Here is a 230,686-nt window from a genome sequence, read left to right on the forward strand (position 1 = left end):
GCCATGAATGGCGTAATGCCGCTCACTTAAGCAAAAAAATGCCTGTTTATGCAGGTGCGCATGAATGCGCACCCTACGAAAACCCGGCGATATCCGCGTAGGGTCGCCATTCATGGTGACCGATTCACGCTTAACTGACGAGCATTACGCCATGAATGGCGGCCTTACGGTATTGCCGATTAAAATCGCCACGCCGCAAATAGTGCACCGCTGACCTGGCCTGATTTCTCGACGATCGGGCTGTCCGCTGCCTGACTTTCCAGATGCTGCGCCGTAACGCGGGCACCGATCAGCCAGGCAGGCGTTAACGCATACTCCATGCCCATTTCCCAGCCCACCTTCTCCAGACCTGAACCGGCATGGTAACGATTCAGTCCGCTGCGTGCCGCTTGCACCGCCGTCACGCCATATTGGGTCTGCATGTAATCGCTATCCGCCCAGCTCAGGCTCGGGCCGGTGTAAAAACGCAGGCTCGCCGTTGGTCGCCACTGCAAATGCGCATAGGACGCGAGTTTGAATCCCTGCTGATTGCCGCCTACATCCTGGGTTAAGATCACGCCGCCTTTAAAATATTCATTCTCATACACCGCCGAGGTGAAAGCGCGTGGCGTAATATCAATATCCCCCAGCCCTTTAAGATGCGCATCATCAGACTCCTGACGCGGTGAAATATTCGTGCCTACCCCCAGCGAGAACGTCCATCGATCGGTGTTGGCAACGTTCCATCCGAGAGCAATCAGATCGTCCACGCCACCGACAAAGAAGGGGCCATATTTCAGCTTCAGCGCCGGCACGAAGTCGATTTTATGCTCTTTGGCGCCAGAATAGTTCGGTTTCACACCGACGCCGCCGCCGATAAAGCCCGAAAATTCATTTTGGCTGGATTCAGCGCAGGCCGCAGAGGTGGCAACCGTTAGCAGGCAAAATAGCGTGAAAGGTTGAGCCAGGGTGAAACGCATCAACATTATCCTTACCGTTACAGAAGTTAATCAGGAGGAAACCTATTGCAGCAGCCTCTTGTAACGCCCGTTTTTACCTTCGGTAAAGTTATGTAACAGCTAGCGGCAGACACACGCAAAAACGGGCTCCGCCCCCTGCCCGATTGTGTACGCTAATGCTGCCAGCGTGATATTCGGTGATCGAACGCACTAACGCTAAGCCAAGGCCATAACCGCTGCTGCTGTGGGCAAGGCGATAAAACGGCTGAAAAATACTCTCGCGCTCAGCGCACGGAATGCCGGGCCCGCGGTCAAGCACCTCAAGTAAAAAACAGCGCTCTTCTGTATGTTTAAGCACCACGCAAATTCCGCTGCCGGCATAGCGCTGCGCATTTTCGATGAGGTTACGTAGAAGACGGCGAATCAAACGCGCATCGACTTCGGCCACCACATGCTCCGCCTGAAGTTCAACTTGCGCGGCGGCACACTCTTCCGCGGCAATCGCCGTGATATCGGCGGGCTGAAAGTCCGCGTTAATCGCGCGGGTTGCCATCTCTAAACGGCTGAGGGTCAAGATCTCCTCCACCAGTGCGTCCAGTTCGCCCACGCTGCGTTGCAGTTCGCGGCGCGTGGGTGAATCCTCTGGCGCCAGCAGCGCGGCCGCCATCTGAATACGCATCAATGGCGATCGCAGTTCGTGTGAGGCGTTCGCCAATATCGATTTTTGCGCCTGGATCAATTGCTCTATTTGCATGGCCGAGCGGTTAAAACTGGCCGCCAGCCGTCCCACCTCGTCGCGACCCGAAACCGCTACTCGCGCCGTCAGATTTCCCTGACCGAGTGATTCCACGCTCTGCTGCAGTGATTCCAGCCGCGCCGTTAAACGCCGTATCACCGGGAAGGAGATCAGCGCTACACAGCTGGCTAATCCCAGCAGCAGCAAAATAAACAGCCACGGCCGTTTCTGGCGGTCGCTACTGAACTGCGTAACCAACACGCGCTTATCTTTTAGCGGCCAGACAAAACGCATGCCGTACCAATCATCATCTAATTGGCCGTAAACCGCGCGCGAAGGAAATGCAATGGGCGGATCGAGTGGACGACTGAGCCGTTCGCCGTTGGCGGCAAACAGGGTAAAACGCGTGTGGGCGCGCGCCATCCAGCGATCGATGGCTGCCGCTTGCACCGGCTGTGGCGCGTCCGCCGGCGGTAGATTCTGCTCCACCAGCTCGGAAAAGGTGGCGAAGGCGTTGAGATGGCGATTGTCATCATCGTTCCAAAGCCACAACATGATAGTACAGATCACCACTATCAACAGAGCGCAGCTGAAGGCGAAAAAGATTTGCAGATGCAGTGGAAAATCCGTGAGGCGCTTCATGCGTGCGGCATTGCCGAGAAAACATAGCCGACACCGCGCACGGTGATGATACGTTTCGGCGTGCGCGGATCATCTTCAATCAGCTGGCGAATGCGACCGATATGCACATCAATTGCGCGATCAAAGCTGTCGTAACTTTCACCGCGCACCGATTGCCAGATTTGTTCCCGATTAAGCACCCGCCCGGCATGACGCGCCAGCGCCACCAGCAGATCGAACTGCAACGAGGTGAGCGCACAAGGTTGTTGATGCAGCAGCACGCTGCGCGCGGCGGTATCGATCTCTAGCGCTCCGGAGCGAATAACATGCTCTGCGTTAAGCAAGCGCCCAGGCTTGATTCGTCGTAGCACCGCCCGCATCCGAGCCAGAAGTTCGCGCGGTTCATAAGGCTTTGGCAGATAATCATCCGCCCCCACTTCCAAGCCGATAATGCGATCCGCCGGATCGCCGCGTCCTGTCACCATAATAATGGCGGGTTCATTATGACACTGGCTGCGAATCTGCCGGCAGAGCGCCAAACCGTCGGCATCACCGAGCATCAGATCCAGTAGCACAACGTCGAATTCACCCTGCCGCAGGCGCAGCTGAGCGTCTGGTACGCTGGCGCTGTGCATCACATTAAATTCGTGCTGCGCAAGGTAAGGCACAATCATCCCTGCCAGCCGATGATCGTCCTCAATTAACAAAACGGAGGTCATGTCTTATTTTCCCGGCGGAATCGCTTTATCGATGTGTTACAGACAGCGGTGCAGGTAAATAAGTTTCTCCGGGATAGCGTGGAGAAGGTAATCGGGCGCGGACATGCGAAATTTCAGCATAAGCGAATATGTTGCACTTTATAATTTATTCAGCGAATTACAGTATTAAATACATTTTCCGCAAAGCAAAATGCCACTAACTTGCGCTTCGTTAAAATCTTTACTAGGGTTTGTACTTCTTTAGCCTCTTATAGCTTTCTTTTCCTTCAATGAAATAACGGCTGCGAAAGCTATAAGATCGCGCCACTTTTTCTCAGGGGATATTATGAGCACAGGATCGATTTCAGATAAGCCGGCGACCTCCAGCGGGTTAACGGTTGATGATATCACCGTCATCGACAACAAATTGCTGAAGCGCGCCGTGGGTGCCGCTGCACTCGGTAACGCCATGGAGTGGTTTGATTTCGGCGTTTACAGCTATCTCGCCGTCATTATCGGCCAGGTCTTCTTCGCCGATGCCAGCGCAACCGCTCAGCTCATTGCCTCATTCGGTACTTTCGCCGCGGCATTTTTAGTGCGTCCCATTGGCGGTATGGTCTTTGGCCCGCTCGGCGATCGCATTGGACGCCAGAAAGTATTGGCGTTAACCATGATCATGATGTCGATTGGCACCTTCTGCATCGGCTTAATTCCCAGCTACGCCAGCATTGGTATTACCGCGCCAATTCTGCTGTTTGCCGCGCGCCTGCTGCAGGGCTTCTCAACCGGTGGCGAATATGGCGGTGCCGCGACCTTTATTGCGGAATATTCCACCGATAAGCGTCGCGGCTTTATGGGCAGCTTCCTCGAGTTTGGTACGCTAGCTGGCTACCTGTTAGGCGCGAGCTTAGTGACGGCAATGATCGCCTTCTTGCCTCATCAAACGATGATGGATTGGGGCTGGCGCGTGCCGTTCTTCCTCGCGGCGCCGTTAGGGCTGTTCGGCCTGTATATCCGTCTCAAACTGGAAGAAACCCCCGCGTTTAAAGATCACATGGATAAGCGCGAAGAGCTGGAGCACAACAAACCGCGTGTCAGCGTGTGGCAGATGCTGCGCGATCAGCATAAACCGCTGCTGAAATGCATTGGCCTGGTGCTGTTGTTTAACGTCTCAAATTATATGCTGACCGCCTACATGCCGAGCTATTTAACCGGCGTGTTAGGGATGAGCGAATTATCCGGCCTGATGCTGGTGATGGTAATTATGTTTATCATGATGCCCCTGACACTAATGTGGGGATATTTCACCGACCGCATTGGCCGTCGTCCGGTGATTGGTTTAGGAGCGCTAGGCTTAATTTTGCTGGCGATTCCCAGTTTTATGCTCATTGGTACCGGCAATATGCTGCTGGTCTTTGCCGGATTGGCGGTTTTGGGGCTATTGCATACCTGCTTCAGCGGCACAATGCCCGCCACGTTACCTGCGCTATTTGTCACCGATATTCGTTACAGTGCGTTAGCGATTGGCTTTAACTTGTCGGTATCACTGTTTGGCGGCACCACGCCATTAATTACCGCCTGGCTGGTGGATACCACGCACAACACGATGATGCCCGCTTATTACATGATGGGTGCCGGCGTGGTTGGATTGATCACCGTGTTAACCCTGAGTGAAACCGCGCGTAAGCCACTGAAAGGATCATCGCCTGCGGTCGCCACTGAGGCCGAAGCGCACCGATTGATTGATAAGCTGCGTAAACGCAAGGCTAAGCATAAACCGGCCTGACCCACAGCGAGCGAAATCAATGAGGTTGCCACGGCTGGCAGCCTCATCTCATTCTAAACGAAGCGTTAAAATCCCCCTCTTATTCGATAATTTCCCAAAGTGGCCTGAAATCCGTTGGTACGCGCCAGAAAAGGCCAAAATATCGACTATGATTTGTTGTCCGACCTAACTTTTATCTCGATTTTTATACCTTTATCAGCCAGTAGCGAATCGCTTGATGTCGTCCATTGCCCCTGCGTGGGCTAAACGAGGCAATTGAATGGAATTCAGATCATTTGAAAAATCCTGGGGCGCTGAAATTCTTGCTGATGGCAGCGTTCGTTTTCGTGTTTGGGCACCGGGCCAGCAGCAGATCACCTTAAGCGTTGCCGACCATGACCGCACCATGACGCAGGTGGGAGATGGTTGGTTCGAGTTGAACGTCAACGACGTGGCGCCGGGCGCAGAATACAACTTTGTGCTGGCCGATGGCACAGTGGTGCCGGATCCTGCCGCACGTGCGCAGAAGGCTGAAGTTAACGGCGCCTCTTTGGTGATCGATCCCAAACACTACCGCTGGCAACACACCCACTGGCAAGGGCGCCCATGGCACGAAACGGTGGTATACGAACTGCACATTGGCACTTTTACGCCTGAAGGAACGTTTCAGGCGGCGATCGCCAAATTACCGTGGCTGGCCGAACTAGGTATCACCCAGCTGGAAGTGCTGCCCGTTGCGCAGTTTGGCGGTAATCGCGGCTGGGGTTATGACGGCGTCCTGCTCTATGCGCCCCACGCGGCTTACGGATCGCCTGATGATTTCAAAGCGTTTATCGATGCCGCGCACGCGCACGGTTTATCGGTGGTGCTGGATATCGTGCTCAACCATTTTGGCCCCGAAGGCAACTACCTGCCGCTGCTGGCGCCCGCGTTTTTCCATCAGGAACGCATGACGCCCTGGGGCGCAGGCATTGCTTATGATGTGGATGCGGCACGGCGTTATATCGTGGAAGCGCCGCTTTACTGGCTGCAGGAGTTCAATCTTGATGGTTTGCGTTTCGATGCCATCGATCAAATTGAAGACAGTTCCAGCAAACATGTGCTGATCGACATTGCCGAGCGCATTCGCCAGGCCATTCCCGAACGCCCTATCCACCTCACGACCGAAGATAGCCGCAATGTCATCTTCCTGCATCCGCGCGATCGGCAAGGTCAGGCGCCCTTGTTCAGCGGCGAGTGGAACGATGACTTCCACAATGCGGTGCACGTGTTTGCAACCGGTGAAACGCACGCCTATTACCAGGATTTTGCCGACGTACCAGAAAAATTGGTGGCACGCGTGCTCACCGAAGGTTTTGCCTATCAGGGCGAGCTTTCGCCGCAGAGTGGTCAGCGGCGCGGTGTGCCCAGCGCCAGCCAGCCGCCGGTGGCGTTTGTGGATTTTATCCAGAATCACGACCAGGTGGGGAACCGCGCGCAGGGCGATCGCTTGATTAACCTTGCAGGCAGCGATCGCACCAAAGTGCTGCTCGCCACACTGCTGCTTTCACCACATATCCCTCTGATGTTTATGGGTGAAGAGTATGGCGAAACCAATCCGTTCCTGTTCTTCACCGATTTCCACGGCGATTTGGCCAAAGCGGTGCGTGAAGGTCGTGCGAAAGAGTTTACCGGCCACGCCGGACATGACGAAGAAGTACCCGACCCCAACGATGAGCAGACGTTTACCCGTTCGAAGCTCGACTGGAACAAGCTGGAAACGCCAGAGGGCCAGGCGTGGCTGGCGTTTACCCGCGAGTTGTTGGCGCTACGTCAGCAGCATATTGTGCCGCTTCTGGCTGATGCCGGTGGTCATAGCGGCAAAGTGCTGGCTACCGCCGAGGGCTTTATTGCCGTCAGCTGGCATTTCCCACAGGGCGAGCTCTCGCTGGCGTTGAATATTGGAAAACATCACCAACCGTTGCCGGATATGCCGGGCAGGACGATTTTCGCCTGGCCGCAACAGGCTGAAGCATTGCCACAACACGCCATCGTGGTGCGTTTGGATCAGGGAGCAACAAAATGAGTATTCCAACTGCGACGTACCGCATTCAGTTCCGTAATGGCATGACCTTTGATCGCGCCGCTGCGCTGGTGCCCTATCTGCAACGTCTTGGCATCAGCCATCTTTACGCATCACCCATTTTCAGCGCCACTGCCGAATCAACTCACGGCTACGATGTCATTGATGCCAATGAAATCGAACCGGCAATTGGCGGGCGTGAAGGTTTTGATCGCCTGGTCCAGGCGCTTAAACAGGCGGGCATGGAGCTAATTCTCGATATTGTGCCCAATCATATGGCAGCCTCGCTAGAAAACAGCTGGTGGCGAGATGTGATTGAGCATGGCGAAGCCAGCCGTTACGCGCGCCATTTCGATATTGACTGGTCGCGCCGCCTGACGCTGCCGTTTCTCGGCGACAGCTTCGATAACGTGCTGGAAAACGGTGAGCTGAGCATTAAGCCGCACCCGCAAACCGGCAACCCCGCGCTAGCCTATTACGACAGTTATTATCCGCTCACGCCAGCCAGCTGGCAGGATCGCGCCGACGCGGTGCTGGCCATCACCGATGCAAAGGCCATTAACGAGCTGCATGATCAGCAGCCATGGCGACTGATAAGCTGGCGCGATGCGCGCAGCGAACTCTCCTATCGCCGCTTCTTTGAGATCACCGGTCTGGTGGGCGTCCGCGTTGAGGATGATGCGGTGTTTGCCGATTCTCATCAGCTGATTCTCGAGCTGGTACGCTCTGGCGCGGTCAGCGGCTTGCGCGTCGATCACGTCGATGGCTTGGCCGATCCGCAGGGCTATTTGCAGCAGCTGCGTCAGGCCACCGGCCCGGATTGCTACATTACGGTGGAAAAAATCCTTGCAGAAGGCGAGCACATTCCAGCCGACTGGCCGATTTCGGGGACCACGGGTTACGAATTTATTGCCGCACTCTCCCACGCGCTGATCGACGATACGCAGATTGATACGCTGCATTTGGCGTATGAGTCCACGACTGGCGAGCGCAACGACGTTGCAGCCGGATTACGTGTAGCGCGTGAACTGATGGTGGATCGCAATTTCGCTGGGGAGTTTGCTCGGTTGCTTAAGCTGGCGACCGACATCGCAGGCTCAGAGCATCGCAACCTTGGCGAGGCGGAACTACACGTTGCGCTGCGCGAAATCCTCATCGCCTTCCCGGTGTATCGCACCTACGGTCAGCAGGACAGCATGCCGCTGGAGGGTGAGGAACTGCTGCAACAGGTGCTGGAGATCGTGAAAAACAGCGCCTCGCCAACCGTGCTGAGTTTGCTGCAGGCGATTCTGTTGGGCGCAGTGTCTGAAGAGAGTGAAAAGGAAGCACATGAGTTCCGCGTACGCTTCCAGCAGCTGACCGGCCCGCTGATGGCGAAATCGGTGGAGGATACGCTGTTCTTTCGTAATCACGTGGCGCTGGCGATCAATGAAGTGGGCGCAGAGCCGCTACCGCACACCTTCTCGCTGGCGCATTTTCACCGCGAGATGCAAAACCGCCAACGTCAGCAGCCTAACGGTATCTCCTCCACCTCAACGCACGATACGAAACGTGGCGAAGATGCACGCGCGCGCCTTTATACGCTGAGCGAAGCGCCTTCGCCGTGGGCGGAAAATGTCACGCGCTGGCGCCAGATTAATCATGCGCAGGTGGTTGAGCTGGAGGATGGACCCGCGCCGGAGCCCGCGGTGGAATGGATGCTGTATCAAGCCCTGGCTGGCGTCTGGCCCACCACGCTGCAACCGCAAGATGCCAGCGAACTGGAAGCGCGCTTTTTACCGTTTGTCGAAAAAGCGCTGCGTGAAGCCAAGCTGCGTACCGATTGGGCCGAGAGTAACGCAGCGTATGAAAAAGCGGTGCTGGAGTATGCCCGACATCTACTCTCGCCCGCCAATCAGCTGTTCCTCAGCGATTTCAGCCACGCGCTTCAGCCGTTTATCCAGGCCGGGTTGATCAATAGCCTGACGCAAACGGTGATTAAGCTCACCGCGCCGGGCGTACCGGATATTTATCAGGGCAGCGAAGCGCTGGACTTTAGCCTGGTCGATCCCGATAACCGCCGGACGCCAGATTTTGATCTGCTGCAACAACAGTTTGATGAATCGGCCTCTCCCGACTTTAACGATGCACAACACTGGCTAAGCGGCAAACTTAAGCAGCAGGTGATTGCACGGCTATTGCATCTGCGGCGTGATGTGCCGCAGCTATTCCGCTATGGCGACTATCAGCCGCTGAACGCCAGCGGTGAACATCAAAACAAAGTCATCGCGTTTGCCCGCCAGGACAGCAATAACGCGCTGCTGGTGATCCTGCCGCGTTTGAGTCTCAACAACGCGCAGTGGGGGCAAACGGAAGTGGTCCTGACCGAATCGCTCGCACATCGTCACTACCGCAATCTGTGGACCGGCGAAACGGTGGCGATTGGCGATTACATTCCGCTGGATGAGGCGGCCTCTAGCGCGCCGTTAGTGCTGCTTAGCAGCTAATGCATTGCCTGTTAACGCTGTTTGAGGGAATAAAGATGGAAAATGGTAAGCCTACAGAAATTACAGCAGGTTCGGGACAAGTGCTTGGCGCTAACTTTGATGGCGAGGGGGTGAATTTTGCCCTCTTTTCGGCCTGCGCAGAGCGCGTGGAACTCTGCTTGTACGATGAAAGCGGCGAGAATGAAATCGCCCGCTTCGATCTCCCTGAATACACCCATGAAGTGTGGCATGGCTATATTCCCGGCTTGCAGCCGGGTGCGCTGTACGGTTATCGCGTGCATGGCCCGTACGAGCCGGAAAATGGCCATCGCTTTAATCCCAACAAACTGCTGCTCGATCCCTATGCGCGCGAACTGGCGGGAGAGCTACAGTGGGATGAATCACACTTCGCCTATGATTTACTGCATGAAGACAAAGACTTAAGTTTTGATACGCGTGATAGCGCGCCGTTCACGCCGAAATGTCGCGTGATCGATCCCAACGAATTTGACTGGCAGGACGCCAATCGACCGAACATTCCGTGGTCGAAAACGGTCATCTACGAAGCGCACGTTAAAGGGTTTAGCCAGCTTAATCCTGCGGTTCCCGCCGAGATGCGCGGTACCTACGACGGCTTAAGCAATCAGGCATCGGTGGATTACATCAAAAGCCTGGGCGTGACCACGGTTGAACTGCTGCCGGTGCACGGTTTCCCGGACGATCAGCATTTGCTGGATCGCGGCCTGAAAAACTTCTGGGGCTATAACACGCTGGCCTTTTTTGCTCCGGCCACGCGTTACTTTGGTCCGCGCGGTATTCAGGGCTTCCGTGACATGGTACGCGCCTTCCACGATGCCGGCATCGAAGTGATTCTGGACGTGGTGTACAACCACACGGCTGAAGGGAATGAACTGGGGCCAACCCTGTCGTTTAAAGGCATCGATAACTACTCCTACTACCGCACGCTGCCGGACCAGCATCGCTACTACATCAATGACACCGGCACCGGCAATACCGTTAATACTTCGCATCCGCGCGTGCTGCAAATGATTCTGGATTCGCTGCGCTACTGGGCCGAATCCATGCACGTTGACGGTTTCCGCTTCGATCTTGGTACCGTGCTGGGACGTGAACCCGAAGGTTTTGATCAGCGCGGCGGCTTTTTCGACGCCATTATGCAAGACCCGGTGCTTTCCAAATTGAAACTGATTGGCGAGCCGTGGGATATCGGCCCGGGTGGTTATCAGGTTGGCGGCTTCCCGCCGGGTTGGGCTGAGTGGAACGATAAGTATCGCGATACGGTGCGTGAATACTGGAAAGGTGACATGGTCACCAATGATTTTGCTGCGCGTCTGCTGGGTTCCGGCGATCTCTACGATCAGCGCGGTCGCCGTCCGTGGGCCAGCATTAACTTCCTCACCGCTCACGATGGCTTCACGCTGAATGACCTGGTTTCATACAACGAGAAGCACAACGAAGCCAACGGCGAAGATAATAACGACGGTCACAACGAGAACCGTTCGTACAATTATGGCGCTGAAGGCCCAACCGATGATGAAGGTATCAACGCGGTGCGTGAGCGGCAAAAGCGTAACTTCCTGGCGACGCTGCTGTTTTCACACGGTACGCCCATGCTTCTGGCGGGCGATGAGTTTGGCCGCAGTCAGCTCGGCAACAACAATGGCTATTGTCAGGACAGCGAAATCTCCTGGCTTCATTGGGAGAATCTGCCGCCTTCCGCCGATGCGCTGCGCGATTTCACGCGTCAGGTGCTGGCGCTCCGCGCCAAACAGCCGCTGCTGCGTCGCGAAAGCTGGCGCGACGGGATGGATATCAAATGGTTTAACGCCGGCGGCGGGTTCCAGCAGGCCGACCAATGGGATGATGGCACCACGCTCGGGGTTTATCTTGGCCGGCCAGATCTGCAACCGGAAGAAGGCATTTGGCACGACGTGCTGATGCTGTTTAACCCTTACGAAGGCAACGTGCCGTTCCGCATTCCCCAGTTCGGCGAAGGCGGCTGGGTGCTGGAACTCAGCACGTCCGATAACGTTGAAAAGGGCCTGGTGATTACCAAAGAGAAGGATTTCGAACTGGAAGGACGCAGTATGGCGCTGTTCCGCAGGCCATAATCGCGCAGGGTCGCCATTTATGGCGATCTCTTCCCTGGTGCGCATAAATGCGCACCCTACAACATCGCGTAAGGTCGCCATTTATGGTGACCTCTTTCCAGATGTGCATAAATGCGCCCTCGACGAAAATTCACCCGCTGATAAAAATAAATTAACTAAATTCCTTAATCTGCCGATGGTTATTAATCTGCCCCCTCTTCCCTGCGCGGCATCCACAGGGATGCTTTTAGATTAAGGATAATAAGATGAACATCTCTCAACGCTTGTTTCTGACCTTTTCCATGCTATTTGGCGCCATTATCCTGCAGGCGGTGCTGGCCATCACCCTGCTTTCTGGCTTCCAGGACCGTTTCGAATATGTGCAAACCAACGCCATTCCCTCGATTAAAGATCTCGGCAAGCTGATTGACGGCAGTAATCAACTGGCGCTCACGCTTTACAAACACAAAAGCCAGACCGAGGACAACAAAATGCCTGCCGTGGAGGGTGAGATCCAAAAACAGCTGGCAGAACTGAAATCGCTCACTGATTACTATCTGGCAAATGATATTTCCAACGACGAAGATCGGCGCTTAACCGAGCTGGCTTATAGCAATATTCAACAGGTTACCGCCACGTTGCCGGCATTTCTCGCCGCTTCGCGCGCTCATCAAAATGAAATAAGCCTCGATCTGATTGAGGGGCAAAACGGCATCGGTGCTGCGATCCATCTGCTGATTGCGGATTACCAAAAGCAGCTGGCGTTGAATATCGCCATCGGCGATGAGCTGCGTGCTACCAACCGCAGCACCTTCCACTTCGTACTGTGGACTACCATTGCGGGTGTTGCCGCTACCGTATTGATATTTGGTTTGCTGTCCCTGTTTACCGTATTACGCATCCGTCGCAGCTTGTCTGCCGCGGGCAAGGTGATGATGACCGCCAGCGAGAACCTCGATCTCACCCTGAAAGCCGACGAAAGCCGCCGCGATGAAGTGGGCAACATGGCGCACTCCTTCAACATCCTGATGGATCGCGTTGCGAACGCGCTGTCATCGGTGCGTGAAGCGTCGCAGTCAGTCAGCAGTGCTTCGGTGCAGATCTCTGCGGGCAATGAAGATCTCTCTTCACGTACCGAGCAGCAAGCCGCATCACTGGAGCAAACTGCCGCCAGCATGACCGAGCTGAGTGAAACCGTGCGTCAGACCGCCGATAACACGCATCAGGCCAGCCAGCTTGCCGCTAATGCCAGTGGTTTGTCTGAGAAAAGCAGCGAATCGCTCACCACCATGCTTTCAACCATGGACAATATTCGCGGCAGCTCACGTAAGGTGACGGAGATCGTTTCCATTATTGAAGGCATCGCTTTCCAGACCAACATTCTGGCGTTGAACGCGGCGGTTGAAGCCGCGCGTGCGGGTGAACATGGGAAAGGTTTTGCCGTTGTAGCCGGTGAAGTGCGTAATTTATCGCAGCGATCCACCACGGCTGCCCGCGAAATTAAAAGCTTGATTGAAGAGTCACATCGCCTGACCGAAGCGGGTGCCGCGCAGGCCAGCGACGTCGGCCGCAATATGAGCGTGATGAATGATGCCATTCATCAGGTAAGCCAGCTGGTGGGGGAGATTGCCGCGGCCGCCGTTGAGCAGAGCCAGGGCATTTTGCAGGTGCAGCAAGCGGTGAATCAGATGGATGATGTGACGCAGCAGAACGCCGCGCTGGTGGAAGAGGCATCTGCCGCTTCGCAATCACTGCAGGAACAAGCGGGCAATCTTAATCAGCTGGTGGGTAAATTTCACGTCGCGGAAGTGGCAGACGTCCGTCAACCGCCGGCGGCCTCGCGCGCGCCATCGCGGGTTAAACCCTCACGCGTGGCGCTAGTGAACGATGCTGATTGGCAGAGTTTTTAAGCAAACGCGCGAATACATTGGATTCTGTAGGGTGCGCATTTATGCGCACCTGGCATAAAAACCGGCTAAATCAGAACTTAAGCATTTTCACCGTGGCATCTACGTCAATTTCATCTTCTGAGAAAATTAACGTAGTTCCCTGGAAAGTGGTGATCGCCAGTTTTTTCAGCGAGCGCATTTCACCACTTTTATCCTCTGCTTTCGGCCTGATGCTATTCATCAGAATACCCACCGACAGCACGGGATTTTCTTTATCAATGCCGGTATCAGCGGGCACTTCTTCGCTATACACCAGGAAGGATTTTATCGACGTGAGTTTCAGGCGCTCGCCGGCAATAAAGATATATTTGCTATCCGGTACGACTTTCACCGCATAAGCCGATAAGCCCTTGTTATTGGTTGTGGGTTCGAAGGTTACCGACGCATCTTTTTTAATCAGATCAGGATTAGCGACCTTAATCACATGGAAATAGCGGTTATCACCATTTTCATCTTTGAGAAATCCAAAACCTTTATCCTGAAACCAGGTTGTGATCGTTCCTTTCATCGCCGTTACCGCCTACTTAATCGTTTATCTACGCAATTTTTTCAGCGCGCAGTGTAAAGCACAACGCCTGCACAAACTATCTCTTCGCTTTAAGTGTGGACGATAAATTTCGCGCGTGCGAGGCGCGGCCAGATTCGCGCGTCGGCTGAAAATTGGTTATCATCCGCTCCCACTTTCGCTCCGGGCAGCATGATGTCGACGATTTATGATAGCTTTATTGCCCCGCCGTGCCATCAGCAAATTGAGATCCTTTATCAGGATGAGCATCTGGTCCTGATCGATAAACCCGCCGGCTTGCTTAGCCTCTCGGGAAAAAATCCGCAAAATCTCGATTCAGTGCATCATCGGCTGGTACAGCTTTTCCCTGGCTGCACCTTGGTTCACCGCCTGGATTTCGGTACTTCCGGCTTAATGGTGGTTGCCCGCAATAAAGCCATTAACGCGGCACTCTGCCAGCAGTTTAGCCAGCGCAACGTAACCAAGGTATACCGCGCGCTGCTGTGTGGGCATATGCAACAAAATGACGGCGTGATAGACGCGGCGATTGCCAAAGATCCCGCGTTGTTTCCACTGATGTCGATTTGCCCCATCCACGGTAAGCCCGCTCGTTCGCGCTATCGCGTGATTGAGCGTTTTCAGCATGCGTTGGAAGATGGCGCGTTACTGCCGTTATCGCGCGTAGCGTTAACGCCCGAAACAGGTCGCACTCATCAGCTGCGCATTCACTGTCAGCAGTTGGGCCATCCTATTTTAGGCTGTGACCTGTATGGCGGTCTGCTGCTGCCTGGCACAGAACGGACGCCGCGGCTGATGCTGCATGCTAGCGAGCTGCATTTTGTTCATCCCGTCAGTGAAGAGTGGATAAAAGCATGCAGCCCCTGTCCGTTCTGAAGGCCGAACGCTCAATAGCGTGGATTACCACATCAGATCATCAGGCACTTTAAAATCAGCGTAGGGATCGTCTTCATCCTGCTCTTCCTGACTCAGGGCGCTGTTTAAGACAATACTATTGGCATCGCGCTGGGCAATTTTATCGGCCACGCTCGCGGGAATAATCGCGTATTCACTCTCACCATTATTATCGGTGGCCAAACGCGCAATGGCGAGGCGACCGTTGATCAGCTGAGATTGCGTCAGCTTATCCACGTCTATTTTTTTAATTAAATTATTATCAGTGAAGTTAAAGCCAATATTTCCTTTAGAAATATCGATTTTATTCATTTCAATCAGCTGCTTTACCTGAGCTTTGTACTCTTTCGATAACGTTGCCTGTTTCTGCTGCTCACTGAGCTGCTTGTCACGTTCAAGCTGGGCTTTTTTATTCTCTTCCACCGCGGCTCTTGCCTCACGCGCCTGAACGCGTGACTTTTTAGCCGTTCTTTGCACTTTATCCATCTTTTTGCTGGTTACTAATCCAGCTTTGAGCATCTGCTCTTGTAAGGTGAGTTTTGCCATTGTTATGTCTGAACCGGTTGAAGAATTTGGGGGATTATAGCTGGATTGTCCGCGGCTGTGCCAGCCTGGTGACGATAGGAGGGGAAGCGATGAGATCCACTCTCCCCCTCAATCATTCACGCTATATACCAATAGCCATTATTCCGTATGGGCGCACCAGTTCCTCGCCGGGTTAATGCCGCCATCGGGAGAAGTAAAGCCAGAGCATCCTAAAATAGTGTCGAACAGCTTCTCGTGAAACACCGGCGTTTTATTATTTTGCAGCTGCTCTAATTGTTCGAATGAGGCTTTGTTGTCCTTGTTACTCAGGAATTTATCCGAGGCCCAGACCATAATTGGAATGGTTCGCTGCGCCATAGGTGCATGGTCACGCGGCGTGCCATGGAAATGCAGATTCTCGGAAATCGATTCACCATGATCGGAGGCATAAAATACAATGGCATTTTTATCTTTCAGGCTATCAAACGTCTGCTTAAGAAAGTAATCGGTATACAAAAGACTATTGTCATACGAATTAATCATCTCCTGCGTACTGCATGCATCATCAATACCCTGGCACTCCGGTTGATAACGCGCAAATGCCCGGGGATAACGTTCCGTATAAAGATAGTGCGATCCTTTAGTATGCAGAATAATGATGTGCTTGCCTTGAGGATGGCGCTGAATAGAATCCTGAAGTTCCGTGACTAAAGCCATATCATCAACCGGTTGCCCCACATGGCGTTTTTCCGCCTGAATAGATTCCCGTAATGCATAGCTATCTGCCATGACTTTGTTATAGAACCAGGCTTCACTCTGCATAGAATAGAGCTCTTCAGAAAAGCCCTGTTTCTTCATTACCGTGAATACGTTCATCTCTTTCAGTGTACGCTGCGGTGCTTCAGACGCTCCGCCTTCGCGCACAAACATGCAGCGCAGTGAAAGTTTAGTTGAGGTGTCACAGGAATAGCCCTGCAGGTGAACCAGATTTTTTTCATGGTCGAGATAAGGCGTGTTGTCACGCTCATAACCGTAAAGGCCCATATGATCGCGGCGTGCGCTCTCACCAATGACGAATACGATATAGAGGTTGTTAGCATCCTTAGGCGGGTTATAGCGGTAATGATCCGTTGGGTCGTAAAGATTCCGATTATCTTCCGCCTGGCTGTATGAACTGTAAGCCAGTAATCCCACGCCTGATAACCAATTGGAAGGAGAATAGGTCCCGGCCACGATACCGCCATAGCTGGCCATCATGCGATTGTTGTGTTTGTCTTGCTCATTTTGCATTTTGCCCATCAGGTTGAGCGGTAACCAACAACCCATTGCAGCAACCAGGATGGCAACGGTTTTATAAGACCAGTACCGTTTTTTATTAATCCTGCTAACTGACCTGGTGCGTAATCCACGCCAAATCAGCCATAACGGAATAATATTGACCACCACCAGCCACAGCATGACATGCCAGCCAATGGATTCCTTTGAGAGATCAATTGAATCCGTCGCCAGCACTGCAGCAATAATCCCATAGCCAATATCAATATTGAAAAAGATCATATAATAGCTGGCTGCACTAGAAAATATCACCAGCAGCGTCATTAATAGACGAGAGATTATCTTGCCGGTTAATGACATTAATAAGGTTAAAAATACCACTAAACAAAATGCTGCGACAACCTCAATGATGACCGACAGAATATTATCAAATTGCAGTTGATGATATCGACGAATGAAAATAGGAATATTAAGTATTATGCCGACATACAACGATACCCATCCCGGTACGTAAAATTGTTCAAGCCAATCTCGTTTAAACATTATTGCCTCATGATTAGTTTAATTAGACTCATTCGTTCCCTGTAAAAAAGCGTGCCATTGCTGAGACGATTAGGTTGAGAATGGGTTCAATCAAACGAGAAAAATGAGTATGTTATAATGTAACAATATATTGTGGATGAGGTATGGCGTGTAGGCCAGAAACCTTTCAGCTACCTTTTGATATTCGCAGTCGCTCCGCTGTGATTGCTAACCTTGTTTCATTTATGTTAAAAATATTGAGTAATCATAGATTAACAAATCCTATTGTGAGCCTTTTGGCATGGAGGAAGGATGGAAAGTCTGTTTGTTTACGGCACATTAGGGCCGGGCCGGCCAAATGCTTATATCCTGGAAAATATTGGTGGCAGTTGGCAGGAAGGACATGTGAGCGGCTCTCTTCAGGAGAAAGGATGGGGAGCGGAAATGGGCTATCCGGGTATCATTCTGGATAATTCAGGTAATCGTGTTGACGGATTTTTATTCACCTCTGAAAATCTGGCGAACCATTGGCAGGTGCTTGATGAATTTGAAGGGCATGAATATGCTCGCGTGACAGTTGACGTGGTGACTAATGATGGTTTAACTGTCAAATCATATATTTACATGATCAAAGACTAGCTTTTGAATCCATAACTTTCAGAACTGTGAGCGTCGATTATGCCTCATGATGAAAGTTCGGCAGTGTTGAAAACGAGCATAGCTCAAACCGGCAGCCTTCATCTTCGCTAGCTGAAACTGATAACAACTCCCTAAATTATCTAGAGAATTTTTCTCTCGGCAAGCTGTGACTGAGGCATATTCTGCTTCTTCTCTCCTCACCCAACACATCATCATGAAAATCGTTCATGTTCGTTGAAATTAAATCACTTTTCCTCATTCAGCTACTCAGGCATAAAATGTGACGTATCATTGATTTTTGTCAATGCGACGAATACTAAGTGGGAAACCAGTAAAGAACATTGGACGTTCCTGTTAAAGCAAGCACTAAATCCAGTTTTTAGGCCAGAAGTTAGGAAGCAAACGAAAATGAATAATAAATTTACCTTCAAAATTAAAAGCTTACGCTTTGACGAGAACTATAACCCCTCTCAAAGCACGCGCATTACCACTAATTTTGCCAATTTGGCCCGTGGTGAAAAACGCCAGGAGAACCTGCGCAACGCCTTAGTGATGATTGATAACCGTTTCAATTCTCTGGCGCATTGGGACAACCCGAAAAGCGATCGTTATGCGGTCGAGCTGGACATTATTTCCGTTGAATTGAACATTGAAAATGAAGGCAATGGCAATGCCTTCCCAGTGATCGAAATATTAAAAACAAATATCATTGATAAAAAAACCAATGAGCGCATTGAAGGTATTGTAGGCAATAACTTCTCCTCTTACGTGCGGGATTATGATTTTAGCGTATTACTGTCACTGCACAATAAAGATAAAAAGCAGTTTACTATCCCCGATAATTTTGGTGATCTACACGGCAATATATTCAAGCAGTTTGTCAACTCAGACATCTATAAAGACAACTTCAAGAAATCGCCTGTTATCTGCCTCAGTGTTTCAAGTAAAAATGTTTATCATCGCACTGGCAATGAGCATCCAGTATTGGGCATTGAGTATCAGCAAGATGAAGCTTCATTGACCGATCACTATTTCAATAAGATGGGATTAGAGGCGCGTTATTTCATGCCTGCCAATAGCGTTGCGCCTTTGGCTTTCTACTTCACGGGTGATTTGCTCAGCGATTACACGAATCTTGAACTGATTAGTACCATCAGTACGATGGAAACCTTCCAAAAAATTTACCGTCCTGAGATTTACAATGCGAATTCGGCAGCAGGAAAATGCTATCAACCTAGCTTGAATCAGCAGGACTATTCTTTAACTCGAATTGTTTACGATCGCGAAGAACGTAGCCAATTAGCCATTGAGCAGGGAAAGTTTACTGAAGAGAAATTCATTAAACCTTTCCAAACTATTCTTGAGCAATGGTCTGCTAATTCCGTTCTTTGATTAACCAAAAATAAGGTCACCTGCGATGAAAAAATTATTACCGACTTCTACTGCCGGCAGTTTACCGAAACCCTCCTGGCTTGCTCAACCGGAGGTACTTTGGTCACCATGGAAATTGCAAGATCAGGAATTAACCGACGGCAAACAAGATGCGCTGCGTTTATGCCTGGAAGATCAACAGCAGGCCGGTATTGATATTGTCAGTGATGGCGAGCAGACGCGCCAACATTTTGTCACGACCTTTATCGAGCACCTCAACGGCGTTGATTTCGAAAAACGTGAAATCGTTAAAATTCGCGATCGTTATGATGCAAGCGTACCGACCGTGGTGGGCCCAGTCAGTCGCCAAAAGTCTGTGTTTGTTGAAGATGCGAAATTTTTGCGTCAGCAAACTGACCGTCCGATTAAATGGGCCTTGCCGGGGCCGATGACGATGATCGATACGCTTTATGACAACCACTATAAAAGCCGTGAAAAACTCGCCTGGGAATTCGCCAAAATTCTTAATGAAGAAGCTAAAGAATTGGAAGCGGTGGGTGTTGATATTATCCAGTTTGATGAGCCTGCATTTAACGTCTTCTTTGACGAAGTAAATGATTGGGGCATTGCCACACTCGAAAGAGCTATTGAAGGGCTAAAATGCGAAACGGCTGTGCATATTTGCTACGGTTATGGCATTAAAGCTAATACAGATTGGAAAAAAACACTCGGCAACGAGTGGCGTCAATACGAAGAGATTTTCCCAAAACTGCAAAAGTCTAATATCGATATCATTTCACTGGAATGTCATAATTCTCACGTTCCAATGGAGCTTATGGAGCTTATTCGCGGGAAAAAGGTGATGGTAGGCGCGATTGACGTGGCAACCAATACCATTGAGACCCCCGAAGAAGTGGCCGCCACGCTTCGTAAAGCACTGCAGTTTGTTGATGCCGATAAGCTCTACCCTTGCACCAACTGCGGCATGATTCCATTGCCTCGCGGCGTTGCAAAAGGCAAGTTAGATGCATTAAGTGCAGGCGCAGAAATCGTCCGTAAAGAGCTCCTGGCTAAATAACTGCAAAAAGTGAGTTATTCGAAGTAAAGCAGTCTGGGTTGTGTGTATTATTCATTCGCCAACCCAGACTGAGCAATAAATCTGACGTCTACATTCCGAATTAAATGCCTTTCCACTCCTCTCAACTTTTCGCCATAAATGCGCATAAAGCACTCATAAAACAGGGATGAAAATGATCAAACTGACGGGTCGTTTAGTATGCAAGCAGATTGAGGAGGCGGATCTTGTTCGCCAGTTTCTCCCAGAACACAAAAGACTCACCCGAGCGGAAGCGGGATGTATCTCTGTTGAAGTAACAGAGACTGCAGATCCGCTTATTTGGCAAGTTGAAGAGCTCTTCACAAATAAGAATACATTTACTATTCATCAGGAAAGAACTAAAGCATCAGCCTGGGGAAAAGAAACCCGCGCCATCGCCCGCGAGTATAAAATTTATGAAATCGAATAAGTATAGATGACAGGGTAGTACTACCACAGTAAATATATTCCCATCCGCGAACCTATGCAGTGCTTGCTGCCGGCGTTCCCTGGTGAAAAAGCAGAGTCCACTGGCCTTTATCTGAACAAAGCCAGTACGAAGAACGCAATGCAGGACGGATGCCATCAGCGTAAGACGTCCGATAGTAAAGTATCGCGCAGCCACGCCCCATTTCGGTGAGCCGGAAATCGCTACTGAGAATATACAATGCAGTCTTCTCACTTAAAAGCGATGAAATGGTCTCTGTACGGTCAACCAACACCCCTGACATAGTGATTTCACGGAATTCAGGATGAAGAATCAACTCAAGCCACTCCCGATCGTTGCGCTTGTCGCCATGAAGGCTGCACTCAAGCAATCTGAGTTTTTCCAGAAGCATTCTGCTTATCCTCAAGTGAGCATGCCAGACCTTCAAATTTACCATAACAGTGCATATGCTACTTCTGCTTCTGGCGCGAAGGGTCCAAACCGAGGAACAAGACGTCTGCTATGAGCGATGAGCGGACAGTGCTAAGAGCATTAATTATGAAGCAGTAGGGAGCTAGTCACTATGGCACCCTTGCGAGATCATATGACATCGTAGACTCCGCAGGTTTAATTAATTAAGATGCGAACAGATTTCAATCTCAGACGCACATGATTCGCAATGAGCTGTCAAGTTTTTATAAGGATATGACAATGGGTAGTGCTATTTCATTAGTAAAAAACCCCTTAACCATTATCGCAATGTTTGCTGGTCTCGCTGAGGTAAGCGGTACAGCTATACTGCCATGGATAGCCGAGCCAAATCAAAAAATATATATTTATTTTCTAATGTTCTTCCCTACATTTTTAGTTAGTCTATTTTTTTTCACTCTACATAAGAAGTCGGAGTCTCTTTATGCTCCTAGTGATTTTGTGGATGAGAAGAACTATATGGCATTGATAGGACAGCAAGGCATATCTATTACTTCATCATTAAATAAAAACGATACTTTAAACATATCAGCATTGGAAGAGGAAATAAATATTGAAACTAATGAAGTTGCTGATGAATCTGAACACAACGGAAAAGAAAGTGAATTAACTAATCAGGATGATAAATGTCACTCGTCAGATAGCATTATACCATCATTAAAGAAACGCCCATTAAAATCTGCTTCTGAGCCTGCCAATAAGACCGAAAAAACAAGTAAAAAACTCGGGAGCGAATTATCATACCTGGCTTTTAAATATGCTGAGTCCAAGCTTGATGTGAATTTCGATGTTGATAAAACCGAGATGAGAAATGAAATTGGATATCATAATTTTGATGGTGCTTATTTCCCTCCAATTTCCAACGGGGTTTTAACTGGCGATATTGTTTTTCTTGAAATTAAAGTATTTAGTTCTATGCGAATCGATAACTTCCTTAACACGGTAGACTTAATTAATGAGAGCTGGCGTCACTTTAAAAATTTTAGAGTCTATCTTGTCTATGTATTTACGCAAAAAAATAGCAGCGCAGTTAATTCTTTCATGAAGGAGATTGCAACAATAAAAAATAAAGCCCACTTTCCAATTGAAATAGATGTAATTACGGCAGATGAACTTACATTCAAATTTGGTAATATAAATAATGTCAATCAATAAATTGTCAGATTATGCATTTAACAAACCTAATTGGACTTAGTCTATTAACTTATTTCTCTTGTAAAAATTAGCGAGGTGTAACGTAACGCATTCTTCAATAAAGTCGGATAAGATACTTCCTCCTCGACTTCAGCTCCGCTAAGAAGCAACATCTCAAGTGTGCAGACCAGGTCAGAGATGAGTGGTCTTATGTGGTTTTAGACTTACTGGGCGTTTGTTTAATTGATATAAAACTCTATACCTGTGGGGTATTGTACCATTTAGCAGCTTCCTCCTAAACGTCGGCATTTGCTCTAACCCCAGCAGAATAGTACACCCAAAGTTAACAACTTCCGCTTATGGCACGAAGCAGACATGCTCATGTGAATCCTCCGCTATGAGCGAAAAGCGGACCTTAAGAGCAAAAGAACAGCAAGGACCGCCTTTGTTATTAAAACTACCTTATCTACAATTGCTGAGTTACCGAACTACCATTTTCTGCAAAAAATACCGTCGCATCGGCTCCATTTACCAGGGAGATTTGAGGAGGTATATGACCAATATCAACATCATATAGTACGGGCACGGTAACATTCTCAAAAGCGGCTTTAAGGGCATCCAGATAATTATGTTTAGTTGGGTCGCTTATGCCGGGTGCAGCACTTCTTCCTATAAGAACACCATTTAAGTTATCAAACCAACCCTGTAATCGTAAGCTAATTAATGCGCGTGTTAATTCACAGGGAGCCATTTCCACGTTTTCAAAATAAAGAATTACTCCTTGAGCGCTATTGCTCGCCTTGAACAATGGTAAATTCCCGAATGGTGTACCTGCTAACCTCGATATTATTTCAAGGCAGCCGCCAATCAGTTTGCCACTAAAGGTGAGAGAAGATGTAACACCATCAAGACGTTTCCACTGTGTTTTTTGGGTCAGATTAAAACCTTCATCTGATGCTGTCCCCCATTGATTTTCATCAGCCTGGAATGCAGCTGAAGAGTATTGTTCTATTACAGTTCCACGATTCGATTCCAGAATTTCCCATACAGCCTGAGTGGTGGCATCTAACTTTTGAGCGCCAAGATCCATTAGGTTTGGCCCATGCAGAGTAGCCCAGCCCGAAATCGTGGTTAGTGGAAAATGAAATGTACTTAGATCTGAAAAACCTACAAACCATTTCGGCTCAGACCTGGCTAGCAGATTAAAATCAATTAAATCAAGTATTTCCATTGCTAGATCGCCGCCCCAGGGGGGCATGACAGCTTTTATGTCTGGGTCAGTAAGATAAGACATTAATTCTTCAGCGCGAGAACGCTTACTTGAACTTTTATTTTTGTGCTGCGAGCGTAAGCAGTTTCCTTCGCGGACTTGGAAACCTTTTTTCTTCAGGTTTTTGATGGCGAGTTCCAACCTGGGGTGCAGGTGCTCAGGTACGCCAGAAGATGGAGCTGTTACTCCAATAACATCTCCCGGAACCAGCCTGGGTGGAAAGAGGACGCGCATGTATAAATCCTTTTCAGAACATGTGGAAATCCATAATCCATAAATTGAGCGTGGATGTAAAATCAGCAGGCGAAGACACCGCTTATTCTTCCATGAACCTTAGCAACGTCCGCTCCTTGCACCAAGCAGACAATCACTCTAAGTCACCTCCCGCACCACCCCAAAACCAAAAAGTCGCCATAAATGGCGACTCTCCGCAAACCTTACCCACTCCGCTCACATCACTTGTTATTCTTCGATGTGGTGCTGAACTGCTCGGTGAGATAATTGCTGGTGTTATTCAACACGCTAACCATCTTATCCAAGTTGGTGAACTGCTTTTTATAGCGCGCAATCGTGTCATCAATGCGTTTACTGGCGGTGTTGTATTGCTCGGTTAACGTGTTGAGTTTTTTGCTGATGGTATCCGTCGCGCCCTGCAGTACGCCTTTACTGCTGAGGAATGCCGTGAACGTGGTATTCAGCACCGTTGAAACGCCGGTTTTCTTGCCATCGCCCGTGAACATGTCACGCACCGCATCCGGTTTCACTTGCAGGCTACTGGTGAGTTTGTTGGCATCCAGTTTCAGTTTACCGTCCGTTGGATCGGTGGTGATGCCCGCCTGCGATAAGGTCTTGTACACGTTCGAGCCAGACGTATTCGCCAAAATGCTTTTCATCTGCACCTGAATATTGCGCAGCGTGCCATCACCCAGCAGCGCACCGTTTTTGCTATCTGGATCTTTACCTGCATCCACTGCGGTATATTTCGTCAGGCCTGCCATCGTATCCTGCAGCGAGTTATAAGCATTCACCCACTCGGTAATGGCCGTTTTGGCTTTATTGGTATCGCTGCTCACCGTCAGGGTTTGATTACCCGTGGTTTCATCATTCAACCGCAGCGTAATCCCTTCCACCGCATCAGTGATGGTATTGCTGCTGCTCTCAATCGCCACATTATTCACGGTCAGGCTGGCATTCTGCGCGGCAACGCTCTGCGTCATTCCGCTGTTTGCCGTATCAGCTGCATCGAAACCGATAAAGCCGTGCAAAGTGTCATCACCGGTGACGCTCAGCGATTTCACGGCATTCGCCGTACCCGATGCCGTTGAGCTCAGAGACAAACGGTATTCGGTCGCCGATACCTTAATCAGGCTGGCGGTGACGCCTACGTTGGATTTGTTAATGGTGTCACGAATAGATGAGAGCGACGTCTGATCTTTGCTCAGCGTGATGCTCTTCTCTTTGCCATCGGCTGTGACAAACTTCATGGTTCTTGAGGCTGCATCGCTGCCAATCGCCGCTTTAATATCGGTTTGCGCGGCGCTGGTTAGCGTCTGCGATTGCGCCAGATGCTGCACGCTAATGGTGTATTTGCCCGGCAGCGCATTGCCGTTGGTATCAGCACTGAATGCGTTGGAGCTGGAGGTGGTCGTTGTAGCGGTGTAGAGCGCGGCATCGTTTAACTTACTGTTCGCCGTCTGGAAAGTTTGAATCGCGGTTTTCAGCGTGCCGTAAGCGGATAATTTTGCGGTCGCGGCGGATTGTTGTTTTGAAATCGGTGCCAGCGATTGTTTTTCTGCTGCAGTCAATTTGTCGAGGATGGTGCTCAAACCCAATCCTGAACCGACGCCTAAAGTTGAAATCCCAGTCATGTACGCAACTCCTGTTAATTTAACGTTACGGTACTATCGGCAGCCTTAACGCAAACTTTAAAGAAAGCTGATTAAATCCTTACAATATCCTTACGGTTGTAAAATCAATACGATCGCCCGATAACGCCATCACTGAGAAAACATGATGTAACTCACATTTAGTGGTCGCTGTGCTTGTCGCTAAACCCAGGCCGATTATGATCTCGCGGGATTGTTACTGCGCTTAGCGCAGGCAAAACCTGACACGCCGTCCTCCCGGTGGGTCGGGTTTTTTATTTTTCAGGGCTGATGACAATGAAAATCGCGAAAATCCTCAATAACAACGTTGCGGTGGTGCTGGGCGACCACGGTAAAGAGCAGGTGGTGATGGGACGCGGTTTGGCGTTTCAGAAACGCGTAGGTGATGAGTTAGATGCGCAGCAGATTGAGAAAGTGTTCGCTTTGCAAAGCGACGCCTTAACCGGCAGGCTCAGCGAGCTGCTTTCAGACATCCCGCTTGAGGTGATCACCACCAGCGAGCTGATCATCGCTAATGCGCGTCAACAGCTTGGCCAGCCGCTGCATGAAAGTCTCTCCATCGCACTCTGCGATCACTGCCACTTTGCAATTGAGCGTCATCAACAAGGCATCGCCATTCGCAACGTGCTGAAGTGGGAAATTAAAACCCTTTATCCAAAGGAATTTTCCCTTGGCGTAGCGGCGCTGGCGCTGATTCAACAGCGGCTGGGTGTGGAATTGCCAGAGGATGAAGCCGGGTTTATTGCCCTGCATCTGGTGAATGCGCAACTCGGCAGCGACTTCACCGATGTGTCGCACGTGACGCAATTTATGCAGGAGATCCTGCATATTGTAAAATATCGACTGCAGCTTGATTACCGCACCGACAGCCTCAGCTATAACCGTTTCGTCAACCATTTGAAATTCTTCGCCCAGCGCATGCTGGGCAAGCGCGGCGTGTGTAGTGAAGATGAATCACTGCATGATGTGGTGCGCGACAAATATCCACTCGCCTATCAATGTGCGGTGAAGATCGATAAGCATATTCAGCAGAAATATCTGTATGCGCTCTCCAGCGAAGAGCGCATGTTTCTGACAATTCATATTGAACGAGTGCGTAAAGAGACGCTGGCGTTGCAGGAAGATGCCGACGAAGCTTAAGTGGCGACCCTACTATTGTGAGGCGAGGTTTTCGTAGGGTGCGCATTCATGCGCACCGGGTTTATGGCGACCACCCACTTTATTTCAGCGCTTCACCGTGGCTACGAATCACATCCTGATACCAGAAGAAGCTTTTCTTGCGCGAGCGCGCCAGGCTACCGTTGCCCGCATCATCACGATCAACATAAATAAAGCCGTAGCGTTTTGAAAACTCCGCTTTAGACGCGCTAACCAGGTCAATTGGTCCCCAGCAGGTATAACCCAGCACGTCAACACCATCTTCAATGGCTTCCCGCACCTGCACCAGATGATCGTTGAGATACTGAATGCGGTAATCATCCTCAATGCTGCCATCCGCCGCTACCACATCTTTGGCGCCCAACCCGTTTTCCACGATAAACAACGGCTTCTGATAACGGTCATACAGCATATTCAGCAAAATGCGCAGCCCTTCTGGATCGATCTGCCAACCCCATTCGGAACTCGGCAAATGCGGGTTTGGCACCATCGAGAGAATATTGCCGCGCGCTTTCTGGTTATCCTCTTCATTGGTGGTGACGCAGCCGGTCATGTAATAGCTGAAGGAGATGTAATCGACGGTATGTTGCAGGTCACGCTTGTCTGCTTCAGTGATTGTGATTGAAATACCGCGGTCGGCAAAGAAACGCTTCATATAAGCGGGATACGCGCCGCGCACCTGTACATCGCCAAAGAACAGCCACTCGCGGTTTTGCTGCAGGGTTTCCAGCCCGTCCGCTGGACGGCAACTCAGCGGATAAAGCAGCGCGCCAAGCAGCATGTTGCCGATTTTGCCGTCCTTAACAATCTCATGACAAGCTTTCACCGCGCGACCACTCGCCACCAGCTGATGATGGATGGCCTGATAAATCGCCTGCCGATCGCTCTCTTCAGGCAGACCCACGCCGGTAAACGGCGCGTGTAGCGACATATTGATCTCATTAAAGGTCAGCCACAGTTTCACCTTGTGCTGGAAGCGGGTGAACACCGCACGCGCATAGCGCTCAAAACAATCGATAGTAATGCGGTTCCCCCAGCCACCATACTGCTTCACCAGGCCGTACGGCATTTCATAATGTGACAACGTCACTAGTGGGGTGATGTTATATTTCGCCATCTCATCAAACAGGCGATCGTAATAGGCCAGGCCCGCTTCATTCGGCTCTGCTTCATCGCCCTGTGGGAAAATGCGCGTCCAGGCAATGGAAGTGCGCAATACGGTAAAGCCCATTTCCGCGAACAATTTGATATCTTCCGGGAAGCGGTGGTAGAAATCGATGGCGGTATCTTTAATGCCAAAGTCATCACCGCTGCGCTCAACGCGCGCACCAAAAATGCCTTTAGGCTGCAGATCGGAAGTTGATAAGCCTTTGCCACCTTCACGATAAGCGCCTTCAACCTGATTGGCGGCAACGGCGCCACCCCATAAAAATCCATCCGGAAAACGTTTAGTCATCTGCTTGCTCCTTCGTTATTTCAACACCGCCAGCAGCGGAGCGCCTTCGCTCACCGCCGCGCGGCTCAGGGTTAATACGTCGATAAACTCATCGCTGTTACTCACCAGCACCGGCGTCGTGAGGTCATAACCTGCGGCTTTGATGGCCTCGAGGTCGAATTCCAGCAGCACATCCCCCACTTTTACCGGCCGATCGTTTTGCACCTGCGGGCGAAAATAGCGCCCCTCAAGCTTCACGGTATCGAGACCGACGTGAATCAGTACTTCCGCGCCTAGCGCTGACGTTAACCCTATCGCATGGCCGGTACGGAACATCGACGACACCACGCCATTAACTGGAGAAACCACGCGTCCCTGCTGTGGAAGAATCGCGGCGCCTTTGCCCAGCAAACCGCTGGCGAAGGTCTCATCGTTGACATGCTCCAACGGAATCACATCGCCAGCCATGGGACTCACCACGCTTTCACGTTGCGTCAGGGTTGTAGGCGTTGCAGCCGGTTCGGAAGGTGCTTCAGGAAGCGGCTCGCTCAGGCCAAACAGATAGGTCATGACGCAGGCAAACAGCAGCGCCAGCGCCGCTCCAGCAAACGCCGCCAGTACGCTGGCATCAATGCCGCTGTTTGGCACCACCTGAATGAAGGTGAACACGCTTGGGAAGCCAAAGGAGTAAATAGTGGTATGCCAGTAACCGAGAATGGCCGCGCCCACTGCACCGCCAATGCAGCCAAAGATAAAGGGGCGACGGCGCGGCAGCGTCACGCCGTATACCGCCGGTTCGGTGATACCAAAAATGCTGGCGGTGAATGCCGAGCCCGCCACCGCTTTGAGTTTCGCTTCGCGGGTACGCAGGAAAATCCCCAGCGTTGCGCCCGCCTGCCCCAGCACGGCAGGCAGTAACAGCGGCAGCAGCGTATCGTGGCCAAAGTTAGCGAGATTATTCAGCATGATGGGCACTAATCCCCAGTGCAGACCGAAAATCACGCACACTTGCCAAATCGCACCCATCACCGCACCGGCAATCATTGGACTCAGGCTGTAGATGGCCAAATAACCTTCCGCCAGCATCCGGCTGAGCCAGGTCGCCGCCGGTCCTATGGCAAGAAAGGTGAGCGGCACGGTGATGATCAGGCAGCACAGTGGCGTAGTGAAGTTACGCACTGCGCTGGGCGAGCGTGGATGGATCCAGCGCTCGAGTAAACTAGAAACCCAGGCTGCGAAGATGATGGGAATCACCGATGCGCTGTAGTTAAGCACGTCGAGAGGCACGCCTAAAAACGTCAGTGATTTACCTTGCTGCTGCTGTTGCAGCACCTCGAGAATCACCGGATGTACCAGCGCGGCGGCAATCGCCATGCTGACAAACGGATTGCCGCCGAATTTTTTCCCCGCGCTGTAGCCCAGCAAAATCGGCAGGAAGTAGAACAAGCCATCGCTGGCGACAAACAGTACCTTGTAGCTGCCGCTATTGGCATCCATCACGCCGACGACTAATGCCAGCGCCAGTAAGCCTTTAATGATACCGGTAGCAATCATTACGCCGATAAACGGCGTAAAGATCCCGGAAACCAGATCGATAAAGCGGCCGAACAGGCCCAGCGCCGCAGCGTTATCGGCGAGGTCGCTTTGATTATCCAGCGCGTGGCGTGATGTCAGCGCCCGATAAACTTCCGCAACCTGATTGCCGATCACCACCTGATATTGCCCGCCACTCTCCACCACCATAATCACGCCGGGATTATTTTTTAACGCGGTGGTATGCGCGATTTGGCTATTTTTTAGTTTGAAACGCAAACGCGTGGCACAGTGCATTACGCTGATAATATTGTCTTTGCCGCCGACGCCCGCCACAATCTCATCCGCCAGTTCCTGATATTGCATCACCCTTTCTCCTGAACCATGCCCCGAATTTCGCGCAAAAAAAAACCTGAGGCGCGCCCTCTTCAGATGAAAAAGGGCGCGCCTCAGGTTTTGCCTGCCGAACAGTAACAATCCTTAACGCGGACTATCTTGCTTACAGCGCAGCCACGGTGGCAAGCGGATTCAGCAAGGGCAGCGGAGAAGTGTGAAGTACATCACCGATTAACTCAAAGATGAATCATCGAACCAGAGCGTTTGAGCGCCGTTAACGCAAGTACGGTGAGCAGCGCGCCAATCACGATCAGCAGTAAATAACTCATCAGCTGTAGCAACCAGATCCCCAATACACCGCCGCCCAGAAAGGCCAGCACGGTGTAAAAGTGCAGTTTTAAACGCTCGATATAGAGTGGTGCATCTTTCGGCGACTCTTTACGGCGCAGCACATCGAACAACATTGCCAGTTCAATGCCGATATCGGTGGCGGTGCCAGAGACGTGCGTGGTGCGAACGCGCGCGTTGGAAATGCGCGTCACCACCGCATTCTGCAAGCCCATCAGGAAGCTCAGGCTCAGCACCAACAGCACCCCAGAGCCGCTGAACCGGAACCCGATTTCAACCGTTCCCAGCAGCAGCAAAGCGAGCCCTTCAATCAGGATATTAATGGCGTAAATACCGCGAATCTGGCGTCTTCTGCCGGAATTGATAATCAACGTGGAGATGGAAGAGCCGGCGATAAACAGCAGTACGATAAGCAGAAAAAACAGGCCAACGTGCAGGTTGGCTTTTGCCAGGTGATCGGAGAGAGAAGAGACATTGCCGGTCATATTCGCTGAGAAAAAGCCGACCGTTTCAAACGCTGCGGTGTTGAGGGCACCGGCAACCGCAGCCAGGGTGCAGGCCAGGCGAATGTCGGTATTGAAAGTGCGCGTGTTTTCGGCGGTGATCAGCATGGGAGTTCCTGGCCCGGGCAAAGATGCGTATCTTCCTCCCAGCGCCAGGAATTCTCAAGTGCTGCTATGCTACGCCGTCGGCGGCTTCCTGATCCTGCTCGCTAAAACGCTCACGCATCTCTTTCTCAATCTGCTCAAGCGATTTGCCTTTGGTTTCCGGCAGCATGGTGATGACGAAGATCAGTGAACCCACATTGATCGCCGCAAAAATGAAGAACGCGCCATTGCCGGTGGCGGCCAGCAGCGGCGGAAACGCAAACGCGACGGCCGCATTACAGATCCACTGGAACGAAACGGCTGCACCCGTCAATACTCCGCGCAATTTCATCGGGAACAGTTCCGACATCAGCAACCAGTAAACCGGCGAAATGCACATCTGCATAAAGAACAGGAACACCAGAATTGCCGCTAATGCGAACATACTTTGCGTCATATCTTGTGGCATCAGCAACAGTACGCAGCCCAGTGCCAGCTGCATGGCGATCACCACTGTCAAACCAGTCATCAGCATGGTGCGACGACCAAATCGCCCCACCGCTTTGATACCGACGATGGTAGCAATCACCGATACCACGCCGTTGCCGATGGTGGCGGCAATCGAGGCGTTGGTGCCCATGCCGGTGGTCTTCAAAATCACCGGGGTGTAATACATGAATGCATTCACGCCGGTGAACTGGATAACAATGCCCAGTCCAGCGCCCACCAGCAACAGCCTCAGCACCCACTTCTGCTGTAACAGCTCGCGAGCAGATGGCCCCTGCCGTGACGCTTTAGCGTGCTGGCGCATCTCCGCCATCTCCTTTTTCACTTCCCGCGGTGTTTCACGCAGCTTGTGCAGGATACGGCTCGCTTCTTTGATGCGCCCTTCCGCCACCATCCAGTGCGGCGAGGCCGGGACAAAGAAGGTGCCGATAAATAGCAGCGCGCCCGGAATCATCGCCAGCGCCAGCATATAGCGCCACATATGCGAATCATTAAGCAGATAGCTCATCAAGGCGCTCACCACATAGGCCAGCAGCTGGCCGGAAACGATCATCAGCTCGTTACGGCTCACCAGCGGTGCGCGGCGTTTAGGCCCAGCAATTTCTGCAATGAATACCGGTACCGTTGATGAACCACCACCAACTGCGATCCCAAGCAAGAAACGCATTGCCACCATAACGTGCAGATTAGGTGCCAGCGCGGTGCCGATTGCGCCGGCGACAAAGATCAACGCCAGGCTGCGCAACGTGATACGACGGCCAAAGCGGTCTGAGAAATAGCCGCTGAGAAAAGCGCCGAGTGCAGCACCAAAAATCAGCGACGACGTCACTAATCCTTCGGTAAACGGCGTGAGATCGAGACCACCCTGATCGGGTGGCAAGGTCATATACGGCAAGGCACCGGAGATGATGCCGGTGTCATAACCAAACGCCAGCGCGCCCATGGTCGCCACCAACACCACAAAGAATAAGCGTTGTTTGACAGTAAGATTGCTTAGTGCTGAATCATCTTCATTGTTTTGCTGCGATGTTTCCATTCCAAATCCCTGCATATTGAACGCGCCCGATAAGCGCAAAGGCGAAATACCCAAAAGGCAGAAGTATAGACAGGATTTTCAAAATGTGACGAAGGTCACTGTTAAATAGATGGTAATTGCTAACAGGAAGTAAATACCTCTGATTGATAAGGTCAGCAATGGACTTGCTATAACGACGCGACTCAGCGTAAGCTATATACATAATGCATACGTTTCATATACAGGCTACATCATGGGCATCGTCAAAATCTCCGATTTAATGCATGAAAATCTGCGCATTGGCAGTACCGCACTCAGCCGTTCTATCAACGCACAGGCAGAACACTGGATGAAAATCGGCATGCTCGCCGAGATTTATCCGGCACTCAATCATCAGGAACTGACGCGCTTACTGATGCGCGTTGAACGCGACAGCGGTGCTGATTTAGCGCAGCTGCTCGAGCAACCTTCATTTACTCCGCAGGGAATCGCGCAATGAGTATCAAACTGCATACTGCTGAAGAGATCGAACTGGCGCGCGCCGCCGGGCATGCTGCCGCTAAAGTGCTGGAAATCATTACGCCTTTTGTCAAACCGGGCGTCACCACCGATGAACTGGATGCTATCTGCCACGAATACATCGTGAATGAGCTGAACGTGGTGCCGGCAAATATCGGCTATCACGGCTACACGCGCACCACCTGTACCTCGGTAAATCACGTGGTCTGTCACGGCATTCCCGGTGAGAAAAAGCTCAAGGATGGCGATATCGTTAATATTGATGTCGGTATCATTAAGGATGGCTGGTACGGCGACACCAGCCGCATGTATTACGTGGGACAGCCTTCGGTTCGCGCTAAGCGCTTGGTGGATATCACCTATGAATCAATGGTGGCAGGCATCAAGGTAGTGAAACCGGGCGCGACGCTGGGCGATATTGGCGCAGCGATTCAGCAGGTAGCGGAAAAGGCCGGCTTTTCCGTGGTGCGTGAATATTGTGGGCACGGCGTTGGCGAGGTTTACCACGGCGATCCGCAGATCCTGCACTACGGCACGCCGGGTGCGGGGCTGGCGCTGCAGGCCGGTATGATCTTCACCATCGAACCGATGATTAACGCCGGTAAAGCTGGCACCAGCGTGTTATCGGATGGCTGGACCGTGGTCACCAAAGACCGTTCGCTGTCGGCGCAGTGGGAACACACCATCGCCGTCACCGAAACCGGCTTTGATCTGCTGACGCCGTGGCCGGAAGGCACCGGTGAATACCCTGCGATCTAATTTGCATCAGGCTGACGGCGTCATCGCCTCAATCACCTGCGTAATGCGCTGAATCACTCTCTGTGCCGCACGCGATAACTGGCGTGACGGCGCAGTACAAAGCGCTAAGGTGAGTGGGCGCATCACGCTATTTTTTAGCGGCACAAAGCTCAGCTGCTGCTCCTGAACTTCGGTCACCACATCCAGCAATCATTGAGCAAAGGAGATAGCGGTGCCTTTGAAAATGAAAGATGCTGTGACCGTTAATCAGCAACATCTGAGCAGTTATCGATTTCCGCCTCACTGATATGCGAGTTGATAGTGATTAAAGGTTTTATTTGAGTTTATCGAGGGATGCAGATAACTAAAAACAGCCTGGTCAGCGACGCACCGTCACTGACCAGGCTGTGGAGCTAAATCGCACTCGATATGTCTGCTTCGGTGCGATGCATGATCGCCTCATTCGCCACATCCGGCAGCTGGGTGAGCAGCCAATCGGCCATCTGCGTCTCCTGTTGCAGGATACGCAGAAAGGTTTTGACGCCTTTACTGTCTTCCGCCTGCTGCGCAGCGGCCAACAGCGCAGTATAGGTTGCCACTTTATAATTGCAGAACACGTAGCTGCTCACCGCAATGCGCACGCCCTCTTCGTCCCGCAACATATCACTGGCCGCCTGTCCAACCGCCGACATGCGTCCTAACGCATCTTTCAGTGCCGACCAGTTCGTATCGTAACGCTTGAGAACGTCTTTGACCTGCTGGTGCTGCTGTTGCGTCTGGTGTCGATACTGCTCAATACGCGCCTTGAGCAGGGGAAAATCGTCCAGACGCAGAGCGGCTCCTTGTAACATCGCTTCAGCATGCTTTTCCATCGCATGCGCATCGCGCAGCCAATCCAGATACACAAAATCCTTAGTCATCAATTTGCTCCAGAAATGAGATGTCTGGCTAAAAAACAGCGTTGAGGAAAGATTGCTGCTCGTTAGCGACCTGATAGGTTAAACATCGGCTCATTTAGGCTAATAAACTTAAAATAAGCGAAGCGTCAATTAAGGCTGAATAAGCAGATTAATTAAACGTAGCAAGCAAGTGCCACTGCGCAAGTATTGAGCCAAAGATTTGCGATCCCGGGTTAAATGTAACAACCCTTACCGTCTCGCTTATTATTTCCAAGAGAAAGCTTCCCTCTTTCCGTTAAAAAAACAATAATCATAGTTCATGGAAGTTTCATGATGACATGAATAAAAAATTGACTGATAGTTAGGTCATCGAGCTTTACGAAATTAAGGCTTAAGATTAATCCAGGCTTGAATCTGGTAAAAAAGGCACTACTTTTATTTTGCATGACATTGGTATTAATACAGAGAGGAGAACCAATGACGGACGCTAAGAAGCTACCCGATGAGGAAGAAAAAAAGCCGCAACGTCGTGGTGGCGCAGGTAACTTCGCAGAGAATAAGGAACGCGCAGCTGAGGCTGGGCGCAAGGGCGGCCAGGCTAGCAGCGGCAACTTCAAAAACGATCCGGAGCGTGCCATTGAAGCGGGAAGAAAAGGAGGAAAGATCAGCCGACGCAAATAACATTAGCCTAACGACAATACACGTTTAACTTCGTTTTACTTCTGTACAACACTCTCCTGACCCTGTGTTTACGCTTCGCTTAAATACAGAATCAACGACGTCAGGAGAGTTATTTTCTAAGATAAACCCCGCTAATTGTTTGTTTCTTGATCAATCCAACTCTATTTACCGCTTCGCTTATCCTGGTTTTACCCTTCGCTTATTAACGATAAAATTACATTTGCAGGCTAATAATAAATCATGGGCTGATAGATATATTCTGGCACTGCTTTTGACCATAAACGTTTGGGGTTCGCTTATATTAGATAACTAACAGGTTATTTAATTGCCTGATCTTTTCTGCCATCTAACGTTTGCTGATGTTCATCAATAAATGGCTGTTCAGCAGGGTCAATACGGTCCATGCCGCTGGTGAAACGGTGCCAATAGGGATAGTTAGGAGCGGGACGCGTTACCTGCTCTATACGCTTACGCTGCGCTTCACTCAGTTTTAACTCGAAGGCCTGTAAATTTTCGCGTAGATGCGTCTCGGTTCTATTGCCAACGATCAACGATGTAATCCCGGGCCGATTGGCTAACCATGCCAGGCAAGTCTGCGCTATCGAAGCGTTCAATTCTGTTCCCACTTCCTCCAGCACCTCGATTACGCGATATGCATGCTCCATATCATGCACATACGGCTCAGGCCATCCGCTGCCCTGGCGAGTTGAGGCCGGCGCCTTTTTATTGCGACCAACGGCACCGGTTAATAAACCTTCGCCCAGGGGGCCCCAAACCAGCGTACCGATATCCTGGTCCCGCGCCATCGGCAATAATTCATATTCGGCTTCACGCGATTCGGGCGTGTAATAGATTTGCTGGCTGACGGGTTTCAATAGCCGCTGTGCTTCCGCATGGCCCAAGGTTTTCATCATCTGCCATGCGGTGTAGTTTGATGTGCCAAAATAGCGAATCTTGCCGCTTTTAACCAAATCTTCCAGGGCACGCAAAGTCTCATCTACCGAGGCTACGCCATCCCAATTATGAATTTGGTACAGATCGATATGATCGGTTTTTAAGCGCTTTAAACTTGCTTCACAGGCTTTGATTAAATGAAAACGACTTGCTCCACTGGCATTAGGATCCTGCCCCAGAGGACTTCTGGCTTTGCTGGCCAGAATGATTTGGTCGCGTTTTTCTCGCAGCGCCTCACCTAAAACCTCTTCAGCGCCCCCCATTGAGTAGAGGTCGGCCGTGTCGATCATATTTACGCCATGATCTAACGCGATATCGATAAATCTGCGCGCTTCTGCAGCATTCACGTTGCCCGTTTTTTCAAAACCCGCTTTACCCGCAAATGGAACTGTGCCCAACACACATTGAGACACCAGTAGACCCGAATGGCCCAGTTTTTTATATTGCATTTACTTTCCTCCTCTACAACTTTAAAAAGGCGATCGTAATCGCAATCGTTTCACGCTTTAAAAATCATTTTGCCAAAAGCATAGAAGTCGTTTGCACGATACGCAAATCGCTGCAGGAGAATAATCACTTAACAACAAGCATTGATGATAATTAATACATTTCTGGTGCCATTACCGCCCTATAATAGCTATGAACATGCTGGCTCACCATTTTCATCCGCGACAATCATTTGTGCCACACATTAATAATAAACTTTGGTTCTAAAAGCGTTTATTTCAGTTCCTACTTCATAATTGGTCTATCTTATACATACAATTTATTAAGTGGACATTCTATGAAATATTTTCCTCTGATGATGCTTAGCGTTCCGCTATTAGTCGCTTGCGGTGGCGCTAATACGCCACCACACACCCCGCTGCCGGGAAATCAAACCTCTGCCAAAATGCAAACGCTTGAAACAGGTGCCCAGGTGATGCAATCTCGACCGCCGGTGGAAGCCATCAGCGCCTATCTTGATGGGTTTCATTTTTACAATGGGGACAAAAATGGTCAGATGGAAGCACATCATTATGTAACAGTACTTAATGACGATGTGATGCAGGCTGTTATTTATGATAGCAATACCAAAGATGCGAGGCTAATGGGTGTCGAATACATTATTAGTGAACGTCTATTTAAAACGTTGCCGCCCGAAGAAAAAAAACTCTGGCATAGCCATCAATATGAAGTTAAGTCTGGCAGTTTAATTGCGCCTGGCCTGCCTGCGGTGGCTGAGAAAGCGTTAATGAGTAAAATAGTAAATACCTACGGCAAAACCTGGCATACATGGCACACCGATAGAAACAAAACGTTGCCTCTGGGTATTCCAGCGCTAATGATGGGCTTTACCGGTGAAGGCCAGCTTGATCCGGCTCTGCTGAAAGATCGCGATCGTCGCTTTAAAACTGATACCCAAGCGATTAAATCTCAGCGGCAAGATATTATAGCGCGTCCCGTTGCAGCCGGGGCCGATGCCTGGCAACAAGGCGATGTCGTACAACTTAAGCTGGTGGAAGGGGCCGCTGAACACGGGCACAATGACACTACCCATTTCGGCACCTCAGAGCAAACTCAACGTAAAATTGCTTCCGGGAAGCAGTGAAATTCGTCGGCATGGTCGCGGTATGAAAGTATCGCGGCTCATGCCGATTAGTGCGTTAAATTGAGCGATTACCTGAAAATAATGAGCTATCTCCAAAAGAAATTAATAATAGCCTGTACATGGGATATTACGGATTAACCCATTTACAGTTTTTGAGTTTACCAGCCGCACTGTAATGTAATAACGCTCTTTGATTGTTATCCCTCGCTAATAGACACCAGTCCAGCAGATTGATGTGCAGCACTATTACGCCAAAATTAACTTTGCCACTGCCGTCAGTATTACAGCCATGATACTTATTACTAACAACATCACTGCCTGGCGCGGGCCCAGCATAGGTTTTTCTGGTGTTGTCCGATAATTGTTCCCACGCTAACTCGGCACATTCGCTCCCTTGTGCATGCAGTTCTACCGTTCCGCAAAGTCTGAGCTGTATTCGTGTTTCATTACAGTAGCCAAGGGCTGTGACTTTAGGATGAGCCGAAAGCGCCAGCCATTTAGGGCTGCGCACATCAGTATGAAACTCCAGAACACACTTCATACGATCAACACGACGTAATACCAGCGTTCTCGCCTGTGGATGACCTTGTTCATCTATAGAACCGAGCGTAATGAAGTGAAATCCTGAGTCAGCGGCAGCGGCTCCCGCCTCCAGTTTATTCCAGGCGTCGTTATCGATGTCTTCAAGATACAGTGGCATAACATATTCCTGCTAATACTAATAGTAGTTTCGCTTACTCAACATAAATCATTTTTTATCTCATTAAAGCAAGCGGTACCGTTGATGACGCTGTAAACTTCCACGCGATTAATTTGCGGTAATTTAGGCTGTTTCTTACGCTCATCTATTTTTTCATAATCCAGGAGGCTATGCTGCCGCCAATGCCTGCCACGCAACTCATTAACAATGTTTTTATAAATATCACCCGAACTGGCATATAACTCATTAGTATAGAGATAAGTTAATACATAGCGAAAAGCAACAGCTAAAACAAAGAAGCAGATTACACAATAAAGTCCACTTAGAAAAAGCTGAGATACTGTTACTTTTTTCATTGATGTCTTTAAACTGATTATTCATGGGTCCGGCACGATTCTAAATCAGAAGTGTGTATTTCCAAAGCGTTACCGTGGCTGAAGGTTAAATATATTAGCATTCTTCACGAATAAAATCATGACGTGACGGACACGTATTACTGTTGCTACGCCGGGTGTAATCCGGTTGCAACAGCGGGAAGTGGATTTGACGGTCAAGTGACATATTAAAAATCCGGCGGCTTAGCCGGGTTCTTTCTATTTAAATTAGTCCTAATGAATCAGGTAATTCCTTCACGAATTTGCTTTTATCTTCAGTATATTCTGACGATATGACTAAGAAGCCCCTGACAATATCTTTTCTATACTCCGCGCCTAATAGCTGTAATTCTGCTGCCATGTGCTCCATCATTTCTACAGAAATATCCGAAGCCAGCTGTTTCTCGCTTGTAAAATCAAGGAATATAGCAAGATCAGCTATGATTTTTTTTAGTTTAATGTTGCTATTCTTTGACAACTTTTACCTCTATATTCTTGGTTACTAACTCATCAAACATTTTCTAAGCACGATTTTCTTGTGTTTGGGTTGTAACTTCCCGACGCCTCGTCATTCCATAATTTTCAAAGCGTCTAGCACTATACGGCTCAACTACAAAGCGCGGCGCTATACCGTGGGCTATAATCGTGATCACATCTGCCATCGCCATCCATCACCCTGAAAGGGCACTGGATGGCGGATTTTGGCTTTGAGACTGGCCAGAAGATCGAAGTAATCCCGGAGGCAGGGCAACTAATCATCCGGCTGGCTGAGGAATGATAACTAACCGGGTTTAAAACGTAAAATCCCGGCGCGGTGGCCGGGATTTATTAATATTCAGAGTGGTAAATAATATTATATTTATCTCCAAGCTCTTCCTGAAGGTGATGTGCCAGTTTATAACCATCATCAATAAACTGTTTTTTTTCCTCTTCACTTTTAAAACCAGATGATACCGGATCATTGATATTGAGTATGGCATCGTATCGTTCAGCCCACTCTCTAAGCCTATCTTTTAATTTCGAAGATATTGGTAATTCTTCAGGGGAGATGTCCCCATAATTTTCTGGAGATATATCCCATAATGGATGGCACTGATAATCAGCCATTAATTTTATTTCTTTCATTTTACTGAGCCTCGTAAGTTAGCCCCTACGATATATCCGTTATTTCCCACGGTAACAGCAATATTGTATTTCTTGCCATTTATCATGGTTTCATAGATTGGTCGACCTGTGCCAGTCCCTTGATAACCTACTACTTTACCATCAGTTACGGCCTTCATCACTACATCAGGAATACGTGCTTCTGATACTCCTATTTGTGCAAATTGGCTACCATGTCCTTCCACAATATGTTGTAAACCTGCTTTAGAATTACCTTTCTCAAGGAAGATGATTCTTCCACTATTATCCTTTGCAACACCAACGACATTTTCAGGTGTAAATTTAATGCCTTGATTTGTCATTTCTTTAAATAAAGATTTTGTCGTAAAGCTGTTTTTTGCTATCAGGACAAGATCTTTACCCAAAGTTCCCAGCGATGCCAATGCCGCCTGATTTTCTGGATCAGATACGAAAGCTGCATACTTCATCCATTCAGGACTGTTTACATCGATATTTGCCAGATCCTGACCGTTCCACTGCTGGACGTAGGCTTTGGCTTCCTCGCTGGTCATCACGTCCACGCCGGGAAGATTGCCCAGCCAGCCGGGGCGCTCTGTCATATCGACGCCACCTTGAGCCAGTTCCTTATCAACCACCACCGCTTCCAGCGGGTTATCCTTTAGTTTCTGGTCGGTTTCAGCGCTCTGCTGGTCGCTGACCTGTTTCCATTTATCAATAACCGACTGGCAGTCACCCCCTGATTTCCGGCAGTCCGACAGCTCTTTATCGAACGTCAGCGCCTGATCCGCATGGAGGTGATTATTCTCAACAGCGTTTTTCCCTAACTGAGCAGCATTAACCGCTTCAGCTGTATTACCTCCGACAGTGGCACCGACAAGTCCCGACGCAAGTGTGCTTAATGCACTAACAGTCTGCTTCTCCGTTTCTGTAAGGTTGTCGGCAGTTTTGCCGGGGTATAGCTGACCCATCACAAATTTTGCCATCAGCTCACCGCTGACGGCACCCGCTGCACCTGCCAGCGCGTCATGCCCGGAGGCATAAGAGGCAATGGCACCGACTACGGCATGCGCCATCGCCTGCGCTTCAGGGTTGCCACTGGTATATTTGTGAATCTGCTCTGCCAGATAGGGGGTGGCTGCGCCACTGATTGCCTGGCCGATGTTATTACCGGCCAGCCCCTGCACTGCAGCCGTTACCGCCTGGATGCCTTGCTGTACAGCACTGCCCGTTCCCAGCTTTGTTGCACTGAACGCGGCATCATAATTGTTCTGCCAGGCCTGCTTAGCGATTTCATCGTCACCCGCAGTTTTACCCGGATTGGCTTTTTCCCAGTCAGACTTTGCTTTAGCCAGATCTGATTCGCTCAGAGAGGACATCTTCTCATTGGCTTCCCGCGTGGCGATAATAGCGCCCTGAGTCCGTGCTATATCCCCTACCTGCACGCCAATCTCGCCTATCATCTGCGCGGTCTGGAGACGCTTTTGCTCTTTCTCTTTGTTAAAGATCGGACTGATGCTGTCGTTAGCATGCTCAGTGTCGCGGCTTAGGCTTGTTAAATTCTGCTGCTGATTAGCCTTGTCGCGAATGACTATCGTACCGTCAGCCACGGCAGATTGTGTAGTGCCATCTGCATGCCCGTTACTGCCGGCTCCGGCAAGGAGAGTATTAGCCATATTACCGGCAAACTGCCCACCCATGCTTGCGCCTGAGCTGATGCCAATACCTTGGTGCTGGGTTTTGTAATCAGCCTCATTATGAATATCAGTAAAGCCAAGCGTGCCGGTATCAAGACGGTTTTTATCGGCATCTGCCTGGCTGGCAATGACCGCACCGTTGAGCTGCGTGTGGTTGCCAACCGTGATGTCAAAGCCACCTTTACCGGCATAAATGCCGCTCTGATCAAGAACACTGTCGTAATTGCTGTGCATCTTGTCCTGGCTGGCATTGATGTAACCTGAGCCCGTCATAGAGCCGAAAGTGAAACTACCTCCCGCACCAAAGCTCACCTGCTTCGAGTCATAGTTGTCGCTATCCTGCAGGCTGGTTATCGTCAGGTCACGTCCAATGTCCGCTTTGACGCTGTTGCCATTAACCTGCGCACCGCTGAGTGTTGTATCGCGGCCGCTGGTAATAGACACATCTCCTCCACTGTCCAGCGTGGTTTCACTCCAGACGGTGCCGTTGCCTTTTTCATGTCCTTTCGCGCCATTGACGCTGGCAAAGATACTGAGGCCAGCACTGCCCGACCCCACGCCAAAGCTGATGCCAATGCCGCCACCGCTGCTGCTGTTCTTCCCGGTGGTCTGTTGTGTGTTAGCAGCCGCAGCCAGTGTGATGTCATTTGCAGCATGCAGAGAGGTATCGCCGCCGGCTTTCAGCTGACTGCCTGCAATCAGCAGGTCTCCGCTGTTGATGCCGTTTCCTTTGGCGGTAGCATCGATACTTAGATTTTTACCGGCGTTGATTGTTGAGCCGCTGACCGTGTCAGATGCCTGGTGTTGCTGTGATTTGGATTTTTGTGTCGTCAGCGACAGACTGATGCCAACGCCGTTGTTAGGATCACCATTCGCCTGAGCGAGCTGACTTGCCTGATTCGCCTGTACGCCGGAAAGTACCGCTTTGGTCGCCTGTAATGCGGCTAATCGACCGTCACTCTCCTGCTTTGCAGACTGCGCTGCGGCAATGGCACTGTTGACGGCTTCCGCCACTGCGCCGGATAGCGCCAGCGTCAGGCCACTGGTACGTTGCTCAAATCGCTCGTCACGCGTCCGCACATCATGACCCGGAGTGATTGCGACGCTATCGCCCTGCAAAGCCATGTTGCCACCGGCAATAAGATCGGCCCCGTTGACCTGAAGCTGCTTACCGGCCGTAATTGAAACATCACCGGCGGTGCTGCCCACCGTGCTAATGCTCTGGCTCTGAGTGGTGCCTTTATCCTTCACGTCATGCAGCGTTTTACTGCTGCCAATGCTGATGCCGATCCCGCCCGTGCCCATCAGCCCGCTTTTACGGGTTTCTGAGAATCGCCAGGTCGAATCCGTGTTGGTTGCGGCAGTGATTTCGACATTATTGCCCGCGTTCAGCGCAACTTTGCCATCACCCACTACCTGTGAACCGGTAACCAGCACATCATTTCCGGCAGAAACCGAGACGTTATTCCCGCTCAGCAGTGTGCCTTTTTCATTGGTTGTGCTGTCTTCCTGAATGGTGTGCGTCGTCTTTTTGCTGAGCAGACCTTTTTTGGTTTTGGTTTCTTCTTTGTAGTAATAATCGCTCTCTGTTGCAGTGCCCAGATCCACGTTATTCCCGGCATGTAACGTAATGTCCTGTTGAGCCGTTACGTCACTCGCCCGGCTGGTAATGTCGTGGCCTGCTATTAGCGTTGTACTTCCACCACTGGCTATTTCAGTTCCCTGCTGGCGCACGGTTTCGTTAATCACCGTTTTCTTGCTGCCGCGCTCGCTGTTACCGGAACCGGACGTTGCGGCGTTCAAATTAATATCGCGGCCCGCTTTTAGTCCGACATCACCTTCCGCCGCCAGCGCTGCTGACTGGCTGGTAATATCCTGCCCGGCGATCAGCGTCAGGTTGCCGCCGCTGGAAACCGTCGTGCGTTCAGTACCTGAGCTATGGGTTTCCTTGTTGCCGATTTGGCGGCTTTCGCTGGTCTCAATATTGTTGAGACTGAGATCGTGCCAGGCGTTGAGCAGCAGATCGCCGCCCGCATTCAGTGAGGCGCCGGTGATGTTGATATCGTTGCCGGACTTCAGGCTGAGCGCATCCAGTGACGTAATCGCCGCCGTCTGGCCCATTAGCGTCTTGCTCGCCTGCATCGATCCTTTGCCGCCGATCGTCCATTGTGAGCTGACGGTGGTGTTATTGATGTCGCCGTTAACGCTCTCCAGCGCCACTTTTTTGCCGCTGATCGTCGAACTGACGTTATTGATGTTATTCAGCGCGCCCAGCTGCAGGTCGCCTCCCGCTTTGATCAGCCCGGCATTGAGATTGTCGATATTGTTCTGGCTGTCTGCGCTGACACTGTTCTGCGCCACAATGCTGCTGGCGCTGTTGATGATGTTGCCGCCAGAAAGCGTCACGTTGTTCCCGGCAATCACGCTGCCGTTGTTCATCGCCGCATCTTTCTCGGACAGGTACACTTTCGGCACCATCACCGTCTGGCCATTTACCGAGGTGGCTTCCCACCAGATGATGCTCTTATCCAGTGAAGCAACCTGATCCGCGCTAAGCGACACGCCTAACTGCAGGCCTAAAGCCTGCTGTGACGCGGCGGCGTTATCCATCAGGTAACGCATCTGATCCAGATCGGAACCCACGCCATTCAGATAGCGGTTGCCCGTCTGATTCAGCACAACGTTGCTGACGTAACGCGTATCAAACGCCGCATCGCCGAGGAAGCGGTAATCGTTGTCTGGCTTGAGATTCAGCCTGTCCAGCAGATAGGACGAGCCGAGGAAGGTATTTACGTCGGTATACTGCTGACGGCTTTCCTGTGGTGCACTGCCGGGCTGTTTACCCAGCAATTGATTGAGGTCACCAAACAGGCTGCTATCCAGCTGCCCAAGACCGTTTAATTTTGGGTTTACGGTGATGAGATAAGGACTGCTGCTGTCGCCCGCGACGAAGTAGCCATTGTCACTGGTTGGGAGTGGATAGGCGCTGGTATCCACCGCTGAAGCACCATAGCTGCCCAGAGCCGAGGGTTTTACTGCGCTGCCTGACGCCAGTTCAGCGGCCTTCCCAAGGTTCGCCTTGTCCTGTTGTTTGCCATTGTGATTTGAGAGCCCAACAGTTTCAGGCTGTGCGTTTTGCAGCGACGTGCCGCCGTTGACCTGCTGCAGGGCATTTTGCAGCTGATCGCGCCATTCCGGTGAATTGATCGCCACCTTATCTGTGGCGGCGAGTTGCTGGCGCTGCTGAGCCGCCACCTGGCTGATTGCGGCGAGGTGAGTTAATGCAGGCGCACTGACCGTGGTGCCTATCCAGATGGCATTAGGAGTGGTGGAGGTATTGCTGATATCACCACTGAAAGTGGCGTTAACGTTGCCGCCGGCCTGAATGACGCTGCGATATACGTTACCGCTACCAGTAGTTTCATATACCGGACTGCCATCGAGCGTGTAGCCAAATGAACTGGACGTAGCGCCACCGTTATAACGGTAAATCTGATAAGCCGTGGTTGTACCATCAGTCCAACTTTGGTTTTTCAGTTCCCCGCCTGACAGCGTCACATTGTTACGGGCAAGCAGAGAAGAAGCGGAATTATCAAGCTGCGCGGCCAGCACATTCAGGTCTTTTCCCGCCGCAATGCGCCCTGCTCCTCCGCTTGCATTTGCGGTCACGTTTATGGACTGATACGCAACCTTTTGCACTTGGACATCAGCATTAGGTGCATAGCTGTAGGTGTGGGTTTCCCAGTCATCACCATGTCCATGATGTTGTTGAGTCCCACTGACGTATTGGTAGTAATCGCCGGGTTTAAACCACGAGAATGGGATCCTGATATTCGTTCCATTCGCCCATGACGGGATAGCAAGCTCAGTTATCTCTTCACTGGTACTCAGGCCATCACGTGTATTCAGCAGATGCCCAGTCTTAATCGTGATATCACCATTCTGCGACTCAATAGTTCCCGAGGTATTGATCACCTCGCCATTGGCATTGCCCGCCGCGTCGCGCTGCATCCACACACTGTTGCCCGCCAGCATATCGCCGCGCTGGTTTTTAATGCTGTTGGCGTAAAGATAGAGATTCTGCCCGGCATACAGCAGCGCCGTATTCACAATGCTGCCCGGCGAGGAAACGGTGAGGTTACCACGCGTGCCGGTAAAGCCGTTGAGCGTGACGTCACTGCGGCTGATCAGCGCAACATTGCCACCGCCCTGCAGCGTGCCCGCACCGTTCATGCTGATGCGGTTACCACTCAGGCTGCTGTCGCCGGTTCCGGTGGTGAGCTGGCCATTGTTCGTCAGATCGCCGCCTGCGCTCAGCGTCAGCGCCTGGCCCTGCAATGTTCCCTGGTTATCAATCGCGCCATTACTGCTGATAGTCAGGCGATTACCTGCGGCCAGCGTGTTGCGTGCGGTAAAACTATTGATGAGTTTGACCGTCGCATCGCCCAGCGCCACCACCTGTCCAAGCTGATCAAATCCCGTACTTTCCAGCAGCAGGTTACCGCCGCTGAACAGCTTACCCGCCGCCTGTTGCGTCACCTGTGTAGCTTTAACATTCAGCTGATTGGCGCCCAGCAGCGTGCCGCTGTTGGTGAGTTGCGCGTAGTTCACCGTCAGGTTTCCGCCCTGCGCGGTGCCCTGGTTCTGCAGGCTGGTGCCGGTGAGTGTCGCCTGCTGATCCGCCATAAACGTGCCGCTGTTGCTGGCGCTGGCCGCATTGAGGACCAGCTGCGAAGCCTGCAGCCAGCCGCTGTTAGTCAGCTGTGGCGCGCTGAGCGTGAGATCTGCCGAAGAGAGCACTTTGCCGCTGTTGTTTACCAGGCCGCTGGTGTTAATACGGCTGGTGGCGCCTTGAATCAGGCCGTAGTTATAAAGTTCGGGCGTGGTCAGCGTCAGGCCGTTTTGACTAAGTAACGTCCCGCTGGCGCTATTAGTGAGGCGTCCGCCGGCGTTCAGCTGCAGACTGCTGTCGCCCTGCATGCGCCCGCTGTTGGTAATAACGCCGCTGTTGAGTGATAAATTCCTGCCCTGCATTCGGCCCGCGCTATCCACGGTTGCTGCATGCACATCCAGCGTGCCACCGCTCAGCAGCGCCGCGTTTTGCTGCTGCGTCAGCGCGCCCGACAACGTGGTGGTCAGCCCTTCAACGCCCGAGATCTCGCCGCCGTTGTTAAGCGTTGCACCCTGTAACGTCAGGTTGCGGGCAATCCACTGTCCCTGATTGGTGAGGCTGAGTGCGTTCAGTGCGGCATTGCCGTTCGCCGTGATTTTGCTGCCGGAGGCGGACGTCAGCGCCTCACTGAGGTTGAGCGTCAGATCGCCTGCGCTCTGGATAGCGCCATTGTTGGCAAGGCGGGTGGCGTTCAGCAGGATTTGCTGTCCCTGCCAGCTGCCGTTGTTGGTGATGACATCCCCGGCAATGTTCAGCGTGCCCTGCGTCAGCAGCTGACCGCCAGCATTGTTGATTAATTCCCGTGCTGGCGGCGTCTGTACCGCCAGCATGCGGAAACTGCGGGCCTGCGCCGGACCGATAGTCAGAGATTGCAAGCCAATCAGACTGCCCTGATTGGTTACGCTGGCCGGGGTAATTACGAGCGTTTCGCCCTGCACGCTGCCGCTGTTATTCAGCGCAGCGCCACTCAGCGTCATCGCTTTATCCGCCAGCAGCGAGCCGTTGTTGTTCAGATCTTGCGCGCTGACCTGTGCCGTGCCTTGCGATAGGATTTCACCGCTATTGCGCAGCTCACCCTCAACCTCAGCTGACACATCAGTGGTGCCCAGCAGCGAGCCCTGATTCTGCCAGCGGTCTGCGTTGATTTGCGCCTTGTCACCCTGGATTGTGCCGGATGTGTTGAGGTCGTTAGCGTTCAGCAGCAGGTCACCGCCAGTCAGCATTTTGCCGCCAGCTGTCTGTGTCAACGCGCCGCTTGACTGCGCATCCAGCGAAGATGTTCCCTGCCATAGGCCACTGTTGCTAAGGCTGCTCCCGCGTAACACCAGACGATCGGCCAGCACTTTACCGCTGTTCTGCAGATTACCCACCGTCAGGCTGGCATTGCCGCCCGCGGTCAGACTGCCACGGTTATCCAGCAGCCCGTCAGATTGACCTTTCAGTGAGTCAATACCGTAAACGGTGCCACTGTTGGTCAGCGATCCAAACTGATAGTCGATGCTATTGCCCTGCCACACACCGGCGTTGTTAGCTGTTGCACCTTTAAGTGCAAGAATACCGTTGCTCAGTAGCTGCCCCGCGCCCTGGTTGCTGAACTGTTTGAAATCCGCGCTAAGTCCATTGTCACCCTGGAGCAGACTTTGGTTCTTCAGCACATCACCTGTCGCATTTAACTGCTGTGCCGCAATCGAACCGCCGTTGTTCAGCTCGCTGGCATGAATATCCGCCTGACGCTGGGCAAGCAAAACACCCTGCCCGTTGTTATTCAGCGTGCCGCTCAGGTCTGCATTCAGATTGGTTGCGGTGATGCGCCCGCTGTTGGTCAGGTTGTGACCGTTAATGCTGAAGTCACCAGCCACCTGTAGCAGGCCCGTATTCGTCAGCTGTACCGGGGAAAGCGTCAACGAACCGCCGCTGATAAGCTGACCGCTGGCGGCGTTGGTGATACTCGCGCTATTTAACAAGAGTGAGCTGTTACCCTGCAGCAGTCCGGCGTTGGTCAGCTGAGGTGCGGTGATGCTGAGTCGGTCGGCTGCCAGCGTACCGCTATTAATGATGTCGTTGCTGATGAGGGCAAAATCATTCTGGCTCAGCAGTGTGCCACGGTTTTCCAGTGCGCCGTTCAGCGTACCAATTAATTGCGTGGTCGCCTGAGCGAGGCCGGCGTTCTGCCAGCTTTGCAACTTCATATCAAGCGTGTCGGCCTGAATGCTGCCCTGATTATCCAGGCTGTCAGCTTGAGCCGCCAGCGTGCCGGCACTCAGTAACTGGCCGCTGATCTTATTACTGAGCTTATCGCCCGCAATGGTCAGTGCATCACTGCCCTGAATCAGCCCGCTGTTAACTAAATCACTCTGCAGCGTAAGCGCCTGTGCCATCAGCCAGCCGCTGTTATCGATGGAGTGAGCTTTTACATTCAATCCCTGCTGACCAAGAATTTTTCCGCTGTTATCCAGCGTGCCGGTTGTCAAATCTGCATCGCCAGCACTCAGCAGGTTGCCGCTGTTTTGCCAGTCAACAGCGGTGAGCGCCAGCTGTTCTCCCTGCAGTAATCCGCGGTTATCAAGCTTGTCTGCGCTGACTCTCATCTGGCCGCCACTCAGCAGCGTGCCGCTGTTAGTCAGCTGTTTGCCCTGGGTTTGCAGAGAATGATTGCCCTGCAGCGCACCCGCGTTGTCCACTGATACCGTATCGATATCCAGTCGATCTGCGGTTATCTGACCGCCGTTAATGAGCGTATTGTTCTGAAGTAGTAGCCGGTGATCGGCAATCAGCAGCGAGCCCTGCTGATTAGTGAAAGCCAGATTGCGCGCAGCGATGTCCGCCGCATTAATTTCACCGAGGTTGATGAGGTTATCACCACCCAGCGACAGCGTGGCACCGCTGGTGATCAGCCCGCTGTTATTCAGCTCCGGCAAATTCAACGCAAAGCTGTTATCAGAGCTCAGCGTGCCGCCTGCAAGGTTGGTCAGACGATTGCCTGTAATGCCGAGGGAGTTTGAGCCTTGAATCAAACCGCTATTATCGATCTGTGTGCTATCAAGTCTCAGCACCGGTGCGGAGAATATGCCTTGGTTGAAAAGGCCTTTGCTGCTGAGTGACACAGATTCTGAACCGGAAATCGCGGCGCCTTTGCGGTTTTGCAGGCTGCCTGCCGTAATCGCGGTCGTTGCGCTGGCCAGCATGCCTGTGTTGTTCAACTGCTGTGTGTTTGCAGTGAGATTTTTGCTGGCCGTAAGTTGGCCGCTGTTGTCGATACGGGTTTGCGCCTGCAGCTGAATATCACCACCCGCTTTGCCGCCTGAGGCTGAATCCACCGAAATGACTGCACTGCTAAGACGAATATCACGCCCCGCCGTCAGATTGCTGCCCGAGGCTTCAAGCGTACCTTTAGCGGTTAAACCTATCCCGACATCACTGACCAGCGCACCCGTTTGTAGTGCAATATCCTGCTGCGCATTTACCGCGATCTGCCCGGTCGCTTTGTTATTGCCGCTGAGCGTTACCGAATCCGCATTGGCTGTCAGCGCCCCACTACTCAAGCTGTTGTTCAGCGTCAGCTTGCCGCTGGCATCGAGCTGAATATCACCCTGTTTCGCCACCAAATTACCGAGGTTAACCCCAACCCCTTTCTCACTCGACACCAAATGAATACGGTTGGCGTACATGCCGCCGAGCGCACCGGTATCCACTGCCACTGATGGCGCGGCACCTTCTCCAGCAATCGGCGTCACGGAACCCTCCGCACCCACGCGGTTAGCCCCCGCTGTCACCGACAGATCTTTCGCATAGATCCCGGCGTTGATCTCCGTCGCGCGTGCGACGATCGCCACCGCATCGGCGTTGCTGCCGTCCAGTCCCTGACCTTCGACGATCACCGAGCCTTTTGTCACCTCCAGCGCCGCCAGATTACCGTTGGCATCCAGCTGCGGCTTGCCGGTGGTGAGCGTAACGTTGGGTGTGTTGATAAAGCCACAGCCGTTACAGGTAATGCCATAAGGGTTGGCAACCATTACGTTAGCGGCTTTGCCCGCTACTTCGGTGTAGCCCTGGAGCTGCGAACGATTAGCGCCAACCACTTCGTTGATGATCGCCTGCGCTTCTCGACCCGCTTTCAAATTCGGGTTGTTCTGAATTAGGCCGCCGAGCTGCGTCTGATTAAGCTGGCCGGTGGCGTTATTAAGGATTAAGCCCTCTTTGCCAACGTTGTACTGCTGATACTGGTTGTGGGATATGCCTGCGCCGTTAGGCGTAGCGATATTCACCACCGGCACGCCGTTACCGGCGGCATCCAGCTGGGTGCCAGGCGTGACCGGCGTGATTTGTGCCGCCATCGCAGGCAGCATCGGCTGTACCGCCACCAGATAACAGATGACGTAGCTCAGCGCGCGACGGGCGAGGGAAACGGGTTGACGATCGTCCATAATCTTTGCCTCTTAGAAAACCAGCCCGACGCGGGCGTAAATGCTGATGTGATCCGGCTGCAGATGGCCGGGATAGCTGAGGGGAACGCCCACGGTGTACTGGGTGTAGAAATAGCGCCCGCGCGTGCTGAGGCCCACCGCGCTGCCCCACAGCGTGCCGGTGGATTCACGGTTCTGCGCGTCGCTTTTTAACCAGCCGCCGTCAATGGCGGCCAGTGCGCTGACGTCGCCTATAACGGGCAGCGTGAACAGGCTGTAGCTCAGCTCGTTGCGCAGGTAACCGCCAGCGTCGCCGGAGAGATACTGTTCTTTAAAGCCGCGCACCGAACTTTCGCCGCCAAGCGTTAGACGCTCGCTGCCGTACAGCCGATCGGGCGACCACTGCCCGTAAATGCTGCTCAGCAGCCACAGATTGTTAGCCAGCGGGCGCTGGAAGCTGCCGCTGATGCTCCACTTGCGGAATTGTGCTTTGGGCAGGTCGCCAGTTTTGCCCGCGTCATCCTCGGCATCAAACCACGGCATACCGCGGCTGAAAGCCGGGTTGAGCGTGGCAACGCCGCCAAGGATTTTCTGGGTGTGATTGATTCCCAGCTGCGTGCTGGTGATCTTGCGGCTGCTGCTCTGCAACAAAGTATTGTTGAGGTAGTTGTGGCTGGAGTAATGATTGAAGCCGAGCTGGACGCCGGTTTTAATATCGCCATTGCGGAACAGTACCCACAAACCGTTAATCCGGTGCGCGACATTGTCGCCGTTGCTCAGCCACGTGAAGCCGTTGTTGACGAAGCTGCTGTGATAGTTGCTCCAGCTGTAGCTATAGTCGAACAGGCCGTAGCCGTACGGTACGCTGACGCCCGCCTGCAGGTTCTGCGCATCACGCCAGTCGCTGAAGGCGCTGCTGCGCCCGCCGCTGATGAACCAGCGGTCGGCCAGTCCCAGCAGGTTATTGCCGGTCAGCGCGCCGTTAAGCTGCCCAACGCCCGTGCTCTTCTGACCGCTGTTATCGAATCCGAACGACGCGCTCAACGGGAACTCTGGTTCAGCAGTCAGGTTCACCACCGAATAGCCAGTTTTCGGCGACGGCTGGATTTCAATCTGCACCGGCTTGCTGCGCACGCGGTTAATCTGCTCCATACCCTGTTCAATATCGCGCAGGTTGAGGATTCTGCCTTCGAGCCTCGGAAAGGCCATCTGCAGAGCGCGCGGATGCTGTCCGTCTAAACGAATAGCGTCTAATTTCCCCTCCAGCACCGGAATAATTAACTGGCCCTGCGATAAATCCTGCTCGGTTAAAAATGCCCGGCTGGTAATATAGCCCCGCTGCATATACCAGTCAGAAACGGCATGTACCAGCGAATTAATTTCCGTTAAATTCAGGCAGCGATTAATATAAGGCGAAATAAGATGGTGCTGCTGGCCTGAAGAAATAAGCGTGGCGTGCTGAATAATAATTTTCTGCACGGGAAAGCACGGCCCTGACGGGTTGGAACCCGCTGATGGCGTACTCTGCGCCGTGGCGGTGTTCCACAATGCATCCCGCTGCTGCTGGTCCTGCTGCAGACGCTGTTGCTGCTGATTCTGGATGTAATCACGATCACCCGGATTTAACGGTGCCGCAACTGCTGATGCAGTCAATAAGCTGACGCATAGCGCCAGGAACTTCCCTGTATTTGCCATCATAAAAGACTTAAGTAAAATTAATTGTAAATATTTTGTAAGTTTGCTCGCGCAGAATATCACCTAAACAATGAGAAAGTTCCTGAAGGCGATACAAAACGAAAATAATTTTTTAATATTAATTAGATCGGCTTTTTGCTTTGGATTAACTCAAATAAAAAGAGGGTTGTTTCCGTACAGTGAGAAAAGCTGAAATTACCCAGATATATTTCACCCCCTTTCCATTAGTACCTGAACCGGAATTAATCGCACATCGTCTCTGAATGATTAGGTAAACCGTAGCGATAGCCTATTTAGGCGATCAAAAGTTCATTCTGGCGCCAGTCGGAACCTGCATGAGACGGTGTAAAATTCGCAGGAAGACAGATTATTTGAGCTTCGAACATTAAAAGATGGCCTAATAAAAGAACAGCTTTTGAACATCATTGGATTGTCAGGAAGTAATCAGAAGGAAATTTTTGCCAGTTTACCAATTGTGTTCTTCTTAAATAAGATTAATGAGATTCCTGTTGACATTAAAAAATAGGAAATCAGGGTGATATTATCAACAGGCATAGAAAAAGGTGCTTACTCATTTTTTTCCCGTCATCGATACCTTTTATCGGGAAGATAGCCCGCAACAAATGAGAATGTATGAATTCTAAACATACTCAACATTGTCAGATTGAGTCCGCACCGGCCGTTCCTTCCAGGAAATTTCAGAGATTCCATTGCGATTCGACCATTCATATTCGTTTGGTTATATCCTTCCGCCACCAATTGACCTAAAGGAAGATGATATGAAGTTTCAGCATTATTTACTGGGAAGCGTGATGAGTATGTTCAGCGTCTCTGGATTTGCCGCAGAAATGATAAATCCGATAAGCGTGCATGTACTGAATTTGCAGACTGGCGTTCCGACCGCAGGCATTAAGGTCGAATTGGATAGAAAAAAAGGAAATGACTGGTTAAAACTGGCCGAAGGAACCACCAACGCACAAGGGCGCATTTCAGCGCTTTATCCTACTGGTCAGGCAACTCAAATGGGGATTTATCGTGTCATTTTCAAAACCGGCGACTATTACCAAAAAAGCGGTGAGCCAACATTCTTCCCGGAAATTCCAGTGATATTCACTCTGGATAAAGCCGATCAGCACTATCATATTCCACTACTGCTTAGCCAGTTTGGCTACTCAACTTATCGCGGTAATTAAGCACAACTCCCACTTTTTTTGACGGAGTAATACTGCTGGCGACAATATTACTCCGCGCAGACATGGTCGCGCCATAGTGCCAGCCAACGGCTGGTTCGGATGGAAGAAAGAAGACGGAAAAAATCGCACATGATGTAGCGCTTCCGGAGCAGGATGCCGTTATCCGGCTAATGATGTTTGTGCGGCAACTCCCGCAAAATGTTGGGTTCATAAAGAAAGGTCAGGTGGTAAATCCCTTCGGACTACACAGCTTTACTCTTTTGGAAAAGTCAGCATCGGAGCTTTGTTACGGCTTACGCGGACAATTCTGGCGTGCAGATTTTGGTCTGGAAAACGTGCCTGATGCCAACGCTTACCTGGCGGCGGTCTCGCCGGGAAGCGCAAAGCTTCTATTGCGCTATCGGGTAGCGGAATTAAAGGAAGCTCAATATGAGCTATGTACTGAAACGTTTATCTACTGCCCGGATAAAATTACTCAGATGAAAATGGCCGCTTACTGGCTGGCGATAAGTGCAGGAAGTGGCTGGATCCAAAAAGAACGCTCAAAGCTGTTCAGTCAAAAATTTAAGTCCAGATTACGCAACGGAAAAAAGCTTATGAAAAATGAATGATGCCTGGCACTGAGTAATCAATTGAGATTCAAATGGGCAGTTTTGAGCAATTTGAGGATGTCAAAAACATGATGACAAGGTAGTACTACCACATTAAATATCCCCCCATGTACTACTTCTTTTTCTGGCGCAAAAGGGCCAGGCCCAAGGAACATGGCGTCTGCTATGAGCGAGAAACGGACGTCAAAGTCGTTACGACAGGCTAGTTCTTCCACATTAAACATAACAACTCGGACGCAAAATAATCTCAGCGCTCTCCCCAGTGCATGTTTTGAATAACAACCCTGTATCTATCTATGTCCTCGAAGGTAACGCCATTGCGGTCCCAGTAAGGATTGAATGATTTAACTCTGGTAAAGCCAGCAGCATCCATATTTTCACAGGTAATTCGCCAGCTATCTTTTTCAGGAATGTACAAAACCAGGAGATCTTCATTTGAGGGCGAAGGTATCACCGGATGATCATGGTACTGGGTAAACTCAAGGTGCCATGATAAGCCGTTCAGTCCTAACATATATCCGCTGAATCCATCGTGGTCAGTAAAACCGCCGATTTTTTCTAAACCAAGCCCCTTACAATACATTTCACAGCTTTTGCTGAGTGCGCTGACAGGTCTGGCTATCCTCATGTGCTGAAATACCATAAACATCTCCCTTTCTTAAGCTGACTTACCATAACACCCCCTGTTACGATCCGACTGCAGTCGAGGGAGAAAGCTATACAACGATCTCCAGTAGCTTCTTTGCATGAAGGTATTCGTAGCTGGTCAGCTCAATCTTATTATCGCTAAGATCGTTAAAGTATACGGACATAGATACATCGTGATCGCATACGGTAAACGGGATACCTTCGGCGTTGAGAGCAGGCACAAAACTGAGAAACGCATCCGCTTCTACTGCGAAAGCCACCGTATGGCCGGGATGCTGATTTTTCCTGGGAAATAGGGAAAGTGATGCGCCGTGATTTTTGAGAACCAACGGCCCTCCCTGCTCAAACCAGAAGTACAGCGAGTCATCGCGGGAAAAGCCAAGAACCTCTTGGTACCAGCGTTCTGCCAGTTCGATGTTCTCGACGTAAACGTGTATGTGGTCAATCTTCGCTATCTTCACAGCCGCCTCCCTGATTGTTATTACCATAGAGACTCTCTCAGTCATTATTGATAAACAACCAAACAAGCACATGACAACGCTCGATTTAACATAAGAGTTCACTCATGAATCCCACATCCATTCTACAATGCTATATTTAAAACCCTTCTAAAACATATGGGTAGAAACATGATTGTAAGAACATGGCACGGATGCGTGCCAGTCAAGCATGCAGAAGGCTTTGCACATCATTTGCAAAAAACCGGTGTTGAACATTCAGAGAGTACACCGGGAAATCTGGGGGCATATGTACGCAGAGAGACGCAGGGTAATTGGGAGCATTTCTTTCTGGCAACTTATTGGAAAGATCTTGAGGCAGTGAAAGCATTCGCAGGCGAACAGTTCCAGATCGCAGTTACCTATCCGGATGACGAGCAATTTCAGCTGCTATCCGATCCTTACGTCTTTCAGCATAACGTCCAAACCGTATCCCATTTGTAGTAATTTTCTGGCTGATGCCATGAGGCAGTCTCGACCCCTTTAGAGGTGCCCAACACTTATATGTTACATAAAAGTATGGGTGCCAACAGTTGATGCAAATGTCCGCTTCTGGCACAAAGCGGACAGATACGTGAGCCGTTCAAATGAAGCTCGGCTACACGCCCAATGCGGAAGCGGGCGGCCGTTTAATTGAGCCGCCAGCAAACCCAGCCTGCGTAGCGTTTTTTGCGGTCAAAGGCTGGATGCCGCCAGACAGGCGCAGCGGTAATTAACAGCCGATGTCGAATGTCGCTCTTACGAGTAACACGCTGCTCAATCTCTATTTGAAAGCCGGTGAGTGATAATCTCCAAACCAATCTGTTGACCGTGTGAAAGCTCAAGTGTGTTGCCATCAGGATCGGCAAAAAATGCCCAGTAACCTACCGGTGCTGATGATTGCTGCGCTGGACGACGTAAAACGCCCTCTTGTTCCGCTAAAGCCACTTTGGCATCAATTTCTTCCCTGGTTTTACAGGCGACGCCAATGTGACCAAAAGGTCCCAACGGGGTATCTACAGTAGTTTGAGACTGCACGAGTACCAATGCAAACGGACGGGTCAAATCGGAAAGCCATGCCACCTTTTGCGCTTCTGCAATCCCAGGTTCGCGCTCATGGATCACCTGCATTCCGGCGTAACGCTGATAGAAATCGACGCTACTTTCTATATCTCTCACTTGCAGCGCTATATGGCTAAAACCAATATCGTGTTCCAACATATTCCATTCCTTTAAAATAAGCAGGATTTGAATATGCCATAAATCATTAATAGCATTTGTTCTCAGGTGCTTTTACGTTCTGGCTCCACAATATGCATCTCTCACATCAGGTGCGGCATGTATTTAAACACGACATTTCTGCTTTATTTTTTTAAATAACCCAAAAATCTTACCTAACCAAAATATAAAGTTTTAATCATGAATTCTGTATTGATATATTCAGATTAATATTCATCATCCGCCCTTGAATAATCAGCTCCGCATGGATTATTTACGTAAGGTTATCATTATATTGTTAAGTAATATTGTCTGGTAGATTTCCTGCTCAAAACGAAAACGGTGCAAGGATCGGCGCGTTTTTTATAGCCGAAATGAGGAGTTCGTGCCATGTTCTGCTCCCTCGCCTGGCTGTTTGTGAAATATGTTCTAAGCTAGTTGAGTAGTTAAAATTATTTCTGAAAGGAACTCATTACGATGAAAAAAACAGTGCTGTTAACCGCTTTTCTGGGCTCTTTTGTGGCTTTAACCCTGGCAGGTTGCTCATCTAATCAGGCAATCAAGACAACGGACGGGCGCACTATCGTCACTTCTGGCAAGCCGCAAATTGACAGTGACACCGGCCTGGTTTCTTACAAAGATGCGCAAACGGGTAAAACTGAGCAGATTAATCGCGACAAGATTACCAACATGAGCGAACTGGATAACTAATAACGCGCCTGGAGAGAGTGATGAAAAATGCCCTATTGATCTCAATTGCTGCAGTTGTGGCACTATCCGCCCTGACGGGTTGTACTCGCACCTCTTACGCCATCCATACCAACGATGGTCGTACTATCGTGGCTGATGGTAAACCGCAAGATGCGGAAACCGGTCTGCTGGGTTACACCGACGCCAACGGCGTCAAGCAGCAGATGAATAAGAGTGATGTGAAAGAAATTTCCGAGATCCCGAAAAAATAGGTTTGTGCAGTAAAGCGCCCGCTGTATGGGAAAATCCCATACAGCGGAGCGAAATTAAGACCTCGTAGCTAAATGTCCGTTCGCTCTCCGCTCATCATCGCTCTCATACATATCCCATCATCCTCAACATGGCCTGCGCCTGATTCATGGCGTCTGCACGATGCGTTACGCCCAATTTCTGATAAAGATTGCGAATATGCGTTTTGATGGTGGTGGCGGCAACATCCAGTTCGCCGGCAATCTGATCGTTACTGTAGCCCGAATAGATCAACCCTAATACCTGCCACTCTCGCTGGGTGAGCGGGCTGGTGCGGATAAGCTCCGGTACATCAGGATGGTTAAGCAATCGACTCACAAAACCTTCATCAAAGTGGGCAAACTTGTGACGATGATATTTATTGATCTCACTCAGAATGCGTCTGGCGCGGTGATTATCCAGCTCATCCAACGTATTGAGCTGAATAAGCTGTCGCAGCTGCTGCGCCATCGCTTCTCCCTCAATAACAAAATGGCTGACGAAACCGGTGCTGCGCGCCAGTTTTAGCGCGTCTGTTAACGCCTGCTGCGCCTCGGCTTTGCGCTCGCTTTGCCAGTAAATCTGGTTCAACAGCAGCAGGTTGCGGTTCATGTCGCTCATCAGGTTGAGCGCGCGAGCATTATCATTCAGCTCATCCAGCACCACTTCGGCCTGGCTCATATTCCCCAGCAAAATTTGTGCGCGCGCCACGTTGCGCCACTGCCCTTGTAAGAAATGGTTATTGGCAAACTCAGGTTTCGCCGTCTGCCGCATCCAGTTGCTGGCGCTCTGGCTGTCGCCGGTCATCTGCCAAAAAATCACTCTGACTTTATCGGCATTGGCGATCCAGTCGCTGTGTAATGACCCATTGTTAAGCAGGTTCTCAAGGCGACTCAGGTGGCTGCGCGCGTTATCGAGATTGCCGCGCGCCAGCGAACACTGCACCAGCAAACACAGACACTGAATCTGCTGCTGCGGCTGATACCCTTTCAGGACCTTAATCCCTTCGCGCGCGGCATGCTCCGCTTCGTCCAGCCGGCCCCAGGCCCACAGCAGCTGCGCCCGGATGCGCAGCAGAAATTCATGCATTGGGAACTGCGCCAGATGCTGCTCGTTAACCAGCGCAAAGGCTCGTTCCTGCATCTCATACGCAGACTGCAAGAAACCCTGCGCGAATAAGATTTCACTCTGCTGGATCAGGCTCCACAGCGCGTAATTCCACGCTTCTTCACGACGCGCCATCTGCTCCGTTTGGCGCATGAGCTTCAGCGAGCTGCTGAGTTCACCTTTGCAGTGCATCACTTCACCCAGCACGGACGTGGCGACAATGCAGCTGTATTGACGGCTCTGCGGCAGCACGTTGAGTGCCAGCAATGCCAGACGTTCGGCTTCCTCGGCATTGCCATCATTCATGGAAACCTGCGCCAGTAGCGCATTGAATTCCCCACGCAGCGCATCGTCAATTTCGCTGCTGCAGGATTGTTCAAAACGCATCAGCAGCGTGTTCACTTCGGAAAAACGGTGCTGGCTTTGCAGCAGCCAAGCCTGAAGCAGCAGCAGCTTGGGGTTTTCCTGCAGGATCGCCCACGGCAGCGCCTTTAATGACGTCTCCAGCAGCGTAAGCTCGCTTTGATTAAACAGCGCCCAGGCATACTCAAGTAAAACATCACGTAGCATCAGCGCATCACCGGCGGCTAGCGCATGATGAATGGCTTCACCGGGAAAACCCAGCGTCATCCAGCTCTCGGCCGCCGCGCGATGCAGCGCGGGCAGTTCTGCCGCTAGCTCCCACTGACAGCGCTGACGTAAAAAATTGCCAAACAGCGGATGAAAGCTAAACCATTCGCCTGAGTTATCCATGCGCTGTAAAAACAGCCCTTGCCGCTCAATCTCTTCCAGCCGCATCTGCCCTTGTTCTTCCCCGGTTACGCAGGCGATCAGCGTGTCGTTCATGGAGCGCAGCAGCGCACTTTTCAGCAGAAATTGACGCGTGGCGTTATCGACGTTATTCAGCACTTCCTCAACCAAATAATCAGCTAAATGGCTGGCGTTGATACCAGAAAGACGACGCGCGGAGTCCTGCGCCGAGCTGGCACCCTGGCGGGTGGAGAGCGCGATCAGCTGCAAGGCCGTTGCCCATCCCGCGACATCATCACACAAGCGTCCGCTCTCATCCGACGCCAAAGGCGTGCTCAGGCGGCAATCGAAAAATTGCTTAGCTTCATGATGAGTGAATGCCAGCTGCTGGCTGCCCAATTCAATCAGCTGCTCGCGCACGCGCAGATTGGCAATACCGAGCTGTGGCAGATTACGTGACAGCAAAATCAGCGTCACATTCTCCGGCTGATTACGTAAGAAGAAGCGCATCGCATCATGGATGGCAGGGTTGGTGATGTGGTGATAATCGTCGATGATCAACCACACCGGTTGCTGCCACAACGTCAGTTCACTGAGCAGCTGAGCAAACAAGGCGTTGAGGTTGATGTATTGCCGCTTCTGCGCCAGTGCTTCGCTGCGGGCACAGCCGCCAAGCGTTGCCTGCTGCAGGGCCGCAATCAGGTAATCAACGAAACGTTCAGGCTGATTGTCGCCCTCATCCAGTGAATACCAGCCAAGATTGGGCTTGCCTGCCGCCCATTGGGATATCAGCGTGGTTTTGCCATATCCCGCCGGACTGGTTACCAGCACCAGACGATAATTCCCCGCGGCGCTCAGTTTCTGAATCAGGCGCTCACGCGCTACCGTGCTCTCGAGGCGGACTGGACGGCTGAGTTTTGAGGGTATTAACATCGGCGAACGTTTCTCCCTTAACGTGGCGCATCATTATTTTACGCTTCGTAATTAATAGTCACATACGTTCAGATATTCGTTTACCTATTGCAAGCGAACCCATAAAGCAATCTTAACAAAAGCGAGGGTTATCACATTCCTGCCACGCTTTCAGATTTCCCTCAGCCTCTCCACCCCGATCATCCTCCCCCCTGAATTTTTCGCAGGAGGAGGAGCGCCAACAGCCCGTCACGCAGAATGGCAGGCACTTCCTCTCATACTGGATAACCTGGTTATGAAATTTGATCGCACCCGTTTTAAACACGCGCTGACCCGCCAGTGGCAACGATTTGGTCTGCAGGATGCAAAAGAGATGACGCCGGATCAGTGGTGGCAGGCGCTCAGCGGTGCACTGGCCGATATGCTGGCCGACAGGCCCGCAGCGCCACCGGCCACCTCACAGCGTCATGTGAATTACATCTCTATGGAATTTTTGCTGGGCCGCCTGACCGGCAACAATCTGCTGAACCTTGGCTGGTATGACGACGTCAATGCAGCGTTAGCCGAGTGGGATATCTCACTGAGTGACGTGGAAGAGCGTGAAATCGATCCGGCGTTGGGCAACGGAGGCCTGGGGCGTCTCGCGGCCTGTTTTCTGGATTCAATGGCGACGGTGGGACAGTCGGCTACCGGCTACGGCCTTAATTACCAGTACGGACTGTTCCGCCAGCATTTTGTTGATGGCGCCCAGCAGGAGCAACCGGATAACTGGCAGCGCGACCGCTATCCCTGGTTTAACCACAATGCGGCGCTCACGGTAGAGGTTAGGCTGGGCGGAAAAGTCATCACGCAGAACGGTGTTCCACATTGGGAACCCGCGATGCAGATATTGGGGGAAGCCTGGGATCTGCCGGTTGTGGGTTACCAAAACGGCGTGACGCAGCCTCTGCGCCTGTGGCAGGCGAAACAGGCGCAACCGTTTGATCTGCAACGCTTCAATAACGGCGATTTTCTGCGGGCCGAGCAGCGCGGCATTGACGCTGAAAAACTGACGAAAGTGCTCTACCCCAACGACAACCACGACAGCGGCAAAAAACTGCGCCTGATGCAACAATATTTCCAGTGTGCCTGCTCGCTGGCGGACATCTTGCGCCGTCATCATCGCGCCGGACGCCCTATTGAATCTTTGCCAGATTATGAGGTGATTCAGCTTAACGATACCCATCCGACCCTGGCGATTCCGGAGCTGATGCGCCTGCTGCTGGACGAGCATCAACTGAGCTGGGAAAACGCGTGGCAGATTACGCAGCACACTTTTGCCTACACCAACCACACCTTAATGCCTGAAGCGCTGGAGTGTTGGGACGTGCGCATGGTGCGCGCCCTGCTGCCGCGCCATATGATGATTATCAACACCTTAAACGCACAGTTGAAGAAGCAAGTTAACGCGCGCTGGCCTGGTGAGGATGCGATCTGGACGAAGCTGGCGCTGGTGCACAATAATCAGCTACGCATGGCTAATCTCTGCGTCACCAGCGGTTTTGCGGTGAACGGCGTGGCCGCGCTGCACTCACAGCTGGTGGTCAACGATCTCTTCCCCGAATACCACGCGCTGTGGCCAGAGAAATTTCATAACGTCACCAATGGCATCACCCCACGCCGCTGGATCAATCAGTGCAATCCCGCGCTTGCCGCGCTGATTAGCCAAACGCTCGACCAGCCGTGGTTAACCGATCTGAGCAAGCTTGAGGCGCTAGAGGTGTACGCCGATCATGCCGCATTCCAGGCGCAATACCGCGCGATTAAGCAGCAAAATAAACTGGCACTCACGGCCTGGATTGCAGAACGCACCGGCGTGGTGGTGAATCCCGAGGCGATGTTTGATGTGCAAATCAAACGCCTGCACGAATATAAACGTCAGCATCTTGCGCTGCTGCACATCATTGCCCTGTGGCAAACCTTAGTAAGCGACCCGCAGGCCAATCTGGCGCCGCGCGTGGTGCTGTTTGGCGCGAAAGCCGCACCGGGATATGTACTGGCGAAAAATATCATCTACGCCATTAACAAAGTGGCGGCCACTATCAACAACGATCCGCGCATTGGCGACCGCCTAAAAGTCGTGTTTATTCCGGATTACAATGTGTCGGTGGCGGAACGACTGATTCCGGCGGCGGATTTATCCGAGCAGATTTCCACGGCAGGCAAAGAGGCTTCCGGCACCGGCAACATGAAGCTGGCGCTCAACGGGGCGTTAACCATCGGCACGCTGGACGGCGCTAATGTGGAGATCGCCGAGCAGGTTGGCAGTGAAAATATCTTTATCTTCGGGCATACCGTGGATCAGGTCCGCGCGCTGAAGGCCGATGGATACGCGCCTGATGCCTGGCGGAAAAAAGATCCGCAGCTCGATAAGGTGCTCAAGGCGTTAGAAGATGGCACCTTTAGCGACGGCGACGCCAGCGCCTTCGCCCCCTTATTGCAAAGTCTTAGCACTGCGGGCGGCGATCCCTATGTGGTGCTGGCCGATTTTCGCCACTACCTGAACGCCCAGGCGCAGGCAGAGGCTTTGTGGGCCGATCAACATGGCTGGACGCGCGCCGCCATCCTCAACACCGCGCGCTGCGGTATGTTCAGCTCCGACCGCGCAATACGAGACTATCAGCAACGCATCTGGCAGGCCGCGCGATGAGCAGCACCATGACACCAGCATTTGAAATCGAGTCTGCCATCGCCAGCGATTACATCGACGCGCATGGTCGTTTGCAATCCGTCTCCGCCGTTACCCGCCAGCGCCTGCTGGCGGCTATGCATCCTCGCCGGCAGAGATCCTCGCCGCTGCCGCCGGTCTGGATCGTGCACGCGCAATCGGCTGAAATTGTGCTGCCCGCGTCTGACGTAAGTGCGACCTGGCAACTGGTAAGTGAACAGGGCGAAAGCTGGAGCGGCCAATGCGTAGCCAACCAGCCGATCGCCTTGCCGTCGCTGCCGTTGGGCTATCACCAACTGACTGTGCACGCGCAGCCGCAGCCGTTGCACTGCAGTATTATCGTCGCACCCGTTCGCTGCTATGAGCCGCCGGCCATCACGCAGGGAAAATCGTTGTGGGGTGCGTGTATTCAGCTGTATACCCTGCGCTCTGCCACCAACTGGGGCATCGGCGACTTCGGCGATCTCCAGCAGATGCTGGCAGAGGTTGCCCAGCGCGGCGCGGCCTGCGTTGGCCTTAATCCTTTGCACGCGCTGTTCCCGGCACTGCCGGAGAGTGCCAGCCCTTATAGCCCGTCGTCGCGTCGCTGGCTCAATATGCTGTATATCGACGTCGCCGCCGTAGAGGACTTTAAGCAGAGTGAAGAGGCGCAGCGCTGGTGGCATTCGCCTGCGACACAGCAGGCTTTGCAGGCGGCGCGTGATGCTGAGTGGGTCGATTATTCGGCCGTTACCCACCTTAAGCTGGAAGCGCTGCGCCTTGCCTGGCAGCACTTCAGAAAGCGCGATGCTGACGATAAGCAGGTAAACGCTTTTGCTGCTTTTATCGCAGAAGGCGGAGAAAGTTTGCTGCATCAGGGCGTTTTTGATGCGCTGCACGCCGCACAAATCGCCGAGGATCCTCAACGCTACGACTGGACAACCTGGCCTGCCGCCTTGCAATCACCTGATAGCCCGGCGGTACGGGCATTTCGTATCGAGCATACCTACGAGGTGCGCTTCTATCTGTGGCTGCAATGGCTGGCCGCCAGCCAGTTCGCTGCCTGCTGGGCTGTTTGTCAAAAACACCAGATGCCGATTGGTTTATACCGCGATCTGGCGGTTGGCGTGGCACAGGGTGGCGCAGAAACCTGGAGCGATCGCGAGCTGTACTGCTTGCAGGCCAGCGTCGGCGCGCCACCGGATATTCTCGGCCCGCTGGGACAGAACTGGGGACTGCCACCGATGGATCCGCAAATCATGCAGGCCCGCGCTTACGAGCCGTGGATTGCACTACTGCGCGCCAATATGCGCGACTGTGGCGCACTGCGTATCGATCACGTGATGGCGCTGCTACGACTGTGGTGGATCCCGCTGGGAGAGACCGCCGCAGATGGCGCTTACGTTCATTATCCTATCGACGATTTGCTCGCCATTCTCGCGCTGGAAAGCCAGCGCCATCGGTGCATGGTTATCGGCGAGGATTTGGGCACGGTACCGGAAAAGATTATCGGCAAACTGCAGCAGGCGGGCGTTTACTCCTACAAAGTGCTCTACTTTGAACAGACGTCAAAAACGGCGTTTCGCCCCCCTTCTCACTGGCCACGTCAGGCGATGGCGGTGGCAACCACGCACGATATGCCGACGCTGCGCGGCTGGTGGCAAAGTGACGATTTGCGCCTCGGGAGTGAGCTTGGGTTGTATCCGGATAAGCAGATTCTGGCTGGGCTTCACAAAGCGCGCTTAGCGGCCACGCAAGCATTGTTCAAGACTTTGCAACGCAGCGGCTATCTGTTAGATCGGGTTGACACACCGATAATGAATCAGGCATTAAGCGCGGCGCTGCATCGCTATCTGGCTGACAGCCGCAGCGCGCTGCTGGGATTGCAACCCGAGGACTGGCTGGATATGGCAGCCCCGGTGAATATTCCCGGCACCACCACGCACTATCCGAACTGGCGACGCAAGCTGAGCGCCTCGCTGGAGGAGATGTTCGCCAACCCGCAGATTAACGCCTTGCTGGCGGATATCGATCGGCGGCGAAAGCTGGTTTGAAATGTTGTAGGGTGCGCATTAATGCGCACCTGGTCGCCATCAATGACGACCCTACAGGATTCGCGGCGCATGCATTTCCACGCCACGGTTTCCTGATGCACGGTTTTGTAGGGCGCGTATTGATGCGCACCGGGTCGCCATCAATGACGACCCTACAGGATCCGTGGCGCATGCATTTCCACGCCAGGGTTTCCTGATGCACGGTTTCGTAGGGTGCGCATTAATGCGCACCTGGCATAAAAAAGGTGCGCCGAAGCGCACCAGATGGAACAAATCAACACTGTCGGGGCGCTTTACCCCTTGCCTTTAACACTGCTGATAAAAACTTTCCTCGCCGAGGTTGAGCCCAAACGCTCGGCCTCATCCAGCAGCTTCAACGCTTTATCGATATTGCCCTGATCGACCGCCTGACGAATGTTCTGATTAAAATAGCCTTCGGTATCGGTCATGATCGGTTCACGTTTGGCGTCCGGTGCAGGTGCTGCGTGATACACCGCAGGCGCAACCGGCTGGGTATTTCCCACCGTTACCGGCGCGGGGCCAGATGAACCAAACAACGGCCCGACCAAAATGGATGAACCTGAACTGGTTTTTACTTTCAGCTTCAACGTGCCTTCACGGCTGTGGCGCGCAATAGGATCGGGAATATCCGGTATCGCATTGCCGGTGCCTTTGGCGTACGCCTTAGCCGGATCCAGTAACGTAGTGGTTTCGGTCAAATCCTTATCAGTGGTGAACACCAGCAGATATATCTTTTGCTGCCCGAGCGCAGGGGTCAGCTTCATCACCCCTTCCAGCCGATCGGCGGCCATTACGCCCGGTTGCTGATAGGTGAAGAAGCGTGCCGGGAACCAGGCCGCAGGGCGCATATTCTCATCCAGAACCAGCACATTCGGCGCAAATACCCGATTCTGCTGCACTTCACTGCTTAGCGTGATGGTGAGTTCACCGATGTTAGCCGGCAGGCTATAGGCAGCCACCGCTCCCGTTACGCCTGCGGCATTCAAATTCGTTCCCTTTTCCGTCAGCGTGGTGGCCTGGGTGCGGGACGTATCCACCGGCAGCCAGCTTAACGTTTGCAGGCTGGCGGCAGGAATCGTTGGCGCGGCTGAGAGATCCTGCGGCACCAGATTCACTTCGGCGAAGGCCGGTAAACTCTGGCCAGCCAGCAGCGCCGCGCTCAGGCAGAGCGCAAAAACCGTTTTTTTCATTCTCATTGTGATACCTCAAAAAGCTGTCAGGCAGCGGCGCGAACCAGGCAATGGCGCGCCGCGCCGAAAAGAGATGGTCTCAGTCAGGACATCAGCGGGAGCATTACCACCAAATCTCCATCTGCGCCCCGAACGTCCACTCATCGTTGTTGCCACGGCTGTTGGTTAAAATGCCGTTGCCGCTGCTGTCGTTAGATGCAAATGAGGTCAAGTCGCCGGCGCTGTCTTTGCTGTAACCCCACTTCTCATCCCACTTGGCGTAAGTGGCGAACAGACGCAATGCCGGACGCGACCAGATGCTGTCGCCCGCCTGCCACTGTTGCGCCAGTGTCACTTTGTATTGGCCGTTGCGCTCGCTCACCTGCTGCGACTTCACGTTGTCGTAGCCCACTTCCAGCAAGGTGCTCATGATTGGCGTCCATTTGTACATTGGGCGCACGCCCACGGTGTACCACTCGGTACCGCGGTTGTTATCAAGATCGGTGTTCTGGTACATGGCCACATACATCAGATCCCAGCGTTCGGCGAGGTTGATCGCGCCGTGATCGAGCACGCGGTACATGCTGCCGCTGTTGTTGATATTGGTGCCCTGCGGCAACCCTTTGCCCTGCGAGGTCAACGCATCGGTGGCGTACTGCAGTACGAATTTGTTGTAGCCCTTCATCATGCTTTGGGTATGTTCGGCAGTGAACATCCAACCATCTTTGGAGGCGTTATCTTCCAGACGATAGCCATCACGCGCGTTGGCGCGGCCGTAATCGACGCCCAGCTCCAGCACGCCGTCCGGGTTGGTCTCAATGCCCGCCAGACGTACATCGAACACGTCGTTCGCAGTGCTGGTGGCGTAATCACGGATCCGATCGCTGGAGAAGGTGTAAGAACCGCCGGCTTCTGAGGAGCGCGTGGCGGCGAACGAAAGTTTACCGAAGCCGAGGTCAACATCTTCCAGACCGGCACCCGGGCCGGAGATATCCCAGTAGTAGAAGTCGATCATGTGGACGTCATGGCGCTGATAGAAACGCTTACCGGCCCAGATGGTGGATCCCGGCAGGGCGTCAATCAGGTTTTTACCTTTCACGTTGGCTTCACGAAATGCCGGGGACGTCGCTTCCCAGTCATTCTGTTGTGAGACGGAATAGGCGACGTTGGTATCGAAATAGAAGCTCTTATCGCCCTCTTTCCACACTTCCTGGCCCAGTTTCAGTTCAGCGTAGGTTTCACATTCGTTACCCAAACGGTATTTACTTTGAGCACCGGTGGCCTGAAAACATTGCTGTTCCCCGCCGCTGCCGGTCCAGCCGATGCCCGAACGAGCATAGCCGGTAAAATCGACTGCCATTGACGGGGCAGAGAGCGTGCCCGCCGCGATAGCAACCGCGAGAGGGAGTTTGCGCAGAGTTAACATTTTCTATCTCCTGAGGTCATTGCTTTTATTGTTTTGCAGGGCTAAACACCGGGCTCCTGATGTAGCCTGCGACAGGCGCTGCCATCTTCACGGAAAAGATGGCAACGCTCCGGCGGCAGGCCGATGCCCATCAGGGCGCCCTCTTCTACCAGCACGACGTCCTCCTGGCGGTAAACCAGGCTTTGACGAATAGCGGGAATTTGGATGTGAATTTGCGTTTCGTGACCCAACTGCTCGACGACCATCACCTCGCCTTCGAGGGTGACGTCGGCAATATCGCTGGAGAGCAGATGCTCGGGCCGGATGCCTAACGACATGTTGCTGCCCACCTGAACGTCGGCGCTATCGACCGGCAGCCACACCAGCTGCGTGTTGGGTAAGCGCACCTGAACCTGATCGATCGCGGTGGCGGTCACTTTTACCGGTAAGAAATTCATGCGTGGCGAACCGATAAAGCCGGCGACGAAACGATTGGCGGGATAGTGATAAAGCTCGAGCGGCTTGCCGACCTGGGCAACGCGTCCGGCATCCAGCACCACGATTTTGTCGGCCAGCGTCATCGCTTCGGTCTGATCGTGGGTGACGTAAATCATGGTGCGATTCAGGCGCTTATGCAGGCGAGAGATCTCAATTCGCATCTGCACGCGCAGTGCCGCGTCGAGGTTAGAGAGTGGCTCATCCAGTAAAAACACGCGGGGTTCTGCCACCAGCGTACGACCAATCGCTACGCGCTGACGCTGCCCGCCGGAGAGCGCTTTAGGACGGCGATCCAGCAGATGCGCCAGCTGCAGCACCTCCGCGACCTGGTTGACCCGCTGCTGGATTTCCGCTTTACGCGTTCCGGCCAACTTCAGGCCAAATGACATGTTCTCTGCCACCGAAAGATGCGGGTACAGCGCGTAAGACTGGAACACCATGCCGATGCCGCGCTCCGCAGGCGGCACTTCGTTCATGCGTTGGTCACCAATAAACAGATCGCCGCTGGTGATGGTTTCGAGACCGGCAATCATGCGCAGCAGCGTCGATTTTCCGCAGCCTGAAGGACCGACAAACACCACGAACTCCCCTTCAGCTATTTCCAGGCTGATGTTTTTCGACACCTCGGTATCACCCCACACTTTGGAGACGCCGCGTAACGTAACGCTCGACATGATCATTTCCTCTCAGCTCACTCTTGTCCGCAGGTTGGCGGACAGACCCCGGCGACCACTATGGGCAAGGACGTTACGCCCGACATCCTCCACCGCAGCGCATCCGCGTGGGGGAGGAGACGGGAGGAGGAGAACGCGAGGAGTCAGGCGTTAAAGCGCGGAAGGCGATGATTTTTGTGATCGATAACGCAGAGCTGCGCGGTAATTTTGTGCGCCAACCCGTGATAAGGGGGCGGTTTTGTAACGCAGATCACAGTGAATGAGCGGCAGGCGTAGAGCTGGGGAGGATGAGAAGCCGAGACAGATACGCACAATGTGGTGGGTAAAACGATTTCCGTTTCCGCTAACAGGATGGAGTTATGACAATGAAAACCGGTGCACGCATTCTTGCCCTTTCCGCCCTGACGGCCGTGCTGTTTTCAGCCTCCGCCGTTGCCAAAATTGAAGAGGGAAAGCTGGTCATCTGGATCAACGGCGATAAGGGCTATAACGGCCTGGCTGAAGTGGGTAAAAAATTTGAGCAGGAGACCGGCATTAAGGTCACGGTTGAGCATCCGGACAAAATGGAAGAGAAGTATCCGCAGGTTGCCGCCACCGGCGACGGACCGGACATCATCTTCTGGGCGCACGACCGTTTCGGCGGTTACGCGCAGTCAGGCTTGTTAGCGGAGATCTCACCGGACGCCACTTTCCAGCAGAAGATTTTCCCGTTCACCTGGGATGCGGTGCGCTTCAACGGCAAACTGATCGGTTATCCGATTTCAGTCGAGTCGTTATCGCTGATTTACAACAAGGATCTGCTGCCTGAGCCGCCAAAAAGCTGGGAAGAGATCGCTGCGCTAGACAAAAAAATGCGCGCGCAAGGCAAGAGCGCCATGATGTTCAACCTGCAAGAGCCGTACTTCACCTGGCCACTGCTGGCAGCCGGTGGCGCCTATGCCTTTAAGCTTAACGATGGCCGCTACGACGTGAAGGATACCGGTGTCGATAATGCCGGCGCTAAAGCGGGCATGACCTTCCTTGTCGATCAGGTGAAGGCGAAAACGCTGAATGCCGACACCGATTACTCCATCGCCGAAGCCGCCTTCAACAAGGGGCAAACCGCCATGACCATTAACGGGCCATGGGCGTGGAGCAACATCGATAAGAGCAAGATCAACTACGGCGTTACGCTGCTGCCTACGCTCAATGGCAAACCCTCGAAAACCTTTGTCGGCGTGCTGAGTGCGGGTATCAATGCCGCCAGCCCGAACAAAGAGCTGGCGAAAGAGTTTCTGGAAAACTACCTGCTGACCGATGCTGGCCTCGACGCCGTCAACAAAGACAAGCCGTTAGGCGCAGTGGCGCTGAAATCTTTCCAGCAGACGCTGGAGAAGGATGAACGCATTGCCGCCACCATGAATAACGCGCGTAACGGCGACATCATGCCAAACATTCCGCAGATGGCCGCCTTCTGGTACGCCATGCGCACCGCCACGCTAAATGCGCTTAGCGGTCGTCAAAGCGTGGACGCGGCACTGAAAGATGCGCAGGCGCGTCTCAACAAGTAATCCTCTCTACCAGAGCCGGATCGCTCCGGCTCGTTACTGGCTGTTAAGGAAAACCGCATCATGTCAGGAAAACCGAAAACAGCACGCTACGGCGCCGTGCTGAAGGCTCTTTTTCTCGGTATCTGCTGTCTGCTGGTCGGCTATCTGCTCGTGCTGATGTATGCAAAAGGTGAATATCTGTTTGCGCTGGTGACGCTGATTATCAGCGCCGTCGGCATCTGGATTTATGCAAATCGTCGCACTTACGCCTGGCGCTATGTCTATCCCGGGCTGGCGGGCATGGCGCTGTTCGTGCTGTTTCCCCTCGCCTGCACCGTTGCGATTGCTTTCACTAACTACAGCAGCACCAACCAGCTGACGCTGGAGCGGGCGCAACAGGTGTTGCTGAGCCGACAGTATCAGGATGGCTCGGCGCTCAATTTCTCGCTGTTTCCGGCGGGCGATCGTTGGCAGTTGGTGCTGACGGAAGCCTCCAACGGGCAAACCTTCGTTTCCCCCGCATTTGCCTTTGGCGGCGCGCAACAGCTGAAACTCACCAGCGCCCCGCCGCCTGCCGGTGAACGTGCCACGCTGCGCATCGTCACCAGCAATCGCCAGGCGCTGAACCAGATTCAGGCTGAACTGCCGGATGGTCGTCGCGTGGTGATGAGCTCGCTGCGCCAGTTCTCTGGCACGCGTCCGCTGTTTGTGCTGCAAGCCAACGGCGATCTGAAAAACCAGCAGAGCGGTGCGCTGTATCAGGCCAATCGTGATACCGGCTTCTATCAGAACGCCAGCGGCGAAGCGCTCAGTCCGGGCTTCACGGTGAACAGCGGCTGGAAAAACTTCATCCGTGTGTTTACTGATGAAGGGATTCAGAAGCCGTTTCTGGCCATTTTTGGCTGGACGCTGCTGTTCTCATTCATCACCGTGATCCTGACCGTGGCGGTCGGTATGGTATTAGCCTGTTTGGTGCAGTGGGAAGCGCTGAAAGGCAAGGCGGTGTATCGCGTGATGTTGATTTTGCCGTATGCCGTGCCGGCGTTTATCTCGATCCTGATCTTTAAAGGGCTGTTCAACCAGAGCTTCGGTGAAATCAACGTGATGCTAAAGGCGCTGTTTGGTTTTCAGCCCGCCTGGTTCAGCGATCCGACGCTGGCGCGCACCATGCTGGTGATTGTGAACACCTGGCTCGGTTATCCCTACATGATGATTCTGTGTATGGGATTGCTGAAAGCGATTCCGGACGATCTCTATGAAGCGTCGGCAATGGACGGCGCCGGGCCGATGCAGAATTTCTTCCTGATTACCCTGCCGCTGCTATTGAAGCCGCTGATGCCGCTGATGATCGCCAGTTTTGCCTTTAACTTTAATAACTTTGTGCTGGTGCAGCTGCTGACCAACGGCGGGCCAGATCGTATCGGCACCACCACGCCGGCCGGCTATACCGATTTACTGGTGAATTACACCTGGCGTATCGCGTTTGAAGGCGGCGGCGGGCAGGACTTTGGCCTGGCGGCAGCGATTGCCACGCTGATCTTCCTGCTGGTGGGCGTGCTGGCGGTGATCAATCTGAAAGCCGTGCGGATGAAATTCGATTAAGGAGGCGTTATGGCTATGGTACAACCCAAGTCGCAAAAGCTGCGTCTGTTGATGACGCATCTGCTGCTGCTGATGTTTATTGCGGGAATTCTGTTTCCGCTGCTGATGGTCTTCGCCATCTCACTGCGCGCCGGTAACTTCGCTACCGGCTCGCTGATTCCGGATCAGATTTCCTGGGAACACTGGCAGCTAGCGCTAGGCTTCAGCGTGGAGCACGCCGACGGCCGCGTGACGCCACCGCCGTTCCCGGTGCTGCTGTGGCTGTGGAACTCGGTGAAGATCGCCGCCATCAGCGCCATTGGCATTGTGGCGCTCTCCACCACCTGCGCCTACGCATTTGCGCGCATGCGCTTTGCCGGACGCGCCACCTTGTTAAAAGGCATGCTGATTTTCCAGATGTTCCCCGCCGTGCTGTCGCTGGTGGCGCTCTATGCGCTGTTTGATCGCCTGGGACAATATCTGCCGTTTATCGGCCTCAACACCCATGGCGGCGTGATCTTTGCCTACCTTGGCGGCATTGCCCTGCACGTCTGGACTATTAAAGGTTATTTCGAAACCATCGATGGCTCGCTGGAAGAAGCCGCCGCGCTGGATGGTGCCACGCCGTGGCAGGCATTCCGACTGGTGCTGCTGCCGCTGTCGGTACCGATTCTGGCGGTGGTGTTTATTCTGGCGTTTATCGCCGCTGTAACGGAAGTGCCGGTTGCGTCGCTGCTGCTGCGCGATGTGAACAGCTACACGCTGGCGGTCGGCATGCAGCAATATCTCAACCCGCAAAACTATCTGTGGGGCGACTTTGCCGCTGCGGCGGTGTTGTCTGCGATTCCGATTACGCTGGTGTTCTTACTGGCACAACGCTGGCTGGTTAGCGGCCTGACGGCCGGTGGCGTGAAAGGCTAACCCGATTATTATCCTCCTTCCTCAATGTTCACTGCAATTGAGGGTTTTGGCGGCCTCAGGGCCGCTTTTTTTCTTGGGGTGTATCGATCGTTACGCAAAATAGCTACATAACGTTCATAGATGTAGGTGGTAGTGGCGCTGGTACAAACGCATTAACCGGCTCTTCGTAGCTTCGAGTAACGAATAACTTTCCTGACTCACGCTTCATTAAAACTTCTATTACTTAGCACAGTTGCTGTTAAAGTGTTTTTTAGTTACACCTCACCTTATTAAAACTGTCTTTAATAACTTAAGGACTTAGTAAAGGATGCTTTAATTACATATGACTTGACCTGCTCCCAAACTTAATCATTGTTCGATGATTAAATTAACACAATCATCATCTATAAAATAAATTGTAAAATTAACTTATTTTCATCACAGCGCCCGCCCAGAAATCATCGAGTATTTGCTCAATCTTCTCTGCTGATTCGCTATTTGACTGACGCACTATTGCATCGATTATTTTTTCTTTATCCAATCTTTGCAGTTCTGACTGTGATTCAGCACCACTGATCGCTGCGATATCTGCACCAAGTAAATACGCTCCCATGCGGATAACATCCCACTCCAGTTCCTCACCTCTGACCGGAAGTTCATAAATACGATCATCTTCTATCAGGCCATATTCGCTGAGGATTTTGTACAGATCCGCTGCGTCTTTACCATTTTCAGCACCGCGATCGCGCCACGCAAACAGCTTTAGCAAAGCAAGGCCGGGTAACGAGCAGAATTGAATAAGCTCTCCATCAGATAGCTCCACCAATATCGATTCACCGAAGGCTTCTTCAAAGCCATCGACAGACATAATTATCGTACGGTCGGGTGGCCAGGCAATTTGATTGGCCTCTGAAATACCACCAAATGGAATAATATCTAGCTCGATACCATTCATAACCATGCGGTGGGCATTCCCGTTAATCGATTGTGCACCGGCGTCATTGAAAGCCTGCTTCAATGCGTCAAATCTATCCCAGCCCGCCACAAATACGGCAAAATCGACATCTCGTGTTCGACGGCCAATGCTTCTTCCATATACGTTATGGATGAGGATTTCTCGCGCAGTGGCACCCGCAATGAAATAGGCAACACTTTGCTCAGCACAGATTTTATTAATACTACGCAGCAATGCTTCAGTAACTGAAAAGAGTGGCTTCATTAAGGTTAAGATATTTTTCATTTATGATCCTCGCGACTTCCCTCCTCCTGTCATCACCGCTATCCAGCAGATCAGCCAGGCATAACATCGCTCGCGCGCGTGAAGTCAGATGATAACTTCCCCAGAAACCGGCAATAAGCTGAAAATCCCCTTCACTAGAAGGTTTTAGCGCGAGTTCTTTACGACGCTGCAGCAACGGATGTGGGGTGTAAACAATTGCTGAGGTGGGGACCAAATAGCCGTTGCTGAGGTTTGCGGCAGCCAACTCTCCTCCTGCAATTTCATCGTCAGTCAAAGTAAGGTGTTCTGGTTTCTCCGGCATAGCCAGCTTCAGCTGATCAAGTTTGGGCTTTAACGAGCGAGGATAGTCATCTATCCACATTGCACAGAGCTCATCTACGCCGATGAGCCGCCTGCCATTTTTGGTCTTGCGAAAATAACGTTGATGCTCAAGATATTCGAAGGCTTTGCTTACCATACCCAAAGAGATGCCCGCCATTTCAGCCAGTGCACGGTAGGGTTGGTCGATAACGCTGGGGTCTGACAGCAAGATAAACAGCAGTTTCATGACTCCTACAGGGAATCTTCCGCCTGAGGTAACGGATTTTTTTTCCTGTTTGCCTTCAATCAGCATAAAAAATCCTGGTAACTGAATGCTTGCATTGCCGGCGGTGTCGATGAAATTAATGTCATTTTGCATACAGTACGCAGCAAGTGACTGAGTGAGCTGATTGCAGATAAGCAGTACTGGACGTTCTCGCTGCAAGCTTTCGATATGAGCCTTCACCCGCTTAAGCGTATCCATACGATGGATATGCTTAACCTCAAGGGTGAAGTTTATACTTTCATCATGCGGAGCAAAGAGTGTGGCCGAGCCAACTAAAGACAAGACGTGTGGAGCGAGGTCGTACTCCAGACGAATTCCGGTCGGCAGGCAGCGGGTTGCATCAGAAATCAGTTGTTCCATCTTCATTTGTTCACGCTTTCGTTTCGTTCATGATTCATGAACAAAATAATTATATGAACAAAGATAAAAAAATACAACGTCCCCTTTACCACCCACACCACTGACGCTGAGGGCGCGCACCACATATGGCAGCGCCACCACCACATGCCCAATTACTAATCCTCTGATCTTTCCTGCGATACCCGCCGCCGTTAGCACATAGAACTGCGTAAGGCGCTGCAACCAGCTTCCTGGGCTTTAGAAGCACAGCATCAAACGAAATTAAGCGATCATTCTCTCATTCCATCCATCCTTGAATACAATGTTGCCGTCGACATATTTCCATGTGATCGTTTCATATCGTAGCTCAATATTTTCCAGATGCGTACTGGTCTGGCCGTTTGGCAGCAGGGCCGGAGAGATGCTGGAGATTTTGACGTTATCCAGGAGAATATTAAAATATTCAACTTCAATGCCCGCTTCGTTAATTCGGTACATCTTGATAGTGGCAGATTTCAGCGTTCTGGCCTGACATAATGCACGAAACAGCACCGGCGTTGTTCTATCGAACTCCTTTTGAATGGATATCGGTGCATGAATCCGTGTGGCTGTCAGCCTTCCCGTATGCGAATCCACCGGAATCGTAATATTGTGCATGACCGAATTGAGCTCTATCGAACCGAGTCTGGTCGGCATCATGCATGAACCCACAATCGGAGAACCACTTTCATCTTCTAACCAGAGATGTGCTGGAGTTGACATATTTATTCCTTTAAATTAACGAAATTTATAAACAAAAAATGTCAGAGCGCATAGATAAAATATCCCCACACTCAACATCCCACTATCTGGATAATAAATTACCTTCAACACTCCAAATATTAAAGTAGTTATAACCGGGCCATAGATACATAACAAAAACTTTCCTTCAGTTATTAACCACTGTTTTAAAAATCTCTTCATGCTTTTCCCATTAATTTCATTAAAACTTCAGCGATCTCATAATCTGAAAGCCATTCGTTTTTAAGTGCACCTGCACGCATTAGCGTAGTTTCAACAAGGAAATACATCATTTCGAGCTCACGGACATATAATGCGTGATAATAAGGCGGATGCATTAACTGCAGGCGCTTCGCGCTATCTGCTGCATTCTGAACTACCCCATAAATTCCCAAGCCACCGGCCATAACCCCAACGACTTGTCCAATGTTTCTTCCAACAGGTAGCGTAATGTTGAGTCCCGCTACGACCGCAAGAGTCGCGCCCAGACTAAATGAAGATGAAGTGAGTGTACTTGCAGCGATATGGATGTTAGCCCGCATTAGATGCATTTTTATTACTTCAAGCTGCCGGAAATTTCTGTTTTGCAGTTGATAATCTAAGTATGTTTTTAGCAGTGAGAAAACAATATTTCGCTCTTTTACTAACTGCGCTACCCCCATCAGGAATCGATTATCTTCCAGCGCCTGTTTTTTACAAACATCATAATATTCATCAGTAAAACACGATGCATAAAATGAAAGCCGGGTCGCCCCTTTATTGATCTTACTGACTTGATCCGAAACTGCATCAATAACGCCTGCAACCGCATTGTCGAGTTTTTCTGCCAGAATCCTTTGCGCCTGAAGCTGCCGTATGACCGCATCACTGTGGTACATAAATATCCCTATCGTTAATTCTGTTAACCACAAAAACTATAGGGAAATGATAAAATTCAGTGAAGCTAAATTTTAGCCAGTTGTGATCCTTATTCATAAAAATAACATCGCTGAAAACCGCCCTTAGCAATGCGATTTACTCTTTCAACTAAGGAAATTTCTGAGGTGGATCAGTTAGCGTATTATCTATAATTTAATGCGCTAACTCACCGTTGATTAGCACAATTAGTTGCGGCGCGATTATCGCGCGTATTGCTGACAGCACCGCACCTATCCACATATTGCGCAATAAATTGCGCCGCTACGACGCGTGCAAATAGGTTTATGCGCACGCATCAGCTCATCACCAATCCACCATCCACATACAGCGTCTGCCCGGTGACAAACTCGCTCCAGTCTGATGCCAGAAACAGCACCGGTCCGGTGATATCTTCCGGCCGTGCGATGCGGCGCAGCGGGGTTTGTGCAGTGAGGAAATCGCGCACCTCTTCGCGCGTTGCCTGGCTGGCATCGGTGGGATAAACCAATCCCGGAGCCACGCAGTTGACGCGAATCCCCAGCGGGCCGAGTTCTGTGGCCAGCGTGCGGCTAAAACCGATCAGCCCCGCTTTCGCAGTGATGTAATCGTGATAAGGCACGGAAGGACGCGCCACCAGATCACTGACGATATTGACGATGCTGCCGCGCACCCGTGCGCGCATCAGCGGCAGCGCCGCCTGGCACAGGTTATAGGCGGCTTTGACCGAGCCATCGAACTGTGCCTGATAGGCTGACCACGGCGTTTCCCAGAAACGCTGGCGATGGTCGGTATCAAACACATAGGGGGCAAAGGCGTTGTTGATTACGGCATCAAGGCAGCCGGTGGCGCTGACGATCTGCTCCATCATGGCGTTGACCTGCTGCTCAGAGGTGACATCTGCCGCGATGGCTAATGCCTCGCCGCCCAGCGACCGGCACGCCTCAACCACGCTAGCGGCGGCGTCTGCATTGCGCAGATAATTGACCACCACAAAAGCGCCTTCCGCGGCGAAGGCTTTGGCAAGGGCAGCGCCAATGCCCCGGCTTGCACCGGTAACCAGCACCGTACGGTTAGTGAATTTCATTAAAGGCTCCTGAAATATGGGATGTGATGCAGCGAAATCTTAGAGGTGTCTGCCCGGTGCGCATGAATGCGCGCCCTGCAAAACGCATATCAGTCTGCATAGGGCGCGAATCGTTCAGCCGCCGCCTCGGCACCCTGCTCGATCTCGGTGATAGTGACCAGATCAAGCAGGCTAAAACGGCCATCGTGATGCCAGCCCGCTTCAGGCGACGTCATGTCACCGAACGCCGTAATGCGGGTAACACCCGCCTGGCCCAGCAAAGCGGAAAGACGAAACAGTTCGGCAGGCGTTGCAGCCACGCCTGCCGTCTGGAGAACCTGGCGCTGCTGCGCTAACGCCTGTATGGCCTCCTCCAGCGCATCAACGGCGACCACTTTCAGCGTGCGTCCGAGTGCGGAAGGTAACAGCGCTTCCGCTTGTGCCACGATCACCACCGCCCAGCCGTCGGTGGGATGGCCGTAAAGCGTTCGGCCATCCGCCAGCGCACGCATCTCTTCGCCATTACGCCATGCCGCGAGGCTGTTCATCTCTTCAATAGCCAGTGGACGGCGCGGATGTTTACGTGCCAACGCGGCAAGTTCATGCGCGATATAGGCGGCGAATTCGTCCGATGACACCGCTCCTCCGCGCTCGACAAACAGCATCTGCGGCGAGTAGCAGCCGGCCTGGTCGTAACGCATCACGTCATAAGCCACGCGTCGTGCCAGTTCTGCGCCCTGACGGGTATTGAGCGCCGAGGCGGCTACCAGCCCAACGCTGATTTTATGGCCGTGCGGCAGGAAACGCGTGGTGACAGGCAAACGCTGCTGAATGGCGGCGAGCGTGTTGTTGCCACCATAGGCCAGCACCACATCCGCTTGCCGTAACCAGGTCGGCTCAGTTTCCGCGCTGCCGCCCTGCCACCAAACCACCGCCAGACACGCGCCAAGTTGAGGATCGATTTCGGCCAGCAGCTGCGCAAACCAGCTCGCCATCAGCGGTTCATTGCCGGGTAATTTGCCAATGGTGCCGGCCTTCACCAGCAAACCACAAATCAGGCTCCACAGCGGTAAGCCCGGCACATTGCCAGCCCAGATATGCAGCAGGAGTTCCGGGCCAAACGCACGGGCAAAACCGCCTTTGGGCCGTGGCTGAAAATCATCCAGCATCTGCGGATGGGCGAAGTCCTCCGCCAGAAAGCGCTTAAGCTGCGGCTGGCGAAATGTCTTGAGATAACCGGTGAGGCCAAGGCGCACCATGTCTGCGTCATAGCCCGTCACGATCGGCAGCAGCTTTTCGGCCTTGATGCGCAAGGGATGCGTGCGATCCAGCAGTCGCGCCACCGCTTCATCAATAATGGTGATGATCTGCGCCACGCTCAGCTGATGCAGATAGGCGCGCGCATTGGCGCGTACGCGGGCAGTCAGCGCGATGATTTGCGCTTCGTCCAGCGCCGGAACATCCACTTCCACGATCTCACTACCCTGACCAAATCGCAGCGTGTGCCATTGCACTTCGCTGGCGCATAAGCCCGGCAGATGCCCCGCCACTTCTTTCACGGATTCACCTGCGCGGCAGCCAGAAAATCTTCCATGGTCAGTGAGCATCCCTTTGCATCCGCGCCGGTTACCCGTCCAAGCAGGTGAAAACCACCAGGCACGATGATGCCCGCATCTTCCGTCAGCAAAGCGGAAACGGAATTGAAATGGGCCAGATCGTGATGAACCAGCACGCCAACTTCGCCATCGGGCATGTCGTCGCCGGTTAATGGGTTCACCACACGCGTGCGGATCCAGTGCGGGCCGGATTTGACCGGCGGGCAGATTTCATTGCCCTCGTCATAAAATTGCGTGCTGATTTCCGTCATGCCGTACATGTTGATGCACTGCGCGCGTGGAATGCCAAAGGCATTGGCAAGCGATGTGTAAAATGCCTCTGCGGCAATCTCGCGGGATTGGCCTTTGAAGCCGCCGGTGTCAAGAATACGGCTGCCGGCGGGAAGGGAGAAACGACGCTGCTGGCGCTGCATTTCGTCCAGCAGCGGTACAAAGCTGTAGCTGGCACCCAGTAGCGCATAGGGTTCACCGCTGTTTTCAGCCTGCTCAAGCGCGGCGAATACGCGTTCCACGTCGAGGCCGTGTTCACCCACCATCACTTCACTTGCGGGTGTACCAAAGGCCTGTACCGCCAGCGCCAGGTATGTCGCCAGCGAGGAGTTCGGCATCGCGACGGTATCCGGAAACAGAATCCCCATACGAATGCGATCGACGCCTGCCATAAAGCGCTGGCGGAAATTCAGCATCATCGAACATTGCCAAACGTCCAGCGTTGGATGGTAGCTGCGACCTTTGACTGTACCGGTGGTGCCACTGGTCATAAAAACAGCCTGCATCGCTTCGATGGGGCCACAGCTCAGGGTAAAGTCTTTGAAAGCGGTAATCGGAATCGCCGGAATATTGCGCCAGTGTTTGATCGTCAGCGGCGTGCGTCCGCGCTGGATGGCGAAGCGGCGATAGGGTTGGTTGTGGGCGAATTGATAGGCGAAGATTTCGAGGGCCAGCTGGTTGAAATCGTCATCCGAGCTGTCGCTGCGCTGGAGGAAAGCCAGCAACGTTGAGATTATTGCCGATTCGGTCATGTTCGTAGCCACCTTTGCGATTGCATTAAAACTCCCCGGCATCACCCGAAGAGCGCGAACTGTCCGCTACAAAGCACAAAGATGGAATCAGGGCGTGCAAGCCCTGCGGTTCCGCATCCCTACGCCGGTATTAGCCGGATCAGGTTCGGAGGGTCACTACGATGCCAGTAAAAAACACCAGCCGGTAGAATCTCAGCCCCCTAACAGGGCACCCCTTGGAACAAGCCGCAGTCTAGGATGGCGGTTGATGATGTGTCAATAGGAGTAAAAAGACGGCTGATGTTGCACGGCATCGTTGCTGGACCGGCATTTATTGCATGTTGCCTTATACTTTGTTCATGGCTTTGCGTAAGAGGTGAAATATGGCGGGCGGTTGGTCTGATGATGGTGCAGTAAACAAACAAATTGATGCCACGGTAGATGATGCAGTGGCACGGGCGCGCAGTCATCTCGGACACGGTGAAAGCGCCGAGTTTTGCGATGAGTGCGGCGCTCCCATCCCGGAAGCGCGCCGTGCGGCGTTAAAGGGCGTGCGTTACTGTGTAAATTGTCAGAGTAACATTGATAAAAAACAGGCGGCGATCGGCGGTTACAACCGTCGCGGCAGTAAAGATAGCCAGCTAAGGTAATCCCCATCACCCGACTGCCACCCGTGCACTAAACGCCTTGCGCCACTTAGTCGGCGTGGTGTTAAGCCGCTGCCGAAAGTGATGGCGCAACGTTTCGGGCGATCCAAAACCGGCCTGCTCGGCTACCCGCTCAATACTCAGCATGCCGCTCTCAAGCAGCGCGCAGGCTTTCTCCAGACGAACGCTCAACATCCACTCGCCGGGCGTGGTACCGGTGGCATCATGAAAGCGACGCAAAAACGTGCGTCGACTCATACCGGCTTGCCTGGCAAGCTGCTCAATAACCAGCGGCGTATTCAGATTGCCGCGTAAATCATCCAGCAGCGGAGAGAGCGTTTTTGCCTGACGCTGCGGCACCGGCTGCTGAAGCAACTGCGCCTGATTGCCTTCACGCAGCGGCGGCGTCACCATTCTGCGGGCGGTACGATTGGCGACTTCAATACCATAATCCCTTCGAATCAGGTGCAGACATAAATCGACACCCGCCGCACCGCCCGCTGAAGTGATGATGTTGCCCTCATCGACATAAATCATGCCATGCTCAACGTGAACCGCCGGGAACCTTTGCGCCAAAATATCGGTGCTATTCCAGTGGGCCGTGGCACGCTTTCCATCCAGTAATCCGGCCGCTCCCAATACAAAACTTCCGGCACAGATGGAAACAATGCGCGTCCCCTTGCAGTGCGCTTGCTGTAACGCCGCAATCAGCCGGGGCGATGCAGGCTCATGCACGCTGCGCCAACCGGGAATAACGATGGTGCCCGCGGCTTCCAGCAGTTCAAGCCCGCCATCCACCACCAGGCGAATTCCCCCCTGCGCGCCAAAGGTGCCCTCTTCCACTGAGGCTACGCTCAAATCATATAACGGTGCGCCAAAAACTTCGTCTACCCGACCGAAAGCCTCAACGGCCGTACCGAATTCGAAGGTACAAAGGCATTCATACGCAAGAAGCACCAGGCGGCGATTGATGGGTGCAGGAGAATCGGCGCGGCGCGCTGAGGTGATGTGCATATAAGGTCTATCCACGATATTGGCATGATCTTGACGATATATGGCATCGCGCGCAATTTCCATCATCACGTCACTGTTTCATGCTGGCACTCACTTACCGTTTTACAGGGATTGCGTATGAAGAACATGTTAGCGCTGATGGCGGTTTGTCTCGCCGCTTTAATGTCTGGTCTGGAAATATCCAGCGTGCCGGTAATTTTGCCGGTGCTTGAGCGCGAAATGCACGCCAGTTTCCGCGAGTTGCAGTGGATCATGAACGCCTATACGCTCGCCTGCACCGCAGTGCTCATGGCCACCGGCACGCTGGCGGACACCTATGGACGCAAGCGTGTTTTCCTCATCAGTATCATGGCGTTTGGCCTCACCTCACTGATGTGTGGCGTGGTCGACAGTGCACGCTGGCTGATTATTGGACGCGCGCTGCAAGGCTTAAGCGGTGGTGCCATGCTGACGTGCCTGATTGCCATCCTTTCATCCCAGTTCCCACAGGGAAAATCACGCAGCCGCGCGTTTGCGGCATGGGGGATGACGTTTGGCTTTGGTCTGGGTTTTGGGCCGATCATTGGCGGCATGCTGGTGGCCTGGTTCAGCTGGCAATGGGTATTTTTGGTACACGGTTTTATCGCGTTACTCACCCTGATTCTGGCGATGAAAAACGTGGTGGAGTCACGAGATAGCGAAGCCAAAAAACTCGATTTTGCTGGGCTGGTGACGCTATCTCTCAGCGTAGTGGGCATCACCTACCTTATCACCCAAGGGCGTTCCCTGGGTTGGGGCAGCGCAATCGTGCAGCTCTGTATGCTGGTCACCGCGGTCAGCGCGCTGCTGTTTGTGTGGATTGAAACGCGCCATCCTCACCCGATGTTTGATTTCACCGTGTTTCGCATTCGCCCATTCTCTGGCGCGCTGATGGGCTCGATTGGCATGAACTTTAGCTTCTGGCCGCTAATGATTTATCTGCCGGTTTATTATCAGAGCGGTCTGGGCTACAGCAGCATGGCAACCGGGCTGGCGCTGCTGGCCTATACCTTGCCTACGCTGCTGATGCCGCCGATTGGTGAAAAACTGGTGGTCCGTTTTGGCGCGGCGCGCTTGATTCCGCTGGGTTTGTTGAGCATCGGCGTGGGCTTCATATTGATGAAATTCGCCGCTGAATATCACACCAGTATATTACCCGGCGCGCTGCTGGCAGGCATGGCGTTGGGGCTCACCAATACACCGGTGACAAACACCACCACCGGTTCAGTGCCCGGTAACCGAGCGGGCATGGCATCAGGAATTGATATCAGCGCGCGGCTGATTACGCTGGCAATCAATATCGCCTTAATGGGGAGTTTGCTGGTAGCCAGCGTGGCGACAAGTTTGAAACGCATCATACCAACCCTCAACGATGCGCACGCGCTGGCAGAACAGATTGCCAGCGGTGGCGAGGTTGCGCTTGCTCATGACGTGGCGCAGCAGGTGCTTATTGAGGGATTTTCAGCGGTGCTAACGTATGGCGCGATCGGCGTGTGCGGCCTGGCGCTGGCGAGTTATTGGTTATTCAGCGGCAAATCGAAGCGCATGCGTACCATCGCCGATAAGGGCTTTGTCGGGTGCACTGTTAAGCGCACCCGCTAGAACATGGCCCGAAATCTTCCTATTCAGGCGTCTGTGAGGAGGAACGATTATTCGATGACAAAGAGATGCCCAGGCCTAATGCCGCCATTGCAACGATTGGAATGCCGATCATCCACGGCAGGGTAAACGTCACAGCAAACAGCGCCGTGCCCGTCGCCGGCCCCACGGAGTCACGCAGATCGCTGACCACGGATAGAGCGGCCATATAGGTTGCCCGCAGCCGGACCGGAGCCAGTTGATTGACTGCTGCGGGCATCAACGGTCCAACCATCATTTGGGAAAGGGAGTAGAAACAGACGGCCACGATCAGGGAGAAGAGATGAGAGAAAATCAAAAGCACGGCAAAGGCCAGTATTAACGTCGCGCCAGCACTGAGAATGATGAACATCGGCGAACGCAGAGCCAGCATTCTGGTCAATGTTAACTGCCCAAGTGTGTTAAGCACCGCGCCCAAAGTGAAGAGAAACCCGACATTGGTGCTGCTGATCCCCAGTTGATTATGGGCATAAAGCGGCATGACGGCTTCGACCCAGCTGCCAGCAACACCCAGCAGCAGCGCCCAAATCAATAATGCGGCAAGTCGGCGATCGCGAAAAGCGGGCATTAACGCACTAAAGCCCTCCTCCTCTTCAGCCTCTTCGTCTGCGAGTTGCTGCCGGGTTTCGGGCAAGAGAATAACCAGCATCACGCCACCGCAAAGCATAGAAATGCCACTGGCCAAAAACACGTAACCCAGGTTGCTTTGCACGATTAGCGCTCCCAGCAGCGGCCCCACGATCCCCCCCGCGCAGGCGAAAACGCGAGCTTTACTGAATTGGTTGCGATGCTCAGTCTCTGGGGTTACATCAGCGATCAGCGTGTATATCGTCGGATGAAGTACGGATTCAAAAATCCCGATGATAACCAACACGCAGGCGGTTTCTACCACGCCATGGGTGAAAAAGAGGGCGATGAAACCAAGGCCGATGCCGCTAGCCGACCCAATTAGCACCGGCCTACGACCAATGCGGTCGGCAATGCCGCCAATAAACGGAGCGGCGATCAGTTCACCGCCGGCATAGCAGCCAAACAAAAAACCGATTAGACCAATGGGAATCGCCGCCGAATGCTGAGCCCAAAGTGGAAAGAAAGGCACCATAAGACCGTCAGCGAAGCCCGCAATGAAGAAGAGAATGAAGCCAGCAATTTGTGGGTGGGGAAATGAAATCAGCGGAAGAGAAATTTTAGACATGTAATCGTTACCTGCACACCAGAAATACTCCATTTCGGAGTAGGAGGATGTGCGTTGGCTAACGTAAACGCTTACGACCTTGTTAGGGCTCTGCTAAAGTAATCAATAATTTTTTAGCATTCAACAATAATGTGCAAACTGCCTGCAGCTCCAGGGTTTTATTCTGCATTATTGCGGGCTTCACTCACCTGTTGCTGAGCGTAACTCGCCAGCCACATTTTTTTCAGCATAAAAGTTAGCGGAATGGCCAAAATCGCGCCAATGATGCCGAGCAGCGATTGCCAGATAAGGAATGCCAGTAGTTGCGTAGTTAGCGCCATATTCAAACGCTTGCCTAACAACAACGGCTCAATGACTGAACTGAGTAGTAAATTCAGGGCGACAAAGAACAGCGCCACTATCACCGCGGTTTGAATATCAAACAGCATATAACTTTGCAGAACTGGTGGGATCGCTGCCATAAACGATCCCAGCACCGGAATATAGTTAAACACAAACATCAGTACGCCCCAGAAGAAAGCGAATTTAAGTCCGAGAAAGTGCGCGCCAGCCCAGACAACAATGCCACCGAGAATACTGGTGAGGGTTTTGACCTGCGCATAAACGATCACGCTTTGAATGCCCTGTTCAAGCGCAATGTAATAGGGCTGATATTTATCCGCGGCGCGTTTATGTAGCGCGAGTTTTACGTTCTTCATTTCGTAGAGCATAAAAAACAGCATCAGAAATACCATCAGCCACCAGGAAAGGATGCTGGGTATTTGCGTGAGAAACCCGGTAACAAAACGCACCACTTCACCGGCATCAATAAAGGCCAGCATATCGTTGGGCGTCAGGACAATACCCAAATGGCCAAAAGCCTGGGTAATGGGTTCGAAGCGATCGGCCAGTAGCTGCGGCGCCTGGCGGCTCAGCTGTATAAGATCGGGCGTTAAAACAGTGAGTTTGATGATGGTCAAGACAATCACCAGCAGCAGTAAAACAATCACCAGCAGTGATGAGACCACGCGTGGCACGCGCTTTCGCTCGAGCTGATTAATGAGAGGATCAAGCATGATCGCCAGGAAAAGAGAGAGTAACACCTGACTAATTAGCGGGGAGGCGAGATAAATGCCGGTGATAATAATGGTCAGCGTGGCAAGAATGAATAGCACGCGCAAAAACATCGGCCAAAAAGAAAATCCATTCAGTCCCATCATCAAGGTCCTTTAGCGAATACCACGGATATTATAGAGAAAAATCTATCCGCCGAACCCTCTTTAACACGTCCTGGAGAACGATGATATTCCCGACATCCAGACCCGATGATTGCTGGCCTGGATGTCATCCTCTGCTATCTCCGCAATTACCGGGTTCTGAATCGCCTCGTGAGGGGTTTCTCAATTTCCACTATCAAAAACATCACGAAGCCGATGAGTAGGGTAATAACCCAATAACGGAAAGGCAGCGCGGTAGTACCAAACAGCAGTTGCATAAAGGGTGCATAGATAATTAACAGTTGCAGCACCAGCAGTACCGCACTCACAATCCAGATGCCTTTATTTAGCAGCAAACCCTTGCTTAATGAAAAACCGTCGGAGACGCGGCAGTTCAGCATATAGAACCACTGAGCCGTCACCAGCGTCTGCAATAACACGGTGCGAATAAACTCGGGCGAATAGCCGCGCGGTTGTAACCATGCTTCCAGCACAAAAGCGCTGATGGCAATCATTGAACCGACAAAAATGACTCGCCAGATGGCAAATCCATCCATCACATGCAGCTTAGGATCGCGCGGCGGGCGTCGCATAATATTTTGCTCTCCAGCCTCAAAGGCCAGGCCGAAGGAGAGCGTGGCGGAGGTAGCCATGTTCATCCACAGAATTAATACCGGTGTGAGCGGAATTAAATTCCCTGCCAGCAGTGCAATGATGATCAGTAACCCCTGCGCGAGGTTCGTCGGCATAATAAAGAGAATGGTTTTTTTCAGGTTATCATAAACCCGCCGCCCTTCTCTGACGGCGCTAGCGATGGTGGCAAAGTTATCGTCTGTCAGCACCATGTCCGCGGCTTCTTTAGTGACTTCGGTACCTTTGATTCCCATGGCGATGCCGACATCTGCCTGCTTCAATGCAGGCGCATCATTCACGCCATCGCCGGTCATCCCGACGACCTCTTTTTTGCTCTGCAGCGCCTGCACCAGGCGGAACTTATCCTCGGGGCTGGTACGGGCAAAGATGTCATAAGATTGCGCCGCTTCACTGAGTTGATGATCGTCCATCACTTCCAGTTCACGTCCGGTAATGGCGCTCGCGGCGTTACCAATACCCAACATCTGACCAATACTCATGGCCGTTTGCGGGTGGTCACCGGTGATCATTTTGACGCGAATCCCGGCTTGCAGGCAGTCGCCAATTGCGGTGATGGCTTCCGGCCGCGGGGGATCCATCATTCCGGCAATCCCCAGCAAAATCATGCCGTGATGCAGATCCTGATGGGTTATTTCACTTTGTCCTGGCGTGGCGGGTTTCCAGGCCGCTGCCACCATGCGTAATCCTTCGCGCGCATACTCTTCAATTTTGGCCTCCCACCAGGCGAGGTCGAGTGGCTGCAGACCGGTTTCCGTCTGCTGCTGCTGGCAATGCCTGAATAACACATCGGGTGCTCCGGTGAGCAGCACACACTCCTCTTCGCCAATGCGATAGTGGGTAGACATATATTTGTATTGCGAATCAAAAGGAATCTTACTGCGCAGCTCCGTGATCACCGACGGAAGCTGCCCTTTTGCCGCCAGCACCTTCAGCGCGCCTTCGGTGGGGCCGCCGGTGATCTTCCATAGCCCGTTCTCATCTTTAATCAGCTGGCTGTCATTACACAAATCAATGGTGCGCAGATAGCGCTCCAGCAGCGACCCTTGGATAATCGTCAAAGGTGCAGCATCGTCAGCTTTATGAATGGCCCCCACCGGTTCATAGCTTACGCCCTCCACGCGGTAAATCTGATCGGCGGTGATAATGGCCTTCACGGTCATTTCATTCATGGTCAGCGTGCCGGTTTTATCCGAGCAGATTACGGTCATCGCACCCAAGGTTTCCACGGTGGGCAATTTACGAATGATCGCCTGCTGCCGGGCCATGGTTTGCACACCCAGGGAAAGAATGATGGAGATAATGGCGGGTAATCCCTCGGGAACCGAGGCAACGGCAAGGCTAATCAGTGAAAGCATGAGCTCGGAAACCGGCATATCGCGGAACAACACACTGAAGACAAACAAGGCTGCCATCATCGCCAGAATAATCAGGAAAATGGCTTTACCCAGTTTGTCCATTTGCACGAGTAGCGGGGTGCGATGCTTCTCGATATCGGACATCATCTGGTTGATGTGGCCCAGTTCCGTTGCGCCGCCGGTCGCCACCACCAGCCCTTTTCCGCCCCCCGAACTCACGGTGGTGCCGGAGAACAGCAAATTCGTGCGATCGCCCAGCGGCAGTTCTCCACTCAGGGCCTCTGTACCCTTCTCAACGACTGTGGATTCGCCGGTAAGAATCGCTTCTTCAACCCGCAGATTATGGGCTTCGATAACGCGCAGATCAGCCGGGATGCGATCGCCCGCGCGGATAACCACCACATCGCCGGGTACCAATGCGGTGGTTGCCAGCGTCTCATGATGACCAGCGCGGATAACCACCGTTTCACTGGAAAGCATATTGCGAATGCTCTGCAGGGATTTTTCCGCGTTGCTCTCCTGAATGTGACCAATCAGGGCGTTCACTACCGCAACACCGAGGATCACCAGCGTATCCACCCAGTGGCCCATCACCGCCGTCAGGACCGCGGCCGCCAGCAATACATAGATTAAAACATCGTTAAAATGGGCCAAAAAGCGCAGCCAGGCTGGCTTGCCGGGCTTTTGAGGAAGCGCATTTTCTCCATACTGCTTTAATCTTGCTTCCGCTTCGGAACCACTTATCCCCTCGGTTGAACTGCCGGTATGCGTCAGCGCTTCATCGACAGAAAGCTGATAATAGGTACTTTCCGGTTTAGCTGTATTCATCGCTTTCTCCTCAAATCCTGTTTCGGAAATCAAGGCGGTGATATCCGGTTATGCACAGATTGCCATTAAACGAAAAGCGCAGACTCATTATTCCAGGCTGGAAAGAGGCGCGCTCAGGATTGAAAAATAGGTAATTAATGGCTGCCAGCCCTAAGCTGAGCAGCTAAAAATGCTGTAAGGCCAACGCTATAAATTTGAAAAATGAACGCTATAAACGTAGCACAGGTAAATTCAGCGCATTCATTTAGAAAAAGAAATAAGCAATGTGAGCGCGAAACTTATTCGCGCCCTTCACATCGCAATAGATAATAAAAAAATCAGAGTAAATTCATTGTAATGCTAGAGTTTCAACGTCTATTATGAAAACATTATGGCGATACAAAACCCTAGCCACCTGGATTTAATAACTATAAAAATATCATTTTGTGGATTTTTGTTTTATTGATTTCAATAAAAATATTACAAATCATCTCCCTTTACTTTTTTTGACTTATCGGTCTATGCTCATCCATAACAAAATATCTCATTGAACCCTTTCCCGTTTATAGCGATGACGCCGTTTTACTGCGGCCCTGGTTAATGGAGGCAGCTATGCCTGTCTACAGCCTTTTTCGTATCAGCCTGTATGTCGTCCTGGCGATTATCACATGCTCTGCCGTTGGCTTATTTACCTACGCGGTGGTTTCGATGTTGGGAAACTAATAAGCCACTAATAATAAAGTTGATAATTAACGCATTATTTTTGAGGGTAATACAGTGACGCGTTATTTTACTCTGCTTGCCATTGTTATTTTTATAACAACCGCTTGCGATCAAAAAAAGCAGGAAGTCCCTCCGCCACCGCGCATGGTTAAAGTGTTTGACGTTATGGCTTCCGGCGCATCGCAACAGCGCATATTTCCGGCTCGCATTGAGTCTGGCGATTCCACAGAGGTGTCATTTAAGCGTGGAGGGCAGATTGAGTCATTGGATATTCGTCAGGGAACCCGCGTGGTGCAGGGGCAGCAAATCGCCAGATTAATCGCACGCGAAGCCCAGCAACGCGTTAATGAACGACAAACTGCCGCCACGCTTGCCCAGCGCCAGTTTGCCCGTTTTCAAACGCTTTCAGGCCGGCAGGCAATTTCGCAGGCAGAGATGGACGTGCAGCGTGCCAATCGGGATGCCGCCAATGCAGCGCTACAAATCGCGCGCGAAGAGTTGGGTCAAATGACGCTGACCGCGCCCTTTAGCGGTATTGCCGCTACGGTTAATGTTCGCAATCATCAGGTGGTTGCCGCCGGTCAAACCATCGCCACCCTCACCCGCACCGATCTACTCGACGTGGTGTTTAGCGTGCCGGAGAACCTGTTTACCGCGTTAGATATGCGCAACATGACTTATCGACCCGTGGTGCGCATTAATAGCCTGCCGGATCGTGAATTCCAGGCAGAATACAAGGAACACACCGGCAGCAGCAGCAGTAACACCCTGACATGGCAAATTATTTTGACTATGCCGCGCCCAGCAGATTTTCCTGCAGTAGGCGGAGTAAGCGGCACGGTGACGATTAATCTCGCCAATTTGCCAGCCAATGTGGATCGTGAATCCCTCGTAGTACCTGTTGAAGCCGTGTTCAATCCGGATAACAGTCAGCGTAACGAACCCCACGTATGGGTTGTGCAGGGCAGCGGCGATCGGCTGCACGTGGAGGATCGAAAAGTCAGCGTCGGTGCAGTGACCGATCGCGGCGTGGTGATTACCGCCGGACTTAAGGCAGGGGAACGCGTGGTCGCCGCCGGGGTGAATGAACTGCATGCCCAGCAGCCGGTGCGCATCTGGACGCGTGAGCGGGGGTTGTAATGGATATCTCCCGGCAGTTTATTGATAATCCGGTACGCGTCTGGCTGGCGATTTTGTTACTGGGCGTCGGCGGTATTTTTGCCCTGCTCAATATTGGTCGCCTCGAAGATCCCGCGTTTACCATTAAAACCGCGGTGGTGGTTACGCATTATCCCGGTGCCTCCGCTCAGCAGGTGGAAGAGGAAGTCACTTTGCCACTGGAGAACGCGCTGCAGCAGTTGCCGTATCTGGACAACGTCAGTTCGATCTCATCTAATGGGCTGTCACAGATTACAGTGAACATTGCCTCACGCTACCATTCCCGTGAATTGCCGCAAATATGGGATGAACTGCGGCGCAGAGTGGGCGACGCGGCGCGTTTCTTTCCTCCCGGCGTTCCTGCACCGTTCGTCAATGATGATTTCGGCGATGTCTTCGGTTTTTTCTTCACGATTTCAGGCGATAACTTCAGTAATCCGGAGTTAGTGCAGTACGCGGAGCAGCTGCGTCGTGAACTGGTGCTGGTTCCGGGCGTGGGGAAAGTGGCGCTCGGCGGAGTGATCCCCCAGCAAATTAACGTCGATGTTTCGCTGACGATGATGGCTGCGCGCGGCATCACCCTGCCGCAACTTGCCAGCGTGCTGAGCCGCCTGAATGTGGTTTCAAGCGCGGGAGAGATCAAAGCCGGGACGGAATCTATCCGCCTGCATCCCACCGGTGAGTTTCAAAACATCGAAGAGTTAAGCAATCTGCTGGTGAGCCCGCCGGGCGACCACGCCACCACCCGATTACGCGATATCGCTACGCTCTCGCGTGGGCTGAGCGATTCGCCCTCCAGCATCTACCACGCGAGCGGACGTCCGGCGGTGACCATGGGAATTTCGTTTATCCCTGGGGTAAACGTGATTGACGTTGGTCGTGCGCTGGAGGCCAAACTGCAGCAGATGTCGGCAGAAAAGCCAGCGGGCATCCAACTCAATGTGTTTTACGATCAGGCTGCGGAAGTGGCGCACTCCGTGAATGGCTTTATTGCTAATTTCCTCATGGCATTAGCGATTGTGGTCGGCGTGCTGCTGATTTTTATGGGCGTGCGCAGCGGCATAATTATTGCGCTTTCACTGGCGCTGAATGTGCTGGGTACGCTGCTGATCATGTATCTGTGCGGTATTGAGCTACAGCGTATCTCGCTGGGCGCGCTCATCATCGCCCTCAGTATGCTGGTGGATAATGCCATTGTGATTGTCGAAGGCGTGCTGATGGCGCGCCAGCAAAACTCGCCCCTCATGACCACCATCAACTTCGTTATTCGCCGCACCGCCTTCCCCCTCTTGGGAGCGACAATCATCGCCATTCTGGCGTTTGCCCCCATCGGATTATCGCAGGATTCTACCGGTGAATACTGCAAATCGCTGTTTCAGGTGTTGCTGATTTCCCTGCTGCTGAGCTGGTTTTGCGCCCTCACTATCACACCGGTACTGATCAAATGGTGGCTGTTTAACGCGCAGGCGTCAGCCGCCGCCGCGGTCAGTGTCTCACCTTATGAGGGTGGCTTTTATCGGCTTTATCAGCGGGTGTTGCAGGTGCTGCTCACGCAGAAAACCCTCACGCTTTCTCTGATGGCGGTGCTGCTGGCGTTAGCAATTTGGGGATTCGGCTCGGTACGGCAAAATTTCTTTCCGTCTGCCAATACGCCGATCTTCTTTGTCGATCTCTGGTTACCTTACGGCACCGACATCAAATCTACTGAAAACATGGCCAGCGAGATTGAGAAATCGATTACCGGCCAGCAGGGCGTGATCTCGACGGTAACCACCATTGGTCAGGGCAGCATGCGCTTTATTCTCACTTACAACGGGCAGCGCCAGTACAGCAATTACGCGCAGATCATGGTGCGCATGGACGATCAGCGCAATATCGCCGCCCTTACCCGGCGTATTGACAGCTACATTGCACGCCAGTATCCGCAGGTGAACGCCAGCACCAAACGGGTGATGTTTGGCCCTTCCGGCGGCAGCGCGATCGAGGTGCGTATTAAGGGACCCGATCCCGACAGAATGCGGCTGATTGCCAGCCAGGTTGATGCCATCCTGACTCAGGATTCCGCCACTGATAGCGTGCGGAATGATTGGCAAAACCGCAGCAAAGTTATTCGCCCGCAGTACAATCTGGCGCTCGGCCGTGAGTTAGGCGTGGATAAACAGGATGTTGATAACGCGCTGGAGATGAATTTCTCAGGCAGCCGCGTGGGGCTTTATCGTGAAGGCGCCGATTTGCTGCCGGTAATGGTGCGGCCACCGGCCAGCGAGCGGCAGGACGCCAATCATCTGAATAATGTGCTGGTGTGGAGCCAGAGCCAGCAGCAGTATATTCCGCTCAGTAATGTTGTAAGCGGCTTCAGCTTGCAATGGGAAGATCCGCTGATTTTGCGCCGCGATCGCAGCCGGGTGCTGACGGTTCAGACCGACCCGAATCCGCTCAGCAACGATACGTCCGGTGATATTCTGGCGCGCGTAAAGCCGCAGATTGATCACATCCCGCTGCCGCACGGATACAGCATCGAATGGGGAGGCGATGCCGAAAGTTCCAGTGAGGCGCAGCAAGGAGTGTTTACCTCGCTGCCGCTGGGGTATCTGGTGATGTTCGTCATTACCGTGCTGATGTTCAGCTCACTGAAGAATGCCGTTGCCATCTGGCTGACGGTGCCGCTGGCGCTAATCGGTGTCACGCCCGGTTTCTTGATCACCGGCATTCCGTTTGGTTTTATGGCCCTTATTGGCCTGTTAAGCCTGAGTGGCATGTTGATCCGTAACGGAATTGTGCTGGTTGAGGAGATTGAACAACAGAAGCTGTTGAAGCCGCAGGGAGAAGCGATCCTCTATGCCGCCACCTCGCGTTTGCGCCCGATTTTGCTCACGGCTTTCACTACCGTGCTGGGACTCGCGCCGCTGCTGCGTGATGTATTTTTTCAAAGCATGGCGGTGGTGATTATGTTCGGCCTGGGCTTTGCAACCGTGCTGACGCTGCTGGTTCTGCCGGTGATCTATGCCTGCTTCCATCGCCAAACCGCGTCATGAATAATACCGGGCTCAATGTCATCAAAACCCTGGGTTGCATGGCGGCAGTGACGTTTTTCACCCTGTATAACACCTGGGATCGCTACGATTATGATTACCACTGGATTCTGGCGTTTCTTACCTTTATTTCCACCATTGCTACGCCGCTGTTTTTTGTCGTCGCCGGGATTATGGATGCGCGCGCCGAGCAGGATGTGCACTGGCAGATAGGAAAGATCAGAAATGTGGTGATCGTGTTTCTCTTCTGGATGACGATCTATTACCTGTGGGAACCTTATCAGCGCGGCTATTTGATTCAACCGTGGTTCGTTTTCTCATTCATTATTATCTACAGTTTTCATCCGCTGCTGCTCTGGCTTAGCCGGCATCGGCTGCTGTTCTGTGGGCTGGTGTTTAGCCTGCTGGTCTTTTCTTACGGCTACGACCTGCTCTCGGTTTTGTATCCTGATGAGCACCTCTTTAGTCTTGAACCGCAATATCGCCTCTGGACGTGGCTGCTGTTTTACTTAACCGGCCAGCTGCTGGGCGATGCGCTAATTTCCGACTGGATGGCGCGCAAAAAGGTGGCGCGCGGCGCGATTATCGCCCTGCCCGTTATTTATCTTTTCACCTGGTTTTACGAGCAGCACTTCTTCTTTGCGCTGTTTAAAGCCGATCGCAATGCCTTCATCCTGACCGGATCGCAAATCTATCTGCTGGTGGTGGCGCTGGTCATTGCCGCCAGCGAGGTGCGCTTTCGCCGCAATGCGGCCATAAAAGAAGCCCTGCTGGGGACCATTAGCAAAACCATGACCGGAGTCTACATCCTGCATTATTCGGTATTCCACCTGGTGACAGCGCTGATTCCGATTACCTCGTTAGCCACCAAGCTGACGCTGATTGTGGTCACCTTTGCCGCCTCGGTGTTGCTGTCGCGGCTGATTCTCGCCAGCGGCTGGTTGAAACAAGTCATAACGCTTTAAGGCAGGGTTGAACATCAGCCTGGCTGCTGCAATCGATGCGCCCTTTTATCTGCAGCATCATAAAATCAAAAAACGGATTGGATGTATTGCGCATCAGGGTATCAAGCCCAACTATCAGGCTGGCGGTTTCGCCACGCAGTGAAATGGTGCCAAAGCTAATGCCATAACGGTTCCTTTCGCTCGGTTCGCGGCCATACAACGAATCGCTAAGCGGAAATGGCAGCGCAATATGCGATAGAGAATACGTATCCTGCGGCCACGCCGCATGCAATGAACGCACTCTCTCTTGAGTTTCTTCAGCCGGGGTAATACGCGCCACGGTGTCATAGGTATTGGGCGACGCATTGGTGATCACCGTGGATGTGTAGCGACGCGGTGCCGGGGGCAATAAACTGTTTGCTGCCGAATACAGTGCGGGTCTGAAGAGCGCGCGTAGGTTTGCCGCCTGATTGATGTCGAACATCACCAGCTCGCTGCCGTTATCCGGCAAATAGCGATAAAACGCATTCACGACCGCGCGGGTGCTGACGGTGGAATCCAGCACGGACTGGAAGGTCAGCACCGGTGGAAATGCCTGCATTGTTCCGCTGCGTATGATGTGCAGCATTTGATCCTGCATGGCCTGGGTTAGTAGCCAGGATTGACGCGCGGCGCGCACAGGAAATGAGTTGTATTTAAAGGGATTATATTCCGGAACGATACTCAGCCAGGCGGCTTTGGCGAATCCTGGAATGGCAGCTGGCCAGCCTGCTAATCCGGCAAATCGCGCATAGGCGGTGACGCCTATCATCGGCGACAGCAGCACGATCTGCTGCGGTTTACGCAGCGCGTTATTTTGCAGGCTATCGAGGCTGTACTTCACGGCTAATGCGCCGCCGTTGGAGTAGCCAACCAGATGCAAGGGCACATTGTTTCCCGCCAGGCGCGTGGCTTCACGCACCGCTAAGCGGGTCACCGCCATCCACATTTGCCAGTCGACTTTAGTGAGCGAGCCGGGCGCCGTGCCGTGACCGGGCAAGCGCGGCACCACCGCTACAAAGCCCTTTTGCTGATAGGCCTGCGCCAAATAACGCATACTGTAGGGCGAATCGGTTAACCCATGCAGCAATACCACAGCACCTTTCACCTCACCTTCTGGTTCAAGGATAAAAGAGCGATTCCAGTCGGTATCAAACCGCGCTGGATAAACTGAACTGTGTTGGTTAAAGCGGTTAAGCGGCGTTTTATCCTCATCACTGAGTTGATCGGTTACATTGACTTTCATGTCATGGAAAATGGCATCTTCTCGCGCCAGATAATCAGCGAAGCTGGCGCGATCAATCTCATCTTTCGCCATTTCATGTGCAGCCCAGGTATGCCAGCGGTGCAATGGCGGCCCCTGCTCGGATTGATAACCGCGAATCCCCAGAAACACGATGAGTAAAACCAACACGCCCACGGCTGTTCGCTTGAGGAGTTTGCCAATTTTATCTTTGTACAGTGCGTTAGCGGCATCAGAACGCATAGCGTAACCAGGCGAACAGCACGTTGCCGTTATTGTAGGTGCCGGGAATGTAAGTGAACTGCACGTTGAGGCGTTTATAGCCCGCAGAGAACAGCGGCAGGACAATGGGCAGCGGGACATAATTGGCGAAATCATCCCGTGCCGTAATGCCAGCGGTTAGCCCCAGACCGAGACGAAAATCGCGCTGCTGGTCCAGATACCACCCTTTCTCCCAACCATAGCCAACAATCGGCTGCCATTCATTATGCGAATCTTTAAATGCCATCGCATAGAGCGCGCTCCAGTTACCCTCTTCATTGATGCGTGAAACGCCGAAGCCACCGCCCCACGGCGTTTCATTATAGTTGTCCGTTTTCTCTTTATCGTAAGCGAAGCGCGCGTGCCAGCTAATAAAGGGCAAATAGAGATCGTAATACTGCGGTTCCTGCCAGGTTTGAGAAACGTCCTGCTTGAGCCATTCCCAGCCATCACTCAGCGTGCCAGCCGCGCTGGCAGGAAAGACACTCAGAATCAAGATAAGAGACCAGGTCGCCTGAAGACTTCGCATAGTTTATGCCTCTGAAATTCATCGACATGAAAAGGGGGTGGAAAAGCTGACGTGCTAAGAGAGCAGATCAAGCCACTTAACCGGGTAGATTATAGTTGCTTGTTATTGCTATAGGAAATTTCTGACGGGCCAAATGCCCATGGCTATGGGTCGATAAAATCCGTTTTATAAACGTATCAGAAGCGGCCAGGAAGCCCTTTCGCGCTTCCTGGTTTTATATCAGAACGGTCCCCAGTTTATCGCCACGCCAATCAGCAGCATCACTACGCAGATAACAAACCACACGGCGATGACCGGCGCAACAAAACGCAGCCATTTGCCAAACGACACGTTCGCCGTGGCCAAAACCGCCATCAGCACGCCTGATGTAGGGCTCATGCAGTTTACGATGCCTTCACCCAGCAGCACCGTCTGCACCATTACCTGACGCGTCAAACCAAGGTTATCGCCGAGCGGTGAGAAGATGGGAATCAGCAAAGCAGACTCGCCGGAACCGGAAGAGATGCCGAAGTGCATCAGGGCGGCACTGATAAACATGCCAATCGCTGCTGCGGTTGGCGGTATAGGCGCCAGCAAATCAGACAGAAAACCGACAATCGGGTCCAGCACGTTGCCCTGCTGCAGCACCAGCGAAATCGAGGCTGCCATGCCGACGATAAACCCGCCCTTCACCAGCTTCGAACAGCCGCTGAGGAAGGTGTTGGCGATATCCGAACCCGACATGCGCCCCATCAACCCCACGGCAATTGAGAGTAAGATAAACATCGCCGACATCTCACTGGTGCCCCAGTGAAACTTCACCGCCCCGCTAATGAACAGCAGCAGCGACAGCGCGACCGTACTTAAAATGAGCTTATGACGACCCGTAACCTTCGCCGTTTGCTCAGCGCCCTGCGCCTGTTTTGGCCGCAGATACCCATCCTGACGCGCGCGACGGATTGACCAGATCAGGTAAGCAATCGCGCTGACGACAAACAGCAAACAGGTAATACCGCGAAGTAGCATGCCTGAGAACAACGGCAGCTGTGCCAGATGCTGAGTTAAACCGGTGGTCGCCGGGTTGAGGATTGCCACGTTGAAACCCGCCGCGCAGGTGAGGTAAACCAGCGACGCGCCCAAAATTGGCGGCAACCCCATTGAGCGCGCCACCAGCAGGCCAATGGGCACAAACGCCACCACCGCGTTGACCACGACACCGGTAGTGCCTAACAAGGCAAAGATAGTGCCGAAAATCAGCACCATGCGCGTGTCACTGAGGCGCGTGCTGCGCGACAGGGAATTCAACGCCGTGGCGATGGCACCCGTTTCCTCAACCACCGCCAGCACGCCACCGGTAAATAGAATCAGAAAGATAATCGGTGCGGATTTCACCATCCCTTTGGCAATCGCCGTAAAGATTTCCAGCGGATAAACCCCGCTTTGCGGTACCGCATGCAAACTGTCTTTTACGGCAAATTTGATCCCGTCACGCGTGACGAAATCAAAGACGCCGGCCGGAATTAGCCATGTTGCTACCGCCGCCAGAACCAAAATGATAAACAGCAAAAGATAAGGACTCTGCCCGCTTTCCTGCACGGGCGCTGCGCTGCTGGCCTGCTGAATGTTTAGTTGTGACATGGCGTGACCTCCTCAGTGTCTGCGAGGATCATGCCTGCCACTAACGCTGCGCGCGGGACGATGTCAGCAATAATAATGTGCTCATGACGTGCGTGGATGCCCGCACCGGTTGCGCCGAGACCGTCCAGCGTCGGTAATCCCAAAGCCGCCGTAAAATTGCCGTCGCTGCCGCCGCCGACCGATTTTCCTTCCAGCGAAAAGCCCAGCGCCTGCGCCACCCGCTGGGCGCGCGTTAACAGCAGCAGCGAGGCGGGCGTCTGGCGCATCGGCGGACGCTTCTGTCCACCGCTGATGCGTAAACCAATCCCCGCGCTAAATGGCTGAAGTTGATTGATGGCCGCATCAATGCGCTGTGCCTCTTCTTCGCACGTGACGCGCGTATCAATACCGAGTTGCGCGTGATCCGCCACCACATTGATGCGACCGCCGCCGTTGGCGATGCCGACATTGACCGTGGTGCCGCGCTCTGGCGCATTCAGGGCATGCAGCACCAGAATTTGCTGGGCCATCTCATGAATTGCACTCACACCCTCTTCCGGATTATTGCCGGCGTGGGCAGCTTGCCCGGCGATGGTGATGTCATAACGTCCGGTGCCTTTGCGCGCCACTTTCAGCGCCCCGCTGCCCGCCACGGCAGGCTCAACCACTAAAACCTGATCGGCTCCCGGCGCATGTTGCGCCAGCCAGTCGCTGGAGCTCGGGCTGCCTAACTCCTCATCGCTGTTACACAGGAAAACGATGCGTTTACCCACCAGCCGATCCAGCGCCTGCAAGGCGCGCACTGCCCAAATCGCCTGAACCAGCCCGGCTTTCATATCCAGTACGCCTGGCCCGAATAACTTGCCCTCTTCTTCGCGTAGCGTCAGTTCGCCCCGATCCCAGACGGTATCGAAATGGCCGATGATGGTCGTTTGCGGGCCGCTATCGCCCAAGGTGAATTTGAGGTGATTGCCGTACTCCTGCTGCCGCGACACGCTAGCGCTAATGCCTAACCGTTGCTGAAACAGGCTTTGCAACACTTCACCACACTCGTCAACCGCCAGTTTGTCGTGCGAAGGCGATTCCGCCGCCACCAGACGTTTGATGTCTCCCAGAATTTCATCGGCATGGTGCTGCAAATAATCTTTTATATTTTTCATGTTATTACCCATCTGTCTTAGTGTCACAGCCAGTATGCGCAGAAATATTGACGTTAAAAAATGAGGAGTAAATGTTAATATTGTTGCTCTGAGAGCAACAGATTGGCAAAAAGTATGACGTTGTCCACTTATCCTGAGAAATCCATAAGCTATTTGTATGAAGTTGGATTGCATGGCGGTATTCGCCGCGCGGCAGATGCGCTGGGTATCAATCCCTCAGTGATTAGCCGGCAGCTTTCATCTTTGGAACGCAGCCTGCAACTGCCGCTGCTGGAGCGGCGCGGACGCAATGTGGTGTTGACCGAAGCGGGCAAAATGCTGGCGGAGGATTTCGCCCAAACCAGCCAGCGCCGTAAGATGCTGGAGCGGCAGCTGCAGGATTTGCGTCATATGCGCGGCGGCTCAATTAACCTGCGCGTCGGACAAGGCATGGTGGACGATGTCGTCAGGCATGTGGTGCAGGCATTTTCTCTCGCCTACCCTGGCGTGTTTGTGAACATCATGTCAGGCGATATGCAAACCACGGTGATGCTGATAGCAAAAGGAGAAGTGGATATGGCGGTGAGCTTCGGCCCAGCGGGACCGCCGGGCGTGAAATGCCTGAGTTTTCAGCGCGGCCCTATTTGCGCCATCGTGCCGCCGGATCATCCGCTGGCCGGGCTTCCCGCCGTCAGCGCCAGCCAATTAACCCAGCATCGTTTAATTGCCATGGATGAAAAATTTGGTTTGCAGCGTTACATCAACGCCATCTTCAAAAGTGAAGGGATTATTTTTACGCCTTCCTACTGTTGCAATCTGTTTTCCAGCGCCATTGCGCTAACGCAGGCCGGTTTAGGCATCTCATTTATGACTGCTCAATCGGTAAAAGCACCGCTGCAACGCGGCGAACTGGTGGCTGTTCCCATTGATCATCGCATCGCCAAAGAAAGTCAGTGTCATCTGCTGCGCAGCGCCGATCACCGTTTGACGCCTGCCGCGCATTACCTTTGGCAGCTGCTGTGCCAGTTCTTTACGGCTTCATTAGAGGATGAAGCTTGAGGTTCATTCCTCGCTAACCAACTGCGATGGGGAACACGATAACCCCAGGTTACGCTCATAATTTTTGATGACACCCAATGAATTTCCGTCATTTCACGTCCCGGTAGAGGTGATAAAGCCGAAGTTATCTGCGATCTACTGGATATGATGTCGTTACCTCTAATCAATCACTTTATTCACTGACGTTAGCCAGTAATTGTTCAATTATTGGATTTAGCTGCGTATGCATCGCATAGCAAATTCCGGTTCGGCGCATGAGTGGATAACCGGGAAGTGAACGAAAAGCCACATTACACTGCTCTTCAACTAATGAAACCGGAGCGATAGTTAAGCCAACACCCGCGGCAACCAGGTTCAGTGCTAACGTGAAACTTCCCGCGTTAGCACGAGGAAAACTGCCAGAAGTGCCATATAGCGGCAGGAAACGCTGATGGGATTCGTGCTCCGGAGACATCACCCAAGGTTGATCGTTGAGCTGCTTAGAGGTTAATTCGGTGATTTGACTCATCGGGTGATTGAGTGGAAAAGCCAGCACATAGCGCTCATCAAACAGCGGAATAAAGAGTTCGTCTTCGCAAAGCTGCCCTTCGCAGCCCAGGCGGATATCGCCGCTACATCCAGGCGTCAGCGTTAATAACACATCTGGCAAATTATGATTGATTCGTTCCAGCAGGGTGATCAGTTGGGATGAGGCAATATCCTGTTCAATACCTAAACTGAGCGGAAACTTATCATGCTTTTTGCGGAATCGAGCGGTTAACGCACTCATTTCGCCCATCATTCGTCGGGCGTGAGGATAAAGGACTCGTGCGTCTTCGGTCACCTCCACTCCACGTGGTTTACGCACGAATAACTGCGTACCTAACTCTTCTTCAAGAGCTTTGATGGTAGCGGAGAGTGCGGGTTGGGTCAGACTTAGCTCTGCAGCCGCCCGGGTAATATTGCGTTCTTCAAACACACAAAGGAAAGCTGTCAGCTGTCGCTTATCCATAATTAAATTTTATGCCTGTAAAAGAAATAAACGATTTTTCATCAAAATTACGCCAATTTAAAGTGATGCCCACCATTAAGCTATCATTTTTATTTATGAGGAATGTTGATGAGCAATTCAGCCAAAGCTTTAGTTGTTATTACTGGAGCAAGTTCTGGTATCGGGTTGGCCACCGCTAAGTTGTTGTCTGCTCGCGGCCATGCGCTGCTGCTGCTGGCACGCCGTGTTGACCGTATGAACGCCTTAAACTTGCCCAATACGCTGTGCCGTGCGGTAGACATCACTGATATTGATGCATTTACTGCAGCAGTAAATGAAGCTGAGCAGCAGTTTGGGCCGGTAGATGCGCTGGTTAACAACGCGGGTGTGATGCTGCTGGGCACTGTTGAACATCAGACCCCGCATGAGTGGGAGCAAATGCTTAATGTGAATGTGAAAGGCCTATTGAATGGCGTCCATGCTGTTACTAAGGGCATGATTGAACGTAAAGCGGGCACCATTATCAACATCAGTTCCGTTGCGGGGCGTAAGACTTTCCCCAATCATGTTGTTTATGTTGGAACCAAATTTGCCGTTCATGGTATGTCAGAAAATTTACGTGAGGAGCTCTCCCCACATAACGTCCGCGTTATTGTGATTGCACCCGGAGCGGTTGAAACCGAACTGCTAAGCCATACAACGAATGATGATATCAAAACCGGATATAACCAGTGGAAGCAAGAGATGGGCGGTAAAGTATTGAGTGCGGAAGATGTGGCTCATGCGATTGAGTATGCCTATTCGCAACCTGAATACGTATGCGTTCGGGAAATTGTGTTAGCCGCGACGCGGCAGAATGCTTAAAACGGTTTTTTGAGGGGCTTGAGAGCCCCTTGTTCTAATAGGGTGTTGTGACAATCCAGAAAGACGCATCAAATAATTATTGTATTTCTGAGATTAACATTACCGGGGTGTCATAGTGGGTATTATCCAGCACGATGTCGGAGATCGCTTTGGGAGAATCCTCTTCCAGGTAACGATGGTGAACAGGAATATATCGACTTCTGTATAAATCGAGAATGCTGTGCCCAAATTTCGGCACATCCCGGACGGTTCCCCGTCGTAGCATTTCCTTGTCCGATATATCCAAAAAAATCTTATAGTTTAAAAAAGGCAGTATGGGCGCCCGGAACAGCAAAACCCCCTCCAGAATAACGATGGTTTTTACATCAATATCCAGGTGAATTTTTTTCGTCTGCTGACCGCTGCCAAGATCTATACAGTCAATTTCTTTGTTGAGTACACCTTGTTCTTCCAGTGGGATGAGGACTTCATTAATGAGTTTTCCGCTATCGAAGGCCTTATTATAAAAAGCATTTATTTCGTCGTCACGTCCATCTGTCCACTGTATGGCAGGGAAAGGATGATGAAAATCATCATAATGAATAATCTGAACTTTCTTTCCCTGACTCTGTAAGTACCGGGCGAGCCCTGCCGAAAAAAGGGTTTTACCAGAAGTGTACGTTCCGCTGATACCGATAATAAACGGAGGATGAAGAGCGGATATGTTTTTTTCAATCAGAGAAAATAACTGCTGTGTATTGTTTATCATCTGTAAGGTCCTTTTTTGGTCATGACTCGACGCTATTGTATTTGGTCCTTCGCTCTATACGACCATCAAATTTTCATCCACTGCAACTGTACACAGGTCGAATAACGACCCTAGCCACTGATGCCCGCCCCCTTCTTTCTCGTCAACTTTCTGTCGCTGATCCCAGGCTGGTGCTACCCGAACGATTCTTTATTCAATGCTGCCTGTAATCTATGTCTATGAAAAACAGCTATTAAGTTACATCAACTTTCGTAATTCATATTGATCTATTCCCCGTTAAGCGAAAAAACCTCGTCAACAATGACATACGGCGAACGCCCTTCCTATTGATAAGCGTAATAACACTACGTTTACACATGGGTGATGAATTGAAATACGAAAATCATGTAGCAGTTAACACCGCCATGAGTGTTGCAGCGTCGCTGTCAGGGTTGATGAGTGCGCTGGCGCGATCTCGTGTCGGAATGAAAGCCATGATGCTGGAGCGTTCAGCATGGAAATCGCTTCAGTCATTCATTTACCTCAAAGTGAAACATTATTCTCTCGAATCTCTCCCCCGCTGATATCAACAGATAACCAAGAGTAAACAAAACAATGGAAATCACTGAACCAATGAGGCGGATTCGATTTCTCTCGCCGTCTGCACGTGGGCGTCGGGATGATTTCTGCGGGGTCTGATCCTGCAAATGAATAATCTCCGGGTAAGAATTAAATTTCTGAGAACAATAAAACGTTGAAGTAGGATATTTTACCCTACCCGACCGTGTTTTGAAACCGGGCAGAATGAACGCTGATAGTAGCTTGCCAGAAAGGGATTACTAAATAATACGCAATCCTAATCCATAAAAATAAAAGGCTATATCTGGCCCTGCTGCATTTTGATAAAAATATGCGGATGATTGAGATATTTCATCTTATTGATTAATCTTGTCACAGCCTCTGCTGATATTTCGTTTGGTTAAAATAAAACTGAATTGACAACAAATAACTATATTTTGGGTCTATCAATTCAAGGTATCACTCGTGCGGGCGTGCTGCGGTAATACGCAAATCAAGCGATAAAGATGTGCGGCAGACGGACGGGTTGACAATTGAGAGGCCTCAAAGATACAGTTGATTTCGCAGCCATCTTTATGGTCTTGCCGCAGGCGTTATCGTTATCCAACGCGCCCAATACCGAGAGGGCCTCAGCAGAGGGAACTCGGAACAGGCGCCACGGTATTGCCTTCATTCTTCTCTTTTTGGTGGATCCCTGAACCGAACCTGCACAGTATGGCTACATTAGCCATGTGGGCTTTCGAAGATCCCCTGCACCAGAATTCATGAACATTATCGTGGCCTTCCCCTTAGCACCCTGATGGAAAGGTAACCACCATGAAGATGACTGAAAACACTATTCTGATTACTGGCGGCACAAGTGGTATAGGCCGTGCGCTCGCTGAGGCATTTCATGACCGCGGAAATCGCGTCATTGTCACTGGGCGCCGTCAAAACTTGCTCGACGAAATTATTGCAAAACGTCCAGCTATCGTCGGCTTACCGCTGGATCTCGGCGACCCTATTTCACTGGCCCGCCTCGCTGAAGACATCCACGCTAGATTTCCCGATCTTAATGTACTCATTGCAAATGCCGGCATTTCTCGGTCAGAGGACGTCACGGCGGATAGCTGGGACGTAACGGACGCTGAGGAGATCATCGAAACTAACATCCTGGGCGTAGTCCGCGTGACGTCGGCCCTGCTGCCAGTGCTGAAAAAGAATCCAAATGCGACAATCATGGCAACCAGTTCTGCTCTGGCATTCCTCCCTCTTACCAGTTATCCAACCTATTGTGCGAGTAAAGCTTTTCTACATTCCTGGCTTACGTCTCTACGTCATCAACTCCGCAAGATTCCTGTGGAAGTGCTGGAGCTTTCACCACCCTATGTGCAAACGGAACTGACGGGCGTACAGCAGGCCGCCGATCCTCGCGCCATGCCGACTGGCGACTACATCGCACAGGTGATGCAACTTCTCGAACGCGACGAGATCCCCCGAGGAGAGCTTCTGCTGGAGCGCGATCATGCGCGGCGGTGGGCTGAGCGAGATGGCACCTACGATGCTATCTTTGGAGCCATGAACCCGTAATATTAAGCTCCAGTGCAGCGCCCATAACATCACACTCGACGTTTAAGGTGTGCTTCCGCCAATAATTATTAACGTTACTATTTTGGGGCTTTTATCTGGCCCCTTTATCAAAGAGCTTCAGTAAAAAAACAACAATTACCCTGCAATCAGCTGAAATTTACAGGCATATAGCCATCTGGGCATTTAAGCGGTTAAAATAATTATACCTTAATGTTGCTAAATTAATTTCTCTATGTCTTAATAGCGCCATCGGTTTGGAATACAGACCTTATGAAAGCAGTTTTAGTAAAGCAGTCCTCAGTTCAGGTGTTATCTCAAGATACCCTTCTTCGTGAGCCTCCTCCTAAGTGCCCAATAAGTCACTCTCTAACTACAGGCCATCATCGCCGCTCTTAGTGGCTCATCAATTAAGGAAGTATCTATGTCTAATAAAATGACTGGTTTAGTAAAATGGTTTAACTCGGATAAAGGTTTTGGCTTTATCACGCCGAACGACGGCAGCAAGGATGTATTTGTCCATTTCTCTGCGATTCAGAGCGACAATTACAAAACCCTCGATGAAGGTCAGCAAGTCTCTTTCACCATTGAAAATGGTGCTAAAGGTCCAGCTGCTGGAAACGTTACGCCGCTGTAATCGGCGTTATTATCAGTGACGCTTACAATAGCGATGAAGACATTAGTCTGAGCAGTTAAGCTCTCGTGATAATAAAATAAACCCGCCCAGCGCGGGTTTTTTATTACCTTTATTTTGCTCATGGCAACGCCAATTTATCTTTCTGCTCATCAAATACGGCAATTAAATGATCAGCGATTGCTCTGACTCTGCGTGAGCCAGCTAAGTCAGAATGCATCACCAGCCATAATGCCTGATCCGCACCGATATCAGCGGTCACGCAATGCAGACCGTTTTCCCTCGCCATAAAGTGCGGTAACACGCCTAATCCCAGCCCCGCAGCCACTGCTGAAACCTGCGCAACCAGCGTGTTCGCCTCTAATCTGCATGGCCTGCCTCGAAGTTTTCGTGTGACCCAACGCGCAGCAGGCAGGTGCTGATGTGCGTCAGTCCAGGTCACATATTGCGCTTCGTCCAGCGGTAAACTCCCGAGATCTTCAAGATACTTTTTGGCACCGTACACGCCAAAACCTACGGTTCCCAACCGTTTTAACGTCAGATTCCCGGCATCAGGCTTGACCATGCGAATGGCTAAATCTGCGTCCCTGCGGTGCAGGTTGACGGACTGCACGCCGCTGTGTAACTCCAGCCGCAGATCGGGATAGCGATTTAGAAGCCTTGTCAGTGACGGCAAAATAACATGCGTGGCCAGATTGTCCGATGTTGCCAGCCGAACCAGCCCGGCCACATTACCCTGCAGTTTCGCCGTCTCGCCGAATGTAAGGCCTGCATATTCCAGCGCCTCCGCCCGCTCCAGCAGTGCCTCACCATCGTCCGTTAGCCGGTATCCACTTTGGTGCCTGCTGAAAAGCGCTATTGCCAGCGATTGCTCAAGCCGATCCAGCCTTCTGGAAATCGTAGCAATGCCCATATCTAACGCTTCAGCCGCGCCACTCAACGTTCCCGCTCGAGCAATGGCCAGGAAAATCCGCGTGTCGTCCCAGTTGAAATCTGTCTTCATGCTTTTTCCATTTATGGAAAACGGCTCTCCGTTTTCAGCTCTGTTTTATCACTTTAAGAGGGATGATACTGCAACCTTCACAAGGAGATAAACATGCAAACACATAATTCGAGGCTATCACTCAACGTATCCGCCAGAAGGGATGAAAGGCGTAGGTGCCTGAATCTAGCCGGTCCTAAACGTTCCCTCGCAGACTTCTCACGATTTTATTGAAGGATATTGATTACATGAGCGATACCGTTTTACACGTACGGCCGTCACCTGCACGCGCCTGGATAGCTGTGATCGCGCTGGGGATCAGTGCTTTTTCCATTGTAACCAGCGAGCTGGCACCTATTGGTATGCTCAGCATGTTAGCGAAGGATCTGCAGCAGACTGAATCTGGCACAGGTCTTGTTGTGACAGCCTATGGCTGGGTTGGCGCACTGGCCGCGCTACTGTCCGGGACCATACCAGCACGGATTTCCCGCAAAGCGCTGCTTGTGGTTCTGATGCTGGTCCTTGCGCTTTCATGTATGGCGGCGACCCAATCCCACTCATTAAACACGTTTATGAGTGCGCGTATGGCAGGCGCACTGGCACACGGGGCTTTCTGGGCACTCATCGGCACCGTGGCAGTACAGTTGGTTCCCATCGAAAAGTTGGGGCTTGCCACCTCAATTATCTTTGGCGGCGTTTCGGCTGCCAGCGTTCTGGGTGTCCCGCTGTCCAGTTTTATTGCGGATATCGCCGGATGGCGTAAAGCATTTATGGCCATTTCTCTGCTGGCACTTGCCACGGCCTGTGCTTTGTACTGGACGCTTCCGACGCTGGCGGCATCGCAACCCCTAAAGCTGCAGGTTTATTGCGGGATCATCAAAAACCCGCTGCTCCTCAGCCTTTACGTGGCAACTGCCTGCATTATTTCGGCGCACTTTGCGGCGTTCACCTACCTTGAACCCCTGCTGACGCAGGCTCAGGCGGTACCGGCGGCCTCCATTTCTGCCCTGCTGCTGACGTTAGGGCTTGCCGGTCTGGTGGGAAACGTTATTGCCGGTAAGCTGATTGATCGTCATATCAAAGGGCTAATTTTCATTGCACTTTTCATGAGTGCTGGCGCACTCGGCCTGCTTGGCCTGGGAAGCGCGGCTCCTCTTCCTTTCTGGTGCACCGCGCTGCTGCTCGGAGTATGGGGCGCAGGGATCTCCATTGTGTTTGTGGGGTTGCAGACGTGGTTGCTTCGTAGCGCTGGAGAGGCGGCACAACCGGCGTCAGCTATATACGTGGCCATTTTCAACGCCGCGATCGGAACCGGTGCACTAGCCGGAGGCCGGGTGATAGCTGCAGCCGGTCTTCAGGGCATGGTATTACTGGCCGACGTTGTCATCATCGGCAGCATGGTTCTGGTCTCAAGGCTGAAAAAACCTGAGGCGTAGAAAGATGCGTTATCAATGATGATGGGCAAACCGCTTTGTCGGGTGTGCGAGTCAAATATATCGCTGATAATGAATAACGTCGCCCACTTTATCCAGCGCCATTTTCAGCTTATCCAGGCTCACTGACCCCAGAGCGAGACGTATTGCGTGCGGAACGTTTGGGGCAGTACTGAACGGCTCGGCTGTTGAAACAGAAATATGCTGGTTCAACAGCTGGCGCACCACCTGTTCCGCGCGGATCTCTTCTGCCAGCGGTAGCCAGATAAAATAAGAATTCTCATGGCTAACGTAATCGAGCGATCCCAACCTTTCCCGCGCCAGAGCTTGCCGCTGGCGAGCATCTTTCCGTTTTAATGATTCCAGCCGCCTGATAGTCCCATCCTGCAGCCAACCGGCCACCAGCGTCGTCATCAGCGATGGCGTGTTCCACACGGTGGCGCGAATAGCTCGCTCGATCGCTGGGCGAAATGCTGGCGGACATACCACCGCACCCACCCGCAGCCCGGCAGCAATATTTTTAGCAAAGCCCGTCACATAAAGGGTTCTTTCGGGAGCGAGCAAGGCAAACGGCGGCGGAGAACGCTCCGCCAGGTAAGCGTAGGCAGCGTCCTCAATGATCACTAAATCATGTTCGCGAGCGATGCCGGTGATCTCGCGCCGCTGCGCATGGTCGAGCACCCAGCCAAGCGGATTATGCAGAGTCGGCATCGTGTAAATGGCCTTGATACGGCGCCGTTTGCAAAGCTGTCTCAGTGCATTGAGATCGGGTCCGGTTGAGGTGACGGGCACGGGAGCCAGCTCCAGCTGATACAGCGTGGCCAGAGCTTTGAACCCCGAATAGGTCAGCGCATCAACGGCCACGACATCCCCCGGACGGAGCATCCCCATCGCGGCAACAGTCAAGCCATGCTGTGCGCCGTTCACGATGAGAATGTTTTCAGCAGCAGGCTTGAGGCCAAAACCGGTAAGCCAGCTTGCAATTGCCTCACGATCGTTCTGTCTGCCTGCATGGGGCTGATAGCGCAGCAGTGATTCCAAATCACCTGAGGTTGTGAGATTGCGTAGCGCATCGCGCAGCAGTTCGGCCTGGTGAGGTAATGAGGGATAGTTGAAATTGAGATCCACCACGTCGGTGGCGACGACTTGTTGATCCATGCCGAGGCCCGCTGGCAGGGAAATCTCCCGTACAAAGGTACCTCGTCCGGCTTCGCCGCTAACCAGCCCCATTTTCTCAAGTTCGGCATAAACGCGTGTGGCGGTGGCCAGTGAAATGCGGCGGGTCGCAGCTAAGACGCGGTGCGTAGGCAAGCGTGTACCGGCAGTCAGCTCACCCAGGCGAATGGCCGCCGCGTATTCATCAACAATTTCCTTATAGCGCGCTTTCATCCAATGTATCCATGACAATATTTTGATTGTTATGGATTGTGGCGTTTACCATCCGTAGCGTCAACGCGTGTAAGAAGCGTCGTCTTCATCCATCCATTGAAAAGAGGTTTAGCGTGGCTAATACGGTGGTACATAAACATGATAAAGCTGCGATGTCTGGCTGGCTGAACGGGCTACTGGGCGTCATTATTTTCAGCGGCTCACTTCCGGCAACGCGCATTGCCGTTCAGGATATCGACCCGTTTTTTTTGACCTTCAGCCGCGCGTCAATCGCGGGAGCGCTGGCGCTGATGCTTATCTGCGGCTTCAGAGAAAAGCGCCCTTCTCTTCGCCACATCGTCTCGTTAATCGTGGTATCACTCGGCGTGGTGGTTGGTTTTCCGCTCTTGACCGCAATGGCTTTGCAGCATGTTACCTCGGCCCACTCGATTGTGTTTTTAGGCCTGCTGCCGCTTGCCACCGCCCTGTTTGGTGTGATTCGTGGAGGCGAGCGGCCACGGCTCGCTTTCTGGATTTTTTCCATCATAGGTAGTCTGCTGGTGGTTGGTTTCGCGCTTTCTCAGAACGTCGCCGTCTCTTTAACCGGCGATGTGCTGATGCTTGCAGCCGTGGTGGTCTGTGGTTTGGGCTACGCAGAAGGAGCCAAACTGTCACGCCAGCTAGGCGGCTGGCAGGTCATCAGTTGGTCACTGATCATGTCGCTCCCTTTCATGCTGGCGGCGTCGTTTATCACTTTGCCTGAATCCGTTAGCCAAATTAGTACTTCTGCCTGGCTAGCGCTTGGCTATGTTTCCCTCTTCAGCATGCTGATTGGGTTTATCTTCTGGTACAAAGGCCTCGCTAGCGGTGGCATCGCTGCAGTCGGCCAGCTTCAGCTATTACAACCCTTTTTTGGCCTTGGCTTGTCTGCTTCGTTACTGAATGAGGCCGTCAGCCCTTTGATGATTGCTATCACGCTGGGAGTCATTCTTTGCGTGGTAGGATCGCGCAAGTTCGCACGTTAGGTGTTAAGCCGTTCGTGCATCAGGGCTGCATTGCCCTGAAAATGCAGCCCTGATGCGTGCCCGCCCTCTTCACCAGCGTGGGACAGCAAACCACGCGACCAGCCACTCAGTTAATGCACCAATCTTCGCTGACTGTAACTGGCTGGAAGGCTTCATCAACCAGACGCCATCTTCCCCAATCGCCTGCCAGTCCGACATTACCGGCACTAACGATCCCTCGGCCAACTCTTTTTGTACCAGCCAGTTGGCCGCCAGCAACACGCCCATACCCGCCTGAGCGGCCAGGATCAGCGCATCCATCTCATCACTCTCATAACGTGTTTGCACCGGGACTGCGATCTGTTGGCCCTCTTTTTCCAGTCGCCATTCTGGCCAACTGTGCATCGGCGTGAATCCCAGACAATCGTGCTGACGAAGATCCTGCGGGTGCGTTAACACGGGATGTTGCTGCAGATACGCTGGCGCAACGCACAGTATGCGTCGGGTGTCCGCCAACTTGCGCGCAACCAGCCTGCTATCCGTAAGGACACCAATACGGATCGCCATATCATAATTGTCACCCCGTAGATCGACATAGCGGTCGCTGCAATTAAGCACAATGCGGATATCAGGATAAGCCTGTAAAAAGCCCGGTAGCGCATGCACGACCCAGCTTCGCCCAAAGGATGCGGGTACCGTTAGACGAATAGTACCCGCCGGGCGGGCTGCCAACGCACTCGCTTCTTCTTCCGCTTCACGCAGCATTTCATCGGCTAACTCTATTTTATGCCGATAGCGCTGGCCTTCTTCTGTGGGTCGGATGCGACGCGTGGTACGTTCGATGAGACGAATACCGAGACGTTTCTCTAACGCAGCGATACGGCGGGAAATGACCGAAATATCACGTCCCAACGCGCGTGCCCCTGCACTAAAACTCCCGGCGCGTACCACCGCTAAAAAAGCTTCGCGCTGACGGAAATCGTCATCCTGCATTATTGCTCCCTGTGCAACAGTTATTTGGTTTTGGCATCAATTATAGCGCCTGTTTATACCACACACTGGTTGCACTCATTTAACAGGAGAACGCTATGCAAGCCATTCAGCTAACGGCCCCCACCATTAACAATCTTAAATTCTGCGAACTGCCACGCCCACAACCGGCCTATGGTGAGGTGGTGATTCGTCAACATGCAGTGAGTCTTAACTACCTTGATTTAGCCTTGGCTACCGGTCAGTTTGGTACCCTCGCGCAGCCCATTATTCCGGGTGCAGACAGCGCGGGAGAGATTGTTGAGTTAGGCGCAGGGGTGAGTGACTGGCACATCGGCGAACGAGTGGTGCCCGGCATGATGTACAGCTGGCATGCTGGCGCGATTCACCCTCAGCATCTTCACGCCTTGCGCGGTGTTACGAGCAATGGTGGGCTGGCGGACTTCGCTGTGGTGCCCGCTGATTCGCTGGTGCGTTTACCTGATTCACTCAGCTGGCAGCAGGCCGCAACGTTACCTATCGCCGCCACTACGGCATGGAACGCCATCGTACGTGGCAAAGTTCAGCCTGGCAGCACTGTTTTGCTGCTCGGCACGGGTGGCGTGAGTCTGTTTGCGCTGCAATACGCCAAAGCCGCGGGCGCACGGGTGATTATTCTTTCCTCCTCCAACGAAAAACTGGCCAGGGTGAAAGCGCTGGGCGCCGATGAAGGCATTAACTATCACGAAAAGCCCGAATGGGAACTTGAGGTACGCAAGCTGACGAACGGTCATGGCGCAGACCTGGTACTGGAATCGGTTGGTGCTGCAACATTCGCAAAATCGATCGATGCCGCAGCCTTCAACGCAACGATTTTTGTGATTGGATTTGTGGGCGGGGCAGAGCTAAAGGTGCCGGTGCTGCCGATTATGCAGAAAATGTTGAATATCGTGGGCAATAATACCGGTTCGACGGCGGATCTACGCGCCGCAGTTAGGGCTATTGAAACCAGTGCGATTAAACCTGTAATCGATCGTGTTTTTGCTTTTGCTGAAGCGCAGGAAGCTTATCGTTATCTGCAATCTGCCGCACATGTCGGGAAGGTGGTGATTGATTTGCATGTATGATGCAAAGCGCTGTGGCCGGCCGGATTCCCACATTGGGCGGCATAATAGTGGCCGCCCTAATACCAGGGCGGACGCTGCCTATTCAGGAGTGAGTAAGCCAGCGGTGAACGGAATATCAGTGTAAGTCAATCACGCTTATTTTCATTGGCATAAATATCTGGCCGGGTGATAGTCCATGCATAGTTTTCCCGATTAACAGGCTCGTAGCCAAACTTTTCATAGAGCCAGGGCGCTGTTGTTGTGAACAGCATGATCCGGCGTAGTTGCTCAAATACTGGATGATGATGTATGCATTCCATCACCCATCTTCCCAGCCCCTCACCCTGATATTCTTCAAGAACGTAGACATCGCAAAGGTAAGCGAATGTAGCATAATCGGTTATCAAACGAGCGAAACCTATCTGGGCTCCATCATGATAAACACCAAAGTTAAGGCTATTTTCAATTGATGCGCTGACAACAGCCAGATTAATGCCTTTAGCCCACGAGGATCTCGTCAGATAGCGATGGATAGCCTGCACGTCAAGTTTTTCCCTGTCTGTACTTACCAGGTAGTTATCCTTATGCCATTCATATTTCTCTGAAATACTCACGTTCGTTCCTGCTTATAAGGTTCATGGAAACCTAACCTTATCATTTGATGGAAAATGGGCCACCTCTATGCGATGGCAGCATTACGCCAAAAATGGCGTTCTTACGGTAATACAGAGCAATGCTGTAGCGTGCGCGTTGTACGCATGCGGGATTCAGGCCGCGCCGGCCAGCGAGGGTTGCCATAAACGCACGCCGTTGCGTCCGGCACGCTTCACCTCATACAACGCTTCATCGGCGTGACTGAGCCAGTGGCGCATCGTCTCAGCATTAGCCGCCGAGGCGATGCCAATACTCACCGAGCAGCGAAACTCCGCCGACGCCGGTAAACGCACTTGGGCGATTTTCTCTTTAAGCCGTTCTGCCAGTAATACGATCGATTCGTCAGTGGCGTGATGCACAATCACGCCCAATTCATCGCCGCCAAAGCGTGCCGGAATATCCAGCAAACCCACCTGATTGCGCAGCAGTGCGGAGATCTCCGCCAGCAGGAAATCTCCGGCTTCGTGGCCCCACGTATCGTTGACCGATTTAAAGTAATCGAGATCCATCAGCAGCAAATAGGCGGCGCTGTCGCCACGGCGCGTGCTGAGAAATTCGCTTTCGAGGCGACGCTCGAACAGACGCCGATTTGGGATCTCCAGGCCGGGATCCATCAGCGCAATACGCTCCAGCTCGCGATTACGCTGGCGCAGCTGCCAGGTGAGATTGTACGACGCCACGCTGAGCACCAGCATATAGCTCGTTGCCAGGGGTAGCGTCAGCCAGACGGTTTGCATGCTGAACGTCAGATTTACCCCCGCGCCATCTACCAGCCACACCATGACAAACGCACAGAGAAAGGCCTGCATCGCCGCAATCAGCTGGGCTGGTCCCCCTGCGGCATAACGGTCCGATGCCAACACCGCCATGATGATAAATGAAGGCAGCGGGCTCAGCGCCATGAGCGCAACCCAGATACCGCCGAATGCGGCATCGAGCGTTAAATTATGGCGCTCTGTGGTGGTGGAATCTTCAGCCGCCAACGCCCGACGATAAGCCAGCCATGGCCAGAGGAAAGCATTCACAAATAACAGCGCGCTAAACGCCAGATCGCGTTGCATCTCCATCAGGACCGAGAGAATTGGGAAAAAACATAAAATCGTGCCGAGCTGGCGCATGATGAACATGCGGCGGACGAAGCGTTGAGAGCGCCGCTTAAGGTGGTTATCGTCTGGTGAGTAGTAGCTCATGCACGTGAAGTATCAGGTCGACAAGATCAGCAGTTTAACGGGAAAAGTTATCAGCGGATCGCTTTATTTTAAGAATATTCACCTTGCACTTCACCGCACAAGTAAAACGGTGGAAATCGAACTGCATCGATCTCCACCTTAAGGGTTTTACTGCCCTACCCCTTGCAGCCGGAACTGTGCGACCAACCGTTCCAGCATCATCGCCTGCTCTTCCAGCGAGTTGGCCGAATGTGAAGAGGCGCTGACCAGCGTAGCATTCTGCTGCGTGGTGGTATCCAGCTCGCCAACCGCGCGCGCGATCTGCTCAATGCCGCGACTCTGCTCATCCGATGCGGCTGAGATCTCTTCCATGATCTCATTCACGCGCGCAATACTGCCGAGGATTTTATCCATGGTTTCACCCGCGCGTGCTACCTGCTGGTGGCCATTGCTAATACGTCCCACCGACTCACTGATCAGTTGCTCAATATCCTTTGCCGCGCCGGCGCTACGCTGCGCCAGATTACGCACTTCACTGGCAACCACTGCAAAACCGCGTCCCTGCTCACCAGCGCGGGCGGCTTCTACCGCGGCATTCAGTGCCAGAATATTGGTCTGGAAAGCGATGCTATTAATGACTGAAGTAATATCAGCAATCTTTTTCGAGCTATCAGAAATTTCACCCATGGTGTTCACCACATCGCGTACCGCAATGCCGCCTTTACTGGCGTTTTGCGAGGCTTCTGCGGCAATCTGGCTGGCCTGACGCGCATTGGCGGCGTTGTTCTTCACCGTGGCGGTCAGTTGCTCCATGCTGGCAGCGGTTTGCACCACTGCCGCAGCTTGTTGTTCGGTGCGCGAGGATAAATCGAGATTGCCTTGATTGATGGCACTGGCTGCCTGCGACACGCTGCTGACGCTGCTCAACACATCGCCAATCATGCTGCGCAATCGCTCGTTCATGCGTCCCATCGCCGACGTCAATTTACCCAGCTCATCTTTCCTATCGGTTGCGAAATGCGAACTAAGATCGCCACTGGCGATACGCTCTGCTAGCTGCAGGTTGTGGAACACTGGCCGGGTGATTTGGCGGATGATGTACCACGCCACCAGCACGCCAAACAGGATCGCTAAACCGCCCATCAGCAACGACATCGTCGCAGAATCGTTGGCGAGCTCATCGTTGCGCGCTTTAACGATGCTGATGATCTGTTTGATTGCCGCGCTGCTTTTATCACCCGCCACTTTGACTGTATCTTCCGCAGCGCGCAGCTGACCATACGCATCCGCCGCTTGCAGGCTGAGGTTTTTGAATTTTTCGGTGTCCTGCCACAGGGCGTTAAATTCGCCCTGCTGTTCCGGCGGTAACTGGGACAGTAATGCTTGCATGCCCCGATCGGCCTGCTGAACATGGTTCTCCAGCGTTTCACGTAGCGTCGCGCTCACGTTAAAACGTAATGCCCAGGCTTCTTCACGTACGTTGCTGATGGCAAACAGTTGCTCGTAGATCTGCTGCGTCAGTTCCGGATTGATGACGGGGGTGCGGATGAGCTGGGTGTAACGAGAGGTCATGTCCTGCTGGCTCAGCGCATCAAGCTGGGAACGCAGGCTATTGAGCTGCTGCGTGGCCTGCGTCATTGCGCCGATGCTGTTTTGAAAGCTGGCGAGATGCGTGGCGAGTTCATCAACCCGTTCCCGCGCCCCTTCCGTCCTTGAAAGCTGTTTGGCTTCGCGGGTGAGCTGCTGCGCGTGGCTAACGTAGTTCGTCATCACCTGACCGGATTTGTCATCGCCATAAAGATATTTGAGGCGGTTAATTTTGGCCTGGAACACGTCGATGTTGATGTCATAAATCAGGTTCGTTTTCTGATAGATGTCATGAATGGCGTTAAAGCGCTGCACGCTCAAGCCGGTCGCCAGCGCCACTAACAGCAGCACGATGCCAAATCCTGCCGACAATTTGCGGGTAATGCGCACGTTACGTAATCGGGATACCAGCCCCATGTTCCCTACTCCTGCGTATATTGTTTTTATAAAGTTCTTAAGCAGTTATCGGAGCACGCGAGGAAATGTTTATTGCGGACTGAGCAAAAAGTGATTGCAGAATGTGACGCGTCACGGCAAGTACGCCAGCATGTTTGTATCCTGGCAGCAGTGCGGGAACGGCAAACATATTCGGTAATGTCAGGCCAATGTCGCGCGCCAATCCTTGCTCGCGCAGCTGTGCATCCACCAAACCGTAATGATTGCCCTCGGGCGAGACCAGAATGTGCTTCATACTGAGAAACTGCACTAAATCCATCGCCTCGCGAGCGGCCGGGTGATCGAGCCCCATCAGGGTGAGTTCATGGGTATTGCGGCTACTGGCCGTCGTATTAGCGTGCGACTGCATGAATTTCACCTGCTAGACGGTGAACGTGTGACCACTACGTGGCATATGGAAGACTGGATGACGATGTTCCAGCAGCTGGGCCACTTTCCGCCTGCCTAGCCGAAAATAAGGTTATGCAGACAAGGCTTCGCGCCGAGACAACGATAACTACAGTATGTTGTAACTAGAAACGTTAATAAATCGTTTTGGCGAAAATTATTGTTAATATTCTGTTGATATTCAATAGCATCAGTCGGTTGCAGCGCGTAATCGCGGGCGATTTCAGCCTGAAATCGCCCGCAGCATCTCGCCTAACGGCGAACGTTTTTACCAATGCGTGGCTTGCATGTCGATGACGAAACGGTATTTCACATCACCTTTCAACATTCTTGCAAATGCCGTTTCAATCTCTTCACCCGCAATCAATTCGATATCTGCGGTGATGTTATGTTCACCGCAGAAATCCAACATCTCCTGCGTTTCCTGAATACTGCCAATCGACGATCCGCTGATGCTCAGGCGGCGATTCACTAGCGGCGTTACGTTTGGTGACTGATGCGGCTGTTCTGGAATTCCCACCAGCACCAAACGGCCGTTGGTTTTCAGCGTGGCCAGATAGGGATCAAGATCGTGCGGCGCTGACACGCAGTCTACGATAAAGTCCAGCGAGGTCTGAGCAGAAGCCATTTGCTGCGCATCACGTGAAACGACCACGCGCTTCGCACCCAACCGCAGCGCATCTTCCCCTTTAGCCGGAGAGGTAGTGAACAGCGTGACTTCCGCGCCCATCGCACTCGCCAGTTTAACCGCCATATGTCCCAGGCCGCCCAAACCCACTACACCCACTTTATCACCGGCTTTCACACCAAAATGACGCAGCGGTGACCACACGGTTACTCCCGCGCACAGCAGCGGAGCGACACCCGCTAACGGTAATGCCTGCGGAACAGAGACGACAAAATGCTGATCGACCACAACATTTTGCGCATAGCCGCCCCAGGTACTGTCGCCGGTATATTTATCGATGCCGTTATAAGTGGCAACAAAACCGGATTCGCAATACTGCTCCTCTTTTTGCTGGCAGAAATGGCATTGGCGACAGGAATCCACCATCACGCCCACGCCCACCACATCACCCGGTTTGAAATTCATGACGTCTGCGCCCGTTTCCACTACGCGACCCACGATTTCATGGCCGGGCACCAGCGGATAGCGGCTCACCGCCCACTCATTGCGTGCCATATGTAAATCTGAGTGGCATACGCCGCAATAAAGGATCTCAATTTTAACGTCCTGCTGCTGCAAAGGGCGCAGCGTAATCGCGCTGGAAGAGAGCGGTTTTGCCGCGTCGTGCGCAACTAATGCATTGATTTTCATCGTGCCTCCGAATTGGGCTGGCTTTGGCTAACTGAAGGCGGCAGACTATAGTGAACATGGTGCATAATTGATAGTAGTTACCGTTTGGTGACCTTAAGAGAGGCGCAAGCAATGCCCGCGATTGTTGACGGAAAACTGTTCTTTTACGCGGATTCCCCGCCGCGACGTTTAATGGATTTGTTTTCAGTGAAATGGAGCAGCATGGTGCTGCATGCGTTGTACCACTGGCCGAATCATCGCGCACGAACTGGCGAGTTGCAGCGCAGCCTGCAGGGCATTTCGAAAAAGATGCTTTTTCAAACGCTGAAAGAACTTGAGCAGCGCGGACTGATTGCCCGCCACGTTTATGATGTCATTCCGCCGAAAGTCGATTACCGGCTCACGCCGCTGGGCAAGACCTTTGCCGCGCCGATTGAGCAGATGTATCAGTGGGGACTGGAAAATCAGGCAGCGCTGGATGAAATGGAAGCCAGTTATCGCACGGCTACGGACGCGCCATCAGACGTGCCACACAATCGCGATCGTGCTGCTGACGCGGATTGAACACCACCAGACTTAAACCCGGTTTACCTTCTACCGCGAAAGTACTGTATTCCAGCTCCAGCACGCCTTCATCGGGCAACCACAGCTGTTTTAGGCCTTCGCCATGCTGGCTGACCTCTTGCGACAGCCACAGCTGGTGGAAGGTTTCACTCATCTCGCTGAGTTCCTCCACCAGCGCACGCACGTGCTCAGTCGCCCCTGTTCGTGCCACGTCCGCACGGAAGTTTGCCACCATGCCACGCGTCACCCGATGCCAATCCGGCAGGCGCTTTTTCATCTCTTCATTGCGGAACATCATCAGCAAAATATTGCGCTGTTCCGGCGGCAGTTCGGCGTAATCAACAAACACTTTGGTCGCGGCACGATTCCACGCAACGACTTGCCACTCGGCGGTTTTAATCAACGCGGGCGTATTCTCCATGCTATCAAGCACACGCTGCAGCGACGGTGAAACGTCCACGCCCGCTTGCCATGTCACTCCCGGCAAGCGATTTTGCGCCAGCAAAAACAGATGGTCGCGCTCGGCGGCGCTCAACTCTAACGCTTTGGCTAAGCGTTCAAGCACCTCTTCCGATGGCGCACCGCCTCTGCCCTGCTCCAGCCACGTGTACCAGGTCGTGCTGACGCAGGCGCGCACGGCCACCTCTTCGCGACGCAAGCCCGGCGTGCGACGCCGTAGCAGCGGGTAACCCAGTTTGGCGGCATCCAGCCGCTGGCGGCGCTCGCGCAAATAGTTACCGAGCACGTTGTCATCTTGCATGGTCATGGCGTTATCCTGTTAGTCCTTATACCTGTATAAGCTCACGGCTGTTCGTCTTGGCGTAGGGTTTTATCATAGTGCTTCAACTTTGATGAAGTGGAGCACGATTATGCGAATTTTTGTGACCGGGGCGAGCGGATTTATTGGCTCGGCCATTGTGAAAAAACTGCAGACACGCGGTTATGAAGTGCTAGGTTTAGCACGCAGCGATGCTTCAGCTGAAAAACTACAGCAGCAGGGTGTTCAGGTGGTCCGCGGCGAACTGGAAGATGTGGCTAGTTTACGTAACGCCGTTGAGCAAAGCGATGGCGTGATTCATGCCGGTTATATTCACGACTTCAGCCGCATGGATCATGCCGCCGAGGTCGATCAGCGCGCCATTCTGGCAATGGGTGAAGTACTGGCTGGTTCTGATCGTCCGCTGATAGTCACCACCGGCACAGCGTTAGTCTCGCCAGGACAACTCGCTACGGAACACATTCGCCCTGTGGCCGGCGCACATCCTCGTTCAAATTCCAATGTGGCCGCCCTGGCCATGGCCGATCGCGGGGTGCGCGTGGCGCTGGTACGTTTGCCACCGACGGTACATGGCGCTGGCGATCACGGTTTTATTCCGATGATCATCAATATGGCGAAAGAAAAAGGCGCGGCGGTGTATGTTGGCGAGGGCGAAAATCGCTGGCCGGCGGTGCATCGTAACGATGCCGCTGAGCTATTTTGCCTTGCGGCCGAAAAGGCCGAAGCAGGTGCAATTCTGCATGCCGTACAGGAAGAAGGCATTCCATTCCGTCAGATTGCCGAAACTATCGGAGCAGGATTAGCGCTGCCGGTTAAAAGCCTGACGCTGGAGGAGGCAAAAGCCTGGCTCGGTTGGATGGCCTTTTTCGCTTCGACGGATAATCCTTCGTCAAGTGCATGGACGCGCCAAACGTTCGGCTGGCAACCCACCGAACCGGGATTATTACAGGATATGCGTGAGGCGGGTTATTTCAGCTAAAGGCAGATTGGTTGCCAAAAATGGCGTAATGTTCGTCAGTTAGGCGCCGTATCAAATCACCGCACCTTCCGTAGCGGCGCGATTTATCGCGCAATAAATTGCGCCGCTACAAGGTGTGCGCTCGGTAATGAGGGTTTTTTCATCTCTTAATTGACAACCATTACATCATGAATGGCGACCCAACGTTTTTAGCGGGATTTTTGTAGGGTGCGCATTCATGCGCACCTGGCACTCTCATTTAACCAAATGGCTCTTCTCGCGCCAGCAGACGAGCAATAACGTTGAGTGCGCCTTCATCATTGTTACTTTCAGTTTTATAACGCGACACCGCACTCACCGGTGCTGCCGCATTCGCCATAGCGAAGCTATAGCAGGCCTGGCGCAGCATTTCGATGTCATTCGCGCTATCACCAATCGCGACCACTTCACAATCATCAATGCCCCATTTTTCCTGCAGCAGTGCGATGCCGTGCGCTTTATGGCAGCCGGGGATGATCAAATCGACAAAGCCAAAGCCGCTGGAGACCGGATGCATGATGTTTTCAATCGCGTTTAGTTCTGCGTGCAAGCGCTCCATCAACGCATCCACGCCTTCATGCGCCAGATTCAGCGAGAATTTGAAGATGGTGTCATCGATATCGTACAGATTGTCGCGCTTTTCCAGGCGATGGTAGTGATTCGCCAGCATAGCGATCACCTCGTCGGACATTGACGTATGCACATATGCTCCATTGCGGCCGCATACTACGGTGCTGATATCCGGCTCTTTTGCCAGAATATCGAGGATTTGATGCACGCGCTCCGGCGCCAATTCGCCGCAGAAGATCTCTTCATTACTATCAGAAACCCAGGCGCCATTTTCCGCTACAAAAGCAATTTCATCTTTAATCTCAGGGAAATAGCGCAGTAACTGATAATACTGATTGCCACTGGCGACCACGAAACGGATCCCCTTCTCTTTCAGCAATGCGTACTGGCGAGCAAAACGCTGCGCATTGTACTGCTTGTTGTCATCGAGAAAAGTCCCATCCATATCCACCGCAATCATTTTTACTGCCATTTTGCTCTCCCGTATTTGTTCGCTTGCTGCATCCAGCTAAAAGGTTTTCTTAAGCTTACTCGCGGTGTGGATTATTGAGAATGTGAATAATGAGTTTGTTAACCGCTTTCAGAGATTTCCAGTCCATCTTTTACTGTAAATCAGCGCCTTTTTCCCTGATCCAGGCACAAAACATCTGCGCCATTTCCTGCGCATACGCCTGGATCTCTGCAGGCGTACGCGGTGATTCGGAGAAGTGTTTGCCCACATTGCCCAGCGTGCTATTGATTAAATCCGCGGCGCGCGCACGATCGTCCTCATTGGATTGCGGCAGCAGTTCCAACAAAAAATCACTGATGACATTATCACCCGCCGCCCGCGCTTCCTGTACTTCAGGTGCATCACGATATAACGGTGCGGCGTCATTAAGCGCCGTGCGCATTGCTGCTTCTTCGCACTCCGATTGCAAAAATGCCAGCGTGAGATCGTGCAAACGCTGGCGCGGCGACACGGTGTTATTGCTCAAGATTGCAGCTAATAAATTGCCGGTGCGTTGCCACTCTTCGCTTTGCAATCTGAAAAGAATAGCCGCCTTATTGGGAAAATACTGGTAAAGCGATCCAATACTGACGCCGGCTCGCTCCGCCACGCGCGCGGTGGTGAAACGCGTGGCCCCTTCCTGCTCTAAAACCTGAGTAGCCGCTTGCAAAATGGCCGAAACCAGCTCGCTCGAACGCAACTGCTGCGGCCTTTTTCGCTCTGAAATCTTAGTGTTACGACGCTCAGCCATAGGCTCTCCTGAACACGAATAGTGAAATGCGATTAATTCATCGTATTCTGTTCGCACAGCATAATCCATTTTTTCATGTCCGGAGAAAACCATGAATACCTTAACATCAGCGCCGTTAGCACCGCTGTTGAACTACCTGTTTGAGCTGGCCGATAATATGGCGCATCCCACCAATGAAGCGTTCCGTAAGATGTCCGATGCGGAACAACATCGCCTGCTGCAAAGTAAAACTGATTACCTGGAGCTGTATGGTCATCTGAAAGATGTACCGCTGGCGATATCCCGTGAAACCGGCAAACTGCTGTATATGCTGGCGCGCAGCAGCAATGTGCAATCGGTGATTGAGTTTGGCACCTCATTCGGGATTTCCACCCTGCATCTGGCCGCAGCAGTGCGCGATAATGGCGGTGGCAACATCATCACCTGTGAATTTGAGCCAGGTAAAGTAGCGCTGGCGCGTAACCATTTTGCCGATGCGGGCGTCAGCGATCTGATTGAGATACGCGTGGGGGATGCCTTACACACGTTGAGCCGCGATTTACCTGCATCCATTGATATGTTGATACTGGATGGCGCAAAAGCGATCTATCCAGAGATTTTGACGCTAGTAGAGCCTTATTTACGTGCGGGCGCACTGATCGTTGCGGATGATGCCGATTTCAGCCCAGCCTATCTTGAACGCGTGCGCAGCAGTCGCGAATTCATGTCGCTGCCGTTCAACGATGGCGTGGAAGTCTCCATGTGGTTGGGGAAAATGTAGGGAGGCCTGCCCGCCTCCCGTAAATACGGTGGATCAGTTAAACCACGGCTGGAAAGGATCGGGGAGCGCGATCCAGTTATCTGCGCCAGACGCCATTTCCTCATCAGTGAGTAGCGCCTCCTCAAGCTTTTCACGCAGCGCGGCTTCGTCCATGTCAATACCAATGAAGACCAGCTCCTGACGAGCGTCCCCCGTTCCGTCCACCCAGTTATCGAGGATGTACTGCAGGTTTTCTTCATCCTCAGGCCAGCGCTCTTTCGGCACGCTGGCCCACCACATTCCTGCCAATCCCTGACGTGATACGCCGCCCGCCTGCGACCAGGAACCCGCATGACGTGGGCGACTGGCTAGCCAGAAGTAGCCTTTGGAACGCACTACGCCGTGCATCTTGTGTTCAATCACCTGAGCGAAACGCACGGGATGGAACGGGCGACGCGCACGGAACACAAAATTGCGAATGCCATACTCTTCGGTTTCTGGCGTATGTGCGCCGCGTAGCTCCTGCAGCCAGCCCGGCGCCTGCGCCGCAGCGTCAAAATCGAACAAGCCAGTATTGAGAACCTGCTCCAACGCGACCTTGCCGAATTCAGAGGTAATGATGTTGGCACGTGGATTAAGCGACGTCAGAATCGCCATCAGCCGCGCCTTTTCCACTTCATCAATCAGATCGGTTTTATTGAGAATGAGCACATCGCAGAACTCGATTTGATCAACCAGCAGATCCACCACCGTGCGCTCATCTTCTGCGCCAAGGGATTCACCGCGCGACTGAATGCTTTCATTCGATTCATAGTCACGCAGGAAGTTGAAGCCATCGACCACCGTCACCATGGTGTCTAGCGCCGCCACAGCAGACAAACTTTGGCCCTCCTCATCGGCGAAGGTAAAGGTTTCCGCCACCGGCAGCGGCTCAGAAATGCCGGTCGATTCGATCACCAGGTTATCGAAGCGCCCATCCTTCGCCAGTCGATTAACTTCCAGCAGCAGATCTTCGCGCAGCGTGCAGCAGATGCAGCCATTGCTCATCTCCACCAGCTTTTCGTTGGTGCGCGACAGCTCTGCCCCGCCCTCGCGCACCAGCGCGGCATCAATATTCACTTCCGACATGTCATTGACGATCACCGCCACGCGACGGCCTTCGCGGTTATTCAGAATATGATTAAGCAGCGTAGTTTTACCGGCACCGAGAAAACCGGAAAGCACAGTGACCGGCAGCTTTTTAGACCCATGGGTAGATGGGGTTATTGCGGACATAACAACTCCTTCATATGACAGCGAGCACAAGGCATAGTGACGCATGCGGTAGATTTGATATGTTATAACATAACAAATTACGATGTCATCGAAGAATGTTGATTGGGGTAAAATAAATGGGTTGCCAGGAATGGCGACCCTATGTGTATTGAGCTGGGTTTTCGTAGGGTGCGCATTCATGCGCACCAGGCATACGAAGGATTACTGATTATTGGGGTAACTCAAATCAATTGCTTGATCCGGCAGAGTAGTGAAGGTCTTAACGAGGGTGCGGAAATCGGCGGTCGGCTTCAGATCGGCAAACTGCTGCGGATAGAGATCCTTCGCCAGAATTTCCATGCCAATGATGTTGTACGGATGGTTATAGAAGTGGTGATAAACGCCGTACACGCGGCCCTGCTTCACCGGTTCGATCTGCGATAAGCCGGTGCGCTTCAGCAACGTATCGAAGGTCGCCTTAACTTCCTGCGGCTGAACGCCATAGCCAAACGGCAGCACATTAGTATTGGGCCGTTTAGATCCCGTCATAATGTAGACGTCAGGTTTCATGGCGATGATTTTTTCCAGCGCCACAAATCCGGCATTGCCCGGCAGCAGTTCAGAGCCAATGTTTTTACCGCCAACCGCCTCCACCAATCCGCCCCAACCGTTATGGCTGTGAGTAAAGCAGCAATTATCGCTGTTACCGGCGATCGGTTCGATAAATACCGTCGGTTTGTTCTTTATTTTCGCTACCGCCTGGGAAATGCGCTCAAACTTCTGCTGATAGAAATCGGTATAGGCTTTAGCCTGCGTTTCACGGTTCAGCACTTTACCCAACAGCGTCACGCTTGGTGCGGTGTTTTGCGCCGGATGCAGTTCGTAATCGACAAATACCACAGGAATATGCAGATTATTCAGGGTGTCAAGCACGCCTGACTGCTGCAAGGCGGGTTTGGCGCGCAGTTGGGCAATCATTAAATCCGGTTTCTGTGCCAGCACGCTTTCGAGGTTGACCTGGCCCTGATCGCTAAAGCCCATATCGACAATTTTCGTCGCTTCCGGCCAGCGGCCTTTCAGCGCGTCCCAGGTTTGCGTATCTTGTTTTTTCGGCAAGTTGTTCCACGCTACCACGCGCTTAAACGGATCGTCTCGGTCAAGCAGCGCCAGCGTCAGAATGTCGCGACCATCCTGCAAGATAATGTGCTGAGGCTCTTTATTGATGGTTTGCGTTTTACCGTCCATATCGGTGACGGTCAGCGGATAGGTCGTGGCGGCAGCCGCGGTTGAAGCCAGTAAACCCATTGCCAAAAGCAGGCGCGTTTTCATCCTAAAACTCCGTGGTAAAAAGAATAGTTATTATTATCAATTACCTTAACACAACCTTAAGTGGCGGAAATAAACGCCACTTCAATCAGTTGTAACGGAGTTTTACGGCTGCGCTTAGGTGAAATCAGACAGTTTCTGCCCAGACGTGATCAGCTCCTGCAGCAACATCTGGCGACGCTCCTGCGGCGTATCACGGCTCACCATAAAGCAAATCGCGGCCACGGCCTGGCCACTCCGTGAACGAATCGGCGCGGCCATGCAGCAGGTGAAGCTTTCAGATAACCCTTCGGTCATGCAGTAACCCAGTTTTCCCGCATGGTGAATTTCATCAAGAAACGCCTGCTTATCGAGGATTTGACCGCTGGCGAGGCGATAATCCTCCTCCGGGATGAGATCCAGAATCGCGCTGTCAGACCAGTTGCTGAGCAGTAAGCGGCCGGTAGCCGTCCAGGTAATTGGCACGCGCACGCCGATATCTGAGGTGATCTTGAACGGATGGGCATTACTTTCCGAAAGCACCACGGTGTATTTATTGCCTTCCAGCATGCAGAGCTGCACGGTTTCCCCATGGCGCGCCACAATCTCCACCATCAGCTGATGCGCCCGGCGAATGAGGTCGTTGTGCGCCATGTAATCCGCACCGTAATAGTGCATTTCCCGGCCAAAAAAGACGGCGCCTTCGGCATCCAGTTCCAGCAAACCGGCTTCACTCAGCAGACTGACTAATTCATAAATGCTGGATCGCGGCGCTCCCGTCGCTTCAATCAACTCACGCATCGCCATCGGCTGGCGCGCACTGTGCAACTGCCGAAAAATATCAATAACCCGGTCAACGCCGCGCGCCCGTGAGGGTTTTTCATCCGGCATACACTCACTCTCCTGCTGCTCTACTACGAATAGTTAAGGGGATATAAGCAAAACATCATACACGTGGCTTATGCTTTTACCCATCTCAGATTAAATAAAAATTATTCATCAGAATTTTATTTAGGCGTTCTTTTTTGGGGCCTCATTTTGGCGCACTGCACCGCCCTCTCTTTTATAAAATCACGATAACGATCACATTCTCATTTAAAAATGAACGGTCGCTTAATTTTATTTTGCGATCCCGACTACATCACAAAAAATTAAATACCCATGCACATATTGCAAAAGAAAAAATCCTGTGCAAATCTTGCCCTATCCAGTATTGCAGATTGCAGTCTGGTATATCAGACAATAAGAAAACCACGCTTTCGTGCAAACAGGAGCAGGATGGGATGACGATTACACGTTATGGTGTAGAAGGTGGAACCGGGACGGGTGGGCAAAAACTACCCTTCGCTCGTGCAGTTGAAGCCGACGGCTGGCTTTACATCTCCGGCCAAACGCCGATGCGCAATGGTGAAGTCGTTGAGGGTGGCATCATCGAACAGACGCAACTGGCGTTCGAAAACTGCCTCACTATCATGCGCGAAGCCGGCTATCGCGTCGAAGATGTGGTGCACGTCACCGCGGTATTAACTGATGCACGCTATTTCAGTTCATTCAATAAGGTGTTCAGTGAGATATTCAGCGGCAATCCACCCGCGCGTATTTGTAGCGTGCAGGATTTAGTGGTGGACTGCAAAGTGGAAGTCGATATGAAATGCTTCCGTGCCGATCGTAAATAATTATTAACCTTAAAACAGGCTGGCGAAATTCACTTTAAGCGCCTGCACCAGGACAGCCTGTTATTAATTAATGCCTTTCTATTTTGCTGTGAAATAACGGCGCGATGCCGTCTCGTCAAAATATCTAAAGAGAGCATATAAATGAATACAACATCGCTAAAAATAAGCGTCAAAGCGGTAGCCAGTGCGCTGGTTTTACTGACTCTGGCAGGCTGTACGCCCACGGAAGAGAAAAAAGACGCTGGTGCAGCACCACAATCTGCACTGCAAACCGTGTTGCAGCGCGGCACCTTACGCGTGGGCGATTGCCTGAGCTTCGCTCCCTTCGGGTTTTACGATAAAGACGGCAATCCCGACGGCTACGATGTTGATCTCGCCAAAGCATTGGCCAAAGAGATGGGCGTGAAGCTTGAGATGGTCAATACCACCAGCGCCAACCGCATTCCCAATCTGCAAACCAATAAAGTGGATGTGGTGTTCTGTAACTTCACCCGTAATCTGGAGCGCGCTAAAGAGATCGGCTTTACCAACCCGTATGTGGTCGCGAGTGAAGCGATGCTGGTGCGTAAAAATAGCGGCATCCAATCTGCCCACGACATGGGCGGCAAAACGATCGCCACGGTGAAAGGTTCCACCAACGGCGACGAAGTACGCAACCTCGGCATCGACGTGAAGATTCAGGAATATGATTCATCGCAGGCGGCGATTCTCGCGGTAAAACAGGGCCAGGCCGATGCGATGATCGAGGATAACAACTTCCTCGCCTATCAGGCCAAGCTCGACCCGACGCTAACCGTCACCAATGAAGCGCTGGTACCGCTGGAATACAACGCCTTCGGCGTGAAACAGGGTGACCAGGTGTGGACCAACTATCTAAACGAATTCCTGTTTGAAATTAACGCTTCCGGCGAAAACGCCCAGCTGTATCAGAAATGGTTCGGCAACAAGCCGCGCTACCCGCTGAATCCGCAATATTGATGGCACGCGGCGCGGCAGAACATGCTGCGCCGCCCCAAGGAGCAGAACCATGAGTTATCAATGGCTAACCCTGTGGCGCTATGCCGACACATTTCTCGAAGCCGCCTGGCTAACCCTGCAAGTGACATTGCTGGCGTTTGCGCTGGCGGTCGCGCTGGGATTGCTCTCTGCGCTGGCTAAATCATCGCCGCTGGCGCCGCTGCGCTGGATCAGCCACTGCTACGTTGAATTCATCCGTAATACGCCGGTGCTATTGCAAATTTTCATCATCTTCTTTGGTCTGCCGTCGCTCGGTATCACCATGAGCGCCTTTACCGCAGGCGTGCTGGCACTGGGGATCAACGTGGGGGCTTATCTCTCCGAAACCTTCCGCGCGGGAATTCAATCGGTAGCCAAAGGCCAACTCGAAGCCGCGTGGGTGCTGGGGATTCCGCGGCGACAGATCTTCCTGAATGTGGTACTGCCACAGGCAGCGCGTGCGGTGTGGCCGGCCATTATCAATAACCTGATTCAGCTGTTGCTTGGCACCTCGTTGCTCTCAGCTATCGCGCTGCCAGAACTGACCGGCACCGCGACGGTGATCAATGCGCGTACGCTGCTCTATATCCAAACGTTCAGCGTGGTCGCGCTGGTGTATTTAGTGCTGAGCAACCTGTTCTCGTGGCTGGGAACGCTTGCAGGACGGCGCATGTTCCACCCGCCGCTGGTGACGCCAGTAAAAAAGTCCGCATGGTGGTGGGCAAGAAAATGGCTGACTAATCCATTGAAGCGGGAGCGCGCGCTATGAACGACTTAATCATCAGTTCGTTACCGATTCTGTTGAAAGGGCTCGGTATCACGCTGCTATTGTCGGTGGCGGCGATTATTGGCAGCACGCTGCTGGGATTGCTGGCCGCGGTGCTGCGCACCAGCCGCCTGCCGGTCGCCAGGCAGATCGCTGTGATCTATACCGAACTGTTTCGCGGCACGCCAGTGCTGATCACACTGATGTTCATTTACTTCGGCGTGGCTTACTTCGGCTACGACATCAATTTGTTTGCCGCCGGCATTCTGGGGCTAAGCATTTATCAGGGCGCATACATCGCCGAGGTGTTCCGCGCCGGTATTGAAGCCGTGCCGAAAGGTCAGTGGGAAGTGTCATGGATTCTTGGCATGTCGAAGCGCCAGACCTTCATGAGTGTAGTCCTGCCGCAAACGCGTGGCATCGTGCTGCCACCGCTAGCAGGGCAATATCTTTCACTGATTAAAGATACCTCGATCGTCAGCATGATCGGCATGTCCGAACTGATGCATCAGGGACAGGCGATTGTCGATCGCATCGGCCAGCCGGTGGTGGTTTACGGTCTGGTTGCCCTGCTCTACTTCGCTATCTGCTTCCCCATTTCCCGTTGGGTACAACATCATCAGACCAGGAGCCAAATTTCATGAGCAAATCCGCCATTACGCTGAGCCGGATCACCAAATCTTTTGGCTCTACCCAGGTTTTGAAAGAGATCAGTCTGGATGTTTCACCGGGTGAAGTGCTGGTGCTGATCGGTGCCTCTGGCTCGGGAAAAAGCACCGTGTTGCGCATTATGAGCGGACTGGAGATCGCCGACGGCGGTGAAGTCTGGGTGAATGAAGTGCCGCTGCATGAACGTAAGCGCGCCAACGAAATCTGCGGTCACGTTGGCATGGTGTTCCAGCAGTTCAACCTGTTTCCTCATAAAACCGCACTTGGCAACGTCACGCTGGCGCTTGTTAAAGCACAAAAACTGTCTGAAGCGGAAGCCACAAAGCGCGGAATGGCGGCGCTGACGCGCGTAGGCCTCGCTGAGCGCGCACATCATTATCCGGCACAGCTTTCCGGCGGCCAGCAGCAGCGCGTTGCGATTGCCCGTGCGCTGGCGGTGGAACCAAAAATCATGTTCTTCGATGAAGCCACATCGGCACTGGATCCAGAGTTGGTGGGTGAAGTCATGGAAGTGATGCGCAGCCTGGCGCGTGAAGGTATGACGATGGTGGTGGTGACGCACGAAATGGGCTTTGCGCGGAAAACCGCCGATCGCGTGGTGTTTATGGACCAAGGCGTTATTGCTGAGCAGGGTTCGCCCGAGCAGATTTTCGTTAATCCACAAAATCCGCGCACCCAGCAGTTTTTATCACGCGTGCTTGAACACTAACAGGAGGAGATATGTCGATTCGCTTTCCGCTGCAGGCGGATGGTTTATTAGATGAAGAGTTGCTCGCGCCGCGTTTTAAATCCGTAGCGGGTGCCGGAGATGCGCCGTTGGCAAGCGGTACCTCGGTGCTCAGTAGCGATCGCGTGTTTTCACCCTTGATGGTCATGAAACAGTCGGCGCTGGAGAATAATCTGCGCCAGCTGGCGGCCTTCTGTAATGAAAAAGGCGTGATGTTAGCGGCGCACGGGAAAACCTCGATGTCGCCCGCCATTCTGCGTCGCGCTATTGCGGAGGGTGGCGCATGGGGTTTAGGTGCTGCCACACCCGCTCAGGTACGCGCGCTGCGGCAGTTCGGCATTCGCAATGTCTTTCTCGCTAACGAGTTGGTCGATCCGGCGGGCATTCGCTGGATTGCACAGTGGCAACAGCAGCATCCCGATCACGGCTTCCTTTGCTATGTAGATTCACTGCAAGGGGTAAAACTGCTGGAACAGCACCTCGGTGACAGCCAGATTTCGGTTCTGCTGGAGATGTCCGTTAGCGGTGGACGTACCGGTTGCCGTTCCCAGCAGGCAGCCGTGGCAATTGCTGAAGCAGTTGCAGCCTGCCCGTCGCTCAAGCTGGTGGGTGTTGCCGGTTATGAAGGTGCACTTGGCGCCGGTCGCGATCAATCAGGTATTCAACGCGTCAAGGATTACTGCCAAATGATGATCGCAACGGCAGCAATACTGGCGGAGAAGCAGCTGTTTGGCAGCGACCACATTATTTTAAGCGCCGGTGGTGGAGTCTGGTTTGATGTGGTGACGGAGTGCTTTACCGCGGCAAAACTGCCCTTGCCGATGACGCCGTTGATCCGCTCTGGCGCTTATATGGCACACGATAGCGGTCTCTACGCTCGTATCGCGCCCTTTGCGCAACCTGGCGCATCACACCATTTTGAGGCCGCGCTCGAGATTTGGGGGCGAGTGTTATCACGTCCAGAGCCGGGATTAGCGTTCGTGGATTTTGGTCGGCGTGACGTGCCATTTGATCAGGATTTGCCCAACCCGCTGTGGATCCGCCGTGCCGATGGCAGCGCACCGCGCTCGGCAACGCATCTGCGCATCAGCGACGTTAACGATCAGCACGCCTATTTGCTGCTGCCTGAAGATGACCCTCTGCAGGTGGGCGATTGGGTGGGCTGCGGTATTTCGCATCCGTGTACCGCTTTTGATAAATGGCGCTATCTGCCGCTGGTCGATGATGATTATTGCGTCACAGATTCACTGGAAACAGCGTTCTGATGGTTTCATGAACCGTTTTAACCAGGTCGCCATGAATGGCGACCCTACAAAATGTGCAGGTTTTGTAAGGTGCGCATTCATGCGCACCAGGACACCATGTGTGGCGCCCCTACGATAACGCCAGCTTTACCGCGTCTTCGGCATGAATCAACGTGGTATCGAACAGCGGTACGCTGGCATCCTCTGCGTTCACCAGCAAAGTGATTTCGGTACAGCCCAGGATAATCGCCTCAGCGCCCTGCTCCACCAGCTCAGCAATAATCTTGCGATAATGCGCACGTGATTCCTCACGAATGATGCCGAGGCAGAGTTCCTGATAAATGATGTCATGCACCACTTTGCGCCCTGCTGTATCGGGCACCAGCACCTCAATCTCCGCCTGATTAAGCCGTCCTTTATAAAATTCTTGCTCCATGGTGAACGCCGTTGCCAGCAACCCCACCTTCTTCACACCCGCCTGACGAATGCGCTGTGCCGTGGCATCAGCAATATGCAGCAGCGGAATGCTGACCGCATCGGTAATCTGCTGCGCCACTTTGTGCATGGTATTGGTACAGAGTACGATGAAATCTGCCCCGCCCTGCTCAAGGCTGCGCGCGGCATCAGCCAGAATCTCACCCGCCTTTTGCCACTCGCCCGCGGCCTGTAGCTGTTCTATCTCATGGAAATCGACGCTATACATCAGGCTGCGTGCAGAGTGTAAACCGCCTAACTGCTGTTTCACCTGCTCATTGATAATGCGGTAATACAGCGCGGTAGATTCCCAGCTCATGCCGCCAATCAAACCAATCATTTTCATTTGCTTAACTCCATTTTAAATGCCCTGCTCAGCACTGTACGGGATTTCCGGCCAACGCGCTGAAGGAAACAACGATAAGCGGATATTGAACAGGTGGAACATCGGCGCAAACAGCCTGTTTTCCTTTATCGCTGCCGCTTCAAGACGTAACAGCAATGTATTGAGTTCTGCCAGCAGCTGCGGCTGCGGTGAGCTTTGTAACGACTTCAACCGACGTTTCAAAAACTGGCTGAGTTCATGGAACATCGCCGCGCTCTCAATATGATGTGCCAGCAAAAGTTCACGATGGCGCGTGTAGTAGTCGTAACAGTTCGCGCCCAGCCAGGCTTCGGCGATCAGATTACCGCCGGAGACTAAATCCGGAGCCGGATCGACACGTTTACGCGGCAGGATGATGTTGACCTTATCCAGCGTGCGCGACACAAACTGCTGACGCGCCGTCAGGGTCACACTGTTAAGACGCACCGTGGCGATAAAGTGCAGCAGCTCGCGGATCCCTTTGCGCACTGCGCGTTTGGCGGTCCACGAAGGACGCTTGTTACGGATCAGCGCCGTGATCACCAACGCAAAGGCAATGCCTACCAGCGTTGACAGCATGGCATTCACTATAAGCTGCAGATCGGGTTTGAAATGGTGGCTCATACCAATCAGTCCGGGAATTTGCGTGGCGACAATCAGGCCAATCAGATTGGTAGCAGGATTGGCGATAACCAAACCTAACGCCAGCAAACCCGGCGCAAGGCAAATCACTAACGCCTCAAAGGTCACGGCCTGCGGAATGAACAGCGTGATATACATCAGGCTGATCGCCATCGATATTAATACACCTTTAAGAAACAGCTTCATGGGCGCGATAGGACTGTCCATGCCAGCAAAAAACGAGCACAGCACAGCTGCCATCATCGGCGCAGTCGCCCCATCGGACCAACCGCTGCCAATCCAGAACAGGCAGGTCGAGAAAGTTGCGATAAACGCGGTGAATGACGACAGCAGCAATAACCCTTTATCAACGTGCTTGTGCGCACGCGCCATTTTTCCCGCTTTAACTGCCGGTGTCCATTCACTCACCCGCTCGCTAACGCTTTGATAGGCATCGACGATGCGCACAAAATTGAGCAGCCGTTCCAGTAAACCAATCAGCAAAATAGTCTCTTCGCTGTTAAGCCTGCCCTCCTGCCATGCATGTTTCAGCTGCTCTTGCGCGGCAGCGAGCTTATCGCGCACCGGCAGTTGCTCCTCATCGTTAAGCCACAGTAAAAATTGCTTGAACACTTCAGCTACATACTCAGGAAAACGAATCTGCTGCTGCGCGAGCAGATTAAGACGCGATTCGATGGCTGTCAGCGTTGGAATGAAATATGACAGATGCTGATACTGCACGCTGACGAGGCGCACAAGCCGCCGCGCCGCATCGCCTTCATAGACGCAGTGGGTAATCAGCGTTTCAACGTTGAGCGGATAGTTAGCCATCTGCACCAAAATATCGTCGCGCTCCACCGACTTCTCGGCGGGCATGGCGGTAACCAGTTCGCTGCAGAGTTTGCGCGCGTTCTGAAACCACAGGTTGACGCTCTGCTCCAACAGATTGCGCATCGAAACGGGCCAGAGCAGCCGATGTACCAGGCTACTGCAAACGATCGCCACGGTAATCTCCTCAATACGCGAAATCACCGTGTAAGTAATGGCCGAAGGGGAAACCACGTCCGGAAAGCCCATGATCGCCGCGCTGTAGCCTGCCAGCATAAATACATAGCTTTTCGGCGTGCGATCGTGCAGAGAAAGGTAGAGGCATACCGCCACCCACAGCGAAATGCACAGGCTGAATAGCAGCGGATCCTGCACCGTGGCGGGATAAACCAGCAGTGTGAACAAGCCACCCAAAAGCGTACCGAAGAAGCGGAAAATGGATTTCGACACCGTCGATCCCGAGTAAAGCTGTGAGGCAACGTACACTGTAGTCAGTGACCAAGCCGGTTTATCGAGATTGAGTTCCAGAGCGATATAAAAAGCCAGAAAGGCAGCAAGACATGTTTTGGCAGAGAACAGCACTGCGCTTTTTGAAAACCACTTCATAGAACAGATAAAACCTTATGCCGGCAGCGGAATTGCTTATCCTGACAGAAGCTTTTCGCAATGGCATTTTGATTTGTTATACAAATTATTACCGTGCTAATTATATGGGCATCTATGGAAATCGTTGTCTCCACGACACGCTGAATGCTGACTACAGTGAATGATCCAGATCACATAAAAATCAGTTATAAGCGATCGAAATTAGTTATTTATTGGTTATATAAGCGCTTTGCTAAGGTGGCAAAAAAACCACGAGAGAAACATCATGAAAGTAAAACTTCCTGTCCTGAGCGCGTTGGCGCTCAGCGTTGGCCTGCTCTCCACACACGCCTTTGCCGCTAATCCAGAGACCGTTACCATCGGCTATCAAAAAGCCAATATCTTTGCGCTGCTGAAATACCGCGGCACGCTAGATGAAACCTTCAAAAAAGAAGGTATCACTATTCGTTGGGTAGAATTCCCGGCGGGCCCGCAAATGCTGGAAGGATTAAACGTTGGCAGCATTGATTTGGCGGCGACGGGCGATGCCCCACCCGCCTTCGCGCAGGCGGCAAAAGCAGACTTGATCTATCTCGGCCATTCGCCAGCAAATCCCAAAACCGAAGCGATTGTAGTGCCAAAAGATTCGCCAATTAAAAGTGTGGCTGATTTGAAAGGTAAACGCGTTGGCCTAAACAAAGGCTCTGATGTGAACTACCTGCTGGTGAAGGCGCTGGAAGACGCCGGGCTTAACTACAAAGATGTTAAGCCGGTGTATCTGCCACCCGCCGATGCCCGCGCCGCTTTCCAGAAAGGTGCGATTGATGCGTGGGTGATTTGGGATCCATACCTTGCTGAAGTGGAAGCGAACGCCGATGCCCGTGAAATCCGCAATGCCGAAGGCTTAGTACCGCATTACACCTTCTATCTCGCCAGCCGTCCGTTTGCCGACGGCCATCCTGATACTGCTAAGCAGGTCGTAGATGAGCTGAGCAAGCTGAGCGACTGGGCGAATAAGAACCAGGATGAAGCCGCCGCGATTCTGTCGAAGTCCACCGGGCTGGATAAAACCACCTGGCAAACCACCTTAAAGCGTCTGCCATATGGCGCATCGCGCATGACACCGCAGGTGTTTGACGAACAGCAGGCGTTAGCGGATACCTTTACGCGAGTTGGCTTGCTGCCAGTGAAAGTGGATGTGCGCAGCGCAACCTGGTCGCTGGATAAGAAGTAAGTCATTACTGACTGATCACCATGAATGGCGTATTGCTCATCATTTAAGCATGCTCTGAGCCGCGTACAGACACCGCAGAGGTAACCTGGTCGCCATGAATGGCGACCCTACGTGACAGTCAGCGATGGTGAGTTAAGAGAAGGCTTCGCTGCTGCAGCGTGGGTGTTGAGGCGACATCCCAGCCCGCTGAACGAGTGAGCGATTCCAGGGCGAGCCGCAGGGATGCGGCGAGAGGCGGCGCTGAGCAGGAGCGAATCGCCGCCGGTCCGTCAGGAATCGTGAGGGAGTGAAGGCACCGCGCAGCGGCGGGATGGGCTGGCGCAGGGCCCGGGAGTGCAGAGGGCGCGGCCAGGCGTCCTCTGCTCGGTCGCCGCACGGCAGAACTGCAACTGCCTCAGCCGATGGCGAACGAAAGTCGCTCAGTGCTTAACTGAGCGGTATTACACCATGAATGGTGACCCCAGGATTATTTAGCAAGGCTTTGGTACGGTGCGCATGACGCGCACCTGCATTTATTAGCCCTCTCCCGCGCCAATCTGCCAGATGCTGGTAGGTGCGGTGCCATTCACTTTCCAGTCACCGATATCACGCGCCTTATAGACCACCGGATTATGTGACGAGACAGTTCGTGCATTGCGCCAGTGGCGATCCAGCGCCTTGCTGACGCGCGTATCGGATGCCCCCAAAGCGTTAAACAACTCGGTCGCTGCGCGCGTGACCAGCTCACTGGCTATCACCTGTGCCTGGCCCGCTTCAGCTTCAGCCAACACATTCGCCGCCACGATTTGCGCCTCATCGTTGCTCACATGCGCAACATATGCTGATTGCAGTGAATGGGTCGCGCGAATTACCGTGGCTTCGACTGCAAATGCCAGGCTGGTGATTTCGCCGATCACCTGCAATAGCTGCGCATCTTGACGTGCCGCCCCCGCGTTGCCATGGCTGTAAACTCGCTTGCGCGCTGCCACCGATTGTGCGCCGTCTCGCGCCACCGCGCGTCCGATTCCTGCAAGCGTCGCTAACAACACATGCTGATAAAAAGCAGTCTGATAGCGGAAACGCGTCGCGAAATCATAGACGTGCTCCTGCTCAACATGGGCATTGGCGAAGCGCGTGGTGCCGCTGCCGGTTAAGCGCTGGCCAAATCCGTCCCAGTCATCTTCACGCGTGACGCCGGGTTGGTGAGTGTTCACCAGAGCGATAACATCGCCCTGGTTGTCGTTGCGGCGTGCATAGACGTCAATCCAGTCGGCGAACAACGTACCGGTGCTGTAAAACTTCTCGCCGTTCAGCGTCCAGCCCGCTTCACCAGGAGTGACCCGGGTAATCACATCACCCAGTTTTACCGCGCCAATTTCCGTCCAACCGCTGCCCACCAGCTCACCATCAATAAAGCGGCGGAACCAGCCATCACGCTCTGGGCTATCCGGCTGGTTGAGTCGATCTTCAACAAACGCAAAATGTGCGCGCAGCGCCTGTGGCAGATTAGAGTCAGCTTCCGCCAGCTCGATTAGCAGCTGGAACAGCTGCGGCAGCGATGCGCCCCACCCGCCCTTCTCTTTCGGAACCCGCACCGTGCCGAACCCCGCCTCTTTCAACCAGGTGATGGGTTGATGGGGCAAAGTGCGCACATGCTCGCGTTCCACCGCACCTTGTGCGATGCGCGCAAACACCGGACGGAAATGCGCAGCCAGCGTGGCGTAATGGGTTTCTGTCACTAATAAGCTCATGGTTCACTCCTGATGTGAAAGATCATCGATGTCATGGCGCGTAGGCTCGTGGCGCACCGCCAGCAGGAAGAAGATCGGAATAATTGCTGCCAGTGAAACCACCCAGAACATATTGGTGCCAAGTGCCGCCTGCAGAAGCGGCAGAATAAATAGCGCCAATGCGCTACCAATGCCTGAGAGCGCACGACTAAAGCCCACGCCGGTGGCGCGAATAGAAGTGGGATAGGAAAGCGCCGGATAAACCATCAGCTGCGCGCCGGGACCAAAACCTTCGGCAAACAGCCACAGGCCAAGCATCAGGATGGCGAAAACAATACCGGCAATCGCTTCAGGATGACCAATCAACGCCAGCGCAATCAGCGCAAAGAACTGCAGTGCAAATCCGGCAATTGCCACGTGGCGCGACGGATATTTCCACGCCAGACGCATACCGAGCAGACCGCCGGTAAAGGCAAACAACGCATTGAGGCCAAGCGATGCCGAAATGGTTTCAAACACCCCCGCTCCCAGGAACTGCGCGAGAATTGACGGCAGGAAGAAGGCAATTGCGGTGTATTCAAATGAGATGCAAATGTTCATCACGCCCGCGACAATGGTGCGTTCACGCCAGGGTTTTTGGAACAGCACGCGGAAGCTGACCTTCGGCACGGCAGCAGCTGGTGGCGTTTCCGGTTCGGCTGCATGGGCATGAATACCATAGGAGTCGCGCAGGATACGCACAGCCGACTTGAGATCGCCCTGATTAGCGGCCCACAACGGCGACTCGTTCATAAACTTGCTGCGCACCGCGATGATCAATAGCGCGGGCACCGCACCGAACAGCAGCGACGCACGCCACAACCAATCAAGATGATCTTTCGGCAGCAGGAAATAGAGCGCAAAGATCAGCAGGAAGCAGAGCGTAGAAGCGGCATACCACATCGGGCACCAGGCAGCGAGTCGCGCTGCTTTGTTGCCTTTACCGGCAAATTTGGAGAATTCCGCCAGATAGGACATAGCCACCGGCAGATCGATACCCACGCCGACGCCCATCAGGAAGCGCGCGCCAATCAACACCCACACGTTTGGCGCTAATCCTGCGGCAATTGCCGAGACGACAAAGAACAGCATATCGGCCATAAACACCGAATAGCGGCCATATTTGTCCGTTAGCCAGCCGCCGACCAGGTTGCCGACAATGGTGCCAACCATAATTGATGATGTAACCAAACCGGTCAGCAGCGGTGAGAGTTGAAACTCGCGCACCACATCGTCAATACCGTAAGACAGCGTGGTGAGATCGTAGGCGTCAAGAAATACGCCGCCGAGCGCGAGGAATACAATCATTCGCGCATAATTGTTGGTTTTACTGCGGGTGTTGATCAGTCTTGCCACATCACTGACCGAACGGACCGGTTCTGAAACCGGGATGGTGTTTTCTAAAGGAAGAGAACTCATAGCGCCTCACGTTGTTGTTTTGTAGTGCAGGTGAGGGAGTTATAAACGCTTATTAAGCCGCGCCAAAACAACATTTATTGATATTAATTTACATAAATATCAATAGGTTAAATAAAAAACCAAACAGAAAAACCCGGACGCGCACGGCGAGTCCGGGGGATGGGTTAACCTGCAGATTAGTCAGCAGAAACCGGCACCAACACCCCTTTCACCAGCGGATCGTCGGTAGTCTTCAGCCATTGCTGTACGCGCGGATCGGAGAACGCTTTTTTCAGCTTCTCGATGTTTTCCTGGTCCAGATACGGCGTGCCGATTACCAGCTGCGAGGCAAAAGTGCGAGGCGCAGGTGGGAAGAGAATGCCTTTCTCGCGCGGCACCTTACCGGCATCAAACTGCGACACGTAGCCAATCGCCGCATCAACCGAATTCAGCGCACGCGGCATAGTCAACAGATCAAGCTCTTTAAAAACAAATCCATGTGGGTTGCCGACAATATTCTTTAGCTTCGCGGTGCGCGGCTCGACATTTGGATCCAGCGTGATTAAACCCTGACGCGCCAGTAACCAGAGTGCCTGCCCCTGATTGGCGCCGTCATCCGGTACGACAATCGTTGCGCCCTGTGGTAAATCCGCCACTGATTTATAACGATCGGAGTAAATACCAAACGCCCACTGGAACAGCGGCAGTGCCGACGTGAGCGCGAAGCCGTTGGCATCTACTACTTGCTTCAACCACCACTGATGCTGATACACCGTGGCGGCATATTGCCCTTCCGCTACCGCGCGGTCCGCCTGTACCGGGTCCTGCACGCCCACGGCTTCGAGTTTCAAACCATAATCCGGCGCGATGTGCTCACCGACGTATTCAATCAGCTTCTGCTCGCCCGCCATCGCTGGCTCAAAATGTATTTTTAACGTGGTGCCAAATACCACGGCCTGCGGCTGCTGGCTGCGCCAGAACCAGCCGCCTGCGGCGAGCACAACGACCACTATAATCAGTAGCAACCATGGCCAGCGCCGCGTCTTCCGCAGCTCAAAATCTTGTGTTGTCATAGCGATGTCCCCTGAGGATGACGTAATGCGTTGACCAAACGGTCGCCGAGAAATTGAATCGTTTGAATAAGCGCGATCAGCACCACGATGGTGGCGATCATGATGTGGTTGTCGAAGCGCTGGTAGCCGTACACTACCGCCAGATAACCAATGCCGCCCGCGCCGATGGTGCCGGCAATGGCGGAGTACTCAATCATGGAGATCAGGTTCAACGTGACGGCGGCGACAATCGCCGGCAGCGCTTCACTGAGCTGAGCCGAACGGATGATTTGCCAGCGCGAACCACCGCATACCAGGCCAACGGCCGTCACTTCGCCGGGCAGTTCGCGCAGTGCGTTATCCACCAGCCGACCAAAGAATGGAATACCTGCGGCAATCATCGGCACCACCGCCGCCGGAATACCGATGGTGGTGCCCGTCAGCCAGAAGGTAAACGGAATGATAGCCGCCATTAGCACCAGAAACGGCAGCGAACGGCCCATGTTGACGATCCAACTCAGCACCCGATGAATGCCACGATGCGGGAACAGACCGCGTGCCGAGGTGTTAAACAGTACTACGCCCACCACGCCGCCGAACGTGACCACAAAGAGCATCACGATAACCACCATCAATGCCGTTTCGCCAAGCGCGGGCAGCATTAATGCCGGAATCTCTGGCCACGGTGTATCCTGGCTCATTACCGATACGCTCATACTGCCTCCCTCAATGGCAATACGCTGCCGGAAACGCTGGCTATCAGGCCCAGCTGCTCAAACTGGGCCAGTAAACGTGCCAGCGGGAGACGCTCATGCTGGAAGTGAATGCCCACCTGCAGGCGTCCAGCTTGCAAACCGTTAACCTGCTCAACGTGCGCGCCGAGTAAATCAATGCGCAAACCGAACTGCTGACTAAGACGTGAGATCCAGTCGCTGGTGACCGGCACATCGGTGCGATAACTGAGCTGCAACACCAGTTCGGCATCACTCGCTTGTGCTGCCAGCGGGAGCAACCGCTGGCCCAGCGCAGAGTCAGGCTGCGCCAGCAACGCTTTCACCACGCCATACTGCACAATCTGGCCGTCGCGGATTTCTGCCACCGCATCGGCAGCCTGACGTACCGCGTCCATTTCATGGGTGATTAGCACAATCGCCAACTTGTAGTCATCACGCAGCTTTTTCAGCAGATCGAGGATGGTTACCGTGGCTTCAGGATCGAGTCCGGAAGTTGCTTCATCCGCCAGCAGAACCGTCGGACGCAGCGCCAGCGCACGCGCGATGCCGATACGCTGACGCTGGCCGCCGGAAAGCTGGCTGGGATAGGCTTTGGCTTTGTGACTGAGGCCAACGCTCTCCAACAGTTCACCGACGCGTGCGGTAATATCGCGATCCACCACGCCGAGATAGCGCAGAGGTAAAGCGATGTTTTCCCACGCCGTTTTGCGTTGTAGCAGCGCGGAAGACTGGAACACCGTGCCGATTGAGCGACGCGCCTGGCGCAGCGCTTCGCCATCCAGCCGGGAGAGATCGCTGCCGTTGACGCGAATACTGCCCGAGCTCGGTTGCTCCAGCAGGCTGATGCACTTCGCGAGCGTGGATTTTCCCGCACCGCTTGGCCCCACCACCGCAGTGATATTGGCCTGCGGTACTTGCAAATTGATGGATTGCAACACCTCGGTTAGGCGCCCATCGGGTGCGCGATAGTGCTTACTCAGCTGATCTATCTCGATCATGAGACCTCCTGCGGCGCGGAGGTTTTCACGCGGTAACCCGCGCCCGGATGCGGCGCTTGTAGCTGTGGACCGGCGGCGAATAGCTTTTCGCGCAGCGTGCCCTGCGCGTACTCTTTTTTATAGACGCCGCGCTTTTGCAGTTCCGGAATCAGTAGCTCTACGACATCTTCAAAGGTTTCGTGCGTCAACGCGTAGGCAAAGTTGAAGCCATCAACGTCGGTATCCTCTACCCAGCCCTGCAACTCATCGGCGACGGTTTCCGCGCTACCCACAATCAATGGACCAAAGCCGCCAATACCAACCCAATCCGCCAGCGCTTTAACCGTCCACTGGCGATCGGGATCGGCGGTGGAGAAGGTTTCAACCGCCGACTGAATCGCATTGGTGTGGATATATTTCAATACCTGGTCCGGCTGATACTGGCCGAAGTCGATGCCGGTCCAACCTGATACCAGCGCCAGCGCGCCTTCATAGCTGACCCAGTTGGTGTACTCTTTCCATTTCGCTTGCGCCGCCAAATCGGTTTCGCCAACAATCACGGTTTGCAGATTGAAGATTTTAATACTGTACGGATCGCGTCCCGCCCCTACGGCACGGCGACGGATATCCGCGACGGTTTTCTTCAGCAGCACTTTTGAAGGCGCCGCCACGAACACGCATTCGGCATGCTCAGCAGCAAACTGTTTGCCACGGCTTGAAGCACCGGCCTGATACAAAACGGGTGTGCGCTGCGGGGACGGCTCGCACAGGTGAATACCGGGTACGTTGAAGAAGGTACCCTGATGATTGATAGGATGGATTTTGCTCGGGTCGCTGAAAATACGGCGCTCTCGATCGCGCAGTACGGCATCCTGTTCCCAGCTGCCTTCCAGCAGCTTGTACACCACCTGCAGATATTCATCGGCGTAATCGTAACGACTATCGTGATCGGTTTGCGCCTTGTGGCCGATATTGCGTGCGCCGCTCTCCAGATAAGAAGTCACGATATTCCAGCCAACGCGCCCTTTGGTCAGGTGATCGAGCGTGGACAGGCGGCGTGCAAACGGATAAGGATGTTCAAACGATAACGACGCGGTAAGGCCAAATCCGAGGTGTTCCGTAACCAGCGCCATCGGCGTGATCAACGCCAGCGGATCGTTAACCGGTACCTGCGTAGCCTGGCGAATAGCTGCATCGCCGTTGCCGTTTAATACGTCATAGATGCCAAGCACATCGGCAATGAACAGACCATCGAATTTACCGCGCTCTAACAGGCGCGCTAAATCCACCCAATATTCCAAATCTTTATACTGCCAGGAGCGGTCACGCGGATGCGCCCACAGGCCCGGCGACTGGTGTCCGACACAGTTCATATCAAATGCATTCAAGCGTATTTCACGTTGCGATGGCATAGCAATCTCCATAGCGAGGCCGTGATCGTGTTACGACCCGGCGTTCGTCAGTTAATTTTTAGGATGTTGAGAGATTAAAGCGCTGAAGGGGGACATCGCTCGGCGTGAGCGATTTGCAATTCTTCTAAAATCTGGGTCGCCACGTCGGCAGCGTGATCGGCTACCTGCGGTAAGCCCATCAGTTCACCAAAGCGCGCTCGTGCAGCCGGGCCAACCACAAACAGGCGCGCGTTTGGCTGGCCTTCGCGGTTGAGCGTATGCGAATGGCTATCTACATCAATGCCAAAACCCAATTGGTCAGCGCGAATCACACCTTGCTGGCTCAACGATTGCAGCAGCGGCTGGCTGGCGGTTAAGGCGGCATGTCCGGGCCCGGTGGTGACAATTAAATGGTCGACATGATGTGTCTCCACGGAGCCATTGCGTAAGCGCAACGCGATCGCTAACCGATCGCCCTTTGCGGCGATATTGTCAAGACGCGCAGCCAGCACCTTCAGGCTGCCCAGCTGCTGACGTTGACGGATGACGGTGGAAACCTGCGGCGCAATGCGGTAGCGATGAACATCCCACCACGAGCGTAAATGACGAGCAAACCGCTGCTGTTCGCGCAGCGGTAACGATTGCCAGATCTCCTGCCCCTGCACGCGCACCTGATCCAGCACGCGCTGCCACGGTAACTGCTGTTCGGCGGCACGCACCACTTCCGCTCGAATGTGATGAAGCCACGCGCGGGCAGTAGGGACGATCTGCGGAGCCAGCGTCCACTCCGGCCAGTCACCGCTCAGATTGTCACGAGAAAGCTGCCCACGGCGCGAGAAGGCGATGAGCGAGCCTTGATGCTGGCGGGTGCCTAACGACGCCACGACATCTGCCATACTGAGCCCGCTTCCGATGATCGCTACTGATGCGTCAGGTTTGATGGCATCGAGAACGCCATGCTGCCACGGATTGGCAATCAACCCGGGATGTGACGTGAAAGGCCGTAACGCACGCGGCAACGACGGTGGCGGATGACTTACCGCCAGCGCCAGCACGTCTCCCTGTAACGCCTCACCATTACTGAGTAACAGCTGCTCTCCTTCCCAGGCGACCGCACTGGCCTGAATGTGGCGCAGTGTAATCTGTGGATGCGCTTTTGCCGCCGCAGCAAACTGTTCCGCCAGATAACGTCCAAACATACCGCGCTGCGGATAAACAGCGCCGTCAGCGCAATGGGCTGCTGAATCCAGTGAACATTCTGGCTGATTGCGAAACCAGCGATCAAATGCGCCCTGCTCTTCCCCACTGAGTTGCATGCGCGCAGCGGGAACATTAATGCGATGCGCAGGTTCCGGTGTGGAATAGGCAACACCGCCGCCAAGAGTGGCACGCGGTTCGACCACTGTAATCTGTAACGCAGTTGACGACTGACGCGCGAGATGAATCGCCAGCGCCGTACCGCTGAAGCCGCCACCGACGATGATCACCCGTGCAGTTGCCATTGCCTTCTCCTGCATTAGCTGGCGCTCGCCTGTTTTGAAGGACGCTTATCGCCGCCAATCGTTTCGCCAAACGGGCCGGTATTAATGGTGCGCGCGCGCTGCTGCTGTCCGTTCGCAAGAGGGAGCAGCGGTAACAACAGTTCAGCCACGCGATGGGCTTCTTCCAGATGCGGATAACCTGACAGGATAAAGTTGGTTACGCCTAACGCCTGATATTCGCGTATCCGTTCAGCTACCTGTTCAGGGCTGCCGACTAACGCGGTTCCTGCTCCACCACGCACCAGCCCCACACCCGCCCACAAATTCGGCGAGATGTAGAGATTATCGCGCGAGCCGTTGTGCAAGGCGCTCATACGCGCCTGACCGGCGGAATCCATACGCGCAAAGATCTTCTGCGCCTGGGCGATAGTCTCTTCATCAAGATGGGCGATCAACTTCTCTGCCGCCGCTTTGGCTTCGTCTTCGGTCTCGCGCACAATAACGTGCAAGCGGATACCGTATTCAAGCTTACGCCCGCGCTGCTCCGCACGTGCACGCACCACTTCCAGCTTCTCAGCTACCTGGGCAGGCGGTTCGCCCCAGGTGAGATAGGTGTCAATCTGCTCCGCCGCAACATCGATAGCGGCATCGGATGAACCACCAAAATAGAGCGGCGGACCGTTTTCCTGTACCGGCGGGAACAGAACTTCTGCCCCTTCAACGTGAATGTGCTTTCCTTCGTAATCCACTTTCTCGCCACGCATCAGCCGACTATAGACATCCAGAAACTCTTTGGTGACCTCATAGCGTTCACTGTGGTTAAGGAAAATGCCATCTCCTTTGTTCTCAATCGGATCACCACCTGTCACCACATTAATCAGTAAACGGCCTTCAGACAGACGATCCAGTGTGGTTGCCATACGTGCGGCGAGCGTAGGCGGCTGCAAACCGGGACGTACCGCAACCAGATAACGCAGACGACGCGTAATTGGCGCCAATGCCGACGCAACCAGCCAGGAGTCCTCGCAGCTTTTGCCCGTTGGAATTAACACGCCATAAAAGCCGAGGTTGTCTGCGGCGAGTGCAACTTGCTGCAGATAGGCTAAATCGACTGGGCGACCGCCTTCAGCGGTGCCCAGGTACCGTCCATCGCCGTGTGTCGGTAAAAACCAGAAGACATTAATTTTATCGTTCTCGGAATCGGCCATTATGCTTTTCCTATATAACTTTATTAAAAAATGATCAATTTGAACTGCTTATTTAGTTATATAGCTATTAGCAGAATCCGTGCCAGGTTGGAAAATAATGATAACCGCTTAAATTCAACCAGTTACCTTTTATAAGTGCTGACTGCTCAGTTGCAATTGCAACTCAATCACAACAGCTATTGCTGCATATGCAACAGCTTATGCTTTTTACATGGTGTTAATAGTCTCTGTGAGCATTTAGCTTAGCGCTATGCTGTTTAAGGAGTGACTCCATGTTAACCACCTATGCCAACCATACCGATTCTCCACGCCTGGTCGACCCGGCTTCACTGGCGTTCCAATCTCTGCTGGATAAATTCGCTCCAACCGATGCAACCGTGCTGATAGTCGGTGAAACCGGTACGGGTAAAGAAGTGGTCGCGCGCTATTTGCATCATCATAGCCAACGGCGCCACGGCCCTTTCCTGGCGGTTAACTGTGGCGCATTAACCGAGAGCCTGGCTGAGGCGGAACTGTTCGGCCATGAGAAAGGGGCATTTACCGGTGCTACTCAGGCGCATCCCGGCTGGTTCGAATCGGCACAAGGCGGAACATTACTGCTCGATGAGATCGGTGAACTGAGTCCGTCATTGCAGGTTAAACTGCTGCGCGTTTTGCAGGAGCGTGAGATCACACGTGTAGGTTCACGCAAATCAGTAAAGGTAGATGTGCGCGTGATTGCGGCTACCCACGTTGATTTGGCGCAGGCGATCCGTGAACGGCGCTTCCGCGAAGATCTGTTTTATCGTCTCAATATTGCGGTGGTTCCTTTACCTCCGCTGCGCCAGCGTCGCGAAGACATTCCACTGCTGGCTCAACATTTCCTCGCACTCTATGCCCGCCGACTCGGACGTCCTGCAAGACACCTCTCGCCAGATGCTTTGGAAGCGCTGCTGGAATACAGCTGGCCCGGCAATATTCGTGAGCTGGAAAATACCTTACATAATGCCGTGCTGCTTAGCCGCGAAGAGACATTAACACCCGCTCAACTACGTATTGCTGGTTACAGTGAACGAGGCTTGCATGAGTTGTCAGATTCCACTCTCGACAGTTTTCTGCAGCAACAGCTGATCAGCCAGCCGCAGCAACTCTTCGATCGCGTCATCAATAGCCTGATTAGTAACGCGCTTGAAATGACCGACCAGAATCAAACTCAGGCAGCGGCGCTATTGGGTATTAGTCGGCACACCCTACGTACGCATTTGGCAAATCAGGGAATGATTAAAGGACGGCGCAAAGCGGCATTGTCACCACCGAATGCCTTTATTCAGGGTAAAGAAGAGCGTGAATTACGTATTGGTTATCAAAAATTTGGCAATCTGGGTGTATTGAAAGCACGTCAAAGCCTGGAACACGTCTTCGCTGAGCAGGGGATCAGTGTGCTCTGGAGTGAATTTCCTGCTGGCCCACAATTGCTCTACGCACTGCAAAACAATGAGATCGACTTTGGAACCACCGGTGAGGTGCCTCCTATCTTTGCACAAGCTAACGGCAGCAGTGTGACCTATATCGCCTGGGAACCGCCCGCACCGAGCAGCGTGGGTATTGTTGTGCCGCGCGGAAGTGATATTCGCAAAATCGAGGATCTGCGCGGCAAACGCATATCGGTCAATAAAGGTTCTAACGTTCACTGGTTACTGCTGCAGTTGCTGGAAGAAGCGGGAATCGGCCTGGAGGAACTGAAAGTGGTCTACACTCCGCCAAAATATCCTTTGACGGCTAGCGATTATCTTTCGGTTGATGCATGGATGATGTGGGACCCGCTACTCAGCGCGGCAGAAAGTAATCCTGAGCTGCGCATTTTAGTTAATGGTGAAGGGCAGGTAAATAATCACCAGTTCTATCTTGCTCGTCGTGATTATGTTGAAAAGCACGATGATATTCTCAGACAGCTGGTGGAAAGCTTACAGCAAACTGGCTCATTCATTGATAGCCATCGTCACGAAGCATCTGCAATGTTAGCGCAAGAGCTAGGGCTGGAAATGGCAGCAGTGGAACGTGCACTGACGCGCCGCAGTCATAAAACCCGTGCAATGGCTTTTGAAGTCATAAAGGAACAGCAGATAATTGCCGACCGTTTTTATGCGTTGGGACTGATTAATAAACCGGTGCGCGTGCGTGATGCTATTTGGCAGTTTTCATCAGCGTTGGCACTCATTGAGTAGGCCAGGACAGTAAAGTTATCCACGCTTTCTGTGGATAAATCATTGTATATCATCTGGCTCATAAAATTTTATTGCAACATCTTGAAACGGTGCCAAAGCGTATACAGGGCGATTTCAGGCTGAAATTAATTACAAAAAACCCTTATAATCATTAAGTTATACATGAAATTAGTATGGCGAGCCTTTGAAATTTCATGCATGGTAATTGGAGGAACTTTGCATAGTGCTATTGAAGCTGATTAAGCATTCAGCTGGTTAAATAGGCCGCAGCAGGTTAAAGAATTCTGGTGAATTCAACCATGCTGACAAAGTAGATAGGCTTGAAATGTTGGCGATTTCAGGCTGAAATTTCTTCGCTGATAATCGATAATTCATACAGTTAGCGATGAAATAGTGCTGGCGAGAGTGGAAGAAGGTATAAAAATACCGCCCGAAGGCGGCATTGTCATCACTGGTTAAGGTATTTGTTGAGCGTCTCGTTAATCACTCTATCCAGCTCTTCCTGCAACTCTTTGGACTGGCGGTTAAACTCATAGCTAAACATGCGGCCGCGCGTTTTCTTGCGCGCAAAGCGATCTTTATCGGCAAAGCTCCAAAGCGGGGTGGCAACAACTTTATCTTTCGCTGGCGACTGCATTAGCGTTTGGCTGCCATTACGCACCAGGCGCAGAATTCCATTCTTGACTTCATCTTCCGCTAACCCATCACGTGCACATACAGTATCGACGTCCATCCCGATGGTATCGATCAACGCATCTACCGTTTGACCCGTTTCCTGCAATTTCTCGTAAGCCTGCAATAATGCTTTGTAATCAGGATAGGTGAGTTCCGAGTGATTGGGGAACAACGTCACCAGCTCCAGCGGCACGCTAGCGGCCTGCAGGGCTCGGGTAACCTTAGCCTGCGATAAGCCTTCACTCTGCGCGATTTCCTTTTGTGACAAGCCACTGTCCTTAAGGGAAAGTAAACGCATACCCACTTCACGCAGGTTATGTTCACGCGCAGTTTGAATATCCTGAGCCAACCGGCGCGCTTCATCAGCAGTAATAGCAACCTCTGTAACCAGTACATCCAGCCCAGTTTTGCAATGCAACGCGGCTGCACGACGACGGGAGCCGTCCAGAATTTCAATGCGATCGTCGCGCTTCACACCTATTGCCGGGAAGAATTGCTGCAATTTGATGGTGCGGATAATGTCGCGCAGTGATTCAGGGGTTAGGCCAGACTGATCGCGGCCATTGGTTTCCATTTTAACGAAGGTTTTTTCTTCAATCTCTTTCGCGGTGATGTGCTCAAGCGTGAACAGCGCACGTTTACCCGTTGAAAGAATGAAAGTCTGAGAATGGCCATCGGCGCTTTCCTCAGTCTGCAAAGGAGTTTGGCTGAAGGTGCGGCCAATCGTAATTCTTTTTGCGCTCATAATAACCTCAGTTCAGGCGAATGAATTCAATACGGTCAAATACGGCTTTAGCGAAATCTTCCGCTGCTGAACGCGCATTCTTTAAAGCTTCGGTGCTGCCTACATAGGTTGATGGATTGGCAGAGATAACGGTGTCAAACGACTCACCACAGCGCTCAAATCCATCCAGACGCGGCAGTGCTGCATCGAGCATATCGCCGCCAAAAATTTCTTTCGCCAGGCTGTGACACAGCTTGTGGTCGGCTTTATTAGACAGTTTAGACATGAAGCCAATATTGCCTTGCAAGCGGCATGCCGCGCCCGATTCTTCAATGATGCCTATCAGCTCAGGTAAGCGCGTCAGATACTTCAGCGTAGAGTGGAAATCCACTTGTGCGGGTGGAACCGGCGTCATCAACAAATCTGAAGCGGCAATGGCATTTTTGAGGAAGGCATCCAGATGCGGTCCGCTATCGATAAAGATAAAGTCGTAATCCTGCTTCAGCTTGGCGACTACATTGTCATAGAGCACAGCATGGACGTTATGATCCGGCAAATGCGCGGCGCACAGCTCTTCCCACCGTGAGGCGATGAAGGCGTCATCAATAGAAGCGGGCAGCACATCCACGCCTGGAATAATTGATGAAACGATGAACTCGTTAAGTAACTCTTCACGGCTCACGTTTTGCAGCATAGCCTGGGCGGCAGTTGCCTCAACTAATCCTACTGAACGCTCGTGGTTCAGGAACATCGTTGCGGAAGATTGTGGATCAAGATCGATAACTAAAATGCGCAAATCTTCGAATAACAAATGTGGATGCGCGCGGAGTGCGTGAGCAAGAGAGACCGTAGAAACGGTTTTCGATACTCCACCTTTCAGATTACCAACAAAAATGCTGAACGCTTCAGGGTGGCGGTCACGATATTTGGGTACGCCGCGATGATGATAGATATCGATAATATTTTGAATCGACATGGCATACTTGGTTGAGCTACCTGCAGCACGCTTATCGAACGGATAACCGTTCTCTTCCATCTCATTAACGGCGTAATCAACGCTCGCACGCGTTAGCTTTGGCAGTTTGGCTAACGCCGCTTTCGCGTAAACCTGATAAAAAGTGTTTTCCTGCAACTCTTCTTTCTGCGCTTGAATTTGCTCGGTCAAACTCATCAGCATTCTTTCTGAACGTTGTGCAACTTTCAGAACTTGCTTCTCATCGTTAGCCATACTTGCTCCACACATGTAGGATTTATGACTTTATACATAAATCCTGCACACGAGGCAAATATATCTCTTCTGCACAGGAACAGTCAGTTCTGAGGAAATACCTTGGCTGAGAACGATTTAAGCCAAACATTCACTGTAATCAGTGCACACCTTTTAGTCTTCAGCCTTTTATTGTTCAAAATTAAACCGTGCATTACTTGCTCATTGAATCAAAGGTTCACTGTAATCAGTAGTCGCTTCTATTTGTTACTGCTTGCCGTAAGCATGAAATAGGGCAGTTGCGGCTGAAATCTGAAAACATTCACTGTAATCAGCAAAGCTTGTCCAGGCTCCCTTAACGTTCACTGTATTCAGTACACGATTCACTATAATCAGCAATCATCTGATGAACATTCACTGTAATCAGTGGCCATACTTCGAGGAAGAAGCATGAAGCCTGAGTAGCATCTGTTAGATGCCTGGAGATCGTGTTCACTGTAATCAGTAACTCTTAATAGCCATCTCTTCGCGTTTTCTACGTTCACTGTAATCAGTAGCATTGGCAATAGGGAGGTATCAGGGATTCACTATAGTCAGTAAAACCACACTCAAGGGCAGGCTAAACATTCACTGTAATCAGCAAAGCAAAGTTGGCTTGTACAAGCCCATTCACTGTAATCAGTAAAAGTGATGACATAGAGAACAACGTTCACTGCAATCAGCAATAAGTGGTTTTACAATTTCGGCAAAGATTCACTGTATTCAGTAGATCAGGTTTAAAGCCTTAACCGTTGGATGAACTCATCGCAAGGGAGAAGGCGATAAAGGAAAGCGCACATTCACTGTAATCAGCACGCACTTCTTAGTGGTTCCATCCACCGCTCCAAAGCATTGCTGCAAGTGTTCACTGTAATCAGTACATTCAGCTCGTTCGGCATGTAGCCGAACGTTCACTGTATTCAGTAAAATTGGGCGAGTCTGTGAAACGGCAGGGCGTGCGCAAAAGGGGGAGGGCAGGCGCTATGACTATAACATTCACTGTAATCAGTGACAGCGTGACGCACAGATTCAGGACGCCAGCATTCTTCCAAAACGAACAGTAATCTCTTTTCGCTGTAGCGTTGAGATATCGCTAACATTCACTGTAATCAGTGTTGTGACCAACCCTGTCACTTTTACTGTTTGTATTAACAGTGAACGTACTGACTACAGTAAACCCGAATAAGAAGATTAATTTTTAGTGTTATAAATCATTAAGTTAACCATTATAATTTACTGTAATCAGTAAATAATGTCATTGGTATCATTCACTGTAATCGGTAAATTTAGCGGGTGATCTGAACGTTCACTATGATCGGTAAACGTGAAGTGAAGGGTGCTATGCGATAATATATCAGCGCCCTTGTAAGTACTCACTATCATTATAACCCAGTAATAATGGGCACATGACCACGTCCACAACAGATAATGGAATTGAGATAGAGCTGAATTACTGATTATAGTGAACACAACTGATTACAGTGAACAGCTAAATAACTGCTGATTACAGTGAACGTTATGAAAAGAGCAGATGTCACTTTTGCACAAAAAGTGACACTGCCGGAGGAGGGGTTACTGATTACAGTGAATGGGGGAGATCACTCTTCGAACTCGATATCTTCCAGCGAATCGATGCTTTCAAGATTACTGATCCCATCCAGCTTTGGCGTTCTGCTATGGATGATAAAGAACACCGAGCGACCACGTTTCACTTCCGAATAATCAAGATAGCCAATCTCTTTCAATTGCTCCATCGCACGGCGTACTACGTGATTCTGCGTTGTGGTCTTAGATCCCAAATTGAGACGCATACGTAGACGCGCAAGGGAAATTGGCGCCGGATTGGTCGGTAAACTTTCTAGATAGGTATACAACGCTTGCGCTGACTCTTTGCGCTTCAAACGCGAAATGGCGCGCAGCTGCAACAGTACTTTGTGGTCGAAATTATAGAGTTCAAATAGCTTTGGATCAGCCTGGATTCGTACCAGATCCTTTTCACGATCGTAATACGCCGATTGCACGAGGTGAGTGTGGTAGGCTTTACCGTTACCTTCAAAGGACAAGGTATTGGTCGCAATACGTCGTAAAGACGCGTCCAGACGCTTACGTAATGCGGCTGACGAGTTTGCTGATGGGATCCCACACATCTTAACAAAATCAATAAATGGCAGCGTCACGGTATCACCCTTAGAGGGATAACGAGAGAAAGACTGAATGATGCCGGCCCAGGTTTTGAAATCATTATCCATATCCAGCCGTGCGCCAGTGATGGTAATCTTTTCATAACCTTCTGATTTTACTAATGAAAGGTTCTTAAGCTCTTTCGTCGCATCGGTCGATGCCATCGCACCTGACTTACCGCGCGCGGTCGATTTCAACGTAGGAACAAACAGACCCAGGCGCATCAAAGCGACCGGTTGTACGGTGTTATTTTTATTTGGGTGGAGTTGAATAACTTCACCACTATTTTTTGTCACCGACAGAAAAGGCTCGAGTAACGCCTTGTTTTCACTCTCTTTATCTGCCATAGCCTGAGATCTTCATTCTGTGGATGAAAAGGGTCGTTTTCTGATTACAGTGAACATTAACACTGTTTATAGTGAACATTCTACTCTCTATAGTGAATAAACTACTGACTACAGTGGATGCTTTACTCATTATAGTGAACGCGATCACCTTCTGAGGCCTTGTCTGGTGCGGGCTGCGACGATCGGGGATCTCTTAGGATCTCTTTTAGATCTCTATATGATCTTTCTTTAAGATCTATTCACTGTATAACTGAATAAGTTCAAGTCTGCAGCGGCTTTGGCGCGGCAATAACGGTAAAACAGCGTCATCGCCATAACATCTCATCCGATCCCTTAAAAGCATCAGTTGTATGCGATAAAGATCCTGAGGCTTCTCGTTAAATGAACAACTTCCTCATTATTATTCATTTTTAAGAAACCTGTGCCCGGCGTAAGGTGGACGGCATTGAACATCACTTCACTATGACGAGGACATCTTTCATGACTGACAACGTTATCTCACGCAATCCTACGAACGGCGAAATCCTCGCAACCTATACACTGCAAAGCCCTGCTGAACTTGAGGCTTCACTGCAACAAAGCGCAGATGCATTTGCTGAATGGCGTTATACCGCCATGCCCCAGCGTGTGAAAGTGTTGCGTCAGCTCGCTGAACAGATCCGCCAGCGCCAGGATGAGCTGGCGAAAATGGCAACGTTAGAGATGGGTAAACCCATTGCTCAGGCGCGGGCAGAAGTACTGAAATGTGCCAACCTTTGTGACTGGTACGCCGAACACGGCCCAGCGATCCTTGCAGATAAACCCACACTGGTAGAAAACCAGCAGGCATGGCAATCGTTTCGGCCTCTCGGCGCGATCCTCGCGGTTATGCCATGGAATTTCCCATACTGGCAGGTTCTGCGCGGTGCAGTCAGCATGCTGCTGGCAGGTAACACCTATGTATTGAAACATGCTCCAAGCGTGATGGGCTCAGCCAGCTTGATGTCATCATTGTTTGATGCCACCGATCTGCCTAAAGGCGGTTTTACCGTGATTAACGTCGATAACGAAGGCGTATCCGCGGCCATTAAAGATCCACGTATCGCTGCCGTCGCGGTTACAGGCAGCGTGCGTGCTGGCGGAGCTATTGCGGCACAAGCCGGTGCGGTACTGAAGAAAACCGTGTTAGAACTCGGTGGGGCAGATCCATTTATCGTGCTTGCGGATGCCGACCTGGACGCAGCAGTGGCCTCAGCGGTCACAGGACGCTACCAGAACACCGGACAGGTGTGCATGGCGGCCAAGCGCTTCATTATTGAAGAGAGCGTTGCAGAAGCGTTTGAGGCGCGTTTTAGCGCTGCGGTGCAGGCACTCAAGATCGGCGATCCTTTAGACGAAGAAACCTACATCGGCCCGATGGCGCGTTACGATCTGCGTGATGAATTGGATCATCAGGTTCAGCAAACCCTTCAGGAAGGAGCTCGTTTGGTCTTAGGCGGCCATAAAATTGAAGGCGCAGGTAACTATTATGCGCCGACGATCCTCGCGGATGTCACTCCTGCAATGACCGCGTTTCAGCAAGAAATTTTTGGACCGGTTGCAGCCATAACGGTGGCTCGCGATGCACAACACGCTCTGGAGCTCGCCAATAACAGCGAATTTGGTCTGAGCGCTACCGTGTGGAGTAGCAATGAAACCGTTGCTAATGAGCTGGCAGAAAAGCTGGAAACCGGGGCCGTATTCATCAACGGTAACGGCGCATCCGATCCACGAGTGGCTATTGGTGGAGTGAAGAAAAGTGGTTACGGCCGTGAACTCTCCAGTTTTGGCGTACACGAGTTCTGTAACATTCAGACAGTGTGGAAAAATCGCCGCTAAGCCTTCAAGGGCGCGGCTATCGCGCCCTGACTTTCTCATTTACCACCTTCTCCTCAACGCTTATTTCCTGCTCAACGCGGTTGCCCACTGGTTAAAAATCTTGTGGGCGAGTTCAAAAAATCCACCAATGGTATTATAAAGGTATTATTTGTGGTGCTAGATTGGCCTCACCTACACCGGGGAGTCCTATTTATGAAAACAACAATCCCAAAACTGTCGTTCATGATGTTCTTAGAGTGGTTTATCTGGGGCGCATGGTTTGTACCGCTCTGGGCATTTCTCAGTAAAAACGGCTTTTTGCCGATTGAGATTGCCTGGTGCTACGCCTGTACCTCAATAGCGGCCATATTGTCTCCGATCCTGGTGGGATCGCTGGCCGATCGTTTTTTCCAGGCACAAAAAGTGTTGTCGCTTCTCACCATCGTTGGCGCAATTCTGATGTTCTTTGCTGCCCAGCAAACGCATTTTAGCGGCTTCTTCCCGCTGCTATTGCTCTATTCACTGACTTATATGCCAACCATTGCGTTGACCAACAGCATCGCATTTTCACACGTAGCGGATGTGGAACGAGATTATCCACGCATTCGCGTAATGGGAACCCTTGGCTGGATCGCATCGGGTATTGTCTGCGGCTTTCTGCCGCCACTGCTGGGATATGGCGACATCTCGGCAAGTAACGTGCCGTTACTGATCACCGCTGCAAGCTCGCTGATATTGGGCATATTTGCATTAACATTGCCGGCAACTGAACCCAAAAGCACCGGCAAATTCAGTGTTCGCGTTGCGCTCGGTCTCGATGCACTGCATTTATTGAAAGATCGGAGTTTCCTCGTCTTCTTTGTCTGTTCGTTCCTGTTCAGTATGCCCTTAGCGTTCTATTACATCTTTGCTGAAGGTTATTTAACGGAGGTCGGTTTGCCGCATGCAACCGGCTGGATGACGCTGGGTCAAATATCAGAAATTTTCTTCCTGCTGGCGTTGCCATTCTTCATCAAGCGCTTTGGTATCGGCAAAGTGCTGCTCCTGGGGTTAACCACCGCCGCGTTGCGCTATGTGTTCTTCGTGTTCGGCGGCGATCAAAACATGCTGACTTACGGTCTGCTCTTTATGGGCATTCTGCTGCACGGTGTTAGCTACGATTTCTACTTCATCACCGCCTACATCTATGTGGATAAGAAAGCACCGGTTGCGATGCGTAATGCCGCGCAGGCTCTTATCACGCTTGCCTGTCAGGGCATCGGCAGCCTGTTGGGTTACCGTCTTGGCGGGTATCTGATGCAGGAAATGTTTGCCTATGACACACCGCGCAACGGGCAAACCTTTAACTGGGCCGGCATGTGGATGTTCGGTAGCGTGATGATCGTAATCATCACCATCGCCTTTATTGTTCTGTTCCGCGACGGCAAAAAGCGCAGCGATGAACTTACCGCATTTGATAACTCAGCAACGGCTGAAAGCCATAAATAAGAGATTTCACCATGACGATGACACTGCAAGAAAAAAGGATTTTAGGCGCGTTTTACGGCCAGGCACTGGGGGACGCAATGGGCATGCCATCAGAGTTGTGGCCGCGATCCCGCGTAAAGGAACACTTCGGCTGGATCGACCGGTTTCTGCCCGGGCCGGCTGAAAATAATGCCGCCTGCTATTTTGGCCGCGCCTCTTTTACTGATGATACGTCGATGGCGCTGGCATTGGCCGATGCCATCGTAACTCACGAGGGCGAGATCAATGCGGAAACCATTGGAGCGAATATTTTGCAGTGGGCGGAGGCGTTTGATGCGTTCAATAAGAACGTACTGGGGCCCACCTCCAAAATGGCGCTTAACGCGATGAAAGCTGGCACTCCAGTATCCCAGCTGGAAAACAACGGTATGACAAACGGTGCAGCGATGCGCGTTTCTCCGCTCGGCTGTCTGCTACCTGCACTTGATCTTTCAGCCTTTATTGATGCCGTCGCGCTGGCGTCGAGTCCAACGCATAAATCTGACGTAGCCATTTCCGGTGCGACAGTCATTGCCTGGGCGGTGTCCCGTGCCATTGACGGTGCGGGCTGGACATCCATTCGTGATGAGCTTCCCGCTATCGCACGTGCAGCGCAGGAAAAGCGGGTGACCACCTTTAGCGCTTCCATGGCGGCACGTTTGGAGCTGGCATTGGATGTGGTGAAGCAGGGCAGGGGTGTGGAATCGACCATGCAGCAGATTTACGATCTGGTAGGCACTGGAACCAGCACCATTGAATCAGTGCCAGCAGCCATTGCCATGGTGGAACTGGCTGAGACCGATCCTAATCGTTGCGCGATCCTGTGTGCCAATCTCGGTGGTGATACCGACACCATCGGCGCGATGGCGGTCGCCATTTGTGGTGCGCTGAATGGCATCGATAGCATTGATAGCGAATTGAAAGCCGAGTTGGACGCTGCCAACGCACTGGATTTCACCCGCTATAGCGCCGCTTTCACCCGTTTCCGTCAGCAGCGGGAGGCCGCCTATGCTAACGCCTGACGATCTGGCGCGACTCGAAGGCCGTCTGCCGGTATGCGTGGTAGGTGCAGCGGTGGTTGATGTGATTGCAGATGCTTACTCATTGCCCCATCGAGGCAGCGATATTGAACTTCAGCAGCAGGGCGTCAATGTAGGCGGATGCGCGCTGAATGTGGCGATTACGCTGCATCGCCTGGGGATTCCATCGATCAACGCGCTGCCGCTGGGCACTGGCACCTGGGCCAGCATTATTCGTCAGAAACTAGCGGAATACGGTATTCACAGCGTGCTGGAAACGGCGAAAGGCGATAACGGTTGGTGCCTGGCGCTGGTTGAACCCGATGGTGAACGCACCTTTCTGTCGGTGAGCGGCGTGGAAAATCTGTGGGATGCAACGTTGCTTAGCACACTCCCGCAGCCGATCAATCGCTGGATCTATCTCTCCGGCTACCAGCTGACCAGCAAAAGCGGTGATGTATTGATTGATTGGCTGCAGCAGCAAAGCCGACCTTATCAGCTGCTGGTGGATTTCGGCCCACGTCTGGCGGATATCGGCGATACACAGTTCGAGCAGATTATGGCATGCCATCCACTGATTACAGTGAACAGACAGGAGGCGGAACTGCTGTGGTATGAGCGTCTCGGTCAGCCTGAACCCTTTGATGCTCGGCAGTTGATGACGTGCTGGCAGCAACGTTTTGCTGGTGCAATGGTGGTGCGATTGGACAGCGAAGGTGCCGGTTTCGTTAACGCAGATACGCAAGGTTGGATCCCGGCGCTGGCTACCAACGTTGTGGATACCATCGGCGCAGGCGACAGCCACGCTGGTGGCTTATTGGCGGGACTGGCATCAGGTTGGTCACTGGCGGAAAGCGTTGCGCTTGGCAACGTGGTGGCGTCTTACGTGGTATCGCAGCGTGGCGGCGATTGTGCGCCCGATCGCGCCACGTTAAGCGCCTATTGGCAACAGCGTTTTACTCAGCAATAAACACGTACATATCGCTGCGGCAGTAGCTGATGCTGTACTCCAGCGGATTGCCCTGTGCGTCCATTGCCAGTTGCTTAATCACCAGAACAGGCACATTGGCGGGCAGGGCGATTTGCTGCTGGAGCGCCTCGTCCGGCATGCGAGCGCTTACTCGACTTTGCGATTTCACCGGCAGAATTTGCTGCTGGTGGAAGTAATCATAAAGCGAAATACCAATCGCATCCGCGTCGGCTATATAGCGCGCCGGTACCCAGGATTCCTCAACCGATACCGCTTGTTCGTCGACATAACGAATACGCTTGAGCAGATAGACATCGCTACCAATACTCAGTCCCAGCTTCTCAGCAATCTCAGCGCTACAGTGAATTTTGCTTTTGTTGATCCACACCGTATCAGGTTTTTTGCCGCGCAAAACCGCCTGCTGTGACAAACCCTTTGGCTCTTTCAGCGAATATTCGAATTGGCTGGAAATCTGCGTACCATAGCCGCGTGAGCGCAGCACCACGCCCTCTTTTTCCAGCGAATCCATGGCCTTACGCACGGTGATACGTGAGATGTTCAGCAGTTGGCTAAATTCGCGTTCGCTTGGCAGGATCTCCTCATGCACTAACATTCCCTCACGCACCGCATCTTTAATTGCGGTGGCGAAGCGTTTGTACAGCGGGGTACGGCTTTCATCGGCAAGGATTGAAGTCAGCCGCGAAAATAGTGCAGTTTGATTGGTCATAGCAAAATAGATCACTCATTCCAGTAAGCGGCAGAACGCTATGATACTGACTTTTCGGCGCGTGCGAAGCACTCGATTAGCATGGATATCACTAATAAATGCTTTAAAAACAATAAAAGCCCCAGCGGGGCTTTTCACACTTTAACTACTTTCACCGCTCGTCAAATGGCACGCCGCCTTTTGATTTATGGTGTTTTGGCGTTTCGATGATGGAAACCGTCACCGAATTGGCATCGATCTCAAACGAATCCGCCACCGCCGCGGTGACCGCTCGCAATAATTTCTTCTTCTGCTCAACCGTACGACCTTCCGCCGCATACACAACGATTTCGGGCATATCTGCATCTCCTTAATGGTGGATGTTCAGCATACCTCAGCGCAGGCCTGTCGTGCAGGGGCATCGCGATTAACGTTCAGGCGGTTGGCTGTCTCCGAGACCAAGTGAACGCTGCATCACCACGGTGTCGAGCCAGCGGCCATGTTTGAAACCGACCGACTTCATTATGCCAGTGTGCTCAAACCCGAGAGCGCGATGTAATCCCAGCGAGCCCTCATTGGCGCTATCGCCAATAATCGCGATGATCTGACGAAACCCCGCCGCTTCAGCCAGTGCGATGGCTTTTTGCAGCAGCGCACGTCCAATGCCTTTACCGGTTTGCTCCGTATCGAGATAAATCGAATCCTCCAGCGTAAATCGATAGGCATAGCGCGGGCGATACGGTGCCAGATAGCAGTAACCCAACACGCGATCATTTTCCTGTGCCACCAGCCAAAACCCGCCGCGCTGCTGCACATCCAGCACGCGATTTTGCATTTCGCTTTCAGAGGGCGGCTCGGTTTCAAAGGTCGCAGTACCGTGTATAACGTGCCAGGCGTAGATTTTCTGAATGGCAGCAGCGTGATGAGGTCGAGCGGGAATGATGTCCATATGTTCCTGATTCTCAGCGTAGAAAATCACAGCATGCCATCAGGCCGCACGCTAATCACCGAGTTTAACAATAGGAAATTGTGATGGATTGATATTTCCGGGTGCGCATCAATGCGCACCTTACGATAGAGGGCCGCCCTTAATTCTGCTCCGACAATTGTACAGCCATTGTGTCCGCTTCTAATGCTTCGAATACATGCGGTTCGTCAGCGGGGTAGCAGATGTAGTCGCCGGGATGCAGTTCGACAGGTTCATCGCTGGGGCCCACCAGCGCCCGGCCGCGCGCAATAATGATATGTTCTACCGATCCCGGAGGATGAGGTTTTGAGGCGCGCGGTGCGCCAGGCTGGCTGGTAATCAGATAAAGATCGCGCCGTCCGCCGGGCGGACAGCTTGCCAGCAATGCAGCCTGATAATCCGCCATCTCTGCTGATACCACCATCCCTTCGCCCCGGCGAATCACCTGCAAGCGCTTAACTTCAGGCTCCATCAGCCGTGCAAAAGGTATGTTCAACGCCACGCACAGTGCCCATAGCGTTTCGAGACTGGGATTCCCATTGCCCGCCTCAAGCTGTGAAAGCGTTGACTTAGCGATCCCCGCTCGGCGTGCTACTTCGGTTATCGATAGCCCCGCGCGCTGGCGTTCGCGCAATAATCCAACAGCAATAATGTCAATTGGCGTGGTCAAACCTGCTCCTGTTCTTTATATCGAACAATTTGTTCATCTTGTAAAACACTCGTGGTGCGTTCATTATAACGTCTTTCTTGTTCGATATGAGATGAAATTGTGATGCGTCTGGGTGCAGTGCCGCTTGATCGCGGTGTAATCAAAGCAATTATTCTGGTTTGTCTGGCCGATGGCATTGTCGGGCTCTCTTATGGTTCACTGGCGGCCGCTGAAGGTTTTCCGCTATGGGTACCCATTGCACTCTCAACCTTAGTGCTAGCGGGCGCGTCGGAATTTCTGTTTATCGGTATTGTCGCGGGCGGTGGTAGTCCACTGACGGCAGCCGCAGCGGGTTTACTGGTCAACGCCCGTCATCTGCCATTCGGTATCGCGGTAAAGGATTTAGTCGGCAAGGGCAGTCGCAGCCTGCTGGGCTGCCACATCATGAATGATGAAAGCGTCGTGTTTGGGATCTCCCAACCAAAGCTGGCTCAGCGTCGTGCGGCGTACTGGATTTGTGGATTAGGGATCTTCACTATCTGGCCGTTGACGGTCATCGGCGGTGCAGTGATCGGGCGCTTTATTCCTGATGTCTCGGCGATTGGTCTTGATGCGGTATTTCCAGCGATTTTGATCGCCCTGATTTTCCCGGCGTTGCGTCAGCGTCGCACGCTGATCCCAGCAACCCTTGGCACCGCATTATCCGTATTGGCAACGCCGTTTGTTCCTGCTGGCATGCCGGTGCTGTTTTCACTGCTGGGCTTACTCAGCTGGCGGGAGCGTAAAAATGCAAAATAATCTGATCGTTGCTGGCATAGCGCTGCTGGCGGTAGGAACGTATGCCATCCGCTTTGCCGGTTATCGCCTGGGAAGCCGCATGCAGATGTCCGATCGCGCGCGCAATATGCTTTCGGACGCGGCCACGGTTTTGCTGCTGGCGGTGGCGGTGACGACGGCGCTATTTGAAGGTACCCACTTCGCCGGCGTGGCGCGCATCTCAGGCGTATTGTTTGCGGTATTTCTCGCCTGGCGCCGCACACCATTGATTCTGGTGATTATTGGCGCGGCGTTGATGACCGCCTTGCTGCGTTATTTAGGCGTCCCCTGATAATTTTGCTACTGTGAAGCATCACAGATTAATAGCCATCAGGAGGAGCAATGAAACCGCGTTTAGCCCGCTGCGATGAAACCGCCGCGCTGTGGCGCATTCGTAATCTCGCCATTCGCCACGGTTGCCAATCGGTTTATCCGGCTGACGTTATCGCGGCATGGACGCCCGATACGTTACCCCTCGGCTATTTCGAGGCGGTGAAAAGCAATCCGTTTTACGTTATCGATGATCCGGAACACGGCGTGGCTGCGACCGGTTTTCTCGATCTCCACAGCGGCAGCGTTGAAGCCATATTTACGCTGCCCGCCTGCAACGGCAAAGGTTACGCTAGCGCTATCATGCAGGCGATTATCGATGAAGCGAAAAAGCGCGGTTTCTCCCAACTGACGCTGGCCGCCACCCCTAATGCCAGTAGTTTCTATCAGCGCCACGGTTTTAGCGTGGTGCGCGAAGCGCTTTATCCCTCGGCGCTGGCCCAGGCCGACCTCGCCTGCGTTGAAATGGTTCGCGATCTTTAAGGCTATTATGATTCAAGGTGCAAACAACAAGGACCGGCCAAATATGGTAATCAACTGCGTCGCCTATCGTCACGGCAAGCGCGAAGAGCATGTCGATGTCGCCGACATTAGCGAAGTGCTCAAAGAGGAGAACTCCTTCGTCTGGATGGGGTTATATCAGCCCGACCCGGCCTTTATGCAGACGCTGCAACAGGAATTCAGCCTGCATGAACTGGCGATCGAAGATGCGCTGGTGGCACATCAGCGACCCAAGATTGAACAGTATGGCGATTCCGTGTTCATCGTGGTGAAAACTGCACATATGGACGATCTACAACGCATCAGCTTTGGCGAAACCCACTTCTTCTTAGGTAAAAACTTCCTGATCACCGTGCGTCATGGTTCATCAGAGGGCTATGCGGAAATTCGCAGCAAAGCCGAGAAAAATCAAGCGATGTTGTGTGGCGGACCGGGCTATGCGCTCTACTGTATTCTTGATTTCATTGTCGATAATTACAGCAAAATCACCGCATCACTGAATGAGCGCATTGGTGGACTTGAAGAGGGGATGTTTACTACCCGCTTCGACAGCGATGCGCTACAAAATGTATATCATCTGCGGCGTGAACTGTTGGCGCTGCGTAACGCGGCGCTGCCGGTGACAGAAATCTGCCAGCAGCTGGTGCGCTTCCATGAAGATATCATCCCGAAAAATTTGCGCGCCTATCTACGTGATGTGCAGGATCATGCGCATCACGTAATGATCGATGCCGAAGACATGCGTGAGATGCTCACCAGCGCCATGCAGGTGAATCTGGCGCTGGTATCTGTGCAGCAAAGTGAAGTGAATAAAAAACTTGCCGGCTGGGGTGCAATTCTGATCGTACCGACAATTATCTTCAGCATGTATGGCATGAACTTTCCCGATATGCCCGAATTACATACCCACTTTGGCTATCCGGCGGTGGTGGGCGTAACGGTAGTGATTTGTTGTGTGATGTGGTGGCGGCTGAAAAAAGCGAGTTGGCTGTAACGCATCAGACGCTTTTTTATTCAGACTTTTTTATTATCACAGCGGTCTGCAATGGACCGCTCAGGATGTGTTCCGCTGCTTGCCACGCAAAATAACGTCACCGCTGCGCAAAGCGAAAAACTGAGGGCGGATACGGCTTTAAAAAATGACTCTTCATTTTTTCGTCACCTTGCTGTCATTTTTACCGGTTTTTAGCCATCGGCTTTTCCTATTACTGCATCCTGATAAAAACAACATATCCCACATTAGTCACACTGTATGGGCTTGATTCGCACATCAACACTTGCCACTATCGTCTCATTATTGAGGCGAAAGGCAGGGCGTTAAAATGGCGGTTGAACGTAATTTATCGCAGAGTGTGCCCGATGTTCTTGGCGCATCGCAGCAAATGCACGCGGGTGAGCTCAGCAGTGAGGCATTGGTTGCGCGCTGTCTGGAAAACATAAAAACCCACAATCCCACATTGAATGCTTTTGGCGATGTTTACGCTGAGCAAGCGCTTGAAGACGCGCATCAATGTGACCTGGAGCGTCAGCAGGGCGTGCTGCGTGGTCCTTTACATGGCATCCCTTTTGGCATCAAAGATCTGTTCTCAACAGCTGGCCTGCGCACGACCAAGGGCTCGCTGACCTCACTTGATAATGTTCCCGACAGTGACGCGCCAATCATTGCGCGTCTCAAGCAAGCGGGAGCCATCCTTATTGGCAAAACCGCGACCACGGAATTTGGCTGGACGGGGTCGAGCTATTCACGGGTTTTTGGCCACGGTCGTAATCCCTGGGATCCCCGGCTCACCAGCGGCGGCTCCAGCTCGGGTTCGGCAATCAGCGTGGCGGCACGCATGGTGCCTGCGGCACTCGGTTCGGATGGCGGGGGATCGGTCCGAATTCCCGGGGCCTTTTGCGGCATTTTTGCACTTAAAGCGTCGCTGGGGCGCATTCCCACCTGGCCATGGTCCGCCACTGAAATGCTCAGCCATGCCGGGCCGATGACGCGTACGGTACGCGATAGCGCACTGTTGTTTGATCTGCTCTCCGGTCCGGATGCACGCGACCATCAGGCGCTGCCCGCTAAAACCGAATCCTGGCTGGAGCGCTGTGATGCGCCGTTAGCCCCGCTGCGGGTGCGCTACAGCCCAACGCTGTTTAATACGCCGGTGGACGATCGTATTGCTGCCTGTGTTGAGCAGGCCGTTGAACATATTGCGCATGCCTTACCGGTCACGCTGACCGCCCGTTCGCTGGCGTGGTCAACGCCATTCGATACCTTTGATACGTTGTGGAGCGGCGGCCGGGGTGTTGCTTACGGTGCAGCCTTAAAACAGCAGCTAGACAAACTCGATCCCGGCTTTGCTGCATTAATAGAACGCGCGCAGCATCTCGATCTGGCTGATTATCTTGCGGCACAAAAACAGCGTGCGGCTTTCGCCAATCAGGTACATGCGCTGTTCGATGAGGTGGATTTGCTGATTACGCCTACGTTGCCGATTCTGCCTTTTGCTGCCGATCGCCACGTGCCGGAAACGCAACCTGCGGGTGAGAGCGGCGTGGAGTGGGCGCGCTGGACGCCCTTTACCTGGCCGTTCAATTTGAGTGGTAATCCCGCCGCCACCCTACCCTGCGGATTTACCCCTGAAGGTCTACCGGTGGGATTGCAGGTTGTTGGCCGGCGTTACGCCGAAGCGGATGTCCTGCAGTTCTGCGCGGCGCTTGAAGCATTGATGCCGTGGGATCAGCATTGCCCTGCGCTCAAACCGTCGCGAGCGGATTAATCGCGTGATGGCAAAGCGGAGATCAACTTACAGGTATACTTGGTTTTTTCTCCGCAAAACATAAGGGTAAGCATGATCAATCAGCCGCGACTCGATGAAATTAAACGGATTTTGAGCCACGAAAAACGGGTGCGCGTGACCGAGCTGGCGCAAAAGTTTGTGGTCTCGGAAGAGACTATTCGACGTGATTTGAAGTTTCTCGAAGAGCAGGGCGTATTACGGCGAGTGCACGGTGGGGCCATTTTACCGGTCTCCAGCGAGGAGCAGCCGCTGCAAATTCGCAGCCGTATCAAACCGCGGGCGAAAGTGCGAATTGGACAGTTAGCCAGCGATCTGGTGGAGGAGGGGATGGCGCTATTTCTTGATACGGGCACCTCAACCCTGGCGCTGGCACAGCAGTTAACGCGCTTTTCGCGTCTGAAAATTATTACTAATTCGATGGATATCGCCGCGTTGCTAACGCAACAAAGCGAGAACGCTGTGACGCTAACACCAGGGCGCGTTCGGCGAAATGATAACGCACTGATTGGCCCCCATACGCTGGAGTTTGCCCGGCAGTTTCACTACGACATCGCTTTCATGGGCATTGGCGCAGTGGATCGGGAAAACGGCTTTATGGACTACGAAGAGCCTGAGGCGTTGTTACGGCGCGTGCTGAGCACGCACTGCCGTCAGAGTGTGATTCTGGCGGATGAAGGCAAATTTGGACTGCGTACCTTTGTGAATACGCTGCCGTTTAGCGCGGTCGACACCTTAGTGACCAATGCGCCTCCTGCGGCAGCTTTTGTAGCGAGTCTGGAGAATGCACATGTCAACATCCTCCATCCCGGCACGGCCGCGGATGACATCACAAGACTATCAGGCGTTTGACGCGCTTTTCGCGCTGAGCAGCAGCATTGGTTCCACTGACGCGGGTGGTCTGCATCGTCTTACTGCTTCGGCTGCGGATAAACAGATGCGCGATGCCTTTTGCCTCTGGCTGAAGCAGCAGGGATTTTCGGTTCATGTCGACGAAATTGGCAATATTTTTGGCTTAATGACGCTGGTCGAAGGAGCGCCGTGGATCCTGTGCGGCTCACATCTTGACAGTCAACCGCAGGGCGGACGATTCGATGGCGCATACGGCGTAACCGGCGCAGCAGCCACTATCGCGGCGCTGGTGCGTCAGTTAAGCGAAAAAACAGCGCGTAATCTGGCGGTAGTAAACTGGACCAACGAAGAGGGCGCGCGATTTCAACCCAGCTTAACCGGGAGTTCTGTCTTTACTGGCGCACTGTCGCTTAAACACGCGCTGGCCTGTGAAGATGCTGAAGGTGTGACATTGCAAGCCGCACTGCGCAGCATTGGCTATGACGGTAACGCATTGCCCCCGCTGCCGTTAGCGGCCTACCTCGAGTTGCATGTTGAACAAGGTCCACATCTTGAGCAACAGCAAAAACAGATTGGGGTAGTAACGGAAACCTGGGCAGCACTGAAGTGGCAGGTGACCTTTTGCGGCGAACAAAATCACACCGGTCCGGCATTGATGTCGCGCCGACGCGATGCGCTGTTAGCTGCGGCACTGACCATTGTAGCGGTGCGCGCTGAAGCCGATCGCCACGGCGAGGTGCTACATACTTCGGTTGGCCGTCTGGAAACGGCGCCCAATTCACCTAATGTGGTGACCCGTGAAGCAACGCTGTTTATCGAATTTCGTTCTGCTGACGAAGCACTGCTGCAGCAACTACGTGACAGCTTCAGTCAGCAGATGCAATCCATTGCCCAGCAAACCGCGACGGATGTCAGCCTCGACCGCGCACAATTTCGTCCGCGTCAGCAGTTGGATAACAGCCTCAGTCAGCTGGCGCTGGCGCAGGCGGAAAAACTGGGATTCAGCGCCATGCCAATGCGCAGTGTCGCGGGGCATGATGCCATCAGCCTGAGCTATCACTGCCCCAGCGCGTTGCTGTTTGTCCCGAGCGTGAATGGGCTTTCGCATAACGAACGGGAATTTACCGCCGAGCAAGATCTGCATCGCGGATTAGATGTGCTGATGGCGATGCTCAGTGAACTCAGCTTAGCGCCGGAGGCCGCAGAATGATGGGACGTTTAGAGCAGGCGCTGGCGCGCTGGCAGCCTTCACAACGCGTGGTGATAGCGCCGGGTACCGCAGGTGTGGCTTCGCCACATCGCTTAGCGACGGAGTGGGCGGGATTCTATGTTACAGCGTCGGAGACACGCTATTACGCCAAAGTCCTGTTTGATGATCAAAAATCGCTGATCGACCTGCAGCGCACCACGGAAATTAGCCGCCAGGCGGGAGAACTGGGCATTGCGCCAGCACTCTGTCACGTTGACGCCGATTTAGGTGTGCTGATTTTTGCGGCGCTGGATGCCGATTATCGCTGGGCGAAGCTGGAGACCTTCCGCGATCCGCGTCACTTTAGCGCGCTCACTCGTACCCTGGATAAACTGCATCACGCCGGTTTACCGCTGCCAAGCCAGCAGCGTCAGCAGGATATGTTGCAGCTGCGTCAGCACATTGCCCGGCAAAATGTGGTGTTACCGGACGAACTCCTTTGGCTCGGCGAATGTGCTGATTTGGCCTGGCAGGCACTGAATGCTGCGCCGTATCAGCCCGTGCTGATTCACGGCGACAATATTGCCAGCAACTGGATGATCAACAGCAAAGGCGACTGGCAAATGCTGGATTTTGATTATGCTGCGCAGGGCGATGCCTGGCACGATATTGCTACTTTGATCCACGAACAGTTGCCCACTGACGATCGCTGGCGCGATGCGATTCGTGCCTGGCGTGGCGCCTGTAGCGAAGCGGATGTCGCGCGCTGCCGCCTATACGCGCTGGTTGATGATTATCACTGGACGCTGTGGGGCATGTTGAACGGCAGCATCAGTTCTCGTGGTCTTGAGTTTGCCAAGCTAGGGCAATGGATGCTGCTGCGCTGTCGACAAAGCGCCAGCGATCCTCGTTTTGAACGATGGTTAACCCTAACGGCGGAGGCAGCATGATGAGCAAACGTCCCGGAGAAGCACAAAACTGGCAGGAACAGCGCGTAGAGCAGGCAATTGCAGCCATGCCAGAATGGCAGGGCAGAGCGGTACATTATCGTCCGGTCAGCGGCGGGATTTCCAACGCAAACTGGCATGTCTCAGTCGACGGTGCGCCGTGCGCCTACTTTGTCAAAATTCCCGGCGAAGGCACCGAACGCTTTATTAACCGCGAAACCGCACATGAAGCGAGCCTGAAAGCCGCACAAACCGGTTACGGCGTGCCGGTGGTGGCCTTTCTACGCGAGTTAGGTGTTGAAGTCTTCGAATTTATTGATGGCTGGCGCGCTTCGTCTAATCTCGATTTTCAGCAGCCGGCCATTCGCCATCGCGCGCTGCATGGGCTGAAAAGCTTTAACGATCAGCCTTTGCTCAAGCAGAACAAAACGGTGTTCGACATGCTCAACGAACACATTGAACAAGTCAAAGCGCTCAATGTGGTCTTTACAGCAGAGGCGATATGGCTGCACAAACAAGCCGAGCGAGCACAACAGGCGTTAGAGGCCGCCGGTTTGGATTTAGTACCCTGCATGAACGATACGCTTGCCGGCAATTTCATGCTCAATGCGCAGCAGGATATTCGGCTGGTGGATTTTGAATATGCGTCAAATAACGATCGTTGCTATGAATTAGCATTGTGGTTTGGCGAAATGTTTTTCACACCGCAAATTGAACACGAATTACTGGAAGATTATTTTGGCAAAGTGGATAGCGCTTTATTTGCGCGCGTGCAGATCCATAAATATCTTGCCGATATGAAGTGGTCTACCTGGGCTATTATTCAGCATCATGTGGCAGATATTGATTTTGATTTTTCAAAATATGGTGCCTGGAAGAATTTACGCGCTCGCAGTGTATTACATCATCCCGACTGGGAGAATTGGCTGCGAGCGGTATAAACCGCGGGTCGCCACACTGGGTGTACATTCATAGGCACCTGCTATTCAATCTGTTTTAGCTTGAAGTGTTTTAAGTTCACCAGGAAGATGCTGTTTTCAGCAGGTAAGGGAGTGCGCAAACCGTCAATAAACGTTGAGGAGATCGCTATGAGTTCGATGGTCATCGGGCAACAACTGCGCGCCCGCATAAGTATTAAAAATAAAGTCTTTTCCATCTATCTGCTTGCATTATTACTGTTAGCGCTTTGCCCACCACTTTATTTAAGTGTAAGTGGCAGCAGCGCTCTGTTTCTTGGGATTCCGCTACCGATTATTTACTGGCTGGCGATAGCCGTATTTTTAGGTATTGGTTTATGGGTAATGTATCTCGCGGAATGCGCATTTGGTGAAATTCCGGCCGATGAGGAAGTATCATGAAAATCAGTGCGGCAGAACCCCACTACGTCATTACTTTCGGCATGATTGGCCTATTTCTGGCCATCATGATCGCGGTGCTTTATGCCACCAATCGTAAAAGCACGTCATTTTCCGATTATGCCGTCGGCGGGCGCTCGTACGGGCCGTGGTATATCGCCATGAGCTATACCAACTCATGGTGGCCGGGCGCAACCTTTACCGCGTTCTTCGCCCTGTCGGTCAGTGGCGTGATCGGTTTTTACGGTGCGGTTTACTCCACGTTAGGCGTAACGGCGATGTATTTGATGGCGCGTCGCGCGTGGAAATGGGGGCAACACTTTAACCTGACCACGCAACCCGATCTGCTGGGCATGCGCTTCAACAGTCCAGCAGTGAAACGCGTGGCGTCAATCATCGGCATCATCTGCGTATTCCCGTGGGTGGTCATGGGGATTCAGGCTCTCGCGCTACTGGTTGAATTCGCCAGTTTTGGCCGCTGGGGCGTCACCACTTGCCTAATCGCAGGCGTATTGTTGATTCTGGTGCGGCAGTACTGGACGGTGAGCATGGGCATGCGTGGGCTGATCATGACCGATATGTATCAGGGCATTATCGCTTACGGGCTGGGCGCGTTGGTGTGTGTCATCCTGCTATTTAGCGGCGATCACGGTTTTGGTCAACTCGCCTCGCTGCCACCGGCAATGCTGCAAATTCCAGGTGCGGAAGGCTCGCATTACGGTCCGTGGTACATGTTCAGCCTGATCTTCACCGGCGTTATCGGATCGATGTGCTGGCCGATGAGCTTCCAGCGCATCTATACCGCCAGCGGTATTCGCGCAGTGAAGAAAGGTACGCTGCTGACTATTCTGCTGGTGGGCGGTTTCTACGCCATCCTGATGCTGTTTGCGACCGCGGTGAGCCAGGATGCAAACGTGCAGGCCAATCCACAAAACGGCTTCTTTACCGCGTTGTTCGATCAAGGCGGCCCGTGGCTGCTGGCAATCGCCCTGGTGATTGTGCTGGCGGCAAGCATTGGTCACGTGGATGGGTGTGTGCAGGTATGTGGCACGCAGTTCGCCAATGACCTCGCCACCTGGAATAAACCGCGAAGCGATCGTCAGTTAACGGTGCTGGCGAAATCAGGCATGGTGGTGTTTATTGTCGCCGCCGCGTTGCTGGCTTATTTCACCTTTAACTATTCGCGGTTGCAGCTGCTGGCGCAGATCTCGTATCAGGGCATTATTCAGCTGGCGGTACCGCTGTTCTTCGGCATCTTTAGTCGTTTTGGCAACAAGCAAGGCGCGCTGCTCGGCATGATGAGCGGCATCATTATCGCCATTGTGCTGACGGTATTCTATCCGGATGACATACCGGCTCTGGGTTCACTGACCAGCGGCATTGTCGGTCTGGCGGGTAACGTCGCGGTGTTTGTGATCTGCGGCCTGCTGATCCCGGTTGATGCTAAAGAGAAAGAGCGGGTGGCAGCACTGTTTGCACTGGCAGACGGTGTGAAACAGCCGCAGGCCAAACCCCTGCTGAATTAATCCATTGCGTTCCTTTGAAAAGCAAGGCCATGATAACGCTCTGATTGCTCATGGAGATTATCATGGCCGCTTCTTCGTCTATGACTATTGGTTTGCTGCTGTATCCCAACGTAACGCAACTCGATCTGACCGGTCCGTGGGAAGTCTTCGCCCGCATGCCGAACGTCACTAATTATCTGATTTGGAAAGATCGGCAGCCGGTGATGTCCGATCGTGGCCTGGCCATCGTGCCCACCGCCACGTTTGCTGACTGCCCCAAACTCGATCTGATCTGCATTCCCGGCGGTCCCGGGCAGATTGCGTTGATGGACGATGACGACACGCTGGAGTTCGTGCGCCGCATGGCGGAAAACGCACAGTGGGTAACGTCGGTGTGTACCGGTTCGCTGATTTTGGGTGCTGCAGGCTTGTTGCAGGGATATCGCGCGACCTCGCATTGGGGTTCGCTCGATCAGCTTAGCCTGCTGGGCGCCACGCCGGTGTCAGAGCGCGTGGTACGTGACCGCAACCGTATCACGGGCGCAGGCGTTACATCGGGCATCGATTTCGCCTTAACGGTAGCGGAAGAGCTGTTTGGACGTGAGATTGCGGAAAATATCCAACTGCAAATGGAGTACGATCCGGCACCGCCATTCCATTCTGGTTCTCCACGCAGTGCCTCACCGGCGCGCCTGGCAGAGGCGAAAGCGCAGATAGCAGAATTTATTGCCCGCCGTCGCGTGGCAACCGAGCAGGCCGCAGCGCGTCTTAAGCGCTGACTAACTGTCCCCATTCCAGCTTCAGGCAGCGGTCGGCAAGATGGAAGTAGCGGTCGTCATGTGTGATAACCAAGACGGTTTTGCCTCGCGCTTTCAGCGCCGGTAACAGCTGATGGTAAAACACCTCGCGGAACGCCGGATCCTGATCGGCCGCCCATTCATCAAACAGATAGAAAGGGCGATCTTCCAGCCATGCCACCAGCAGCGCCAGTCGTTTACGCTGTCCCGTGGAGAGCGCTAGCGTGGAGAACGTTCCATTTTCAAGCGTCACTTTCTTCTCCAGCTGTAGCGATCGCAGCAATCTCTGCACATCGTTATCTAAGTGCGCGTTATCTATGCCTTGTAAATCGTCGAACAGGTGAAAATCATTGAATACCGTTGAAAATAGCTGGCGATACCCTGCGCGGTTCTTCTCATCGATCGCGACGTCGTCCAGCAACAAGGTACCGCTTTCGGCCTGATACAAACCGGTGATCAAGCGTGCTAACGTTGTTTTGCCGCTGCCATTGCCTCCGGTGAGATAGACCAGTTCGCCGGGCTGAAACTGCAGACTGATCGGACCGAGCTGGAAAACGTCATGCTGATAAGTCAGCGCACGCAGTTCCAGCCGCTGAAAAGATTGTGGGGGCTTATCGAAGGCGGTGTGCTCCGGCGGCAGTTGCTGCTGCATTGCGGCGATACGTTTAAGCGCCACCTGCGTCAGGGTGAGGCCGGGCAGGGCGGAAAGCGCGTTTTCAATCGGCACGATCATATATAGAAACACCATGGCAAAGCCGGACATCACGCTGCCCTGCAGATCCAGTACACGCGCAAGCAAAAACATCACAGCCCCGATAAACGCAAAGAAAAATACGCTGGCCCAGATATTCGCCAGCGCATAGAGCACGTAGCCACGCGTGCGTTCAACACGCACCTGTTCAATGGTGTGGAACAATTTATTATGCATGAAGGCGTGTTTGCGTGGAGCGTGCAAGCGTAGCTCTTTCGCGCCACTGAATAGCGCACTGACTTCGCCCGTTAACGCCTCCTCGCGCTGGCGCGACTGACGCATCAGCTGCAGCGCGCGCCGATGGACGCTGCTGTAACCAAGTGAGCCAATCAAGATGGTGATGAGTGCAATCACCATCACAGTGAGCGATAAGTAACCGAGATAGGCTATGCAGCCGGTAATCACCGCCAGTGACATCACAAAGCCGGGCAGCGAGATAAAAAACACCACAACCTGATCGAGATCCTGCGTCAGAATACTGAGCGCACGCGGCATGCCGTGCTTTTCCAGATTGGCATAGCCGGCGTCGGCCACCTGCTGTACCAGCTGGCGCCGCAATTCGGCCTTGCTGCGCTGGCCCATCGCCATAAATAGCGACTGACTCAGCGTTCGCGTGCCGAGCATCAACAGCGCCAGCAGAGCAAACTGCCATGCCAGCTGCAAACGTTGTGCATCGCTGGCGTTCAATCCCTGGTTAATTAACGCCAGTAGCGCGGCATTACTTAATCCACCCATCACGCTGCAACCCAGCGCAATAAAAAATAGCGCGCCGCTGGTGCGCAATAACCGCCGATATATTGCCACATCATCTCCTATGCGTTGGCGCTATTGAGTGGTCGCCACAGCAGCAGTGCCAACCATGGCCCGCCAATTAATGTGGCCATGAGTCCAGCCGGAATTTGTCGCGGGTAGAGCAGATTGTTGCCCGCCCAATCGGCCAGCATTATCACTATTGCGGCGATCAACACCGCCAGCAGCAGTTGCGCCATCGGTTTGCGCGCGCCAAGCTGGCGTGCCAGCTGCGGCGCAAGTAAACCGATGAAGGATAACGGTCCGACAATGAGCGTAGCGACGCCCGTCATGGCGGCGGCCAGAAGCATCAACAGCAGGCGTGCATGGGCAACATTGAGTCCCAGCGACGGTGAAATGTTATGGAGCGGCAACAGCAGCAAGGCGCGCCGCAACAACGGTGTCAATGCCAGCAGCAGCAAGGCCAGCACGAAAGCGAGAGTCGCAATGGGCGTGCTGACATAATAGGTGGAACCGGTCATCAGCTGGCGCAGCATGGCGGCGGCAACACCGTTATTACTGATGACGATCGCCGCGACGGATTGAAACAGCGCGGTAATGGCCAACCCGCTAAGCAGCATGCGCTTAGGATTGAGCGCATAGCGGCGTGCCTGCCACAGCGTTAATCCAAGTGTGAAGAGAGCCCCTAGCGCGCTACTGGCTATCATCAGCGCCATTCCCGCCAGTGGCCACAGCAGCAGCTGTGCAGTAATACCCAGCGATGCGCCGGCCCCAATACCGAGCAGTTCCGGACTGGCCATCGGGTTACGGCTAACGCGCTGTAAAATCACGCCGGCGGCGGCCAGCAGCACACCCGACGCGAGCCCGGCGAGCAGGCGCGGCACGCGGAATGGCAGCATCTGGCGCATTTCTGCCAGTGAATTCCAGTGCCAGCCGTGCAGACCTCGCGCAAAATCAAGCGCGATAGCCAACATCAGCAGAAACATCATGATCACCGGCAGCATTGCTATCTGATGGGTGGGAAAAGGAGCGGACGACGGTTCATTGACATCCGGTTGGAAAATGTGGCGCAGGCGCGGCAAAAACCACAGCAGTAGCGGTCCGCCAGCCAACGCAGTCATCATGCCGGTCGGCAACAGCAAACCGTTGATGCCATTCAGGCGACTCACGCCTTGATCGGTTAACCACAATAAGCCAGCAGCCAGCAGCGGCGACCAGATGAGTTTCTGATAGAAATTTTTCGCACCGCTTAACGCAGCGAGATGAGGTGCGGCAAGGCCGATAAAGCCAATCACGCCGACCACGCTGATAACAAGACTGCTGATGGCTAACGCTGAGAGCAGCGAAATAGCACGCACCCATCCTGCCGGTAAACCCACTGAGCGGGTGACGCGCTCATCCAGCGCCAGCAGGCGCAGAGGGCGCAGAATGAATAACACCGGCAGGGCGGCCATTACCAGTCGCGGCAGTAACCACCACAGCGCATGGCTGTTCTCCTGCGTCAATGCGCCTCCGCCCCAGATAAATACGGCAGACAATGAACGATCGTAGAGGATGGATAACAGCAGATTGACGGCACCGCAGTAGAGATTGACGAGCATCCCCGCCAGCGTTAACGCTAGCGGCGTAAAACCCTGGCGCAGGCTCAGCAAAAATACCACCGCAAAAGCGGCAATGGCGCCGCTTAAAGCGATCCATTCACGACTGGCCAGCAGCCAGGTTGGGCCAATCAGTGTCGCCAATGACAGTGCCAATGTCGCCCCGGACGCTATGCCAAGCGTCATCGGCTCTGCCAGCGGGTTACGCAGGGCTTGCTGCATGACAACGCCGGTAAAACCGAGCGCCAGGCCGCACAGCAGTGCCATGCCTTGACGCGGTAACCACATCAGCGTGAACATCTGCTGTTGCAGGCTCGGCATGGCGGTGCCACGTAGCGCTTGCCAAATCGCGCACCACGACAATTGATGGGCAAGTTGTTCAAGACACAACATGAGTGCCATCGCGAACAGCAACAATGTTAACCCGGCGCAGTGACGATTCATGTGTGCGCCTCTAATGCGGCTACTAATGCCTCGGCGAAGCGCACGGCGGTCAGAACGCCACCTTCGGTCGATAAACCGTCCGGCAGCGTCAGTAATCTGTGCCCACCGGGGCGCGTTAAGATGTGCCATAGCGGCGATTGGAGTATCGGATTGAGATCGATTTCCGGCCATGACGGCAACAGCACGAGCCAACCCGGCGGCAAGGAGGTGAGCTGTTCCAGCTCTAGCGTGGCGTAACCCTGCGCACCGACCGCAAATGGCGTGCTGTGCGGCAAATCGAGTAAAGCCAGCACGTCATTAAATAAGCTTCCCGTGCCGAGCAGCATCACATGCAACGTATCAAGAGGATGTAATAAATAGATCGGTTTGTCCTGAAAGCGTGCGGCGCGTTGCCGTGCGACAGCCAGCCGTGCTAGCAGACTGCGCATTACACTTTCGGCGCGCTGATTCGCACCGGCCAGCTGCGCTAGCGTATGCAGATTTTGCTGCGCGCGTTGCCAGGGCTGTAGGCCACTCACGGGAAAGTAGTGCAGCGGTGCGATACGCGAAAGTTGCGCTTCAGCCAGGCGATGCGCGGGCGTCACCAACAGCTGAGTCGGCTGTAACTCATACAGCGTTTCGTAATTGGGTTGAAACAGCAAACCCACATCTGCAACCTGCTGCGGCAGCGCAGGTTGGCTGAACAGGCGGCGATACCAGTCCGGCGCGGCCACCCCCACTGGCGTGACGTTGAGCAGCAGCGCCATTTCGGTCAATCCCCAATCGAGGATCACCCAGCGCGGCGCGGTATCCGCCCATGTGGGAAATGAATACAGGGCAGCGCCTGTCAGCGCGCCCAGTAAAAGTTGTCGACGACTGATTACCACTGATAGCTCACCGTGGCGATCAGTTGGCGACGTAAACCAAAGTGGCAACCGAGATCGTTACAGTTGCTGATGTACTGTTTATCGGTAAGGTTCTGTAGGTTGAGCCCCAGTTGCCAATCCTGCCAGCGATAGCGCATCATCGCGTCGTAAACCAGTGCTGCCGGCACTTTCAAGCTGTTGTCAGTGGTGGCATAGCTGGTTCCGACGTAGCGTCCGCCACCGCCAATCGTTATGCCCTCTAGCACGCCAGGCAAGGCGTATTCTGTCCACAACGTGGCGCTTTGGCGAGCAATGGCGACGGGCTGCTTACCTTCAGTGTCATCATTGGCAGACAACACTTTCGGGTTGGTCAGCGCATAAGAGGCGTTCACCAGCCAGCGCGAAGTAAGGTTAGCTTTGGCATCCAGCTCAAATCCCTGCGAACGGATTTCGCCGGTTTGTACTGAATAGTTAGCATGCTCGGGATCGGCGGTCAGCACGTTAGTTTGGCGCAGATCGTAAAGAGCGGCGCTGAACAGCGCGTTAAGGCCATTCGGCTGATACTTCACGCCAACTTCAGACTGCTTGCCTTTGGTGGGGGTAAAAGCGTTTCCGTCAAACGAGGTGCCGGCCTGCGGCTGGAAGGAGGTACCGTAGCTAATATAGGGCGCGATGCCGTTATCAAAGTGGTACATCAGGCCTGCTCGACCAGTGGTGGCGTAATCATTCAGTTCAGTACGCGAACCGGCAACCCAGTTCTGGCTGCGAGTTTGTGACCGATCGTAGCGCCCGCCTAGATTCAGGATCCACTGGTTCCACTTCATGCTGTCCTGCAGGTAGAAGCCGAGCTGAGTCATAAACGAGCGATTATGGTTATCGATCAACAACGGATCGACCGGCGTACTGTAATCAGGATTGAGATAGCTGATATCTGACGCCGTACCATAGCCGCTGTTTTGCCGCAGATCGTCGTGCACGTAATCAACACCAAGCGTCAGCGCGTGGTTGACTGGCCCCGTATCCAGATTGCCCTGCAGATTGGTATCCACGTCAAAGGCGTTAAACGACTCAATCACCCGCATGCTGTCACGGCTCACCGTGGCCGAACCGTCATTCACGGTGGCGTTTGGATAGACCATTTGATAATCGCTGCTGGTGTGCAGATAGCGCAGATTCTGGTGCACGCTCCAGATATCATCAAATTTATGCATAAAGTCATAGCCGATACTGGCTTGTTCACGGCGATAGTAATCAAAGCCCGGTTGGCCACCGTAAAACTTATCGGAGTAATTGCCCTGCGCCAGTTTGATCAGGCTGCCTTCCAGCGGTAGCTGATTATAAAATCCGGTGTAGGGATCTTTGCGGAACTGCCCGAGCAGCGTCAGACGCGTGTCGTCATTCGGCTGCCAGGTGAGGGCAGGGGCGATGTCATAATGTTTGTATTTGGTGTAATCGACCTGCGTGTCATTGCGTGACCAGGTTCCGGTCAGGCGTCCCAGCCAATGTTCATCGTTATCCAGCGCGCCGGAGAGATCGAGGCCGGTTTCAAACAGGTTATGGCTGCCGGTACTGACAAAAATCTGGTGGATCGGCTCAGCGGTTGGGCGCTTGCTGATTAGGTTTACCACGCCGCCGGGACTTGCCTGGCCGAACGTAACCGAACTTGGGCCTTTCACTATTTCAAGGCGATCTAATAGATAAGTATCGTAATTCGGACGTGACCAATAGGTAACGGTGGGTAAGCGCAGGCCATCCAGATACTCATCGGCAGAAAAACCGCGAATTGAGATGTCATCAAAGCGATAATCTGCGCCGCCACCCTCCGCGCCAATCCCGCTGTTATAACGCAAAGCCTGCGAGACATTCAGCGCCGCCTGCGAGGCCATCTGCGCCTGCGTTATCACCGAAATACTCTGCGGCGTTTCAATCAATGGACGCGTGCTTTTAGTGACGCTATCGGCTTTTTTCGCCACCTGATTCCAGCTGTCAGCATCGCCGCTATCGCTCTCAACGCTGCTGGCGGTAACGGTAAGTGTGCTGTTATCAGCATTGTTTTTCTCCGCCGCCCAGCCCGATGCGCTGCTGATGATCATCAGTAAGAGTGCGCTTAAGGGCGTGCGTTTGAAGGTGCAGTGACCCGGCATTTATTTTCCCCGATATAGTCCAATGGCCTCATTTAGTGATACAAATGATAATCATTACTATTTTATTTAATAGCGTCCTGCTGGCGGCTTTACGCGGTATCACCGACGAATCGCGCACAACGGACATCAATCGGCAATCTAACGGGATTGGATGAGATGGTGTTGCAGAAATTAACGCAGGCGGAAGCGCTCCCGCCGCAGCCTTTAGTCGCCACGCGCGAGATGCATTACCACGCTGGACGTGAGGAGCGCTGGCACGCCCATGAAGTCGCGCAGCTGATATTCTGTTTTCAAGGAGTGATGCGAGTACAAACGCAGACCGCATCATGGACGTTAACGCCGGGCCGTGCGCTGTGGCTACCGGGGACTATTCCGCACGCCTTAATGGCATTAAGTGATATTCGCAGCCTGAGTTTGTACCTTGATCCCAAACTGGCGCGCGCCTTTTGGCCGCAGACACATAGCATGATGATTTCGCCGCTGCTGCAGGCGCTGATGCAAACGCTGGTGGAGAATGAGCAGCAGGCGCAGCCCGAGGCGGCGCGCGTAGAGTTAATCATGCCGCTATTACTGGATGAGATTCGTCGCGCACCGGCAGGCCCGGTGTGTAATTTGCCACTGCCCAGCGATCGCCGTTTGCTGAGTATTTGCCAGCAGCTACTGCAAGCGCCGGCCAGCAGCGATACGCTGGAAGCATGGGGACAGCGCGTCGGCGCGAGCTCACGCACGTTGGCACGTTTGTTCCGCGATCAAACCGGCATCACCTTTACGCAGTGGCGGCAGCAGTTACGATTATCCGAGGCACTGGTGCAATTGGCGCAGGGGCAAACGGTCGTTCGTATCGCCAATCAGCTGGGCTACCAAAGCCCCAGCGCATTTATCTCCATGTTTCGCCGTTTGATGGGGGAAACGCCGCAGCGATTTTTACGGATTTCAGCCTGAAATCGCCACGGCTTTGCAGGTTAATGGGCGCTGGCTGTGGGGCGTACGGTGATTTCACTGGTATCAACGTCGCCAGGTTGATCGATGGCCCAGCTCACCGCTTTGGCAATCGCTTCGGGTTTGAGTGCAATCTGGCGATAACGCTTCATGGCTTCCTGCGCCACGCTATCGGTAATGGTGTCAGCCAGTTCAGACTCCACCACGCCGGGATTAATCACCGTCACGCGCAGCTGTGGTGATTCCTGGCGTAAGCCATCGGAAATGGCGCGCACCGCGAACTTGGTGGCGCAGTAGACTGCAGCGGTCGGCGAAACGGTTAGCGCACCGACGGAAGCGATATTAATAATGTGGCCATACTGCTGCGCCTGTAGGGTGGGCAGCACCGCCGCGATACCATAAAGTACGCCGCGAATATTGACGTCCAGCATCAAGTCCCACTCCTCAACCTTCATTGAACTCATCGGCGACAGCGGCATCACGCCCGCGTTGTTGATCATCACATCAATGCGGCCATATTTCGCCAGGGCAAAATCGGCCAGCTGTTGTGTATCAGCGCGCTGCGTGACATCGGTGGCTAAATAATCCACGCTGGCGCCAGAAAAGCGGAGCTCTTCGCACAGCGTTGAGAGACGATCGGTACGGCGCGCGCCGAGCACGAGCTGATGACCAAGCTGTGCCAGATGGCGCGCAATGCCTTCGCCAATACCGCTGCTGGCGCCGGTTAAAATAATGACTTTTGGATTGCGTTGGGTCATGACGTATTCCTCGTTGAGTTGACGAGGTTATTGTCGATGCATCACGCCAGGCACAACAGACCGGATTGTGACGCATGTTTGCCTGATTATCTCGCCGCCGTTGCGCATCGCTGATTTTCAACGCTATCCTTTGCCTGAATCTCTCACAGGAATAGTGATCATGTCGCGTACCGTTCAACAGCAAACCTGCGCATTACTTAGTCAGCTGGCACGTCAGGAAGGCTATACCGAATCGCTGCTGGACAGCGTGCGCTTTATGCGTGCCGATCGGCAATGGGCGCGCACGCCGGTGCTGTATGAACCGAGTATCATCATCATTTGCCAGGGATCGAAACGCGCCTTTCTCGCCGATAAAATGTATCGCTACGATGCGCAACACTATCTGGTGCTGTCGGTACCTCTGCCGTTTTCTGCGGAGACGGAAGCCACTTCCGAAGAACCACTGCTGGGCATTGCTATTCGTTTGGATGTTGCGATGGTGGCGCGGTTGGTGGCGCAATTGGCTCACGGGCAAACAGCCATTACTGCTGCACCAGCGAGCATCATTTCTACGCCTATCGATCGGGCGTTAGCCCAAAGCACGCTGCGCTTGCTCGAAGCATTGAGCGATCCGCTTGAGGCCAAGGTGTTAGGACCCTCACGGGTGGAAGAGATCTGTTTTCGCGTGTTGATGGGCGAACAGGGCGGCGCGGTGCGCGCGGCATTAACTTATCAGGGCCATTTTGGCCGGGTTGCCCGTGCTTTGCAGCGGATTCATGCCGACTGGCGTCAGCCGCTGGATGTGCCTTCTCTGGCAAAGGAAGCTGGCATGAGCGTGCCGCGTTTCCATCTGCATTTCAAAACTGTGACACAAACATCGCCGATTCAATATGTTAAATCGCTGCGTTTGCATCAGGCGCGTCTGATGATGATTCGCGACAATCTGACGGCCGCTGGCGCTGCGGCGCGGGTAGGATATGAAAGTGATTCGCAGTTTAATCGGGAGTTTAAACGGATGTTTGGACGTAGTCCGGCGGAGGAGGCGCGGGAAATGAAGCGGGCTTTTGAGCTGTTACCGCCGGAGCATTTGTCCGGCAGGCTACAGGCACACTGACTTAACGAATGCTCATCACCGCAACCACCACGATAATCCAAAACAGGCCACAACCCGTCAGCATCCATTGCCACACCCGGTGGCGCTCAGCGGCAAAAAGTCTGGAAAATTGTGAACGTAAAATTGGATGCATAGTGGCCTCACTTCAGAATATCAATAGAGAGATAGGCGGGCGAAATCAGGGTAATAGCGTCCGCGAACGTGAACATTCTGACCGTTTGTAAGGCGTAAGAGCGACGAGACCCGTCTTGCTTTTTGAGTTGAGGGTAAAACGGCAAAGCCGCCATAAGGTGAGGATCTCTGGCGGCTTTACGAGACATGCTGCTGATCAGACGTTGCGCGTCACGCCGCCATCAACGCGAATATTTTGCGCCGTAATGTAGGCGGCACCCGGCGAAGCGAGGAAGGCGATGGTCGCAGCCACCTCTTCAGAAGTGCCATAGCGTTGTAAAGGTACGCTGTTACGGCGCTCATCGGTTTTCGGCAGGCTATCAATCCATCCCGGAAGCACATTGTTGATGCGAATATTATCTGCCGCGTAAGTATCTGCGAAAATTTTAGTGAACGAGGCTAAACCCGCGCGGAAAACGGCCGACGTGGGGAACATATCGGTAGGCTCAAACGTCCACGCCGAAGAGATATTGATGATGCTGCCGCCGCCTTGTTTCTGCATGATCGGCGTCACCAGCCGCGCGGCCCGTACCACATTGAGGAAATAGGTCTCCATGCCGCGCTGCCAATCCTCATCGCTTAATTGCAGAATCGGCGCACGAGGACCATGACCCGCACTGTTCACCAGCACATCGATACGGCCCCAGCGCGCCAGCGTTTGATCCACCAGCTTTTGCAAATCATCTACCGACTGGTTAGAACCCGTCACGCCCAAACCACCCAATTGCTTTGCTAGCGCTTCACCTTTTCCGGAAGAGGAGAGGATCGCCACTTTGTAGCCTTCGCTCGCCAGCTTCTCAGCCGCTGCTGCGCCCATGCCGCTGCCGCCAGCAACGATAACTGCAACTTTTTCTACTGTCATAGTATCTCTTCTTTATAAGTCAACATCGCTTAAACCCAGTATAAGTGCTAATTTCGACCGCAGAGAGCCACTCTTTTTGCCACTTGACGATAGGAAAACTACAGGATGAACCAGGGATTTAGCGCGCTACCCCCGCTGAATGCGTTGAAGGTCTTTGAAGCGGTAACGCGCCATCTCAATTTTCGTTTGGCGGCGGAAGAATTAGGCGTGACGCAAGGCGCGGTGGCACAACAAATTCGCGGGTTGGAAGCCAGCCTCGAATTGAAACTGTTTGATCGATTACCACGCACGCTGGCCTTGACCAGCGCGGGGACGGGTTATGCCGTGAGTATCCGCCAGGCATTTGAATTAATTGATGAAGCTACGCGCACGCTGCGCCCTGAACCGAACCGTTTAACTCTCAGCGTAACGCCAACCTTTGCCAGCCGCTGGATGCTGCCGCGCTTACCGGATTTTACCGCTGCCTGGCCGGATATCGATCTACGCGTGCTGGCTTCCGAACGTTTGGTACAGTTTCATCATGAAGGTGTCGATTTAGCAGTGCGCTATGGCCGGCCACCGTTCGGCGCCGGTCTCGATGCCCGTATGCTGTTCAGCCAAACGGTGCTGGCGGTCGTAAGCCCCACGCTGCTTGCCGAGTTGGGTGATCCTGCCGAGATCAATCATTGCCTGCGCTATGCTTTATTGCACGATGGTCATCACCTTTGGCCCGCATTTCTCTCATTCATCTTCCCCCATGAGTCGCTGCATCATCAGCATCATCTGCGCTTCAATCAAACGGCACTGGCGCTCGAAGCGGCGATCGGCGGGCAAGGTATCGCGCTCACCAGCCCACATTTTGTGCAGAACGATATAGCGAGCGGGCGATTGGTCGTAGCGTTTGGCACGCAAATGACGATAGATGCGGGTTGGTATTTGGTGTGGCCAAAACGCCCACGTGAGCCTGCGACGGTGCAAGCGGTGCGTGACTGGCTTTTAACGCAGGTTCACGGTTGATTTTTGTTCAATAACGAAATCAGTAAAACTGATGATCCGCGCTGGATCATGAATGTTATAACTGCTTAATGATGCAGAAGTGAGTTTTTATCCTGCCAGAGCAGTGAATTAGAAAAATAGTACGCAAATTCAGTAAGTAACAATAAGCATTGTGCGTTGCATTCTGCCGGGTGCTGTGAATAAATAAGGAATCAATTTTAATAAAAATGCCATAAAGGCCAGGTTTACGCCTGAGAAAGATCTCCGCAAACATGACCGATCATAAAGATGTTTTAGCCAGGGACATCAGCGCCAAAAGCGAAAGCATGCAGGCGCATCTCATCGCCATTCGTCGTGATATCCATGCGCATCCGGAGCTGGGTTTTGATACCCAGCGTACCGCCACGCTCGTTGAGCAGGAACTGCTGCGTCTTGGACTGGTGCCAAAGACGGGCGTCGGCAGAACCGGCGTCATGGTGAATATCGTGGGCGCGCATCCCGGTAAAACCGTGCTGTTACGCGCTGATATGGATGCCTTGCCGATCCACGAACAAACCGGCCTGTCGTTCAGCAGCCAGTATCCGGGCAAAATGCACGCCTGCGGGCATGATATTCATACCGCGACCCTGCTGGGTGTGGCGGCGATTGTGCCGTACTACCGTGCACAACTGCATGGCACCCTGCGGTTAATTTTCCAGCCAGCGGAAGAGACGCCAGAAAGCGGTGCCGAAGCGATGATCGCCGATGGCGCGGCGGACGGCGTCGATCTCGCCATCACCCTGCACAACAAACCGGAGCTGGCCGCGGGCGAAATTGGCCTGACGCGTGGTGCCAGCACCGCATCCAGCGACGAATTTGATGTGGTGGTGCACGGTAAATCGACTCATGCCGCCCGTCCGCATATGGGCACCGATCCGATCATTGCGGCGGTGAACCTGGTCAGCCAGTTGCAAACCATCATTTCGCGCGAACTCGATCCGGCCAATTCGGCGGTGCTGACCATTGGCCACATTCATGGCGGCACCACCCACAATATTATTTCTGATAGCTGCCTGCTGCAGGGCACGGTACGCGCCAAATCGCCAGCCGCGCGGGCGCATATCGAAGAAGCGTTTAAGCGCATCTGCGCCGGTGTGGCGCTGTCGTTGAATGTGCGCGTTGAGGTCAATTATCAGCGCGGCGTACCGCCGTTAATGAACGACGATGGGTTAATCGACGCGTTGGAACTGATTTTGTCGCATCAGTTTGGTAAAGCGATCGTTGCTAAACCGAGCGCCAGCTTTGGTGCCGAAGATTTTTCACTGTTTACCGAGCGCGTGCCCGGCTGTCAGATCCACATTGGCTCCGGCGCGCCAGGGCGCGACGATCATCTGCACAATTCGGATTATCAACCCGACGAGCGCAGCATCCATGCCGGCACGCAGGCGCTAGCCCGTTTAGCCATTGATTTACTCTCTTAAAATAACGAACTCTGAGGTTTTATGATGATGCGTAAAGGACTGTTTACCGCCTCTGTGGGCATGTTGCTGCTTGCCTCTTCCGCGCTGGTGCAAGCCAAAGATTTTGGCACGGTGAAATTTGCTACCGAAGCCGCTTATCCGCCGTTTAACCAATCTACGCCAGGCGGCAAAATCGTTGGTTATGAACCGGATATGGTGGCGGAAATCGCTAAGCGCGCCGGTTTTAAATACGAAATCGTGGCGCAGAAATGGTCCGGTATGATTCCAGGTTTGGTCGACGGTAAATATGACGCGGTAATCGATGCCGTGACCGTCACGCCAAAGCGTGAAGAAGTGGTGGATTTCTCCCGCCAATACACCGTGAGTATTTCGGGTTTCGTTACCCTGAAGGGCAGTGCGGTTGATACGCTGCCGGGCAATGGCGAAGTGGTATTGGCGAATGACGAAGCGGGCATGACCAAATCCATTGACGCGCTGAAAGCGAAATTCAAAGGCAAAACCATCGCGGTGCAGGTTGCCACCATCCAGGCTGACTTCCTTAACAAATATCTGGCCGATGTGGCGACGATTCGTACCTATCAGGCCGGCCCGGAAACCTTCGCCGATCTGCTTAACGGCCGCGTTGATGCGGTGATGGCATCACGCACCAACCTGAATGCCTATGTGAAAAAACATGCAGATACCGTGAACAGCACCGGTTATGGCTTCTCAGGCGGCGTGTTGGGCCAGGGGTCGGCGATTGCGATTCAGAAAAACAATCCTGAGCTAAAAGCCGCACTGGATAGCGCATTAAATTCAATGATCAAAGATGGCACGCTGAAGCAGCTGTCTGAAAAATGGTTCGGCGAAAACGTCGCACCAGCGGAGTAATTTCAGGCGCTTATGGCTATTGATTGGCAACTCTTAGGGTTTGGTGACGAAGGTTGGGGCGGCGTGTTGCTTAACGCCGCCACGGTGACCGTCACCGTTTCATTGTGTGCATGGGTTCTGGGGGCGATCCTTGGCAGCCTGTTGTGCTGGATGCAGATTGGTGGCGCGCGTTGGCAACAGCGCCTCGCTAGTGGCTACATCACGCTGTTTCGCGGCGTGCCGGAACTGCTGGTGATCTACCTGTTTTACTTTGGTGGACGTCAGGTGGTGTCGTTCGTGGGGGAAAGCCTCGGGCTGCAAGGTCCGTTCGATGTGAACGGTTTTGTCGCCGGCGCCATCGCCATCGGTCTGATTTCCGGCGCTTATCAAAGTAGCGTATTCCGCGGGGCATTTTATGCCATACCGAAAGGTACGCTGGAAGCCGCTACGGTGACGGGGATGGGCCGCCTGATGCTGTTCCGCCGCATGATTGTGCCGCAGGCGCTGAAAACCGCGCTGCCGGGCATGGGCAATCAGTGGCAGTCGGTGATCAAAGAGTCGGCGCTGGTGTCGGTGACCGGTCTGGTGGAAACCATGAATCAGATTTCCACCGCGTCGAACTCCACCCAGATGCCGTTTTTCTTCTACAGCGTGGGAGCGGTGATCTACCTGATTATCACCACCTGTTCTGACTTTGTTTTCCGCTATGTGGAAAAAGTGGCCATGCGCGGCCAGCAACGCGCGCGGTTGTAAGGAGCCACAATGGACATTACTTTTCTGCAAAACACGCTAGCGGCATTGCTGCGTGGCCTGCCGCTGACGCTCAACCTGGCGCTGCTATCCCTGCTCGGCGGCGGCATACTGGCGCTGCTGCTTAACCTGCTGCGACAAAATCGGCTTGGCAGCTACGTGACGCGTTTCTACGTCTGGGTATTTCGCGGTACGCCGCTGCTGATTCAGATTTTCATGATTTATTATGGCCTTGGCAGTTTGCCAGCGGTGCGTGAAAGCGTACTGTGGCCGCTGCTGCGCGATCCTTACTGGTGCGGCTTGATTGCGCTGGTGCTTAATGATGCAGCCTACACCTCAGAGATTCTGCGCGGTGGCCTGAATGCGGTAAGCGTGCAGTCGCTGGAAGCCGCGAAGGTGAGCGGCATGTCGCGCTTTACCACACTGCGCCGTATCACGCTGCCGCTGGCGGTGCGTCAGGCACTCCCGGCTTACAGCAACGAAATTATCTCGATGATCAAATCCACGTCGCTGGTGAGTACCATTAGCCTGATGGAGATGACCGGCATTGCCGATTCGATCGTCTCTGAGACGTTTCGCGCGCTGGAGGTCTTTATCAGCGCGGCAATTATCTATCTGCTGCTGACCGTGCTGGTGAGTAAAGCCGTGGCGCTGCTGGAGCGCCGTTTGTCCCCTTATCACGTTGGAGCACGTCCATGAGCAAACCCACTATCGCCCTGAGCCATCTCAGAAAAAGTTATAGCGGGCATGAAGTGCTGCATGACATCAGCCTGACGGCGCAGGATGGCGATGTGATATCACTGATTGGAGCCAGTGGTTCGGGCAAAAGTACCTTGCTGCGTTGCATCCCGTTTCTGGAGGTGCCGCAGGGCGGAGAAATAGCGGTGGGTGACGAAGTGGTCACCATCGACAACGCCGATGAGAAACTGAGCCGCGAGCAGCAATGCCGCATTAAACTGATGCGCATGCAGCTGGGTTTTGTCTTCCAGAGCTTTAACCTGTGGCCGCATAAAACGGTGTTGCAGAACATCATCGAAGCGCCCGTGCATGTGCAAAAGCGCAGCAGCAAAGAGGCGATAGAAGAGGCTGAAGCGCTGCTGCACAAAGTGGGTCTGTATGAAAAACGCAACGCCTGGCCGTCGCAGCTTTCTGGCGGTCAGCAACAGCGTGTAGCCATTGCGCGTGCGCTGGCGCAGCAGCCGAAAGCGATTCTGTTTGATGAGCCAACGTCGGCACTGGATCCGGAACTGGTGGGTGAAGTGCTGCGCGTCATTCGCAGCCTGGCGGAGGAGGGACGCACCATGATTATCGTGACCCATGAAATGGGGTTCGCGCGCGATGTGTCGAATAAAGCGGTGTTCCTGCACCAGGGCAAGATTGAGGAAGCCGGTTCGCCGCAGCAGGTGTTTAGCGATCCCCTGTCTGCACGCTGTCGCGCCTTTGTCACGAGTCACTTGCAGCGCAACAGCTAACCAGAATAGTGCTAATGGTTTTCCCAAGCAAAGTGTGGAAAAATCGCCCTCCTCTCAACGGAGGGTTTTTTCATTGTCGAGCGACGGAAAATTATGCCTCACACTTACCGCCCATGGATGAAAAGGTATTGGCTGGCCTGGCTCCTGCTTGTGCTGATCACCTTGATAGCGCTGTTTGCCGATCAAATTTTGCAGCAGCAGCGAGCGGCGGAAGCGCATTTTCATCAGCAGTTTAATCGCCTGGCTGCCTATCAAACGCAGAACGAAACGCTGTTGCCGCTGCTCACTGGCGATGAAAAGCTTGCCGATCTGCAAACAAAATTCCCGCAGATTGTTCTGCTGGAGCATACCGTTAATCGTCCGCTTACCGCGCCGCGCTTTGAAGAGGTGAGCGGCGGACGCTACTGGCTTTACAATCCTTATCGGCAGATCCGCATGCTGGTGGATTTGCATTTTGCCTTGCAAACGCCGGATGTCGCGCTCGCGCTTGCGTTCCATATCCATGCGCAGCCCGCCATTCAGGCGGCGGCCTATTCTGAGACTGCCCGCTGGCAGTGGCAGCGGCCGTTTATCAATCACTATCAACCTTTCTTACTGAAAGGGAGTGCGAATCCTGACTGGCGAGCTTTGCACATGCTGCCTTTTGTGCTGGCGCTGCTGGTGTGGCTGGCGATCGGTGCACTTGGCGGATGGCTGCTGCGACACTGGCGCCAGCATGTGGCGATGCGCCTGCGCGCTGAATATTTTCAACGTTCACGTCGCGAAGCGCTGGGAGAATTTACCGCGGGAATTATTCATGAAATCAACCAGCCGCTGACCGCGATTAACACCTGGCTGCACAGCAGTCAGCTGCTGTTAAAGCAGGGCAAATACGAGAATCTTCCGCAAGCGCTTAACGCCATGAGCCTGCAAACCGAGCGTCTCGCCGGCTTGCTACAGCGCTTTCGCGATATTGTCAGTGAACGTCCGGTGACGATGAGTGCCGTCAACCCGGAAGCGGTATGGCGCCGGGTGACGCTATTGCTGCAACAAGAACTGGAAGAGGGCAATGTCGCGCTGCATCAGCAATTCCAGCACCATCAGGTGCAGGTAATGAGCGATCCTCAATGGCTGGAACAGGTATTCCACAATGTGCTTCAGAACGCGATACATATGCAGCAAGGCCGCGCTGATGCAGGGGTAAAAATTGTTTCGGAGCATGCTCCGCACGGCATCAAGATCACCATCAGCGATAACGGCCCAGGTTTTTCTGCGGAAGGATTGGCGCAGGCCTGCATGCCGTTTTACAGCTCACGCGCCAATAGCATGGGATTAGGCATGACGCTGGTAGAGAGCCTGATGTTACGCATGAATGGTCAGCTCAGGCTGGCGAATCGCGCTGAGGGCGGCGCGGAAATAACCTTAATTTTCCAACTGGCGGAGTAACGGAATGAGCGCGAAGGTTTGGTTAGTGGATGATGATTTATCCGTGCGTGAATCGCTCGGTTTTCTGCTGAAAGCGCTGGATTATGAGGTGGAAGATTTTGCCGACCTAGCCGCGTTTGAAGCAGCCACACAATCGCGTGAGCCGCTGCGCGGTTGTTTGCTGTTGGACGTGCGGATGCCGGGGATTAGCGGACTGAGTTGGCTGGCGGAGCAGGGCGATCGCCACCCGCTGTTGCCTGTGATTATTATGACAGGCCACGGGACAATCGATGCCTGTCGCCGCGCGTTTCGCCAGGGAGCGTTTGAGTTTTATACCAAACCGCTGGACATCGAACCGTTACTGGAAACGCTTCATCAGGCGATGAATGAAAGCCAGCAGCGTGCCGATCGCTGGCAGTCGCAGCAGGGGCTGCAGGCGCGCTTTGCCTTGCTTTCCGCACGTGAAAGTGAAGTCATGCAGCTGATGATCGCCGGTCACACCAGCAAAGCGATCGCGCGTGATTTATCGCTGTCGCCGCGTACCGTTGAGGCGCACCGTGCCGCGGTGTTTGCCAAGCTGGAGCTCAATAATCTCGCGCAACTGATTCACGCCTGGCAGCAGTTGAACCAGGTATAACTACCTGGCCGAACGCGTAATCGCCCGAATATTTCTTTTCCTGCCTGCGGATTACAGTGTCACTCACTATTAAACAGGAGTGACACATGAACATGCGCCTTTCTCTCATCGCCGCTGTGGCGGCCGTTGTTTCTTTCGGCAGTCACGCTGCATTAACCGAATCCAACCTTTCACTGGCGGATGCGCAGAAGCTCGCTAGCGCAGCAATTCAGTCGTGTGCGGCGAAAAACTATAACGTTACCGTCACCGTGGTGGATCGCGCCGGGCTGGTTAAAGCCGTACAGCGCATGGATAACGCCGGTCCGCACACCATCGAAGCCAGCCAGATGAAAGCGTATACCGCGCTGAGCACCAAAAACCTCAGCGGGAAAGTGATGGAAACCGCGCAGAGCAATGCGGGCGCGCAGAATATGCGTGACGTTCCTGGCTTCCTGCTATTGGCAGGCGGCGTGCCGGTGAAAAGCGGTGAACAGGTGATTGGTGCGATTGGCATCGGCGGCGCGCCGGGCGGAAATCTGGATGAAGCCTGTGCGATGGATGCGCTGAAAGCGATTCAGTAATCGGCACCAGGTCGCCATCAATGGCGACCCTACAATCTACGCACTGGAATACAGTAGGGTGCGCATTAATGCGCACCGAGCAGAAGCACAAACCGTGGCTTAACCGAACGGCATTACGCCATCAGTGGCGACCCTACAACCTACGCACTGGAATACAGTAGGGTGCGCATTAATGCGCACCGAGCAGAAGCACAACCGTGGCTTAACCGATCGGCGTTACGCCATCAGTGGCGACCCTACAACCTACGCATTGGAATTCAGTAGGGTGCGCATTAATGCGCACCGAGCAGAAGCACAAACCGTGGCTTAACCGATCGGCATTACGCCATCAGTGGCGACCCTACAACCTACGCACTGGAATACAGTAGGGTGCGCATTAATGCGCACCGAGCAGAAGCACAAACCGTGGCTTAATCGGTCGGCATTACGCCATCAGTGACCATCTTATACGCGGCGTGACAGCGCAAAGCTGATTAGCGGCACTGGCAAGGTAAACAGCAGCAACAGCCACAGCAGCACATACACCGCATCAATCCCGTTGTTTTGCAGATTATTATAGAGCTGCACCGGCATCCCCTGAGGGAAATAGGCAAAGATCATCACAATGCCAAACTCACCCATGGCGCGTGCCCACGCCAGCGCGCTAGCTGAGGCCAATCCCGGCGCGGCGAGCGGTATCGACAAGCGCCAGAAACGTTGCCACGGTGAAGCACCTAGCGTGCAGCCCGCCTCCAGAATATCCATCGGCACGCCGGCAAATGCCGAGCGAGCGCTGGTAATGAAATAGGGGAGTGCGCCATACCACTGCGCGAGAACAAAGGCGGCAGGATTGTTGACCAGTGTCCAGCCAAACTTGCTCAGCAACTCGCCTGGCACGCTGTAAGGCCCGTAGGCGCTGACCAATAAAATCCCCATCGCCAGCGGCGGCGTCAGAAGCGGAATCATCACCAGCAGTTCAACCATCAACCGTGCCCGTCCCCGGGCCTGCGACAGCCACCATGCCACCGGCAAGCCACTGATAAAAATCAGCAGCAGCGCGATGGCTCCTAAACCTAGCGAGGTCACAATCGCACTGCCATCACCCCACGCGAGTTGCAGGTGCTGCCAGTGGGTGACGCCAATCAGCGTGAGAAACGGCACCGCCAGCAACAGCAGTGCCGGCAGTGACAGCCACAGCGCGGTAGCGTGACGGATTTTCATTACGGGTAAATTGAACCGCCTTTTGGTACGGCGTATCCATTCTGTTTAAATAACGCCTGGCCTGACGGGCTGAGCATGAAATCAACAAAGGCTTTGCCGGCCGCACTGCCGTGTGGGGCATTTTTCAACACGGCCGCATAGTAGACCAGCGGCTGCGTATGCAACACTTTGTCTTTGCCCTCGCTGTCTTTCACGCTAAAGCTCACCGTGTCATACCACTGTTTCGCCATCGCGGGATTACTCAGATTTATCTCGTCGGGCAACGCCACATAAGGCAGATGCGCGGAGATCACTTCGCTCTCATAACCGGCTGCGGCATCAACCTGACCGCTTTCCAAACGCGTCAACAGGCCGCCTTCGAGATGGGTTTGCGCCGGGTTTTGATAGCCGCCCATAATTTTATCGGCGATGCCTGGCTGCTGGTAATACTTCTCCGCCAGCAGCAGGGTGAAGATGATGTTCTGACCTTTAGGATCGTTGATCGGATCGGTGCGACCAAACTTGATACCCGGCGTTGCCAGCACTTTCAGCCAGCTGGCATCGCTACCTTTTGCCTGAGCAAACTGCTGCGCATATTGACCTTTCGGGCTGTACGCCACCACCATGCTGGTGCTCGCAACGGGAACCGCATCGTCAATTAAGCCGGCATCTTTCAGGATCTGCATTGGGCCGGGCGTGATGGATACGAATACATCGGCGGTAATTTTTTTGCTCGCCAGCAAGCGCGCCATACCATATGCGCCCTGTCCCTGGCCTTCGTACTTGCCACCGTTCTCTTTAGCAAAGGCTGGACCTAAAGCTTGATCCATGACTTTGCCCATGGAGCCGGCATAAGTGACGCGAATATCGGTATTGGCTTGTGCATGCAAACTCAAGCCCGCGCCAGCGGTGAGCAGCAGCGCGGTGAGGTGTGTGTGTCGCATTCCCTTTCTCGCTATATAATTAGGTAGATAGCGATTATCGGAAATCGCCTTCGCAGTGCAAGGGAAAATCTATTGCGAAATCATACTAAAGGCCTGCCGTCGCAGGCCACAGGAGTCAGGCGAGGATACGTTTGGCCCAGGATTCGATGTCATCGCCGCTGCCGATATCCAACTGAACTAAGCCGTTGGTGATAAAAGTAGGCGATACGTGAATGCCGTTCTGACGCGAATATTTACTGTGCCATTTGATCTCGTTTTGCAGCTCGGCACGCAGGAAAGGTTCGCGTGCATTCACACCGCTGTACTGCTCCAGGCGATCGAGAATCTGGTTTGGCGTGGCGTCCATATTTGGGCCATGGCTGTGATCGGTAAACTCAAATTCTTCACGATGATCGGCGACTGCCTGCAGCACTTTTTTTGCTGCTGCTTTGCCTTCCGGTAAGGTCGAGGCTGCCAGGATATAACGCACTATTACACCGGAATACATATGCCACGGCTGCGACTGCAAACGGATCTTTAACGTCATTTTATCTTCACCCACCAGCCGCAGCAGCGCATCAAACTTATTAAACGCGCGCACGGAAAACGGGCAGGTGGGTTCCAGAAACGCTTCAAACACCTTTGGACCGTGGCCCCAAACCAACGGATCGGCATGTAATGCAGTGGATTGGCTCATCGTAATTCCCTGTTATGTGACTAGACGTGGCCTTACTTTGGCAAAGCACTGCGCGGACAGCCAGCGCCAGCTTGTGCTTTTTTGTTACAAGGCCATTCGAACGAAGCAAAAAAATCGTTTTATAGATCCGCAAGCTACAAGAAAGTAGAGGCTCCAGCGGGGTTGCTCAGAAAATAAGCGGCTATAGTTAATCCTGTTTCACGCTTATAAGCCTGCCGCATCCGCGGCATTTTTGATTCATTTGCCTGGAGCCGAACGTTAAGCATCGAGGTTCAATGTGTTTGCCAATATCTCCTGGAAAATTATTCATCAGGTACTTATCGAAACCATTACTGAAATGATGGATGAGCAGCAAACGATAGACGTGCCCACCCTGCGCAGTCGCCTCATGGAGATGGCGGAAAGCGAATCAGATGAAGCCATGGTGCTGTGTTACTGGCAAGCCAGCAAAGTGTTGATGCGATTGCCGCCCACGGTCACCGCTAGCCAGTTAATTGAAGAGGCGCGCGTTGCGTACCGCACGCCGCTTAATCACGATCGGCTTTAACCCTGAATGCTTTTCATCTCGGACATCGCGGTCAAGTGGCGGAATTATGGCCATAGCGGTGAATAGCGCTCTGCTAGACTTGCTCTGTCAAAAACGCTGATACAGAGGACAGTAATGAAAATCAAAAGTTATGCCGCCTTAAACGCCGGCGAGGCGCTGGTGCCTTACGAGTATGAGGCCGGTCCACTGGCTGCGGAAGAAGTGCAGGTTGAGGTCGATTACTGTGGCGTTTGCCACTCAGATCTTTCGATGATCGATAATGAATGGGGTATTTCTTCGTTTCCTGTGATTGCAGGCCATGAAGTGATTGGTCGCATTAGCGCCTTAGGCGACGCGGCACAAAACAAAGGTTTGAAAGTGGGCCAGCGTGTGGGGATTGGCTGGACGGCAAAAAGCTGTCAGCACTGTAATGCCTGCATTAATGGCGAGCACGTTAACTGCGAAAACGGTTCTGTGCCAACTATCATGAATAAAGGCGGTTTCGCCAGCCATCTGCATGCTGACTGGCAATGGGTGATCCCGCTGCCGGAAGCGTTGGATTTCACCTCTGCGGGCCCGCTGCTCTGCGGCGGCATCACGGTGTTTAAACCTCTGCTGATGCATCACGTTACTGCTACCAGCCGCGTGGGTGTCATTGGTATCGGTGGTTTAGGCCATATGGCGATTAAGCTGCTGCGTGCAATGGGCGCCGAAGTGACGGCCTTTAGCTCCAACGCCAGCAAAACCGAGTCGATTAAGGCGATGGGCGCCGATCGCGTGGTAAACAGCCGCGATCCTCAGGCGCTGAACGCGCTAGCTGGACAGTTTGATCTGATTATCAGCACCGTAGCGGTAGATCTTGATTGGCAGCCGTACTTCCAGGCGCTGGCACCGCACGGCAAATTCCATACCGTGGGAGCGGTGATGAAACCGTTTGAAGTACCCGCTTTCAGCCTGATTATGGGCGATCGCGCTGTGACAGGTTCCTCCACCGGTTCACCTGGGCAGCTTCGCTCGCTGATGAAACTGGCATCACGTGCGGATATCGCCCCGCATGTTGAAGAGTTCCCAATGTCGAAAATCAACGACGCGCTGGAGCACGTACGCGCCGGTAAAGCCAATTACCGCGTAGTGTTGAAAGCTGATTTCTAAGCTCGGATGACCAGGTCGGCAGCAATGCCGACCCTGTGATATTAGGTGCGCATGTATGCGCACCGTTTCATAGACTGCAGTTATCCCCGTGAATCATCCTTTTCGCCGAGGAAGAAGTACCATAGCGGAATGGAGGTTAATGCGGTAAACACCGTGGTATACAACGCGATCATAAAGCCCTGCGTGATATACATGGTTAGCGACCAGTGGCTGAATGGGATGCCGTATTGATCGATCACGCCACCGATAATCGCGTTACTCATTACCGTGCCGACAATCAGCGCGAGGATAAACAAACCGCGCAGGAAGTAACGCATCTCTTTCCGTTTCACCGCAAAACGCGCGCGAATAATGCCGAGTGGCGATTGCTGCGACGCCAGTAGCGCCGCCTCATCCAATGGCGCTCGCTGTTGCTTACGCCAGCGCAGGATATCCACCCCTAAAAATGCCAGTAAACTCGCGCCCATCAGCGGCAGAGCATAGCCCAGCGCCAATGCCAGCATCAGCCATGCTCCTTTGGCGTAGTGCGGTAATGCCACCCAGGTTTCGGTCAGTGTTTGTGCCGGACTGGCATCAACATCCCTGGGGCGACGGATCCACCACATGCGATAACCGAAACCAATCATGCTGCATAAACCAAGGCCAAAGAAGGCCAGCAGTAGCTGATTCGGCAAACCGAACAATACGCCCATGTGCGCATCCACGCCCCAGCGCGTTAACTTTGCTACCAGCGGGAAACGGTCAAAATAGACGTGATCCACCACGCTGAAATCCTGTGGATTGACTGAAACAGCATCCACCCGCGTTGGCCAGCTGCGATCTATTTCCGTCACCGCCCAGGCTTTATCCACGCTTTTCGGCTGGCGCAGTTCGAGTTTCGATGCGCTCAGCCCATCCTGCCGTGCTGCATTCAGCACGCGATCCCAATCGCTGTCGGCGGCATTATTCGGCATCGGTTTTGCTGCTGCGGCCGCAGGTTTGGTCATCGCTGACATCGGCATACTCATGTCCGACATATCCATATCCGGCATGTGGTCGGCATGGGGATCGGCGGGAGCTGCTGGTGCCTCGCTGTTGAGTGAGGTGTTCACCTGCGGCGTTAACCAGTTCAGTTCGGTACGCATGCGGTCGATATTACCGCCCGCCCATTGCGACCACGTCAGGCCGGTGACCGAGAAAAACACCAAACCCACCACCAACGTCAAACCGAGCGTGACGTGCCAGTGGCGACTGAACGCGAAGCCCTTGCGCGGCTGCTTCAGCTTACGTTTCGGACGTGTTCCCAGCCATAGCACCACGCCACCAAGTGCGGCTACCCATAACCAGGACGCCGCCAGTTCGCTGTAGTTGCGACCAAAATCGCCAAGCAGCAGGCTGCTGTGTAGCAGGTCAAGCGTAGTGCGCAGCGGTAATACGCCGCTGGTGCCGTATACCGGCATATCGCCCTTTACCTTGAGGCTGTAGGGATCGATAAAAATTGCGCGAGATTGTGAGGCACCGAGCGCGGGATCGCTGAATTGCACGCGGGTGGTATCCGTGGCATCCGGAGCCGGGCGCACCGCATAAATATGCTGGTTTTCACCTGCATAGGCGCGTGCCGCGCTGATTTGTGCTGACAGCGGCTGTGCATTGCCCTGAGGTTCAGCGGTAAGCGCATCGGCATAAATCAGGTTTTCCAGCTGAGGCGTGAGTACATAAAGTGTCCCGCTGAGTGCCGCCACAAAGATAAATGGGGCGACAAACAGGCCAATATAAAAATGTAAGCGACGTAGCAAATTTAGCACCGCGCCGCGCGGTGCTGCAGAGTGAGCAGCAGACAAAGCCATCTTCCTTCCAAAAAGAAATGGTGTTAGCGCAACGCACAAACAGAGCGTGCACCGTAGTGAATAAGATCAGCAGGGAAGAAGTGCGGGAGGTGCGCGCGGGCGATGAATAGTGCTGAAGCGACGCACGATCGGCGCAACCACGTGAGGCAGCGGCGGCGCGCGCGAAATCACCAGAATTAACCAGATAAACGGAATGAATACCCACATCAGCAGCGGCACGTGCACCAGCAGGTCACAATAGCCACAGGCAAACTCGCCGTCATCCATCATGTGATGGCTCATGCCCGGCATCGGCATGTCCGCCATCATCTCGTGGTGGCTCATTGAGCTATCCATCATGCTGTGCTGCGGCATCGCCATCATCTGACTGTGACGTTCCATCAGGGTTTTCGACACAATCGGCGCGACGAACAGCAGCAGCACCGCCACAATGGCGACGCAGGCAGTCAAACGTTGGCGGAAGTGATGTGAAAACGTCATGGTAGCGAGTGGATAATTCCGTAAATGAGGCGGAAGTGTAACGCGATTGCCGTTGATGGGTTAAAAAAACTCAGCCTATTTTAGAAAAAATTCGCACCTTTTGAAAAAAGTCACTTAATGAAGCGGAGCTTTTAACTTCAATGCAACCTGATAAGAACAACGCGGAAACATTATGGGCGGGGCCATAAAAATAGCATTGCAGGTAAACCAGTTGCGCTCATTCTTTGGGTCGCATTAATCAGAACAATTAAAAAATCGATCTTCCCAGCCGCTCGGTGAGTTTCTCCAGCAGTGCGGTACCGGCTAATGAATTGCCCGAATGATCCAGCGCGGGCGACCAGACGGCAATACTCATATCGCCGGGAATCACGGCCACAATGCCGCCACCGACGCCAGATTTGGCCGGCATTCCGACGCGCCAGGCAAATTCTCCGGCGCCATCATACATGCCGCTGGTCATCATCAATGCATTCACCTGCCGCGCCTGACGCGGCGAAATCACCGCCGATTCTCCATCCTGGGTGCGGCCGTGATTGGCAAGATAGAGGAAGGTGCGCGCTAACTCTTCGCAGTTCATCGCCAGCGAGCAGTAGTGGAAGTAGGTTTCCATCACTTTGCTGACATCGTTATGAAAATTGCCGAACGATTTCATCAGCCAGGCAATCGCCGCGTTGCGCGCTGAGTGTTCGTATTCAGAACGCGCTACAGCGCGATCGTAATTGATGTCATTTTGCTGCGCCAGACGGCGCACAATTTCCAGCATGCGCTGACGCGGTGCGGTGAGGCGGCTTTCCAGCAGGTCGCACATCACCAGCGCACCGGCATTAATAAACGGATTGCGCGGTTTACCCTGTTCCAGCTCCAGCTGCACCAGTGAATTAAACGCCTGGCCGGAGGGTTCTTTTCCCACGCGTTGCCAGATCTCGCCATCTTCATACAAGGTGAGCGCCACGCTGAGTGAGAGCACTTTAGAGATCGACTGAATTGAAAAGCGTGTCGTTGCATCACCCGCCTGGAAACAGCGTCCATCGGGCGTGCAAATGGCAATGCCGAGGTAGTCAGCATCGACCTCTGCCAACGCTGGAATATAATCCGCCACTTTACCCTGCTGCGTTAATGGACGAACTTCACTCACAATCTCTTCAAGCAATGCATTACTGAGTTCCGACACCTTGACGCTCCGTGCAGTAAATCGTGGCCAGGATAATGGTGATTTGTGCGCAGCGCGTCAATCGGCGGCGCAAAATTCTGTGAGGCTTCTGGGTAATGGTTGAACAGCCAAATCCCTCTCTCGAGTTTGAGAGAGGGCAGCGCTTCCCGTAAACGGCGAATGAACTGAGAACTTCATCATGTGCGAAAGATATTTTCCATGGTATAAAATATGGAATTTTTATTTCAAATTGAGAGGAATCTATCATGTCATCGCTCCCGTCTCTGGAAATCCTATTACAGCAGGAAGCTGAGCACCGTTTACCGCAGTTTGATTTTGATTTGGCGTGGCAAATTGGGCAAAGCATTAAGCAGCGCGCTCGTGAGGATAACGCGCCTGTTGCTATCGAAGTCTACGCCTTTGGTCAGGTGCTGTTTCTGGCTGCGCTGCCGGGATCAACGCCGGAAAACCTTGAATGGATGCGGCGCAAGCGTAACACCGTGCTGTTGACCGGCCACTCGTCGATGTATGTGGGGCTTGTGAATGAGCAGAAGGGCGAACGTATGGCAGAGCAGCGTCATATCCGTCAGCAAGATTATACCGATCACGGCGGTTCTTTCCCGCTGCTAACGTCGCAGGGCGCGATCATCGGCGCCGTCACTATTAGTGGTTTACCGTCAGAAGAGGATCATGCGTTAGCGCTGTGGGGAATCACCCAGCTGCTGCGCTAATGATCCAGTGTGAAGCGGCACCATGAATGGCGTAATGCCGATCGGTTAAGCACCGCATCAAATTGCTGCACTTTTCGTAGCGGCGCGATTTATCGCGCAATGAATTGCGCCGCTACAATAGTGCTCTCGGTAATGAGGGTTTTTTATGACTTAACTGGCGAGCATTATGCGATAAATCGCGCCGCTTCAGCATGTGATGAAAATAATGACATTTATTTCATCGCCGGCACCTTCAACTTATCGCCCGCGCCGGTGACTTTACGCACTTCCGCAACCTGGCTGGCTTTCACTTCTGCGCCCTGATTGCCCCACGAATTCCTTACGTAGTTGAGCACGTCGGCCATCTCCTGATCGTTAAGCTTCCAGGAGAATGACGGCATGCCTGCGGACGTTGGGCGGCCTTCGGTGTGCGGCGCCCGCGCGCCATCCAGCAGCGCATGAATCATGTTGGTGGAATCGTTTTGCATCGCACCATTGCCAGCAAAGGCAGGTACCATGCCGGTGATACCCTCACCGGCCAAGCCGTGGCAGGCAGAGCAATCCACTTCATAACGCAGAGCGACTTGATCGTAACGGCTTTTATCCATGACAAATTCAGCGGCTGGCGGCGTGGAAGACGCCGGTAAACTGCGCAGATAGGTGGCGATGGATTGCAGATCGCGATCGTTAAAATACTGCGTTGAGTGCTCAACTGCTTCCGCCATTGGGCCTGCCGCCACGCTCTCGCCGTTAGAGCCGGTTTTCAGGTAGTCGGCGATTTGCGCATCGCTCCATTTGCCAATGCCAGCATGTGGATTTGGCGTGATATCCGGTGCATACCAGCTGCCCAGATTGCCGCCTTGTAGATATTGGCTCGCAATCTCGCCGCCCAGCGCGTTACGCGCGGTGTGGCAAACGCTGCAGTGCGCGGGACCATCCACAATGTATTTGCCGCGATTCCATTCGTCGTTCTGCGTGGTTTGCGGTTTAAACGCGTTGTTATCAAAAAACAACAGGTTCCAGCCTGCCATCGCCAGGCGAATGTTATACGGGAAGTTCATGCCCGCATTTTCATCTACGGCGTTGTTCACCGGTTTTTGCACCGAAAAATAGGCCCAAAGATCGTGCATATCGCCATCGCTCATCTGGGTGTAAGCGGTGTATGGCATCGCCGGATAGAGGAAGCCATGTTCGCCGCGCCCCTGACGCACCGCGTTGAAGAAGTCGCGCTCGGTCATTTTGCCGATTCCTGTGGCGCGATCCGGCGAAATGTTCGAGGTTTTCAGCGCGCCAAACGGCGTGTCGATCTTGTAGCCGCCGGAGAAGTCGGCATTGTGGCAGGCGGCGCAGTCCGCGAGTCGCATCACATATTCACCGCGCTTGATGGCAGCAGAATCATTGCTGTGAAAATCGGCCAACTGCACCTTATCGTCGGCCACATTGGAGCGGGCACTGTCCAACACCACCCATAATCTGCCTGTTGCCGCAATGCCAGCCAGCACCGCCAGCGCGGCGAGCGTGTAGGTTATCTTCTTTGCTTTCGCCATGATTACGCCCCCACCAGCGGTGCCGGGTTATTGATGTACTTCTGGTGAATTGCCTGCGCGGCGCGAACCGCCAGCGCACCCACGGTGATAGTTGGGTTGTAACCACCGTTGTTAGGGAAGGCTGACGCGCCCACCACAAACAGGTTGTGTGCATCCCAGCTTTGTAGATAGGGATTAAGGGCCGAGGTGCGAGGATCGGCGCCCATCACCGCGCCACCGATGGTGTGTGAGCTTTGCTGTTGGTAGGGGTTCCAGCGCTTCTCTGCCTGGTTATCGACCACCCAATGCTGCCCGCCCATCTCTTTCATGATGTTGATGGCGCGGTCGGTGACGTATTTCGCCATGCGCACATCGTTTTGGTTCCAGTCGAAAGTGGTGCGAATTAAGGGCTGGCCGTGACGATCTTTATAGTTCGGATCAAGATCGAGATAGGCTTCGCGCATCGGCATTGAGGTGCCCTGACAGAAGATGGTGCCTGCACTTTGGTAATCGCGCTTATAGCCCGCTTTCCACTCGCTGCCCCAACGTTTGGTACCGGGACGCAAGCTATTCATGTTTTGAATCGGACGGCCGTTGGTGGAGAAGCCCATGATGCCCGCGCCGCCGATGAAATCGAGTTCGCTGTGATCGAAGTTATCACCGTTAAAGTCATCAATCTGCACTGCTAACGCACCGCCACCGATGAACGGGTTCATATATTCGTTATCGAAGTATCCGGTGACCGTGGAGCAGGTTTGGTAATTGTAGTTTCGGCCAATGGTGCCGCGGCCAGTGAGCGGATCGTATTGCTCGCCCACGCCGGAGAGCAGCATTAGACGAACGTTATCCATCTGATAGGCGGTGATGCAGACGATATCGGCAGGCTGGAAACCTTCTACGCCATCCTGCGTGATGAATTTAACGCCTTTCACCGTTTTGCCATCGTCATGCTTCACGGCGTGCAGTACTTCAGTTTCGGTCAGCAGCGTGAAGTTTGGACGACGCATCAGCACCGGCAAAATGCACGCTTGCGGTGAGGATTTGGAGAAGTTGCCGCAGCCGTGGAAGTCGCAGAAGCCGCAGTACGTGCACGGGCCCATGCTGACGCCGAGTGGATTCACGTAAGCCTGAGAGAGATTACCGGCAGGGATCGTGAAGGGGTGATAACCCATGCTTTCGGTAGTTTTGCGATATTTGCTCATCCAGTGCGTATCTTTCAGCGGAGGCGTGGGATAGTCGCGCGAGCGCGGCCCTTCAAATACGTTGCCGCCTTTCTGCAGCTGACCGTTGAGATTGCCGGCGATACCGGATGTTCCGGCAATACGCTCAAAGCGATCGTAAAACGGCGCCATGTCGTTGTAGGTTACGCCCCAGTCCTGTAGCTGCAAACCCTGCATCTTTTTTGCGCCATAGCGTTCGCGGGTTTGCTTTGCCACTTCAAAATCCCACGGCGAGAAACGCCATGACATCCCCGCCCAGTGCGTGCCCGCGCCGCCGACGTTCCAGCCAAACTGAAACGCTGACCAGTTACGCACCGGGGCGGCCACCTGATCGCTACGGTTGCGGAAGGTGGTGGTTTCCACGCTCATGGGCTGCAGGATTTTACGGCGCGTATGAAAACGCAGTTCGTCGGCATCAATGGCGACCGGGAAATCGGTAGAAGTATCGCGCCAGGCACCGCGTTCGATGGCAACCACGTTCAGTCCCGCGCGGGTGAGCTCTTCCGCCATCACCGAACCGGCCCAACCCAGGCCGACGATCACCACGTCAGCTTTATTTCTTACTAGTGACATTAAATCAGCTCCGGCTATTTAATCGTTAGGAATCAGACTGACGGGAATAAGCGCCAGATTTTCATTACGGCGTTCGATATAAGGGCGATAGTCATAGCGTGCGCCGGGAAAACCGATCATCTTCCATCCCGCCATATTTTTATTTCCGCCATAAATCGGATCGGCTAAATAGCTTTCGCGCGCGTTTTGCAGCATTAATTCAAACAGCGCCTGGCTATTAACGTCTTTTCCTAAATCGATTTTTCCGTCTTCCATCTTCGTCAGGAAGTCATCGATCTGCTGAACTGATAAGGTGTGGAAAGAGGTTTGATGATGTTGCTGTGCCCACTTTTCCAATGCAGCTAAGCCGGTTAAATAACGCTCTTTCGGTGGCGTGAGGAATTGCGGACTGCCCATTAAGGCTTCTTCATTTTCCGGGTGTAGCGGCGCCTGCAAATAGAGCGCTGCGCCGGAGCCATAATCACCCGCTAATTGGTTATCGAGGAATTCAATCCCACCCGCTTCACTGGCCGATGGGCCGAGATCATCGGCGGGGATGAGGCGATCAAAAATGGCGGCCAAATTCTGCCGATCCAGCGGGTTAGTGAGCACCCGATAACCATTTTGCCATGCCGGTTGCGGCAGGTGATCGGAGCTGAGTTGGGTTTCCAGTGGAACATTGTGTAGCTCTTTAGCGCGCAGCTGCGGCGCAACGGCGAGTGATGCCACAATGCCACTGAGCGAAAAGAGCGCTTCTCTTCGGTTCATACTTCTTATCCCTTAATCATTCCATCTAAGATGGACACCACTGATTATTATTTACAGAGCACGACGTTCTGAACTGTCAAACACGGTGATGCACTATGCAAATAGCGCACAGGCATCAACGACGAATCCACGTTCGTTATTATTTTTGGCAGAAAGTATTTAAATACGGCACGTCATTTATCAGGCCGCCAGGGCCATTATTATTCACGGAAAATCCGTTAATTGAATTTACCTTTATTGAATATATTTGTTCATATCTTCATAGCAGTGACGGGAAATATCCCAGAGATCCTGTTCCCAGTTGCGCGGGCTTAATAATTCCGGCGACCATACACCAACGTAACCGGTGGCTTTTACCGCTTCGACCCAGGCGGAAATATCAACTTCTCCTTCGCCCGGTGCGTAATTACGCTGTACCCACTCGTCCCAGGCTTCGCCTGGTTTGGCTGCGCGGCCATCGCAGAAGTGCACGCCATAAATCAAATCTTTATCCATGCGCGCCACTTCCGCTGGCGTGGTAGCGCCGCCCGCATGCAGATGCCAGAAATCCACTACCACACCCAGGTTATCTTTGCCGCTCTGTTTAATCAGATCGAGCGCGTGCTGCAGTGAGTTGAACGCGGTGAACGCCACTACTTCAATCTGGAATTTGATGCCGAGCGGCGCACCGATATCGGCAATCGCGGAGATGTTGTCCAGCAGGATGGCATCGCGCTCGGCATCAGTCAGGTGATCAAGTTCGGTCAGCGCCATGATTTGCACCACTGGACAACGCAGTTCAACCGCGGCCTGACAGATTTTTTCCGCTTCGCGTAACAGTTCAGCACGCGCTTCCGGTTGATGGCGGCCAATGCGTTTCAGTGCATTGATACAGGTAATTTCGATGCTGTATTTCGCCATCAAATCGCGGTAGGCGGCATAGCTGCCACCGTTATCCAGATAGCGATACAGATGTTCTGGCAGGATTTCTAATCCGCTAAAGCCCGTTTCATGGGCGATGCGTAACTGAGTGACGGCATTGCTGTACCAAACAGACACGCCATGCAACGACAACTTCATCTCTCCTCCTTGTTACCTCACGGCTTCAGGTGAGAGCGACGAATACGCAATTCTCCCTGAGACCAAACGCCACCTGGAGTGGCACGTCCATCAATCAGCCGGTTTAAGGCTTCTGTGATGATCAAATCAATGCGCTGGCTGAACGAAGTGAGCTGCCAGCTGGGCAAGCTGGCTTCGTCAATATCATCGAAACCCACCACCGCCATAAATTTATTGCCTGCCCCTTCACGTAAAGCCGCCAGTGCGCCAAGCGCCAGCACATCGTTCTCGCAAAACAACGCTTCAACACGCTTGTCGGGGGCCTGCGCGTTCAGGTAGTCAGTTAACGCTGCGTAGCTGCACTCACGGGCATATGCGCCAGCCGTGAGCAGCACATCAAGCGGTAATCCCGCCTCATTTAACGCCTGCTGCAGGCCTTCCAGGCGGAGCGTGTGATGGCTTCTGGTGGCGGGCCCCATCATGTAACCGATACGCGTATAACCTTGTGCCAGCAGCAGTTCACCCAACTGTTTGCCTGCCCGCAAGCCATCGACGCTCACCACCTCAATACCCGGTTCGTCATTATTACGACACACCTGAACCAGCGGAATGTGGTGCATTTCGCGCGCAACGGCGATGAGCTCATCGCTCAGCACCGTGCCGAGAAACAGCATGCCATCGACCTGCAGCTGATCGGCCAGCGAAAGCACCGCGCGATAATTTTCGCCGCTGCCGATATTCAGCAGCAGCGCCATGTAACCGCGCTGCTGAAGCTGGCGGGTAACGGTATCAAGCATCAGCATGGTGTGCGGATTTTTCAGCTCGTCGATCACCACGCCGATAATGTGCGTCTTCTTTTGCGACAGGCTGCGCGCCAGCAGGTTAGGGCGATATCCCAGCTCGCTGGCGATGGCCATCACGCGTTCACGCGCTTTCTCTGAGATCGACGCGCCTGGCGTAAAGGCACGCGATACCGTCCATTTTGAGACGCCTGCCAGTCGTGCCACGTCGCTGGCTGTGGCTTTGTGTGGTTTGTCGGTTGGTTTACTCATAGCACCTGCGTAGGGGTATTAGCGGAAGACCCCCAGCATTGAACGTGAAACCCAACCGAAAATAAACACCCAAGCGCGGCATTTGGCGGAAAGCGCGACAAATAACCCTGTTTTTATGATGTTGCGATTATGTTTGATCAGTGCACCCGATTGCAACATTTTTTGCAATCGGGTGCATTACATTAACTTTTTGTGATCCATTTCGCTCATTTCCACTTTGCTGAATTGACTGCCAGCCCGATATCGCTGACATTTTGCACAGTAGAAAGCGCGAAATAGCCATTTTTACGCGTGAGTGCAGGCTTTTTTGCACCCGGTATCAAATCTGGCATTGGCGAGAATAGATATCCTTCCATCTTACTTTATTTCAAATTGCACCCGGGTGCAAAAAGGAGTTGCTATGCTCAACGGTGAAAAGAGTATCCCACGTCCACTGCGCTGGGCCATGATCGGCGGCGGTCGTTTGAGCCAGGTTGGCTATAAACACCGTTCCGGTGCGCTGCGAGATAATACCGCTTATCAAATGGTGGCCAGCGCGTTTGATATTGATGCCGAGCGCGGACGCGATTTCGGCATCAATCTCGGCCTGGCGGCAGAACGCTGCTATGACACTTATCAGCAATTGCTGGCCGAAGAGGCGAAGCGGGAGGATGGCGTGGAGGTGGTATCTATTGCCACGCCAAATGGCACTCATTATGAAATCACCAAAGCCGCTCTGAATGCCGGTATTCACGTGATTTGCGAAAAGCCGCTGTTTTTCACCCGTGCCGAAGCGCAGGAAATCAAAGCGCTGGCGGCGGCGAAAGGGTTGATCGTCGGTGTCACCTACGGTTTTTCCGGACATCCGCTGCTAATGCAGATGCGCGCAATGATCGCCAATGGCGAAATCGGCGATGTACGCATGGTTGAGCTGCAATACACCCACGGTTTTAGCGCTAATGATAGCGCCGACAAGTTCAGCGAAGCGCAAAAGTGGCGCGTCGATCCCAAAATCGCCGGGCCTTCATTCGTGCTCGGCGACATCTCTACACACACCTTCTACATTTCGCAGCTGGTGCTGCCGCAGCTGAAAGTGAAATCGCTGTTGTGCGATCGCCAAAGCTTTATTCCTTCCCGAGCACCGCTGGAAGATAACGCCATGGTGTTGATGCACTACGACAACGGCGCAGTCGGGCGCATGTGGGCGTCATCCATTAATGCCGGTTCGATGGATAGCCAAAGCATTCGCGTGATCGGATCACGCGCTAGCCTGGAGTGGAGCGATTACAACCCAGGCGAGCTGAAGTATGAAGTGCAGGGCCAGCCGAATCAGATCATGCATCACGGCATGCCATATCTGCATGAAAGCGCCCTGGCAGATGAACGTCTCGGGGCGCTGCACACCGAAGGGCTGGCGGAATCCTGGGCCAACATCTATCTCAAATTTGCTATCGCCATCAGCGCCACGCAGCGCGGTGATCAGCAGACACTCAACAACCTGATCTACCCGGATATTAACGCCGGGATCGAAGGGGTGCGCTGGATCGAAAACTGCGTACGGTCTGCGGATAACGGCGCGAGCTGGGTTAATTACGAATAAGGAATGCCATGAAACTCTCTTTCTGTACCGATAGCCTGGGTCATCTGCCGTTTGAACAAATGCTGGATAAACTGTTGGAGCTTGGCGTTTATGGCGTTGAGATGACCACCGGCGGCTGGTCACCGGCACCGCATCTGCGCACTGAAACGCTACTGGGCAGCGCCACGCAACGTCAACAGCTACTCAGGGCGCTGGAGAGTCGCGGCATGTCGATTGCGGCGCTGAATGTGTCGGGAAATCCGCTCGACCCGGGCGAACTGGGCAATAAGCACAAGCGCGATACGGAAAACGCGTTGGCATTGGCCGGTGAACTGGGCGTGAAAAAAATCGTCATGATGAGTGGTCTCCCGCCAGCCAGCCCCCATGACACCATTCCCAACTGGATCACTTACACCGTGAGTTGGCCGCCCACGCTGAAAAACTGCCTCGATTATCAGTGGAATGAAGTGGCGATTCCCTATTGGCAAGGGCTGGTGGCGCGCGCTAAAGAGAGCGGCGTGGAGAAGTTTGCGCTGGAAAACTTCAGCTCGATGCTGGTGTGGAATCCGGAAACGTTGTTCCGTCTGCGTAATGCGGTGGGCGATATGGTTGGGCTGAATCTCGATCCCAGCCATCTGCTGTGGATGGGAGCCGATCCGATTGCCGCGGCGCGTGCGCTCGGCCCGGCGATTCATCACTGCCACGGCAAGGACGTGCGGCTGGAACGTGGGTTGGTGAACATTAACGGCTTACTGGAAACCAAACCGGTGGAAGACGTTGCCAACCGCGCCTGGAACTATGTTGCGGTGGGTTGCGGCCAGGATTTGCAGTGGTGGAAGGAGTTCTTCTCGGTGGTGCGCATGGTGGGCTACAACGATTGGGTATCGCTGGAGATGGAAGATCTTACCATGTCGGTGGATGCGGGAATTACGTCATCGATTGCAGCACTCAAGCAAACCCTTAGCCAGTAAGGTGCAGTTCGCGGCGGGTAACCGCTCGCCGTGTTCTGTACATCGCGAGGCGATGCCCTGATAATTCGTGTTTACACGAATGAATGGGGCAGGTAATGCGAGAGAATCATCCATCACGCGAGGAGATTCGGCTGGAAAATGTGCTGGCGGCATTGGGCAATCCAATGCGCATGACGGTAGTCAGCATTCTGGCGGATGGCGGTGAACATACCTGCGGATCGCTGCTGAAAGGCGTATCGAAATCCACCTTAACTCACCACTGGCGCGTACTGCGCGAGGGCGGCATTATCTGGCAGAAACCCTCTGGCCGTGAAAATTTATTATCACTGCGACGCGACGATCTGGATGCGCGTTTTCCCGGTTTGCTGGATTCGTTGTTGAGTGCGACTGAGCATGATGCGCTCACCACCGCCACGCTAAATGCGTTCCACCCTAAATAACCCGCGCGCGGCCCGCCAGCGTGGCCACCACCATCTGCACAGCCGCAATCACTAATAGCATCGTCAGTGGCCACTGCCAGCTGCCGCTGATGTCATGCAACAGACCAAAGCACAACGGTCCGAGTGCCGCCAATCCATAGCCAACGCACTGCGCCATGCCCGATAACTTCGCGGCCTGCAGATGATCCGCGGTGCGCAGATTAAACAGCGACAGGCAAATCACCATCGATGCCCCCGCGCCTAGCCCAGCCAGAATCAGCCACAGCAGCGCGTAATTTGGCGCAGCCAGCAATCCAGCCACGGCCAGCAAGATGGCAAGTGACGCGAGGAAACTCATCGCGCGCTGATCGCGCATTTTCTTCAGGGCGCTCATACAGGCGAGATTCGAAACGATCGCCACTACCTGATAAACGAACAGCATGCCGCCAGCTTCCAATTGGCTAATGCCGCTGTCCTGTGCGAAAGGGGTGAACCAACCAATTAAGGTGTAAAACACCAGCGACTGACAAGCCATAAACAGGGAAACCTGCCAACCTAATGCGGCGCGCCACGGCGATCGCGTGGGAACGGCGCTGGCTGTGCCTTTTTTATGAGTGGCGGATTTTTTCAGATACGGCAGCCAGGCGAGCAGCGCAATTACGGCCGGAATCAGCCATACCGCCAGCGATAGACGCCAACCTGCGCTACTGAGTTCTGCCAGCGGCACCACCACGCCAGAAGCGATGCTGGCAGTAATCGCCATCGTCATCGCATACAGTCCAATATAACGCGCGGTGTGCTCGATGAAATCACGCTTGATCAGCGGCGGCAGAAGCACATTGGCGGCAGCGATACCGGAACTGAGAATCACGGTGCCAGCCCATAAGGCATTTTCACTGCCGCTAATGCGCAGCACCGATCCCAGCGTAATCAGCAGCAGTGCGCCCCACAAACTGCGCTCCAGACCAAAGCGATTGCCGAACCATGCAGCCGGTGGCGCTAAGGTGGCAAACATCAGCAGCGGTAAGAAGTTAATCACGCCTGCCGCGCTGGCGCTCAGTCCAAACGTCAGACGAATGTTTTCCAGCACCGGACCCACCGCCGTAATCGGCGTGCGCAAATTGGCCGCCGTCAGCAGCAACAAGAACAGGAAAAAACCAGAACGACGCAGGGCAGGATTCGCAGATAAAACGGTATGGGTCATCTTTTCGCACCATAGCAATGAGGCAGACCAAGTCTGCATATGGTGCGTTGGTTGACGTTAACGCTTACGCAACGGCGCAGGCCGCTGAAAGGAGGGCAATACTAACGAGGGGATGTACTGATGTAAAGTTCTCAGAACCCATCGAAGATAAAATCAATCGAATCTTTAATGCGCTGTCGATCAACATGCGCATCCATAACTTGATCGCCGGGAAGTGATTCGCGTACGCTAGCCATTTCGTGGGTCATGACTAAGTATTCCTCACCTTCAACATTAATCACCGGATTGAGTCGCTTCACTTGGTTTTTTTTGAATAGATTAACGGGATAAAGTGGAATAACGATTCGCGAGGCCAGCTCGCCGATAATCTCGCTTTGGGCATCTATCAAAAAAGAGTATTCGCTATTCTTGTTGGTGTTGCGATAAATGAAATATTGCATTGCTAAAACGTCCTGTATTCATCCGACAATAATCCATGCTCTTCGATGATGCGGTTCAACTCTTGTAAATCTTCGCTATTTTCACGCTTCCATCTTTCTGCTTCTGTTGCTCGGATCTCATGTTGCAAAGCTCGGGAGAGGATTGCTGATAGATTAAGGCCAGCTTCTCTCGCTTGTTCAAGCAATGTGGGTTCAAGTGTCACACTGACTGTTTTTTTTGTCTTACAGATGTAGATGGCATAATTTCCCCGTGTACGGTACACGTGTATAAACATGCGTGATGAGTATGTGTGATGTTTACTGATAATTCAGTGCGCGCCTCCTATAAACCTGAAAAACTCAATCATCTTACCTTGCGCCATCCGCTATCCGCGTCCACCTTTAGTATTTCCCCTTTTCCCACAAATGGACGAACAATGCTCTGGTTATGGAACGTGCTTATCTTGCTGGCAACCGTGGTGGTGATGGAAATCGTCGCGGCGCTTTCGCATAAATACATCATGCATGGTTGGGGATGGGGCTGGCATTTGTCGCATCATGAACCGCACAGCGGCAAGTTTGAACTTAACGATCTATATGCGGTGGTGTTTGCCGCGCTGGCGATTGTGCTGATTTATGTCGGCGTGCAGGGCTTGTGGCCGCTGCAGTGGATTGGTGCGGGCATGACGGCCTACGGCGCGCTTTATTTTATGGTGCACGATGGACTCGTGCATCAACGCTGGCCTTTCCGCTACATTCCGCGCAAAGGCTATCTCAAGCGCTTATACATGGCGCATCGTATGCATCATGCGGTGCGTGGACGTGAAGGCTGTGTTTCCTTCGGCTTCCTTTACGCACCGCCACTCAGCAAGCTGCAAACCGCGTTGCGCGAACGCCATGGACGCAAACTCAACGAGGACGCTGCCACAGACCAGCCGGACGCGGCGCGTAAAAATTCACGCGTAAAGTGATGGGCCGGTGCTCGACTTTTTCAGCAGCAAATACTCGTCATCTTCACTTTAGGTACCGATCTTTTACCTTCTTCACAAAGAAAATCTAACATTGCTATCGTTCATTCAAGGCAAAGTTAGATTTTCATTTCCAGTATTTTTTCACAATAATAAAGTCAATTATGAAAATAACGACTGCACATACGGCAGTGATATTCCATGCATGGTCAGGCCAGCGATCATAGGAAAGAGAGCCAACGGTTATAATCAGAATGAGAGGTATGCTGGAGGAAAGGAATAGCCAAATGGAAAATCTGAAAAAACATTGTAGCATCCTGCTCATTTTATTAGATCCCTATCTATGGTTTATTAAAAATTAAAACCTTGCAAAAAAATATCTTTATACGAATGAAAAAAATCATCAGTGCGTGGGCTTAATTATACGACAAGGCTATCGCTTATTTAAAGAATACAAATTTCTGAATTTCGTTTAAGGAATTTGTCATCTTCGCAAAGCAAATAGCCTTACCCGCATGAATTCGGTAATGAGCATAGCCGCCAGCGCCATGGACGCAAACTCAACGAGGACGCTGCCACAGACCAGCCGGACGCGGCTCAGGATGCGCCACGCGCGAAGTGAGCGCCATCCCTGCGCCTTTCAACAGCAGAGCCAGCTTCTCTCCTTTGCTGGTGCGTTGGCGTGTATCCCAGGCATGCGCGCCAGCGTGCTGGACTTTCACCCCAATTTCGCGATAAACGCCGCGCGCGGTAGCGATGGCCCACGCCGAACGCAGCGGCAATCCAGGTAAGCCAGATCGCGCAGATTGATAATAAGGTTCCGCTTCCGCCACTAAACGCGCAGCCAGCGTTGCCAGGGCTGTTCGGTGCTGTGGAGCGCTCAACGTAGCGCCATTTAATCCTGCTTCATCAAGCCAGGATTGCGGCAGATAACAGCGACCATTTTCGGCATCCTCGACAATATCGCGCGCAATATTCGTTAGCTGAAAGGCCAAACCTAAATCGCAGGCATGATCCAGCACCGCTTCATCGCGAACGCCCATCACGCGCGCCATCATTAAGCCGACGACACCCGCAACGTGATAGCAGTAACGCAGCGTGTCCGCGAAGGTTGCGTAGTGTTCATCGCGCGCATCCATGGCGAAGCCTTCCAGATGATCAAAGGCCAGCTGCTGAGGTAACTGGTGAATGATCGCCACTTCCTGAAACGCCTTAAACGCCGGCTCATCCATGTGCGCACCGCTGTAGGCGCGGCGCGTTTCGATCTGCAGATGAAGCATGCGCGCCTGCGCATCCTCTATCGCGTGTTGCGTGCCCGCTTCGCCAAGCGTTTGCCCATCAATCACATCGTCGCAGTGGCGACACCAGGCGTAGAGCATCAGCGTACTGCGGCGCGTTGGTGCATCAAATAACTTTGCGGCGGTAGCAAAACTCTTCGATCCCACGGCCATGGTTTGCGTGACTTGCTCAAGCAGCGGCTGTCGATTCATTTAGCGCTATCCTCCAGCATCAGCTGGGCGGTGGCTTTGGCGGATCCGATGACTCCCGGCACGCCCGCACCGGGATGGGTGCCCGCGCCGACTAAATAGAGATTGCTGATATCAGCATCACGATTATGCGGACGGAACCAGGCACTTTGCGTCAAAATCGGCTCCAGCGAAAACGCCGAGCCATGATGGGCATGCAGCGTGTCGCGAAAATCAAACGGCGTAAACATCCTGTGTGTCACCAATTGCTGACGTAGTCCCGGCATATAGTGCTGCTCCAGATAAGCAAAAATTCGATCGCGCAAGCGCGGTCCTTCCTGTTGCCAGTCGATATCAGCGGTACCGAGATGCGGCACCGGCGCTAACACATAAAAACTGCCGCAGCCCGGCGGTGCAAGCGAGGGATCGCTGCTGCAAGGTGCGTGAAGATAAAGCGAAAAGTCATCTGCCAGCTCACGGCTGTTGAAAATTTCATCTATTAACTCGCGATAGCGCGGACCAAAACAGACTGTATGATGCGCGAGCTGTTCATGAGGATGATTCAGGCCAAAATAGAGAACAAACAGCGAATTACTCATACGCTTACGTTTTAGCGATGCGGCGCGCTTGCGGGCCTGCGGATGATGATGCAATAGCCTGTCGTAGGTGTGAACCACATCTGCATTCGAGGCAACCGCCGCCGCCGCAAAACGTCGTCCGTCCTTCAGTTGAATACCGCTAATGCGATCGTCGTGGGTTTCCAGCTGACTCACTTCGGCATTTAGCAGCAGCTCGCCGCCCAGATCTTCAAACAGCCGCGCCATACCGCTAACCAGCGCGCCGGTGCCGCCACGCGGAAACCACACGCCCCATTCGCGCTCCAGCGCATGAATCAAGGTATAAATCGATGATGTTGCAAAAGGATTACCGCCCACCAGTAATGAGTGAAAGGAGAATGCCTGCCGCAGGTGATCGTCCTGAATAAATTTTGCCACCATGCTGTAAACGCTGCGCCATGCCTGTAAACGTCCCAGCTGCGGCGCGACGCGCAGCATATCGCGGAAGTGCAGAAACGGCACCGTGCCAAGTTTCAGATAGCCCTCTTGAAACACCTCGCGAGAATAGGCGAGAAACTGGCGATAGCCAGCGACATCCTGCGGGTTGAACGTGGCGATCTGCTGCTCGAGCAGCGGCTGGTTGTTATCATAATCAAGCTGTTTACCGTCTTCCCAACACAGGCGGTAAAAGGGCGTTACGGGCATCAGCTCGACGTAATTGCTGAGTGATTTTCCCGCCAGCGTGAACAACTCCTCAATGGCGCTGGGATCGGTGATTACCGTCGGCCCCGCATCGAAGATAAAACCTTTATCCTCGTAGACATAGGCGCGTCCGCCTGGTTTATCGCGCTGCTCCAGTAGGGTGGTTGGGATGCCGGCTGCTTGCAGGCGAATCGCCAACGCCAACCCACCAAAACCTGCGCCAATCACATAATTACGTTCCATTATTTCTTCCCTGGCGTTGCTGAGGTCATCATTAGCGCGCGCAGCGCTTCACCGAGTGGCACCGGCGGCTTGCCGCACAAAATTCGGGCTTTATCGCTCAGGCGCAGTTGCCCGGCGTAAAAGCGACTAATTAATCCGGCATCGAGCCGATAAAAGCGCTGCATCACACGCCAGCGCTGTTCAGGAGGTCCGGCGAGAAACAGCATGCGATTGAGCAGGCGAAAGAAGCGCTGCTCGCGCCACTGATTACGGGCGAAGCGTTCAATGTGCTGATTGAGAGTGCCGGCCGCGGTGGGCAACGAGGTTGCGATTAACTCCGCCAGCGCTACGGCGGAGGGCAACGAATAACCGGTGGTGGCGTGAAACAGTCCGGCACGTAGGCCGCTGCTGGGCTGGCCGCGCTGCTGCTGCCAGAACCGATCGACATCGCCGCTTAATGTGATGGGTAATACGCCATGCTCTTCACGCAGCAGCCTGCTGAGCATCCAGCCTTGCTGCTGCGCATAGTCGCCGATATGTTGGCGTGTCGCGTTTTCAGCCAGCGTAGGTTGATTGACGTAGTAGGTGTCTTCAATGAGCAGGCGATCGGCGCTGAGCGGCAGCGTGTAAACAAAACGATAGCCTTCGTGCTGATCGACGGTCGCATCCATCAGTATCGGTTGTCGTAAACCGTGCGGCTGCGCCAGCTGCCACTCCTGGCCAAGAAAGACCTGATAACCGAGCTGTAAGTGCGGTGTAGGCTGCAATCCCCGGCCATCGATAACAACTTGCGCATGAAGTTCGCGGCCATCTTCCAGCGTCACCTGCGTAGGGCTCATCTGGCTGACGGGCGCGTTACACCATAGATCGTCGCCCATTACACTAACGAGCTTGTGGGCAAAATCGTCTGAGAAGATCGAACCATAAGCCCCATTCAATGTGCGACGCAGCGCAGGGAAGCGCACTTGATAACCCGACCAACGTACCGAAATCAGCGGTTCGAGCCAACTCAACTGTTCAGCGGTGAGATCGCTGTGATGAAAGGACCAGGTATGATTCCCCGCCGGATGCGCGTGACTCTCCAGCAGCAAGCATTTTAGTTCGGGTTGCAGCTGACGCAGGCGTAGCGCGATCAGGCCGTTCGCCAACCCGGCTCCCACCAAAATCACATCGTATTGCATCTGCATCAGGTTGCCTCCGCGAGCACAACGTGCTGCTGGCACAGCGCTTGTTCAACGATCTCTGCTGCACGCTGGCAGCCGCCTGCGCGCTGCAACTGCGCCTGAATCGCTGACATACGTAACGTATAACTGCCGTCTGCCAGCACTTTTTGCAGATGCCGTTCCAGTCGATGTACTCCGCTGAAACGCGATGCGCGGCACCCAACGCCGTGCCACTCAATCCGCGCCGCTACGCCGGGCTGATCAAAAGCAATCGGCAGTGCCAGCATCGGAGTGCCGCACGCCAGCGCTTCCAGCGCGCTGTTTAATCCAGCATGAGTAATAAACAGCTGCGCGTGCTGCAACGCTGCGCGTTGATCGACAAAATCCGTCACCCAGGCAGCACCGGCCAGTTCAAGTTGATGCGTTTGCTGCATGTTTAAACCACCGCAATGTGCGATGACTAATGACAATCGCAGATTTCGGCACGCCTGCGCCAGATGCAAAAACAGGCGAAAGCGATGACCTTGTAGCGTTCCGAGCGAGGCGTATACCACCGGCTGACGCAGCGCTGGCCAGGGCGCGTTGAGCAGTGCAACTGACACCGGCTCGCGTAAGGGCCCAACGGCGTGATAGCAGTCCGGCAACTGCTGACGTGGAAAATCAAAGGCAGGCACCATCTGACTGATTTGCGCCAGCGGCGAAAGACATTGATGCAAACCGCGCCGTTCCGTTAAGCCAAACGCTCGGGCATGTTTGAGAATGACCTCGCCATGGCGATGCATGATGCGATCGTAGATATCGCTGCTAGCCTGAAAACGCTTTAAGGCTTTCTCATTCTGTGCAAAACGGAAAGGCATCACCGCGAGGGGAATGCCCGCTTCGCGATTAACCGGTAAGGCGCAGGCCACAGAGACAAAAGGCAGATGCAGCGCTTCCGCAACCAGCCCGCCCGCAGCTTCCATCTCATCGGCGATCACGCCGTCAACTTTCAGTGCCTTTAGCAGCTCTGGTAATTCGCGACACAGCATATCGGTACAGTCTGCCAAATCCTTTATTACCCGAAACAGCGACAAGCCACCCGGCGAGGCCAGTCGATGTAATACCGGCGCCAGAGAGCCGGCCGGATGCGTTTGCTGCCCGACGGTAACAAATTCGATGCGTTCATCGCTCAGTAAAGTGCGCGCATCGGCTTGTTGAATAAACGTGATGCGATGCCCGCGTGCCAGCAGCGTTTGTGCCAGCGCCTGCAACGCATGAAAGTGGCTATAAAGCGGAGGCGCAATCACCGCAAAGTGGCCCATCAGCGGATCCGCGCTTAGTTGAACATCGCCAGCTGTTGGTTAAACAGGGCGTGCATATATTGGCGGGTAGCGATGCCACGATCGCAGGCACAGGCAAGATGCGCATCGGCGCTGCGGAGGTGATCGCGCAGACGCCGTTCAGCGCCATCAGCACCCAGCATCTGCACCAGCGTTGATTTACCTTCGTCTTGATGCATATCTTTGCCGGTGAGTTTGCAGCCATCGGCGAGATCGTCGAGCAGCTGAAATGCCTGACCTAAATCCTGAGCGAAAAAGTTAAGTCGCTGACGTATCTGTGGTGATGCGTCCGCAGCAATCGCTGCCATTTGCAGCGTGGCGCGAAACAGCACGCTGGTTTTCAGTTCATTGGTGAGGGCGATGGCTTCCGGACTTCGGCTCTGCGCACCATTGTGCAAATCCTGGAATTGTCCTTGTACCAAGCCCTGCAAGCCAACGGCGGAAGAGAGTTCGGCAATCGCCTCAGATTTATGCAGCGCGGGTAAACCCGGTGCAATCGCAATCACTTCAAAGGCGCGACTGAGCAGCGCGATAGCCGCCAAAATCGCCACGTTCTCACCAAACTCGCGATGCACCGTCGGGCGGCCACGTCGCATCTGCGCGTTATCCATGGAAGGAATATCATCAAGTATCAAAGACGCCGCGTGTACCATCTCCACCGCACAGGCGAGATCGAGAATGCCATGTTGAGTGAGCTCGCAACCCATGTCGCGCGCCGCTAGCATGAGTAATAAAGGACGGATGCGCTTACCTTGTGCCAGCGTACCGGCACGCATAGCGGCTCGCACGCGATCGGCTTGCTGTCCAGCAGGCAACAAATGTTCAAGGTGCGCCTGTAAAATCTGTTGCAGCTGAAGAAGTTCGCTATCCTGGTGTGCTGTGGTGTCGACATGGGCGGTCATAGTGGCTATCCATGGTTGGTGAAATTTTTATACTTTTTTGATTAACCGTAGACTGCGTAAGGTGAGTTCGCCAGCGCGTGCCCCGCATAAGGGCTGAAATTAACCGCAATGAATATGAGAATTTAATGCCATTTACTGCGTGATCTTATTAGCGAAAAAAGTAACAACTGCGTCGTAACATACATAACTCCGTTAGGCTGGTGATAAATAAATGCACCTGATGGAAAATATAATGACGAATTCGCAACCTGCCATCCTGATTATTCAGCCGCTAATGCCGCAGCTGGATGAAAAACTCACTCAGCACTTTCACTGTCATCGCTTATATGAGCAGCAAGATCCCGTAGGATTTATTCAACAGCATGGCATCGCGATTAAGGCTATTGTTACGCGCGGTGATATTGGTGTAGAAACCGCAATTCTGGAACAACTGCCCGCCTGTAAAGCGATTGCGGTATTTGGCGTTGGCACCGATCGTATTGACCTTGACTACACTGCAAAACACGGCATTCAGGTGAGTATCACCCGCGATATTCTCACTGAAGATGTGGCGGATTTAGCGCTGACGCTGATGTTGGCATTTTCTCGTAATCTAGTGGCCTATCATCAGTTTGCGAAAGCTGGCGCATGGGAAAATAGCAGCGTTGAACTTTCCACTCGCGCCAGTGGAAAGCGCATCGGAATAGCTGGGCTGGGCGCGATTGGCTTAGCCATCGCGCGCCGTGCCGAAGCCTTTGGTATGCAGGTTGCCTACACCGCGCGCACGGCTAAAGACATAAGCTACAAGCGCTGCGACAACATTGAGCAGCTCGCCGCCTTTAGTGATTTTCTGGTGCTGGCATTGCCAGGCAGCGCGGAAAATCTGCAATTAGTTGATGCAAAAGTGCTGACAGCGCTTGGCAAAGAAGGCGTGCTGATTAACATTGCGCGCGGGACAGTCATCCATGAAGCCGATCTCATCACTGCATTGCAACAGGGAAGCATAAAAGGCGCGGCACTTGATGTTTATCCACATGAACCGATGATTAACCCCGCTCTGCGTGAATTGGATAATGTCCTTTTAACACCGCACATTGCCAGCGCAACGCATGAAACCCGCGCGCAAATGACGAGTAATGTACTGGAAAATTTACGCAATTATTTTTCCGAGGGGAAAATGATTACCGCACTCTAAATTTTACCTTTGATTGCCGAGCAAACCGGCGGCACAGTAAAGCCATTTTTTATAAAAATGATATTTTTATGCCAATTTTGCGTGGATGAACGCGTTAACTTGTTACTAATATGTTATTGGTAATGCGGTTAACGATTCTTTTATCTCACACGGAGGCAGCATGAAAATAGGCATTGTGGGTTACGGTACCGGCGGTAAACATTTCCACGCCCCCTTTATTGTTGCAGCACAGGGATTAGAGCTGGCAGGAATAGTCGCTCGTGCGCCTGCGACTATTGCAAAAGTGAAAGCGGATTTCCCCGATGTGCCCATTTTCGCTAGCCTGACAGAGATGCTGGCAGCGGGTGTGGATATCGTCACCATCACTACACCACCGCAGACGCGTCGTGAGCTGGTATTGGAAGCGATCGATGCGGGAGTTGCGGTGATCGCCGATAAACCCTTCGCGCCGGATGCCAAAACCGGTCGCGAGCTGGCGGCTGCAGCGCGTGCGAAAGGCGTGGTGCTGAGCGTTTATCATAACCGCCGTTATGATGCTGACATCCTGACGCTGAAAAAAGTGATTGAAGAACAGCGCGTTGGCAAACTGTGGCGCTTGCATAATCGCATGGATTTCGATGATGCCCTGACGCTGGAAGGCGGTGAAACCGGAGGCCTGCTGCGCGATTTGGGCAGCCACATTGTTGATCAAGCCATCTGGCTGATGGGGCCGGTAAAATCGGTCTATGCACAATTGGATATTGTTGAATTACCAGAAGGACCAACGGATGCCAGTTTCGTGCTGACGCTGACCCACCATAACGGCACGCATTCCTATGTTTCCGCCACCAAACTCAACCGCATGGTATGCCGCGAACTGCGGCTGTACGGCGAGAAGGGCAGTTATTTGTCGCAGGGCAGCGATGTGCAGGCGCAGGCGATTTTTGCGGGTAAACGTCCCGCTGATGATTTGGCGGGATGGGGTTACGAGCAGCGCGACCGTTGGGGCGTTTTGCAACGTGCCGAAGGCAACGAAGCGGTGCCATCTGAACAGGGCGCCTATCACGCTTATTATGAAGCCTTTGCTGATGCAGTACGTAACGGCACCGAACCCCCGGTGACGACCGATCAAGCGATTGAAGTGTTGGCGGTGCTGGATGCGGCGTTTATCAGCGCGCGAGAGAATCGCGTGGTGTCGATCGCATAACGCATCTCGGTGATTTGTATCGGTCGCCAGGGACGGCGACCCTAGGTAGTAAGGTGCGCATTTACGCGCACCACGCATTTCAGCCTGCTAGAATGGCCGTCATTTAGTGGTGAAAGCAGTGAGGTAAGTTGTGTCGGCGTTAGTATTTAGAGAAGCGAATCTTACGGATGTGGATCGGTGTTATGCCATTGAAACAGAAGCTTACGAAGGAGACGAAGCGGCAACCCGCGAGAAAATAGCGACTCGCATTACGCAGTATCCGCAAGGTTTCCTGTGCCTGGAAGCAGAGGGCAAGGTCATCGGTTTTATCAATGGCGGCTGCGCGTGGGATGTAGTGATGTCGGATGAGGAATTCAAAGCGCTAATCGGCCACGATCCGGCTGCGCCTAACGCGGTGATCATGTCGGTGGTGCTCGATCCAGCATATCAAGGCAAAGGTTACGCTACGCTGCTGATGCGCCATTTTGTCCAGCTGATGAAGCAAATGGACAAGCAAACCATTCACTTAATGTGCAAAACCCATCATGTCGAACTGTATAAGAAAATGGGTTATCAGTACGTTAAACCGTCCGCGTCCGATCATGGCGGCATGGCGTGGCATGAGATGTTGATGACACTATAATGTGTCAGGTCGCCGAATTATGGCGACCCAAATCTTATCTCACGCAGCCACGCCTTTCGGTAGCGACGACAGATGTCCCGCCCATAAACTGGCGACCCATTTCACCCCTTTAGCGGTAAAACGCGCTTGAGAAAACGCGTGCTGATTCTCAGCATGTCCAGAACGCAGCGTAAAGTAACCCGCTTGGAGGTGATGCTGCTGCGGTGCCAGTGAACCTTTCTCGCGGTACATGATATTGCGCTCCAGCAAGAACTCACGAAATTCCGTTTCCTTGACTTTCAACATCTTGCACAACTGGCGAAAGCCGAGCGAATCTTCGATTTCAACAAAGCGGTCAAAAAACTCGGCTTTGGGCGCAGACAGTGCGAGTTGCTGCTCAGCCGCTCGTCGCTGCTCAAATTGTTCGGCCCACGCACGGGCTGCTTCAGCTGGATTAGTGAAATCAGGCAAATGCGTAAACTGTTCCCGTTTTTGCCAAAGATCGAGTAACTCTGCGGTGAACCCTGGAGAGAGCCGCGCAACGGCTAATAATGAATCGCGCTTGTTGAGATGAAACTCCTGACGCATTTCACCCTGATGCTCATAAAGATTTACCGTGATGGGCTGAGAAAGACGCTGGGCAGTTTCCAGGCTTTTGATCAGACGCTTCACTTCACCGTGAGTAATACCCGTAACGCTGGCTATTTCGCGGCTGCTCATCATCATTGATGAATTCAGAGCAGACAGACTTTCCGTTGAGATCATCATTATTCGCACCTCTTGCAGACTTACTCAGCCGTGTGGCTGTCGAATAAGTATACTGCATACTGGTTTTATATACAGTATTTATTTTAACCGTTTTCGTAAGATGTTCTACTTTGCGTGGCGTTGCACAAATCAATGCCAGTTCACGTTATTCCACTCTGCGTATTCTCTTAAAGTGGCGCGTTTCAGGTTTATTAAATTGTCGTTATGGGTGCCGTTTGCTAATTTTGAGCCAATTTTCCGGGTTTTTATTGGCTTTCTGTGACCGTTTGGCGCAGCGCCGATGTAGGCCTTTTTAACAGCAATGATCACATCACTGGCAGCAACCCTGCTGGAGAAGAAATGAAAAAAAATAAACTAAAAACACACCTGGTTTCACTCGGGCTACTGGCGGAAAAAAAGCTAACCAAACGCAAAACGTTACCCGACTACAACCCGGCCGCGGAGCAGGATATCAATTTGCAGCCGCGTCAGACGTCACCTGCTGCCATTCCGCGTCAAATCTGGATGTACTGGGAAAGTGAACAACTGCCAGCAGAAGTGCAGATTTTTGTTGATAAAATCGTCCGTGAGAATCCAGGTTATTTGGTCACGGTTATCAATAACCTGAATATTAAAAATTACCTGCCAGACCTGCATTTTGTGCATCAGGATATGCGTGCGTCACACAAAAGTGATGTCATCAGGCTGGAACTGTTGCACCGCTATGGCGGGATCTGGATGGATGCCACCATTATTCTCAATCGTACGATGGATGAGCTGCTGGCGGTAAATATTGATGACAGTTATGACCTCATCGCTTTTTATCGCGATGGATCGACGCTAGACAAAGCCTATCCGGTGGTTGAATCCTGGTTTTTGGCCGCGCCAAAAAATAACCCTTTTATCGCACGCTGGCTGCACTATTTCCGGCCAATAGTTGAGATCGGCGCTGATGAATTTTTCCGCCGCCTGCAGGCGTTGCCTGACTACGCAACCCTGGTGCAGGGCATAACGCCACCGGATTATCTGGTGGTGTATATCGCGCAGCAGCAGGCGTTACGTGAAAATAACCAGTACAATTTCTATCTGCGCAAATGCGAAGCCAGCGCGTTGCTCTATCAGAGTTTAGTGAAGTGGCGCCCGGTAAAACTGAGCCGCATGCTGATGGTGGATCGCCTTCCTGCCGTCTTACCGCCGCTGACTAAGCTGACGGGATTTGACCGCAAGTATCTCGACACCAATCTGAAATATGGTGTGGTGAACCAAGATAGCTTACTGGGTCAGATTCTCTTAACCAGCCAGAAGGGCGCCCGCCCGCAAACCCCGCTCCCGGCGCTGACGGGCAAGGCGTAACCGATCACGGCTTGGTCAACTGCTGCAGTGCCGAGGCGCTAATTTCATCGTCCGGCACATACACCAACAGGCGGTCACCGTTGCGCGAAGCGGACCACCAGTTATTTTGCCGCAGCGTGAGTTCACCCACTTGCGCATGGTAAAAACGTTTCACGCGGTTCTCCACCTGGCCCAACTCATAGCGCTGCCAGGTGTGCGCAAACTCATCTGAACTGTGCAACAGGCGCGCAAGAAAGCTTTCCCAATGCGGATCGCCAAGATGTTCACCCATCTGACCCCGAAACATCGCCACCATTTGCGGCATCACTTCATCCCAGTCATTGATGGCCTGGCGCCAGGCGGGATGATTGAACGCCAACCAGATGCAGTTGCGATCTTCTGGCGCAATCTCTGCTAAATCGACGCCCATTAATGCACACCACGCGGCGTTGTAGCCAAGGATATCGAAGCGCGGCGTCTCAATAATGGCCGGTAACTGGATGGCATCGAGCATTTGCTGATTGTGTGCGGCAATTTTACAGCACGCTGCCACCACGCGCACCGACGGTAATGTATGTCCGGCCAGGGAAAACAGATGCTGAGTTTCCACATCGTTGCACTGCAGCGCGGCGGCGATGGCGGTGAGGGTTTTCGGCGAGGCTTTAATATCACGCCCCTGTTCCAGCCACGTATACCAGGTCACGCCAACATCCGCCAACTGCGCAACTTCTTCCCGACGTAAACCCGGCGTGCGGCGATGGCGCATGCGCGGTAAACCCAGGCGATTGGGATCGAGGTTTTCGCGGCGCGTGCGTAGAAACGTACCGAGTAGCTTACGATTGTTTTGTTCAGTGCTAACAGGCGCGGATGCCAGGCTCATACACAGATCCTTCAGCAAGACGGGTAGTGTTTATACCATGATAATTAAGAACTGGTACCCGTTTAATGGTTAGGTGATGCTATGCCGTACTGAAACGAAAAACAAGGGTAAAACCGATGCAGACATCGCAACTTCAACGCACAGGATTGATGGTCCTGCTTGCCGGGCAACTGCTGCCCATGATCGACTTTTCTATCGTTAACGTGGCCTTAGACGCGATGGCTCACACGCTGCAGGCCACGGCGATTGAGCTGGCGCTGATTGTCGCGGTATATGGCATCGCCTTCGCCATCTGCCTGGCGATGGGCGGACGGCTGGGCGATAACTATGGACGCCGTCGCGTGTTCCTTGCGGGAGTATGGATCTTTGGTATTGCATCTTTATTATGCGGCATTGCCAACAGCGTTGGTTTGCTGATGTTTGCTCGCGCACTGCAGGGCATTGGCGCGGCCTTTATCGTGCCGCAGATCCTGGCAACATTGCACATCACCTTGAAAGGTCGAGCGCATGCACGCGCCATCGGCTTGTACGGCGGCATTGGTGGGCTGGCATTTATCATCGGCCAGGTGCTGGGCGGTTTTCTCATCAAAGCCGATATCGGCGGTTACGGCTGGCGCAGCGTGTTCCTGATTAACCTGCCGATTTGCCTGTTTGTGCTGATCACCGCGCGCCGCTTCGTGCCAGAAACGCAAAACACGCAGCGCGTACCGGTCGATGTTAGCGGCACGTTGCTGCTGGCAGGTGCGATCGGTTGCCTGATGCTGGCGTTGGCGCTTGGGCCGCTGCTGCACTGGTCGTGGCCATGCATCTTGCTGCTGGTGCTGTTCCCGCTATTTTTACACCGTTTACGCCAGAGTTCGCTGCGGCTGGAAGCGGTAAACGGCGCACCGCTGCTGCCACCCTCGCTGCTGCGTTTACCCAGCGTGCGCTTTGGCCTGACGCTGGCGGTGCTGTTTTTCTCGTGCTGGAGCGGGTTTATGTTCTCAGTCGCGCTGACGCTGCAAGCCGGCTTAGGCATGACGGCGTTCCAGTCGGGTAATGCTTTTATTGCGCTCGGCGCCGCTTATTTTATTGGTGCGATGCAATCCACCCGCATCGTCGAGCGTTTAGGAAAACGCGGCGCTCTGCTGATGGGCTGCGGTATTCAAATGGTTGGCCTGGTAGCGTTAATCGCTACGCTGCAACTCGCCTGGCCACAGGTAGGCATTTTCACGCTAATTCCCGCCACGGTGCTGATTGGTTTTGGTCAGTCGTTTATTGTCAGCACCTTCTACCGCATCGGTATGAGTAGCGTGCCGCATCATCAGGCGGGGGCGGGCAGTGCAGTGTTATCAACCGTTCAGCAATCGGCGCTGGGTTTAGGCCCGATGCTGCTTGGCGGCGTATTTACGCAGATCTATGCACACGGAAATCATCTAACGGCGATTACCGGTACGCTTGGCGTTGAGCTGGGGATGATGGCGCTGCTGGTGATTTTCACCAGCCTTAATCGCCGTACGTTTCAGTCAGTAGCGGCAGAAGGGTAATTCTTGTGAGGGTATTTCGACAGGAGCGTTTCACCATAGTGTAAAACAACCGAAAATCCGTGAGTTACGCTGAATTTACCTTTGGCTGAGCGGTCTTTTTTCCGGAACATATCGCCGCAGTTAACGGGCTGGACCACGTGTTCAGCCCGTTTTTATGGGGTGTGGAAGCAAGGCGCTTGAATCAGGCACAGGAAAAACGGCAGGCTCATAGCAGATGAAGAAGATGTTAACCGGGTTACTTTTCATGGTAACCACCACTGCCTTTGGTGCAGATGATTTCACCCTCAAGGATATTCACTTTGATGGTCTCCAGCGCGTTGCGCCCGGCGCGGCGCTGCTGCATATGCCGTTGCGCGTTGGCGACCGCATCAACGATGATGATATTCGCAATACCATTCGCTCGCTGTTCGCCACCGGCAACTTTGAAGATGTGCAGGTGTTGCGTGACGGCGATATGTTACTGATCAAAGTCAAAGAGCGCCCGGCCATTGCCAGTATTTCGTTCTCCGGCAACAAAGCGATTAAAGAGGATCAACTCAAGCAGAACCTCGATGCTTCGGGTGTACGCGTAGGTGAAGCGCTAGACCGCACCACGCTTGCGGATATCGAAAAAGGGCTGGAAGATTTCTACTATAGCGCTGGGAAATACACGGCTAGCGTTAAAGCGGTCGTTACGCCGTTGCCGCGCAACCGCGTTGATCTGAAATTCATTTTCACCGAAGGCGTGTCGGCGAAAATTCAGCAAATCAATATCGTAGGCAATCATGCTTTCACATCTGACGAGCTGATCTCGCATTTCCAATTGCGCGATGATGTGCCGTGGTGGAATGTAGTCGCTGACCAGAAATATCAGAAACAGAAACTCTCAGGCGATTTAGAGACGCTACGCAGTTATTATCTTGACCGCGGTTACGCGCGATTTAATCTCGATTCTACCCAAGTCAGTTTAACGCCGGATAAAAAGCATATTTACCTCACAATAAATATTCATGAAGGCGATGTTTATCGTGTTAGCGGCGTGACCTTGACGGGCAATATGGCCGGATACTCTGCGGAAATTGAAAAGCTGGTGCGCTTCCCTGCGGGCACATTATACAGCGGAGCAAAAATCACCCAAAATGAGGAAGCGATTAAAAAAGTATTAGGCCGTTACGGCTATGCGTTTCCGCAGGTGACGACGCACTCGGAGATTAACGATAACGATAAAACCGTGCAGCTGCACATCAATGTGGATGCGGGGCGACGTTTCTCGGTGCGTCAGGTGCGCTTCTCCGGTAACGACACCTCGAAAGATGCTGTGTTACGTCGTGAAATGCGCCAGATGGAGGGTGCCTGGCTGGCAAGTAACCAAGTGGAACAGGGTAAAGCGCGACTCAATCGTACCGGTTACTTTGAAAGCGTTGATGTAGAGACGCAACGTGTGCCGGGCAGCCCGGATCAGGTAGACGTGGTGTACAAAGTGAAGGAGCGCAATACCGGCACCTTCAACGTCGGACTGGGTTACGGCACCGACAGCGGCATCAGCTATCAGCTTGGCGTCAGTCAGGATAACTGGATGGGCACCGGTAATACCGTAAGCTTTAGCGGTACGAAAAACAGCTATCAAACCTATGTTGAAATCGCCGCTACCGATCCCTATTTCACCGTTGATGGCGTGAGTCTGGGCGGCAAGCTGTTCTATAACGATTACAGCGCGGAAGATAACGATCTCTCTGAGTACACGTTGAAGAGCTTCGGCGCGGGCAGCACCTTAAGCTTCCCTATCAGCGAAAACAGCACGGTGAGCAGCGGGCTAGATTACGTTTATAACCGCGTGAGCAATATGGCGCCGCAGGTTGCAATGTGGCGCTACTTGGGTTCTCAGGGCATTCACCCGAAAGTGATTACCAGTGACGACGACGACGATGATGCCACGGTTGCGGATAAATTCACTGCCAATGATTTCTTCTGGAATATTGGCTGGAGCTACAACTCTCTGGATCGCGGCTTCTTCCCCACATCGGGCGTGAGTGCCGGTTTTAACACTAAAGTGACTATCCCCGGTTCCACCAACAGTTATTACAAGAGCACGCTGACCGCCAACGGTTACCTGCCGCTGAGCCGCGATCATCGCTGGGTACTGATGGGACGTAGCAAGGCCGGTTATGCCGATGGCTTAGGTGGCAATGAAGTGCCGTTTTATGACAACTTCTACGCGGGCGGTTCGAGTTCAGTACGCGGTTTTTCCTCCAACACCATCGGTCCGAAAGCGGCTTATTACCGCTGTAGCGGCAGCGAAAGCAGCTACGGTGGCTGTCCGGTGGAAAAGTCGGATGATGCGGTAGGGGGCAATGCGATGGCGGTTGTCAGTGCAGAGTTGATTGTCCCCACGCCATTTATTAGCGAACGCTATGCCGATTCTCTGCGCACCTCACTCTTTGTCGATGCGGGTACAGTATGGGACACCGACTGGAAGAATACGGCAGCGACCAAAGCGGCAGGCATTCCGGATTATGGCGATCCAAGCCAGATTCGCGTGTCGAGTGGCGTGGCATTGCAATGGCAATCCCCGCTGGGTCCGCTGGTGTTTTCCTATGCGTTGCCGATTAAAAAGTATGAGGGCGATAAGTCGGAGCAGTTCCAGTTTAATATCGGAAAAACCTGGTAGATGTATTTAATTCGTTACAAGACGAGATCAGTTTTACAGGATCTTTAAACGACTAAGACAGAATAAAACAGCCGGTAGCGTAAAATATCCAATGTGCAATGCTTAAGGAACGAGCGTTCGCGAATATCGTTGTTATGCATCAGATGAATATTATTTCGCCACCCAGTATCGGGTGGCTTTTTTTATTGGGTAAAGCGGTCGCCATAAATGGCGACCCTACAACACTCTGGTGCGCATAAATGTGCGCCAGAGAAAGATAAAAATTAAGACTCACCTAACCTAAGTCCCGTCTCCGCATCAAACAGATGAATCTTCTCGGCGTTAAAGCCCAGCATAATGCTGTCGCCGCTCACCGCCGGGTGACGACCGGCAACCTGCATATGCAACGCATGGCCGTGCCAGTCGAGATGCAGCAGGGTTGATTCGCCGGTGATCTCTACCACGTTCACCTGCGCTGCTGCGTTGCTGCTGGCCTCCAGCAAATCATGCGGACGTACGCCAAGCGTTACGGCGGAACCCTCACGCTCACGCGCCGCCGCCTGCCAGCGTGCGGGCAGCGGCTGCCACAGATCCTGACACTGCACGCCGGGCACGCCATCACGCGTGCTGAGCTGCGCCGGTAGCAGATTCATTGGCGGCGAGCCGATAAAGCGCGCCACAAACGTATCCGCCGGACGATCGTAAATCGCCAGCGGCGCGCCCTGTTGCACAATACGGCCATCTTTCATTACCACAATCTGATCGGCGAGCGTCATGGCTTCCACCTGATCGTGGGTTACGTAAACCATGGTGGTTTTGAAGCGCTGATGCAGCGATTTAATCTCAGCGCGCAGCTCCATGCGCAGCTGGGCATCCAGATTCGACAGCGGTTCATCAAACAGGAACACTTTGGGATTACGCACCATCGCGCGGCCCATCGCTACGCGCTGACGCTGGCCGCCTGAAAGCGCGCGCGGGTAGCGCTGCAGCAGCTTGTCGATGCCGAGGATCCCGGCGATACGCGCAATTTTACTCTGCTGCTCTTCGCGCTTAACCCTCTTCACCTGCATATGGAACGCCAGATTTTCCGCCACCGTTAAGTGCGGATAGAGCGCGTAGCTCTGAAATACCATGGCAATATCGCGGTCTGCCGGATCGCGATCGTTGATCTGCACGTTATCCATCAAGATTGCGCCATCCGACAGGCTTTCCAGACCGGCCAGCAGGCGTAGCAACGTGGATTTGCCGCAGCCGGAGGGGCCAACCAGCACGGTAAAGCTGCCATCAGGAATGGTGAGATCGAGCGGATGCAGCACCGACTGTTTTGCGTAGCGTTTGGCCACTTTTACGAGTTCAACACTGGCCATAAATTAACACTCCTGAGAAAGTTGCAGTTGATGCCAGTCGGGATAGCGACGCGGCAGGGTGCTGATGGCCAGCGACGCCACCGCGATCCCCCATTGCAAAGCCGTGGCGAGATCTTGCTGATGCACTAGCGCGGTAAGGAAGCCGGCATTAAAGCTGTCGCCCGCACCAATGGTATCCACCACCGTCACCGGACGTGCAGGCTGGCTAATCGAGCGTTCGGCCTGCCAGCAGTGTGCGCCCTGCGGGCCGCATTTCACCACGCAGCCACCGCGTCCGCTGAGCTGCTGAACCAGGGTTTGTGCGCTGGCGGGCAGATTGTTTGCGGCGCCCAGACCCAGCGTTTCCACTTCATTAAGCAGCAGCCAGTCGCAGAGCGGTAGCCATTGGATCACCTGCTGTCGCACCTCGTCACTCCATCCCTGCGGCGGCCAGCCGGTATCAACGGCGGTGATAAAGCCGCGCTGCCGCAGCTCGCTAAGCAGCGCGGGATATTCGTCATACAAGCGCAGGCATAAGAAAGTGCCGCATAGCAAAACGATATCGCCGTCAGCCGCTTCAGCGGGTAGCTGCGCCAGCACATCCTGCGCGCTGAGTTTCACGATATGTCCAAGATTGCTCAGGAACGAGCGTTCGTGATCTGAATGCGTGACGCCAACGGTGAGCGAGGTTTCGCAGCTGTAGCGCGTCCAGTGCGCGGCGCTGTGCGGAAAATGGCTCGCCAGCCAGGCGCTCAGGCCATCGTCACCCTGATTCGCCACGGCGCGATGGCGCACCTGCATCGCTTCCAGCGCCAGCGCACAGTTGCCAGCCGATCCGCCAGGACGTAGTTCGCTGTGATTGAGCATCACTTCGGTACCGCGCTGCGGCCAGCTATCCAGCGTGCCCATAATCAAATCGACATTAATATTGCCCACCACGTACAGCGTGGCGGTGAGTTTATGTTCCATCATCCTTTACTCCCGCCACTGGCAAGGCCGCTGACCAGCGTCTTTTGCAGCCAGATGGCAATAAATAGCGGTGGCACCGATGCCAGAATGCCGACGGCGGCGATCAAGCCATCATCGGTTGCCCGACCGGCAGTGAACCCGGCAATGGTGACCGGCAGGGTTTGTGCCGCGATATTGCTGGTGAACAACAGCGCATAGAAGAACTCATCCCACGCCAGCAGCCAGCCAAACAGCGCCGCAGCGCCTAGAACGGGTTTTGCCAGCGGCAGCGTAATGCGCAGCAGAACCTGCCAGACGCGTAAACCATCGAGCCGCGCTGCCTGTTCAATATCCTGCGGCAACGTATCGAACTGGTTTTTCAACATCCAGGTGAGGAACGGCAGAATCAGCGAGCAGTAAACGATGGTAAGCCCTGGCCGGGTGTTGAGCAGATCGAACTGCTGTAGCAGGAAGTAGAGCGGCAAAACGAATGCCACCGGCGGGACCATATAGATGGCGAGCGAAGCGAACAGCCAGCCATCACGACCGCGATAGCGTGAGAAGCTGAACGCTGCCGGAATCGCCAGCAATAAACAGATTATCGTTGCGCCGGTTGCCACCAAAAGACTGTTGCCGAGCGCATGCAGGAACAGCACGCCCGGCTGGCCGGGCTCGAGCGACAGCAGTTTGCCATAGCGGGTGAAATCCCACTGGCGCGGCAGCCACTCCAGCGGCACGCGGGTCAGATCGCTGGTGGCGCTGACACTCATCAAAAACAGCCAGCCCATCGGTGCCAGCACGGAAATCGCCACCAGCAGCGCGGCGGCGTATTTGCCAACATGACGTAACTTAGCCTTCATGCGCGCTTCCTTTGCGGCGTTGCCGCCACAATAACAACATGTAAAGCGTGATCAGCACTGCGCACAGCAACGTCATCAGCATCGCATAGGCCGCGCCGCTGCCAGCACGCAGATAGCTAAACGATTCCTGATAGACGTAAAAACTGAGTGTTTTGGTACTGTCGACCGGGCCGCCGCGCGTCATCACGTAGATGATGTCGAAGATTTTGAAGGCGTCGATGGTACGCAGCACCAGCGCCACGCTAAGCGGACCGACAATCGCCGGGAAGGTGATGGCGCGAAAACGGCGCCATGCTGACGCACCGTCGAGTC

The 230,686-nt window shown here is 53.2% G+C and carries 202 protein-coding genes, 2 pseudogenes and 1 riboswitch (1 of these 205 cut by a window edge); of the genes and pseudogenes, 94 read left to right on the forward strand and 110 right to left on the reverse strand.

What is annotated here, in order from left to right; genetic code table 11:
• Nucleotides 1-179: 179 nt before the first annotated feature.
• From ACIP6T_RS11305 to ACIP6T_RS11315, 3 genes are all read right to left on the reverse strand, one after another.
• Complete coding sequence (locus tag ACIP6T_RS11305; RefSeq protein WP_400457147.1) at nucleotides 180-959, reverse strand: MipA/OmpV family protein; 780 nt, start codon at nucleotides 957-959, stop codon at nucleotides 180-182.
• An 88-nt stretch (nucleotides 960-1,047) separates the two neighbouring features.
• Nucleotides 1,048-2,229, reverse strand: coding sequence for an ATP-binding protein (locus tag ACIP6T_RS11310; RefSeq protein WP_400457149.1), 1,182 nt, complete (start codon nucleotides 2,227-2,229; stop codon nucleotides 1,048-1,050).
• An 83-nt stretch (nucleotides 2,230-2,312) separates the two neighbouring features.
• The gene (locus ACIP6T_RS11315) at nucleotides 2,313-3,014 is read right to left on the reverse strand and encodes a winged helix-turn-helix domain-containing protein (RefSeq protein WP_400457151.1); all 702 of its coding nucleotides are present in this window, start codon (nucleotides 3,012-3,014) and stop codon (nucleotides 2,313-2,315) included.
• A 325-nt stretch (nucleotides 3,015-3,339) separates the two neighbouring features.
• On the opposite strand from ACIP6T_RS11315, the gene proP reads away from it, so the two are divergent.
• From proP to ACIP6T_RS11345, 6 genes are all read left to right on the forward strand, one after another.
• A complete protein-coding gene (proP, locus tag ACIP6T_RS11320; protein ID WP_400457153.1) occupies nucleotides 3,340-4,779 on the forward strand; it encodes a glycine betaine/L-proline transporter ProP in 1,440 nt (479 codons plus the stop codon).
• Nucleotides 4,780-5,038: 259 nt separating this feature from the next.
• Nucleotides 5,039-6,823, forward strand: coding sequence for a malto-oligosyltrehalose trehalohydrolase (gene treZ / locus ACIP6T_RS11325; protein WP_097098323.1), 1,785 nt, complete (start codon nucleotides 5,039-5,041; stop codon nucleotides 6,821-6,823).
• Complete coding sequence (gene treY, locus ACIP6T_RS11330; RefSeq protein WP_400457155.1) at nucleotides 6,820-9,306, forward strand: malto-oligosyltrehalose synthase; 2,487 nt, start codon at nucleotides 6,820-6,822, stop codon at nucleotides 9,304-9,306. The genes treZ and treY overlap by 4 nt, the downstream gene beginning before the upstream one ends.
• Nucleotides 9,307-9,341: 35 nt before the next feature.
• Nucleotides 9,342-11,417 carry a glycogen debranching protein GlgX gene (gene glgX / locus ACIP6T_RS11335; RefSeq protein WP_097098321.1) on the forward strand — a complete coding sequence of 692 codons (2,076 nt, stop codon included), beginning with the start codon at nucleotides 9,342-9,344 and terminating at the stop codon, nucleotides 11,415-11,417.
• A 19-nt stretch (nucleotides 11,418-11,436) separates the two neighbouring features.
• The gene (locus ACIP6T_RS11340; RefSeq protein ID WP_400457157.1) at nucleotides 11,437-11,652 is read left to right on the forward strand and encodes a hypothetical protein; all 216 of its coding nucleotides are present in this window, start codon (nucleotides 11,437-11,439) and stop codon (nucleotides 11,650-11,652) included.
• A gap of 10 nt (nucleotides 11,653-11,662) precedes the next feature.
• Nucleotides 11,663-13,306, forward strand: coding sequence for a methyl-accepting chemotaxis protein (locus ACIP6T_RS11345; RefSeq protein ID WP_400457159.1), 1,644 nt, complete (start codon nucleotides 11,663-11,665; stop codon nucleotides 13,304-13,306).
• A gap of 70 nt (nucleotides 13,307-13,376) precedes the next feature.
• Here ACIP6T_RS11345 and ACIP6T_RS11350 read toward each other — a convergent pair whose 3' ends face one another.
• Complete coding sequence (locus ACIP6T_RS11350; RefSeq protein ID WP_097098319.1) at nucleotides 13,377-13,853, reverse strand: cold-shock protein; 477 nt, start codon at nucleotides 13,851-13,853, stop codon at nucleotides 13,377-13,379.
• A 192-nt stretch (nucleotides 13,854-14,045) separates the two neighbouring features.
• On the opposite strand from ACIP6T_RS11350, the gene ACIP6T_RS11355 reads away from it, so the two are divergent.
• Nucleotides 14,046-14,744 (forward strand): RluA family pseudouridine synthase, encoded by a 699-nt coding sequence (locus ACIP6T_RS11355; protein ID WP_400457161.1) that lies wholly within the window; start codon nucleotides 14,046-14,048, stop codon nucleotides 14,742-14,744.
• 24 nt (nucleotides 14,745-14,768) lie between these two features.
• Here ACIP6T_RS11355 and ACIP6T_RS11360 read toward each other — a convergent pair whose 3' ends face one another.
• Complete coding sequence (locus ACIP6T_RS11360; RefSeq protein WP_097098317.1) at nucleotides 14,769-15,308, reverse strand: DUF2058 domain-containing protein; 540 nt, start codon at nucleotides 15,306-15,308, stop codon at nucleotides 14,769-14,771.
• Between the two features lie 138 nt (nucleotides 15,309-15,446).
• Nucleotides 15,447-17,105 (reverse strand): kdo(2)-lipid A phosphoethanolamine 7''-transferase, encoded by a 1,659-nt coding sequence (gene eptB / locus ACIP6T_RS11365; protein ID WP_400457164.1) that lies wholly within the window; start codon nucleotides 17,103-17,105, stop codon nucleotides 15,447-15,449.
• Between the two features lie 291 nt (nucleotides 17,106-17,396).
• Between eptB and ACIP6T_RS11370 the strand changes: the two genes are divergently transcribed.
• The 4 genes from ACIP6T_RS11370 to ACIP6T_RS11385 all read left to right on the forward strand — a co-directional run bounded on the left by ACIP6T_RS11370 (nucleotide 17,397) and on the right by ACIP6T_RS11385 (nucleotide 20,620).
• Nucleotides 17,397-17,723, forward strand: a complete 327-nt coding sequence (locus ACIP6T_RS11370; RefSeq protein ID WP_400457166.1) for a gamma-glutamylcyclotransferase family protein — start codon at nucleotides 17,397-17,399, stop codon at nucleotides 17,721-17,723.
• 408 nt (nucleotides 17,724-18,131) lie between these two features.
• Nucleotides 18,132-19,115, forward strand: coding sequence for a DUF1852 domain-containing protein (locus ACIP6T_RS11375; RefSeq protein WP_400457169.1), 984 nt, complete (start codon nucleotides 18,132-18,134; stop codon nucleotides 19,113-19,115).
• A gap of 25 nt (nucleotides 19,116-19,140) precedes the next feature.
• On the forward strand, nucleotides 19,141-20,172 hold the full coding sequence (locus ACIP6T_RS11380; protein WP_097098313.1) for a methionine synthase: 1,032 nt from the start codon (nucleotides 19,141-19,143) through the stop codon (nucleotides 20,170-20,172).
• 172 nt (nucleotides 20,173-20,344) lie between these two features.
• Nucleotides 20,345-20,620 carry a putative quinol monooxygenase gene (locus tag ACIP6T_RS11385; RefSeq protein WP_400457171.1) on the forward strand — a complete coding sequence of 92 codons (276 nt, stop codon included), beginning with the start codon at nucleotides 20,345-20,347 and terminating at the stop codon, nucleotides 20,618-20,620.
• Nucleotides 20,621-20,672: 52 nt separating this feature from the next.
• On the opposite strand, the gene ACIP6T_RS11390 is transcribed toward ACIP6T_RS11385, so the two are convergent.
• Nucleotides 20,673-21,029 carry a DUF4440 domain-containing protein gene (locus ACIP6T_RS11390; RefSeq protein WP_400457173.1) on the reverse strand — a complete coding sequence of 119 codons (357 nt, stop codon included), beginning with the start codon at nucleotides 21,027-21,029 and terminating at the stop codon, nucleotides 20,673-20,675.
• A gap of 299 nt (nucleotides 21,030-21,328) precedes the next feature.
• Between ACIP6T_RS11390 and ACIP6T_RS11395 the strand changes: the two genes are divergently transcribed.
• A complete protein-coding gene (locus ACIP6T_RS11395) occupies nucleotides 21,329-22,261 on the forward strand; it encodes a hypothetical protein (RefSeq protein ID WP_400457175.1) in 933 nt (310 codons plus the stop codon).
• 445 nt (nucleotides 22,262-22,706) lie between these two features.
• On the opposite strand, the gene ACIP6T_RS11400 is transcribed toward ACIP6T_RS11395, so the two are convergent.
• Together ACIP6T_RS11400 and fliD are read right to left on the reverse strand one after the other, a co-directional pair.
• The gene (locus tag ACIP6T_RS11400; RefSeq protein ID WP_400457177.1) at nucleotides 22,707-23,744 is read right to left on the reverse strand and encodes a S66 peptidase family protein; all 1,038 of its coding nucleotides are present in this window, start codon (nucleotides 23,742-23,744) and stop codon (nucleotides 22,707-22,709) included.
• Nucleotides 23,745-23,965: 221 nt separating this feature from the next.
• A complete protein-coding gene (gene fliD, locus ACIP6T_RS11405) occupies nucleotides 23,966-25,378 on the reverse strand; it encodes a flagellar filament capping protein FliD (RefSeq protein WP_400457179.1) in 1,413 nt (470 codons plus the stop codon).
• A 294-nt stretch (nucleotides 25,379-25,672) separates the two neighbouring features.
• Between fliD and licT the strand changes: the two genes are divergently transcribed.
• The gene (licT, locus tag ACIP6T_RS11410) at nucleotides 25,673-26,536 is read left to right on the forward strand and encodes a BglG family transcription antiterminator LicT (protein ID WP_345830177.1); all 864 of its coding nucleotides are present in this window, start codon (nucleotides 25,673-25,675) and stop codon (nucleotides 26,534-26,536) included.
• A gap of 79 nt (nucleotides 26,537-26,615) precedes the next feature.
• On the opposite strand, the gene ACIP6T_RS11415 is transcribed toward licT, so the two are convergent.
• The 4 genes from ACIP6T_RS11415 to ACIP6T_RS11430 all read right to left on the reverse strand — a co-directional run bounded on the left by ACIP6T_RS11415 (nucleotide 26,616) and on the right by ACIP6T_RS11430 (nucleotide 32,336).
• Complete coding sequence (locus tag ACIP6T_RS11415; protein ID WP_400457181.1) at nucleotides 26,616-28,010, reverse strand: glycoside hydrolase family 1 protein; 1,395 nt, start codon at nucleotides 28,008-28,010, stop codon at nucleotides 26,616-26,618.
• Nucleotides 28,011-28,025: 15 nt separating this feature from the next.
• A complete protein-coding gene (gene bglF, locus ACIP6T_RS11420; RefSeq protein WP_400457183.1) occupies nucleotides 28,026-29,888 on the reverse strand; it encodes a PTS beta-glucoside transporter subunit IIABC in 1,863 nt (620 codons plus the stop codon).
• 206 nt (nucleotides 29,889-30,094) lie between these two features.
• Nucleotides 30,095-30,817, reverse strand: coding sequence for a YoaK family protein (locus tag ACIP6T_RS11425; protein WP_097098307.1), 723 nt, complete (start codon nucleotides 30,815-30,817; stop codon nucleotides 30,095-30,097).
• Nucleotides 30,818-30,881: 64 nt separating this feature from the next.
• Nucleotides 30,882-32,336, reverse strand: a complete 1,455-nt coding sequence (locus ACIP6T_RS11430; protein ID WP_097098306.1) for a sugar porter family MFS transporter — start codon at nucleotides 32,334-32,336, stop codon at nucleotides 30,882-30,884.
• 232 nt (nucleotides 32,337-32,568) lie between these two features.
• On the opposite strand from ACIP6T_RS11430, the gene ACIP6T_RS11435 reads away from it, so the two are divergent.
• Both ACIP6T_RS11435 and map read left to right on the forward strand, forming a co-directional pair.
• On the forward strand, nucleotides 32,569-32,814 hold the full coding sequence (locus tag ACIP6T_RS11435) for a ParD-like family protein (RefSeq protein WP_097098305.1): 246 nt from the start codon (nucleotides 32,569-32,571) through the stop codon (nucleotides 32,812-32,814).
• Nucleotides 32,811-33,593: a type I methionyl aminopeptidase gene (gene map, locus ACIP6T_RS11440; protein ID WP_097098304.1), complete on the forward strand. Its 783-nt coding sequence runs from the start codon at nucleotides 32,811-32,813 to the stop codon at nucleotides 33,591-33,593. The genes ACIP6T_RS11435 and map overlap by 4 nt, the downstream gene beginning before the upstream one ends.
• 6 nt (nucleotides 33,594-33,599) lie before the next feature.
• Here the strand turns inward: map and ACIP6T_RS11445 are convergent.
• Nucleotides 33,600-33,782: pseudogene (locus tag ACIP6T_RS11445) on the reverse strand (LysR family transcriptional regulator); the annotation flags it as partial.
• 203 nt (nucleotides 33,783-33,985) lie between these two features.
• The gene (locus ACIP6T_RS11450) at nucleotides 33,986-34,492 is read right to left on the reverse strand and encodes a DUF892 family protein (RefSeq protein ID WP_400457186.1); all 507 of its coding nucleotides are present in this window, start codon (nucleotides 34,490-34,492) and stop codon (nucleotides 33,986-33,988) included.
• Between the two features lie 456 nt (nucleotides 34,493-34,948).
• Here ACIP6T_RS11450 and ACIP6T_RS11455 point away from each other — a divergent pair, with 456 nt between their 5' ends.
• Entirely contained in the window at nucleotides 34,949-35,152 is a 204-nt protein-coding gene (locus ACIP6T_RS11455; protein ID WP_064740224.1) for a general stress protein, read from the forward strand.
• A gap of 317 nt (nucleotides 35,153-35,469) precedes the next feature.
• On the opposite strand, the gene ACIP6T_RS11460 is transcribed toward ACIP6T_RS11455, so the two are convergent.
• Nucleotides 35,470-36,555, reverse strand: a complete 1,086-nt coding sequence (locus ACIP6T_RS11460) for an aldo/keto reductase (protein ID WP_400457188.1) — start codon at nucleotides 36,553-36,555, stop codon at nucleotides 35,470-35,472.
• Nucleotides 36,556-36,890: 335 nt separating this feature from the next.
• Between ACIP6T_RS11460 and ACIP6T_RS11465 the strand changes: the two genes are divergently transcribed.
• Nucleotides 36,891-37,697, forward strand: a complete 807-nt coding sequence (locus ACIP6T_RS11465; RefSeq protein ID WP_400457190.1) for an OBAP family protein — start codon at nucleotides 36,891-36,893, stop codon at nucleotides 37,695-37,697.
• A gap of 127 nt (nucleotides 37,698-37,824) precedes the next feature.
• Here ACIP6T_RS11465 and ACIP6T_RS11470 read toward each other — a convergent pair whose 3' ends face one another.
• The 3 genes from ACIP6T_RS11470 to ACIP6T_RS11480 all read right to left on the reverse strand — a co-directional run bounded on the left by ACIP6T_RS11470 (nucleotide 37,825) and on the right by ACIP6T_RS11480 (nucleotide 39,249).
• Nucleotides 37,825-38,397 (reverse strand): pyridoxamine 5'-phosphate oxidase family protein, encoded by a 573-nt coding sequence (locus ACIP6T_RS11470; RefSeq protein ID WP_400457192.1) that lies wholly within the window; start codon nucleotides 38,395-38,397, stop codon nucleotides 37,825-37,827.
• 38 nt (nucleotides 38,398-38,435) lie between these two features.
• Complete coding sequence (locus ACIP6T_RS11475) at nucleotides 38,436-38,753, reverse strand: hypothetical protein (protein ID WP_400457194.1); 318 nt, start codon at nucleotides 38,751-38,753, stop codon at nucleotides 38,436-38,438.
• Between the two features lie 241 nt (nucleotides 38,754-38,994).
• Nucleotides 38,995-39,249 (reverse strand): hypothetical protein, encoded by a 255-nt coding sequence (locus ACIP6T_RS11480; RefSeq protein ID WP_097098299.1) that lies wholly within the window; start codon nucleotides 39,247-39,249, stop codon nucleotides 38,995-38,997.
• Nucleotides 39,250-39,462: 213 nt separating this feature from the next.
• Here ACIP6T_RS11480 and ACIP6T_RS11485 point away from each other — a divergent pair, with 213 nt between their 5' ends.
• Nucleotides 39,463-39,549: a hypothetical protein gene (locus ACIP6T_RS11485; protein WP_370659834.1), complete on the forward strand. Its 87-nt coding sequence runs from the start codon at nucleotides 39,463-39,465 to the stop codon at nucleotides 39,547-39,549.
• Nucleotides 39,550-39,599: 50 nt separating this feature from the next.
• Here the strand turns inward: ACIP6T_RS11485 and ACIP6T_RS11490 are convergent, their stop codons facing one another.
• The 3 genes from ACIP6T_RS11490 to ACIP6T_RS11500 are packed head-to-tail and all read right to left on the reverse strand — an operon-like array spanning nucleotide 39,600 to nucleotide 52,363.
• Complete coding sequence (locus ACIP6T_RS11490; protein WP_345830194.1) at nucleotides 39,600-39,896, reverse strand: hypothetical protein; 297 nt, start codon at nucleotides 39,894-39,896, stop codon at nucleotides 39,600-39,602.
• Nucleotides 39,893-50,686 carry a hemagglutinin repeat-containing protein gene (locus ACIP6T_RS11495; RefSeq protein WP_400457197.1) on the reverse strand — a complete coding sequence of 3,598 codons (10,794 nt, stop codon included), beginning with the start codon at nucleotides 50,684-50,686 and terminating at the stop codon, nucleotides 39,893-39,895. The genes ACIP6T_RS11490 and ACIP6T_RS11495 overlap by 4 nt, the downstream gene beginning before the upstream one ends.
• A 12-nt stretch (nucleotides 50,687-50,698) precedes the next feature.
• Nucleotides 50,699-52,363 carry a ShlB/FhaC/HecB family hemolysin secretion/activation protein gene (locus ACIP6T_RS11500; RefSeq protein WP_400457198.1) on the reverse strand — a complete coding sequence of 555 codons (1,665 nt, stop codon included), beginning with the start codon at nucleotides 52,361-52,363 and terminating at the stop codon, nucleotides 50,699-50,701.
• 776 nt (nucleotides 52,364-53,139) lie between these two features.
• Here ACIP6T_RS11500 and uraH point away from each other — a divergent pair.
• On the forward strand, nucleotides 53,140-53,553 hold the full coding sequence (gene uraH / locus ACIP6T_RS11505) for a hydroxyisourate hydrolase (RefSeq protein ID WP_400457200.1): 414 nt from the start codon (nucleotides 53,140-53,142) through the stop codon (nucleotides 53,551-53,553).
• Nucleotides 53,554-53,732: 179 nt separating this feature from the next.
• Entirely contained in the window at nucleotides 53,733-54,164 is a 432-nt protein-coding gene (locus ACIP6T_RS11510) for a hypothetical protein (RefSeq protein WP_400457202.1), read from the forward strand.
• A 247-nt stretch (nucleotides 54,165-54,411) separates the two neighbouring features.
• Here the strand turns inward: ACIP6T_RS11510 and ACIP6T_RS11515 are convergent, their stop codons facing one another.
• Together ACIP6T_RS11515 and ACIP6T_RS11520 are read right to left on the reverse strand one after the other, a co-directional pair.
• Nucleotides 54,412-54,807, reverse strand: coding sequence for a VOC family protein (locus ACIP6T_RS11515; protein WP_377798755.1), 396 nt, complete (start codon nucleotides 54,805-54,807; stop codon nucleotides 54,412-54,414).
• A gap of 73 nt (nucleotides 54,808-54,880) precedes the next feature.
• Entirely contained in the window at nucleotides 54,881-55,273 is a 393-nt protein-coding gene (locus ACIP6T_RS11520) for a VOC family protein (protein WP_400457947.1), read from the reverse strand.
• A 168-nt stretch (nucleotides 55,274-55,441) separates the two neighbouring features.
• Here ACIP6T_RS11520 and ACIP6T_RS11525 point away from each other — a divergent pair, with 168 nt between their 5' ends.
• Both ACIP6T_RS11525 and ACIP6T_RS11530 read left to right on the forward strand, forming a co-directional pair.
• The gene (locus ACIP6T_RS11525; protein ID WP_400457204.1) at nucleotides 55,442-55,753 is read left to right on the forward strand and encodes a hypothetical protein; all 312 of its coding nucleotides are present in this window, start codon (nucleotides 55,442-55,444) and stop codon (nucleotides 55,751-55,753) included.
• A 143-nt stretch (nucleotides 55,754-55,896) separates the two neighbouring features.
• Nucleotides 55,897-56,025 carry a hypothetical protein gene (locus tag ACIP6T_RS11530; protein ID WP_400457205.1) on the forward strand — a complete coding sequence of 43 codons (129 nt, stop codon included), beginning with the start codon at nucleotides 55,897-55,899 and terminating at the stop codon, nucleotides 56,023-56,025.
• Between the two features lie 40 nt (nucleotides 56,026-56,065).
• Here ACIP6T_RS11530 and ACIP6T_RS11535 read toward each other — a convergent pair whose 3' ends face one another.
• The gene (locus ACIP6T_RS11535; protein WP_400457207.1) at nucleotides 56,066-56,509 is read right to left on the reverse strand and encodes a VOC family protein; all 444 of its coding nucleotides are present in this window, start codon (nucleotides 56,507-56,509) and stop codon (nucleotides 56,066-56,068) included.
• 474 nt (nucleotides 56,510-56,983) lie between these two features.
• On the opposite strand from ACIP6T_RS11535, the gene ACIP6T_RS11540 reads away from it, so the two are divergent.
• Both ACIP6T_RS11540 and ACIP6T_RS11545 read left to right on the forward strand, forming a co-directional pair.
• Nucleotides 56,984-57,217, forward strand: coding sequence for a YgdI/YgdR family lipoprotein (locus ACIP6T_RS11540; RefSeq protein WP_097098291.1), 234 nt, complete (start codon nucleotides 56,984-56,986; stop codon nucleotides 57,215-57,217).
• 20 nt (nucleotides 57,218-57,237) lie between these two features.
• A complete protein-coding gene (locus ACIP6T_RS11545) occupies nucleotides 57,238-57,468 on the forward strand; it encodes a YgdI/YgdR family lipoprotein (RefSeq protein ID WP_400457209.1) in 231 nt (76 codons plus the stop codon).
• Between the two features lie 103 nt (nucleotides 57,469-57,571).
• On the opposite strand, the gene malT is transcribed toward ACIP6T_RS11545, so the two are convergent.
• Nucleotides 57,572-60,274 carry an HTH-type transcriptional regulator MalT gene (gene malT / locus ACIP6T_RS11550; RefSeq protein ID WP_400457211.1) on the reverse strand — a complete coding sequence of 901 codons (2,703 nt, stop codon included), beginning with the start codon at nucleotides 60,272-60,274 and terminating at the stop codon, nucleotides 57,572-57,574.
• A 274-nt stretch (nucleotides 60,275-60,548) separates the two neighbouring features.
• On the opposite strand from malT, the gene malP reads away from it, so the two are divergent.
• Both malP and malQ read left to right on the forward strand, forming a co-directional pair.
• Nucleotides 60,549-62,942, forward strand: a complete 2,394-nt coding sequence (gene malP, locus ACIP6T_RS11555) for a maltodextrin phosphorylase (RefSeq protein WP_400457213.1) — start codon at nucleotides 60,549-60,551, stop codon at nucleotides 62,940-62,942.
• Nucleotides 62,939-64,993: a 4-alpha-glucanotransferase gene (malQ, locus tag ACIP6T_RS11560; RefSeq protein ID WP_400457215.1), complete on the forward strand. Its 2,055-nt coding sequence runs from the start codon at nucleotides 62,939-62,941 to the stop codon at nucleotides 64,991-64,993. Before malP ends, malQ begins: the two co-directional genes overlap by 4 nt.
• Nucleotides 64,994-65,286: 293 nt before the next feature.
• Here the strand turns inward: malQ and malM are convergent, their stop codons facing one another.
• The 3 genes from malM to malK all read right to left on the reverse strand — a co-directional run bounded on the left by malM (nucleotide 65,287) and on the right by malK (nucleotide 68,760).
• Entirely contained in the window at nucleotides 65,287-66,210 is a 924-nt protein-coding gene (malM, locus tag ACIP6T_RS11565) for a maltose operon protein MalM (protein ID WP_400457217.1), read from the reverse strand.
• Nucleotides 66,211-66,307: 97 nt separating this feature from the next.
• Nucleotides 66,308-67,609, reverse strand: coding sequence for a maltoporin (locus tag ACIP6T_RS11570; RefSeq protein WP_097098285.1), 1,302 nt, complete (start codon nucleotides 67,607-67,609; stop codon nucleotides 66,308-66,310).
• A 41-nt stretch (nucleotides 67,610-67,650) separates the two neighbouring features.
• The gene (gene malK, locus ACIP6T_RS11575) at nucleotides 67,651-68,760 is read right to left on the reverse strand and encodes a maltose/maltodextrin ABC transporter ATP-binding protein MalK (protein WP_345830211.1); all 1,110 of its coding nucleotides are present in this window, start codon (nucleotides 68,758-68,760) and stop codon (nucleotides 67,651-67,653) included.
• Between the two features lie 359 nt (nucleotides 68,761-69,119).
• On the opposite strand from malK, the gene malE reads away from it, so the two are divergent.
• The 3 genes from malE to malG are packed head-to-tail and all read left to right on the forward strand — an operon-like array spanning nucleotide 69,120 to nucleotide 72,791.
• On the forward strand, nucleotides 69,120-70,310 hold the full coding sequence (gene malE / locus ACIP6T_RS11580) for a maltose/maltodextrin ABC transporter substrate-binding protein MalE (RefSeq protein ID WP_141400280.1): 1,191 nt from the start codon (nucleotides 69,120-69,122) through the stop codon (nucleotides 70,308-70,310).
• Between the two features lie 60 nt (nucleotides 70,311-70,370).
• Nucleotides 70,371-71,891, forward strand: coding sequence for a maltose ABC transporter permease MalF (gene malF / locus ACIP6T_RS11585; RefSeq protein ID WP_400457221.1), 1,521 nt, complete (start codon nucleotides 70,371-70,373; stop codon nucleotides 71,889-71,891).
• A gap of 9 nt (nucleotides 71,892-71,900) precedes the next feature.
• Nucleotides 71,901-72,791: a maltose ABC transporter permease MalG gene (malG, locus tag ACIP6T_RS11590; RefSeq protein ID WP_097098281.1), complete on the forward strand. Its 891-nt coding sequence runs from the start codon at nucleotides 71,901-71,903 to the stop codon at nucleotides 72,789-72,791.
• A 403-nt stretch (nucleotides 72,792-73,194) separates the two neighbouring features.
• Here malG and ACIP6T_RS11595 read toward each other — a convergent pair whose 3' ends face one another.
• From ACIP6T_RS11595 to ACIP6T_RS11630, 8 genes are all read right to left on the reverse strand, one after another.
• Complete coding sequence (locus ACIP6T_RS11595; protein WP_400457223.1) at nucleotides 73,195-74,010, reverse strand: nucleotidyl transferase AbiEii/AbiGii toxin family protein; 816 nt, start codon at nucleotides 74,008-74,010, stop codon at nucleotides 73,195-73,197.
• Entirely contained in the window at nucleotides 73,964-74,962 is a 999-nt protein-coding gene (locus ACIP6T_RS11600; RefSeq protein ID WP_400457225.1) for a type IV toxin-antitoxin system AbiEi family antitoxin, read from the reverse strand. The genes ACIP6T_RS11595 and ACIP6T_RS11600 overlap by 47 nt, the downstream gene beginning before the upstream one ends.
• 21 nt (nucleotides 74,963-74,983) lie before the next feature.
• Nucleotides 74,984-75,178, reverse strand: coding sequence for a hypothetical protein (locus ACIP6T_RS11605; RefSeq protein WP_400457228.1), 195 nt, complete (start codon nucleotides 75,176-75,178; stop codon nucleotides 74,984-74,986).
• 39 nt (nucleotides 75,179-75,217) lie between these two features.
• Nucleotides 75,218-75,697, reverse strand: coding sequence for an Hcp family type VI secretion system effector (locus tag ACIP6T_RS11610; RefSeq protein WP_400457230.1), 480 nt, complete (start codon nucleotides 75,695-75,697; stop codon nucleotides 75,218-75,220).
• A gap of 197 nt (nucleotides 75,698-75,894) precedes the next feature.
• Nucleotides 75,895-76,593, reverse strand: coding sequence for a hypothetical protein (locus tag ACIP6T_RS11615; RefSeq protein ID WP_400457232.1), 699 nt, complete (start codon nucleotides 76,591-76,593; stop codon nucleotides 75,895-75,897).
• 335 nt (nucleotides 76,594-76,928) lie between these two features.
• Complete coding sequence (locus ACIP6T_RS11620; RefSeq protein WP_400457234.1) at nucleotides 76,929-77,696, reverse strand: 3-oxoacyl-ACP reductase; 768 nt, start codon at nucleotides 77,694-77,696, stop codon at nucleotides 76,929-76,931.
• A gap of 89 nt (nucleotides 77,697-77,785) precedes the next feature.
• The gene (locus ACIP6T_RS11625) at nucleotides 77,786-79,234 is read right to left on the reverse strand and encodes an acyl-CoA reductase (protein WP_400457236.1); all 1,449 of its coding nucleotides are present in this window, start codon (nucleotides 79,232-79,234) and stop codon (nucleotides 77,786-77,788) included.
• Entirely contained in the window at nucleotides 79,231-80,313 is a 1,083-nt protein-coding gene (locus ACIP6T_RS11630) for a long-chain fatty acid--CoA ligase (protein ID WP_400457238.1), read from the reverse strand. Before ACIP6T_RS11630 ends, ACIP6T_RS11625 begins: the two co-directional genes overlap by 4 nt.
• 99 nt (nucleotides 80,314-80,412) lie before the next feature.
• Nucleotides 80,413-80,539: riboswitch (TPP riboswitch) on the reverse strand.
• 136 nt (nucleotides 80,540-80,675) lie between these two features.
• Here ACIP6T_RS11630 and ACIP6T_RS11635 point away from each other — a divergent pair.
• A complete protein-coding gene (locus ACIP6T_RS11635; protein WP_097098273.1) occupies nucleotides 80,676-80,942 on the forward strand; it encodes a DksA/TraR family C4-type zinc finger protein in 267 nt (88 codons plus the stop codon).
• Nucleotides 80,943-80,948: 6 nt separating this feature from the next.
• Here the strand turns inward: ACIP6T_RS11635 and ACIP6T_RS11640 are convergent, their stop codons facing one another.
• A complete protein-coding gene (locus ACIP6T_RS11640) occupies nucleotides 80,949-81,953 on the reverse strand; it encodes a helix-turn-helix domain-containing protein (protein WP_400457948.1) in 1,005 nt (334 codons plus the stop codon).
• Between the two features lie 117 nt (nucleotides 81,954-82,070).
• On the opposite strand from ACIP6T_RS11640, the gene ACIP6T_RS11645 reads away from it, so the two are divergent.
• A complete protein-coding gene (locus ACIP6T_RS11645; RefSeq protein ID WP_400457240.1) occupies nucleotides 82,071-83,573 on the forward strand; it encodes an MFS transporter in 1,503 nt (500 codons plus the stop codon).
• Nucleotides 83,574-83,592: 19 nt separating this feature from the next.
• On the opposite strand, the gene ACIP6T_RS11650 is transcribed toward ACIP6T_RS11645, so the two are convergent.
• The 3 genes from ACIP6T_RS11650 to ACIP6T_RS11660 form a co-directional block, all read right to left on the reverse strand.
• Nucleotides 83,593-84,804, reverse strand: coding sequence for an MFS transporter (locus tag ACIP6T_RS11650; protein ID WP_400457242.1), 1,212 nt, complete (start codon nucleotides 84,802-84,804; stop codon nucleotides 83,593-83,595).
• A 158-nt stretch (nucleotides 84,805-84,962) separates the two neighbouring features.
• The gene (locus ACIP6T_RS11655) at nucleotides 84,963-86,000 is read right to left on the reverse strand and encodes an AI-2E family transporter (protein WP_400457949.1); all 1,038 of its coding nucleotides are present in this window, start codon (nucleotides 85,998-86,000) and stop codon (nucleotides 84,963-84,965) included.
• Nucleotides 86,001-86,149: 149 nt separating this feature from the next.
• Nucleotides 86,150-88,837 carry a cation-transporting P-type ATPase gene (locus ACIP6T_RS11660; RefSeq protein ID WP_400457244.1) on the reverse strand — a complete coding sequence of 896 codons (2,688 nt, stop codon included), beginning with the start codon at nucleotides 88,835-88,837 and terminating at the stop codon, nucleotides 86,150-86,152.
• A 756-nt stretch (nucleotides 88,838-89,593) separates the two neighbouring features.
• On the opposite strand from ACIP6T_RS11660, the gene ACIP6T_RS11665 reads away from it, so the two are divergent.
• Genes ACIP6T_RS11665 through ACIP6T_RS11675 form a run of 3 tightly spaced genes read left to right on the forward strand, consistent with a single transcriptional unit; the run spans nucleotide 89,594 to nucleotide 94,694 of the window.
• Nucleotides 89,594-90,679: an efflux RND transporter periplasmic adaptor subunit gene (locus ACIP6T_RS11665; RefSeq protein WP_400457246.1), complete on the forward strand. Its 1,086-nt coding sequence runs from the start codon at nucleotides 89,594-89,596 to the stop codon at nucleotides 90,677-90,679.
• Nucleotides 90,679-93,732, forward strand: a complete 3,054-nt coding sequence (locus tag ACIP6T_RS11670; RefSeq protein WP_400457248.1) for an efflux RND transporter permease subunit — start codon at nucleotides 90,679-90,681, stop codon at nucleotides 93,730-93,732. Before ACIP6T_RS11665 ends, ACIP6T_RS11670 begins: the two co-directional genes overlap by 1 nt.
• Nucleotides 93,729-94,694: an acyltransferase gene (locus ACIP6T_RS11675; RefSeq protein ID WP_400457250.1), complete on the forward strand. Its 966-nt coding sequence runs from the start codon at nucleotides 93,729-93,731 to the stop codon at nucleotides 94,692-94,694. Before ACIP6T_RS11670 ends, ACIP6T_RS11675 begins: the two co-directional genes overlap by 4 nt.
• Here the strand turns inward: ACIP6T_RS11675 and ACIP6T_RS11680 are convergent.
• The 4 genes from ACIP6T_RS11680 to ACIP6T_RS11695 form a co-directional block, all read right to left on the reverse strand.
• Nucleotides 94,681-96,198 (reverse strand): alpha/beta hydrolase, encoded by a 1,518-nt coding sequence (locus tag ACIP6T_RS11680; protein ID WP_400457252.1) that lies wholly within the window; start codon nucleotides 96,196-96,198, stop codon nucleotides 94,681-94,683. The two genes, ACIP6T_RS11675 and ACIP6T_RS11680, sit on opposite strands and share 14 nt — an antisense overlap.
• Nucleotides 96,188-96,745, reverse strand: a complete 558-nt coding sequence (pagP, locus tag ACIP6T_RS11685; protein WP_097098264.1) for a lipid IV(A) palmitoyltransferase PagP — start codon at nucleotides 96,743-96,745, stop codon at nucleotides 96,188-96,190. Before pagP ends, ACIP6T_RS11680 begins: the two co-directional genes overlap by 11 nt.
• A 219-nt stretch (nucleotides 96,746-96,964) precedes the next feature.
• On the reverse strand, nucleotides 96,965-98,362 hold the full coding sequence (locus ACIP6T_RS11690) for a Na+/H+ antiporter NhaC family protein (RefSeq protein ID WP_345830244.1): 1,398 nt from the start codon (nucleotides 98,360-98,362) through the stop codon (nucleotides 96,965-96,967).
• Nucleotides 98,350-99,501 carry a M20 family metallopeptidase gene (locus tag ACIP6T_RS11695; RefSeq protein WP_400457254.1) on the reverse strand — a complete coding sequence of 384 codons (1,152 nt, stop codon included), beginning with the start codon at nucleotides 99,499-99,501 and terminating at the stop codon, nucleotides 98,350-98,352. Before ACIP6T_RS11695 ends, ACIP6T_RS11690 begins: the two co-directional genes overlap by 13 nt.
• Nucleotides 99,502-99,615: 114 nt before the next feature.
• Between ACIP6T_RS11695 and ACIP6T_RS11700 the strand changes: the two genes are divergently transcribed.
• Nucleotides 99,616-100,539 carry a LysR family transcriptional regulator gene (locus tag ACIP6T_RS11700; protein ID WP_400457256.1) on the forward strand — a complete coding sequence of 308 codons (924 nt, stop codon included), beginning with the start codon at nucleotides 99,616-99,618 and terminating at the stop codon, nucleotides 100,537-100,539.
• Between the two features lie 172 nt (nucleotides 100,540-100,711).
• Here ACIP6T_RS11700 and ACIP6T_RS11705 read toward each other — a convergent pair whose 3' ends face one another.
• Nucleotides 100,712-101,530: a LysR family transcriptional regulator gene (locus ACIP6T_RS11705; protein WP_400457258.1), complete on the reverse strand. Its 819-nt coding sequence runs from the start codon at nucleotides 101,528-101,530 to the stop codon at nucleotides 100,712-100,714.
• Nucleotides 101,531-101,638: 108 nt separating this feature from the next.
• Here ACIP6T_RS11705 and ACIP6T_RS11710 point away from each other — a divergent pair, with 108 nt between their 5' ends.
• Nucleotides 101,639-102,373: an SDR family oxidoreductase gene (locus ACIP6T_RS11710; protein ID WP_400457260.1), complete on the forward strand. Its 735-nt coding sequence runs from the start codon at nucleotides 101,639-101,641 to the stop codon at nucleotides 102,371-102,373.
• A 76-nt stretch (nucleotides 102,374-102,449) separates the two neighbouring features.
• Here ACIP6T_RS11710 and ACIP6T_RS11715 read toward each other — a convergent pair whose 3' ends face one another.
• A complete protein-coding gene (locus tag ACIP6T_RS11715; RefSeq protein WP_400457263.1) occupies nucleotides 102,450-103,121 on the reverse strand; it encodes a hypothetical protein in 672 nt (223 codons plus the stop codon).
• 356 nt (nucleotides 103,122-103,477) lie between these two features.
• Between ACIP6T_RS11715 and ACIP6T_RS11720 the strand changes: the two genes are divergently transcribed.
• The 3 genes from ACIP6T_RS11720 to cspA all read left to right on the forward strand — a co-directional run bounded on the left by ACIP6T_RS11720 (nucleotide 103,478) and on the right by cspA (nucleotide 105,882).
• A complete protein-coding gene (locus tag ACIP6T_RS11720; protein WP_400457265.1) occupies nucleotides 103,478-103,684 on the forward strand; it encodes a hypothetical protein in 207 nt (68 codons plus the stop codon).
• Between the two features lie 811 nt (nucleotides 103,685-104,495).
• Nucleotides 104,496-105,248 carry an SDR family oxidoreductase gene (locus tag ACIP6T_RS11725; RefSeq protein WP_400457266.1) on the forward strand — a complete coding sequence of 251 codons (753 nt, stop codon included), beginning with the start codon at nucleotides 104,496-104,498 and terminating at the stop codon, nucleotides 105,246-105,248.
• Nucleotides 105,249-105,669: 421 nt separating this feature from the next.
• Nucleotides 105,670-105,882 (forward strand): RNA chaperone/antiterminator CspA, encoded by a 213-nt coding sequence (cspA, locus tag ACIP6T_RS11730; RefSeq protein WP_007885867.1) that lies wholly within the window; start codon nucleotides 105,670-105,672, stop codon nucleotides 105,880-105,882.
• Between the two features lie 118 nt (nucleotides 105,883-106,000).
• On the opposite strand, the gene ACIP6T_RS11735 is transcribed toward cspA, so the two are convergent.
• Nucleotides 106,001-106,882 carry a LysR family transcriptional regulator gene (locus ACIP6T_RS11735; protein WP_400457270.1) on the reverse strand — a complete coding sequence of 294 codons (882 nt, stop codon included), beginning with the start codon at nucleotides 106,880-106,882 and terminating at the stop codon, nucleotides 106,001-106,003.
• A gap of 227 nt (nucleotides 106,883-107,109) precedes the next feature.
• Between ACIP6T_RS11735 and ACIP6T_RS11740 the strand changes: the two genes are divergently transcribed.
• Entirely contained in the window at nucleotides 107,110-108,297 is a 1,188-nt protein-coding gene (locus tag ACIP6T_RS11740; RefSeq protein WP_400457272.1) for an MFS transporter, read from the forward strand.
• A 51-nt stretch (nucleotides 108,298-108,348) separates the two neighbouring features.
• Here the strand turns inward: ACIP6T_RS11740 and ACIP6T_RS11745 are convergent, their stop codons facing one another.
• Nucleotides 108,349-109,683, reverse strand: a complete 1,335-nt coding sequence (locus ACIP6T_RS11745; protein ID WP_400457274.1) for a PLP-dependent aminotransferase family protein — start codon at nucleotides 109,681-109,683, stop codon at nucleotides 108,349-108,351.
• 152 nt (nucleotides 109,684-109,835) lie between these two features.
• Here ACIP6T_RS11745 and ACIP6T_RS11750 point away from each other — a divergent pair, with 152 nt between their 5' ends.
• Nucleotides 109,836-110,687 carry a DMT family transporter gene (locus tag ACIP6T_RS11750; protein WP_400457950.1) on the forward strand — a complete coding sequence of 284 codons (852 nt, stop codon included), beginning with the start codon at nucleotides 109,836-109,838 and terminating at the stop codon, nucleotides 110,685-110,687.
• Nucleotides 110,688-110,756: 69 nt separating this feature from the next.
• Here ACIP6T_RS11750 and ACIP6T_RS11755 read toward each other — a convergent pair whose 3' ends face one another.
• Complete coding sequence (locus ACIP6T_RS11755; RefSeq protein WP_400457276.1) at nucleotides 110,757-111,659, reverse strand: LysR family transcriptional regulator; 903 nt, start codon at nucleotides 111,657-111,659, stop codon at nucleotides 110,757-110,759.
• 95 nt (nucleotides 111,660-111,754) lie between these two features.
• Here ACIP6T_RS11755 and ACIP6T_RS11760 point away from each other — a divergent pair, with 95 nt between their 5' ends.
• Nucleotides 111,755-112,762 (forward strand): NAD(P)-dependent alcohol dehydrogenase, encoded by a 1,008-nt coding sequence (locus ACIP6T_RS11760; RefSeq protein ID WP_400457279.1) that lies wholly within the window; start codon nucleotides 111,755-111,757, stop codon nucleotides 112,760-112,762.
• A gap of 125 nt (nucleotides 112,763-112,887) precedes the next feature.
• Here the strand turns inward: ACIP6T_RS11760 and ACIP6T_RS11765 are convergent, their stop codons facing one another.
• From ACIP6T_RS11765 to ACIP6T_RS11780, 4 genes are all read right to left on the reverse strand, one after another.
• Nucleotides 112,888-113,355: a GNAT family N-acetyltransferase gene (locus tag ACIP6T_RS11765; RefSeq protein ID WP_345830265.1), complete on the reverse strand. Its 468-nt coding sequence runs from the start codon at nucleotides 113,353-113,355 to the stop codon at nucleotides 112,888-112,890.
• 153 nt (nucleotides 113,356-113,508) lie between these two features.
• Nucleotides 113,509-114,585 (reverse strand): diguanylate cyclase, encoded by a 1,077-nt coding sequence (locus tag ACIP6T_RS11770; protein WP_345830267.1) that lies wholly within the window; start codon nucleotides 114,583-114,585, stop codon nucleotides 113,509-113,511.
• Nucleotides 114,586-114,732: 147 nt separating this feature from the next.
• Nucleotides 114,733-116,568 (reverse strand): methyl-accepting chemotaxis protein, encoded by a 1,836-nt coding sequence (locus ACIP6T_RS11775; RefSeq protein ID WP_400457282.1) that lies wholly within the window; start codon nucleotides 116,566-116,568, stop codon nucleotides 114,733-114,735.
• A 37-nt stretch (nucleotides 116,569-116,605) separates the two neighbouring features.
• The gene (locus tag ACIP6T_RS11780; RefSeq protein WP_400457960.1) at nucleotides 116,606-116,956 is read right to left on the reverse strand and encodes a hypothetical protein; all 351 of its coding nucleotides are present in this window, start codon (nucleotides 116,954-116,956) and stop codon (nucleotides 116,606-116,608) included.
• On the opposite strand from ACIP6T_RS11780, the gene ACIP6T_RS11785 reads away from it, so the two are divergent.
• Complete coding sequence (locus ACIP6T_RS11785; protein WP_345830272.1) at nucleotides 116,912-117,055, forward strand: hypothetical protein; 144 nt, start codon at nucleotides 116,912-116,914, stop codon at nucleotides 117,053-117,055. The genes ACIP6T_RS11780 and ACIP6T_RS11785 overlap by 45 nt on opposite strands.
• A gap of 207 nt (nucleotides 117,056-117,262) precedes the next feature.
• Here the strand turns inward: ACIP6T_RS11785 and ACIP6T_RS11790 are convergent, their stop codons facing one another.
• Nucleotides 117,263-118,312 (reverse strand): NAD(P)-dependent alcohol dehydrogenase, encoded by a 1,050-nt coding sequence (locus tag ACIP6T_RS11790; protein WP_097098247.1) that lies wholly within the window; start codon nucleotides 118,310-118,312, stop codon nucleotides 117,263-117,265.
• 111 nt (nucleotides 118,313-118,423) lie between these two features.
• Between ACIP6T_RS11790 and ACIP6T_RS11795 the strand changes: the two genes are divergently transcribed.
• Nucleotides 118,424-118,855 carry a helix-turn-helix domain-containing protein gene (locus ACIP6T_RS11795; protein WP_097098246.1) on the forward strand — a complete coding sequence of 144 codons (432 nt, stop codon included), beginning with the start codon at nucleotides 118,424-118,426 and terminating at the stop codon, nucleotides 118,853-118,855.
• Here ACIP6T_RS11795 and ACIP6T_RS11800 read toward each other — a convergent pair.
• Nucleotides 118,797-119,621 carry a helix-turn-helix transcriptional regulator gene (locus ACIP6T_RS11800; RefSeq protein ID WP_400457285.1) on the reverse strand — a complete coding sequence of 275 codons (825 nt, stop codon included), beginning with the start codon at nucleotides 119,619-119,621 and terminating at the stop codon, nucleotides 118,797-118,799. The genes ACIP6T_RS11795 and ACIP6T_RS11800 overlap by 59 nt on opposite strands.
• A 103-nt stretch (nucleotides 119,622-119,724) precedes the next feature.
• Between ACIP6T_RS11800 and ACIP6T_RS11805 the strand changes: the two genes are divergently transcribed.
• Nucleotides 119,725-120,612 carry an SDR family oxidoreductase gene (locus ACIP6T_RS11805; protein ID WP_400457287.1) on the forward strand — a complete coding sequence of 296 codons (888 nt, stop codon included), beginning with the start codon at nucleotides 119,725-119,727 and terminating at the stop codon, nucleotides 120,610-120,612.
• A gap of 238 nt (nucleotides 120,613-120,850) precedes the next feature.
• Here the strand turns inward: ACIP6T_RS11805 and ACIP6T_RS11810 are convergent, their stop codons facing one another.
• Together ACIP6T_RS11810 and ACIP6T_RS11815 are read right to left on the reverse strand one after the other, a co-directional pair.
• Nucleotides 120,851-121,672 carry a Cof-type HAD-IIB family hydrolase gene (locus ACIP6T_RS11810; protein WP_097098244.1) on the reverse strand — a complete coding sequence of 274 codons (822 nt, stop codon included), beginning with the start codon at nucleotides 121,670-121,672 and terminating at the stop codon, nucleotides 120,851-120,853.
• Nucleotides 121,673-121,802: 130 nt separating this feature from the next.
• The gene (locus ACIP6T_RS11815; protein WP_097098243.1) at nucleotides 121,803-122,441 is read right to left on the reverse strand and encodes a TetR family transcriptional regulator; all 639 of its coding nucleotides are present in this window, start codon (nucleotides 122,439-122,441) and stop codon (nucleotides 121,803-121,805) included.
• A gap of 91 nt (nucleotides 122,442-122,532) precedes the next feature.
• Here ACIP6T_RS11815 and ACIP6T_RS11820 point away from each other — a divergent pair, with 91 nt between their 5' ends.
• Complete coding sequence (locus ACIP6T_RS11820; protein WP_097098242.1) at nucleotides 122,533-123,201, forward strand: O-methyltransferase; 669 nt, start codon at nucleotides 122,533-122,535, stop codon at nucleotides 123,199-123,201.
• 33 nt (nucleotides 123,202-123,234) lie between these two features.
• Here the strand turns inward: ACIP6T_RS11820 and zigA are convergent, their stop codons facing one another.
• From zigA to ACIP6T_RS11835, 3 genes are all read right to left on the reverse strand, one after another.
• Nucleotides 123,235-124,455 (reverse strand): zinc metallochaperone GTPase ZigA, encoded by a 1,221-nt coding sequence (gene zigA / locus ACIP6T_RS11825; protein ID WP_400457290.1) that lies wholly within the window; start codon nucleotides 124,453-124,455, stop codon nucleotides 123,235-123,237.
• Between the two features lie 201 nt (nucleotides 124,456-124,656).
• Complete coding sequence (locus ACIP6T_RS11830; protein WP_097098240.1) at nucleotides 124,657-125,763, reverse strand: ABC transporter substrate-binding protein; 1,107 nt, start codon at nucleotides 125,761-125,763, stop codon at nucleotides 124,657-124,659.
• 114 nt (nucleotides 125,764-125,877) lie between these two features.
• Nucleotides 125,878-126,630: an IclR family transcriptional regulator gene (locus tag ACIP6T_RS11835; RefSeq protein ID WP_345830286.1), complete on the reverse strand. Its 753-nt coding sequence runs from the start codon at nucleotides 126,628-126,630 to the stop codon at nucleotides 125,878-125,880.
• Between the two features lie 392 nt (nucleotides 126,631-127,022).
• Between ACIP6T_RS11835 and ACIP6T_RS11840 the strand changes: the two genes are divergently transcribed.
• From ACIP6T_RS11840 to ACIP6T_RS11865, 6 genes are all read left to right on the forward strand, one after another.
• Nucleotides 127,023-127,415, forward strand: a complete 393-nt coding sequence (locus ACIP6T_RS11840) for a RidA family protein (RefSeq protein WP_097098238.1) — start codon at nucleotides 127,023-127,025, stop codon at nucleotides 127,413-127,415.
• A 141-nt stretch (nucleotides 127,416-127,556) separates the two neighbouring features.
• Complete coding sequence (locus ACIP6T_RS11845) at nucleotides 127,557-128,393, forward strand: transporter substrate-binding domain-containing protein (RefSeq protein WP_097098237.1); 837 nt, start codon at nucleotides 127,557-127,559, stop codon at nucleotides 128,391-128,393.
• 49 nt (nucleotides 128,394-128,442) lie between these two features.
• Nucleotides 128,443-129,180, forward strand: coding sequence for an amino acid ABC transporter permease (locus tag ACIP6T_RS11850; protein WP_400457293.1), 738 nt, complete (start codon nucleotides 128,443-128,445; stop codon nucleotides 129,178-129,180).
• Nucleotides 129,177-129,821, forward strand: a complete 645-nt coding sequence (locus tag ACIP6T_RS11855) for an amino acid ABC transporter permease (RefSeq protein WP_345830288.1) — start codon at nucleotides 129,177-129,179, stop codon at nucleotides 129,819-129,821. Before ACIP6T_RS11850 ends, ACIP6T_RS11855 begins: the two co-directional genes overlap by 4 nt.
• Nucleotides 129,818-130,555, forward strand: a complete 738-nt coding sequence (locus tag ACIP6T_RS11860; RefSeq protein ID WP_345830290.1) for an amino acid ABC transporter ATP-binding protein — start codon at nucleotides 129,818-129,820, stop codon at nucleotides 130,553-130,555. The genes ACIP6T_RS11855 and ACIP6T_RS11860 overlap by 4 nt, the downstream gene beginning before the upstream one ends.
• Nucleotides 130,556-130,566: 11 nt before the next feature.
• On the forward strand, nucleotides 130,567-131,838 hold the full coding sequence (locus tag ACIP6T_RS11865) for an alanine racemase (protein WP_400457296.1): 1,272 nt from the start codon (nucleotides 130,567-130,569) through the stop codon (nucleotides 131,836-131,838).
• Nucleotides 131,839-131,947: 109 nt separating this feature from the next.
• Here the strand turns inward: ACIP6T_RS11865 and ACIP6T_RS11870 are convergent, their stop codons facing one another.
• Together ACIP6T_RS11870 and ACIP6T_RS11875 are read right to left on the reverse strand one after the other, a co-directional pair.
• Entirely contained in the window at nucleotides 131,948-132,637 is a 690-nt protein-coding gene (locus ACIP6T_RS11870; protein ID WP_097098232.1) for an aspartate/glutamate racemase family protein, read from the reverse strand.
• 15 nt (nucleotides 132,638-132,652) lie between these two features.
• The gene (locus ACIP6T_RS11875; RefSeq protein ID WP_400457298.1) at nucleotides 132,653-134,710 is read right to left on the reverse strand and encodes an FUSC family protein; all 2,058 of its coding nucleotides are present in this window, start codon (nucleotides 134,708-134,710) and stop codon (nucleotides 132,653-132,655) included.
• 265 nt (nucleotides 134,711-134,975) lie between these two features.
• Here ACIP6T_RS11875 and ACIP6T_RS11880 point away from each other — a divergent pair, with 265 nt between their 5' ends.
• A complete protein-coding gene (locus ACIP6T_RS11880; RefSeq protein ID WP_400457299.1) occupies nucleotides 134,976-135,923 on the forward strand; it encodes a sulfonate ABC transporter substrate-binding protein in 948 nt (315 codons plus the stop codon).
• A 515-nt stretch (nucleotides 135,924-136,438) separates the two neighbouring features.
• Here ACIP6T_RS11880 and ACIP6T_RS11885 read toward each other — a convergent pair.
• The 8 genes from ACIP6T_RS11885 to ssuD all read right to left on the reverse strand — a co-directional run bounded on the left by ACIP6T_RS11885 (nucleotide 136,439) and on the right by ssuD (nucleotide 145,912).
• The gene (locus ACIP6T_RS11885; protein ID WP_400457301.1) at nucleotides 136,439-137,653 is read right to left on the reverse strand and encodes an acyl-CoA dehydrogenase family protein; all 1,215 of its coding nucleotides are present in this window, start codon (nucleotides 137,651-137,653) and stop codon (nucleotides 136,439-136,441) included.
• A gap of 3 nt (nucleotides 137,654-137,656) precedes the next feature.
• Nucleotides 137,657-139,090 carry an MFS transporter gene (locus ACIP6T_RS11890; protein WP_400457303.1) on the reverse strand — a complete coding sequence of 478 codons (1,434 nt, stop codon included), beginning with the start codon at nucleotides 139,088-139,090 and terminating at the stop codon, nucleotides 137,657-137,659.
• A gap of 176 nt (nucleotides 139,091-139,266) precedes the next feature.
• Nucleotides 139,267-140,142, reverse strand: a complete 876-nt coding sequence (locus ACIP6T_RS11895; RefSeq protein WP_400457305.1) for a MetQ/NlpA family ABC transporter substrate-binding protein — start codon at nucleotides 140,140-140,142, stop codon at nucleotides 139,267-139,269.
• Nucleotides 140,139-140,837, reverse strand: a complete 699-nt coding sequence (locus ACIP6T_RS11900; RefSeq protein WP_400457306.1) for a methionine ABC transporter permease — start codon at nucleotides 140,835-140,837, stop codon at nucleotides 140,139-140,141. Before ACIP6T_RS11900 ends, ACIP6T_RS11895 begins: the two co-directional genes overlap by 4 nt.
• Nucleotides 140,834-141,853 (reverse strand): methionine ABC transporter ATP-binding protein, encoded by a 1,020-nt coding sequence (locus tag ACIP6T_RS11905; protein ID WP_097098225.1) that lies wholly within the window; start codon nucleotides 141,851-141,853, stop codon nucleotides 140,834-140,836. Before ACIP6T_RS11905 ends, ACIP6T_RS11900 begins: the two co-directional genes overlap by 4 nt.
• Nucleotides 141,850-143,244 (reverse strand): LLM class flavin-dependent oxidoreductase, encoded by a 1,395-nt coding sequence (locus tag ACIP6T_RS11910; protein WP_400457308.1) that lies wholly within the window; start codon nucleotides 143,242-143,244, stop codon nucleotides 141,850-141,852. The genes ACIP6T_RS11905 and ACIP6T_RS11910 overlap by 4 nt, the downstream gene beginning before the upstream one ends.
• A gap of 74 nt (nucleotides 143,245-143,318) precedes the next feature.
• Nucleotides 143,319-144,725 (reverse strand): FAD/NAD(P)-binding protein, encoded by a 1,407-nt coding sequence (locus tag ACIP6T_RS11915; RefSeq protein ID WP_400457310.1) that lies wholly within the window; start codon nucleotides 144,723-144,725, stop codon nucleotides 143,319-143,321.
• 14 nt (nucleotides 144,726-144,739) lie between these two features.
• Entirely contained in the window at nucleotides 144,740-145,912 is a 1,173-nt protein-coding gene (gene ssuD, locus ACIP6T_RS11920) for an FMNH2-dependent alkanesulfonate monooxygenase (RefSeq protein WP_345830302.1), read from the reverse strand.
• A 272-nt stretch (nucleotides 145,913-146,184) separates the two neighbouring features.
• Between ssuD and ACIP6T_RS11925 the strand changes: the two genes are divergently transcribed.
• Nucleotides 146,185-148,116 carry an aliphatic sulfonate ABC transporter substrate-binding protein gene (locus ACIP6T_RS11925; RefSeq protein WP_400457312.1) on the forward strand — a complete coding sequence of 644 codons (1,932 nt, stop codon included), beginning with the start codon at nucleotides 146,185-146,187 and terminating at the stop codon, nucleotides 148,114-148,116.
• 448 nt (nucleotides 148,117-148,564) lie between these two features.
• On the opposite strand, the gene ACIP6T_RS11930 is transcribed toward ACIP6T_RS11925, so the two are convergent.
• The 3 genes from ACIP6T_RS11930 to ACIP6T_RS11940 all read right to left on the reverse strand — a co-directional run bounded on the left by ACIP6T_RS11930 (nucleotide 148,565) and on the right by ACIP6T_RS11940 (nucleotide 153,289).
• On the reverse strand, nucleotides 148,565-149,536 hold the full coding sequence (locus ACIP6T_RS11930) for a ParB family protein (RefSeq protein WP_345830306.1): 972 nt from the start codon (nucleotides 149,534-149,536) through the stop codon (nucleotides 148,565-148,567).
• A gap of 7 nt (nucleotides 149,537-149,543) precedes the next feature.
• The gene (locus tag ACIP6T_RS11935) at nucleotides 149,544-150,743 is read right to left on the reverse strand and encodes an AAA family ATPase (protein ID WP_097098219.1); all 1,200 of its coding nucleotides are present in this window, start codon (nucleotides 150,741-150,743) and stop codon (nucleotides 149,544-149,546) included.
• 1,616 nt (nucleotides 150,744-152,359) lie between these two features.
• The gene (locus tag ACIP6T_RS11940; RefSeq protein WP_007886110.1) at nucleotides 152,360-153,289 is read right to left on the reverse strand and encodes a RepB family plasmid replication initiator protein; all 930 of its coding nucleotides are present in this window, start codon (nucleotides 153,287-153,289) and stop codon (nucleotides 152,360-152,362) included.
• A gap of 480 nt (nucleotides 153,290-153,769) precedes the next feature.
• On the opposite strand from ACIP6T_RS11940, the gene ACIP6T_RS11945 reads away from it, so the two are divergent.
• The 4 genes from ACIP6T_RS11945 (at nucleotide 153,770) to ACIP6T_RS11960 (ending at nucleotide 158,620) form a co-directional block, all read left to right on the forward strand.
• Nucleotides 153,770-155,146, forward strand: a complete 1,377-nt coding sequence (locus ACIP6T_RS11945; protein WP_400457315.1) for an aldehyde dehydrogenase family protein — start codon at nucleotides 153,770-153,772, stop codon at nucleotides 155,144-155,146.
• A 192-nt stretch (nucleotides 155,147-155,338) separates the two neighbouring features.
• A complete protein-coding gene (locus tag ACIP6T_RS11950) occupies nucleotides 155,339-156,613 on the forward strand; it encodes a nucleoside permease (protein ID WP_400457317.1) in 1,275 nt (424 codons plus the stop codon).
• A gap of 23 nt (nucleotides 156,614-156,636) precedes the next feature.
• Complete coding sequence (locus tag ACIP6T_RS11955; RefSeq protein WP_400457951.1) at nucleotides 156,637-157,653, forward strand: ADP-ribosylglycohydrolase family protein; 1,017 nt, start codon at nucleotides 156,637-156,639, stop codon at nucleotides 157,651-157,653.
• The gene (locus tag ACIP6T_RS11960; protein ID WP_345830315.1) at nucleotides 157,640-158,620 is read left to right on the forward strand and encodes a PfkB family carbohydrate kinase; all 981 of its coding nucleotides are present in this window, start codon (nucleotides 157,640-157,642) and stop codon (nucleotides 158,618-158,620) included. Before ACIP6T_RS11955 ends, ACIP6T_RS11960 begins: the two co-directional genes overlap by 14 nt.
• Here ACIP6T_RS11960 and ACIP6T_RS11965 read toward each other — a convergent pair.
• The 4 genes from ACIP6T_RS11965 to ACIP6T_RS11980 all read right to left on the reverse strand — a co-directional run bounded on the left by ACIP6T_RS11965 (nucleotide 158,607) and on the right by ACIP6T_RS11980 (nucleotide 160,963).
• A complete protein-coding gene (locus ACIP6T_RS11965) occupies nucleotides 158,607-159,347 on the reverse strand; it encodes a GntR family transcriptional regulator (protein WP_097098214.1) in 741 nt (246 codons plus the stop codon). The genes ACIP6T_RS11960 and ACIP6T_RS11965 overlap by 14 nt on opposite strands.
• A 151-nt stretch (nucleotides 159,348-159,498) precedes the next feature.
• Complete coding sequence (locus ACIP6T_RS11970; RefSeq protein ID WP_007886101.1) at nucleotides 159,499-159,684, reverse strand: tautomerase family protein; 186 nt, start codon at nucleotides 159,682-159,684, stop codon at nucleotides 159,499-159,501.
• Nucleotides 159,685-159,753: 69 nt separating this feature from the next.
• Complete coding sequence (locus tag ACIP6T_RS11975; protein WP_097098213.1) at nucleotides 159,754-160,275, reverse strand: GNAT family N-acetyltransferase; 522 nt, start codon at nucleotides 160,273-160,275, stop codon at nucleotides 159,754-159,756.
• Between the two features lie 139 nt (nucleotides 160,276-160,414).
• The gene (locus ACIP6T_RS11980) at nucleotides 160,415-160,963 is read right to left on the reverse strand and encodes a helix-turn-helix domain-containing protein (protein ID WP_097098212.1); all 549 of its coding nucleotides are present in this window, start codon (nucleotides 160,961-160,963) and stop codon (nucleotides 160,415-160,417) included.
• A 102-nt stretch (nucleotides 160,964-161,065) separates the two neighbouring features.
• On the opposite strand from ACIP6T_RS11980, the gene ACIP6T_RS11985 reads away from it, so the two are divergent.
• From ACIP6T_RS11985 to ACIP6T_RS12040, 12 genes are all read left to right on the forward strand, one after another.
• Nucleotides 161,066-161,740, forward strand: coding sequence for an AzlC family ABC transporter permease (locus ACIP6T_RS11985; RefSeq protein WP_097098211.1), 675 nt, complete (start codon nucleotides 161,066-161,068; stop codon nucleotides 161,738-161,740).
• Nucleotides 161,730-162,050 (forward strand): AzlD domain-containing protein, encoded by a 321-nt coding sequence (locus ACIP6T_RS11990; protein ID WP_097098210.1) that lies wholly within the window; start codon nucleotides 161,730-161,732, stop codon nucleotides 162,048-162,050. The genes ACIP6T_RS11985 and ACIP6T_RS11990 overlap by 11 nt, the downstream gene beginning before the upstream one ends.
• A gap of 50 nt (nucleotides 162,051-162,100) precedes the next feature.
• Nucleotides 162,101-162,571, forward strand: a complete 471-nt coding sequence (locus ACIP6T_RS11995; protein WP_400457322.1) for a GNAT family N-acetyltransferase — start codon at nucleotides 162,101-162,103, stop codon at nucleotides 162,569-162,571.
• A gap of 43 nt (nucleotides 162,572-162,614) precedes the next feature.
• The gene (gene corA, locus ACIP6T_RS12000; protein WP_400457324.1) at nucleotides 162,615-163,583 is read left to right on the forward strand and encodes a magnesium/cobalt transporter CorA; all 969 of its coding nucleotides are present in this window, start codon (nucleotides 162,615-162,617) and stop codon (nucleotides 163,581-163,583) included.
• Between the two features lie 328 nt (nucleotides 163,584-163,911).
• Nucleotides 163,912-165,354: an amidase gene (locus ACIP6T_RS12005; protein ID WP_400457326.1), complete on the forward strand. Its 1,443-nt coding sequence runs from the start codon at nucleotides 163,912-163,914 to the stop codon at nucleotides 165,352-165,354.
• Between the two features lie 72 nt (nucleotides 165,355-165,426).
• Entirely contained in the window at nucleotides 165,427-166,224 is a 798-nt protein-coding gene (locus ACIP6T_RS12010; RefSeq protein WP_097098206.1) for a DeoR/GlpR family DNA-binding transcription regulator, read from the forward strand.
• Entirely contained in the window at nucleotides 166,163-167,434 is a 1,272-nt protein-coding gene (locus tag ACIP6T_RS12015) for a Zn-dependent hydrolase (protein ID WP_400457328.1), read from the forward strand. Before ACIP6T_RS12010 ends, ACIP6T_RS12015 begins: the two co-directional genes overlap by 62 nt.
• Entirely contained in the window at nucleotides 167,431-168,363 is a 933-nt protein-coding gene (locus ACIP6T_RS12020) for a phosphotransferase (RefSeq protein WP_400457330.1), read from the forward strand. Before ACIP6T_RS12015 ends, ACIP6T_RS12020 begins: the two co-directional genes overlap by 4 nt.
• Nucleotides 168,360-169,301, forward strand: a complete 942-nt coding sequence (locus ACIP6T_RS12025; protein ID WP_320204530.1) for a choline kinase family protein — start codon at nucleotides 168,360-168,362, stop codon at nucleotides 169,299-169,301. The genes ACIP6T_RS12020 and ACIP6T_RS12025 overlap by 4 nt, the downstream gene beginning before the upstream one ends.
• Nucleotides 169,302-169,448: 147 nt before the next feature.
• Entirely contained in the window at nucleotides 169,449-169,718 is a 270-nt protein-coding gene (locus ACIP6T_RS12030; protein ID WP_097098203.1) for a hypothetical protein, read from the forward strand.
• The gene (locus ACIP6T_RS12035; protein WP_097098202.1) at nucleotides 169,715-171,241 is read left to right on the forward strand and encodes a sodium:solute symporter; all 1,527 of its coding nucleotides are present in this window, start codon (nucleotides 169,715-169,717) and stop codon (nucleotides 171,239-171,241) included. The genes ACIP6T_RS12030 and ACIP6T_RS12035 overlap by 4 nt, the downstream gene beginning before the upstream one ends.
• Nucleotides 171,242-171,303: 62 nt before the next feature.
• The gene (locus ACIP6T_RS12040; protein WP_345830328.1) at nucleotides 171,304-171,999 is read left to right on the forward strand and encodes a DJ-1/PfpI family protein; all 696 of its coding nucleotides are present in this window, start codon (nucleotides 171,304-171,306) and stop codon (nucleotides 171,997-171,999) included.
• Here ACIP6T_RS12040 and ACIP6T_RS12045 read toward each other — a convergent pair.
• Genes ACIP6T_RS12045 through ACIP6T_RS12060 form a run of 4 tightly spaced genes read right to left on the reverse strand, consistent with a single transcriptional unit; the run spans nucleotide 171,989 to nucleotide 178,549 of the window.
• Nucleotides 171,989-173,572, reverse strand: a complete 1,584-nt coding sequence (locus ACIP6T_RS12045) for a cyclic peptide export ABC transporter (RefSeq protein ID WP_400457333.1) — start codon at nucleotides 173,570-173,572, stop codon at nucleotides 171,989-171,991. The genes ACIP6T_RS12040 and ACIP6T_RS12045 overlap by 11 nt on opposite strands.
• An 8-nt stretch (nucleotides 173,573-173,580) precedes the next feature.
• The gene (fhuB, locus tag ACIP6T_RS12050) at nucleotides 173,581-175,560 is read right to left on the reverse strand and encodes a Fe(3+)-hydroxamate ABC transporter permease FhuB (protein ID WP_400457335.1); all 1,980 of its coding nucleotides are present in this window, start codon (nucleotides 175,558-175,560) and stop codon (nucleotides 173,581-173,583) included.
• The gene (locus tag ACIP6T_RS12055) at nucleotides 175,557-176,426 is read right to left on the reverse strand and encodes an ABC transporter substrate-binding protein (protein WP_400457337.1); all 870 of its coding nucleotides are present in this window, start codon (nucleotides 176,424-176,426) and stop codon (nucleotides 175,557-175,559) included. The genes fhuB and ACIP6T_RS12055 overlap by 4 nt, the downstream gene beginning before the upstream one ends.
• The gene (locus ACIP6T_RS12060; RefSeq protein ID WP_400457340.1) at nucleotides 176,420-178,549 is read right to left on the reverse strand and encodes a TonB-dependent siderophore receptor; all 2,130 of its coding nucleotides are present in this window, start codon (nucleotides 178,547-178,549) and stop codon (nucleotides 176,420-176,422) included. The genes ACIP6T_RS12055 and ACIP6T_RS12060 overlap by 7 nt, the downstream gene beginning before the upstream one ends.
• 156 nt (nucleotides 178,550-178,705) lie before the next feature.
• Here ACIP6T_RS12060 and ACIP6T_RS12065 point away from each other — a divergent pair, with 156 nt between their 5' ends.
• Nucleotides 178,706-179,491: a helix-turn-helix transcriptional regulator gene (locus ACIP6T_RS12065; protein WP_345830338.1), complete on the forward strand. Its 786-nt coding sequence runs from the start codon at nucleotides 178,706-178,708 to the stop codon at nucleotides 179,489-179,491.
• Between the two features lie 20 nt (nucleotides 179,492-179,511).
• Here ACIP6T_RS12065 and ACIP6T_RS12070 read toward each other — a convergent pair whose 3' ends face one another.
• The gene (locus tag ACIP6T_RS12070) at nucleotides 179,512-180,246 is read right to left on the reverse strand and encodes an SDR family oxidoreductase (RefSeq protein WP_400457345.1); all 735 of its coding nucleotides are present in this window, start codon (nucleotides 180,244-180,246) and stop codon (nucleotides 179,512-179,514) included.
• A gap of 160 nt (nucleotides 180,247-180,406) precedes the next feature.
• On the opposite strand from ACIP6T_RS12070, the gene ACIP6T_RS12075 reads away from it, so the two are divergent.
• On the forward strand, nucleotides 180,407-181,339 hold the full coding sequence (locus ACIP6T_RS12075; RefSeq protein WP_400457346.1) for an AraC family transcriptional regulator N-terminal domain-containing protein: 933 nt from the start codon (nucleotides 180,407-180,409) through the stop codon (nucleotides 181,337-181,339).
• A 1-nt stretch (nucleotide 181,340) separates the two neighbouring features.
• Here the strand turns inward: ACIP6T_RS12075 and ACIP6T_RS12080 are convergent, their stop codons facing one another.
• Both ACIP6T_RS12080 and ACIP6T_RS12085 read right to left on the reverse strand, forming a co-directional pair.
• Entirely contained in the window at nucleotides 181,341-181,472 is a 132-nt protein-coding gene (locus ACIP6T_RS12080; RefSeq protein WP_345830341.1) for a hypothetical protein, read from the reverse strand.
• A 195-nt stretch (nucleotides 181,473-181,667) separates the two neighbouring features.
• The gene (locus tag ACIP6T_RS12085; protein WP_097098198.1) at nucleotides 181,668-182,372 is read right to left on the reverse strand and encodes an SDR family oxidoreductase; all 705 of its coding nucleotides are present in this window, start codon (nucleotides 182,370-182,372) and stop codon (nucleotides 181,668-181,670) included.
• A gap of 105 nt (nucleotides 182,373-182,477) precedes the next feature.
• Between ACIP6T_RS12085 and ACIP6T_RS12090 the strand changes: the two genes are divergently transcribed.
• From ACIP6T_RS12090 to ACIP6T_RS12130, 9 genes are all read left to right on the forward strand, one after another.
• Nucleotides 182,478-183,368: a LysR substrate-binding domain-containing protein gene (locus ACIP6T_RS12090; RefSeq protein WP_400457348.1), complete on the forward strand. Its 891-nt coding sequence runs from the start codon at nucleotides 182,478-182,480 to the stop codon at nucleotides 183,366-183,368.
• A gap of 251 nt (nucleotides 183,369-183,619) precedes the next feature.
• Nucleotides 183,620-184,807: a M20 family metallopeptidase gene (locus tag ACIP6T_RS12095; protein WP_400457350.1), complete on the forward strand. Its 1,188-nt coding sequence runs from the start codon at nucleotides 183,620-183,622 to the stop codon at nucleotides 184,805-184,807.
• 21 nt (nucleotides 184,808-184,828) lie between these two features.
• The gene (locus ACIP6T_RS12100) at nucleotides 184,829-185,677 is read left to right on the forward strand and encodes a transporter substrate-binding domain-containing protein (protein WP_176519240.1); all 849 of its coding nucleotides are present in this window, start codon (nucleotides 184,829-184,831) and stop codon (nucleotides 185,675-185,677) included.
• Nucleotides 185,678-185,689: 12 nt separating this feature from the next.
• Nucleotides 185,690-186,409, forward strand: a complete 720-nt coding sequence (locus ACIP6T_RS12105; RefSeq protein ID WP_097098194.1) for an ABC transporter permease — start codon at nucleotides 185,690-185,692, stop codon at nucleotides 186,407-186,409.
• A gap of 9 nt (nucleotides 186,410-186,418) precedes the next feature.
• Complete coding sequence (locus tag ACIP6T_RS12110) at nucleotides 186,419-187,105, forward strand: ABC transporter permease (protein ID WP_097098193.1); 687 nt, start codon at nucleotides 186,419-186,421, stop codon at nucleotides 187,103-187,105.
• On the forward strand, nucleotides 187,102-187,878 hold the full coding sequence (locus tag ACIP6T_RS12115) for an ABC transporter ATP-binding protein (RefSeq protein WP_400457353.1): 777 nt from the start codon (nucleotides 187,102-187,104) through the stop codon (nucleotides 187,876-187,878). Before ACIP6T_RS12110 ends, ACIP6T_RS12115 begins: the two co-directional genes overlap by 4 nt.
• Before the next feature lie 93 nt (nucleotides 187,879-187,971).
• A complete protein-coding gene (locus ACIP6T_RS12120; RefSeq protein WP_400457355.1) occupies nucleotides 187,972-189,303 on the forward strand; it encodes a sensor histidine kinase in 1,332 nt (443 codons plus the stop codon).
• A gap of 4 nt (nucleotides 189,304-189,307) precedes the next feature.
• Nucleotides 189,308-189,919: a response regulator transcription factor gene (locus ACIP6T_RS12125; RefSeq protein WP_097098190.1), complete on the forward strand. Its 612-nt coding sequence runs from the start codon at nucleotides 189,308-189,310 to the stop codon at nucleotides 189,917-189,919.
• An 86-nt stretch (nucleotides 189,920-190,005) separates the two neighbouring features.
• On the forward strand, nucleotides 190,006-190,479 hold the full coding sequence (locus ACIP6T_RS12130; protein WP_400457357.1) for a heme-binding protein: 474 nt from the start codon (nucleotides 190,006-190,008) through the stop codon (nucleotides 190,477-190,479).
• A gap of 444 nt (nucleotides 190,480-190,923) precedes the next feature.
• On the opposite strand, the gene ACIP6T_RS12135 is transcribed toward ACIP6T_RS12130, so the two are convergent.
• From ACIP6T_RS12135 to ACIP6T_RS12145, 3 genes are all read right to left on the reverse strand, one after another.
• Nucleotides 190,924-191,679 (reverse strand): molybdate ABC transporter permease subunit, encoded by a 756-nt coding sequence (locus tag ACIP6T_RS12135; protein ID WP_400457359.1) that lies wholly within the window; start codon nucleotides 191,677-191,679, stop codon nucleotides 190,924-190,926.
• The gene (locus ACIP6T_RS12140) at nucleotides 191,679-192,602 is read right to left on the reverse strand and encodes an extracellular solute-binding protein (protein ID WP_400457361.1); all 924 of its coding nucleotides are present in this window, start codon (nucleotides 192,600-192,602) and stop codon (nucleotides 191,679-191,681) included. Before ACIP6T_RS12140 ends, ACIP6T_RS12135 begins: the two co-directional genes overlap by 1 nt.
• Before the next feature lie 115 nt (nucleotides 192,603-192,717).
• On the reverse strand, nucleotides 192,718-193,278 hold the full coding sequence (locus ACIP6T_RS12145; protein WP_097098186.1) for a thioredoxin: 561 nt from the start codon (nucleotides 193,276-193,278) through the stop codon (nucleotides 192,718-192,720).
• A gap of 277 nt (nucleotides 193,279-193,555) precedes the next feature.
• Between ACIP6T_RS12145 and ACIP6T_RS12150 the strand changes: the two genes are divergently transcribed.
• Complete coding sequence (locus ACIP6T_RS12150; RefSeq protein WP_097098185.1) at nucleotides 193,556-193,825, forward strand: hypothetical protein; 270 nt, start codon at nucleotides 193,556-193,558, stop codon at nucleotides 193,823-193,825.
• 114 nt (nucleotides 193,826-193,939) lie between these two features.
• Nucleotides 193,940-194,956, forward strand: coding sequence for an NAD(P)-dependent alcohol dehydrogenase (locus tag ACIP6T_RS12155; RefSeq protein WP_400457364.1), 1,017 nt, complete (start codon nucleotides 193,940-193,942; stop codon nucleotides 194,954-194,956).
• Nucleotides 194,957-195,036: 80 nt separating this feature from the next.
• Here the strand turns inward: ACIP6T_RS12155 and ACIP6T_RS12160 are convergent, their stop codons facing one another.
• The 3 genes from ACIP6T_RS12160 to glsB form a co-directional block, all read right to left on the reverse strand.
• Complete coding sequence (locus ACIP6T_RS12160) at nucleotides 195,037-196,782, reverse strand: DUF2534 family protein (RefSeq protein WP_097098183.1); 1,746 nt, start codon at nucleotides 196,780-196,782, stop codon at nucleotides 195,037-195,039.
• A gap of 66 nt (nucleotides 196,783-196,848) precedes the next feature.
• Nucleotides 196,849-197,262, reverse strand: coding sequence for a DUF2946 domain-containing protein (locus ACIP6T_RS12165; RefSeq protein WP_097098182.1), 414 nt, complete (start codon nucleotides 197,260-197,262; stop codon nucleotides 196,849-196,851).
• Between the two features lie 247 nt (nucleotides 197,263-197,509).
• Nucleotides 197,510-198,433 (reverse strand): glutaminase B, encoded by a 924-nt coding sequence (glsB, locus tag ACIP6T_RS12170; protein WP_400457367.1) that lies wholly within the window; start codon nucleotides 198,431-198,433, stop codon nucleotides 197,510-197,512.
• 245 nt (nucleotides 198,434-198,678) lie between these two features.
• Between glsB and ACIP6T_RS12175 the strand changes: the two genes are divergently transcribed.
• Complete coding sequence (locus tag ACIP6T_RS12175) at nucleotides 198,679-199,143, forward strand: heme-degrading domain-containing protein (RefSeq protein ID WP_400457369.1); 465 nt, start codon at nucleotides 198,679-198,681, stop codon at nucleotides 199,141-199,143.
• 212 nt (nucleotides 199,144-199,355) lie between these two features.
• Here ACIP6T_RS12175 and ACIP6T_RS12180 read toward each other — a convergent pair whose 3' ends face one another.
• The 5 genes from ACIP6T_RS12180 to ACIP6T_RS12200 all read right to left on the reverse strand — a co-directional run bounded on the left by ACIP6T_RS12180 (nucleotide 199,356) and on the right by ACIP6T_RS12200 (nucleotide 205,278).
• Entirely contained in the window at nucleotides 199,356-200,669 is a 1,314-nt protein-coding gene (locus ACIP6T_RS12180; RefSeq protein ID WP_400457371.1) for a c-type cytochrome, read from the reverse strand.
• A 2-nt stretch (nucleotides 200,670-200,671) separates the two neighbouring features.
• On the reverse strand, nucleotides 200,672-202,441 hold the full coding sequence (locus tag ACIP6T_RS12185) for a GMC family oxidoreductase (protein WP_400457374.1): 1,770 nt from the start codon (nucleotides 202,439-202,441) through the stop codon (nucleotides 200,672-200,674).
• Between the two features lie 18 nt (nucleotides 202,442-202,459).
• Nucleotides 202,460-203,188 (reverse strand): gluconate 2-dehydrogenase subunit 3 family protein, encoded by a 729-nt coding sequence (locus ACIP6T_RS12190; protein ID WP_400457376.1) that lies wholly within the window; start codon nucleotides 203,186-203,188, stop codon nucleotides 202,460-202,462.
• Nucleotides 203,189-203,422: 234 nt separating this feature from the next.
• The gene (locus ACIP6T_RS12195) at nucleotides 203,423-204,247 is read right to left on the reverse strand and encodes a sugar phosphate isomerase/epimerase family protein (protein WP_400457377.1); all 825 of its coding nucleotides are present in this window, start codon (nucleotides 204,245-204,247) and stop codon (nucleotides 203,423-203,425) included.
• 17 nt (nucleotides 204,248-204,264) lie between these two features.
• Nucleotides 204,265-205,278 carry a LacI family DNA-binding transcriptional regulator gene (locus ACIP6T_RS12200; RefSeq protein ID WP_097098175.1) on the reverse strand — a complete coding sequence of 338 codons (1,014 nt, stop codon included), beginning with the start codon at nucleotides 205,276-205,278 and terminating at the stop codon, nucleotides 204,265-204,267.
• Between the two features lie 400 nt (nucleotides 205,279-205,678).
• Between ACIP6T_RS12200 and ACIP6T_RS12205 the strand changes: the two genes are divergently transcribed.
• The 3 genes from ACIP6T_RS12205 to ACIP6T_RS12215 all read left to right on the forward strand — a co-directional run bounded on the left by ACIP6T_RS12205 (nucleotide 205,679) and on the right by ACIP6T_RS12215 (nucleotide 208,247).
• Nucleotides 205,679-206,857, forward strand: coding sequence for a Gfo/Idh/MocA family protein (locus ACIP6T_RS12205; RefSeq protein WP_400457379.1), 1,179 nt, complete (start codon nucleotides 205,679-205,681; stop codon nucleotides 206,855-206,857).
• 8 nt (nucleotides 206,858-206,865) lie between these two features.
• Complete coding sequence (locus ACIP6T_RS12210; RefSeq protein ID WP_400457381.1) at nucleotides 206,866-207,807, forward strand: sugar phosphate isomerase/epimerase family protein; 942 nt, start codon at nucleotides 206,866-206,868, stop codon at nucleotides 207,805-207,807.
• Between the two features lie 95 nt (nucleotides 207,808-207,902).
• Nucleotides 207,903-208,247 (forward strand): ArsR/SmtB family transcription factor, encoded by a 345-nt coding sequence (locus ACIP6T_RS12215; RefSeq protein WP_400457383.1) that lies wholly within the window; start codon nucleotides 207,903-207,905, stop codon nucleotides 208,245-208,247.
• Here ACIP6T_RS12215 and ACIP6T_RS12220 read toward each other — a convergent pair.
• The 3 genes and pseudogenes from ACIP6T_RS12220 to ACIP6T_RS12230 all read right to left on the reverse strand — a co-directional run bounded on the left by ACIP6T_RS12220 (nucleotide 208,240) and on the right by ACIP6T_RS12230 (nucleotide 210,111).
• A complete protein-coding gene (locus tag ACIP6T_RS12220; protein ID WP_400457385.1) occupies nucleotides 208,240-209,430 on the reverse strand; it encodes an MFS transporter in 1,191 nt (396 codons plus the stop codon). The genes ACIP6T_RS12215 and ACIP6T_RS12220 overlap by 8 nt on opposite strands.
• A 131-nt stretch (nucleotides 209,431-209,561) precedes the next feature.
• Nucleotides 209,562-209,870 (reverse strand): CcdB family protein, encoded by a 309-nt coding sequence (locus ACIP6T_RS12225; protein WP_345830377.1) that lies wholly within the window; start codon nucleotides 209,868-209,870, stop codon nucleotides 209,562-209,564.
• A 2-nt stretch (nucleotides 209,871-209,872) separates the two neighbouring features.
• A pseudogene (locus ACIP6T_RS12230) lies at nucleotides 209,873-210,111 on the reverse strand (type II toxin-antitoxin system CcdA family antitoxin).
• Between the two features lie 175 nt (nucleotides 210,112-210,286).
• On the opposite strand from ACIP6T_RS12230, the gene ACIP6T_RS12235 reads away from it, so the two are divergent.
• Nucleotides 210,287-210,820, forward strand: coding sequence for a sterol desaturase family protein (locus tag ACIP6T_RS12235; protein ID WP_345830379.1), 534 nt, complete (start codon nucleotides 210,287-210,289; stop codon nucleotides 210,818-210,820).
• A gap of 557 nt (nucleotides 210,821-211,377) precedes the next feature.
• Here ACIP6T_RS12235 and crtB read toward each other — a convergent pair.
• Genes crtB through ACIP6T_RS12260 form a run of 5 tightly spaced genes read right to left on the reverse strand, consistent with a single transcriptional unit; the run spans nucleotide 211,378 to nucleotide 217,148 of the window.
• Nucleotides 211,378-212,307, reverse strand: coding sequence for a 15-cis-phytoene synthase CrtB (gene crtB, locus ACIP6T_RS12240; RefSeq protein ID WP_345830380.1), 930 nt, complete (start codon nucleotides 212,305-212,307; stop codon nucleotides 211,378-211,380).
• Nucleotides 212,304-213,785: a phytoene desaturase gene (locus tag ACIP6T_RS12245; RefSeq protein ID WP_400457389.1), complete on the reverse strand. Its 1,482-nt coding sequence runs from the start codon at nucleotides 213,783-213,785 to the stop codon at nucleotides 212,304-212,306. Before ACIP6T_RS12245 ends, crtB begins: the two co-directional genes overlap by 4 nt.
• Entirely contained in the window at nucleotides 213,785-214,951 is a 1,167-nt protein-coding gene (gene crtY, locus ACIP6T_RS12250) for a lycopene beta-cyclase CrtY (RefSeq protein WP_400457392.1), read from the reverse strand. The genes ACIP6T_RS12245 and crtY overlap by 1 nt, the downstream gene beginning before the upstream one ends.
• Nucleotides 214,951-216,228, reverse strand: a complete 1,278-nt coding sequence (locus ACIP6T_RS12255) for a glycosyltransferase (protein WP_400457395.1) — start codon at nucleotides 216,226-216,228, stop codon at nucleotides 214,951-214,953. Before ACIP6T_RS12255 ends, crtY begins: the two co-directional genes overlap by 1 nt.
• A gap of 14 nt (nucleotides 216,229-216,242) precedes the next feature.
• Nucleotides 216,243-217,148, reverse strand: coding sequence for a polyprenyl synthetase family protein (locus tag ACIP6T_RS12260; RefSeq protein ID WP_097098163.1), 906 nt, complete (start codon nucleotides 217,146-217,148; stop codon nucleotides 216,243-216,245).
• Between the two features lie 232 nt (nucleotides 217,149-217,380).
• Between ACIP6T_RS12260 and ACIP6T_RS12265 the strand changes: the two genes are divergently transcribed.
• From ACIP6T_RS12265 to ACIP6T_RS12275, 3 genes are all read left to right on the forward strand, one after another.
• Nucleotides 217,381-218,322 carry a 2-hydroxyacid dehydrogenase gene (locus tag ACIP6T_RS12265; RefSeq protein ID WP_345830386.1) on the forward strand — a complete coding sequence of 314 codons (942 nt, stop codon included), beginning with the start codon at nucleotides 217,381-217,383 and terminating at the stop codon, nucleotides 218,320-218,322.
• A 160-nt stretch (nucleotides 218,323-218,482) separates the two neighbouring features.
• Entirely contained in the window at nucleotides 218,483-219,508 is a 1,026-nt protein-coding gene (locus ACIP6T_RS12270) for a Gfo/Idh/MocA family oxidoreductase (protein WP_400457398.1), read from the forward strand.
• Nucleotides 219,509-219,638: 130 nt separating this feature from the next.
• Nucleotides 219,639-220,130, forward strand: coding sequence for a GNAT family N-acetyltransferase (locus ACIP6T_RS12275; protein ID WP_400457400.1), 492 nt, complete (start codon nucleotides 219,639-219,641; stop codon nucleotides 220,128-220,130).
• Between the two features lie 39 nt (nucleotides 220,131-220,169).
• Here the strand turns inward: ACIP6T_RS12275 and ACIP6T_RS12280 are convergent, their stop codons facing one another.
• Entirely contained in the window at nucleotides 220,170-220,877 is a 708-nt protein-coding gene (locus tag ACIP6T_RS12280) for a phage antirepressor KilAC domain-containing protein (RefSeq protein ID WP_176519238.1), read from the reverse strand.
• 339 nt (nucleotides 220,878-221,216) lie between these two features.
• Here ACIP6T_RS12280 and ACIP6T_RS12285 point away from each other — a divergent pair, with 339 nt between their 5' ends.
• Nucleotides 221,217-222,209: a capsular polysaccharide synthesis protein gene (locus ACIP6T_RS12285; protein ID WP_345830393.1), complete on the forward strand. Its 993-nt coding sequence runs from the start codon at nucleotides 221,217-221,219 to the stop codon at nucleotides 222,207-222,209.
• Between the two features lie 4 nt (nucleotides 222,210-222,213).
• Here ACIP6T_RS12285 and ACIP6T_RS12290 read toward each other — a convergent pair whose 3' ends face one another.
• Nucleotides 222,214-223,068, reverse strand: coding sequence for a helix-turn-helix transcriptional regulator (locus tag ACIP6T_RS12290; RefSeq protein ID WP_345830394.1), 855 nt, complete (start codon nucleotides 223,066-223,068; stop codon nucleotides 222,214-222,216).
• Nucleotides 223,069-223,184: 116 nt separating this feature from the next.
• Here ACIP6T_RS12290 and ACIP6T_RS12295 point away from each other — a divergent pair, with 116 nt between their 5' ends.
• Nucleotides 223,185-224,594: an MFS transporter gene (locus ACIP6T_RS12295; protein WP_400457403.1), complete on the forward strand. Its 1,410-nt coding sequence runs from the start codon at nucleotides 223,185-223,187 to the stop codon at nucleotides 224,592-224,594.
• A gap of 214 nt (nucleotides 224,595-224,808) precedes the next feature.
• The gene (bamA, locus tag ACIP6T_RS12300) at nucleotides 224,809-227,241 is read left to right on the forward strand and encodes an outer membrane protein assembly factor BamA (RefSeq protein WP_345830398.1); all 2,433 of its coding nucleotides are present in this window, start codon (nucleotides 224,809-224,811) and stop codon (nucleotides 227,239-227,241) included.
• A gap of 263 nt (nucleotides 227,242-227,504) precedes the next feature.
• Here the strand turns inward: bamA and ACIP6T_RS12305 are convergent, their stop codons facing one another.
• The 4 genes in view from ACIP6T_RS12305 to ACIP6T_RS12320 are tightly spaced (at most 3 nt apart) and all read right to left on the reverse strand, a layout consistent with a single transcriptional unit that may run on beyond the window.
• Entirely contained in the window at nucleotides 227,505-228,587 is a 1,083-nt protein-coding gene (locus tag ACIP6T_RS12305) for a sn-glycerol-3-phosphate ABC transporter ATP-binding protein UgpC (RefSeq protein ID WP_345830399.1), read from the reverse strand.
• Between the two features lie 3 nt (nucleotides 228,588-228,590).
• Nucleotides 228,591-229,535 carry a carbohydrate kinase family protein gene (locus ACIP6T_RS12310; protein ID WP_400457952.1) on the reverse strand — a complete coding sequence of 315 codons (945 nt, stop codon included), beginning with the start codon at nucleotides 229,533-229,535 and terminating at the stop codon, nucleotides 228,591-228,593.
• Entirely contained in the window at nucleotides 229,535-230,374 is an 840-nt protein-coding gene (locus ACIP6T_RS12315) for a carbohydrate ABC transporter permease (protein WP_097098154.1), read from the reverse strand. Before ACIP6T_RS12315 ends, ACIP6T_RS12310 begins: the two co-directional genes overlap by 1 nt.
• Nucleotides 230,364-230,686, reverse strand: the final stretch of a protein-coding gene (locus tag ACIP6T_RS12320; RefSeq protein WP_064739811.1) for a carbohydrate ABC transporter permease. The gene runs 586 nt beyond the window's last position; 323 of the gene's 909 nt are visible here — the last part of the coding sequence; its start codon lies beyond the right edge, outside the window; its stop codon occupies nucleotides 230,364-230,366. Before ACIP6T_RS12320 ends, ACIP6T_RS12315 begins: the two co-directional genes overlap by 11 nt.

The sequence above is a fragment of the Pantoea sp. NPDC088449 genome (assembly GCF_044753225.1).
GTDB classification, from domain to species: domain Bacteria; phylum Pseudomonadota; class Gammaproteobacteria; order Enterobacterales; family Enterobacteriaceae; genus Pantoea; species Pantoea floridensis.

Bases quoted from the DNA above. Each gene is read 5' to 3' on its own strand.
- ACIP6T_RS11305 (WP_400457147.1), bottom strand. From the start codon at position 959: ATGCGTTTCACCCTGGCTCAACCTTTCACGCTATTTTGCCTGCTAACG.
- ACIP6T_RS11310 (WP_400457149.1), bottom strand. From the start codon at position 2,229: ATGTTGTGGCTTTGGAACGATGATGACAATCGCCATCTCAACGCCTTC.
- ACIP6T_RS11315 (WP_400457151.1), bottom strand. From the start codon at position 3,014: ATGACCTCCGTTTTGTTAATTGAGGACGATCATCGGCTGGCAGGGATG.
- proP (WP_400457153.1), top strand. From the start codon at position 3,340: ATGAGCACAGGATCGATTTCAGATAAGCCGGCGACCTCCAGCGGGTTA.
- treZ (WP_097098323.1), top strand. From the start codon at position 5,039: ATGGAATTCAGATCATTTGAAAAATCCTGGGGCGCTGAAATTCTTGCT.
- treY (WP_400457155.1), top strand. From the start codon at position 6,820: ATGAGTATTCCAACTGCGACGTACCGCATTCAGTTCCGTAATGGCATG.
- glgX (WP_097098321.1), top strand. From the start codon at position 9,342: ATGGAAAATGGTAAGCCTACAGAAATTACAGCAGGTTCGGGACAAGTG.
- ACIP6T_RS11340 (WP_400457157.1), top strand. From the start codon at position 11,437: ATGGCGATCTCTTCCCTGGTGCGCATAAATGCGCACCCTACAACATCG.
- ACIP6T_RS11345 (WP_400457159.1), top strand. From the start codon at position 11,663: ATGAACATCTCTCAACGCTTGTTTCTGACCTTTTCCATGCTATTTGGC.
- ACIP6T_RS11350 (WP_097098319.1), bottom strand. From the start codon at position 13,853: ATGAAAGGAACGATCACAACCTGGTTTCAGGATAAAGGTTTTGGATTT.
- ACIP6T_RS11355 (WP_400457161.1), top strand. From the start codon at position 14,046: ATGTCGACGATTTATGATAGCTTTATTGCCCCGCCGTGCCATCAGCAA.
- ACIP6T_RS11360 (WP_097098317.1), bottom strand. From the start codon at position 15,308: ATGGCAAAACTCACCTTACAAGAGCAGATGCTCAAAGCTGGATTAGTA.
- eptB (WP_400457164.1), bottom strand. From the start codon at position 17,105: ATGTTTAAACGAGATTGGCTTGAACAATTTTACGTACCGGGATGGGTA.
- ACIP6T_RS11370 (WP_400457166.1), top strand. From the start codon at position 17,397: ATGGAAAGTCTGTTTGTTTACGGCACATTAGGGCCGGGCCGGCCAAAT.
- ACIP6T_RS11375 (WP_400457169.1), top strand. From the start codon at position 18,132: ATGAATAATAAATTTACCTTCAAAATTAAAAGCTTACGCTTTGACGAG.
- ACIP6T_RS11380 (WP_097098313.1), top strand. From the start codon at position 19,141: ATGAAAAAATTATTACCGACTTCTACTGCCGGCAGTTTACCGAAACCC.
- ACIP6T_RS11385 (WP_400457171.1), top strand. From the start codon at position 20,345: ATGATCAAACTGACGGGTCGTTTAGTATGCAAGCAGATTGAGGAGGCG.
- ACIP6T_RS11390 (WP_400457173.1), bottom strand. From the start codon at position 21,029: ATGCTTCTGGAAAAACTCAGATTGCTTGAGTGCAGCCTTCATGGCGAC.
- ACIP6T_RS11395 (WP_400457175.1), top strand. From the start codon at position 21,329: ATGGGTAGTGCTATTTCATTAGTAAAAAACCCCTTAACCATTATCGCA.
- ACIP6T_RS11400 (WP_400457177.1), bottom strand. From the start codon at position 23,744: ATGCGCGTCCTCTTTCCACCCAGGCTGGTTCCGGGAGATGTTATTGGA.
- fliD (WP_400457179.1), bottom strand. From the start codon at position 25,378: ATGACTGGGATTTCAACTTTAGGCGTCGGTTCAGGATTGGGTTTGAGC.
- licT (WP_345830177.1), top strand. From the start codon at position 25,673: ATGAAAATCGCGAAAATCCTCAATAACAACGTTGCGGTGGTGCTGGGC.
- ACIP6T_RS11415 (WP_400457181.1), bottom strand. From the start codon at position 28,010: ATGACTAAACGTTTTCCGGATGGATTTTTATGGGGTGGCGCCGTTGCC.
- bglF (WP_400457183.1), bottom strand. From the start codon at position 29,888: ATGCAATATCAGGAACTGGCGGATGAGATTGTGGCGGGCGTCGGCGGC.
- ACIP6T_RS11425 (WP_097098307.1), bottom strand. From the start codon at position 30,817: ATGCTGATCACCGCCGAAAACACGCGCACTTTCAATACCGACATTCGC.
- ACIP6T_RS11430 (WP_097098306.1), bottom strand. From the start codon at position 32,336: ATGGAAACATCGCAGCAAAACAATGAAGATGATTCAGCACTAAGCAAT.
- ACIP6T_RS11435 (WP_097098305.1), top strand. From the start codon at position 32,569: ATGGGCATCGTCAAAATCTCCGATTTAATGCATGAAAATCTGCGCATT.
- map (WP_097098304.1), top strand. From the start codon at position 32,811: ATGAGTATCAAACTGCATACTGCTGAAGAGATCGAACTGGCGCGCGCC.
- ACIP6T_RS11450 (WP_400457186.1), bottom strand. From the start codon at position 34,492: ATGACTAAGGATTTTGTGTATCTGGATTGGCTGCGCGATGCGCATGCG.
- ACIP6T_RS11455 (WP_064740224.1), top strand. From the start codon at position 34,949: ATGACGGACGCTAAGAAGCTACCCGATGAGGAAGAAAAAAAGCCGCAA.
- ACIP6T_RS11460 (WP_400457188.1), bottom strand. From the start codon at position 36,555: ATGCAATATAAAAAACTGGGCCATTCGGGTCTACTGGTGTCTCAATGT.
- ACIP6T_RS11465 (WP_400457190.1), top strand. From the start codon at position 36,891: ATGAAATATTTTCCTCTGATGATGCTTAGCGTTCCGCTATTAGTCGCT.
- ACIP6T_RS11470 (WP_400457192.1), bottom strand. From the start codon at position 38,397: ATGCCACTGTATCTTGAAGACATCGATAACGACGCCTGGAATAAACTG.
- ACIP6T_RS11475 (WP_400457194.1), bottom strand. From the start codon at position 38,753: ATGAAAAAAGTAACAGTATCTCAGCTTTTTCTAAGTGGACTTTATTGT.
- ACIP6T_RS11485 (WP_370659834.1), top strand. From the start codon at position 39,463: ATGGCGGATTTTGGCTTTGAGACTGGCCAGAAGATCGAAGTAATCCCG.
- ACIP6T_RS11490 (WP_345830194.1), bottom strand. From the start codon at position 39,896: ATGAAAGAAATAAAATTAATGGCTGATTATCAGTGCCATCCATTATGG.
- ACIP6T_RS11495 (WP_400457197.1), bottom strand. From the start codon at position 50,686: ATGGACGATCGTCAACCCGTTTCCCTCGCCCGTCGCGCGCTGAGCTAC.
- ACIP6T_RS11500 (WP_400457198.1), bottom strand. From the start codon at position 52,363: ATGATGGCAAATACAGGGAAGTTCCTGGCGCTATGCGTCAGCTTATTG.
- uraH (WP_400457200.1), top strand. From the start codon at position 53,140: ATGAAGTTTCAGCATTATTTACTGGGAAGCGTGATGAGTATGTTCAGC.
- ACIP6T_RS11515 (WP_377798755.1), bottom strand. From the start codon at position 54,807: ATGGTATTTCAGCACATGAGGATAGCCAGACCTGTCAGCGCACTCAGC.
- ACIP6T_RS11525 (WP_400457204.1), top strand. From the start codon at position 55,442: ATGATTGTAAGAACATGGCACGGATGCGTGCCAGTCAAGCATGCAGAA.
- ACIP6T_RS11530 (WP_400457205.1), top strand. From the start codon at position 55,897: ATGAAGCTCGGCTACACGCCCAATGCGGAAGCGGGCGGCCGTTTAATT.
- ACIP6T_RS11535 (WP_400457207.1), bottom strand. From the start codon at position 56,509: ATGTTGGAACACGATATTGGTTTTAGCCATATAGCGCTGCAAGTGAGA.
- ACIP6T_RS11540 (WP_097098291.1), top strand. From the start codon at position 56,984: ATGAAAAAAACAGTGCTGTTAACCGCTTTTCTGGGCTCTTTTGTGGCT.
- ACIP6T_RS11545 (WP_400457209.1), top strand. From the start codon at position 57,238: ATGAAAAATGCCCTATTGATCTCAATTGCTGCAGTTGTGGCACTATCC.
- malT (WP_400457211.1), bottom strand. From the start codon at position 60,274: ATGTTAATACCCTCAAAACTCAGCCGTCCAGTCCGCCTCGAGAGCACG.
- malP (WP_400457213.1), top strand. From the start codon at position 60,549: ATGAAATTTGATCGCACCCGTTTTAAACACGCGCTGACCCGCCAGTGG.
- malQ (WP_400457215.1), top strand. From the start codon at position 62,939: ATGAGCAGCACCATGACACCAGCATTTGAAATCGAGTCTGCCATCGCC.
- malM (WP_400457217.1), bottom strand. From the start codon at position 66,210: ATGAGAATGAAAAAAACGGTTTTTGCGCTCTGCCTGAGCGCGGCGCTG.
- ACIP6T_RS11570 (WP_097098285.1), bottom strand. From the start codon at position 67,609: ATGTTAACTCTGCGCAAACTCCCTCTCGCGGTTGCTATCGCGGCGGGC.
- malK (WP_345830211.1), bottom strand. From the start codon at position 68,760: ATGTCGAGCGTTACGTTACGCGGCGTCTCCAAAGTGTGGGGTGATACC.
- malE (WP_141400280.1), top strand. From the start codon at position 69,120: ATGACAATGAAAACCGGTGCACGCATTCTTGCCCTTTCCGCCCTGACG.
- malF (WP_400457221.1), top strand. From the start codon at position 70,371: ATGTCAGGAAAACCGAAAACAGCACGCTACGGCGCCGTGCTGAAGGCT.
- malG (WP_097098281.1), top strand. From the start codon at position 71,901: ATGGCTATGGTACAACCCAAGTCGCAAAAGCTGCGTCTGTTGATGACG.
- ACIP6T_RS11595 (WP_400457223.1), bottom strand. From the start codon at position 74,010: ATGAAAAATATCTTAACCTTAATGAAGCCACTCTTTTCAGTTACTGAA.
- ACIP6T_RS11600 (WP_400457225.1), bottom strand. From the start codon at position 74,962: ATGAAGATGGAACAACTGATTTCTGATGCAACCCGCTGCCTGCCGACC.
- ACIP6T_RS11610 (WP_400457230.1), bottom strand. From the start codon at position 75,697: ATGTCAACTCCAGCACATCTCTGGTTAGAAGATGAAAGTGGTTCTCCG.
- ACIP6T_RS11615 (WP_400457232.1), bottom strand. From the start codon at position 76,593: ATGTACCACAGTGATGCGGTCATACGGCAGCTTCAGGCGCAAAGGATT.
- ACIP6T_RS11620 (WP_400457234.1), bottom strand. From the start codon at position 77,696: ATGAAATTCACTAACCGTACGGTGCTGGTTACCGGTGCAAGCCGGGGC.
- ACIP6T_RS11630 (WP_400457238.1), bottom strand. From the start codon at position 80,313: ATGACCGAATCGGCAATAATCTCAACGTTGCTGGCTTTCCTCCAGCGC.
- ACIP6T_RS11635 (WP_097098273.1), top strand. From the start codon at position 80,676: ATGGCGGGCGGTTGGTCTGATGATGGTGCAGTAAACAAACAAATTGAT.
- ACIP6T_RS11640 (WP_400457948.1), bottom strand. From the start codon at position 81,953: ATGCACATCACCTCAGCGCGCCGCGCCGATTCTCCTGCACCCATCAAT.
- ACIP6T_RS11645 (WP_400457240.1), top strand. From the start codon at position 82,071: ATGAAGAACATGTTAGCGCTGATGGCGGTTTGTCTCGCCGCTTTAATG.
- ACIP6T_RS11650 (WP_400457242.1), bottom strand. From the start codon at position 84,804: ATGTCTAAAATTTCTCTTCCGCTGATTTCATTTCCCCACCCACAAATT.
- ACIP6T_RS11655 (WP_400457949.1), bottom strand. From the start codon at position 86,000: ATGGGACTGAATGGATTTTCTTTTTGGCCGATGTTTTTGCGCGTGCTA.
- ACIP6T_RS11660 (WP_400457244.1), bottom strand. From the start codon at position 88,837: ATGAATACAGCTAAACCGGAAAGTACCTATTATCAGCTTTCTGTCGAT.
- ACIP6T_RS11670 (WP_400457248.1), top strand. From the start codon at position 90,679: ATGGATATCTCCCGGCAGTTTATTGATAATCCGGTACGCGTCTGGCTG.
- ACIP6T_RS11675 (WP_400457250.1), top strand. From the start codon at position 93,729: ATGAATAATACCGGGCTCAATGTCATCAAAACCCTGGGTTGCATGGCG.
- ACIP6T_RS11680 (WP_400457252.1), bottom strand. From the start codon at position 96,198: ATGCGTTCTGATGCCGCTAACGCACTGTACAAAGATAAAATTGGCAAA.
- pagP (WP_097098264.1), bottom strand. From the start codon at position 96,745: ATGCGAAGTCTTCAGGCGACCTGGTCTCTTATCTTGATTCTGAGTGTC.
- ACIP6T_RS11690 (WP_345830244.1), bottom strand. From the start codon at position 98,362: ATGTCACAACTAAACATTCAGCAGGCCAGCAGCGCAGCGCCCGTGCAG.
- ACIP6T_RS11695 (WP_400457254.1), bottom strand. From the start codon at position 99,501: ATGAAAAATATAAAAGATTATTTGCAGCACCATGCCGATGAAATTCTG.
- ACIP6T_RS11700 (WP_400457256.1), top strand. From the start codon at position 99,616: ATGACGTTGTCCACTTATCCTGAGAAATCCATAAGCTATTTGTATGAA.
- ACIP6T_RS11705 (WP_400457258.1), bottom strand. From the start codon at position 101,530: ATGGATAAGCGACAGCTGACAGCTTTCCTTTGTGTGTTTGAAGAACGC.
- ACIP6T_RS11710 (WP_400457260.1), top strand. From the start codon at position 101,639: ATGAGCAATTCAGCCAAAGCTTTAGTTGTTATTACTGGAGCAAGTTCT.
- ACIP6T_RS11715 (WP_400457263.1), bottom strand. From the start codon at position 103,121: ATGATAAACAATACACAGCAGTTATTTTCTCTGATTGAAAAAAACATA.
- ACIP6T_RS11720 (WP_400457265.1), top strand. From the start codon at position 103,478: ATGGGTGATGAATTGAAATACGAAAATCATGTAGCAGTTAACACCGCC.
- ACIP6T_RS11725 (WP_400457266.1), top strand. From the start codon at position 104,496: ATGAAGATGACTGAAAACACTATTCTGATTACTGGCGGCACAAGTGGT.
- cspA (WP_007885867.1), top strand. From the start codon at position 105,670: ATGTCTAATAAAATGACTGGTTTAGTAAAATGGTTTAACTCGGATAAA.
- ACIP6T_RS11735 (WP_400457270.1), bottom strand. From the start codon at position 106,882: ATGAAGACAGATTTCAACTGGGACGACACGCGGATTTTCCTGGCCATT.
- ACIP6T_RS11740 (WP_400457272.1), top strand. From the start codon at position 107,110: ATGAGCGATACCGTTTTACACGTACGGCCGTCACCTGCACGCGCCTGG.
- ACIP6T_RS11745 (WP_400457274.1), bottom strand. From the start codon at position 109,683: ATGAAAGCGCGCTATAAGGAAATTGTTGATGAATACGCGGCGGCCATT.
- ACIP6T_RS11750 (WP_400457950.1), top strand. From the start codon at position 109,836: ATGTCTGGCTGGCTGAACGGGCTACTGGGCGTCATTATTTTCAGCGGC.
- ACIP6T_RS11755 (WP_400457276.1), bottom strand. From the start codon at position 111,659: ATGCAGGATGACGATTTCCGTCAGCGCGAAGCTTTTTTAGCGGTGGTA.
- ACIP6T_RS11760 (WP_400457279.1), top strand. From the start codon at position 111,755: ATGCAAGCCATTCAGCTAACGGCCCCCACCATTAACAATCTTAAATTC.
- ACIP6T_RS11770 (WP_345830267.1), bottom strand. From the start codon at position 114,585: ATGAGCTACTACTCACCAGACGATAACCACCTTAAGCGGCGCTCTCAA.
- ACIP6T_RS11775 (WP_400457282.1), bottom strand. From the start codon at position 116,568: ATGGGGCTGGTATCCCGATTACGTAACGTGCGCATTACCCGCAAATTG.
- ACIP6T_RS11785 (WP_345830272.1), top strand. From the start codon at position 116,912: ATGGGTATTGCGGCTACTGGCCGTCGTATTAGCGTGCGACTGCATGAA.
- ACIP6T_RS11780 (WP_400457960.1), bottom strand. From the start codon at position 116,956: ATGCAGTCGCACGCTAATACGACGGCCAGTAGCCGCAATACCCATGAA.
- ACIP6T_RS11790 (WP_097098247.1), bottom strand. From the start codon at position 118,312: ATGAAAATCAATGCATTAGTTGCGCACGACGCGGCAAAACCGCTCTCT.
- ACIP6T_RS11795 (WP_097098246.1), top strand. From the start codon at position 118,424: ATGCCCGCGATTGTTGACGGAAAACTGTTCTTTTACGCGGATTCCCCG.
- ACIP6T_RS11800 (WP_400457285.1), bottom strand. From the start codon at position 119,621: ATGACCATGCAAGATGACAACGTGCTCGGTAACTATTTGCGCGAGCGC.
- ACIP6T_RS11805 (WP_400457287.1), top strand. From the start codon at position 119,725: ATGCGAATTTTTGTGACCGGGGCGAGCGGATTTATTGGCTCGGCCATT.
- ACIP6T_RS11810 (WP_097098244.1), bottom strand. From the start codon at position 121,672: ATGGCAGTAAAAATGATTGCGGTGGATATGGATGGGACTTTTCTCGAT.
- ACIP6T_RS11815 (WP_097098243.1), bottom strand. From the start codon at position 122,441: ATGGCTGAGCGTCGTAACACTAAGATTTCAGAGCGAAAAAGGCCGCAG.
- ACIP6T_RS11820 (WP_097098242.1), top strand. From the start codon at position 122,533: ATGAATACCTTAACATCAGCGCCGTTAGCACCGCTGTTGAACTACCTG.
- zigA (WP_400457290.1), bottom strand. From the start codon at position 124,455: ATGTCCGCAATAACCCCATCTACCCATGGGTCTAAAAAGCTGCCGGTC.
- ACIP6T_RS11830 (WP_097098240.1), bottom strand. From the start codon at position 125,763: ATGAAAACGCGCCTGCTTTTGGCAATGGGTTTACTGGCTTCAACCGCG.
- ACIP6T_RS11835 (WP_345830286.1), bottom strand. From the start codon at position 126,630: ATGCCGGATGAAAAACCCTCACGGGCGCGCGGCGTTGACCGGGTTATT.
- ACIP6T_RS11840 (WP_097098238.1), top strand. From the start codon at position 127,023: ATGACGATTACACGTTATGGTGTAGAAGGTGGAACCGGGACGGGTGGG.
- ACIP6T_RS11845 (WP_097098237.1), top strand. From the start codon at position 127,557: ATGAATACAACATCGCTAAAAATAAGCGTCAAAGCGGTAGCCAGTGCG.
- ACIP6T_RS11850 (WP_400457293.1), top strand. From the start codon at position 128,443: ATGAGTTATCAATGGCTAACCCTGTGGCGCTATGCCGACACATTTCTC.
- ACIP6T_RS11855 (WP_345830288.1), top strand. From the start codon at position 129,177: ATGAACGACTTAATCATCAGTTCGTTACCGATTCTGTTGAAAGGGCTC.
- ACIP6T_RS11860 (WP_345830290.1), top strand. From the start codon at position 129,818: ATGAGCAAATCCGCCATTACGCTGAGCCGGATCACCAAATCTTTTGGC.
- ACIP6T_RS11865 (WP_400457296.1), top strand. From the start codon at position 130,567: ATGTCGATTCGCTTTCCGCTGCAGGCGGATGGTTTATTAGATGAAGAG.
- ACIP6T_RS11870 (WP_097098232.1), bottom strand. From the start codon at position 132,637: ATGAAAATGATTGGTTTGATTGGCGGCATGAGCTGGGAATCTACCGCG.
- ACIP6T_RS11875 (WP_400457298.1), bottom strand. From the start codon at position 134,710: ATGAAGTGGTTTTCAAAAAGCGCAGTGCTGTTCTCTGCCAAAACATGT.
- ACIP6T_RS11880 (WP_400457299.1), top strand. From the start codon at position 134,976: ATGAAAGTAAAACTTCCTGTCCTGAGCGCGTTGGCGCTCAGCGTTGGC.
- ACIP6T_RS11885 (WP_400457301.1), bottom strand. From the start codon at position 137,653: ATGAGCTTATTAGTGACAGAAACCCATTACGCCACGCTGGCTGCGCAT.
- ACIP6T_RS11890 (WP_400457303.1), bottom strand. From the start codon at position 139,090: ATGAGTTCTCTTCCTTTAGAAAACACCATCCCGGTTTCAGAACCGGTC.
- ACIP6T_RS11895 (WP_400457305.1), bottom strand. From the start codon at position 140,142: ATGACAACACAAGATTTTGAGCTGCGGAAGACGCGGCGCTGGCCATGG.
- ACIP6T_RS11900 (WP_400457306.1), bottom strand. From the start codon at position 140,837: ATGAGCGTATCGGTAATGAGCCAGGATACACCGTGGCCAGAGATTCCG.
- ACIP6T_RS11905 (WP_097098225.1), bottom strand. From the start codon at position 141,853: ATGATCGAGATAGATCAGCTGAGTAAGCACTATCGCGCACCCGATGGG.
- ACIP6T_RS11910 (WP_400457308.1), bottom strand. From the start codon at position 143,244: ATGCCATCGCAACGTGAAATACGCTTGAATGCATTTGATATGAACTGT.
- ACIP6T_RS11915 (WP_400457310.1), bottom strand. From the start codon at position 144,725: ATGGCAACTGCACGGGTGATCATCGTCGGTGGCGGCTTCAGCGGTACG.
- ssuD (WP_345830302.1), bottom strand. From the start codon at position 145,912: ATGGCCGATTCCGAGAACGATAAAATTAATGTCTTCTGGTTTTTACCG.
- ACIP6T_RS11925 (WP_400457312.1), top strand. From the start codon at position 146,185: ATGTTAACCACCTATGCCAACCATACCGATTCTCCACGCCTGGTCGAC.
- ACIP6T_RS11930 (WP_345830306.1), bottom strand. From the start codon at position 149,536: ATGAGCGCAAAAAGAATTACGATTGGCCGCACCTTCAGCCAAACTCCT.
- ACIP6T_RS11935 (WP_097098219.1), bottom strand. From the start codon at position 150,743: ATGGCTAACGATGAGAAGCAAGTTCTGAAAGTTGCACAACGTTCAGAA.
- ACIP6T_RS11940 (WP_007886110.1), bottom strand. From the start codon at position 153,289: ATGGCAGATAAAGAGAGTGAAAACAAGGCGTTACTCGAGCCTTTTCTG.
- ACIP6T_RS11945 (WP_400457315.1), top strand. From the start codon at position 153,770: ATGACTGACAACGTTATCTCACGCAATCCTACGAACGGCGAAATCCTC.
- ACIP6T_RS11950 (WP_400457317.1), top strand. From the start codon at position 155,339: ATGAAAACAACAATCCCAAAACTGTCGTTCATGATGTTCTTAGAGTGG.
- ACIP6T_RS11960 (WP_345830315.1), top strand. From the start codon at position 157,640: ATGCTAACGCCTGACGATCTGGCGCGACTCGAAGGCCGTCTGCCGGTA.
- ACIP6T_RS11965 (WP_097098214.1), bottom strand. From the start codon at position 159,347: ATGACCAATCAAACTGCACTATTTTCGCGGCTGACTTCAATCCTTGCC.
- ACIP6T_RS11970 (WP_007886101.1), bottom strand. From the start codon at position 159,684: ATGCCCGAAATCGTTGTGTATGCGGCGGAAGGTCGTACGGTTGAGCAG.
- ACIP6T_RS11975 (WP_097098213.1), bottom strand. From the start codon at position 160,275: ATGGACATCATTCCCGCTCGACCTCATCACGCTGCTGCCATTCAGAAA.
- ACIP6T_RS11985 (WP_097098211.1), top strand. From the start codon at position 161,066: ATGCGTCTGGGTGCAGTGCCGCTTGATCGCGGTGTAATCAAAGCAATT.
- ACIP6T_RS11990 (WP_097098210.1), top strand. From the start codon at position 161,730: ATGCAAAATAATCTGATCGTTGCTGGCATAGCGCTGCTGGCGGTAGGA.
- ACIP6T_RS11995 (WP_400457322.1), top strand. From the start codon at position 162,101: ATGAAACCGCGTTTAGCCCGCTGCGATGAAACCGCCGCGCTGTGGCGC.
- corA (WP_400457324.1), top strand. From the start codon at position 162,615: ATGGTAATCAACTGCGTCGCCTATCGTCACGGCAAGCGCGAAGAGCAT.
- ACIP6T_RS12005 (WP_400457326.1), top strand. From the start codon at position 163,912: ATGGCGGTTGAACGTAATTTATCGCAGAGTGTGCCCGATGTTCTTGGC.
- ACIP6T_RS12010 (WP_097098206.1), top strand. From the start codon at position 165,427: ATGATCAATCAGCCGCGACTCGATGAAATTAAACGGATTTTGAGCCAC.
- ACIP6T_RS12015 (WP_400457328.1), top strand. From the start codon at position 166,163: ATGTCAACATCCTCCATCCCGGCACGGCCGCGGATGACATCACAAGAC.
- ACIP6T_RS12020 (WP_400457330.1), top strand. From the start codon at position 167,431: ATGATGGGACGTTTAGAGCAGGCGCTGGCGCGCTGGCAGCCTTCACAA.
- ACIP6T_RS12025 (WP_320204530.1), top strand. From the start codon at position 168,360: ATGATGAGCAAACGTCCCGGAGAAGCACAAAACTGGCAGGAACAGCGC.
- ACIP6T_RS12030 (WP_097098203.1), top strand. From the start codon at position 169,449: ATGAGTTCGATGGTCATCGGGCAACAACTGCGCGCCCGCATAAGTATT.
- ACIP6T_RS12035 (WP_097098202.1), top strand. From the start codon at position 169,715: ATGAAAATCAGTGCGGCAGAACCCCACTACGTCATTACTTTCGGCATG.
- ACIP6T_RS12040 (WP_345830328.1), top strand. From the start codon at position 171,304: ATGGCCGCTTCTTCGTCTATGACTATTGGTTTGCTGCTGTATCCCAAC.
- fhuB (WP_400457335.1), bottom strand. From the start codon at position 175,560: ATGAATCGTCACTGCGCCGGGTTAACATTGTTGCTGTTCGCGATGGCA.
- ACIP6T_RS12060 (WP_400457340.1), bottom strand. From the start codon at position 178,549: ATGCCGGGTCACTGCACCTTCAAACGCACGCCCTTAAGCGCACTCTTA.
- ACIP6T_RS12065 (WP_345830338.1), top strand. From the start codon at position 178,706: ATGGTGTTGCAGAAATTAACGCAGGCGGAAGCGCTCCCGCCGCAGCCT.
- ACIP6T_RS12070 (WP_400457345.1), bottom strand. From the start codon at position 180,246: ATGACCCAACGCAATCCAAAAGTCATTATTTTAACCGGCGCCAGCAGC.
- ACIP6T_RS12075 (WP_400457346.1), top strand. From the start codon at position 180,407: ATGTCGCGTACCGTTCAACAGCAAACCTGCGCATTACTTAGTCAGCTG.
- ACIP6T_RS12080 (WP_345830341.1), bottom strand. From the start codon at position 181,472: ATGCATCCAATTTTACGTTCACAATTTTCCAGACTTTTTGCCGCTGAG.
- ACIP6T_RS12085 (WP_097098198.1), bottom strand. From the start codon at position 182,372: ATGACAGTAGAAAAAGTTGCAGTTATCGTTGCTGGCGGCAGCGGCATG.
- ACIP6T_RS12090 (WP_400457348.1), top strand. From the start codon at position 182,478: ATGAACCAGGGATTTAGCGCGCTACCCCCGCTGAATGCGTTGAAGGTC.
- ACIP6T_RS12095 (WP_400457350.1), top strand. From the start codon at position 183,620: ATGACCGATCATAAAGATGTTTTAGCCAGGGACATCAGCGCCAAAAGC.
- ACIP6T_RS12100 (WP_176519240.1), top strand. From the start codon at position 184,829: ATGATGATGCGTAAAGGACTGTTTACCGCCTCTGTGGGCATGTTGCTG.
- ACIP6T_RS12105 (WP_097098194.1), top strand. From the start codon at position 185,690: ATGGCTATTGATTGGCAACTCTTAGGGTTTGGTGACGAAGGTTGGGGC.
- ACIP6T_RS12110 (WP_097098193.1), top strand. From the start codon at position 186,419: ATGGACATTACTTTTCTGCAAAACACGCTAGCGGCATTGCTGCGTGGC.
- ACIP6T_RS12115 (WP_400457353.1), top strand. From the start codon at position 187,102: ATGAGCAAACCCACTATCGCCCTGAGCCATCTCAGAAAAAGTTATAGC.
- ACIP6T_RS12120 (WP_400457355.1), top strand. From the start codon at position 187,972: ATGCCTCACACTTACCGCCCATGGATGAAAAGGTATTGGCTGGCCTGG.
- ACIP6T_RS12125 (WP_097098190.1), top strand. From the start codon at position 189,308: ATGAGCGCGAAGGTTTGGTTAGTGGATGATGATTTATCCGTGCGTGAA.
- ACIP6T_RS12130 (WP_400457357.1), top strand. From the start codon at position 190,006: ATGAACATGCGCCTTTCTCTCATCGCCGCTGTGGCGGCCGTTGTTTCT.
- ACIP6T_RS12135 (WP_400457359.1), bottom strand. From the start codon at position 191,679: ATGAAAATCCGTCACGCTACCGCGCTGTGGCTGTCACTGCCGGCACTG.
- ACIP6T_RS12140 (WP_400457361.1), bottom strand. From the start codon at position 192,602: ATGCGACACACACACCTCACCGCGCTGCTGCTCACCGCTGGCGCGGGC.
- ACIP6T_RS12145 (WP_097098186.1), bottom strand. From the start codon at position 193,278: ATGAGCCAATCCACTGCATTACATGCCGATCCGTTGGTTTGGGGCCAC.
- ACIP6T_RS12155 (WP_400457364.1), top strand. From the start codon at position 193,940: ATGAAAATCAAAAGTTATGCCGCCTTAAACGCCGGCGAGGCGCTGGTG.
- ACIP6T_RS12160 (WP_097098183.1), bottom strand. From the start codon at position 196,782: ATGGCTTTGTCTGCTGCTCACTCTGCAGCACCGCGCGGCGCGGTGCTA.
- ACIP6T_RS12165 (WP_097098182.1), bottom strand. From the start codon at position 197,262: ATGACGTTTTCACATCACTTCCGCCAACGTTTGACTGCCTGCGTCGCC.
- ACIP6T_RS12175 (WP_400457369.1), top strand. From the start codon at position 198,679: ATGTCATCGCTCCCGTCTCTGGAAATCCTATTACAGCAGGAAGCTGAG.
- ACIP6T_RS12180 (WP_400457371.1), bottom strand. From the start codon at position 200,669: ATGGCGAAAGCAAAGAAGATAACCTACACGCTCGCCGCGCTGGCGGTG.
- ACIP6T_RS12185 (WP_400457374.1), bottom strand. From the start codon at position 202,441: ATGTCACTAGTAAGAAATAAAGCTGACGTGGTGATCGTCGGCCTGGGT.
- ACIP6T_RS12190 (WP_400457376.1), bottom strand. From the start codon at position 203,188: ATGAACCGAAGAGAAGCGCTCTTTTCGCTCAGTGGCATTGTGGCATCA.
- ACIP6T_RS12195 (WP_400457377.1), bottom strand. From the start codon at position 204,247: ATGAAGTTGTCGTTGCATGGCGTGTCTGTTTGGTACAGCAATGCCGTC.
- ACIP6T_RS12200 (WP_097098175.1), bottom strand. From the start codon at position 205,278: ATGAGTAAACCAACCGACAAACCACACAAAGCCACAGCCAGCGACGTG.
- ACIP6T_RS12205 (WP_400457379.1), top strand. From the start codon at position 205,679: ATGCTCAACGGTGAAAAGAGTATCCCACGTCCACTGCGCTGGGCCATG.
- ACIP6T_RS12210 (WP_400457381.1), top strand. From the start codon at position 206,866: ATGAAACTCTCTTTCTGTACCGATAGCCTGGGTCATCTGCCGTTTGAA.
- ACIP6T_RS12215 (WP_400457383.1), top strand. From the start codon at position 207,903: ATGCGAGAGAATCATCCATCACGCGAGGAGATTCGGCTGGAAAATGTG.
- ACIP6T_RS12220 (WP_400457385.1), bottom strand. From the start codon at position 209,430: ATGACCCATACCGTTTTATCTGCGAATCCTGCCCTGCGTCGTTCTGGT.
- ACIP6T_RS12225 (WP_345830377.1), bottom strand. From the start codon at position 209,870: ATGCAATATTTCATTTATCGCAACACCAACAAGAATAGCGAATACTCT.
- ACIP6T_RS12235 (WP_345830379.1), top strand. From the start codon at position 210,287: ATGCTCTGGTTATGGAACGTGCTTATCTTGCTGGCAACCGTGGTGGTG.
- crtB (WP_345830380.1), bottom strand. From the start codon at position 212,307: ATGAATCGACAGCCGCTGCTTGAGCAAGTCACGCAAACCATGGCCGTG.
- ACIP6T_RS12245 (WP_400457389.1), bottom strand. From the start codon at position 213,785: ATGGAACGTAATTATGTGATTGGCGCAGGTTTTGGTGGGTTGGCGTTG.
- crtY (WP_400457392.1), bottom strand. From the start codon at position 214,951: ATGCAGATGCAATACGATGTGATTTTGGTGGGAGCCGGGTTGGCGAAC.
- ACIP6T_RS12255 (WP_400457395.1), bottom strand. From the start codon at position 216,228: ATGGGCCACTTTGCGGTGATTGCGCCTCCGCTTTATAGCCACTTTCAT.
- ACIP6T_RS12260 (WP_097098163.1), bottom strand. From the start codon at position 217,148: ATGACCGCCCATGTCGACACCACAGCACACCAGGATAGCGAACTTCTT.
- ACIP6T_RS12265 (WP_345830386.1), top strand. From the start codon at position 217,381: ATGACGAATTCGCAACCTGCCATCCTGATTATTCAGCCGCTAATGCCG.
- ACIP6T_RS12270 (WP_400457398.1), top strand. From the start codon at position 218,483: ATGAAAATAGGCATTGTGGGTTACGGTACCGGCGGTAAACATTTCCAC.
- ACIP6T_RS12280 (WP_176519238.1), bottom strand. From the start codon at position 220,877: ATGATGATCTCAACGGAAAGTCTGTCTGCTCTGAATTCATCAATGATG.
- ACIP6T_RS12285 (WP_345830393.1), top strand. From the start codon at position 221,217: ATGAAAAAAAATAAACTAAAAACACACCTGGTTTCACTCGGGCTACTG.
- ACIP6T_RS12290 (WP_345830394.1), bottom strand. From the start codon at position 223,068: ATGAGCCTGGCATCCGCGCCTGTTAGCACTGAACAAAACAATCGTAAG.
- ACIP6T_RS12295 (WP_400457403.1), top strand. From the start codon at position 223,185: ATGCAGACATCGCAACTTCAACGCACAGGATTGATGGTCCTGCTTGCC.
- bamA (WP_345830398.1), top strand. From the start codon at position 224,809: ATGAAGAAGATGTTAACCGGGTTACTTTTCATGGTAACCACCACTGCC.
- ACIP6T_RS12305 (WP_345830399.1), bottom strand. From the start codon at position 228,587: ATGGCCAGTGTTGAACTCGTAAAAGTGGCCAAACGCTACGCAAAACAG.
- ACIP6T_RS12310 (WP_400457952.1), bottom strand. From the start codon at position 229,535: ATGGAACATAAACTCACCGCCACGCTGTACGTGGTGGGCAATATTAAT.
- ACIP6T_RS12315 (WP_097098154.1), bottom strand. From the start codon at position 230,374: ATGAAGGCTAAGTTACGTCATGTTGGCAAATACGCCGCCGCGCTGCTG.